This window comes from Type-C symbiont of Plautia stali (genome assembly GCF_059730935.1).
Genome location: NZ_AP035923.1, coordinates 1,996,871 through 2,225,241, shown reverse-complemented (window position 1 = coordinate 2,225,241; position 228,371 = coordinate 1,996,871). Strand labels below are relative to the sequence as shown.

Below are 228,371 nucleotides of genomic sequence, written 5' to 3'. Positions count from 1 at the left end.
ACCCAGGTCAGCGACGAAATTAACATTGCCCGCCTGATTACCCTGGCCGAACAGCAGCACATCAGCCGCTTCGATATTCAGCTGCCTTATCCGCTGTCCGCTGAGCAGCTTGACGCCATCCATCTGGAATACCGCAAGCCGCTCAATCTGACACAGCAGAACGATCTGCTGTGCGTCTCTATTCCGTTACAACCGCACTGATTAGCGCGTCAGCTGCCACAGCGCGGGCAGTGAGGCGGCAATTAACAGCACGATGGCGATGCGCTCCAGCGCAAACAGCGGTTGATCGCCGCGGCCACCGCGTCGTGCATACAGGAACAGCAGCAGGCCCGGCGCGTAAAGCACCACCGACAACAGCAGATGCAGCGGCCCCGAGGCGTACAGCAGCCACAGCCCATAGGCGCTGGCACCGAGGCCCGTCAGCAGGGCCAGCGGTTTATGCTGACCGCGCACCACTTTCACCAGAAACAGACCGACCAGCAGATAGGGCACGAGGATCATTTCTGAGGCGATGGTCAGCAGCGTGTTGTAATCCGCGCCGGTAACCGCAATCAGAATCAGGCACACCTGCACGCTACCGTTGGTCAGCCACAGCGACGCCGCCGGCGCATTATGACGGTTCTGCCGGGCAATGCTGCGCGGAAACGCGCCCTGCTGCGCGGCGAGGAACGGGACTTCCGCCGCCATAATGGTCCAGCTGAGATAGGCCCCGCACACCGAGATAATCAGGCCAACCGCAATCACTGCATCGCCCCAGTGACCGAGCAGCCGTTCCATCAGACCGGCCATTGACGGATTGCGCATCTGCGCCAGTTCCGCACGCGGCACCACGCCAAGCGACAGCAACGTCACCAGCAGATAGACCAGCAGCGCGGCCAGCACCGCCAGCAGCGTGGCGCGCCCGACATCTTTCTTGTGGCGCGCGCGGGCAGAGACCACCACCGCGCCTTCCACGCCAATAAATACCCACAGGGTAATCAGCATGGTCTGTTTGACCTGCTGCCACAGCGGCTGGCCGAGCGCCGCGCCGTCAAAGTCAAAACGGAAGCGATCGTAATTAAACGCCAGCAGCGCCAGTACCACGAACAGCAACAGCGGCACCAGTTTGCCCAGCGTCGCCAGCAGGTTGATGCTGGCTGCGGTCTGTACGCCGCGCAGCACCAGCCAGTGCACCAGCCACAGCAGCACGGAAGCGCCAAGCATCGCCTGCCAGGTGTTGCCATCGCCAAACACGATGCGATCCGGCGTATCGGTAAAGAAGCTCAGCGCTGAAAACACAATCACCAGATACGAGACGTTGGCAATCACTGCGCACAGCCAGTAACCCCATGCTGAGCAGAAGCCGGTCAGCTCGCCGAAGCCGGCGCGCGCGTAGGTGAAGATGCCGCCATCCAGTTCCGGGCGCAGACGCGTCAGCAGCAACATCGCCAGCGACAGAAAGAGGATACCGACACCGGTGATCAGCCAGCCGATCAGCAGCGCCGCCGGACCGGCAACCGCCGCCATATTTTGTGGCAGGCTAAAGACGCCCGCGCCGAGCATCGAGCTGAGCACCAGCGCAGTGAGCGCGCTAAGACCTAATTTTTTATCCAAAACGCCATTCCTGAGCAGCAGAGTGTGCTGGGTAGTAGTTGTTCAGCCAGAGTGTAACGTGGCAATCAGTCCCGTTTAAAACGGAATACCCTGAAAACAGGCGGCAGATTTTACGGAGAGCGAACGGTGAAGGCAATGCAAGACTATGCAGATTTGCACACGGATTATGCAAACGGCAGGGCGACGGGCGCCGCCCTGCGCGGGGATTATTTAAACAGGTCAGCGGTGACGGTCAGGTTGCCGCCGCTCTGGTTCTGCCACTGCCGCGTAATGTGATAATACTTCGCGCCTTTGGCGATGGCGCGTTTGCCCACGGCTTCTGAGATCTCGGTTGGCGTGCCGAAGTGATCGGAGAAGGAGATGGTGTCAAACGGTTGCATCTGTGCGGCCGTGATCGCATTGACTTCCTGCACGCTGCGGCCATCCGGCTGCGTCACAGTATAACGCTGACCGGTAGAGCTTTGGGTTTCAAAGAAACGACCCACGCTGGTGCTTGGCGTATCTGAGGAAGCAACGCCAGGGATTGCCACTTTCTTCGCCGCTGCGCCGCCCGCAGCCAGGGCTGCTTTGCCGGCTTCTGAGTCAGCCGGAATGGAGTCAGAGGTATCCTGCACCACGCGCGCTTTGGCATCGGCTTTATACACGTAGGCGGTCACGTACTGGTTGCCACCGTTGTTAGCATCCACCTGACGCACAATAAAGAAGGAGGCCGCACCTTTGTTTTTCGCCGCTTTGGCGATGGCTTCGTTCACGTCCGGCTGGCTGGAGAAGAAGCCGCTGACGGAGACGGTGTCAAACGGCTCAAGGCGATATGCTTCCGCCTTAGGCAGCTCTTTCACGCCGTTGAACATCCGGTATTGCGTGCTTTGTTCCACTTTCGCTGCATTGGCTTTGTACAGATCGGCGGTAACGCGCCAGTTGCCACCGTTACCGTTGCTGTCGTTGATGCCCTGCACGTAGAAAGAGTCCGCGCCTTTGGCGTCGGCGGCTTTAGACACGGCGTCTGTTGCATCGCCAATTGCATTGAAACGGCCGCTAATATTAATACGTTCGAATGGTTTTAACGCGGCCGCTTGTTCTGGCGTTAACTCTTTGGCAGCAAACGCATTGGCTGCCAGCAGTGATAACAGGGTCGACGCCAGAATGGTGTTCTTCAGCTTCATAAAAATGATCCTTCGCCTTACGCAAATTGAGTACGAAAACGTGCTGGACTCTTGATGTATAACAGATTAGCCGCTGATTATTGCATGTAATAATCGGTCTGTCTCAGCCAATTTATGCGCATAACATTGACAATCCCAGCATTTTATTCATCGGCCTGTCATCTTTCGCTGTTATGGCTTTTTTTTGGTCAGCTTACCGCTTTAACCGGTATCGCTTAGTACCAGAATAGTTAACGCATTGTTAAATATAGGTTTTTAAAAACAGTTAATTCGTCATGACACGATTAGGCACAGCAGATTATTTTCCATAATGCCGCAAACCTGGTCGCATCCCGCGGTATTCATCGCTGGCATCTGAATATCTGTGTGAATGTCATAAGTGTGCGTTATGGCGCTAGATCGTCCTGGGCATTTTCAGTAGGTTATAAAGACTTTGTTACATAGTGCATTTCGCTCATAAAAAGCTGAAACAGCGTTTCGGCTTTTAAGCATGTGCCCCTTACAGAACCTCATCCTTTAATCATGGAAAGGAAACAGTATGTTAATTGGGATACCCAAAGAGCGGTTAGCCAATGAGTCCCGCGTCGCAGCGACGCCAAAGACCGTTGAGCAGCTCATTAAGCTGGGATTCAGCGTCACCGTTGAGCAGGGCGCCGGGATGCGCGCCAGCTTTGATGATGACAGTTTTATCGCCGCCGGTGCCAGCATCAGTCATCCGCAGGATGTCTGGCAGTCCGACATCGTGCTGAAGGTGAACGCGCCAGACGACAACGAGATCGCCCTGATGCGCGCGGGCAGCACGCTGGTGAGCTTTATCTGGCCAGCGCAGAACCCGGCGCTGCTGGAGAAATTAGCCGCACGCAACATCACCGTAATGGCGATGGATTCCGTACCGCGTATTTCGCGCGCGCAGTCGCTGGATGCGCTCAGCTCGATGGCGAACATCGCCGGTTACCGGGCCATTGTCGAAGCAGCCCATGAGTTTGGCCGCTTCTTCACCGGGCAAATCACCGCCGCCGGTAAAGTGCCACCGGCAAAAGTGATGGTCATCGGGGCTGGCGTGGCCGGTCTGGCGGCGATTGGCGCGGCGGGCAGCCTCGGTGCCATCGTGCGCGCCTTCGATACCCGTCCGGAAGTGAAGGAGCAGGTGCAGAGTATGGGCGCCGAGTTCCTGGAACTCGACTTTGAAGAGGAAGCGGGCAGCGGCGACGGTTACGCCAAAGTGATGTCCGAAGCCTTTATCAAGGCGGAGATGGCGCTGTTCGCGGCGCAGGCGCAGGAAGTGGACATTATCGTCACCACCGCGCTAATCCCGGGCAAGCCGGCACCGAAGCTGATCACCGCAGAGATGGTGGCCAGCATGAAGCCGGGCAGCGTGATTGTTGATCTGGCGGCAGCCACCGGCGGTAACTGCGATCTGACCGTCGCCGACCGCGTCACGCTGAGCGACAACGGCGTCAAAATCATCGGCTACACCGATCTGCCGAGCCGGCTGCCAACGCAGTCCTCGCAGCTGTACGGCACCAACCTGGTGAACCTGCTGAAGCTGCTGTGTAAAGAGAAAAACGGCGAGATCGTAGTTGATTTTGACGATGTCGTGGTGCGCGGCGTCACGGTAATTCGTGACGGAGAAGTGACCTGGCCTGCGCCACCGATTCAGGTCTCTGCTGCGCCACAGGCCGCAAAACCTGCCGCACAGCCGCAGGTGAAAGCGGCAGAGAAGTCCGCTGCGCCGTGGCGCAAGTATCTGCTGCTGGCGCTCGCGGTAGTGCTGTTCGGCTGCCTGGCCAACGTCGCGCCGGCGGAATTCCTGTCGCACTTTACCGTGTTCGCGCTTGCCTGCGTCGTCGGGTATTACGTGGTGTGGAACGTCAGTCACGCGCTGCATACACCGTTAATGTCCGTCACCAACGCCATCTCCGGCATTATTGTGGTGGGCGCGGTGCTGCAGATGGGCCATGGCGGCTGGGTCACCTTCCTGGCGTTTATCGCCGTCCTGATTGCCAGCATCAATATCTTCGGTGGTTTCACCGTCACCCAGCGCATGCTGAAAATGTTTCGTAAGAATTAAGGGGTAACAACATGTCTGGCGGATTAGTGACTGCAGCATACATTGTTGCCGCAATTCTGTTTATTTTCAGCCTGGCCGGGCTCTCGAAGCATGAGACCTCAAAGCAGGGCAATATCTTTGGTATCAGCGGCATGGCGCTGGCGCTGCTCGCCACCATTTTTGGTCCGCACAGCGGCAACGTGGCGTGGATTCTGCTGGCGATGGTGATCGGCGGTGCGATTGGCGTGCGTCTGGCGAAGAAAGTCGAAATGACCGAAATGCCGGAGCTGGTGGCGATTTTGCACAGCTTTGTCGGTCTGGCAGCGGTGCTGGTTGGGTTCAACAGCTACCTTGACCACGCGCCGGGACTGTCGGCGGTGATGGAAAATATCCATCTGACCGAAGTGTTCCTCGGCATCTTTATCGGCGCGGTGACCTTCACCGGTTCAGTGGTGGCATTTGGCAAACTGCGCGGCAAGATCTCCTCAAAAGCGCTGATGCTGCCGCATCGCCATAAGATGAACCTGGCGGCGCTGGTGGTCTCATTCCTGCTGATGCTGTGGTTTGTGCGTACCGACAGCACCGCTGCACAGGTGGTTGCGCTGCTCCTTATGACGGTGATTGCGCTGGTGTTCGGCTGGCATCTGGTGGCGTCGATTGGCGGTGCGGATATGCCGGTGGTGGTCTCGATGCTCAACTCCTATTCGGGCTGGGCGGCGGCGGCGGCGGGCTTTATGCTGAGCAACGACCTGCTGATCGTCACCGGTGCGCTGGTGGGCTCCTCCGGTGCCATCCTGTCGTACATTATGTGTAAAGCGATGAACCGTTCCTTTATCAGCGTGATTGCCGGCGGGTTCGGTACTGACGTGAGCGGTGCGGATGCGGGCGAAGAAGCGGGTGAACACCGTGAAATCAGCGCGGAAGAGACGGCAGAACTGCTGAAAAACTCGACCTCGGTGATCATCACGCCGGGCTACGGTATGGCGGTCGCCCAGGCGCAGTATCCGGTGGCAGAGATCACCGAGAAGCTGCGTGCGCGCGGTATTAAGGTGCGTTTCGGTATTCACCCGGTCGCCGGTCGTTTGCCGGGGCACATGAACGTGCTGCTGGCGGAAGCCAAAGTGCCGTACGATGTGGTGCTGGAGATGGATGAGATCAACGATGATTTCAGCGATACCGACACCGTGCTGGTTATCGGTGCCAACGACACCGTCAACCCGGCGGCCCAGGACGATCCGCGCAGCCCGATTGCCGGTATGCCGGTGCTGGAAGTGTGGAAAGCGCAAAACGTCATCGTGTTCAAACGCTCGATGAACACCGGCTATGCCGGGGTGCAGAACCCGCTGTTCTTTAAAGAGAACACCCAGATGCTGTTTGGCGATGCCAAAGCCAGCGTCGAAGGCATTCTGCGCGCGCTGTAGGAAACGAAAAGGGCGGTGATATCACCGCCCTGATAAGCTCAAACCGGGGCGCGCAGGATGGCCGCCCTGCGTTATTTAATCCTCTTCATCTTCCTCATCGTCGAGGTCAATCGGCGATTTGAAATCATCCGGCTTGATCGCCAGCAAATCACAGCGCAGGTGATCGATCACCTGTTCAGCGGTATTGCCGAGAAACGCAGCTGACAGACCGGTACGACCAATGGTGCCCAGCACCACAATCCCGGCGTCGAGATGCGACGCGATATCCGGGATGACTTCTTCCGGCAGGCCCTTCGCCACGTGGGTAAACTCCTCGCCGATGGAGAATTTCTGGCGCAGCGCTTTCATCGCCACCAGGTGCTGGCCGCGAATGGCATCGTTATAGACGCTGGGATCAAAATCCGGCAGTTCGATGGCAATATTAATCGGCGTGACAGGATAGGCGCCCACCAGATGCACCTCGGTGTGATTCACCATTTCAGCCAGCTGCGTGGTCTCGCGGATCAGTTTTTGATTGAGCTCATCATGATGCGGTTCCTCGCTGGCAAGATTTACCGCCACCACCGCTTTGCCGCCTTCCGGCCACGGCTGGTCTTTGACCATCCATACCGGGCACGGGCACTTACGCAGCAGGTGCCAGTCGGTGGGGGTGAAAATCACTGCTTCCAGACGATCGTGCTGGTGCGCCATCTTCAGGACCAAATCATGCTGATGCGCCAGCACTTCCTGAATGATGGCTTCGTACGGCCGGTTATGCCACACCACTTTGATCTCGATATCCACGCCGGCTTCCAGATAGGCCTGCGCCTGTTCGCGGATCCATTCGGTACGCTGGCTAATCACCCCTTTGCGCATGTTGACGCGCTCGTCGGGCGACAGCAGGGTGGTCATTTCGTAGGAGAAGTCGTAGATAGGCAGGAAGGCTTTGATTTTTCCGCCGATACGTTGATTGAGATAAACCGCACGCCGCAGCGCCGGCTGGTCGTCCTGCTGAGCATCAATCGCCACCAGAATATGCTGATACCGGGACATAAGGCACTCTCCTCAAACCAAAGCGAAGTTGGATTAAAGATAGCCTAAGATGGCGCAGGGCAGAAGCGGAAAAGTTGTTGCCGGATCAATAAAATAACATTTATCGACCCGGCAGGCGGTTACGCTGCCTGATCGGTCTGGCCGGCCAGTTCAGCCAGCAGCGCATGGTTTTCGATGGTGATATATTTGCCTTTCACCGCCAGCATGCCGCTTTTCTGGAAACGTCCCAGCAGACGGCTGATGGTTTCGACGGTGAGTCCCAGATAGTTACCGATGTCGCCGCGCGTCATGGTCAGGCGGAATTCACGCTGTGAGAAACCGCGCTGGCCGAAGCGGCGCGACAGGTTCCAGATAAACGCCGCCAGACGCTCTTCCGCGTTCTTTTTCGATAACAGCAGGATCATATCCTGATCGCCTTTGATCTCGCCGCTCATCAGACGCATCATCTGCTGACGCAGCGCCGGCATTTTACCGGACAGATCGTCGAGGGTTTCAAACGGAATTTCACATACCATGGCCGTTTCCAGCGCCTGAGCGAAGCTCGGATGGTGCGCGCTGACGATGGCGTCAAAGCCCACCAGATCGCCCGCCAGATGGAAACCGGTGATCTGTTCATCACCCTGTTCGGTAATGGTGTAACTTTTAATGGTGCCGGAGCGGATAGCATAAAGGGATTTCAGTTCATCACCGGCTTTGAACAGCGTCTGGCCTTTCTGAATCGGCTTTTTGCGTTCAATAATATTGTCCAGCTGATCCAGTTCATGTTCGTTCAGCGTGAAGGGAATACACAACTGGCTGATACTGCAATCCTGACAGTGGATGGCACAACCGCCAGACTGAATACGTCGAATGCTGCGTTTTTCCGGGATCATATAGGTACGCTCGATGATTATTGACTGTCGTCAATTTTAACATTTTTCTTTGTCATGTGAACTCATCCGAGCAGTAATAATGATCAAAACCGCACAAATGCTGGGTATTCGCGGCTTTGATGTCTGCAAATTACCAGCCGGTTTTTGATCTGGAACGTTTTCTTTCCATATTTACATCCGGACACAACCCGATCCCGCGCAGAAAGTGACGGATGTGATAGCCGATAACCTTTGCTACTATTTTGCTTTCGGGTGGCATGTTGCGCCCGATTCACCACCAGGCGTGAGGAAAACACCATGAACCTTGATGATGAAGACCTTTTCCGCGATGCCATGGGTGATGTAACCCCGTTAAAAGATTGCGCCAACACCCAGTGGCTGCGCGCGCCGTCTACCAAAGCGCCGCGCCAGCAGCCGCATGACGACGCACCGGAAAACTTCCTGACGCGCGGCTTCCTTGAGATTATCCCGCGCGACACGCCGCTGGAATATAAAGCCGATGGCATTCAGCAGGGCGTGCTCGACAAGCTGCGGCTGGGCAAATATACGCTGGACGCCAGTCTTAATCTGTTACGCCAGCCGGTAGAGACCTGCCGGCAATCGCTGTTTAGCTTTATGCTGGAAGCGCGCAAACAGGGCCTGCGCAATCTGCTGATTATTCATGGCAAAGGGCGGGATGATGAAGCGCACGCCAATATTGTCCGCAGCTACGTGGCACGCTGGCTGCGGCAATTTGACGACGTTCAGACCTTCTGCAGCGCGCAACCGCAGCACGGCGGCAGCGGCGCAGTCTATGTCGGGCTGCGCAAAACCGATCGCGCGCGCCTCGACAATCGCGAACGCCACGCCAAACGCAGCCGTTAACTGTGAAATTTGCGGATGGTGGCCATCAGCACTTCCGCGCTTAACGAGAGCGAGTGGCCGCTGCGGGTAATAATGCCCACCGGCTCGCCGGGGCCGGGCGATGCGATGGGTAGCGCGCTGAGCGCATTGTGACTTAAATCTTCCTTCACCGCGCCGGATGGCACAAACCACACATAGTCATAACGCAGCGCCAGCTGGCGGGCCAGCGAGGTGGAAGAGGTTTCGACACAGTTGCCCGGCAGCGAGCAGCCTTGTTCATCCAGCATGTGCTGGGCAATGCGGCGCGGCGCGGTGCCTTCAGGCGAAATCACTACCGGCCACTGCATAGCGCGGGAAAGTGTGACATTGTCACTTAACAGCGGGTGCTCCGGTCGCACCACCAGCTTGAGCGATTCGAGAAACAGCAATTCGTAGGTCAGGCCGGTCATCATTTCGCTGTCCGCCATACGGCCAATGCCAATATCAAACTCCCCGGCGCGCAGGCCAGCCAGCAGCACATTATTGTGCAGCGTGGCTACCTGTACCGTGGTGTTCGGCTGCTGTTCATGGAAGCGATCCAGGATCTGCGGCAGCATCCCCATGGCGGCGGTGGTGAGGGCGCCAAGGCGGATCACGATCGGGCGTCCGGAAACCGGCGAGTTGAAACTTTGTCCGGCGTGGTTAAGCGCATCCAGTACTTTCACCGCGTGGGTCAGGAACTGTTCTCCCAGTGTCGTCAGCTGAGCACCGAGGCGACCGCGCTCAAACAGACGCGCGCCCGCCAGTTCCTCCAGCTCATTGAGCGTTTTAGACAGCGCCGGCTGACTCAGATTGAGGGTTTCCGCCGCGCGGCCCAGCGTGCCCTGTTGCGCGACTGCCACAAAGGTGTGTAAATGGCGCAGACGAATGCGCTGATTAAAGAGATGATTTTTGTCCATAAACGCCAGCGTAATGAGTCAGAGCGGTCAGCGGCAAGTGGCTGACCGAGATTCTGTTAACTTACCTGCAAAATTATATTAACAAAAACGGTCGGCGTGAGAAGTTTTAGTAAGTGGCTGTATTGGTTGGCTTTATAAATAACCGGGCGTCCGGGCGCGTTTCTGCATTCAGCGTTATCAGTAGCTTAGCGGGAAAAATGTTGAATAATTCTCAATTTCACTTAAAAATCCTGCCCGTTATTGTTAACGATGCGCTATCATAAGCGCCGTTTTTTTTACCAAAACTGATGACCTATTCGTGATAATCCTGCAGGAGTGGTACCGTGACCAGCGCTGAAGCCATTGACGTCCGCCAGCTCATCAACCAGAGCGCGTTAAGCAGCTGGCAGAAGCGTTTAATTGCGCTGTGCTTTGTCGTGGTGGCGCTGGATGGCATGGATATCGCGCTAATGGGCTTTATCGCGCCGACGCTGAAAGCCAGCTGGGGCGTGACCAATCATCAGTTGGGGATGGTGATCAGCGCGGCGCTGATTGGGCTGGCGCTGGGTGCCATGGTGGCTGGACCGCTGGCCGATCGCTACGGCCGCCGCGTGATGATTCTGCTCAGCGTGCTGTTTTTTGGCCTCTGGACGCTGGCGACCGCCATGGCGCAAAACATCGAACAGATGATGCTGTTCCGCTTCCTCACCGGTCTGGGACTGGGAGCGGCGATGCCCAACGTCGGCACGCTGGTGGCCGAATACGCGCCCGAGCGGCGCCGCTCGTTTATTATCACCGTGGTGTTCTGCGGCTTCACCTTTGGCGCGGCCTCCGGCGGTTTTGCCGCCTCGTGGCTGCTGCCGCGCTATGACTGGCATTCGGTGATGCTGATGGGCGGCGTGCTGCCGCTGCTGGTGCTGCCGTTTCTGCTGCGCGGCCTGCCGGAGTCGGTGCGCTTTCTCATCAGCCAGCGCGCGCCCGCTGCACGCATTCACGCTATTCTGGCGCGCATGCTGCCGGGCAGCGTCCGGCCTGACAGCCATTTTCAAAGCAGTGAACCGCTGGCCGCGCGCCACGGTGCAGTGGCCACCGTCGTCTCACCCCGCTATCTGTTTGGCAGCCTGATGCTGTGGGGCGGCTACTTTATGGGGCTGTTTCTGGTCTACCTGATTGGCAGCTGGCTGCCATCGCTGATCAACACGCTGGGCATGTCTGTCACCGAAGCGGCTATCGTCACCGCCATGTATCAGGCGGGCGGCACCGTTGGCTCACTGTTTGCCGGCTGGCTGATGGACCGCATCAACGCCAATCTGGCGCTGGCCATTATTTACTTTTGCGGCGGCATCGCCATTGTGGCGCTCGGGTTTTCCCCGGCGCAGGTCGGGTTGATGAGCGCCATCGCCTTCTGCAGCGGCTTCTGTTTTAACGGTGCCAACACCGGCATGAATGCACTCTCGGCCAGTTACTATCCCACCCATGCCCGCGCGACCGGCTCCAGCTGGATGCACGGCGTCGGCCGCATCGGCGCGATCATCAGCGCCTTCGTCGGCGCTGAGCTGCTGTCCCTCGGCTGGTCGTTTAGCCAGATCTTTCTGCTGCTGGCGTTGCCGGCGGCGCTAACCACGCTGATGCTGGTACTGAAATGTCGCTTTGGTGACCAGCCGCGCGCCACCGAGTGACAGGGCGATCACAGTTCCGCGAAAATGTTACCCGCCGCTAAAGGGTTGATCTACAGTAGCAGCAATCCTTTAGCCCAAGGTGATGACCATGGATAACTTTCTCACCCGCGATGCCATCCGCACGCTGTTCTCTCAGGCCATGTCGGCCATGTACCAGCAGGAGGTGCCGCAGTATGGTACCCTGACGCAGCTGGTTACCGCCGTTAACGAACACACCTTAGAAGCGCAGCCGGCGCTGAAAAACCGTCTGGCCGCTGCCGATGAGCTGAGCCGCCTCGGCGTGGAGCGTCACGGTGCCATTCGCGTCGGCACTGCCGCAGAGCTCAGCACGCTGCGGCAGATGTTTGCCGTGATGGGGATGGAGCCGGTGGGCTATTACGATCTGTCACAGGCGGGCGTGCCGGTGCACTCTACTGCCTTTCGCCCGGTCAGCGACAGCGCGCTGCGGCGCAATCCCTTCCGCGTTTTCACCTCGCTGCTGCGGCTGGAGCTGATCGACGATGCCGCACTGCGCGACAAAGCCGCGGCTATTCTGGCGGCGCGCGACATCTTCACGCCTGGCTGCCGGGCACTGATCGCGCAGCATCAGCAGCAGGGCGGTCTCAATGCTGCCGATGCCGCCCGCTTTGTTCAGGAGGCGCTGGAAACCTTTCGCTGGCATGCGCACACCACGGTAGACAGCGCCACCTACCGCGCGCTGAGCCAGCAGCATCGCCTGATTGCCGACGTCGTGTGCTTCCGCGGCTGCCACATCAATCACCTGACGCCACGTACGCTGGACATCGATCGCGTGCAGGCGCTGATGCCTTCGCGCGGCATCGAACCGAAAATCCTGATTGAGGGGCCGCCGCCGCGCGCTGTGCCGATTCTGCTGCGCCAGACCAGCTTCAAAGCGCTGGAAGAGGCGGTGCATTTTAATGATGGCACCCCTGGCACCCATACCGCGCGCTTTGGTGAAGTTGAGCAGCGCGGCGCGGCGCTTACGCCTAAAGGCCGCGCGCTGTACGACCGGCTGCTGGCGCAGGCCGGTACCGGCAGCGATAACCAGCAGCATCAGCAGCACCTCAGCGCGGTGTTTCGTGATTTTCCTGATGATGAACAGACGCTGCGCGAGCAGGAGCTGGCGTGGTTCCGCTACCGTCTGACGCCGCAGGGCGAGCATCAGCCGCCGCGCGCCGGGGAGACCGTGGCGCAGCTGCTGGCCGCCGGACGTTTACAGGCGGAACCGATTGTCTACGAAGATTTTCTGCCGGTGAGCGCGGCCGGGATTTTCCAGTCTAATCTGGGCAACCAGACTCAGGCCCGCAGCGCCGGCAATGCCAGTCGTGCTGATTTTGAAGCCGCGCTCGGTGCCGCCGTGCAGGATGAGATGGTGCTGTATCAGCAGACGCAACAGCGCAGTCTGGCGCGCTGCGGCGTGCAGGAGTAGGGCGTAAAAAAGCGGCCTGAAAAGTGACAGGATCACTTTTCAGGCCGGCTGTTTTTCTTTCTAATGATTATTGCAGGCGTGCGTCGCGCACCAGCGTATATTTTCCGGCACCCAGGAACAGGATGGCCAGCGCGCCCAGCAGGTAAAGCGCTTCCGTTTCCAGCGACCAGGCGCCGACATCGGTGCGATGCCAGAGTGCGCCCATTTTCACTAGCAGCGTTGCGACTACCATGTTAACGGCAATGATAAAGGCCGCCGGGCGCGTCAGCAGGCCAAAGATGACCATAATGGGTGCCACAATTTCCCCGATGTAAGCACCGTAAGCGATGAAACCTGGCATGCCTTTGACGCTGAGCAGATGGGCGATCCAGCCGACGCCATGAATCGCCTTAAACTCGCCATGAAACAGCAACAGCCCGCCGAAGGTTAAGCGTAACAGCAATTTACCGAAATCCGGGTGATCGCTCATCCGGGTGAACAGCTGATTGATGCCAGCAAACATCGCGTCTCTCCGTCACGCCAGGTTAACTTGCAACCATAAAACAGAATGCGCCGCTGCAGTTAACCAAAAAATTTGATGAAGTTGTTCAATGAATCGGTCGCTTATTCGGCTTAATCTGCAAATGCTTGCAGAACATAGACATTCCACTGAGGCCTGCAAATAATGGAATCAGGCTTTACCAGGAACCCGCAATGAAAAATGAACGACGTCTGAGGATCATGACGGCAGAAGGTGAACTCAGAGGCCTGATGGATGATGAACTGTTTACCTTTAAAGGAATACCTTATGCAGCGCCGCCGGTTGGCGCACTGCGCTGGCGTCCGCCGCAGCCGGTGGTACCGTGGCAAACGCTGCGCGATGCCACCGCGTGGGGCGATGCCAGCTGGCAAAATCGTGACTACTGTGTGGCGGCCGGTGGCGGCGATCCGGGCCGCTTCAGCGAAGATTGCCTCTATCTGAATGTCTGGACGCCCGATGTCGAACCTGCTACGCCGTTACCGGTGATGGTATGGCTGCACGGCGGTGGCTTCAGCATCGGCGCCGGCAGCCTTGATCCCTATCGCGGCAAAGCGCTGGCAGCGCAGGGCGTGGTGGTGGTGACACTCAATTACCGCCTTGGCCATTTCGGCTTTTTCGCGCATCCGGCGCTCGACGCCCAGTATCCGCCGGGCAAGGTGGTCAATAATTTTGCGCTGCTGGATCAGATTGCCGCGCTGCAGTGGATTCAGCGCAACATCCCGGCGTTTGGCGGCGATCGCCATAACGTCACGCTGTTTGGCGAATCGTCCGGCGCGCGCAGCGTATTGTCGCTGTGCTGCTCGCCGCTGGCCGAAGGGCTGTTTCATAAGGGCATTGTGCAAAGTGCCTACAGCCTGCCGGACGTGCCGCACAAGCAGGCGCAGCAAACCGGCCTGCTTGTGGCAGCGCATTTCAATCTGGCCGCGGATGCCAGTGCGGAGCAGCTGCGCGCACTGCCGGCCGACAGTTTCTGGCCGCTGGAGCGACCGCTGGCGCTGGGGCCGGTGGCCATCAGCGGCGATGCGGTGCTACCCAGACCGATGCTCGACACCTTTATGGCGGGTAAACAGCATCGCGTGCCGTTGATGATTGGCAGCAACAGCGACGAAGCCAGCGTGCTGGACTACTTCGGCGTGGATGCCCGCAGCGTGTTACAACAGCTGCGCAGCAAAAGTCGCCTGAGTTATCGCCTGCTGAAGTGGCTGTACGATATCCATGATGACAGCCTGCTGGGACGCGCGGTGGCGCGCGACATGGCGTTTACCGTCATGCCGCTGCTGGTGGCACAGTCGCAGCACAGCATCGGCATGCCTGCATGGCGTTACTGGTTTGATTATGTGTCAGAAAACGCGCGTCATCTCTACCCGCACGGCACCTGGCACGGCAATGAAATTCCTTATGTCTTCAATACGCTCGCGACGCTGCCGCCGCCGGGTGACTGGCATTACAGCGCCAGCGATATCGCCTTTGCCGGCCGCGTCAGCGCCTGGTGGGTGGCATTTGCACGTGATGCCAGTGAGTTCAGCCATCGGCTGCGGCTCGACGGGGAACCTGACTGGCCGGTATGGCGGCCAGGGGAAGATTTGACTCTTGCTTTTGGTCACGACGGTAAAGCGGAATCGGTGCTGAAGACGCGATTTATGCGCGGCCGTCTGCGTCTGTTTCGCCTGATGATGCGCAGCCACGTTAAACTTTAATAAGCCTGCTAATCATGTAAAAACATCAATGTTTTTTTAAGGCAAATTGGCCGCTATCTGCCTGATTTTACGATCGCTCAGCCGCTCCGCGCGGCACCTCATCCTGCAATTAATTAGCTTACAAAACATTTATCTTTTCCCGGTTCGCTGCCGATAAATACCCTAAGCCCTGTTTTATCCGGGCTGCCAGCGTTTACACCAGGGGATTATGTATGGGTATGTTAAAAAACTTCACGATTCGCGCCGTTATGCTGACCATTCTCGGGCTTTTCAGCCTGTTATGGTGTGGCGTAGGACTGTTCAGCGTCCACTCGCTGAATGCGCTTGGCGAGGGTAACGAGATTGATCGTCAGCTGGTAAACCAGATGACGGCGCTCAGCAAAGGCAACGATCAATATTTCCGCGTGGTCACGCGTCTGTCGCGGGTAATGGAAGGCCGCACCGCCGGTAACGCGCCGACCGCAGAAGCGTTCGCGCCGGTGCAGCAGGCACTGGATAACATGAAACAGCAGTTAACCCAGTTCAAAGCCATGGCGCCGGGGCCGATGGACAGCGAGACGGTGAACAATGTGATCAGCAGCTGGCAGAAACTGCTGGATGAGGGTATCGCACCACAGGTGGCGCTGGCGCAGCAGGCTTCACTGGATGCATGGCGCGCGCAGGCCAACAATGTCACGCCGCCGCTGAGCCGGGCGTTTGGTGCCAGCGCAGAAGCGTTCAATCAGGCCGCCAGCAGCAAGCTGGATGAGACCCGCGTGACCGTGGACACGCTTACCAGCATGACCAAAGTGATTATTGTGTCGGCGGTGGTGTTCGGCTTATTGATTCTGCTGTTCACTGACCGTTACCTGGTGACGATGCTGGTGAAACCACTGGATCGCATCCGTAACCATTTTACCGTGATTGCACAGGGCGATCTCAGCCAGCCGGTGGAAGAATTTGGCCGCAACTGCGTCGGCAAACTGGTGCCACTGCTGCGGGCGATGCAGGACAGCCTGCGTGAAGCAGTCAGCGCCATCCGCAGCGGCACGGAGAACATCTACCGCGGCGCAGCAGAAATTTCAGCCGGCAATAACGATCTTTCATCGCGCACCGAAGAGCAGGCGGCCGCGCTGGAACAGACCGCGGCCAGCATGGAGCAACTGACTGCCACGGTGAAGTTCAACGCCGACAACGCACGTCAGGCCAGCGCGCTGGCGGAGACCGCCACCGGTACCGCGCAGCAGGGCGGCCGTCTGGTTGGCGAAGTGGTGACCACCATGCAGGGCATTTCCGGCAGTTCGAAAAAGATTGCCGAAATCACCAGCGTGATCAACGGCATCGCCTTCCAGACCAACATCCTGGCGCTCAACGCGGCAGTCGAAGCGGCGCGTGCCGGTGAGCAGGGGCGCGGCTTTGCCGTGGTGGCCAGCGAAGTGCGCAACCTGGCGCAACGCAGCGCCGGCGCTGCAAAAGAGATCGCCACGCTGATTGAAGATTCGGTGTCACGCGTTGAAAAGGGCTCGGAGCTGGTCAGCAGCGCTGGCAGCACCATGCATGACATTCTGAAGTCGGTACAGGATGTGAATGAGATCATGAAGCACATCGCTGCCGCGTCGGAAGAGCAGAGCAAAGGGATTTCGCAGGTCGGTACCGCCGTCACCGAAATGGACAGCGTCACCCAGCAGAACGCGTCGCTGGTGGAGCAGGTGTCGGCGGCGGCCAGCGCGCTGGAGCGTCAGACCGAAGAGTTGCAGGCATCGGTGGCGAAGTTCCGCCTGTCCGACAGCGCGCCGCGCGCGCAGGCCGTGGCATCCGCTGCTGCGCCTGCGCTGCGCCGGCCGGTGTTATCTGCCGCCGCAGGCGCTCAGGGTAAACCCGCCAGCAGTGAAGAGTGGGTTTCATTCTGAGGCTGACACAACCACGCCACCAGCTGCGGCAAAAACGGTGGCGCATCTTTTTCCGCCCGCTGTAACAGGCTGTAGCTCGCCCCGGTTGCCACACTCGCGGCAAACGGGGCGATTAACCGCCCATTCGCCAAATCATTCTCCACCAGCGTAATATCCGCCACCGTCACGCCAAACCCCTGAATCGCCGCGCTGATCGCCAAATCCATGGTGGCGAAGTGCTGATTGCGCGCCATCGGCAACTGCTCCGCCTGACCGGACAGCCATAGCTGCCAGTCGCGCGTATCGCCGGTCGGGTGCAGGAAGGTGAATCTGGCCAGTTCGCTGACATGGCGCGGTGCCGGCACGCTGCTGGCCAGCACCGGCGTCAGGCGCTCGGCAAACAGCGGAATGGCACCGGCAGGCGGCGTGCCGAATACAATCGCCGCATCAAAGTTTTCCAGCTGCGACGCATGATCGAGCGTGGTAGTGAGCGCCACGTGAATGTCTGGCCGCTGCTGCTCCAGCGCCACCAGGCGCGGCACCAGCCAGCGCATGGCGCAGGTCGGGGCTTTCAGCCGAATCGAGGCGTTGCTGCGGCTGGCTTTCTCAGTGGCATTGACCAGCAGATTGAACCCCTGCTGCAGCTCCGGCAGCAGCGCCGCGCCCTGATCGGTGAGATGCAGACCGCGCGCGTGGCGTTCAAACAGGGCAAATCCCAGCCAGCTCTCCAGCGCCGCAATTTTGCGGCTCACCGCGCCCTGAGTGATGCACAGTTCGCTGGCGGCGCGCGTCAGGTTGAGATGACGGGCGGTGACCAGAAAAGCATGAATGGCGTTGAGCGGCAGAGCAGAGCGGGACATAACGGCCTCGAGCTATGATTTTTTATCATGGCTATTATGACAACAATTCGCTTGTCGACTCAAGCGTCGCGCCGTTGAATAGAAATCTACTTACGATACGTGGTTATGCAACCTGTGGAGCAATGATGACCCTGAACAGCAGCGTGAAGCTCTCCTCCAAACAGCCGGACGTCGGCACCACCATTTTTAGCGTGATCGGCCAGCTGTCCGCACAGCACCAGGCCGTTAATCTGTCCCAGGGCGCGCCCAATTTCCCGTGTGACCCGCAGCTGGTTGAGCTGGTCAGCCAGGCGATGCGCGACGGCCATAATCAGTACGCCGCCATGACCGGTTTACCGGCGCTGCGTGAAGCGCTGGCGGAGAAGGTGCACCGCCTGTATGGCCAGCCGTACGATGCCGCCAGTGAAGTCCTGATCACCGGCAGTGCCAGTCAGGGCATCTACATGGCGATTTCGGCGCTGGTGCATCCGGGTGATGAAGTGATCTTCTTTGAGCCAGCCTTTGACAGCTACGCGCCGGTGGTGCGGTTACAGGGCGCGACGCCGATCGGCCTCAAGCTGCAGGTGCCGGATTTTGCGATTGACTGGGACGAACTGCGTGCCGCGATCACGCCGCGTACGCGCATGATTATCATCAATACGCCACATAACCCGAGCGGACAGGTACTGAATGCCGCCGATCTCGAACAGCTGGCGGCCCTGACGCGTAACACCGACATCGTGGTGTTGTCTGATGAAGTCTACGAACACATCGTGTTTGACGGCCAGACGCACTGCGGCATGGCTACGCACGCGGAACTGGCACAGCGCAGCGTGGTGGTGTCCTCCTTCGGTAAAACCTTCCACGTCACCGGCTGGCGCGTCGGCTATGCGCTGGCGCCTGCTGCGCTGATGGCGGAGATCGTCAAGGTGCATCAGTTCATGATGTACGCCGCCGATACGCCAATGCAGGTTGGCTTCGCGCAGTATCTGCAGAACCCGCAAAACTATCTGCAGCTGTCGTCGTTTTATCAGGCGAAGCGCGACCGGCTGCAGACGCTGCTGCAGGATTCACCGTTCAGGCTGTTACCGAGCGCCGGTTCGTTCTTTATGTTGGCCAGCTACGGACATTTCAGTGACGAAAGCGACAGTGAAATGGTAAAACGTCTCATCGTCGATCACGGTGTGGCTACCATTCCGCTGTCGGCGTTTTATATGGATGGCACTGACAATAAATTAATCCGCCTTTCTTTTGCTAAAGACGACGCAACGCTCGAAGCCGGCGCGCAGGCGCTGTGCCGGGTTAAAGGGTAATTAGGGGAAAATAATGAAAAAACTGAACGCACTGTTTATCGCTCTGGGCATGATCACCTCCGTGCAGGCGCTGGCGCAGGAGAGCCTGCGCTACGGTCTGGAGTCGCAATATCCGCCGTTTGAAAGCCGCAACGCGCAGGGCGAGCTGGAGGGTTTTGACATCGAACTGGGCAAAGCTATCTGCCAGGTCGGCCATTTTGACTGCAAATGGGTTGAGAGCAGCTTTGATGCGCTGATCCCGGCGCTGCAGGCGAAAAAATTCGATGCGATTAACTCGGCGATGAACATCACCGAGGCGCGGGCGAAAAGTATCGACTTCACCAACCCGATCTACCGCATTCCTACCATGCTGATTGTGAAGCAGGGCGAGAAACTCGAGCCGACGGCGGCGTCGCTGAAAGGAAAAAATATTGGCGTGCTGCAGGGCTCGATTCAGGAAACCTACGCTAAAAAGCACTGGGAATCCCAGGGCGTGACGGTGACGTCGTATCAGGATCAGAACCAGGTTTACAACGACATGGTCGCTGGCCGTCTTGACGGTACGCTGGTGATGTCCGCCGCCGGTCAGTCTGGTTTCCTCGATAAGCCGCAGGGCAAAGGTTTCGCCTTCGCCGGTAAGCCGGTGGAAGACGACACCATTCTCGGTTCCGGCATTGGTTTCGGTCTGCGCAAAGGCGATAGCAAGCTGAAAGGTGAACTGGATGCGGCCATCGCCAAAGTCCAGGCCGACGGCACCGTGACTAAACTGGCGGCGAAATTCTTCCCGGGCATTGACGTCAGCGTCAGCAAATAAGCGGGTGTCAGCCTGACCGGCAGTTGCCGGTCAGGCAGTCTCAACGTTTCTCTGCAACCGCGCTTATCGGGCCGCCAGATAACACAGCGCTTCCGCCACCTGATACGACTTCACAAATGACGGGATCGGCAGGAATTCAAAGCGCGAATGGAAATTGTGCGCGCCGGTGAAGAAATTCGGCGTCAGTAACCCTTTGGCCGACAGCGCAGACCCATCGGTGCCGCCGCGCATCGGAATCACTTTAGGTTCCACGCCCACCTGCTGCAGCGCAGCAAAAATCAGATCAATTGCCCGCCGGTCCTCACCTATCGCGTTACTGATGTTGCTATAGATATCATTGATCTTCAGCGCGACGTGACCAGTCGGATAGTGCGCGGCGATCTGATCGGCGACTTCCACCAGCTGCTGCTTCTTCGCATCAAAACCCTTTAAATCGAAATCGCGAATCGACGCTTTCAATACCGCCTGGCTGGCATTGGCCTGCATATCATTGAACCAGATATAGCCTTCGCGCCCGGCGGTATGTTCGGGCGTGGCAAGCCGGTCGAAGCGGGCGATGAAGTCGTGCGCCATCAGCAGCGGATTCACCAGCACGCCTTTGCCCGACATGGGATGCGCCGGCACGCCGGTGAAGGTAATTTCAGCGGAGGCGCCGTTGAAGCATTCATACACCACTTCGCCCAGCTCGCAGCAGTCGATGGTCCAGGCGAAATCGACGTTAAAGCGCGTCTCCAGGTCCAGCGCCTTGGCGCCGCGCAGGCCGATCTCTTCATCCGGCACAAACGCCACCACCACATCACCGTGCTCGCCACGCAGGTTCTCCACCAGCGTCATCACCACGCTGACTGCCGCTTTGTTGTCGGCCCCCAGCACGCTGGTGCCGTCGCTGAACACAATCTCCTGACCGACATACGGCAGGATTTCCGGATGCTCCGCCACCCGCAGCCAGATGTCCTGCTGCGCATTCAGACACAGATCCGCGCCCTCAAAGCGCAGGGTTTGCGGATGGATATCCGGGGATAGCCCGACATCCACGGTATCAATATGGGTGATAAAGCCTACGCGCGGCGCGCCAGGCCGGTTGCCCGGTTTCACGGCGGTCACCGTGGCATGCTGATCAATCACCACATCCTGCAGACCGAGATCGCGCAACTCCTGCGCCAGCAGTTCCGCCATAGCGTGTTGCGACGGCGTACTGGGCAGCGTGCTGGATTTGGCATCGCTCTGGCTGGAGACCGCCAGATAACGGTAAAAACGCTGGGTCAGCTGACGGGCAAGTTGGTCTGTCATCACAATTCCTTATTAGCTTTGCGTCACTGGAGATACGCCAGACGGCTAAATCATGTTATTTATGAAATAAATACCGATGCTGGCTCATGGAAGTCAATAAAAAGCGAGAAGACGATGAAAAAGATGATAGGAAAACTGGCGCTTAGCGCACTGGGGTTAGCGGTTGCAGGCGGCGTCTCGGCGAAGACGCTGGTTTACTGTTCTGAAGGCTCGCCGGAAAACTTCAATCCGCAGCTCTATACCTCCGGTACCAGCGTGGACGCCAGCGCCGTGCCGATTTTTAACCGCCTGGTGGATTTCAAACCGGGCACCACCGAGCTGGTGCCCAGCCTGGCGGAGCGCTGGGAGATCAGCCCGGACGGCAAGGTGTATACCTTCCATCTGCGCAAAGGGGTTAAGTTCCAGAGCAATAAACTGTTTACGCCTTCGCGCGATCTCAACGCCGATGACGTGATCTTCTCGTTTATGCGCCAGCTCGATACGAAAAACCCGTATCACACCGTTTCGGGCGGTAACTATGCCAACTTTGAAAGCCTCGAGCTGGCAAAACTGATCACCCGTATCGATAAGGTGGATGATCTGACGGTGCGGATTACGCTGGCCCATGCCGAAGCGCCGTTTCTCGCCGATCTGGCGTGGTATTTCGCCTCGATTCACTCGGCGGAATATGCCGACCAGATGCTGAAAGCCGGTACGCCGGAAAAGGTCGACATGCAGCCGATTGGCACCGGACCGTTTGAGCTGGTGCAGTATCAAAAAGATTCCCGCATTCTCTACAAAGCCTTCCCGCAGTACTGGCAGGGCAAAGCCAAAATCGATCGGCTGGTGTTTTCCATCACCCCGGACGCCTCGGTGCGCTATGCCAAACTGGAGAAAAACGAGTGCCAGGTGATGCCGTTCCCTAATCCGGCCGATCTCGACAACATGCGCCACAACCCGAACATCACGCTGGAACAGAAATCTGGCCTCAACACCGGTTTCCTGTCGTTCAACACCACCAAAGCTCCGCTGGATAACGTGAAAGTGCGCCAGGCGCTGGCGATGGCCATCAATAAGCAGGCGATCATTGATGCCATCTTCAAAGGTACCGGCACGGTGGCGAAAAATATTCTGCCGCCGGATGTGTGGAGTGCAGATAAAGATCTGCAGGATTACGCCTACGATCCGCAACAGGCCAAAGCGCTGCTGCAGCAGGCCGGCATTCAGCCGGGCACCGAAATTTCGCTGTGGGCGATGCCGGTCCAGCGGCCGTATAACCCCAACGCCCGCCGCATGGCTGAGATGATTCAGGCCGACTGGGCAAAAGTGGGCATCAAAGCCAACATCGTCAGCTATGAGTGGGGTGAATACCTGAAGCGCGTCAAGGGCGGCGAGCATCAGGCAGCGCTGATGGGCTGGACCACCGCCACCGGCGATCCGGATAACTTCTTCGGGCCATTGTTCAGCTGCACCTCGGCGAACGGCGGCTCCAACTCGTCCAAATGGTGCTATGCGCCGTTTGAGAAAATCATTACCGAGGCGCGCGCCGAGCAAAATCACAACAAGCGCGTGGCGCTGTACCGCGAGGCGCAGCAGATGATGCATGACCAGATGCCGGCGGTAATGATTGCGCACTCAACGATTTTCGAGCCGGTGCGTAAATCGGTCAGCGGCTACCAGGTGGATCCGTTCGGCAAGCACATCTTCTATCCGGTGGATATCACGCCTTAATCGCAGCGGACAGCGCGCTGAGCTGCTGTTGCAGAAAGGTCAGAAACAGAGTCAGGGCGGCGCTGCGGGGTCGCCCTGACTGCGTCTGCAGCTGCAGCGTACGCTGGCTTAGCTGATCGATATTGACCGCGCGCATCACCAGACCCTGCTGCTGCGCTTCCTCCAGGGTAAAACTGCTGCAAATGGTCACCGCCAGCGGCGTGCGCAGTAAAAAATGGAACAGGGTGGAGAAATTGTCGCAGGTCAGCACCGGTTCAATCAGGTGGCCACTCATGTGGCTGGCCAGCTCAAACAGCTGGCGTACCGTGGTGTTTTGCTGCGGTAGTGCCAGCGGATAGTGGCTGAGATCGGCCAGCGCCACCTGCGGCACGCCCGCCAGCGGATGGCTGTCATGCATCACCAGCAGCACCGGCGCCGGCCATGAGCCCACCACCTCAACCGCACGTTCCGCGTGCAGGCTGAATTGCAATGCCACATCGCACTCGCCGCTGCGCAACAGTTCAGCCACGCCCTGTGCGCTCGCCACCCGGACGTCAAACAGCACGCCGGGATGATCGCGGCGAAAGGCGGCAATCAGCCGGGGCAGCAGGGTAAACGCCAGCCCGTCGGTGCAGGCGACACGAATCAGCGTGCGCCGCACCGCCTTCAGGCCTTTGATCTCCGCCAGCGCATACTCCATATCCAGCAGATTTTTGCGCACGTGATGGGCAAAAATCTCGCCGGCCTCGGTCAGCACCATGCCGCGCGCATGACGGGCAAACAGCGTCACGCCCAGCTGCTGCTCCAGCCGCTGAATCTGGCGGCTGATGGCAGAGACCGCCACAAACAGCTGGGCGCTGGCCGCGCTGAGCGAACCGCAATCGGCTACCGCGAGAAAATAACGCATTTCCGTGCTTAACATGCCATGGCCTCCGTCTGTGCCTGCCTCGAAATCGGGCAACGCAGCTTTGCTTTAAAGGCAAATCTTACTCGATAAATTGATAATTGTGGCAAAGCTGCCTTTCCGCAAAGATGAAAAAACAGCAGACCTATAACAGGCAGGGCAAACATGACAGCACAACAGGCGGTTCAGCAGGCCACCGCATATTTCGACAGCGGGGAATTTCAACGTATCCTGGCGCGCCGCGTGGCGTGGCGCACCGAGAGCCAGCGCGACGATCGCGATGCGGCGCTAAAGGACTATTTGCAGCAGGAGATTGCGCCGCAACTGCAGGCGCTGGGCTTCACGCTACAGCTCATCGATAACCCGCACGCCGCCGGCCGGCCATTCCTCGTGGCGGTGCGCATGGAAGATCCTGCCTTACCGACCTTGCTGAGCTACGGGCACGGTGATGTGGTATTCGGCGATGACGAGAACTGGCGCAGCGGGCTGTCGCCGTGGCAGCTGACCGAAGAGGGCGATCGCTGGTACGGGCGCGGCAGCGCCGACAACAAAGGTCAGCACTGCGTCAATCTTGCGGCGCTGGAGCAGGTGTACCAGGCGCGCGGCGGCCGTCTCGGCTTTAACTGCAAATGGCTGTTTGAGATGGGCGAAGAGATCAGCTCGCCGGGGCTGGCGCAGCTGTGTCAGCAGCAGGCGGAACTGTTGCAGGCTGATCTGTTCATTGCCTCTGACGGTCCGCGGCTCAACGCCGTGCGGCCGACGCTGTTCCTCGGTTCGCGCGGTGCGGTAAATTTCCGCCTGACCATCAACGCGCGTGACAATGCTTATCACTCCGGCAACTGGGGCGGACTGCTGAGCAATCCCGGCACCCGGCTGGCCAGCGCCATCGCCACGCTGGTGGACGCGCAGGGCGTGCTGCAGGTGGAGGCGCTGCGGCCTGATTCGTTAACGCCGCAGGTGCGCGCCATTCTCAGCGATATCGAGGTGGGTGGCATGCCAGGCGATCCCGCGATTGACACCAACTGGGGCGAGCCAGGCCTGACGCCTGCCGAACGCCTGTACGGCTGGAATACGCTGGAAGTGCTGTCGTTTCTCACCGGTAACCCGGCGCGTCCTATGAATGCCATTCCCGGCAGCGCGACGGCGGTGTGCCAGCTGCGTTTTGTGGTCGGTACCGACTGGCAGCGGCTGGCGCAGCACGTCAGCGCGCATCTGGCGCAGCATGGCTTCCATGATGTTGAGGTTGAATTTTTGCGCGGTTCACCCGCCACGCGTCTCGATCCTGACGATCCGCTGGTGCACTGGGTGCTGAACAGCATGGCGGCAACCAGCGGCAAAAAACCGGCGCTGCTGCCTAACCTTGGGGGATCGCTGCCGAATGAGGTGTTCGCGGAGATTCTCGGCCTGCCAACGCTGTGGGTGCCACATTCGTATCCCGCCTGCGGTCAGCATGGCGTGAATGAGCACATGCTGAAATCGATTGCCCGCGAAGGGCTGCAGATCATGACGCAGCTGCTGTGGGAGCTGGGCGAGCAGGGCACGGAATGGCTGGCGCAACATCGGTCCTATGCCGGAGGTGGCGCATGAGCAGCCTCAGCCATAGCGCGCCGCTGAGCGGTGTGAAGCCAAACCTGCACAAAACGCTGTTTGCGACCTGCATCGGCAATGCGCTGGAGTGGTTCGACATTGCGGTATATGGTTTCTTCGCCAGCTATATCGCCCACGCTTTTTTCCCCACCAGCGATGCGTCGGTCTCGCTGCTGCTGACCTTTGGCAGTTTCGGCGTCTCCTTTCTGATTCGCCCGCTGGGTGCGGTGGTGCTGGGCAACTATGCCGATCGCCATGGGCGTAAAAAAGCGCTGCTGCTCTCCATCAACCTGATGATGCTTGGCGGAGCCATCATCACGTTTATGCCGGGCTACGACAGCATCGGCCTGCTCGCACCGCTGCTGATCCTGCTGGCGCGCCTGGTGCAGGGCTTCTCTGCCGGTGGCGAATTTGGCAGCTCTACGGCGTTTCTGGTCGAGCATTTTCCCGAGCGCAAAGCCTTTATCGCCAGCTGGCAGTTCGCCACCCAGGGCGCCAGCACGCTGATGGCCTCGGCGTTTGGTCTCGGTCTGACGCAGATCCTGAGCGAAGGTCAGATTCAGGCGTGGGGCTGGCGTATTCCGTTTGCCTTCGGCCTGCTGATTGGCCCGCTCGGGCTGTATATTCGTCGTCACGTGCACGAGCCCGCCAGCTTTGCCGCACAGACGCCGGAAGCGGCCCCGCTTAAACGCCTGTTTGGCCGGCAAAAAGCGCTGATGCTGCTGGCGATTGGCCTGATGGTGATCTCCACGGCGGTCAACTACATGCTCAACTACGTGCCGACCTACGCAACCAAAAACCTGCATCTGCCGGGCTCGGTGGCCTTTACCGCCACGCTGCTGGCTGGGGTGATTCTGACGGTGGTGACGCCGCTGATGGGATGGTGGGCAGAGCGCATTGGCCGCCTGCCGCTGATGTGGGGATCGCTCATACTGCTGATGGTCACTATCTATCCGGCCTTTCGGCTGGTGGTCAATCACACTACGCCGACCACGCTGATTGTGCTGGTGTGCTGGATGGCGCTGCTGAAATCGATCTATTTTTCTACCGTACCCTCGGTGATGGCGGATCTGTTCCCGATTGGTACGCGCGCCAGCGGCATGGCCATCAGCTATAACATTGCGGTTACGGTGTTTGGCGGTTTTGCGCCGCTGATTTGCACGCTGCTGATCAGTGCCACCGGCACCAGTCTGGCGCCGGGCTACTACCTGATGGCGATGTCGCTCTTAAGCGGGGTAGCGCTGCTGCGCAGTCAGAAACGGATACGCTAAGTGGCAACCGGTGCGCGCACTGCGCACCGGTGTTTACGCATCAGGCAAACTGCAGATAGGCGACGTGCGTTTGCAGATACTCCTCCAGCCCGTGGCGGCCATCGGCACCGCCGATGCCGGATTTGCGCCAGCCGGCATGAAACCCCTGCATCGCTTCAAAATTTTCACGGTTAATGTAGGTTTCACCGAATTTCAGCCGGCGCAGCGCGATCATCGCGGTGTTCAGATCGCGGGTATACAGCGATGAGGTCAGGCCATAGTCGCAGTCGTTAGCCAGCGCGATGGCTTCATCCAGCGTGTTAAAGCGCATCACCGGCAGCACCGGGCCAAAAATCTCCTCACGCATGATCGCCATCTCCTGACGTACCCCGGTGATGATGGTTGGTTCAAAATAAAAGCCGCGTTCACCGGCACGTTTGCCACCCAGCACCACCTTGCCGCCCTGCGCAACGGCGCTGGCGACCTTTTGCCCGACGCGGTCGCACGCGGCTGCGCTAATCAGCGGCCCCATATCCACATCGGCCTGCTGCGCCGGATCGCCAAATTTCACCTGCTGCATCGCCCCGGTCAGGGCGCTGATAAAGCGATCGTAAATGCCGTCTTGCACATACACGCGCTCGGCGCAGTTACATACCTGACCGCTGTTAATAATGCGCGAACTGACGATAGCCCTGACGGCCAGATCGAGGTCGGCGTCGTTCATGACAATTGCCGGTGCTTTACCGCCCAACTCCAGCGATACTTTTGTCACATTCGGCGCCGCCGCGGCCATAGTGGCGATGCCGGCGTTGACGCTGCCGGTCAGGCTCACTAACCCGACTTTCGGGTTGGCGGCCAGTTCCTGTCCCACCTCCGGGCCATAGCCGTAAACGATGTTAATTACCCCGGGCGGCAGGCCGATGTCGTCGATAATGGCGGCGAACAGGGCGGCGTTATTAGGAGTGATCTCACTCGGCTTCAGCACGATAGTGTTGCCGGTGATCAGCGCCGGTGCCGCTTTACGCGCAATCAGGAAGAAGGGAAAATTCCACGGCAGAATGCCGGTGGTCACGCCAATCGCTTTCTTAAACACAAAGATGTTTTCGTTTGGGCGATCGCTGTTGACGATTTCCCCTTCGTAGCGTCGCGCCCATTCCGCCATGTAGTCGAAGTAGTCAGCGGTAAACAGCACTTCGGTTTGCGCCAGCGTCTGGGTTTTGCCGCCCTCCGCGACGAGGGTGGTGCTCAGCTCAGGCTCGCGCTGGCGAATTGCCGTGGCGATGCGGTGCAGCCAGTCGCCGCGCGTCACCGCCGGTAACGCTTGCCAGCCGGGCTGAGCGGCTTCTGCGGCGGCAATGGCTGCCGCCGCCTGCTGTTTGCTGCCCTGGGGCACGCGTGACAGCAGGGTCTCCGTCGCCGGGTTAATCACTTCAATCCAGCTATCGTTATGCGCCTCGACAAACGCGCCATTAATGTAGTGTTGATGATGAAGGGTCATGTGCAGGGGCTCCACGCTCGGTTTTGTTAAACTGATGTGAAGGAAGAGTGAAGCAGATGAACGCTGGCGACCTTTTTATCACTGCCAGCACCGGCAGGGCGCTGGCAATAGCGGCAAGAATCACGCGACCGACGCAGCATTCTGCGTCAGTGGACCTTTTCAGGAACCGGGCATCATGGCGCCGCTGGCAATAAACCAGACCAGAAAACTGACACCGGCAACGATAATGGCGATGGGGAACAGCAGACCGATTTTCATATGCATCCTGAGCGTTAAGCGAGCTGGATTAGCGCGCGGTGGGTTTTCATCATACTGAATAGCTGAAATTGTGTCGCGTCATCGACCTGACGCAGATGTTCGCCTTTCTGATAATGAATCTGATGCACATGGCCGAGCTGACGCCACACCACAATGGCTGACGCCAGCAGCGCGCAGTTCTCTTCACTCTGCACGCAGTCCAGCGTGGCGTAGTGGCAGCTATCTAAGCCATTAATGAACACATTCAGCGCCTCGGGCGGCACGATGGCGCGGATGTCATCCAGCATCACGCGGCTCACCGCCTGCGACAGCACCAGCGTTAACCGTTTGCTCTTCATCTCAATCCCTGGTTCCGATGATTTTTCCCACGTTATACGGATTTAACCCCGTCGGGGGAAGTGATTCGCGCAGCTTTGTGTGAGTGCCATGTTAAGCGCCGTGCTGGCAACAGATTAAAAATCTGTGCCGATCAACACAACATAAGTCAAAAATATGCTGAATAATAAGCAATTTAAAGAACTTATCCGGCATAACAACGGCAAATGCGAATTTGTGATCCTTATGTTGCATACCCCCCCGATTTTGCCAGTCAGCCTGGCTTTACGGCAACCATCCAAAGGCTGAGTCCACGTAGTGCGCCATAGACTGCCACTAATCGGAAACCGCAGGTGTTTCCGTCTGGCCTCAACCTTACGAAGGAATAACAATGAACAGTGCCATTCTTGCAGGTATCTTCTGGCATCTGGTGGGTGCCGCCAGCGCCGCCTGTTTTTATGCTCCGTTTAAACAGGTTAAAAAGTGGTCATGGGAAACCATGTGGTCGGTCGGCGGCGTGATGTCGTGGCTGATTCTGCCCTGGGCAGTCAGTGCCGCGCTTTTACCGAACTTCTGGGCGTACTACAGCAGTTTCAGTTTATCGCAGCTGCTGCCGGTGTTTCTGTTCGGTGCCATGTGGGGTATCGGCAACATCAACTATGGCCTCACCATGCGCTATCTGGGGATGTCGATGGGGATTGGCATCGCCATTGGCATTACGCTGGTGGTGGGGACGCTGATGACGCCGCTGTTGCAGGGCCGATTCGTTGAACTGTTCAGCTCCGCCGGCGGCCGGATGACGCTGCTGGGCGTACTGGTTGCGCTGCTGGGTGTGGCGATTGTGTCGCGCGCCGGGCTGCTAAAGGAGCGGGCGCTGGGGATTAACGCCGAAGATTTCAACCTGAAGAAAGGCCTGGTGCTGGCGGTGCTGTGCGGCATCTTCTCGGCTGGCATGTCGTTTGCCATGGATGCGGCGAAGCCGATGCATGAAGCCGCTGCCAGTCTGGGCATCAATCCGCTGTATGTGGCATTGCCGAGTTACGTGGTGATCATGGGCGGTGGCGCGCTGATCAACCTCGCGTACTGCTTTATCCGCCTGGCGGTGAAGCCGGAGCTTTCGCTGCGCCGTGACTTTTCCGTAGCAAAACCGCTGCTGATCGCCAACATTGCTTTCGCCGTGCTGGGGGGAACCATGTGGTATCTGCAGTTCTTCTTCTATGCCTGGGGCCACGCAAAAATTCCTCCGCAGTACGACTTCGTTAGCTGGATGCTGCACATGAGCCTGTACGTGCTGTGCGGCGGCCTGGTGGGACTGGTGCTGAAGGAGTGGAAATCGGTGGGGCGTCGACCGGTGAGCGTGTTATCGATTGGCTGCGTGGTGATCATTATCGCGGCAAACATTGTCGGTCTCGGTATGGCCGCCTGATAACGCTTAACACCGCACCGCCTGACGCGTCTCTGCGCGCGTCAGGCTTTTTCTTTGTCTGCCATCGGTTCGCGCGGCGACAAAAAACGCTGACGCCATGCGCTGGGCGTTAATCCGGTTTCGCGCGTAAACACCACGGAAAAGTAGTTGCTGTCATCAAACCCGCAGCGTGCCGCCACTTCGCTAATCAGACATGCCTGCGTGCGCAACAGATATTTTGCCTGACACAGCTGCAGCTGACGCAGGTAGTGGCCGATGGTCATGCCGGTTTGCTGACGGAACAGCTGTTTCAGCGACCGTTCGCTGAGCTGATTTTGCTGGCAGAAATGGGACAGATCGAAGGGGCGGCTGATATCGCCGAGCAGCGCCGACATCAGCAGATCGAGCTGTTCGCCCTCTGGCAGCACCCACGGGCGATCGGCGGCGTAGCCGTGACGGCGCAATATCAGTGCCAGCTGCAAAAACAGTGCTTCCGACAGCTGAATCGATAGCGAATCGCTTTTGCGACTTTCGCGCTCCAGCTGGCTGATGACGCCGCGCGCCAGCGCCATGCCGCGCGTGGTCAGACGCCAGCTGGCGGGTGTCTCTTCATCCTGTGGCGGCAGCAGCTGCTGCCAGTCGAGCGCCAGGCTGAAGCGATCGCGGCAGTAGAGAATATTGTCTAGCGCCAGGTCGTTGACGCTATCAAAGCTGTGGCAATCACTGTCGCGGATGTAAAACACATCGCCGCAGGTGATCAGCCACGGCCGATCGTTGAGGATATGCAGGCCATTACCGCGCCAGACAATCACAATCTCGCTGAATTCATGCCGGTGCGGTGGGAAAGAGGGCTGCGGCATGCGTTCTGCCACGGCTATAGGCAAATTGCTGGCCGGGAAGTAATCCTCGCGCGTCAGTAACAGCGGCATGTCAGCCCTCCGGTTACCCCATCTGCTGGCGCGCCATGCGCGGCGCGCAGCCAAATTCCCGCCGGAACAGGGTGGAGAAGTGATTACTGTCACCAAACCCACACTGATAGGCGATGTCCGTGATGCGCATCTCGCTGTGGCGCAACAGGTGCCGCGCCTGCAATAAACGCAGCCGATTGAGATAGCGCTGCGGCGTGCTGCCGGTCTGCTGCTTCATCTGGCGATGCAGGGTACGCAGCGACAAACAGAAGCGATCGGCCAGCGCTTCCCACGCAATCTCCTCACTGTAGTGCGCATTCAGCCAGTCCAGCAAGCGGTGCAGGCGGGCATCCTGGTCCTGCGCCTGATCGTTGTGCGCCGCCTCGCGCAGCAGCACCAGCAGCTGCAAAAAGTGCTGTTCCTGCTGCGCCTGACGTTCCAGCGACCAGCTGGCCGGCTGCTTCATCTGCGTCACCAGCTGCAGCGCCTGCGCCATCACTTTATGGTTAATTCGCCAGTGTGAAACATACTGGCCGTCCTGTTCGCGCGGCAGCAGCGCCTGCAGGCCGGACAGGAAGCGGAACGCCGCCGGACTGCGATACAGCACATTCGTCAGGCACAGATTGTCGGTTTGCTCGTACAGATGGCGATCGTGATCGCGTACAAAACAGACGCAGCCGGCGCTGAGTGCCTGCGGCTGACCATTAAATACGTGGATGCCCGAGCCCTGTTCCACCAGCACAATTTCATGAAAATCATGGTGATGCTCCGGAAACGCCGACTGCGGCACACGTGGCTCAATGGCTATCGTGTAATCTCCGGCCGGAAAGAAATCAGCACTGTGTAATACCGTCATCATGCGCCCTCAGTTAACAAAACCGTAACCGAGTCTACGCAGCCGCCTGCCACCTTACCTTGAATTTTGCACCGGGCAGCGCAGGAAAATCGCCAATTATTCAAGATCGCCTAAGTGATTGATGGAATTGCGGCAAGGCTCACAACTCTGCCGTTATGCGGTTCTGTGAGCTCTCTCACGAACACCTTTGCAAACCTGCCAGCGGTGATGACCCGCTGGCACTCGCGGGAAGGTGTCTGCGGCGCAGGATTTCTACTCTGTCGCCATGTCTTCACAGGGAGTACTCGCCATGAGTCTGCGTAATATTGTTGCCATCGATTTAGGCGCATCCAGTGGCCGCATCATGCTGGCCAGCTGGCAGGCTGACCGTCAGCAGCTCAGCCTGCGCGAAGTGCGGCGTTTCGCCAACCCGCGCGTGCAGCGCGGCGATTATGACTGCTGGGATTTGGACCGGCTGGAGCAGGAGATCCGCGCCGGACTGCAGCAGCTGGATGAGGAGGGCATTGTGCCGGACAGCCTTGGTATTGATACCTGGGGCGTGGATCTGGTGTTGCTGGACGCGCACGGCGAGCGGGTAGGCGAAGCGGTCAGCTACCGTGATAAACGCACCGACGGCCTGATGGCCCGGGCGATGCGTGAACTCGGGAAACCGGCGCTCTATCAGCGCACCGGCATTCAGTTTCTGCCGTTCAACACGCTGTATCAGCTGCGCGCGCTGCATCTGCAGCAACCGGACTGGCAGGCGCAGGTGAAGCACGCGCTGATGATTCCGGATTATCTGCACTATCGCCTGACCGGTGAACTCAACTGGGAATACACCAACGCCACCACCACCCAGCTGCTCAACATCCACAGCGGCGAATGGGATCGCGAGCTGCTGGCCTGGGCGGGCGCAGACGCCAGCTGGTTCGGCACGCCGCGTGCGCCGGGCAATACCGTCGGTTACTGGCGCAATGCCAGCGGCCAGCGCATCCCGGTGATCGCCGTCGCCACCCATGATACCGCCAGCGCGGTGCTGGCCACGCCGCTGGAGCAGGACGATGCTGCCTATCTCAGCTCCGGCACCTGGTCGCTGATCGGCATCGAAAGCCTGCAGCCCTGCGTCAGCGAGGCGGCGCTGCAGGCTAATCTGACCAATGAGGGTGGTGCGGAAGGCTATCGGGTGCTGAAAAACATCATGGGCCTGTGGCTGTTGCAGCGGGTGTGCAGCGAACTGCACATCAGCGATCTCACTGCGCTGATTGCCGACGCCGCGCGGGAACTGGCCTGCCGCGCCCTGATTCACCCTAATCATCACCGTTTCATTAATCCGGCCAGTATGGTGCAGGAGATCCAGAACGCCTGCGCCGAACAGGCGATGCCCGTGCCGCACAGCCCGGCGGCACTGGCGCGCACCATCTTTGACAGCCTGGCGCTGCTCTATTCGCAGACGCTGCAGGAGCTTAGCCACCTGCGTGGCACTGCGCTGCGCCAGTTACATATCGTCGGTGGTGGCTGCCAGAATCCGCTGCTTAACCAGCTGTGCGCCGATGCCTGCCAGCTGCCGGTGTTTGCCGGCCCGGTGGAAGCCTCGACGCTGGGCAACATCGGCTGCCAGCTGATCGCGCTGGGTGAGTTGCGCGACGTGGCCGATTTACGCCGCTGCATTCGCCACAATTTCCCGTTAGAAAAATTTATCCCGCTGAATCACAGCGTCTTTGCGGCCCATCAGGCTCGCTTTGCGGCGCTGAGCCTACCTGCTAAGGAACTTGCATATGACAAAGCTGATTGAACAGGCCTTTGAACTGGCCAGACAACGCTACGCCGCCATCGGGGTGGATGTGGAACAGGTGATGGCACAACTGGATACCATTCCGGTGTCGATGCACTGCTGGCAGGGCGACGATGTACGTGGGTTTGAGAATCCGCAGGGGGCGCTCACCGGCGGCATTCAGGCGACCGGCAACTATCCGGGGCGGGCGCGCAACGCGGTTGAACTGCGTGCCGATCTCGACAAAGCGATGTCGCTGATTCCCGGTGCCAAACGCCTCAACCTGCATGCCATCTACCTTGAGAGCGACCGCCCGGTAGAACGTGATGCGATTGAGCCGCAGCACTTCAGCAACTGGCTGGAGTGGGCGAAAAGCAGGCAGCTGGGGCTGGATTTTAACCCAACCTGTTTTTCTCATGCGCTCAGTGCAGACGGGTTTACGCTGTCGCATGCCGATACGGGCATTCGCCAGTTCTGGATCGACCACTGCACCGCCAGCCGCCGTATTTCCGCCTGGTTCGGCGAGCAGCTGGGCACGCCGTCAGTCATGAATATCTGGGTGCCGGACGGCATGAAAGATCTCACCGTCGATCGCCTCGCGCCGCGCCAGCGTCTCGCCAGCGCGCTGGATGAGATCATCCGCGAACCGCTGAATCCGCAGCACCACATTGATGCGGTAGAAAGCAAACTGTTTGGCATTGGCGCGGAGAGTTACACCGTGGGTTCCAGTGAGTTCTGCCTCGGTTACGCCACCAGCCGCCAGACCGCGCTGACGCTGGATGCCGGCCACTTCCATCCTACCGAAGTGATCTCCGACAAAATCTCCAGCGCCATGCTGTTTGTGCCGCGCCTGCTGTTGCACGTCAGCCGTCCGGTCCGCTGGGACAGCGATCACGTGGTGCTGCTGGATGATGAAACCCAGGCGATTGCCAGTGAGATCGCCCGACAAAAATTGTTCGACAGGGTGCACATCGGTCTCGACTTCTTCGATGCCTCGATCAACCGCATTGCCGCCTGGGTGATCGGCACGCGCAATACCCAAAAAGCCCTGTTGCGGGCGCTGCTGGAGCCGGGCGAACAGCTGCGTCAGCGGGAGCGTGATGGGGATTTCACCGCCCGTCTGGCGCTGCTTGAAGAGCAGAAGTCGCTGCCGTGGCAGGCGGTATGGGAAGCGTGGTGCCTGCGCCACGATGTGCCAGCCGATGCCAGCTGGCTAAGCGAAGTCCGTCACTACGAACAACACGTGCTGCGTCAACGTTAAGGAATCGATTCATGCAAACAATTCTCTCCGCGTGGTTTGTGCGCGACATGGTTAAAGCCACCAGTGACATGTGGCTGAAAGGCTGGGATGAACGTAACGGCGGCAACGTCAGTCTGCGTCTGTTGCCGGAAGAGGTCAGCGCGTATGCCAGCGATTTTTATCCGGCACCGCGCTGTATTGAACTGAGCAAGCCGGCCCCCGCGCTGGCCAACGACTGGTTCCTGGTGACCGGCTCCGGGAAGTTCTTTCGCAACGTGCAGCTCGATCCGTCAGACAGTCTGGTGCTGCTGCAGGTAGATGACAAAGGGCTGTCGTACAAAATTCACTGGGGGCTCAGCAACGGAGGGCTGCCAACGTCCGAGCTGGCGGCGCACTTTCAGTCACACAGCGTACGCAAGGCACTGAGCCACGGCGCGGACCGGGTGATTATGCACTGTCACGCCACCCACTTTATGGCGCTCAGCTATGTGGTGGATCTGGATGCGGCGCGCTTTACCCGCCTGCTGTGGGAGGGCAGCACCGAGTGCCTGGTGGTGTTCCCCGATGGCGTCGGCATTTTGCCCTGGATGGTACCGGGTACCGATGGCATTGGTCAGGCGACGGCAGAAGCGATGGCCAGTCATAGCCTGGTGATGTGGCCTTTCCACGGAATCTTTGGCGCAGGACCGACGCTCGACGAAACCTTTGGTCTGATTGATACCGCTGAGAAGTCATCGCAGGTGGTGGTCATGGCGCTGTCGATGGGCGGCATTCGTCAGAGCATCACCACCGAACAGCTGATTGCGCTGGGCGAGCGCTTTAACGTGAAGCCGTGGCCGGCGGCGCTGCAGGCGGAGCGCAGTGATGTTGCGTAAAGCGTTCGTCATGCAGGTCTATGCGCACTGCCATGCGGAGTATCAGCGCCGTCACACGCCGATCTGGCCGGAGCTGGAACGGACGCTGAAAGCACATGGCGCGCATAACTACGCGATCTGGCTGGATGCTGAACGCAACCTGCTGTTTGCCAGCGTCGAGGTTGAATCCGAAGCGCGCTGGCAGGCCGTGGCGCAAACCGAGGTGTGTCAGCGCTGGTGGGCGTCAATGCGTGACCTGATGCCATCAAATCCCGACAACAGCCCGGTGAGCAAAGCCCTGCAGCCGATGTTTTTCCTGCCTTAGCCGGCCATGTCAGCAGCGGTGCCGCCAGGGGCGCCGCTGCCTGTGAAACGCACTAGCCGTTGGAGCGCAGCTGCGGATAACGGCGGAAAATGGCGATACACCAGAACACTCCTGCCAGACCAATAATTGCGCCCACGTTGCCCACGTCTGCCATCTGCAGATGCAGACTGACCTGGTTACCGAGTAGCGCGCCTGCGCCAATACCGATGTTATAAATACCGGAAAACAGCGACATGGCGACGTCGGTGGCGTCCGGTGCCAGCGATAGCACGCGCACCTGCATCGCCAGGCCGATCATCATCATTGCCATTCCCCAGATAATACACAGCACGGTAATCGCTGCCGGGCGTACCGCAGCAAACACCAGCAGACCCATACACAGGGTAATCAGCGCAATGGCGGCGATCAGCAGCGCGGACGGGAATTTATTGCCCAGCGTACTGAACAGAATGCTGCCCAGAATGCCGGCTGAGCCGAACAGCAGCAGTAACAGGGTGGTGAAGTTCTCATCAGCGCTGGCTACCACCTGCATAAACGGCTCGATATAGCTGTAAGCGGTGTAGTGCGCGGTCACCACGACGGTGACCAGAATGTACATCGCCACCAGCGCCGGGCGGCGAAACAGCATCGGCACGCTGCTGAGTGAACCGGTGTGCTCACTCGGCAGGCGCGGCAGTATCCGCACCAGCATAATCAGCAGTACCAGCGCTGACAGGCCGATCATACCAAAGGTGGTACGCCAGCCCAGATACTGACCCACAATACGACCAATCGGTACGCCCAGCACCATCGCCAGCGCCGTGCCCGTGGCCAGCATACTCAACGCCTGGGTTTTCTTGCCGGCCGGCGCAACGCGAATCGCCAGCGAGGCGGTGATCGACCAGAACACCGCATGCGCCAGCGCAATACCAATGCGCGACAGCACCAGCGACGTGAAATCCCACGCCACGGCCGATAACAGGTGGCTGGCAACAAACAGAATAAACAGGATGGCCAGCAGCAGGCGGCGCTCGACGTTGCGCGTCAGCAGCATTAACGGCAGCGATAACAGCGCCACGACCCAGGCATAGATGGTCAGCATGATACCGACATCAGCGGTTTTCATTGCAAAGCTGCTGGCGATGTCCGACAGCAGGCCAACCGGCACAAATTCGGTGGTATTGAAGACAAAAGCAGCGATAGCCAGCAGCACCACACGCAGCCAGGCTGTTTTACGGGAAACGGTTGTTGATTGCATTGAATTCAAATCGGCTAAACGACGAGTGAGGGGGGCAGGAACGCACCCGGTAAAGTGACCTCGATCACAAATTTCCGCTATTGTGGAGCATTAGTCAGCCGATGAAAACCGTTAACCGGGGTTTTATCACTGAATATTTCTTATCGCGCTGAGCGTGGTAAATAGCCTGCGGTTATGGGGAACTGCTGCGCCAGCGTGCTGCCGGCCCGCGAGTCTGCCGTACCAGCACAGGCTAAGTCAGGTGTTTCTGTAATAGAAAAATCGCTTAGCCGTGCTGAGGGCGGGTACCGTGTAGACGGGTGCGGTTCAGACCAGGATTATCAGAGTCACGCCATATGCTTTAGTGCCACGCTAAAGTTGTGGGTCGGATTTTTTTTTACGCCCACCGGGCAGCACTGTTCGCAGCCCAACGCAGTGGCGTAAAATTTACGCGCCTGCTGGATTGCGGCCCCGGGCGTGTAAAAAGTCCCCAGAAAACGACGACCGCCGTCGGATGGCAGGAACGGACAGCCCTTCGCATGCACCACATGATTGTCGTTATAACCGGCATGCTTATCGACATAATAGTAAAGCTCCATCTGACTACCTCATTGCTGTGTAAAAAATAAGTCTATGTATTATTGGAATAGAACGAATTATAGCGATGAATTGCTATTTTGTTTTAAGTGGTACGGTGCGAATGCCTTATTATTCGAATCCAGCGGAGCAGGCGGGACGCTGAGGTCCCGCGCTAACGATGAAGGGTATTACAGTTTGCGGCCCTGTAAACTCAGGCCAACCAGCAGTGCCAGCACCAGCAGGGCGCTGATAAACAGGGTCACGCCCGGCCAGCCGTAGCGGTGCCAGAATACGCCGCCGAGGGTGCCGGCCACGCTGGAGCCCACGTAGTAGCTGAACAGGTAAAGTGATGATGCCTGGCCTTTCGCCCGGCGCGCGCGCGGTCCAATCCAGCCGCTGGCCACCGAATGGGCGGCAAAGAAGCCGGCAGTGAACAACATCATGCCCGGCAGAATCAGCCACAGCGAATTAAAGGCGGTCAGCAGCAGACCGGCCAGCATGATCGCCGTAGCGCCCGTCATCACCGGACCGCGACCAAAGCGGCTGGTCATCGCGCCGGCTTTCGGCGAACTCCACGAACCGGTGAGATACACCACGGACATCAGCCCGACCACCGCCTGGCTCAGTGACCACGGCGCGCTCAGTAAACGGTAGCCGATGTAGTTAAACAGCGTGACAAACGCGCCCATCAGCAGAAAGCCTTCGGCAAACAGCAGCGGCAACCCTTTGTCGCGCCAGTGCAGGCGGAAGTTGATCAGCAGACTGCGTGGCCGCAGTGAGGCAGGGCGAAAATGGCGCGACGCAGGCAGAATTTTCCAGAACATCAGCGCGCCAGCCAGCGCGCAGCAGCCAATGACGCCAATGGCAATACGCCACGAGAAAAAGTCGGTCAGCACACCGGAGAGTAAACGACCGCTCATGCCGCCAATCGAGTTGCCGCTAATGTACAGCCCCATGGAGAAGGCGATGACCCGCGGATGCATCTCTTCGCTCAGGTAAGTCATGCCCACCGCCGCGACGCCACTGAGCGACAGACCGGTCAGCGCGCGCATCAGCAGAATCCCCTGCCAGCTGCTCATGGTGGCGGAGATCAGCGTACAAATCGCCGCCAGCATCAGCGCGGTCACCATCACCGATTTACGCCCAATCGCATCTGACAGCGGGCCGGTGAACAGCAGGCCCAGCGCCATCAGCCCGGTGGAGAGCGACAGCGAAATACTGCTTTCGGCAGGCGTCACGCCAAACTGCTGTGACAGCACCGGCAGGATCGGTTGTACGCAATAGAGCAGGGCGAAAGTGGCAAGACCGGCAGAGAACAGCGCCAGCGTCACGCGCATAAACTGCGGCGATCCACGTTCAATCCATTCAGTAGCGGTATCGGCGGTGACAGGCTTCGTGGACAAGCTGTCCTCATCAAGCGTCACAGCCTGGGAAGAGCGACTCACAGTACATCCTCAATTCAGCAAATGTCTGAGTACTGTAGGAAAGGCTAAATAGGTTGTACAATATATTAATAATCTCAAATGAGACGTTTAAGATATGATGATTGAGCTGCGCCATCTGCGCTACTTTATTGCCGTTGCGGAAGAGCTGCACTTTGGCCGCGCCGCACAGCGGCTGCACATTTCTCAGCCGCCGCTCAGTCAGCAGATTTTGCAACTGGAACAGGCGCTGGACGCGCAGCTGCTGACCCGCACTAATCGCAGCGTACAGCTCACGCCGGCCGGCCAGTCGTTTTTACAGGATGCGCGCGCGGTTTTATTGCAGGTGGAACAGGCGGCCGGGCGCGCGGCGCGCATTCATCACGGTCAGCAGGGAGAGCTGCGCATCGGCTTTACCTCCTCGGCGCCGTTTACCGGACTGGTGTCGGATGCGCTGTATCACTATCGGCAGCGCTGGCCGGACGTGCATATTCAGATGCAGGAGTACAACACGCGGCAGCAGCTGGCACCGCTGCACGAGGGGCGACTCGACCTGGGCGTCATGCGCAATACGCCGCTGCCGGAGGATCTTCAGCATCGCCTGTTACTGCGTGAACCGCTGTGCGCGGTGGTGCACCACGCCCATCCGCTGGCACAGACGACGTCGATTAGCATCCGGGCGTTAGCCAGCGAACCTTTTGTTTTCTTTGATGCGCAGGGCGGCACGGCCCTGTACGGTGAAATTCTGGCGCTGCTGCATCGCTACCAAATCAAACCTTACATTACCCAGGAAGTGGGTGAAGCCATGACGATACTCGGTCTGGTGGCAACCGGGCTGGGCGTTTCGATTTTACCCGCCTCGTTTGCCCGCGCGCGACTGGCGGAAGTCGCCTGGATTCCGCTACAGGAAAGCGATGCCATTTCTGAGGTGTGGCTGGTGTGGTCAGCGCTGCGCCAGCCGAGTGCGCAGATGAGCAATATGATGGCGCTGCTGCTGCACAATGCCGAGGAATGAACCCGCGGGTACAGAAAACCGCGTTCTTTGTGTGCGATAAATCACATTTCTAATCAAATATTTGACGCTGCGCGCCAATCTGCATCACCATAGCTGCTGTTTATTTAGAAGCGCGAAAATATCCGGGAGCAGGGCGTGAATCTGGACAGTCAGCCTGGCCATATTGACCAAATAAAACAGACCAATGCCGGTGCAGTGTATCGTCTGATTGACCATTACGGTCCGATTTCGCGGATTGAGCTGTCGAAACGTGCCCAGCTGGCCCCGGCCAGCATCACCAAAATTGTGCGCGAAATGCTGGATGCGCATCTGGTGCAGGAGACCGAGTTTCAGGAGCCAGGCAGTCGCGGACGGCCGGCGATAGGGCTGATCCTCGATACCCTGGCCTGGCACTATCTGGCTGTTCGCCTCCAGCCGGGGTTCATCACCCTGACGCTGCGCGATCTCAGCAGCCGCGCGCTACAGGAAGATCGCCTGCCGCTGCCCGCCAGCGCCGACACGCCGCTACTGCAGACGCTGCAGGAGCTGGTCAACGCCTTTTTTATTCGCCATCAGCAAAAACTTGAGCGTCTGACCGCTATCGCCATTACCCTGCCGGGACTGATCAACGCCGCCTCCGGCGTGGTGCACCGTATGCCGGGCTATGACGTACAGGATATGCCGCTGGGCGAAACCCTGGCGCAGCGCACCGGGCTGCCGGTATTCGTCCAGCACGATATCTCCGCATGGACGCTGGCAGAGGCGCTGTTTGGTGCCTCACGGGGTGCGCAGGACGTGATTCAGATTGTTATTGACGAAACGGTGGGCGCCGGGGTGATTAGCGGTGGCCAGCTGCTGCACAAAAGCGGACGCGCGCTGGTGGAGATCGGTCATACGCAGATCGATCCTTACGGCCAGCAGTGTTACTGCGGCAACCATGGCTGCCTGGAAACGGTGGCCAGCACCGGCAGCCTGCTGCAGCTGGCGGCACAGCGTTTATCGTCGCAGCCGGACAGCCAGCTGCACCAGCAGCCGCTGACGCTGGCCTCGCTGTGTGCCGCTGCGCAGCAGGGCGACCGGCTGGCGCGTGACGTCATTGCCGGCGTCGGTCATCATATCGGACGCATGCTGGCGATGATGGTCAACATTTTTAATCCTCAACAAATTCTTATCGGTTCACCGCTTAACCAGGCGGCGGACGTGCTGTTCCCGGCAGTCAGCAGCACCATTCGCCAGCAGGCCCTGCCGGCATACAGTCACGCTATCCAGCTAACCCCCGCGGCTTTCAACGATCCCGGCACGCTGGGCGGCGCGGCGCTGATCAAAGACGCGCTCTATAGCGGCCATTTACTGATAAAACTGTTGCAGGGCTAACGCCAGCCCGCCTTAAGTTTGCGCTAACGCAAGCTCTCGCCTGGGACAAATCCTTAAACTGCCTCCTTTGCAGGTTACACATCGCTTTAATGAAGGAGGAGAAAGGTGAAAACGATTTTTGTCACCGGTACCGACACCGCGGTGGGTAAGACCGTGGTTTCCCGCGCACTGTTACAGTGCTTTGCCAAAGCGAATCTGTGTGCCGCTGGCTACAAGCCGGTTGCCAAAAGCGCGCAGCACACGCCGGAAGGGCTCCGTAATAAAGATGCCGTACTGCTGCAGCAGGCTTCCGGCCTGACGCTGAGCTACAGCGACGTCAATCCCGTGACGCTGGAAGAGGATGAAATCAGCACCAGCCCGGCGCAGCGCATCGATTATCCGTTACTCAATCGCGGACTGGCTGGCTTACAGGATCGCGCTGCACGCGTGGTAGTGGAAGGCACGGGCGGCTGGCGCAGCCTGATGAACGACTTACGGCCGCTGTCGCAGTGGGTGCAGCAGGCGCAACTGCCGGTGGTGCTGGTGGTGGGCATTAAAGAGGGTTGCATTAGCCACGCTTTACTGACCGCCGAAGCGATTGCCGCCGATGGCCTGACGCTGGCGGGCTGGGTCGCCAATCGCATCAATCCCGGACTGGCGCACTATGCTGAAATCATTGATGTTCTGCGCGATAAGCTGAACGCGCCGCTGTTGGGTGAACTGCCTTATCTGCCGCGCGCCGAACAGCGTGATTTGAGTGGTTATCTGGATATTACGTTACTCGGGGGTGATGCGCTGCACAGCGAGAGTGCAAAGCCCGCCGCCTGATGAAACAAAATGCGGCATATCGCACGCAGCTGAATCCGGAGTTTCAGGAGCGGCTGCTTTTTTTTATGCCGTAAACCTTTTTATATTCAATCATCTGTCCTGAATTTTCCCTGTCCGCTGTCGCCCTGGCGCGTTTCATGCATCAGGCAAACTGATAAATCGTTTGCCGGAGCCCTGCTATGTCGCACCCAGAAGAAGAGAAAGGTTTGTTGTACGGGCTGGATGCCCGCATCGGTCCTGCACCGGCGTTCTTTGCCGCCCTGCAGCACGTGCTGGCCAGCGTGGTCGGTATCATCACGCCGCCGCTGATTATCGGTTCCGTGCTGGGGTTACAGGCCTGGATCCCGTATCTCATCAGCATGTCGCTGCTGGTTTCCGGACTCGGCACCTTTCTGCAGGCGCGCCGTTTCTGCGGCATTGGCGCAGGCATGATCTGTCTGCAGGGCACCAGCTTCGCCTTTCTCGGCGTCATTCTCTCTGCGGGGATGACGGTGAAAGCGCAGGGCGGTTCACCGCAGGCGATCCTCGCCATGATATTCGGCTGCAACCTGGTGGCGGCGCTGATCCCGATGCTGATTAGCCGCTGCATCACACCGCTGCGTAAAGTGCTGACCCCGGTGGTGACCGGTACGGTGATCACCCTGATTGGTATCAGCCTGATAAAAGTCAGTATTACCGACTGGGCGGGCGGGCATAACGCCCGCGATTTTGGTGCGCCGGGTAATCTGGCGCTGGGGGCGCTGACCCTGCTGGTGATTATCGTGCTTAACCGTTCCCACTCGCGCTGGGCGCGGCTGGTGGCGGTGGTCGCCGGCATTGGTGCGGGCTGCATCGCGGCGGCGCTGAGCGGTCATCTGCCGCTGAAGCCGATGGCGGAGACGCACTGGCTGGTGCTGCCTTCGCTGCTGCATTTTGGCTTTGATTTTAGCTGGACGCTGTTTGTGCCGATCGCGCTGGTCTCGCTGATCTGCGTGATTGAGGCGGTGGGCGATCTGACCGCCAACTGTCTTATTTCACGCCAGCCGCTGGAAGGCGACGGGTTTCAGCGTCGGCTGCAGGGCGGGATTCTGGCCGATGGCCTCAGCTGCCTGCTGGCGGCACTGTTCTCGGCGTTTCCCAATACCACCTTTGCGCAGAACAACGGGGTGATTCAGATGACCGGCGTCGCCAGTCGCTACGTGGGGATGGTGATTGGCCTGATGCTGGTGCTGCTGGGCGTCTTCCCGCTGGTCGGCAACCTGCTACAGCAGATTCCGCCGCCGGTGCTGGGCGGGGCAACGCTGGTGATGTTTGGCAGTGTGGTCGCCGCCGGTATTCGCGTGATGACTCAGGCCCCACTGGGGCGGCGTGAGATGCTGATTGTGGCGGTGTCGTTTGGCATTGGCCTCGGGGTGGAAGCGGTTCCGGACGTGCTGAAACAGTTTCCGCCGCTGGTCAGCAACCTGTTTGGTCATGCGGTCACCACCGGCGGGATTCTCGCCATGCTGCTGAACGTGGTGCTGCCGAATGAAGCTAAAACGGTTGCGGCGGTCGGCGCGGTCGAAGAGAGCAACTGACGCACAATTTACCTGGAGAATCGCGCCCTCCGTGGCGCGGTTCGGTCGGGGTTACGGGTTGAGACGACGGCGCGTGCGGCCGGAGCTGAGGTAATCCGCGATGTAATCCTGCGAAATTTCGCCGCTGTAACGACCTTCCTCATCGACAATCGGCATCCATACCGTGTTGTGTTCATACAGCTTCGACAGTACCACGCGCAGGTTCTCCTCCGCTTTGCCGGTGACCTTAAAGGTGTGCAGCATCTCCTCGCAGCGGCCGGAGGCGCCGCGCGCTTCACGACGTTTGACAAAGCCCAGCGGTTTGCCATCTTCGTCGACCACCGTGACCGAACGCATGTCGTTGTCGTCCATGGTCGCAAACGCCTCCTGCAGCGGGGTACTGCGCTGCACGGTGATGGTCGGCTGCTGATCGGTGACGTCGCCCGCCTGCACCAGTAGTAGACGCTTCAGCGTACGGTCCTGACCGACGAACGAGCCGACAAATTCGTTGGCCGGCTGCGCCAGCAGTTCGTCCGGGCTGGCACACTGCACGATTTTGCCCTGGCCAAACACCGCGATGCGGTCACCGAGCTTCAGCGCCTCATCAATATCATGACTCACCAGCATCACGGTTTTCTTCAGCTGGCGCTGCATATCGAGGAACTCGTTCTGAATCACCTCGCGGTTGATCGGATCGACGGCACCGAACGGTTCATCCATCAGCAGTACCGGTGGATCCGCCGCCAGCGCGCGGATCACGCCGATGCGCTGCTGCTGGCCGCCCGACATCTCACGCGGGTAGCGATGCAGAAACTTCGTCGGGTCAAGCGCCACCATGCTCATCAGCTCCGTCGCCCGTTCCCGACAGCGTTTTTTGTCCCAGCCCAGCATGCGCGGTACCACGGTAATGTTCTCTTCAATGGTCATGTTCGGGAACAGACCAATCTGCTGAATCACATAGCCGATGTTGCGGCGCAGCGTGACAGTATCCTGGCCGCTGGTGTCTTCGCCATTAATTAAAATCCGCCCGCTGCTGGCGGGGATCAGACGGTTAATCATCTTCAGCGTGGTGGTTTTGCCGCAGCCGGACGGGCCCAGCAGCACACACATCTCCCCGGCAGGCACTTCCAGGCTGACGTTGTCGACGGCATTGAACGTGGTGCCGTTTTTTTGCGTAAAGGTTTTCGTCAGGTTTTCCAGTTTTATCATTATCGAATCCCCTTAGGAGTCAGCGCCGACTGCAGACGGTGCAGCAGCCAGTCAAGAATAATCGCCAGTAAACAGATCATCAGTGCGCCAGCTATCAGCATACGCACATCGCTGCCGCTGATGCCGTCCAGCAGTTGCAGGCCCAGGCCGCCGGCACCGATCACCGCCGCAATGGCCATCACGCCGACGTTCATCACCACGGCGGTACGGATACCGCCAAAAATCACCGGCAGCGCCATCGGAATTTCCACCCAGCGCAGGCGCTGCCAGAAGGTCATGCCGATACCGCGACCGGCTTCGCGCAGCCCGGGCGGCAGGTTTTCCAGCGCGGTATGGGTATTACGCACAATCGGCAGCAGTGAATAGAGAAACACCGCGGTAATCGCCGGCAGGGCGCCAATTCCCTGACCGATCAGTGAAAAGAGCGGAATCATCAGGCCAAATAGCGCAATGGTCGGGATGGTCAGCACGATGGTGGCGATGCCCAGCACCGGTGTTGCCAGCCATTTGAAGCGGACAATCAGAATGCCCAGCGGCACGCCGACGAGGATGGCAAAACCTACCGCCACCAGCACCAGCCAGGTGTGCTGCCAGGTCAGCGCCAGCAGCGTGTTCCAGTTATCCATGATGTAATGCAGGGTATCCATTGCGCCTCCTTACAGCATGTTTTTGGATTTGAGGAAATCACGCGCCACCTGCTGCGGCGACTGGTGATCGATATCGACGCGCTTGTTCATCTCGGTGATGGCTTCATCGGTGATCAGCGGCGACAGCGCATTCAGCGCCGCCTCAAGGCCGGGATGGCTTTCCAGCACATCCTGACGCACTACCGGCGTGACGTTGTAACTTGGGAAGAAGTGCTTATCATCCTCCAGTACTTTCAAATCAAAGCCTTTTACCCGGCCATCTGTGGTGTAGATCAGTCCTGCATCGACAAAGCCGTCGCGCACCGCGTTATACACCAGGCCGGGGTCCATCTGACGAATCTGCGGGCGATCCAGCGGCATGTTGTAGGCTTTCTGCAGCGGTTTCAGACCATCCGAGCGGCCGGCAAATTCCAGATCGAGACCGAGTTTCCAGTTATGATCCGGATCGGTGTTGCGCACCTGTTCCAGCTTCGCCACCAGCTGCGACATGGTGCTGATGCCTTCCGCCTCAGCGCGCTGGCGCTGCATGGCAAACGCGTAGGTGTTGTTCATCGGTGCGGGATTGAGCCACACCAGTCCCAGCTTCGCGTCCAGCTGTTTAACGGTTTTGTACGCCTCTTCAGAGGACATCGGCTTGTTGATATGGTTAAAAATAATCAGCGAGGTGCCGGTATATTCCCACGTCATATCAATCTGCTTATTGATCATCGCGTTGCGCCCGATGGTGGTGGCGATGTTGGTTTTCGGGGTGACCTGAAAACCTTTCTTTTGCAGCCACATCACCGTCATCGCAGACAGGATATGTTGCTCGGTAAAGCTTTTGGTCGCCATTACGATGGGCGTGGCGGCGAGCGCGCCGTGACTGAGGGTTAAGGTGGCGGTCAGGGCCAGCGCGGTGCGTTTGACCCAGCGCGCCAGCAGATTAGCAGTGGCCATGATTACATGCTCCGGGTTAAGCCGCAGAGTGCGGGCTGAGGACGCGTCCCAATGCTGCCAGCAGCATGTCGAGGATCAGGGCAAACAGGGCGGTGGCCACTGCGCCGAGGATCAGCGTCGGGAAGTCGTTGAGATAAATACCAGGGAAGATCAGCTCGCCGTAGCTGCTGGCACCAATTAAAAAGGCCAGCGGCGCGGTGCCGACGTTAATCGCGGTCGCGATGCGTACCCCGGCGAGGATCACCGGCAGCGCATTCGGCAGTTCAACCCGGCGCAGCCGCTGCAGTTTGGTCATGCCAATACCGTTGGCGGCTTCAATCAGCGACGGCGGCACCGCGCTCAGACCGGCATAGGTGTTGCGCACAATCGGCAGCAGCGAGGCGAGGAACAAGGCGATCAGCGCCGGGCGATCGCCAATGCCGACAATCACCATCGCCAGCGCCAGCACGGCCAGCGGTGGCAGCGTGTTACCGACGTTGAAGATTTGCATCACATATTCAGCCCAGCGACGGGCGAAGGGACGGCTGAGCAAAATCCCGCTCGGGATGCCAACCAGTAAAGCGCATAACATCGACCAGAACACTAAGTACAGGTGTTGCTGCCCAAGGTAAAGTAAATCCACCTTGCGGTCGCGCAGCGTATCCAGCCCTAATCCCCACACCAGCAGGGCTATCACCACCACGATGGCGAGCAGTGCCAGCCCGGCACGTCGGGCGAGCGATGCATTGTGCATAGCGTGCGTCTCCCTGATTGAAAAAATCGATTGATTTTATGACGTTATTTTCAGCGTAGCGGCGTTATGCGGTGCAATACACAGACGAAAATCCAGCACGCTGTCAAATTGCAGTTAAAATGACTGTTTCCCGGCTTTTTCATAGTGAAAAACCAGAAACTGCCTTTAGAGCTATAGCAACGCTTGATGATCATTGCCAGTTTTCACGGCAAAATCAGGTAGATACAAAAGTGGTAAAATTAAGCGAAACCCGCATGAAATAAGGTGTCGCTCGACAATAAAAAATTTTCATCAAGATAGGTGACATTGTCACAAATAGGCGCACGCAGAGGAAACTGAGTCGGCGAAATTTCGACTAGCCTTGTAAGAAAAAGGGAGACGTATGACTGAAAGTGCACAATTACAAACGGAACATCGCCACTGGATTCTGATTGCCTGCATGCTGGCGATGTTTATGGCTGCCATTGAGGTCACCATTGTGGCCACGGCCATGCCAACCATCATTGCCGATCTTGGCGGTTTCGCGCAGTTTGGCTGGGTGTTTTCTATTTATCTGCTTACGCAGGCGGTAAGCGTCCCGTTGTACGGCAGACTGGCGGATATCTGGGGCCGCAAACGATTATTTTTCATCGGCGTAACGCTGTTTTTGCTGGGATCCGTGCTGTGCGGTTTTGCCCACAGTATGACGTGGCTGATCGTGTTTCGCGCTTTTCAGGGGCTGGGCGCCGGGGCGATTATGCCGCTGACCACCACCATCGTGGCGGACATTTACTCGCCGCGCGAGCGCGCCAGCGTGCAGGGCTGGCTCTCCAGCGTCTGGGGTGTCGCGGCCGTCATCGGTCCGCTCAGCGGTGCCTGGCTGGTTCAGCACTTTACCTGGTCGGTGATTTTCTGGGTAAACGTGCCGATTGGCCTGCTCTCAATGCTGCTGCTGGCGCGTTTTCTGCCGGCGCGCGAACAGCATCAGGGCGCAACGCTGAATCTGACCGGCAGCTGCTGGTTGATGATCAGCGTCACCGCACTGCTGGTGGCGCTGTTACAGGCGGAAGCGCTGGGTTTCTGGCTGGTGCCGTTCCTGGCGCTGGCGCTGCTGGCCGGCTGGCGGCTGAAACATCACGAGCAGCGCGCCGATGCGCCGCTGTTTCCGCTGGCGCTGTGGCGCAGCCGCCTGATTGTGGCCGGTAATGCCGGGAACCTGATTATCGGGGCCACCATGATGGGCATCAGCGCGTTTCTGCCGACGTGGATTCAGGGCATTACTGGCGGCACACCGCTGCAGGCGGGCAGCGCGCTGGCGATGATGTCAATTGGCTGGCCGCTGGCCAGTACGCTCAGCGGGCGCCTGATGCTGATCACCTCGTATCGCTTTACCGCGCAGCTCGGCGCGTTTTTACTGATTGCCGGCAGCGCGCTGTTACTGCTGCTGCGCGCCGACAGCAGCATCATGCAGGCCGGGCTGACAGCGTTTGTTATTGGCACCGGGATGGGCATGACCAGCACCACCTTTCTGGTGTCGGTACAAAATCATGCGCACTATGAAATTCGCGGCATCTGCACCGCCTCGATCATGTTCAGCCGCATGCTGGGTTCAGCCATCGGCACGGCGATAATGGGCGCGGTGCTCAATCTCAACCTGTCGCTGCGGCTGCCGCAGGCCAGCGATCCGATGCAGAAAATTATGGCACCGGAGAGCCGTCAGGCGCTGCCGCAGGAGCAGTTACACTTCTGGACCGGACAGATTGCCAGTTCGCTGCACTGGGTATTTGTGGTGGCATTGCTGATTGCGCTGCTGACGTTGTGGATTGCGTGGCTGATGCCGCGTCAGCGGCCGGAGGCGGAATAAAGCAGGGCGGCCGGCAAGCCGCCCGAAGAGATTACTGTGCGGGAGCATCCTGCGAGCTGCCCGCGCTGTCCGGCACGCTGCTATCCGCATCGCGACCGTTTTTCTTGTAAACGATTTTCTGCGTGTCGTTTTCACAGTGGCCAACGACCTGACCGCCTGCCTGATCAACCTGATCGTTCGGCACGATATCCAGCGTAAAATCCGATTCCGCCACGCCATTGTTGATGATCTTTTTGCTGATGTCGGCGCGCACGCTTTCGCAGGACGCCTGCACCGCCAGCGGTAACGCCAGCGCCATTAGCAACACAACTGCATTACGTTTTTTCATCACTCACTCCTTGTTGCGTCATTCCCGTGAAAACTATAGCAGCTGGCGCGCATTACGGCGCCAGCGGACGGCCGGTGCGGCGATCGAGGCAGCGCAGGGTGTTCGGTTCCCAGTACGCATTAACGTTGTAGCTTTTTTCGCAGGCGTCGCGGGTATCAAAGGCCCGGTCTGCCTTGTCGAACTCTTTCTCCACGCGGGTATTCACCTTGTTACGCAGGTTGCGCGTATCGTTCCACTGCTCTTTGCTCTGACGCGCCGCCTCGTTGCTGGCCGCGTTGTTGCCATCTTCAATAATCAGGCGATCCGTCTTAGCGACAGCCAGCGGTGCAGTCAGCATTACGCTGGCAGTCAGCGTGGTAGCCAGCAGGGCGGAAAACAGTTTTTTCATCGTCATTTCCTTTCGTTAACTCCAGCACAGCGCGCAGGGCGGCTGTCACAACACTGTCTGCCAGTATATCATCGCTGCTTCTTTGCTCACCAGCGGTGAGCGGTTTGTTTAACGATCAGAGAGACTTTGTATGCTGGTGAAAACCGCGCTGCTGTTTTTTATCACTGCGATTGCCGAGATCACCGGCTGTTTTCTGCCGTGGCTGTGGCTGAAGCGCGGCATGAGCGCCTGGCTATTGTTACCGGCCGCAGCCAGCCTGGCGCTGTTTGTCTGGCTGCTGACCCTGCATCCGGCAGCCAGCGGCCGGGTATATGCGGCTTATGGCGGCGTGTATGTGTTAACGGCGCTGATCTGGCTGCGGCTGGTCGATGGCGTCAAACTGAGTGCGTGGGATTGGGTCGGTGCGCTGGTGGCGTTCAGCGGCATGCTGATTATCGTTATCGGCTGGGGCAAGGCCTGAACCGGCCGCGCAGGGCGACCCGACGGGCCGCCACGCGCAGCTTGCTTATCCTTTGAACACTTTCAGTCCGGCGGTGGTTTGCGTCACCGGCATGATTTCCAGCGTGTTGATGTTGACGTGCTTCGGCAGCGTGGTCACCCAATAGACCGCTTCCGTCACGTCTTCCGCCGTCAGTGCAGTGGTGCCTTCATACACCGCATCCGCGCGGCCATCGTCACCTTTGAAGCGCACGTTCGAAAACTCGGTGCCGCCCACCAGGCCAGGCTCGATATCGGTGACGCGCAGCGCGGTGCCGTGCAGGTCGGTGCGCAGGTTGAGGCTGAACTGGCGCACAAACGCCTTGGTTGCCCCGTACACGTTGCCGCCGGCGTACGGCCAGCTGCCGGCAATCGAGCCAATATTGACGATGTGACCGACGTTGCGCTCTACCATGGCAGGCAGCACGGCGCGCGTCATATACACCAGCCCTTTGTTGTTGGTGTCGATCATATTTTCCCAGTCTTCAACGCTGGCTTTATGCGCCGGTTCGACGCCCAGCGCCAGCCCGGCATTGTTCACCAGCACATCGATATCACGCCATTCGGCGGGCAGGGCGGCGATGGCTTCTTCGATAGCCGCGCGGTTACGCACATCCAGCTGCACGGTGTACAGGTTGTCGCCCAGTTCCTGTTTTAATTCCTGCAAACGCTCAGCACGGCGTCCGCTGGCGATCACTTTGTGACCTGTAGCAATGAAGCGGCGGGTGATACTTTGACCAAAACCGGCGGTCGCACCGGTAACAAAAATAATCATCTCACTGTTCCTTATACGATTGCAGGTTCTCTGCCACACCTTAGCATTAACCCCGCAGCGGCGCTCATGAAAAGCGTGAGCGGCGTGTTGCAGAATCTTTCCTGCACGTTTGCGGTGCAGCCCTGCACCATGATCGTGCCCGATCAGGCACCTTTTCCCGGTGTAAAACGCCAGCACAATGCGCAAAGGCAATACCACGAACAGGCAATCGGTTACGCATACGATTGCCTGCAATTTTTGCGACGATAATCGCGCTGAAATTGGGTATTTATCTGAATTTAAAGTGATTGTTGGGTTGACTTGCCTGGCATGCGGTTTGCAATATCTTTGCTATATCTATCTGAAACCTGCATTACACCCTGAAGGAAGCGTCATGTCTGACTCCGTTGTAACCCGTCTGCGCGCCAGTTTTTTTGATTTTCCCGCGCTGGCCGACCAGCCCGATGGCCTCGCCGACCAGGCACGCTACCTCGAAGACGGTCTGCTAACGCTGCGCGACGGCAAAGTGGTGAGTCTGGAGCGCTGGCAGCCGGCACTTCAACACCTTGAATCAACGCAGGTGATCGATCTGCGCGGCAAGCTGATCCTGCCGGGGTTTGTGGATACCCATATTCACTATCCGCAGACCGAAATGATCGGCGCGTTCGGTGAACAGCTGCTGGAGTGGCTCAATCAGTACACTTTTCCGGTCGAGAGCCAGTACCACTGTGCGGCGCACGCGGCGCGCATGTCAGCGTTTTTCCTGCAACAGCTGCTGGCCAACGGCACCACGACTGCGCTGGTGTTTGGTACGGTGCATCCGCAATCGGTAGACGCGCTGTTCAGCGCCGCCGAACAGCTGGAGATGCGGCTGATTGCCGGCAAGGTGATGATGGATCGCCACGCACCGCCGGAACTGACCGAAACGCCGGCGCAAAGTTATCAGCAGACGCGTGAGCTGATTCAGCGCTGGCACCAGCGCGGGCGTCTCGGTTATGCGCTGACGCCGCGCTTTGCGCCGACCTCATCGCCGCAGCTGCTGGAAAAAGTGCAGCAGCTGAAAAACGAGTTTCCCGATACCTGGCTGCATACCCATCTCAGCGAAAATCAGCAGGAGATCGCCTGGGTAAAAACGCTGTTTCCCGCCCATGATGGCTATCTTGATGTGTATCACCAGCATCAGCTCACCGGCAAACGCAGCGTATTTGCCCACTGCCTGCATCTGGAGGATCGCGAATGGCAGTGCCTGCACGACACCGACTCGGCGATGGCCTTTTGTCCGACCTCCAACCTGTTCCTCGGCAGCGGGCTGTTCAATCTTAAACGCCGCTGGCAGCAGCGCGTGCGCATGGGCATGGGCACCGATGTTGGCGCCGGCACTACCTTCAATATGCTGCAGACGCTGGGTGAAGCCTATAAGGTGGGGCAGCTGCAGCAGTACAAACTCAGCGCTGCAGAAGCGATTTACCACGCTACGCTGGGCGGCGCCCATGCGCTGGATCTTGATGACAAAATCGGCAACTTCAACCCCGGTAAAGAGGCAGATTTTGTGGTGATCGATCCTGCCGTATCACCACTGCAGCAGCTGCGCATGGCCAACAGCGACGATATCCATCAGCGTTTGTTTGTCCTGATGACGCTGGGTGATGACCGTAACATCGCGCAAACCTGGGTCAACGGTAAGTGCGTGTGGCAGCGGGAAAGCCATACGCACGCGCAAGGTTGTTGCCAGGCGACGAAACTGCCAGGATAAAAGCATCCCGCCGCAGGTGGCTGCGGCGTTGCTGATTATCAGGAGCGATAATGACTTCACGTGCCAATCCGTTTTTTAACGTCAGCCCGTTGCCGTACCAGACACCGCCGTTTGATCTGATCGACGAAGCGCATTTCCTGCCGGCGCTGGAAGCCGGAATTGCCGAAAAGCGCCAGGAAGTGGCGGCCATCGCCAGCAACCCCGAGCCGGCAACCTTTGCTAATACCTATGAAGCGCTGGAGCGCAGCGGTAGCCTGCTAAATCGCGTGTACCCCGTTTTTGCCGCGATGACCTCAGCCAATACCAGCGAGCGGCTCCAGCAGGTTGACGAGCTGATCACCCCGCAGCTGACGGCGCTCAATGACGAAATCTACCTTAACCCGGCGCTGTTTGCGCGGCTCGACAGCGTGTATCAGCAGCGCGGTTCGCAGTGCCCGGATGCCGAAGCGATGCGTCTGGTGGAAGTCACCTGGCAACGCTTTCAGCTGGCCGGCGCCAGCCTGAGTGAGAGCGATAAAGCGCAACTGCGCGCCTGTAATCAGGAGCTGGCCAGTCTGGGCACGCGTTTCGGTAACCGGCTGCTGGCGGCAACTAACGCCGCCGCTTATACCGTCAGCAGCGCGGCGGCGCTGGACGGCCTGTCGCCGGCGGCGCTGGCACAGGCGAAGGACGCCGCCGGGGCGCGCGGGCTGCACGATGCATGGCTAATCCCTCTGCAAAATACCACCCAGCAGCCGGTGCTGCAGTCGCTGACGGTGCGCGCCACGCGCGAAGCGCTGTATCAGCAGGCGCTGACGCGCAGCGAGCAGGGTGACGACAACGACACGCGCGCCATCGTATCGCGCATGGCGCAACTGCGTGCGCAGCAGGCCAGTCTGCTGGGCTTCGACAGCTTCGCAGCATGGAGCCTGCAGGATCAGATGGCGAAAACGCCGGAAGCCGCCCAGTCCTTTATGCGCAACATCGTGCCCGCCGCGACGGCGCGCGCCGGGCGTGAAGCGGCGGATATTCAGCAGCTGATCGCCGATCAAAACCACAGCTTCACGCTGCGCGCCTGGGACTGGAATTACTACGCTGAGCAGGTACGCACCGCGCAATACGCGCTGGACGAAGGGCAAATCCGCCCCTATTTTGAGCTCAACACTGTACTGGAAAAGGGCGTGTTCTGGTGTGCCAGCCAGCTGTATGGCATTCGCTTTGAACAGCGCCACGATCTGCCGGTCTACCATCCGGACGTCAATGTTTATGAGATTTTTGATGCCGACGGTGCACCGTTAGCGCTGTTCTACACCGATTTCTTCACGCGGGATAATAAGAGCGGTGGCGCATGGATGGGCAATTTCGTCGACCAGTCGACGCTGCTGGAAAGCCGGCCGGTGATTTACAACGTCTGCAATTACAGCAAGCCGCAGCCCGGTCAGCCGGCACTGCTCAGCTGGGATGAGGTGATCACGCTGTTCCATGAGTTTGGCCACACGCTGCACGGCCTGTTCGCCACCCAGCGCTATGCCAGCCTGTCCGGCACCGCCACACCGCGTGATTTTGTCGAGTTTCCGTCGCAAATCAACGAACACTGGGCCAGTCAGGATCAGGTATTTGCCCACTATGCACGTCATTATCAGACCGGTGAAGCGATGCCCGCTGCGCTGCGCGACAAAATGGTGCGCGCCGCGAAATTCAACAAAGGCTATGACATGACCGAACTGCTGGCGGCGGCACTGCTTGATTTGCAGTGGCACTCGCTGTCACCGCACGATAATCCGCAGGATGTCAGCCATTTTGAGCAGCAGGCGCTGGCGGCGGAGAATATTGCCCTGAGTGCCGTGCCGCCGCGCTATCGCTCCAGCTACTTCCGTCATATCTGGGGTGGCGGCTATGCGGCCGGGTATTACGCCTATATCTGGACGCAGATGCTGGCCGACGATGGTTATCAGGCGTTTGTCGAGCGGGGCGGTCTGACGCGCGAAAATGGTCAGCGCTTCCGTGAGCAGATTTTGTCGCGCGGTAACAGCAGCGATCTGCAGCATCTGTGGCTGGCCTGGCGCGGTAAAGCGCCGGACATCGGGCCGATGCTGAAACACCGCGGCCTCGACGAGGCGTAACGCGCCGTAACCGAAGGGCCAGCCAGCGGTGCAGCTGGCTGGCCTGCACGCTTATCCCAGCGGACCGCCTTCAATGGTGTCACACATGCCGGCCAGCACGCGCTCGCCGGTTTCCTCTTTCAGTCCGGCATACCATTCCGCGGTGACCGCCGCATCTTTGGCGTGGGTGACATCACAACGCTTGCGCGCTTTCAGCACCAAATCACGGGTGCGCTCGACGCGCCGCGCCTCATAGCGCAGCAGGCCGTCCTCAATGCCCAGCGAATGTGCAGTCAGGGTTTGCGCCAGTACCACCGCATCTTCCATGGCCGCACAGCCGCCCTGACCGATATCCGGCGTGGTGCTGTGTGCCGCATCCCCCAGCAGCGCCACACGCCCTCTGACAAAGCGGCTGAAGGGTTCGATATCATGAATCTCCACGCGATTGGTGGTTTGTGCGTCAATGCTGGCGATCAGCCGCTGGACCGGTTCGGCCCAGCCGGCAAAATAGCCGCGCAGATCGTCTTTCACCGTTGCGCGATCCTGCGCCAGCCCTTTCGGCAGCGGGACATCAAAGAAAAAGTAGAAGCGGTTACCGCTCACCGGCATCAGCGAGACGCGCTTGCCCTCGCCGACAAACGTGGTCCACTGATCGGCGGGCGCGATGCTCTCATCGATGGTGACCAGGCCATTCCAGTTAACGTAGCCTGCGTAGCGGCGCTCGACGTGTTCGCCCAGCACGTGATGACGAATCACCGAGTGGGTGCCGTCGGCGGCCACCATAAAATCCCCTTCAGCCTGGCTGCCGTCATCAAACCAGGCGGTCACGCCGCTGGCATGCTGCTCCACCCGTTCAACGCGTTTGCCAAAGCGGATGCGTTCGCGGCCGTAGCTGTCGATCAGCAGCGCCTGTAACTCTGCGCGTGCGACCGGATAAGGATACTCGCCGACCTGCTGCACCAGCGGTGACAAACTGAAGCGGGTCAGGGTGCTGCCGCTGTGGCCATCGTTGTAAGCCATAAACGCCATATTGCCGCCGAGCGCGCGCAGCTGTGCCTTGAGACCCAGCGCATTGAGGCACTTCACGCCGTTAGGCCAGATAGAGATGGCCGCGCCGACCGGTTTCATCTCTTTCACCGCTTCATACACTGCGGTGCTGAAACCCGCTTTTTCCAGCGCCAGCGCCGCGCTCATGCCGCCGATACCCGCTCCAATCACAATCGCTTTCATTACCGTCTCCTTTACTGTGCACCCTAAACCCTGCAACTTTTGTACCATCTTGCAGGGCCAGGATGGCAGTGAGTTAAAGTATTGAAAATAATGATTTATATTCTGGTTGGGTCATGCGCTGCTTCGGCAATGGGCGCAGATGCTGCACCTTAACAGGGCATCACCCGGGGGAAAGTGAACCAAAGGTTTCACGCTGGCAATCATCCGGCCAGCGTTCATACTCTCTACATCCATCCTGCGAGGACTGAATGATGAAATGGATAATGATGTTATGGCTGCTGGGCAGCCTGAGCGCAGCGGCGCAAACGCCGTGGCAGCCGGAGAGAAAAGGGGATTTGCCGCAGCTCACGCCGGTAGCAGCGAAGTGTGATGTCTCTTCCTGTCAGCAGAACTGTTACGTGCAGCAATCGCAGTGCAAGAATGACAACGGCGGCGGCTGTGGCTCGCTGGCGCAGATTTGCGTACAAAACTGTGCCAGCCAGTGCCGCTAGACCGTTTACGGATCGTCTTTGATACGGCGATCTATGGCGAAGGGAGCGGAGGTCGCTGTGGCAATCAGCGCGGCCGCGCCCGGATGATCGGGGTTAAACAGCGCATTATCTTCGCCGGTGAGGATGCTGGGCACCGTCATCAGCAGGGGAAAGCCGTTGTGCGGATCGAGAAACGCCGCGCCGATGGCCTGCGTCTCCTCCTGCTGCTGATATTTTTCCCAGCCGGCCGGCAGTTTACTGCTGTCGAGGGCGATGATGTCGGATTCCGGTACCGCCACGGTAAACACCACAAAGCGGCTTTGCTCCAGCAGCGTTTTCCCGGCGTGCACCACCAGTTCCAGCGTCGCCAGCGCTTTAGAGCTGCTTAGGTAAACCGCTTTCATCCCGGGCGGATTCCAGCGGCCACCCCATTTTTCTGCGCCAGCACCGTTAAACGCCTGGCTGGCGTACTCCGCTTTGACAATACGATAGAACACCCTGACGGGTGCGGCCGGATCCTTCCGTCGTGTCATCAGACAATCACTCCGTGCTCCAGGCGACCAATCAGCGTCAGCACCGCATCGCAGCCGGCGGGCGTACTGAGCATGTTAATCGGCTGCGCGTTGTCGAGCGCCAGTGCGGGCTGATACATCCAGTGCATCGCCACTTCCGGATCGCCAGCGAACAGTTGGATCACCGCATCCAGCACTTCAAACACCTGATAGATGCGTGCACCCTGTTCGACCGAGAGCTGCGATCCGGACTTCTCGCGGCGCCGGTAGGTGTTACGGTCAATCGAGACCATTTGCGCGATGTCGATCGGCGTCGCTTTCAGAATCGTGGCGGCGCGTTCGACAATGCCGACATCCATGCCGTCGGTGATCAACTTATGCGCCTTAAGCCGGTTACGCGGCAGCCCCATCTGATCCATAAAAGAGGGGCGGGCGTGCTGAATCAGCGACGGATCAAAGATGTGCGATCCGCTGGTGGGATTAAAAGCCGATGCGGTGGACATCACAACCTCCTGATAATGTTCATGTGAACATTTTTATGCATCAAGTGTACAGCATTTGCCCGCCGGTGTCATGGTTTGTTCACGCCGCACCGCCATTAACTGGCGGTGCGCCAGATGTCGCTCATCGCCAGCTCAAGTTTTTTAAACAGCCGGTAGCGGGTGTCATGGAACGCGAAGCGCGCCGCGCGGGGCTGCAGCGCCTCCGGCGCAAGGGTAACCGCCTGCTGCACGGCGGCAGCCAGATTCGGCCACTGACCCACGCCCACGCCCGCACACAGGGCCGCACCCAGCGCCCCGGTTTCGTGGCAGGTTGCGACGCGAATCGGCATCCCCAGCACATCCGCAAACATTTGCGGCCAGACACTGCTGCGTGTCGCGCCGCCGGAGAGCGTGGCCTGGTTGACCGTAATGCCGGCCGCGCGCAGCCGGTCAATGTGCGCCCGGTGGGCAAAGGTCACGCCTTCAAACAGGGCAAACAGCATGTCAGCGCGCGTATGCCAGCCGCCGAGGCCGTAAAAGCCGGCTTTGGCGGGTTCGGCTTTCCGCCCTGAATAGAGGTAAGGGTGATACAGCGGCAACTGCGCGTCAGGCCTGACCTGTGCCACGCTGTCGCTGCTGCGCGCCGCGCCCTGGCCGGCGCGGCCATCATCAAATTCACGCAGGAACCAGTCAAGATTGGCGGCAGAAGTGGCGCTGGCCTCGATCGCCATGTAGCGGTCGTGTTCGATGATCGAATTCATAAACACCGGGCGCAGATAATCAGGTTTGTCGACCACCACCTGATTGATGCTCCAGGTACCGGCGACAATGGAGGCCTCACCGCAGTTCACTACGCCCGAGCCGACCGCGCTGGCAACCACGTCAAACATGCCGGCCACCACCGGGATGCCGGCCGGTAAACCGGTGAGCTGTGCCGCCCGGGCCGAGACCACGCCGGTGACCTCGCAGGATTCACGCAGCGGTGGCAGCAGGGCGAGCGCCTCTTCGATGCCGTACAGCGCCAGCAATTCGCCACTGTAGCCGCGCTGGCGGTAATCAATCAGCCCGGCACCGGCGGCATCCGAATAGTCCGCGCTGACGTTGCCGCACAGAAAATGGGCGATGACATCTTTGGCACACAGCAGATGGCCGATCTGCGCCCAGCGTTCCGGCTGATGCTGACGTATCCAGCCGATCAGCACCGGTGTTGCGGCGGGCCACGGTTTTTGCAACGACAGCGCGTAAATCTGCTGCGCCGCACCGCTGGATTCCAGCGCCTGTACCGTGGCGCTGGCGCGATGATCAATCGACTGGATGCCAAACAGCGGGCGCTGCTGACGATCCAGCGCATACAACCCGTTGCCGTGTCCGGCGGCCCCGACGGCAATCACTTCGCTGCCGCGCGTGCCGGCTTGCTGCAGGCAGCGACTTACCGCGCTGCTGACGCCGCGCCAGATATCTTCAACTGGCCGTTCAGCATAGCCTTCCTGCGGCTGATGCGTTTCGCCGGCGCACTCCGCTACCGACAGCACGCGGCCGCTCAGGTCAAACAGTACCGCTTTGATCATGGTGTTTCCGGCATCGATGCCGAGAATCTGGCTCATATCCGACTCCGTTTCAGGCGAAGACGGCGCACCGCTTAAGCGCCGGTGCAGGTCACGCTTAACCCTGCTGGTAGATGTCCAGCGCATCCGCGCCGCTGACACCCTGATGAATAATCGCCATCAGCGCGCTGACCACGCGTGATGGATTATCATGTTGATAAACGTTGCGGCCATACACCATGCCGCTGGCACCCTGCGCCATCAGCGCGGCGCTTTTCGCCAGCACCGCGCCCAGTTCCCCTTTGCCGCCGCCGCGCACCAGCGTCGGACAGCGCGCCGCCTCCACCACGCGATGGAAATCCTCTACGTTGTCCGTGGGGTCGGCTTTAATGATGTCGGCGCCCAGCTCCCGCGCCAGACGCACCAGCGGCACGATTTGTCTGACGTCACCCAGCGAGCCGTACGCCGCGCCCTGGCCGGCGGGGGCCATCACCAGCGGCTCCACCATTAGCGGCATGGCATAGCGATCGCAGGCATGGCGCAGGCGGCCAATGTTCTCCACGCACATGCGAAAAATGCCCGGTTCATCCGGGATCTGGTAGAGATTGACCACCACCGCGGCGGCATCCATCTGCAGCGCGGCAAGAATCGGTGCCTCCGGATTATGCAGTACCGCCCACATCTCGCGGTGGCGCGCCGCGTTATAGGCATTGCCGACGTCGGTGCGCATCACCAGCGCCGGTTTGCGCCCGGCAACGCGCTGCAGCAGATCGGCCTGACCATAATTGACCTGGATCGCATCCGGCTGTGCGGCAATCAGGTTGCGCATCACGCTTTCAATATCTTCCAGCCCCAGCAGAAAATCGGGCTCGTTGGCGATGCCATGGTCGATCGCCACATCCAGGCACTTGCCGTGGTGAAATAACCGGTTGAGGCGAACTTTAGGGGTGAGTGACATCCTGAACTTCCTCCTGTGAAAACGCGGATGCGAGCGCGTGCAGCCCATGGCGCTGCGCCAGGCTGATTGCGGTGTGCTGCAGATGTTCAGCGCGCTGGCTGTCCTGCCAGCCGAGCGAGTCGGCCAGCAGCTGCGAAATTTCCTGCATGAGCGGCGGCGTTAATTCACCGCAGATAGCCAGCGACGTGCGGCGCACCAGCACATCTTCCAGCTGGCACACCTGTTCATGCTCAATCAGATAGCGCAGTTCGGTGGCACTGTAACCGGCATGATGCTGCAGCGGCTGTTCGCCGTGCTGCTGAATCTGCTGCAGCAGCGGCAGGGCCCGGCTGCCGTAGCGTTTCGCCAGTTGCGTCACGCGCGCCAGCGGAATGTCATATTGCTGCGCCAGCGCACTGAGCCAGGCGGGCTGGGCGGACGGCGCCGGAAAATCCCGGCCGCCGCCAATCGGCAGGTCGCTGCTGGAGACGCGACGCTTTTCTCCCAGCAGGCGCAACACGCGGTCGGCGGCCTCTTCCCCGAAGCGGCGGAAGGTAGTCCATTTACCGCCGACCAGACACAGCGTGCTCCAGGCGCGCGCGTGGTCTGGCGGCAGCAGCACCAGCGAATGGTTACGCGAAATCTGACCATTAACTTTGGCCTCGCTGGCCGGCAGCGGGCGCACGCCGCAGAAGGTGTAAACCACCGCGGATGCTGGCACCACAATGTCAGGAAACACAAAGCGCAGCGACTCAAGGATGTAAGCCTGCTCTTCGGCTTCGCATACCACGCTATCAGGGTCATCAACGCGGATATCGGTGGAGCCCACCAGCACTTTGCCAAACCAGGGAAACATGATGCACACCCGGCCTTCCTGGTTTTCGAAATAGACCATTTCACCGTCCAGCATCTGTAACAGCTGGGGATGATCGAGGATCAGGTGCGATCCTTTGGTGCCGCCTATCAGTCTGGTGGGTGGTGAATGCACGGCCAGCTGCTGATTCAGCTGGTCGATCCACGCGCCGCCGGCATTGACCAGCACGTGCGGCTGCAGGCTAAAGCGCTCACCGCTCAGCGTATCTTCCAGCAGCACCGTCTCGTCGCTAGCGCTGACCACCCGCAGATAATTGAGCGCCAGCGCCTCCGGGCAAGCGCGTTCCGCATCTTCAATCAGCTCAAACCCGAGTCGCTCCGGCGCGCTGATCCACGCATCGTAGTAGCTGGCGCTGTATTTCACCCAGGGCGCGAAGCCAGGCCAGCGATCGCGCGTGGCGGCTTCGTTACGCAGCTGGTGGCGCGGCATAGCGCCATACTGTCGCGTGTAGAGGTCGTACAGGCTCAGGCCGGTTTTGATCAGCAGCGCGCCGCGCCGGGTGGGCTTATCGCTCAGGCGCAGGAAACGTCGCGTGGCGTTAACCAGTCCACCGCCGAGATTATCGATCGGTACGGTGGTACGCAGCGGAAACACATAGTGCGCGGCGTTTTTCAGCAGGCGATCGCGCTCCATCACCGACTCCTTCACCAGGCCAAACTCGCCGGTCTCCAGATAGCGCAGGCCGCCGTGAATCATGCGCGACAGCGCGCCGCTGGCCGCCTGGCACCAGTCACCTTTCTCCACCAGCACCGCAGGAATGCCCTGTAATGCCAGCTCACGAAAAGTACTGATGCCGTTGATGCCGCCGCCGACGATCAGCACCGGCAGCGAACTGTGCGCGCGCAGGCGGCTAAGCCGTTGTTCGCGGGTCAAAACCTGTTCCATTGTCAGCTCCTTGCGATGAACGCTTACTTGTCAAAGGTATAGGAGCGGGCGCAGCAAACGGCAAATCAGGTCATACAGGATGTGATTTTGTTCACTACCAATGAGAATTGTCGGGAAGCCTGGCAGGGGTAACGATATACTGCCGGTCAGACATCATGGTTAACCTGCAGGAAAAGGAATTTTCATGTTTTCATGGGCCCGATTAAGCGCACTTGCGCTGCTGGTCAGCGGCAGTGCGCTGGCAACGACATCACCAGACAGCATCATTAAACCGCTGATGCAGCAGTATCAGATCCCCGGTATGGCGGTGGCGATTCTGCACGACGGCAAAACCGAATTTTATAACTACGGCGTGGCATCGAAAGAGAGCGGACAGCCGATCAACGAGCAGACGCTGTTTGAAATCGGCTCGCTGAGTAAAACGTTTACCGCCACCTTAGCCAGCTATGCGGCGCAGCAGAACAAACTGAAATTCAGCGACGCGGCCAGCCAGTGGCTGCCGGAACTGAAAGGCAGCGCTTTTGATCGCGTCTCGCTCCTGAATCTGGCGACGCACACCAGCGGCACGCCGCTGTTCGTACCGGATGACGTAACCAACACCCGCGAGCTGATGCGCTGGTACAAACAGTGGCAGCCAGAGGCCCAGCCGGGCACGGTGCGGGTTTATTCCAACCTCGGTATCGGTATGCTCGGCATGATTGCGGCTAAGAGTCTGCATCAGCCATTCATCAGCGCGATGGAAAAGCAGCTGCTGCCGGCGATGGGCATGACGCACAGCTATGTGCAGGTGCCTGCATCGCAGATGGGGCGCTACGCCCAGGGTTATAACAAGCAGGATCGCCCGGTGCGGGTGACGCCAGGCCCGCTGGATGCGGAATCCTATGGCCTGAAATCCACCTCTGCCGATCTGATTCGCTGGCTGGCCATTCAGCTGCAGCAACAGCCGGTCGCGCCCGCATGGCAACAGGCGGTGGCCGCGACGCATCAGGGCTATTACCACACCGAGGCCGCTTTTACTCAGGCGATGATGTGGGAATATTACCCGCTGCCGGTGACTACGCAGCAGCTGGTGGATGGCAACAGCGGCGCGCGCATCATGAAGGGCATGAAAGCCACGCTGATTACGCCGCCGCAGGCTGCGCCGCAGCAGGCGTGGTATAACAAAACCGGCTCCACTAACGGATTCGCCACCTATGCGGTCTTTATTCCGTCGCAGCGGGTTGCGCTGATTATGCTGGCAAATAAGTGGTTCCCGAATGACGATCGGGTGGTGGCTGCGGAAAAAATCATCAGCAACATCGGGAAGGGCGAATGATCACCATCAGAGCGCTGCGCGCAGAAGATTTTATGCCGTGGCTGGCGCTGTGGCAGGGCTATCAGCGCTTTTATCAGACTACCATTGACGATAACACCACCGGCGAGAGCTTCCGCCGCTTGCTGTCCCGCGCGGAACCCATGCACTGTCTGGTGGCCGAGCAGGACGGCGCGATGGTTGGGCTGGTGCATTTTCTTACCCATCGCTCAACCTGGACCCAGGGCGACTACTGCTATTTGCAGGACCTCTACGTCAGCGAGGCCGCGCGCGGTCTGGGCGCCGGCAAGGCGCTGATTCTGGCGGTCTATGAACAGGCAGAGAAGCTCGGCTGTTCGCGCGTTTACTGGCTGACGCAGGCGTCTAATAGCCACGCGCGGGCGCTGTACGATCGGCTGGCGCAACAAACCGACTTTGTGCAGTACCGTCATTTATTCGATCAGCCATAATTTTCCCGGGCTGCCATGGAGGGTGGCCCTCGCGTGCCTGATCAAGGCGCGCTTGCGTTATTCATCCCACCGTTTCGCTCCCTGAACCCTTTCAAACGAAAATCCCTCAGATAAATAACTGTGATCATGCTCGCTATTTTTTGCCTGCGTGCTGTCTTTTTGTTCGCTCGATGTTATGAATGAATATGTAATGTGTTTCGAATGAAACTAAGGCGTAAACAGACGGAGTGCGAGATGAACACCACTTTTACCTCAGAACAACAACCCGACGATTTTAAACAGCATGTGCGCCTGATGAAGCAGGCGCTCAGAGCACAGATTAGCGATGTCGAAGGCCTGTTTGAGCAGGTCAGAAGTAAGATTGTCAGTGAAATCGCGGCCGCGCGCGCCGAAGAGAAGCAGTACGGAACGGCGTGGCCGCAGGTCAGCTTCGCGGATCTGGCCGCCGGTCGCATCAGCGAACAGACCAAAGATCACATCCGCCGCCGCGGCTGCGTGGTGGTGAAGCAAACCTTCAGCCGTGAGCAGGCGCTGGCGTGGGATGCTGACATGCTCAACTACCTCGACGACAATGATTTCGACCGTGTCTATCAGGGGCCGGGTGACAACTTCTTTGGCAACCTCGACGCCTCGCGGCCGGAGATCTATCCCATTTACTGGAGCGATGCGCAGATGTCGGCCCGCCAGAGCGAGGCCATGGCGCAAACCCAGGCGTTCCTCAATCGCCTGTGGAAATTCGAATCCGCCGGTACGCGCTGGTTTGATCCGGACGTGAGCATCATCTATCCGGATCGCATCCGGCGCCGGCTGCCGGGTACCACCTCAAAAGGGCTGGGCGCGCACACCGATTCCGGCGCGCTGGAGCGCTGGCTGTTGCCGGCCTATCAGCAGGTGTTCAGCAAGATCTTTTCTAACCAGTTCGATCAGTATGATCCGTGGGACGCGGCGCACCGCACGGCCGTGCAGGAGTATCAGTCTGGCACCACCACCAAATGTTCGGTGTTCCGCACTTTCCAGGGCTGGACCGCGCTCTCCGACATGCAGCCTGGTCAGGGACTGCTGCACGTGGTGCCGGTGCCGGAAGCCATGGCTTATCTGCTGCTGCGTCCGTTACTGAAGGATGTGCCGGAAGAGGAACTGTGCGGCGTGGCGCCGGGCAAAGTGCTGCCGGTATCGGAGCGCTGGCATCCGGAATTAATTGCCGGCCTGTGTTCGATCCCGGCGCTGCAGGCGGGTGATTCGGTGTGGTGGCACTGCGACGTGATTCATGCGGTGGCGCCGGTAGAAAATCAGCAGGGCTGGGGCAACGTGATGTACATTCCCGCCGCGCCGATGTGCAATAAAAACGCCGACTATGCGCAGCAGGTGGCGCAGGCGCTGGCGACCGGTGTCTCGCCGGGCGATTTCCCCAAAGAGGATTACGAAGCCAGCTGGCGCGGCCGTTTTACGCCGCAGGATCTGAATGAAAACGGCCGGCGCAGTCTGGGATTAGCGTGATTTCTGCTAAGCTGGGCAAAAACTTTTTTACAGCAGGCTCTATGAACGCACGTCATCAGCACATTATTCAACTGGTCAGCGAGCGCGGCAGCGTCAGCGTCAATGAACTGGCGCAAACCACCGGCGTTTCGGAGGTGACGGTGCGTCAGGATCTGAACCTGCTGGAGAAGGGTGGCTTTCTGCGCCGCGTGCACGGTTCTGCCGTGGCACCGGAAAGTGATGACGTCGGCGCGCGCATGCAAACCCGTTTTGCGGTGAAAAAACGCCTGGCGGAGTACGCCGCCGGGCTGGTTAACCCCGGCGAAACGGTGTTTATTGAAGGCGGCAGCACCAATGCGCTGCTGGCGCGAGAGCTCAGCCATCGGCAGGACATCACCATCATCACCGTCAGCCATTACATCGCCGGACTGCTGCGTGAGCAGGGCGGCGATGTGATTATTCTCGGCGGGCTGTTTCAGAAAAGCAGTGAGTCGGTAGTCGGGCCGTTAACGCGGCTGTGCATTCAGCACCTCAACTTCCATAAGGCGTTTATTGGCATTGACGGCTGGGATGAGGCGACCGGTTTCACCAGCCGCGACATGCTGCGCTGCGATGTGGTGAACGCCATCATGGAAAAACCCACCCACACCGTCGCGCTGACTGACTCCTCCAAATTTGGTCAGATTCATCCCTATGCGCTGGCGCCGCTACAGCCATTTAAGCAGGTGATCACCGACGCGGAACTCGCCGCAGGCTGGCAGCAGCAGTTGCGTGCGCAGTCGCTGCTGCTCAGTCTGGTTTAACCTTTATTGCGCTCAATCTATCCCTCAGGCTTAGCGTGATCAGCCATTGATTGCATCGGCGCACTATTCATGTAATAAATAAAGTTACATGATGACAATCGATCGGGACAATGATGACGCAAAATACCAACGATATCTTCAACGAGGAGTTTGCGCGGCAGTACGACGCGTATAACGGCAAACATCAGCCAATCGCCGATAACCTGCATCTGCTAATTTCACTGGTGCTGGACAACGCGCCGCCGCAGGCGCGGGTGCTGTGTGTGGGCGTCGGGACCGGCAGCGAAATTATCCGGCTGGCGCAGCAGCACCCGGAATGGCAGTTTACCGGTGTCGATCCTTCACCAGACATGCTGGCGGTCTGCACAGAAAAACTCACCGCCGCCGGGATACGGGCGCGCTGCCAGCTGCATCAGGGCTACCTTAATGACGTGCCGGTTACCGCCGATTACGATGTGGTGCTTTGCCTGCTGGTGACGCATTTTATCCAGCATCCGCAGCGGGCGGGTATTTATCAGCAGATGCAGCAGCAGCTGAAACCGGGCGGACGCTTAGTGACGGCAGAAATTGCCGGCGATGTGCAGGATACCGGCTTTGATGAACAACTGCTGTTCTGGAAAACCATGCATGAGAGCGCCAGCGGCAGGGCGCAAAATCTGGATGAGATGAAGCAGATGCTGACGCAGCGGCTGTTGTTGCTGCCTGCTGCCCAGACCGAAGCGCTGATGGCGCAGGCCGGGTTCACGCCGCCGCAGCGTTTCTTTCAGTCGCTGCTGATACATGGCTGGACCGCGCGTAAGCGCTAAACCGCTTAATAAGGTTGGGTGAGCTGACGATTCAATAAGATAGCAGTGCCTGCGCCGTCAGCTCGTCGGTGATCAAACCGGTGACGAGTCCGCTGGCCAGCACCGCGCGGATCGCTGCCACTTTGCTCGGTCCGCCGGTCAGCGCCACGATCTCTGCGCGCTGCGCCAGATCCAGCGGCACTGACAGTGTGCGTGCCGTCAGCGAGTTGTGAATCATCTGCCCGTCGGCGGCAAAAAAGTGCCCCAGCAGTTCGCCCACCGCGCCGGCTTCCGACAGGGCGCGGATCTCGGCTGTATCGATCATCCCGGCTTCCACCAGCTGGGCGGCCGGTTCCACGGTGCCAATGCCCACCAGCTTCACTTCACTGTGCGCGGCCATGCTAAATACTTCGCTGACACCACGCTGCGCCAGTAGCACATCGCGATCCTCTTCGGTGTTAGCAAAAAACGGTACCGGCATCATGTAGGCCTGCGCACCGGTTTTTTCGGCGATGCGATGCATCACGTCATGCGGATTGAGCGCGTAGTTGCGCGTCAGACAGCCGAGCAGGGAGACAAAGCGCAGGTGCGGCGCGTCGATACGTGCCAGCTGGTGAATTGCTGCCGACAGCGTCCGGCCGTGGCCGAGACCCAGCGTGATCGCCGGCGTGGAGGCCAGCAGATTACGCAAATAGTCGGCACCGGCCATGCCCAGCGCGCGCACCGGCAGGCCTTCTTCACCGAGATCGGGTGCCACCTGACAAAAGTTCAGGCCGTAGCGGCTGCGCAACTGCTCTTCCAGCGTCACGCAGGCGACAATCGCGCCGTCGATGGTGACTTTCACCGCGCCTTCGGCCACCATGCGCGCAATCAGCCGATGGGTTTTCACCGACGGCAGGCCGAGCCGTTTGGCTACTTCAGCCTGCGTCAGGCCGCCGACATAGTGCAGCCAGGCCGCCCGCAGGGCCAGAGAGTCATCGCGTTCAGCGGAAGTCGGTGCGGATTTCATCGGGTTGTCCCTGTCTGGTTGAGGGGTGCTGCGGGCTGACGAAAGCCCTCAGCACGGCATGCTCACGCGAGATGCAAATCCTGCACCCCGGTATCAATATGGTCGGCCCAGAACGCCACGCTTTCGGCAATCTCCGCCACCACATTGCTGTCGGTGGGTTCGCGCTCTTTGAAGCTTAGCTCGAGGCAAATCTCGTTATCCTGCGCGCCGCCGCGCGCCAGCGCCTCAAGCAGCGGCTGCGGCTGAATGCGACCGCCGGCATTGTACTGCAATGTAAAGGGCCTGTGCCCGCCTTTATCCATCATGCTCTGCTTTATATGGATGATGGGCGAAAAGCGCGGCACCGCTTCAGCCCACGCGTAAGGGTCGTAGTCACGCGGATCGGCAGAGGTGACATCGCCATGATCGATATCCGCCATCATCCACATCGGCAGAGCAAACTGTGCCGCGCTCAGTCGCTGCTGCAGCGCCATACAGGCGGGAATGGTTTCGCCAAATTCGCGCCCGACGCTCATCGGTTCCCAGAACAGGTAACGCAGACCGGCCGCTTTGGCGTGTTCCGCCACTTCCGCCCAGCAGTCAATGGCGATGGCAATCAGCGCTTCACGCCGCGCCGCATCGTTAAAATCCCGCTGGGTGAAGATGGCAAACTGCGACCCCACCGCGACGCCGCCCAGTTCCGCGGTGATGTCGGCAAAGGTTTTGAACCAGTCAATGTAGTAGCGACGTACCGCCGCATCCGGATGACCAAAATGGTTGAGGCGGCCATACGGGCCGGTCATGCCGGAGGTGACGCGCACGCCGGTGTCACGCAGCGCCTGCTGCATGCGGCGCGTCATGTGGGTGAGGGTGGCAGCAGGCCAGCCGGGATTGATAAATTCATGTGTTAGCTGCAGATCGCGGATGCGGATCTGCTGCGCCACGGTGTGAATTAAATCGCCGGGATCGGCGAAGCGGTTCACCAGCGGATTGGTATTTAGCGAAAGCGTTAATGGCATGCGGCACCTCTCAGCCAGCGTGGGCGCGCAGCGGCGCGGCAGGATGGAAAGTCTGTTCGAACCACTGGCTGAACGCGGTGCGCTGTGCAGCGCTCAGGTGCAGCTGATGTTTGGTGCGACGCCAGAGAATGTCTTCCGGCTGCTGCGCCCATTCGTACTGCACCAGATAACGTACCTCGGCCTCATACAGCTGGCCGCCAAAATGCTCACCGAGATCGCTCAGCGAACCGGCGGTGCCCAGCAGCGTGCTCATACGCGCACCGTACAGTCGCGCATAGTGCTTGCGCAGCGGCTGCGGCAGCCACGGCCAGCGCGTTTTGATCTCCTCCAGGAAGCTGTCAAAATCGGCATTGGCGATCTCGCCGCCCGGCAGCGTAGCGCTGCGCGTCCAGTCCGCGCCCATGTTGGGGAAAAACGGCGTCAGCTGTTGCAGCGCATGCTCGGCCAGCTTGCGGAACGTGGTAATTTTGCCGCCGAACACGTGCAGCAGCGGCGCATCCTGTTGATTATCGAGGTCGAACACATAATCCCGCGTCACCGCCGAGGGATTGCCTTTACCGTCGTCAAACAGCGGCCGTACGCCGGAGAAGCGGGTAATCACATCGCTGGCGCGCAGCTTAACCTTGAAGTAGCGATTCACCACGTCGATCAGGTACTGCTGCTCACTATCATCCGCACTGACATCTTCCGCTTTGCCCTGCCAGGGAATGTCGGTGGTGCCGATTAACGCTTTATCACCCTCATAAGGATTGATAAAAATCACCCGCTTGTCGGTGTTTTGCACCAGATAGGCCTGCTGGCCCTCCCAGAATTTCGGCACGATGAGGTGCGAGCCTTTCACCAGCCGCACGCTGCGCTGGCTTTGCGTGTGGCTAACCTGATTGACGATATCCAGCACCCACGGCCCGGCGGCATTCACCAGCGCGCGGGCGAACACCGTGCGCTGCGCGCCGCTGGCCTGATCCTGCAGGGTAATCTGCCATTTGCCCGGCAGACGCTGCGCTGACACGCAGCGGGTGCGCGGCAGAATGGTGGCGCCGCGCTCGGCGGCATCCAGCGCATTGAGCGTCACCAGCCGGGCATCGTCCACCCAGCAATCGGAATACTCAAAGCCTTTCTGGTAGCTGTCCAGCAGCGGTGCGCCTTCAGGATCGCGCGTCAGATCGAGCACGCGCGTGCCCGGCAGTTTTTTGCGTCCGCCAAGGTGGTCATACAGAAATAGCCCCAGCCGCACCAGCCACGCCGGGCGATCGGACGGGCTGTGCGGCAGCACAAAGCGCATCGGCCAGATAATGTGCGGCGCCGCGTTCAGCAGCACCTCGCGTTCAATCAGCGCCTCGCGCACCAGGCGGAATTCGTAGTACTCCAGATAGCGCAGGCCGCCGTGCACCAGTTTACCGGAGCGCGAGGAGGTGCCTGCGGCAAGATCGTCCTTTTCACACATCATCACCGACAGCCCGCGCCCGGCGGCATCGCGCGCGATACCGGCACCGTTAATGCCACCGCCGATCACAAACAGATCCAACGTGTTGTCACTCATGCGTTACTCCTTAAAACTGTTTAATGCCTGCCAGGCGGCAGGAAGATCGCGGCGGATCTGCTGATATTGAGGGAACAGCTGCTGGTAGCGCTGCATCAGCGCAGGCGATGGCGCTTCGGCGTCGTCCAGCAGCGGGCGCACCCAGCGTTCAACGCACTGCGCCATGTCCGGATACGCGCCAATCGCCACCGCTGCCATCATGGCCGCACCCGCTGCGCCGGCTTCCTCGCGCTGGCTGATGCGCACCGGCGCGCCGATACAGGCGGCAAGGATTTGCCTGAGCGGCTGCGATCGCACCGCACCGCCGGTAAGGCGAATTTCTCCCGGCAGCGTGGCGCCCATCGCCTGATAACAGTCGCGAGCTGCCATGCCGATGCCTTCAATCACGCCGCGCACCAGGTCGCCAAAGTTGTGCTGGTAGTTAAGGCCGGTGAAACTGGCGCGCGCATCGGCGTTGACAAACGGTCCGCGTTCACCGGCCAGTGAAATGTAAGGATGGAACAGCAGGGTGCCCGGCTGCGCGTCGTTGAGCCAGCGATCGATCTGCTGCACCAGCCGCGCATGATCGGTTTCACAACCAAAGCTGCTCAGCAGATCGCTGGCCACGTTCAGCAGCCAGTCGAGATTGAGCGTGGAGGCCATGTTGGTTTGTACCTGAGTGACATAACCTGGCCACGGCAGCGGGATCACGTAGCCGGTTTGCGCCGGGTTGAGCCATACCTCGTCAATGGTGACGCTGCGCAGATGCACGCCGGTTGAGCCGACAATCGAACAGGCGGTATTGGCTTCACCGGTGTGCACCCCGGCACCGAGCGCGGTCATCGCCATATCGACATAGCCGAGACACACCGGCGTGCCAGCCAGCAGGCCGGTTTGCCGGGCGGCGTCAGCGGTCAGGCCATGGGTGATTTGCGTGCCGTCGATAATCTCCGGCAGCAGGTGGCGCCGGTGGTTAAGCCCCAGCGCGTCAATCACCGTATCGTCGTAGCGCTGGTGGCGATAGTTGCCAAAGGTAAAGCTGGCTTCAGACGGGTCGGTGGCGCGCACACCGGTCAGATTGAGATAGAGCCAGTCCTTGCAGTGCAATGCCACTTCGGTGCGCGCCAGCAGTTCGGGATAGTGCTGGTCCATGTGCGCCAGCTGCGCACCCTGCTGGCAGGTGTTAAGACCGGTGCCGGTGGCCTGAAAGCGTGCGGCGGCCAGCGGCTGCTGATTGAGTTTTTCCACCGTGGCGGCGGCGCGGGCATCCAGCCAGATCCACGCATCGTCCACCGGCTGATTATCAGCACCGACCAGCCAGCTGCCGTCGCCCTGGGCGGTCACCGCCACGGCCACCACGCGCGCCGCCAGATTCTCCACCCGATCGCCGAGCTTGTGAATCGCACTGACCGCATCTTGCCAGGTTTGCGTCATTGACTGCTGGGCGGCACCGCCTGCGCTGCGGTAATAGCGATTGCGCGCCGACGCGCACGCCAGCTGGTTACCTTCCAGATCAAACGCCACCGCTTTAACCACCGAGGTGCCGGAATCCAGACCCAGAATGATATCGCCACTCTCCACATACACCTCCGTTCGCTGCTCCCGGAGCGGGAACCCCTGTTTGGTTTATCCGCAGCCTTGTTAATGAGCTGTGATGATTTTGCTAAATACTGTCTTACACCACTTCTCATGGAGATAACATATCTGATGTATTATTTTTCCCAAAAAAGAATAAATTTCACACCGGATGGCGAGTTCGATCACAAAATCAGCGGGGATTGCGGATGCACCTGCACACTGTGAAAGGTTTTTAATGATTGTATTAAATGGGTTTTTAAACGGATTTGGGGTGATTGCAGGCAAATAAGCGATCCAGATCGCGCTGTGCGAAAAATTGCGCGCCACCTGTTGACAATTTAGTCACAACAGCACAATTCTCATCACACAAGTTATCACATTTATAACATTGCACGGCGATGAATATCGTCGCTGTTCACCCTGAGAGGTCACGTTATGTCCGAGGTCTCAATCTTAACGCAGCAGCTGGCACGCAAACGTCGGCGGCGCTACACGCTCAGCGGCGTGGTGATCGTGGCGCTGGTAGCCGCCATGGCGCTGGATACCAAAGTGGTGCGCATCGGTTCGGCGGACGACGCGCGTCAGCAGGGCTTCTCCGCAGACAGCTACGGGCAGAAAACCTTTCCCGGTATCCAGCAGGATGTCGAAGCGCGCGCGGTGGATGCCGCCATGCTGGCGGCCGCACTGAACAGCGATCGGCAGCAGGCGGTGGCCAGATACGGTGTCGGCTCGCCGCTGCCGGTGCTGCCGGTCAAACTGCAGGGCGTGGTGCAGCCGGGGCAGATGGGTGTTTTCCCGTTACAGGTCGCCGGTCTGCCGGCGGGCACGCAGCTGCGGTTGCAAACCGGCCCGGCGATTACCGGCACCGATCTGCGTGATGCCAGCGGCAAAATTCAGTTTGGTGATTTTACTAATCAGATCGAATACCAGAACGCCGGGGCGGCGATTAACCGTGCCATGAAAGCGGCGGTGCTGGAGAAACTGGACCGCGACGCGCTGCCGGGCAAAACCGTGCAGGTGGTCGGCGTGTTCCGTCTGCTCAGCCCGACCAACTGGCTGATTACGCCGGTGCGCGTGGAGGTGCAATGAAACCGTTCAACGTCAATCCGGCGCTGCTGAAAGGAGAAGTGATTCTGCAGGCGCGCAACGTCAGCAAAGTGTATGGCTCCACCCATGCGCTGAAAGGCGTCAATTTTGAAATCCGCCGCGGCGAAGTCACCACGCTGTTCGGTGAAAACGGCGCCGGTAAATCGACGCTGATGAAAATTCTTTCTGGCGTGATTACGCCAACATCCGGGGAAATTCTGTTAAACGGCGAAGCAAAGGTGTTCCGTTCGGCCACCGAGGCGCGCGACTGTGGTATCTCGATTATTCATCAGGAGCTGAATCTCGCGCCCAACATGAACGTGCGCGACAACATTTTTATGGGGCGCGAAATCATGCGGCCCGGCGGGGTGGATTACGCCGAAGAGGCGCGGCTGACCCGCCATCTGATGGCGGCGCTGGAGGAGGAGATTGATCCGCTGACGCCGGTGGAGAACCTGCGTCTCGGGCAGCAGCAGATTGTGGAGATCGCCCGCGCGCTGTCGGTGAATTCACAAATCCTGATCATGGATGAACCGACCTCGGCGCTCAGCGCGGCGGAAGTGGCGGTGCTGTTTCAGGTCATCCGAGATCTGACCAGTCAGGGCGTGGCGATTGTGTATATCTCACACCATCTGGAGGAAGCTCTGGAGATCACCGATCGCGCAGTGGTACTGCGTGACGGCGTGATGACCGCCTACGCCCGGCGCGACGAGATCGACCTCGAGTGGATCGTGCGCAACATGGTGGGAGAGCACTTCGACCTCGGTTCACCGCCCGGCGGCTATGCCTTCGGCGGTGACGCGCTGACGGTGCAGGCGTTAACCGTGAAAAGCAAAACCGGCATCCGGCTGGTGGATCAGCTGTCGCTGACGGTGCAGGCCGGCGAGATTGTCTGCATTTATGGCCTGATGGGCGCGGGGCGCACCGAGCTGCTGGAGTGTCTCGCCGGACGGCTGAAGCAGAGCAGCGGGCACATCCTGCTGCAGGATACCGAGATCTCCGCGCTGTCGCTGTCGCAGCGCATCAAAATGGGGCTGGCGCTGGTCCCGGAGGATCGTCAGCGCGACGGGCTGGTGCAGACCATGACGGTGGGCGAGAACCTGTCGCTGGCCAGCATCAGCGAGTTTGTGCGCGGACTGGTGCTGTCAACGCGACGGGAGAAACAGCTGATTAGTGACAGCATTCGTAACGTGACGGTCAAGACTGCCGGCGGTGAGGCGGCTATCGGTTCCCTGTCCGGCGGCAATCAGCAAAAGGTGGTGATCGGCAAAATGCTCGCCACCCGACCCAAAGTGATTCTGCTGGATGAACCGAGCCGCGGCATCGATATCGGTGCCAAAGCCGAAGTGTTTCGTCTGCTGGCGGAGAACGCCAGCAAAGGGCTGGCGGTGGTTTACACCACCTCAGAAGTGGGCGAGTGCCTGAGTATCGCGCACCGCATCGTGGTGATGAGCAAAGGGCGCATCTCGGCCATCTTCGACGCCAGCGTGAGCAAAGAACGCATTATGGCCGCTTCGGGCGAGTCTCTGGTGGCATGACATGAAAAACGGAGCAAACGGTATGACTGACAGAACCCAAACGCTGGATAGCGCACCGCGGGTGGCGAAACCGGCCAGCGGCAAGCGCCTCAATCTGGCGCGGCTGCTGCTGGAAGGGCGTGCCTTTATCGCGCTGCTGGTGATTATCGCCACTTTCTCCCTGCTTTCGCCCAACTACTTTACCGGCGCGAACTTCCTCACCATGGCGTCCCATGTGGCCATCTTCGGTTTGCCGGCGATCGGTATGCTGCTGGTGATCCTCAACGGCGGGATTGATTTGTCAGTCGGCTCGACGCTGGGACTGGCTGGCGTGATGGCCGGCTTTATGATGCAGGGCATCAACCTTGAAGCGCTCGGCGTGGTGCTCTATCTGCCGGTGTGGGCGGTGGCAATTCTGACGCTGGTGCTGGGTGCGCTGGTGGGACTGGTCAACGGCGTACTAATAGCGATTTTTCGCGTACCGGCGTTTGTCGCCACGCTCGGCACCATGTATGTGGCGCGCGGTATCGCGCTGCTGATCACCAACGGTCTGACCTACAACAAACTTTCTGGCAGCGAAGCGCTGGGCAATACCGGTTTTGACTGGCTCGGTTTTAACCGCCTGTTCAACATCCCGGTCGGCGTGCTGGTGCTCGGCGCAGTGGCGCTGGCGTGCGGTTTCCTGCTGAGTCGCTCGGCGTTTGGCCGCTGGCTGTATGCCTCGGGCGGTAACGAGCGCGCCGCCGATCTCTCCGGCGTGCCGGTAAAACGCATCAAAATCAGCGTCTACGTGCTGTCGGGTATCTGCGCGGCGATGGCCGGGCTGGTGCTCTCTTCGCAGCTGACCTCCGCCGGTCCGACAGCAGGCACCACCTACGAGCTGACCGCCATTGCTGCGGTGGTGATTGGCGGTGCGGCGCTGACCGGAGGGCGCGGTAACGTGCGCGGCACGCTGCTGGGCGCGTTCGTGATTGGCTTTCTCTCTGATGGCTTAGTGATTATCGGCGTTTCTGCCTACTGGCAGACGGTGTTCACTGGCGCCGTGATTGTGCTGGCGGTATTGCTCAACACCCTGCAATACGGCCGGCGCGGTCGCTAACCCTGTGCGCGCTGGCCGGCTGGCGCGCGAGTAACCGTAAAACAAACCTGTACCCTAATAATAACGGAGCACCTATGTTCACTAAACGTCTGTTTATCGCCGCCGCCGCGATGGCCATCTCCACCTTTGCCTTACCCAGCTGGGCCAACAACGGCCTGATGACCATCATCGTCAACGATCCCTCCAATCCATACTGGCTGACTGAGGGCCAGGTCGCGCAGAAGGCGGCGGAGAAGCTGGGCTACAGTGCCAAAGTCAGCGCGCACAAAGGGGATACCAACACAGAAAGCCAGCTGATTGATACGGCGATCACCAATAAATCGAAGGCGATCATTCTCGATCCGGCTAACGCCGACGGCTCGATTGGCTCGGTAAAGAAAGCGATTGCCGCCAATATTCCGGTGTTTGTGATCAATGCCGAACTGAACCAGAGCGGGCTGGCTAAAGCGCAGCTGGTGTCGAATAACGCACAGGGCGCGGCAGTAGGCGCGATGGAGTGGGTGAAGCAGGTGGGTGACAGCGCCAGCTATGTCGAGCTGGTGGGACCGCCGTCGGATAACAACGCCGCCACGCGCGCCAACGGTTTCGATACCGTGCTGTCTCAGTACCCGACGCTGAAGAAAGTCGGCCAGGAAGTGGCGAACTGGGATCGCACCCAGGGCTTCAATAAAATGCAGTCACTGCTGCAGGCTAATCCGAACATCAAAGGGGTGATCAGCGGTAACGATGAGATGGCGCTGGGTGCTATCGCTGCGCTGAAGGAAGCCGGCAAACTCAGTCAGGTGAAAGTGGGTGGGTTCGACGGTTCACCGGATGCGGTCGACGCGGTTAAAGCCGGTACGCTGGCGTATACCGTGATGCAGCCGGTAGCGCAGTTCGCACAGAAGGCGGTAGAGCAGGCGGACACTTTCCTCAAAACCGGCAAAACCGGTGTAGCACAGGAGAAGCAGCTGTTTGACTGTATTCTGATCACCAAAGACAACGCCGGTGATTTCGTTTCGCCGTTTGTCCTGAAGCAGTAAGTCAGATTACCGATGGCGGCATTTTGGCCGTCATCGGTTGCCTGCTGCGCGCCTGATTTGCAAAAGAAACGTTTACGCGCTGTAATCAAAGCCGAAACTGCATTTCCGCTTCACTTTCCGGACGAAACATGGCGCATAACCCGCAAGAGACCTCCGCTGGTCACTTCCTGAATGAAACCTTACCGGGCGACAGCCGTCAGGCGCGTCAGCTGGCACGACGCCAGCTCATAGCCGAAGCCGTGATGGCCGAAGGCGCGGTGCGTATCGAAGATATTACTGAGCGCTTCGGGATCAGCCTGATGACCGCCCATCGCGATATTGATGAGATGGTTGAGCGCGGGCTGCTGCATAAATCACGCGGCGTGGTCTCTGCCACACCAACCAGCCTGGTGGAATCCAGCGATCTCTACCGTGCCACGCGCCAGCTGGAAGAGAAGCAGGCGATTGCCGAAGTGGCCGCTGGGTACCTTGAACCCGGCCAGGCGCTGTTTCTGGATGATTCCACCACCGTGCTGCAGATGGCGCGGCTGCTGCCGGCCAAAGCGCCGCTCACGGTGATCACCAACTCGCTGACGTTAATGAATGAATTACGTAACGGTCGCGATATCACTCTGATGGGTCTCGGCGGCCAGTTTCATCACTGGTGTAACGCCTTTATGGGACGCATGACGCGAGACGAAATCGCCAGCCTGCGCGCCGATGTGTTTTTTGTCAGCATGTCGGCGATTATTGATGATGCGGTGTTTCATCAGTCGGCCGAGACTGTGGAGACTAAGCGCGCGATGTTCGAGGCGGCGCAGAAGCGCATCCTGATGATGGATAACACCAAGTTTGAGCGGCGCGCGCTGCATCGCTTTGCCCACCTGAGCGAGTTTGATGTGGTGATCGTCAATCAGGGCACGCCGGTGCCGGTGCTACGTCGCCTGCAGGAGCTGGGGGTGAATGTGGTGGTGGCACCGATGAAAACCGGGCAGGGACGCACAGAGGCGTAATGCCCGGTTTGCGCCTTAGCCAAGGCCGATGAAGAAGCCGGCGATGGTGGCGCTCATCAGATTGGAGAGCGTTGCGGCGATCAGCGCGCGCAGGCCCAGCCGCGCGATTTCCGGGGTGCGCTCTGGTGCGACGGCAGAAAAGGCGCCGACCACCACGCCAATCGAACCAAAGTTAGCAAAGCCGCACAGGGCGAACGAGACGATGGCGATGGTTTTGCCGTCGAGCGCGCCCGCCTGATGCAGATAAGGTGAAAAGCTGATGTAGGCAACAAACTCGTTCACCACCAGTTTCTGACCTATCAAACTGCCCGCCAGCGCTGCATCGTGCCACGCCACGCCCATCAGCCACGCCAGCGGGGCCAGCGCGAAGCCGAGTATTCCCTGCAGGCTGATGTCGCCGTGACCAAACCAGCCGCCGATGCCGCCGAGTATGCCGTTGAGCATCGCGATGATACCGACAAACGCCATCACCACCGTCGCCAGACCGGCGGCTATTTTCATCCCGGTAATCGCTCCGCTGGCGGCGGCTTCAATCAGGCTGCGTGCCGGCGTGTCGCTAAACGACAGGTGGGTAAAAGTCACCTGCGACGCTTCCGTTGCCGGACTGAGCAGGCGGGCGAACAGAATGCCGCCGGGAATGGCCATCAGCGAGGCGGCCAGCAGATATTCAATCGGTACCCCCAGCCCGGCATAGCCGAGCATAGTGGAACCGGCTATTGAAGCCATGCCGCTGCAGATGGCGGTGAACAGTTCGTTGCGATTGAGACGGTTGACGAAGGGTTTGACGATGGCCGGGATCTCATTCTGGCCGAGGAAAATGGTGGTGACCGCCACGAAGGATTCGATCTTACTGATATTAAGCGCGCGCTGAAAGATGCCGCCCAGCAGGCGAATGATGGCGCCCATCACGCCAATATAGTAGAGCACGCTAACCAGCGCGGTGATAAAGATGATGGCCGGCAGAACGTGAAAAGCAAACACAAAGCCGGCGCCGTTAAACACCTTGTCCATTTGTGGTCCGGCCAGCGCGCCAAATAGAAACGCGCTGCCCGCATCACTGTAAGCCAGCGCCTGATGCACGCCGCTGGCGACTTTTTCCGCCAGCCATTTGCCCGGCGGCAAATAGAGGATCGCGCCGCCGAGGGCAATCTGAATCAGTAACGCGGCACCGGTGGTGCGCAGACTGATGTGTTTTTTATTTACTGACAGCAGAAACGCGATCGCCAGTAATACCACCATACCCAGAACACTTCTCATTATATCCATCATGATATTTCCTGATGTCAGCCTGGTGAGGTTGCATAGCGGTATGGGCGACCACTTTCTGCCCATATTGTGGGGTTAAAGGATTAGCGGTACCTGCGCACGCAGTCTTCGACTAAATCCCAGAACCAGGCGGTATCCAGCGTGATGCCCACTTTGGTGTTTGCCGGTTTCCCCAGCACACCCAGCGCATCACACACCGTGCGGCCATAGCAGGGACCGCTGTTGACATCGATTTCGACAAACATCGGCTGAACGTTGAAGGCATCCGGATTAATCAGATAGGCGACGCAGGTGGCGTCATGCACCGGGCCGCCCGCCAGACCGTAATTGTCGTGCTGGGTTTTCAGCGTAAAATTCATCATATCGCTGAACAGCTTGCCGGCAGGGCCGCCAGCCTTTTCCATGCGGGTAATGATGTCCGGCGTGCACACCGTCTGGTGCGTTAAGTCGAGGCCCATCATCACCAGCGGGGCGCCGGCGGTAAATACCACGCGCGCGGCTTCCGGGTCGGCAAAAATATTAAACTCCGCCGACGGGGTAAAATTACCGGTGCCGTAAGCGCCGCCCATCAGCACAATTTCACGGATTTTAGGAATGATTTTCGGCTGCATGCGCATCGCTACTGCAATATTAGTGAGCGGGCCGACCGGCACCAGCGTGATATCCCCGTCGCTGTTCATCAGCGTATCGATAATAAAGTTCACCGCGTGCTTTGTTTCCGCCTTACGCGTCAGCGGGCCGAACACCGGGCCGTCAAGACCGGTTTCGCCGTGAATATTATCGGCGACGATCTGCTGGCGCATAATCGGCTGCGGCATGCCGGCATAAACTGGCGTGTCAATATTCAGCATCTGGCAAACGTTCAGGCCGTTGACCAGCGTTTTGTCCAGAATTTGATTGCCTGCCACGATACTGATGCCGAGCAGTTCAATCGAAGGATGTTTCGTGGCCAGCATGATGGCGATGGCATCATCATGACCGGGATCACAGTCCAGAATAATTTTACGTGCTGTCATGGTTTACTCCTCAGCTTCTTTATTTATCACCTTAATTTCATTGCAGAAATTTTCCGGTGCGGTAGGGTAGAGGCCTTCACCTTAGCAGCGGCGTGACACGCCAGAGTATGAGAAATCTCATAGTGGACATCGAATGATGAAAGAAATAAATAATGACGCGCTGAAGCAGCAGTTAATAATGGCATCCGGCTATTGCGATAAATTTTCAGCCGATGTGATCCCGCACACACATTTATTTCATATTCTTGCCGGGGACTATATTGTGCGCGAGGGGGCTCTGCCGGCGTATATGTTTTATCTGGCGCGCGGTCGCACCAAACTGTATGTCACGCTGGCCAATGGCCGTATTTCGCTGGTGGATTTCTTTAATGCGCCCTGTTTTATTGGCGAGATTGAAGTGCTGGATGAAACGCATGCTTCACGCGCGGTGCAGGCGATTGAAGCCTGCTGGTGCCTGGCGCTGCCGGTGAAAACCTGCCGCACGCTATTATTAAATGATGCGCAGTTCCTGCGCCACGCCTGCCTTGGCCTGGTGAAAAAGAATTTCCGCAATATTGTCACCTCAACGCGCAATCAGGCGTTTCCGCTGGTTAACCGGCTGGCGGCCTTTATCCTGCTGACTCAGCATGACGATGTGTATAAAGAGAAGCATACGCAGGTAGCGGAGTACCTTGGCGTGACCTATCGCCACCTGCTGTATGTGTTTGCGCAGTTCAGCGCAGAAGGAGTGCTACGTAAGCAGCAGGGGGGTTATGCGATCGGTAACCGCGCGGCGCTGACGGCCTTAGCCGAAGAGATGGAACCCGGCGCAGCGCTGCCGGGTCACTGAGGTTTATGCGCCCTGGCGGGTGGCCGCCAGCACGATTTCCCGCACGCATACCGACTGCGGCTGTGAATAGGCGTAATCGATGGCGCTGGCCACGTCGTCTGCGCTGAGCACTTTGCCGCCCATTTCGGCTTTCCACGCGTGATAACCGTCCTTGATTGCTTCGCTGGTGGTGTGACTCAACAGCTCGGTTTCAACAGCGCCGGGTGCGATAACGATCACGCGTACATTATGCGGCGACAGCTCTTCGCGCAGGTTCTCTGACATGCCATGCACAGCGAATTTAGTGCCAACATACACTGCGTGATTAGGAAACGTCTTACGTCCGGCCACTGAGCTGATATTAATGATCGTGCCCCTTTTACGGTCAATCATGCCTGCGGTGACCGCCTGCACGCCATTGAGCAGGCCTTTCACGTTGACGTCGAACATCTTATCCCATTCGCCGGCATCCTGTTGTTCAATCGCGCCGAGCAGCATCACGCCCGCATTGTTAATCAGCGCATCGACCGGGCCAAACTGCTGCTCAGCATCCTGCACTGCGGCGGTAAATGCGTGGCGATCGGTCACATCAACCGCGCGGCACAGGGCGTTGGGCAGATTCAGTGCCGTCATACGATCGATACGGCGAGCCAGCAGCAGCAGGGCATGTCCACGCGCCGAAAGCAGTTTCGCCGTGGCAAGACCGATACCGGAGCTGGCACCGGTGATGACGATTAAAGGTTTAACATTCTGCGTCATAATGACTTCCTCATAGATAAAATTAATGGCGAAGCTGAGGCGTGCACTTTAAATCGCGGGGCAGTTGGTGAAAAATGGTTTATTTCTTTCGCCGATATAATGATTTTCTATGGATAAGCGACAGCTAAAAGCTTTTATCTGCGTGTTTGAGGAGCGCAACATCACGCGCGCCGCACAGTTACTCAATCTGACGCAGCCCGCGCTCTCGGCCACGATCAAGCTACTGGAAGAGGAGCTGGCCACCACGCTTTTTATCCGCAGGCCGCGCGGCGTGGAGGTCACGGAGGACGCTCGTGTCCTTTATCCGCAGGCGCGCAAGATGCTCAGCGATATGCAGGCGCTGGTCACACGCTTTCGGCAGCCGTCGGATTGCCTGCCACTAAAGATTGGCGTCGAAGGGGATGTCGCGCCCGCCCAGCTGGCGCAACTGCTGACGGCCATCCGGCAACATTTTCCCACGGTGCTGCTTAATGTCGAGCCCGGTTGCGTGGGCGATATCCGGCTGGCGTGTGAAAGCCTGCGCTGCGAAGACGAGCTGTTTATGCCGCTGTTTGAAGAGCACTACGTGCTGGCGTATCCCGCCAGTCATGCGCTAAATCAGCTGGAAACGCTGACCCATGATCAGTTGCATCCGCTGCCGTGGGTGATGGTGCCGACTGATGAGTCACATCAGCGGCTGCTGCCGTTTTACGGTGCGGGTGCGGCAGCGGCCAACGCCGGCAGCTACGCGCTGGCGCTGGATCTGGCGGAAGCCGGCTTTGGCGTCACCATTGCGCCGGCGCCGCTGGTTGCTGCGCGTCATCGTCTGGCCTGGCGCGCTTTACCCGGTCAGCCGCTGATGCGGCGTGTCGGCATTTGCTATGCGGTTCAGGCGCAGGCCAATCCGGCGGTAGAACGGGTGCTGGCGCACTTCAGCCACGGCGCACCTTTGCGTACATCATGACAGACCCGGTGCGCTGCCGGGCGCACCGGATCAAAGCGGATTAGCGCGGGTTCATCATGTCAAATATGGCGTCAAAATTGCCGTCGCGTTCGGCCCAGCGCCGCGCATGGTCACGCTCCAGCAGCAGTTCGCCGCGCGCGACCGGGCCATTTTCCAGCATCTGCAGAATCTGCGCGATATAGTCGTCCAGCGGCATGGCGCGGGGATCGCTGAGCTGTTGATTACCGGTCAGCGCCGTCTGTAGATATGGCGGCAGCATTTCCAGCACCTCGACCGGGGTATTACGCAGCTGATGACGCAGCGAAACCAGCCAGGAATGCAGAAAGGCTTTGCTGGCGCAGTAGGTGGGAAAACTGGCCAGTGGCAGGAAGGCCAGCGCGGAACTGGTTGCCATGAGCGTGGCCTGCGGCTGACGGCGCAGCAGCGGTAAAAAAGCGGCGGTGACGCGAATCACACCGAGGATGTTGGTCATCACGATTTGCTCAGCAATATCACTGGTCCATTCGTCTGCCGTCACCGTTTCCGGCTGCGAGATACCGGCGTTGGCGATCAGCACGTTGATATGCGGGAACTGCGCGTGAATCGCCGCGGAACAGCGGGCGAGGGCGGTGGCGTCGTTAACGTCCAGAGCAAAGCCGGTAATGGCCGGACGCTGGGCGGTGATTTCATCGAGCAGCGCCTAACGTCTGCCAGTGATAATGACGCGGTTACCGCGATCGTGAAAAGCCTCGGCCAGACGACGGCCAATACCGCTGGTAGCGCCGGTGATGAGCAGGGTGTTGTTGGTCAGTTTCATGGTGGTGCCTTATCAGTCAAAGAATGAAAGGCCACGCGCAGTGACGCACTGCAATCGATCCCGGTGAGACAGGATGCGTATGAAGAGTGAATGATGCCGTGGCGCTGTTCCGGTTTTCCTCTGCGCAGAGGCCCATTCCGGTTCAGGGCGCGTTGGATGACGGTAACGCCTACGGCAAGTCAGAAGTGAGATGCGCGCTTACTATATAGCGAGCCGGGGAGGGATGTCTATCCTGTCGTCCTGTTACTGTAGCCTGTGGCGTTTCGTTTTCTGACCATGATCAGTTATGCTGATTTGTATTAAAAATCATAAAGGAATTATAAAGTGCGCACCCGCGATTCGGCTCGTTTGCTTATTATAAATCCTCTTAATCAGGTTTTATTATTCTGGTTTAAGCATAAAAATAATGCCCTGTCAGGCAGAGAATACTGGGCCACACCCGGCGGAGGCGTTGAACCGGGAGAGACTTTTGAACAGGCAGCTATCAGAGAGCTCAGAGAAGAAACAGGCTTTTATGTCGATGATGTGGGTCAGCCGTTAACTGAGCGCATTTTTGAAATGACGCTTCCCAGCGGTGAGGTGGTTTTGGCAAATGAACGATTTTATTTAATTAAAGTTGGAGATGAAGATATCCGTACCAGTGGTTGGACTGAAAATGAAAAGTCAGTCATTGATAGTTATCACTGGTGGGATCTTACTGAGCTGCGAAACACTCGCGACGTCGTTTATCCAACAAATATTGCTGATCTCTGCACATTGCCGGATTAATTACGCGACGTGTCATAGCGTTGAGCGTGTGAATCTATCATTGCCGCTTTCAAATGGAATCTTATTGCAGGTGATCAGAGTATGTTCAGTGGAGCAGACACAAGCTCAGGAAAGCAAAGTTTGAAGCATGAACTCAGGGCAATGCTTGCAGAATTTATACAGGTATTTCAGGATTTTCAGCAGGTAGCCTAAGCGGCCTGGTCAGCTTTGCCCTTGCGATCAAATGGCGCATAATGTATATTATGTTAAATAAGATATCCCGTCAGATAGCGCAATCCTTCAGTTTCGCCCTTTACGCCTCTTATCCCCACAGCGGCACTAATGATTATTGACTGATACTCTTAACATTACCGGCTCGATGGTCGGGATTGTATTTGTTGGGTCAAAATAGTTCGTGTAACAGTGAATCTTCCCTTACTCAGCTCTTCAGCATTAAGGCTTAAGACCATCATTTTGATCAGTCAGATGTAGCTTAAAGGCAAGCTAAACACCCCTATTATGATGGTTATCCAAAAACATATGTTGTCTGCCGCCGAAGGAAATCAGTACAAAAAATCTCGCCAGCTATAGGCGGGAAAGTAAAATTATAGAAACTAATTCAGGTGAGCTTCAATTCGCTTACACAAAAACTCATAGAAGTTGTTCGCATAATGCAGTGAATTTTCAGAGGGTAACCTCTGAAATATTGGACACTCTCCATCTTTAAGTTGCGAGTAGTCAAAATAGAATATTTCACCAAAATCAGTTTCACTCACAACTAGTTGTTTTTCTTTTGCCTTAGCATTTTTCACATCAGTTAGATTCTGATAAACAATATCTCCACCACAGATATCCTTAAAATTTATGCCATAGATACTATATATTTCCTCGCCACCAATTTCGCCGCCAACATACTCCTTTAAAAAACCTTAGACGTTATACCGTGGGATATATCCGCGACCACCTGAAGCATCGGCCGTCACCGTCCATCACCCTGCGCGGCCACTGGATGGCTGAGCTGGGATTTGATACCGGGCAGAAGGTCGAGGTGATCACCACACCGGGGCAGATGATCATCCGGCTGGCGGCTGAGTGATAATGTAAAAATCCCGGCTCGATGGCCGGGATTTATTAGCTATTCATCCAGTGATTTTAACCAGTCTATAAAATCATCTGTCCCATAGAGGTAGTCACGGTCTGTCGAAGGAATATCTACTGCACCTAAACATTCCAGAGTTTTCCAAACAATTTGGTCTTTCACTCTGATTTCCTCATCATCTATGATTGAAAAAGCCCATTCAGATACCTGTGAACGACTTATAACACCTGCATTAAGCTGCTGTATTACTTCCTTAAGCATTTCCCTGTTTGGAAGAATATTCATAATTATCTCCTCCCTTGGTAGTTACTATCAGCATCAAAAATATGATGATTTTTTTCATCAGTAACAGGCTAAGGCGCAACACTTCTCACATTGCCTGAATGATCCAACGTCTCATACCATTTATGTTAAATAAGGTGTCTGATCAGGTATCTCAATCCTTCAGTTTCGCCCTTCACGCCTCTTACCAGGCCCACAACGCATTCCACCACGGCGACACTATGTGAAAACTTATCCCACCGGTCTGTTTGATGGACACCACGGCGATATCCTGGTGCGCATCAATGCGCACCCTACAACAGACTGCCCGGTTAGCTTCAGCTATCTCTTTCGCTCATCCACAATGACAACGAATCTCGCGACACCACGACGTTATCCTGGTGCGCATCAATGCGCACCCTACAACAGACTGCCCGGTTAGCTTCAGCTATCTCTTTCGCTCATCCACAATGACAACGAATCTCGCGACACCACGACGTTATCCTGGTGCGCATCAATGCGCACCCTACAGCTTGCCCGGTTAGCTTCGCACTTTGTGGCTTTTATCATGTCTTTAGCTCATCCAGCATGACAACGCTACGCGAAAACTTCCCGGTTATCCCTCAGCGCTTTTGCCAGATTTCACGTAGCGCGATCGGTCTGTTTGCTGGATACCACTCACGAGTAACTCTGGTGCGCATCAATGCGCACCCTGCAATGCCACTCCGCACTGCACAATCGCAGGGTCGCCATTCATGGCGACCGAACCCGGCGCCGTCAGCGGATTGCCACCCTCATTTATCTTTAAAATAATCTTCCGGCATTTGTCCCGGCGGCATGTTGATTACGGCATCATTATCCGGACCTTCATTCTTCATGTAGGTCACTTTGGCAAACTCAGGAATCACCACGTACGGATACGCTGGCCCTTCATCACGGAAACGATGCATATCTTCAATAAATTCATTCTGATAGCAGATGGTTTTTTCCGGATGCTGTCCTTCGCCGGCAATCCACTGCGGGAAAAAGATGGTGCCGTGAATCACCTTGCGGTTGATATCAAACAGCAGACTAACGCAGGTGCCTGTCGGCTCGTGCCAGTCGACTTTATAAATGCCCGGTGCGAACTGCACCGCATTCATGCTTTGATTGGTCACCCAACGGCCACCAACCAATCCCTGATGGATACGATAATCACAGGTCGTCGCGTTGCGCGCGTACCACTCATATTTCCAGCCATTATCATAGGTATAAACGAAATGCGTCCCGACAAACGCAGACAAATCTTTGGAAAATTCATCCGTTATCATGGTGTTATCCATTGTTTACCTCATCAGCAGTTTGTTGAAGCAGGAATAGTAAGTTATAGCGCCTGTGTGAAAACCAGACGGCAAATTAACAAAAAAATCCGCTTCCTGAGCGTGCTGCCGGCTTGACAGCGCCCGTCCCCTGCTCTTTTATCTCCTCTGTACGCCGGGCCAGCGTCGCTGTTACATTCTGAAGGCGTCGTCTGGCCGTTTTCCTGCTAAATCTCGCTGCAATCTTTGCAACAGCGAGGTCAAACGTTCGGCGATGTAATCGGTAAATTCTGCCCGTCCCAGCGTTCTGGCAAATACCTGCTGGGGTATGAAACGGCGCATTTCGTTGTAAAAACGTCCGTCTTTGACGATGTTTTCGATACCAGCCAGTCGCTGTTTTAATAACTTTTCATAGTCAGGAATCCGGTAATCCTCGATTTTTTGCCGAATCCAGCCCACATCATACGCAGCGCCTTGCTGCATCAGCCAGGGTAAATCCCAGACATCGCGGTAACGAAGGTATTTGGTGGTCGCAACCAGGGAAATGAGCTTGTCACTCATGATCTCGTCGAGACTTTCACACATCACCAGCGTATCGCTGTAGCCATCCGGCAACACCGGATAATTGCGGCTCAGCGGTAACGGTTTGCGACTGTAAGCGGGAATATTAGCAACTTCGACCTTGATGTGTTGCTTAGGCATATCGCGCTTTTCGGGTGCCGTCGTCACGGAGACCTGCCATTTATCGACTCTGATCTCTTCATAGCCCGGCTGGCGGCGAAGTTCTGCCGGCTCTTTGACCGTAACTTCTGAACCGTAACGCGTGCCGAGATAGTCTTCGATACAGACCTTCATGTTTTTTAAATCTGCACCGGAAAAGTTGATGCCGCCAGCGAAATCCAGGTCCTCGCTAAACCGATTGCCGTCATAACATAGCCGCAAAGAGGTACCGCCCTGAAACGTCAGGTTTTGCAGCAGACCCGCTTTATCCAGACAGTAAAGGATGTCGTAGTGTAAAAGCTCTTTTTCCACTACGTTACGCATACCCTCGAGTTGCGCTGAAGCCATGACCTTAGAGACCAGTTCAGTGAAACTGACTTTCTGATTCATCGTTCGTTTCCGCCTTATCAATCAGATGCGTATTACGCCCCACCCGACGTAAATCGCGCAGTGCGGCTTTTTTGGTTGCCAGGCGCAAAGGTGACTCGCCCAAAATGGTGTCCTGCAAAATTTGTTCAGGCGATCGTTTGGTATGCGTGAATTCGATCACGCCATAAGGCGTAATGTGTTCTTCAGAACGGCCCGTGGTCATAACGGTAAGACGCCCCATCGGGATTTGTGAAATTACACCGTAAGCCGATAACGCCGATTCCAGGCTCAGGTAGCTGTATTCTCCTCTGCGCAACGTCTGTACGATTCTTTCCAGCGTGTAAGCGTCTTTACTTCTCGCATAGGCGTAAACATAGACGCCACGGCTGGCGCGCTGCAGGATGCCGTCCTTCACCAGACGGTTCAGGCCAGCGTTGAAAGCTTTGTCACTGTCGTCATAAAAGACTTTGGCTAAATCACGCACAGCAAAGACATAGCGCCCCTGCCTGTCAAACGCATTAAGCCGCTCGATTGCCGTCATTTTGTTCATATAAGTCTACGGGAAAACCACATTTATAGAGTATTCATGTGTACATGATTTGCCCTGCACTTTCAAGTGCACATGAATACCAGCAATAAGTAGTATTCATGTGCACTTAGTCCACCTGGTTCAAATCTGGAAACTCTTCGTCGGTGTTACCAAAATCGCATGCCGGTTAAATGCAGGGTTCTGGCGATGCCACCGACAGCGATCAGCGCCAGCACAATGCCCAACCCCGCCATCGCTTCAAATCCAAGGTGCCTGAACAGCAGATAGCCGACAACGCAGCCGGACAGAAATGAGAAAATCGTGACCAAATGAGTAAAAAGCACGGTTCGGTGGCCATCGCGATCGGCGGCCTCGCTTTGACTGAAGGATGCGCGCAGCCAGGAGCCTAACGCGATGCCGGCGTCGGTCAGTGTGCCGGTCACGTGCGTGGAGCGAACGCGACCGGAGGAAAGCTGAGTCGAGGTTGAGTTATGGATGCCCATCAGCAAACTCAGCGTAACCAGAATTTCGCCGTTGTTTCGTTCGGAATACCACAGGATTTCTACCAGGGAGGTCAGCAGCAGGAAAATACCCTCGGCCAGCAGCACCAGACAGTAAATGGTGCGCAGATTCCGCTTCAGGCCGTAAGCTACCGTCAAACGCGCCAGCATGGCACCACAGACAAAAGCAAAAATCAGCACGGCCAGAAACAGCAGATCGTGCAGGTCAGAACCATTCACCTCTGCCGAAATTTGCGAGGTATTGCCGGTCATATGGGAAGGGAAAAAACCAAATGCGCCAAACGCCATGGCGTTGAGGATACCGGCCGTGGTGGCCAGCGTTAACGCCAGCAGGCGGTCTTCGCTGTGAGAGCGGATTTTCTTCTTGCGCAACAGCATAATCTATTCAGCACTCCTTTGAGAGATTCTCGGGTTGGTCGGGTCTCATCCTTATCAAGCATAGCGGCTATGCTCCGACTCACGGCTAATCCTCTGCTTTTATTACTTTTAAATCCCCCGCTGCCACATCGTGTCGCTGTCATTTTTTTGTCATTTCCACGTCAGCGGAATGTTGGTCCCCGGCGCTTACAGTGGTGCATGAACCCCGATTAATTATGAGGACCGATCATGACATTACGCAAAATCACGGCGCTGACGGCGCTAGTAATCTCTGCCCTGAGTGCCGGACTGGCGCACGCCGACAGCGCTGCCGCGCCGCAGGAAGTAAAAAATATTGTGCTGGTCCATGGCCTGTACGCTGATGGCTCCAGCTGGGGCAAAGTCATCCCACTGTTGCAGGCGAAAGGTCTGCACGTCACCGCGGTACAAAACCCAACGACGTCGCTGAATGATGACGTGGCGGCGGTGAAACGCGCGCTGGCACAGCAGGACGGACCGGTGATTCTGGTTGCGCACTCCTACGGCGGCATGGTTATCAGTCAGGCGGGCGATGAACCTGAAGTGAAGGGGTTGGTATATATCGCGGCGCGCGCGCCGGAGGCCGGTGAAGATTATCCGGCGCTCACCAAAAAGTTCCCTGCAGCACCCGTTGCCGCTGGCCTGAAGTGGCGTGACGATGGCTTTGGCGCGCTCAGTGAACAAGCGTTTATCCACGACTTTGCCGGCGATCTGCCGGAAAGCGAAGCGCGGGCTTATTACGCCGTTCAGCAGCCGATGGGTAAAGCCATTACCCAGGCGAAAACCAGCGTGGCGGCCTGGCATAGCAAACCGAGCTGGTATGCGGTGTCTACGGAGGATCACACTATCAATCCGGATCTGCAGCGCTTTATGGCGAAACGCATGCATGCGCAGACCATCGAACTCAAGGCCAGCCATGTGTCGCTGATTTCCCAGCCGCAGGCGGTGGCAAATCTGATTATGAAAGCCGCACACGTACCAGGGTATTGAGCGCACCCTTACCGGGTGCATGTTTGATAGCGGCGCGATTTATTGCGTGATAAATCGCGCCGCCAGAAAGGGTGCGCGCCCTGTCTTATGAATGCGCTGGGGCACTCTTCATATCCAGTTCATAAACCACACAGGGCTGGTCGTAATGCTGCTCAATACCGCGATAGCGCATACCCAGCCGCTGCATCACCCGATGGGATGCAAGGTTTTCCGGATGTGCCACCGCCACCAGATAATCCACGCCAATCTGCCCGGTAGCAAACTGCACAATCGCCGTGGCGGCTTCGGTGGCATACCCTTTTCCCTGACTGCTGCGCAACAGTCGCCAGCCAATTTCCAGCGGCGCCTGTTCCTGATGGGCCAGATGCTGCAGACAAGCCGCACCGACGATGTCATCGCTGCTCTTCTCGCGCAGCGCCCACCAGGAAAAACCATAGCGCTGCCAGCGTTGCTGCACGCGCTCAATGGTCGCCAGCGTCTCGTCCTCGCTCTTCACCTGTCCCTCATTGATATAACGCATGATTTCCGGGTCATCATCCATCGCGCGCAAGCCGGCGAGATGGCTTAGCGCAAAGGGTTCCAGTCGTAAGCGTTCTGTTTCAATCACTGCCTGCATGATTCCCTCCCCGGGTTGTCCTGATCGCCACAGTTAGTGGGTCTGTAGTTAGCGCATCATCGCCTTTGTGCGCGTCCGTTACCGGCCAGGCTCCTGACATTAACGGACAACATTGCCAGCGTCATCACAATTTCCAATGACCGGTCAGCTTGTAACCTCATCAACCTCGTGACAATATCGCTACATGTATATACATGTATGTTTCGTGACATTTACTACTGACTAACAAGAAAAATCAATGACTAACCACCTTTAGCCGTTCCAGCGAGGAAACTATGTCCGCTCAGATACCTGCCGCAGATTATTCAGGTGCAGAGAAACAGCGCCTGTCAGAAACACGTTCCATTGATTACATCCCGCTCAGCGAGCGTCACGGGCATCCGTTTAGCCAGTTCACGTTGTGGTTTGGCGGCAATTTGCAGATCACCGCCATTGTTACCGGTGCGCTGGCGGTGGTGCTGGGCGGCGATGTGGTGTGGTCGATTGTCGGTTTACTGGTGGGACAGATCGTCGGCGCGGCCATCATGTCGCTGCACGCGATTCAGGGCCCGCGCCTTGGCCTGCCGCAGATGATCACCAGCCGTATGCAGTTTGGCGTGTTTGGCGCGGTGATCCCGCTGGTGCTGGTGTGCATTATGTATGTGGGCTTCTCGGCCAGCGGCACGGTACTGGCCGGCCAGGCGCTGGCGAAGCTGGTCAACGTCAGCAATGCAGCCGGCATGATCATCTTCAGCGCCATCATCATCGTGATTGCGGTGCTCGGCTATCGGGTGATTCATAAACTCGGCAAAGTGGCCAGCGTCATCGGCGTGCTGGCGTTTGTTTACCTGTTCATCACCCTACTCTCCAGCCACGATTTAGCGACCGTCTGGCAAAATCAGCACTTCAGCGTTGCCAGTTTTCTGCTGGCGGTATCGCTCTCCTCGTCATGGCAGATTGCGTTTTGCCCGTATGTGTCGGACTACTCGCGCTATCTGCCGGTGGATGTCTCCGCGAAAAAGCTGTTCAGTTCGGTGTTTTTTGGCACCGTGCTGGGCACGCAGGCATCCATGACGCTGGGCGTCATTGTGGCTGCAATTGCGGGTAAAGCGTTCTCCGGTAATGAAGTGGGCTACATCGTCGGGCTGGGCAGTAGCGCCACCATGGCGATGGTTATCTACTTCGCCATCTGCTTTGGCAAAATCACCTTCACTACGCTCAATGCCTACGGCAGCTTTATGTCGCTGACCACCATTGTCTCCGGTTTTCGCCAGCAAACCGCGATCAGCCGTGGCGGACGTATCCTGTTTGTGGTGCTGATGGTGACGCTCTCCTGCATCATTGCGCTGCTCAGCGAACCGGCGTTTCTCAAATCATTTACCCACTTCCTGCTGTTCCTGCTGGCCTTTTTTGTGCCGTGGAGCGCCATCAGCCTGACGGATTTTTATCTGATTACCAAAGGGAAAGTCGATGTGCCCGCGCTGTCGCAACCGGATGGCCGCTACGGTCGCTGGAACTGGGCCGGCATTATCATTTACTTCCTCGGGGTGCTGGTACAGCTGCCGTTCATTGATAACCCGCTGCATCATGGTTCCCTGACGTGGATTTTTGCCGGCAACGATGTGTCATGGATCATCGGCTGGTTTGTTACCGCATTGCTGTGGCTGGCCGCACGTCGCTTTGATCGACGCGGGAAACTGGCCGACTCTGTTTATCCTCAGTGACGTTGTCACATATTAGTGCTGCGGCGCGTGTTTTCGCGCCGCCCTCATCGGCAATATCCTGATAATGCCGTAAACGCTGCGGCACGCTACACTGCTGATCGCCCTTTCGAGAATGCAGGAGTCATGGATGCCAGCCTCAGCGCTTTCACTGTTCACCCCGGCCACGCAACAGTGGTTTCGCCGCACTTTCCCGGCGGCGACTCCCGTACAACAGGAAGCCTGGCGCGCCATCGCCAGCGGACAACACTGCCTGGTGATTGCCCCAACCGGCTCCGGCAAAACGCTGGCGGCATTTCTGCATGCGATCGACGCGCTGTATCGCGAGCGCAGCCGTGACGAACCCGTAGCGCGCAGTCACAAGACGCGCATTCTGTATATTTCACCGGTTAAAGCGCTTGCGGCTGACGTGCAGCGTAACCTGGCGCTACCGCTGGCGGGCGTTGCCGCTGAGCGCGCGGAATTGGGTGAGGCGGAAATCACGCTGGAGGTCGGCATGCGCTCCGGCGACACGCTCAGCGCCGAACGGGCAAAGCTGCAGCGCCGGCCGCCGGACATCCTGATTACTACCCCGGAATCGCTTTTCCTGCTGCTGACGTCAAAAGCCCGCGAAACGCTGCGTGGCATCTCGACCGTGATTATTGACGAAGTTCATGCGGTGGCGGGAAGTAAACGCGGCGCCCATCTGGCGCTCAGCCTGGAACGGCTCGATGTATTGCTGGCGCAGCCTGCTCAGCGCATTGGCCTGTCGGCCACCGTGCGACCGCCAGAAGCGGTGGCGGCTTTCCTCGGTGGCGCGGGTATTGCGCGCATCGTCAACCCGCCGGCGCAGCGGCCGCTGCAGCTGACAATTACTGTGCCGGTAGAGGACATGACGGACATCCAGCAGCGTCCCGATGCGCGCGCCGCGCAGGAGAGCAGCCTCGCCGCCGGTTCCATCTGGCCACATATTGAAGCCGGCATTCTGGATGAGGTATTGCGCCATCGCGCGACTTTGGTGTTTACCAATTCGCGTGGGCTGGCGGAAAAACTCACCGCACGGCTCAATGAACTGTATGCGCGACGCGCCGCGCCGGAGCAGGGCGTAGCAGAGCCAGCCCTCGCCTATGGCTCTTTTAGCGGTGGAACCGAAAAACGCGCCACGCCTGCTGAAGCGTATATTGCCCGTTCGCATCATGGCTCGGTGTCGAAAGAGCAGCGGCTGGAGATTGAGAACGCCCTGAAAGCCGGCGAACTGCGCTGCGTGGTGGCGACATCCAGTCTTGAACTGGGAATCGACATGGGCGATATCGATCTGGTGATTCAGGTCGGGGCACCGCCTTCGGTGGCCAGCGCGCTGCAGCGTATTGGCCGTGCCGGTCACCAGGTCGGCGGTACGCCGAAAGGCATTATCTGGCCGCGCACGCGCTGCGATCTGGTTGATGCGGCCGTGACGGTAGACGCGATGCTGGCAGGCGAACTGGATGCTATCGCTTTGCCACACAATCCGCTCGATATTCTCGCCCAGCATACGGTGGCGGCGGCGGCCATGGACACCCTGTCAGTCGAGGCGTGGTATCAACAGGTACGTCGTGCCGATCCGTTCAAAACGTTACCGCGTAACGCCTTCGATGCGGTGCTGGACATGCTGTCTGGCCGCTACCCTTCGGACGAATTTGCTAACCTGCGCCCGCGCATCATCTGGGATCGACAACAGCAAACCTTAAGCGGTCGCCCGGGCGCGCAGCATCTGGCCGTCACCAGCGGTGGCACCATTCCGGACCGCGGGATGTTCAGCGTGATGCTGCCGGAGGGCGAAGAACAGTCCGGAGCGCGCCGGGTCGGTGAACTGGATGAGGAGATGGTGTATGAGTCGCGAATTAACGACATCATCACGCTTGGCGCCACCTCGTGGCGCATCCAGCAAATTACGCACGATCAGGTGGTGGTGGTGCCGGCACCCGGTCGCTCGGCGCGCCTGCCCTTCTGGCACGGCGACAGTCTCGGGCGTTCGGCGACACTCGGCGAAGCCATTGGCCGCTATTTGCGACATGCCGCCAGCGGGGTGTTGCCCGGCAGCGACAACCTTGACGCCAATGCCCGACACAACATTCGTGCGCTCATCGACGAACAGATTGCCGCCACAGGCCTGGTGCCTGACGATCGCAATTTGCTGATTGAGCGTTGTCGCGATGAAACCGGCGACTGGCGCGTGATTTTGCATTCCCCTTATGGTCAGCGCGTGCATGCGCCGTGGGCGCTGGCCATCGCTGAGCGGATTGGCCGTCAGATGGGGCTCGATCCGGCCGTGGTCGCCAGCGATGATGGCATTGTCGCGCGCTTCCCTGACAGCGAAGGCCGGGTGCCAGGCGCTGAACTGTTTTTGTTTGCGCCGGACGAACTCCAGCGACAGGTGACGGCTGCGGTGGGACATTCTGCGCTGTTTGCCGCCCGCTTCCGCGAATGCGCCGCGCGCGCCCTGCTGCTGCCGCGCCGCAATCCCGGCAAACGTTCTCCGCTGTGGCAGCAGCGGCTGCGCGCCGGGCAGCTGCTGGAAGTGGCGCGGCAGTTCGACGATTTCCCGATTTTGATCGAAACCGCGCGGGAATGTCTGCAGGACGTGTATGACCTGCCGGCGCTGCATCAGCTGATGGCGCGTATGCAACAGGGCGAGGTTAAGCTGACTGAAGTTACCACCGATATGCCCTCACCGTTTGCTGCGCCGCTGCTGTTTGGCTATGTCGCCGAATTCATGTATGCCAGCGATGCGCCGCAGGCGGAGCGGCGCGCCTCAATGCTGGCGCTCGACAGCACGCTGCTGAGCGATCTGCTGGGCCAGGTTGAGATGCACGAACTGCTGGCACCCGAGGTGGTGGCCCGCGTTGAGCAGGAGCTTCAGCGCACCGTCCCCGATTATCAGGCCAGCACTCAGGAAGCTGTGGTTGATCTGCTGCGCGAGCTGGGGCCGCTCGCTGTGCCGGAAATCACAGCGCGCTACAACGGCGAGGCGGCGCTGATGCCGCTGCTAACCGCGCTGCAACAGGCGCAACGCATCATTCAGGTTACGATTGCGGCAGAGACGCGCTGGGCTGTCGCCGAAGATGGCGTGCGGCTGCGCGACGCACTGGGCACGGCGCTGCCAGCTGATCTGCCCGCCGGGCTGCTCGCGCCGGTGGCCCGTCCGCTGCATGACTTACTTAATCGCTATCTGTGCACCCACGCTGTCGCCACCAGTCTGCAAATCGCCGCCCGCTTTGGTCTGGGCCGCGCCGTGGTCGACGACACGCTGGAGGAGCTGCGTCAGCAGCAACGCGTACTGAAAGGCGATTTCCTCTCGCCTGCGGTCGATGCGTCAACGCAATGGGTAGCGGAAAGCGTATTTCGTCGTTTGCGCGTGCGATCGCTACAGGCGGCGCGTGAGGCCACCCGACCGGTCGAAGCGCCGGCGTACGTGGCTTTTCTGCTTGAGCGGCAGGGATTGCTGAGCGATGTCGCGGCAGCTGCGGCGCAGGGCGCCTTTGCCGGTATCAACGGCGTGGTGCGGGTGATTGAACAACTGGCTGGCGTGGCGCTGCCGGTTTCGCTGTGGGAAAGCCAGATTTTGCCGGCGCGGGTGCGTGATTATCAGCCAGCGATGCTGGATGAGCTGCTCTCTTCCGGTGAAGTCATCTGGAGTGGCCAGCGGGCACCTGGCGCGCAGGACGGACTGGTCTCCCTGCACCTGAGTGAGTTTGCCAGTGAAACGTTACCGGTGCCTGATGAGGGTAAAAATGTGACGTTGTCACCTTTGCAGCAGGCGATTGTGGCGCAGTTACAGGACGGTGGCGGCTGGTTCGCCCGCGAGCTGCTGCCGCGCGTGATGGCGCAGCCTGAACATGCTGTCGATCCCGGCGAAGTCTTTGCCGCGATGTGGGAACTGGTATGGCGCGGCTATCTGACCATGGATACCTGGGCCGCGCTGCGCCAGCTCAGCACCACCAGCCACACGCCGCGTCCACGCCCGGCCCGTCCTGCGCGCAGTCGCCACAGTCGGGCCAGTTTCGCGGCCAGCCGCAGTGCAGCTGCGCAGCCCTCGCTCAACAGCATGGCCGGACGCTGGTCGCTGATTGTGCGGCAGCCGCTGGCCGATACCGAACGCGCCCTGGCGCTGACTGAAAATATGCTCGACCGCTTTGGCGTGATCACGCGCGGTGCCGCCGTGGCAGAGCAGATTCCCGGCGGCTTTCCGGCGCTGCAGCCGCTGTTGCGCGGTATGGAGGATGCCGGACGGCTGCTGCGCGGCCGCTTTGTTGCTGGTATGGGCGGCGCGCAGTTTGCTGAAAATCCGGCCATCGACCGGCTGCGCCAGCTCGGCAGCGCGCAGGCCACGCACCCGCCGGTGGCGCTGGCGGTGCTGGATCCCGCCAATCCCTTTGGCGTGCAGCTGGCGTGGCCGCTCAGCGTCGGTGGCGTGCGGCCTACCCGCCGCAGCGGCGCACTGGTGGTGATTGGCAATGGGCGCGTTATGTTGTGGCTGCCGCCGGGTGGTAAAGAGCTGTTAACTTTTGGCGACATCTCTGAGGACCAACGTCAGGCCGCCATCGTGGCGCTGGGCCAGGCCTTACGCCGGGAGAAAACCCACAGCTTCATTCTCGAACGGGTGGACGATCAGCCGGCCAGCCAGTCATCGCTGCTACCGGCCCTGAAAGCCACCGGTTTTTCCCGCGTGCCGAAAGGCTACAGCTGGTATGGCTAAGCCTGCAGGCGGTAACGATGCTGCTGCAGGCGTTCGGCCTGACGCGGCGTCGCCACCGGCCAGCTAAGTTGCGGAAACAGGTATAACCGGATGCTGAACAGATGAAACAGCGGCAGCATCAGCGCCTCGTCACGCTGCGCCAGCTGTTCCAGCTGCATCAGCAGCACATCGAGCTCCTCCTGCAAATCCTCATGCGGCGGCGTCTGCAGCGACTTCAGCCTGCGCTTAAGAAACAGTCCCAGCTCGTGAAACATCTGCCCGCTGTCCAGCTGATAACGGCTCAGCAGCGCCTGATGGCGCGCGTAGTAGTCAAAGCTATTGACCCCCAGCCACACCTCGGTCAGCAGCATTCCCGCCGGCGCCATATCGGACTGCGGATCAAGGTGCAGGCGTGGCAGCACCACGTTGACCTTATCCAGCATCAGGCCAATAAAACGCTGGCGTCCCAGCAGCGATGAGCCGTTGCGCTCAATCTCCTTGATAAAGCGCAGCAGTTCACGCAGACCGTGACGCACGGCACGGCGCGCGGTCCACGATGGCCGCTTGTTGCGCATCAGCGCGGTCAGGATCACCGCAAATAGCACGCCGGCCATTGAAGCAATCGCGTTATTCACCAGCAGCACCAGATCGGGTTTCAGATGATGTCCGAGCCCGATAAAGCCGGGGATCTGAATCGCCACGCTCAGACCGATCATGTTGCTGGCCGGTCGCGCAATCATCAGCCCGAGCAGCAGCAAACCCGGGGCCAGGCAGAGGATCAGCGCCTCGAACGAGGTTGCCTGCGGCAGCAGCAGCGCGACATAAATCACGCTGATAAAGATCGCCACGATCACCCCACGAATAAACAGCTTCATTGAGGTCAGCGGCGTATCGAGGCTGGCGAAGAAGGAGCTGAGAATCGCGGCCATTACTGGCGCTGATGCCCCGTCGCGCCAGCCGGTCGCCATCCACAGCAGGCAGGAGCCAAAGGTGGCGCAAAATGCCGTCAGCGCCGACAGCCGAATCAGCCCTTTGTCGAAAAAGCGATGCGTGCGTTTACCGCGCGCCAGCGTGGTGTCGCCTGACAGATCGCTTACCAGCCCGCCCACGCTCTGGTAAGCCCCGGCGATACGCACAAAATCCACCAGCCGCTCCAGCAGGCCGGTAAACAGCAGACAGTGTTCGGTAGACAATTCGCCGTTGCGCCACGCCGCATTCAGCCGATCCTGACAAAGGCTCAGTTCCAGCTGAATGCCAATGACATCGCCCACCGCTTCGCCGTCATTCAGCCACAGCAGGAACTGCTGCAGGGTCTGCTCAACCCAGGCAGGAAAGGCAATCTGGCGCGCCGCCAGCCGCTGCAGTCGCATCTCAATCGCCGTCAGCGTGGGGATTAAGTATGAAAGATGCTGATACTGCGTGCTGACCAGGCGAATCAGCCGCCGGGCCGCGTCGCCCTCGTACACGCAATGGGTAATCAGGATCTCGACCTGCTGCGGATTAGTGGCCATGCGGGTCAGGATTTCGTCGCGTTCTGGCGATCGGTCTGCGGAAATGCCAGAGAGTAAATCGCGGCACAGCTTGCGCCCGTTGAGATACCACTGGCTGACGCTCTGCTCCAGCAGACTGCGCATCGAGACCGGAAACAACAGCGCGTGCACCAGGCTACTACACACAATGCCTAAAGTAATTTCCTCAATGCGTGACAGCACGGTGCTGGTGATACCGAGCGGCGTCGTCACTTCCGGGAAACCCATAATCGCGGCGCTGTAGCCCGCCAGCATAAAAACATAGCTTTTCGGCGTGCGGTCGTGCAGCGACAGATAGAGACACAGGCTCATCCACAGTGAGATACACAGGCTGAACAGCAGCGGATGCGCCACGGTGAGCGGAAAGATAAAAAAGATGAAGACGCCACCGAGCAGCGTGCCAAGCAGGCGGAACAGCGATTTGGAGATGGTGGAGGCCGAATAAAGCTGCGATGCCACAAACACCGTGGTCAGCGCCCAGGCGGGACGATCAACATTCAGTTCAAGAGCCAGATACAATGCCAGAAAGGCGGCCAGACAGGTTTTTACAGCAAAAAAAACGGCGTTTTTCGAAAACCACTGCATGTCACGGAGACCAGAAGGCGCTAAGTGCGGCGTATCCTGCCAGAATCTGGCGGGCGCTCATCCCGATAACTACGACAAATTGTTTCGTAATCGAAAACGGTGTTCATACGCGCCTGACATCAGGCACAGAATGCTTTAAGGAAACTAATCGAATGCAGCGATCGGCGGGTCGCCGGCGGGATATCTGCGCTGTCACTGCCGCAGAAAGCAGCAATCTGCCTTCAGCGGCAGAAATGTGTCGCAGATCACACTTTGCTGCCGGACGATGCTATCCATAAAATAATTTCGCGCAATAAGGCGCAGTTTCCTGCGCCCGATCATTTTAATAGCTGACGATGGTCACCCAGTTCGCGTCCCGGCCGGCTGGCGCCTCGCCCACCCGCTGCAACGCCCCGCTGCGCGCCTCAATCGCGTAGCTGCCAATAACCGCACTCTTCTCACCGCTCACCACCAGCCAGCGGCCATCGGCGCTGATCGCCATGCCGCGCGGCTGTTTCTCCACCGGCCAGCTGCCGATCAGCGTCAGTTTGCCATCCTGCTGGTTAACACGATAACCGCTCACGGTACTGCTGGTGCGCTCGCTGACATACAGAAAACGCCCGTCCGGCGTCAGCTGGATATCCGCTGACCAGATGCGCGGCGTGCTGTCGCTGTAACCCGGCGGCCGTTCACGGCCATGTTGCAGATGATACTGTGCCGCCACCGCGTTGGGCGTTTCCGCCACTTTCACCAGTTCGCCGCTGGTTTCGCGCCGGAACTGGGTAATGATGCCGCCCATTTCACCAATGTTGTACAGATAGCGATTATCCGGCGACAACACTGAGTGACGCGGACCGTTATCGGCGGCGGTTACTACCTCCCCCTTGCCGAGGGCGCTGAGCGTGCCGTCTGCGCCCAGCCTGAGCTGCAGCACGCGATCGGTGCCAAGATTGCCCACATAAGCGTGACGACCGCTGGCATCGATAATCACCGAATGCGCCGCATGACCGGTTTTATAGCTGCCGACCGGCGGCGTAGCGATGGTGCCGCTGGCTGTCAGGCGGTAAACCTGCACCACGTCGCCATCATAAGAGGCCCCCAGCAGAAAGCGTCCCTGACGGTCAGTGCTGATGTAGGGGTAACTGGCCGCAGCCGGCACGGTGTGCCGGTTGTTCAGCTCGCCGCTCTGCGAGTCAATCTGCCAGCTCGCCAGTTGCAGCGGTTTACTGCGAATCGCCGCGTACAGCGTTTTGTGATCCGCACTGAGCGCCATCGGCATCACTTTGCCCCCGGCCTCAGTGTGGCCAAGCAGCTGCAAAGCGCCGCTGCGTGCGTCCAGCGTATAGCGCGCGATGGTGCCGTCGTCGGCGGCGGATACGTAAACAAAGGTCTGCGCCAGCAGTGGCGCGCTCACCGTCATTGCCGCCAGCAGCGTAACGGTGCGCAGGCTGTTTATCATGGTGTTCTCCTTGATGAGGGGTAATCAGACCCGGTTATACGCAGTAAAGCATGCGCCTGTTATGTGAGATTGCCCGACGTCACCTGGGCACTTCTCCAGCAAGCCATGCTAATCAGGCAATTAGCGCGCCGGCGAACCTGATGTTTTGTCCGGGTTTGTGCGCGCGCTCACCTGGCGTGGCCGCGATGTGGTGCAGGATTTTGCGGTGATGATTCTGGCTACGGTGGGTATACCACACAACTGGCTGAACACCTGACAGCGCGTCAGGTGTTCAACCGTGTCACAGGTTTTAACCTGCCGATTGCGCGACAGGTGCACAGCTTACTGCAACTTCACGCCTTTGGTTTCTGGCGCTAACCAGACCACCACCATCGCGGCAAGAAAGGCGATCACCGTGGTGGCCAGCCCGGCGGTGAATCCACCAACGCTGGCCACAAAACCAATCAGTAGCGGCGCGATAAAGCCGCCCAGGCGCCCGCCGTTATACGCCAGCCCCATCAAAAAGCCGCGTGACTGCGTGTCGCCAATGATCTCGGCGAGGAAAGGACCGGAGCCGGCAAAAATACCGTTTACGCCAAAACCTGCCATAAAGATGGCGACCATCAGAATCAGCGGCTGAGTGGTCGCCAGATACATGCCGACCGCCACCGCACCGATAAACAGATAGAGCAGAAACATCGGCCTGCGCCCCCACTTATCGGCCAGCAGTGAGAACACCAGGAAGCCAGCAATGGCACCGGTTTGCAGAGCCAGCACAAATTTCAGGCTGTGAAGAAAATCAAGATGCTTAACTTCACGAAGATAGGTTGGCGTCCAGGTGAATACGCCCCAGAACAGGTACTGAATGAAAAAGATAAAGGTAAATGCCAGCAGCAATCCTTTGAGGTTGATTTTGCCGGTACCTGCCGTTTTGTTCTGGCGGTGAGCGCGTTCCTGCTGGCGCGCCAGCCAGACAGGTGATTCAGGCGTGATATAAGCAATGACCATCATGATAAACACCGGCAGTGCGCCAATCATGAAAAGGTAGCGCCAGCCGCCGTTTTCCAGCCCGCCGGTCAGGGCCGTCACCAGCGCCGTCAGGCCAATCGCCAGGATCGCCCCCACCGGTAACCCCATTTGCATCAGCGCGCCACCGCGTGCACGACGTTCCGGACGCCATGTTTCGGCGATCAGTGCCGCTCCTGACGTCCACATGCCGCCCATACCCAGCGCACCGCAGAATCGCAGCGCAGCAAACGCCTGAGGATTGTGGGAGAACGCCAGCAGTCCGGAGAAGAGTGAATAGATGGCGATACAGATGAAGGCCGTTCTGACGCGTCCGATTTTATCGGCAACCAGCCCAAAAAGAATGCCACCAATAATCTGCCCGCCTGCTGTTGTGCTGATAAACACGCCAAGTTCCGTTTTGCTGACATCAAATACCACGCCCAGTACCGGTAATAACAGCGAGAGCAAAAACGAGTCATAGCTTTCAAACGTCCACCCTAACCCGCCCAGCGCCAGCGTCCTTTTTTCTGCCGATGTATACGAGATCGCTGCAGCGGACGCATCCTGCGCCAGGGGAGGCGCTTCATGCAGTCTTGATTTGATATTCATCCATATTCTCCAGGGAGGATAAGCGATAGCGTGCAGCCGCGGTGCGCCAGAACAGCTGTTCTCTTTCGGTCGGCGAAGCGTGCTCAGCCAGCCTTTTACAGGCATTCCAGAATACGCCGTAGCTGAACATCCCTTTGTCGACCGGGAAGTTGCTGGCAAACATACAGCGCCCGACGCCAAATGCGTCAACCAGGGTTTCAAACTGCGGCAGCCAGGCCTGCGAAAGCGTCAGGGAGTCCGGTGGCGTGGCGTGCTGGGCGAAGGAGTAGCCCATGACGGTCATGCCGAAACCGCTGATTTTGATGCTCACGTTTGGCAACGCCGCCAGCGCGATGATGGCCTTTTTCCATTCCTGGAAGGTGGCATCCCGTTTGTCGGCATACGGCCCGCTACCGATCGGCCCGCCGCAATGGTCCACAACAATGTGCAGATCGGGTAGCGCCCGTGCCAGCTCAGCGATTTCATCGAGTTGGGTGTGATAAACCCAGACATCCAGCGACAGTCCTTTGCGGGCCAGGCATTCGGCACCGCGCCGGAATGCGGCACTGGCCGCCAGACCGGCGGGCGGCGTCACGGGACTGGATACCACGCGTGGGTCATCGTGCCAGGCCAGCGGATTACGCATCCCGCGTAATCGTCCCCCTGAACGTTCCGTCATGCTTTCAATCACCGGCAGCAGGTCATCGCCAGCCAGCAGGCTGGCACCGCCGACAATCGCTTCACAGCCTGCCGCCGCGCCGTAATGGCCACTGTCAAACATTGCCGCAACGCCGCTGGCAAACTCCACCTCACCGACGGGTTTGAAGGCCTCCGGTCCGTTACGGCGCAGCATTGAACGGCATTGAATGTAGACGGTGGAGAGTATCCGGTGGCCGGACGTTTCGATATCGTGGCTGAATTCAGGCGCCAGATAACGCCCCGACTGGCGGTCCCATAAGTGATGATGCGCATCGACCATCGGCAGGTCGGGCATCAAAGCGGGTTCATGATGCAGTGCCAGCCAGTGCTCTCTGACTGGCAGATGCGGTGCGTTAACGATCTCCATAGTATCCCCTCTTAACTGCCTGATTTAAATCAGGTCTGAAACGCTGCTGGCATACCTCATCGGCTAAACCATGAGTTGCACCAGATAAAACACAGTTTTACATAGTAAATTGACTATAGATTCACCGCATAACCGATAGCCAGCAAAAAGGGGATGTTAATGATGTAAGTAAGATGTTAATCACAAATGTCCTGCTACACCGTCAGGTTTCATTCCCCGGCAGCAGCGTCACCCTCAATGTGTGTCGCCTCGACCTGACGAACAAGACTACGCCTCTCGGGTTTTAAGCGCTTTCAGGCGCGCCGGAAGCGCCCGCTCTGTCGCTTTGCGATGATAAGGCGAAAGCTTACGCCAGCTTTGGGTTTCCCCACGGGTGCGTCCGCATCCTTCGCACCAGCCGGTTTTCGTATCAAACACACAGAGATCGATGCACGGCGATTTTGCGGCCATATCCAGCCTCCTGGGATTTGGATGTCAATGTCGGGGTAATCAGTTGCAGGCGGCCCGAAAGCGCCGTAAAGTGAGTTATATACTATACCCCAGTATAGAACATGATCAACCGGAGGCAGTAATGGCCCATACCCTGAGAAATCAGAAAAGCTTGCTCACCCGCATTCGACGTATAAAAGGTCAGGCGGCGTCGCTGGAAACCGCCGTCGAATCGGGTGAAGAGTGCATCAAGGTACTGCAGCAGGTCGCGGCAGTGCGCGGCGCTATTAATGGCCTGATGAGCGAATTGCTCGAAGGCCATATACGCGAACATTTGATGAACGCAGAGGCTACGCCGCAGGCGCGAAGTGAGGATCTGGAAGAGATCGTCGCGGTCATTCGTTCTTACCTGAAATAGAACCTCAGGCACGCAGTCGGCTTAATGATAATTATCGGGAACAACGATGCTCTGGCTAATCTCAAAATACGCGTTAACCGCCTTTATGGTGGTACTGATCTCAGAAGCCGCGAAACGCAGCGATCGTCTGGGCGGCCTGCTCGCCGCTTTACCGCTGGTCACCCTGCTGGTGCTTATCTGGATGAAAATAGAGGGACAAACGCAGGAAAAAATTGCCGCTCACGCATGGTATACGTTCTGGTATGTGGTGCCGACACTGCCGATGTTTATCCTGTTTCCGTTTTTTTACCAGCGCGCCGGCTTCTGGCTCACGTTGTTACTCTCCTGCGTGATTACCGTGGTGCTGTTCGCCCTATGGGCGCTGTTGCTGAAGCGGTTTGGTATCATTCTGATGTAAACGCAAGCCGCATCAATTCCTGCGGGTTTAGGCTGGCTCATCTGCTCTGTTGGCGAACGAGGAGCGGGAATTACTAACGGTCAATGCAACTGGCTTTCAGCTTTAATCGATCACTGAAAAGTTGTCACAATCCGAATCAATAGTAATGGTTAAATCTGAATTTTCAGGCCTCACTATAAGCACACTGGTATCATCATGAGCGAATTCTTGATTATCGCTTTCGGAGCGCCAGTAACCATCGGTACAAAGCAGTAGCATCTCTCCATCTCGCCATTCAAAACTTATCTGATCTGGTAATGTAAAGCGCCGTGCTTTTAGCACGCGGGTGAGAATGTTAGCATAGCCGTCACCCAGCCCAGGGAAAGTGTTAACCATAATATGGGGCTCATTCACCCAGTTAGTTTTGCTATTATTGCTTATACCTAACCTGCAATCGCCGACATAAATGACCTTTCCGCTTCGCCCTTCTATGTCTAAATCAATAAGTGTATAGCTGGCACTTTCGGTAAGATAGTCAGGAATGAGTGTGCGGTGAATCTCTTTCAGAAGCGACACAACTGATGCATGTTTGTGCTTTGTATACTGCCTTGATAGTGCTTTCGCCCAATATTCAGCCAGGCGACGAGGCGCCCTACCTTTATCTAATGCATCGACGATAACTGCAATAAAGCGGCCGTCACTAGCACTGATGGCGACATAATCATTATTATCACTACGAGAGACGCCTTGCTGACTTTTCCATGAAATTTGCATTAGCATGAAGTCCTGGCAACTATTTCTTCAATGCGTTCAAATATAATACGCTCACGCTGAGGGTTAATATTGCTTTGGCTGCTTACTGCATATTCAAAATTACTATCTTCCAGTAGTCGGCTAAATTGTTCGGAGATAAATGCTTTAACTGCATCTGCGGTATTGCTCAGTTCATCGATAAGTTCCTCACGGCCATCAATCAAATTGATGATGTCCTCAATATCGCGACTGGTCAATGCATCTCCCTTACCCCTGCCAAGCCAGGCTTCGAGTTTGGTGGCAACAAAATAATCCGGGGAAACGAGCTTTATGGTGATATCTTCACATAACCTATAATCAATGGCGTTTTGCATGGCTTTTTTATACCATCTGTTGCTGAATCCAAGGATAGATTCATCATCCGGCATAATATCCACACGCAGTTCATTGAGTTGCATTGCACAAATGGGAATGTTTTCATCTGGATCCGGTGCCGTTATTTTAAATCCTCTTCTTTGTAACTCCTCCTGAAGAGCATAATATTTTGTATAACTAATTACATGAACAATTAAATCCACATCGTCTGTATGCCGTACCTGCTCTGCCGTAACTTCATCTGTCAGTAAAAGCGCCGTAGTGCATCCCCCGACAAAAGTGACCTGATTTACCAAATCAGCACCCAGAGCACGAGCCACTTCTACCAGCATACGATGTTGTTGGGTAGCTTCCATGATCACATCTCCGTAAACATATTTTCCAGCATTTTGGCGGCAACCCCCGCTTCTCGTGGATTTCCAAGCCGGATAGCATCCACGAGTGCAAGCATTGCATAGAGGTCACCGTCCTGCCTGACAGCATAGGGCACGGAATGAAATAAAGGTGTTACTTTTAAACCTTTGCTTTTTGCACGTTCATCAGGCCAGACAGCCACCAGTTCACCTGCGCTGAATAATTTTTCATTCAACACTGGTGCAGAGAAAGAGGTGGCTATTCCGCGTGTCAACTCTCCCATCTTAACAGGGAAAACATATTTGATTCCGTAGATAAAAAATTCCAGCAGGGATTTCTTATTGGTTCTCGGCACGCCATATTTACGGTCTTTACGGACCAGACCAATATCTGTACATCGCCTGATTGAATCGGCGATTTGGGTTTTGCTTATACCCGTGGTTCTTTCCAGGCCACGAACGGTATAAAGGCTTTCCCGATAAGCTTCAATTCCCCCTGACTCAATGATGCCTTGTTGCTTCAACTCATCTTCTTCCGTGATTTCCCAGTCCTGCCACGATAGTACGTCCGTTTTGAGGCCTTCACTATCGTTTAAATTTTTTTCCTGGCGCTGCAGCGATACCAGTTTTAGCAGCAATAAAATGTCTTGACCTTTCATATCGGCTAACCTCACCCTGTCCTATGTCCCGGGACGCAGGACAATGCTGTTTCCTTTCAGGCAGGAAAGCAAGAAAAACTTTGCACTGCTTAATCCACGGCTACCAGCAAAATAGCGGGCATGGCGACCCACAGAAACTGCTCAGAAGAAAGTCTCTTATGGCGAGATGGCACATCTGGCCCCGCATCAATCATCCATTCCATGCCCGATCATTGGCTACACTTGCTGTTTTACCCGCGCAGAAACAAGGAAATGCTATGACTCAACACGCTTCACTCAATCACGCCTGGCTGCTGGCGTCACGCCCGGACGGCGAGCCGGTGAAAGAGAACTTCCGCTTTGTCGAACAACCGCTGCCGCAGGTGCAGGCGGGACAGATGCTGCTGCGCACCCACTATCTGTCGCTCGACCCGTATATGCGTGGCCGCATGGATGACAGCAAATCCTACGCGCCGCCGGCGCAACTCGACCAGCCGATGGTCGGCGGCACCGTATGCCAGGTGGCGGAATCGCAGCATCCGGATTTCAGCGCCGGCGACTGGGTACTGGCGGCCAGCGGCTGGCAGAGCTATGCCCTGTCCGATGGCACTGGCGTGACTAAAATTGGTCATCTGCCCCATCCATCCTGGGCGCTGGGTATTCTGGGTATGCCGGGCTTTACCGCCTACATGGGCCTGATGGATATCGGTCAGCCCAAAGCCGGTGAAACGCTGGTTGTCGCCGCCGCCACCGGACCGGTGGGTGCCACGGTCGGTCAGCTCGGTAAGCTGAATGGCTGCCGCGTCGTCGGCGTGGCCGGCGGTGAGGAGAAGTGCCGCTACGCGATTGACACCCTCGGTTTTTCCGCCTGTATCGATCATCATCGTGACGATTTCGCAGAACAGCTGGCGGCCGCCTGCCCGGACGGTATCGACATCTATTTTGAAAACGTCGGCGGCAAAGTATTCGATGCCGTCTTCCCGCTACTCAACACCGCCGCGCGCGTGCCGGTGTGTGGCCTGGTGTCGGGCTACAGCAGTCGCGAACTGCCACCCGGCCCCGATCGCACGCCGCTGATCATGGGCGGGATTCTGAAACGCCGCATCCGTATGCAGGGCTTCATCATCTTCCAGGATTATGGCGATCGCTATCCGGAATTCCTGCAGGCGATGACGCCGCTGGTCGAGCAACAAAAAGTGTTGTACCGCGAACACATGGTAGAAGGGCTGGAGCATGCGCCGCAGGCGTTTATTGACATGCTGAAAGGCAAAAACTTCGGCAAAACCGTGGTGAAAGTGGCGTAGCCAGCGGTTCTCTCCCCGACTGTAAATCCGGCCTTAGTGTGCGAGCACTAAGGCTTTTTTGCGCTTTGCTTAACCGCTATTGAGATATAAGCCCTCCGCGTGCGCATGCGATGATGCCCTCCTCTATCCTCTTCTACCGGAGAAGTCATTATGTCGCTGACCTTAGCCGACTCCGCGGCGCTGCCGCGTAAAGTCAATACGCAACAGACGGAAGCACCGGTGCCATTACCGGCTGGCGCCGCGCATATCATTCGCGACGATGCGGAAGCTATCGCCGTAGCCCATCAGTTGGCGGCCAGCTTCGCGCGCGAGGCGGCACTGCGCGATCGTGAGGGCATTCTGCCCCTCAAAGAGCTGGATGCGTTCTCGCAAAGCGGCCTGTGGGCAATGGCCATCCCCAAAGCCTGGGGCGGAGCGGGCGTGTCGTGGACCACCGTGGCCAGGGTGATCGCCATCATTTCAGCTGCCGATCCGGCGCTCGGTCAGCTGCCGCAAAACCATCTGGCCGGTGTGGCCCATCTGCTGGAAGACGGTAGCGAAGCACAAAAACAGGTACTGCTGAGCGAGGTACTGGCCGGGCTGCGCTGGGGTAACGCCTTCTCGGAGAAGCATGGCCGCACGGTCGCCGATTTTCAGACGCGCTTTCGGCGTGACGGTGATGAGGTGGTGATTAACGGGGAAAAATTTTATGCCACTGGCGCGCTGCTGGCGCATCGAATCCATGCCGTGGCGCTGGACGAGCAGGACCGGGCGCATCTGATTGTGCTCGATCGCGACACGCCGGGCATCAGCGTCATTAATAACTGGTCGGCCTTTGGTCAGCGCACGACGGCTTCCGGTACCGTACTGCTGGAGAATGTCCGCGCCCCGCTGTCGCGCGTTATTCCAACCTGGCAGGCGTTTGAGCGGCCAACCGCTGCCGGGCCGATTTCACAGATCATTCAGGCGGCGGTGGATGTCGGTATTGCGCGCGGCACCATTGAAGACACCCTGCAATTTGTTCGCGAACGCTCGCGGCCGTGGATTGACAGTGGCCAGGCGCGCGCTGCCGATGACCACTTCACGCTGGCGGCAGTCGGTGATTTGAAAATCCGCCTGCACGCTGCCGAAGCGCTGCTGTGGCAGGCCGGAGCAGCGATTGACGCCGCGCTGGCGCAGCCCGATGAAACCAGCGTGGCACGCGCGACCGTGGCCACCGCCGAGGCCAAAGTGCTGACGACGGAGATCGCTCTGCTTGCCGGTAACAAACTGTTTGAGCTGGCTGGCACCCGCGCCACGCTGCAGGAGTTTAATCTGGACCGCCACTGGCGCAACGCGCGCACCCATACGCTGCACGATCCGGTGCGCTGGAAGTATTACCACGTGGGTAATTATTATCTCAACGGCACGCCGCCGCCGCGCCATGCGTGGAGCTAAGGGCGGCGGAAGCGCGTTGCCGGATGGTCAGCTGCCAGGCGCGGCTGACCCGTGAGACGTTCACGCAAGGTTAACGGCTGTGCTGGCTGAGGACGCACCCGCCCGCGCTGGCGCAGCACCGGCATGACCCAGGCAATGAAATCGTTGAAGCTGCCCGGGCTAATAGCCCAGCCCAGATTAAAGCCGTCCACGCCCGATTCTGCCGCAAACTGATCCAGCCGATCGGCAATGGTTTCGCCGCCGCCCACCAGCAACGGATGCAGACCACCGATACCGATGTAGCGTGCTGCCTCACGCAGCGTCCAGCGTTTTTGATCGTCAATTCGCGTCAGGCTGGCCAGCGCCGAACGGCAGGCGTCGGTTTCGCGAAAGGCCAGCGGCATGTCCGGATCCTCCTGCGACCAGTCGATACCGGTCCACGCCGAGAAGAGCGCCAGCGCAGCCTCTTCACTGATGTATTGCTGATAATCCTCAAGTTTGGCCCGGGCGGCGGCATCATCTTCGGCCGTGATCACCGTGATGGCTGTGACAAAACGCAGCGACGCCGGATCGCGCCCTTCTGCCACGGCCAGCTGACGAATGCGCTGAATATCGCTGGCAATCGCCTGCGCGGTGACGCCACCGAGGAAAATGACTTCTGCGTTACGGGCAGCAAACTGCGCACCGCGTGCCGAAGTGCCAGCCTGAAACAGCACCGGGGTGCGCTGTGGGCTGGGCTCACTGAGATGTGCATCCGGCACCTGATACCAGCGACCATAATGCTGAATAGCGTGCACTTTTTGCGGATCGCTATACAGGCTGTTGGCTTTATCACGGCTAACCGCATCTTCCTCCCATGAGCCTTCCCAAAGCTTCGCGGTCACATCCAGAAACTCCTGTGCGCGATCGTAACGCTCATCATGCGGCAGCTGCCGGGTCAAACCCAGATTGCGCGCCGCGGAATCAAGCATGGAAGTCACCACGTTCCAGGCGATACGCCCGCGGGTGAGATGATCAAGCGTCGTGAACTTGCGCGCCAGCAAATAAGGATGTTCGTAGGTGGCAGAGACCGTAATACCGAAACCGAGGTGCTGCGTGACGGCCGCCATGGCGGAGACCAGCAGCAGCGGATCGTTCACCGGCATCTGAGCGGCCAGGCGCAACGCCGCGTCCGGCTTGCCCTGCCATACATCCAGTTGTCCCAGCGCATCAGCAATGAACAGCGCATCAAAACCTGCGGTATCAAGCTGCTGCGCGAGGGTCGTCCAGTAATCCAGCTCGGTATAGCGGTGCGCCTGATCCTGGGGATGTCGCCACAATCCGGCAGAGAGATGACCAGGGACATTCATCATGAACGCAAACAGCAAAAACGGTGAAGGCATCCGTTACCCTCCTCAGACAGGGCGACGCGCACGCAGCGCACCCACGGCCAGTACCACAAAGATCAGTGCGCCGGTTGCCACCTGCTGCCAGTAAAAGTTCCAGCCGACCAGCAACAGTCCGTTGGCGATGAAACTCAGCAGCACGACACCCAGCAGCGTACCCGGTACATTCGGGCGGCGCGAAGGCGCGAAGGTCGCGCCAATAAAGCTGGCACCGATGGCATTCAGCAGATAGGCATTGCCCGATAACGGTACCCAGGCTTTGACATTGGCGGCGAGAATTAACCCGACGATGCCGGCGACCAGTGCACTGAATATGAATGCCAGCGCGGTGAGACGTTTGACCGCCACGCCAGAATGATGCGCTACGCTGAGCTGTTCACCCATCATGCGCAGTGCGCGACCGCTGGCGCTGCGGTGCAACAGTTGATACAGCACCAGCGCCACGCCCAGCAACAGCCAGAGCGGCAGTGGAACGCCAAGCAGCGTGCCGTGACCAATAGCGGTAAAACCCGCCGGCAGCGTCTGGCTTAGCAGATAGACCGGCTGCCCACCGTTGGACGACAGTTGCTGTACGCTCTGACCAATAAACAGCGTGCCAAGCGTGGCGAGAAACGGCTCAACGCCGAGTTGTGTCACCAGAAAAGCGTTGAACACGCCTACCAGCAGTGCCGCCATCAGCGCGCCCAACAGCGCCAGCGGCAGCGCGACCTGATGCAGCACCAGCGTCACCAGCACCAGACAGGCGATATCAATCGCCGTACCGACGGACAGATCGATCGCGCCGATACGCGTGACCAGCGTCATGGCCAGCGCCACAATCGCCAGCGGTGCGACATTATTCAGCAGCACGCTACGAATGTTGGCGACAGTGGCAAACGCGGGCGCGGCGATGATGAAAAACAGCAGCAGCGCAACAAAGGTCAGCACCATCAGGCTGCGCAACAGCCCCGGCACTTTTTTACCGCTCAGGCTCAGTTCAGACATGAGATGCCCTCCCCGCCTGACGGCGCCGCAGTAGCGCGGTCAGCGCCACAACCAGCAGGATGAGCACACCCTCGACGCCGTTAATCCAGTAACTTGAGACGTTAACCAACTGAAAGCCGTTGGCTATCAGACTCAGAAACAGCGCGCTGATCAGTGCACCGCCCAGGGTCGGTACCAGGCGACGCGAAAACACCACGCCGAGCAGCGCGGCGGCAATCACCATCAGCAGATTGTCGTTAGCGCCCGGCGAACTGCCGCTGAGCAGCGCCACCGAGGCAATGGCTGCCAGTGCAGCGCTGAAGCCGCACAGCACATAACTCAGACTTTGATAGCGCGCCACGCTAATGCCCGCCGCGTTGGCGGCCTGCGGATGGCTACCCACCGCCTGCAGGCGCAGGCCAAACGCGGTGAAACGACTGAGCGCGAGTGCACTCAACGCCAGCAGCAGAAATCCCCAGCCGAGCCAGGAAACGCCCAGTGGTCCGCTGGCTATCAGCAGGTTTTGCAGCGCGCTGCTGGCGGAAATCGACGCGTTTCCGCTCAGCACCATCTCCAGTCCCATGGCGATGTTCATGCTGGTCAGCGTCGCCAGCAGGGGCAAAATACCAAGCCAGACAATCGCCAGGGCATTGAATATCCCCACGGCGATGCCGGTGAGCAGCGTGAGCAGCAGCGCATAAGTGACAGAGTGTTGCTCAGCGATCTGCGCCGCGAATACCGCGGCACACAACCCCATATTAGCGGCAATGGATAAATCAATGCCGCCGCTAATCCCCTGAACACCGCCACCGCTTAGCACCAGCGTCAGACCCAGCGCCAGCGTTCCCACCACCGCCGTTTGCTGCAATACATTACCGAGGTTGATCACGCTGAGGAAAATAGGCGACAGCCAGGCAAATACCGCCAGCACCAGTACAATAATCAGCAGCGCGACGTGCTGCAGCCACGGCTGCCCCTGCGGTTTGCCTGCCGCCGTCACCACCGCCGGTTGGCTCAGTTCACTCATAGGATTTGCTCCGTCAATGCGCCCGTGCCGGAAGCCAGGGACAGAATCTCCTGGTGACTGGTGTGCCGGGCGGACAGCGTGGCGACCTGCTCGCCGCGCGCCAGCACAATAATGCGGTCGGCGAGCGTTTGCAGTTCCAGCAGATCGGTGGAAAACAGGATAATCACCGCCCCGGCGGCCGCCAGCTGCTGCAGGGTTTGATAAATGGCGGCCTTGGCGGCAATGTCGACGCCAACCGTGGGCTCATCCAGCAGATAGAGCGTGGCGTGGGTGTTGAGCCATTTCGCCAGCACCGCTTTTTGCTGATTTCCGCCGGACAGCTGACGCAGCGGTGCCAACTGGCCCGGTGTGCGGATCGCCAGCTGGCGGATGTTGTCCGCCACTAGCGCGGTCTCGGCGGTTGCGGAGACGCCGCCCCAGCGCAGCAGGCGCTGCACGGTCGTCAGGGTGATGTTGTCGCGCAGGCTCACATCGAGCGCGATGCCGTTGGCGCGGCGATCTTCCGGCACCAGCGCGATGCCACGTTTCACCGCGGCATGTGGCGAAGCCGGTACGCCGTGCGTCTCACCTACGCGCAGCGTCCCGCTCACGCCACGTTCCAGACCAAACAGTGCGCTGATTAACGCCTTCCCTCCGGAGCCCAGCAGGCCGGTAATGCCAACGATCTCGCCACGTCGTGCGCTGAAACAAACATTGTGAAAGCGACCCGGCGCGCTCAGGGCGTCTACGGTCAGCACCGGCTCGCCGTCAGGTGGCAGATCGCGCGGTGCAATCGCCTGCTGCGTCTCACCGATCATGGCATTAATCAGCGCCTGCGGAGAAAGGGCGTCGCCGGTAAAATGCGCGACGTCTTTACCATCGCGCAGCACCGTAACCCGCTGGCACAGCGCCTGGATTTCATCGAGATAGTGAGAAACGTAGATCAGTGCGATCCCCTGCTGACGCATACGTTCAATAACGCGAAACAGCGCCTGCACCTCGTGGCGCGCCAGCGCGGCGGTCGGTTCATCCAGTACCACCACGCGCGGCGCGCGCTGTAATACGCGACAGATCTGCACCAGTTGCTGTTCCGCCACACTTAACCCGGCGATCAGCGCATCGGGATCGATCTGCAGATCGAAGTGCTGTTGCAGTAGCTGCCGCGCCTGCTGCCGCATACGCCGGCGATCGATAAACGGTGTGCTGCCAATCCGTGGCTCATTACCGAGCAGCAGCGCTTCCGCCACCGTCAGCGTGCCTGGCAATAGCCGCTCCTGATGAACAATGGCGATGCCCTGCTGTTGTCCCTGAGCCGGACTGGTCAAAACCAGTGGCCGGCCTTCCAGCGTCACGCTGCCCTCATCGGCAGCGTGGATGCCGCCCAGCACTTTGATCAGCGTCGATTTTCCGGCTCCGTTATGCCCAATCAGCCCATGCACTTCGCCGGCGTGGACATCAAGCGATACCGCTTGCAGCGCGGGAATGCCGTCAAAGGCTTTACTGATCTGGCGCAGTTGCAGTCGCACTGTCTTATTTATCATCGCTCTGGCCCAGCGTTTGCTGCGCCTGCGCCGCATTCTCTTTGGTGACCAGAATGGCCGGAACATAGGTGGCAGGCGGAAGTGAACGATCGCCGGCAAGGTATTTCGCCACATTTTGTACCGCAGTCTGTCCGATCAGATAGGGTTGCTGCGCCACCACCGCCGCCGCGCTGGATTTCGGATCTTTCACCAGCGAGACCACGTCCGGGCTGCCGTCCACGGCGTAAGTTTTGATTTCACTGCGACCGGCAGCATCAACCGCCTGAGTGGCACCAATCTGCGGTACGTCCCATGCCGCCCAGATAGCCTGTACTGACCCTTGCGGATACTTGTTAAGTAGCTGACTAATCTGCGCATAGGCATCCTGCACGGTATTGGGAATGACGTCGCGCAGTTCGGGCTGAATGATTTTAATTTTCGGATACCATTTCAGCACGGCTTTTAACTGGTCATAGCGCATCGCCACCACCGGCACGCCATAAAAACCATTAAACACCAGAATATTGCCTTCGCCGCGCAGATCATTGACCAGTTTTAATGCCAGCTGCTCGCCAATATAAAAGTTATCGGAGGTTGTGACGTTAATACTGGATGGGCTGGCGGTATCCACGGTAAATAAGGGAATGCCGGCGTCGCGAATTTTTTTCAGCCAGGGTTCCAGCACTGAGGCGGTGCCCAGCGTTTCAATAATGGCATCCGGTTTTTGTGCAATCAGCGTTTGAATTTGCGCGATCTGCTGTGACTCTTTGCGTCCGCCATCCAGGGCGATAGGCGTGCCACCCAGCCGCTTTACTTCATCAATTTGTCCCTGATAGGCTTTCAGATCCCAGTAGTGATCGGTACCGGCCACGGTAATACCGATACGTTTACCGGCCAGTGAGGGAATGGATGCGTCAGCGGCGCGAGCGTGCAGCGACAAGCCGGCGAGCAGCGATGCAGAGGCCAGTAATAGTCCGGCCAGGCGGTGTTTATGCATTGTTTATATCCCTGGAAAAGGTTCAGCTAAATAAGGTGAGTGACGCCTGCTATTCGGCGTATAGCTGAAAATTATCACAGTCACTATTTATCCCTAATGCCATTTTCTCCTTTGGATATGCAGCGGATTTGCATATTGATTGCGTGAAAAAGCATGACCGGGCGCAGATATTCTGACGCCCGGTTATAAATAATAAAAACGTGGCTGGAATGAAGGCGTGCGGCGCTAAAGATACGTGATGGTCGCGGGCACCGCGGGTGTGATTTTAACGCCCTTTTTTCTTGCGTCCCGGCTGGGTAAAGCGCTTGCGGTTAGCGCCCTGACCCGCTTTGTCACTCTGTTTCGGTGCGCTGACGGCCGGTTTTTTCGCGGCGGGCGTCGCCGCTTTCTTCTTCGCCTGTGCCTGCTGCGTTTTTTGATCTTCTGACGACGAATCCTCAATCAGCTTAAACAGGTCGATCAGTTCATCGTCCGTCAGATCGCGCCACTCACCGAGCGGGATACCTTTCAGGCTCACGTTCATGATCCGCGTGCGCTCCAGCTTCGTCACTTCATAGCCAAAGTGTTTGGCCATGCGGCGAATCTGCCGGTTCAGTCCCTGCACCAGGATAATACGAAATACAAAGGTCGACTCCCGCTTCACTTTGCATTTTTTCGTCACTGTGCCGAGCATCGGTACGCCCGCCGCCATGCCGGCAATAAACTCATCGGTGATCGGCTTATCCACCGTGACCACGTACTCTTTTTCGTGATTGTTACCGGCGCGCAGGATTTTATTCACCAGATCGCCGTGATTGGTGAGGAAAATCAGCCCCTGCGAGTCTTTATCCAGCCGGCCAATCGGGAACACGCGCTTGCTGTGGTTAACGAAGTCACCAATGTTGTCACGCTCGCCCTCTTCCATGGTGGTGACAATGCCCACCGGCTTGTTGAGGGCGATTAATACCAGATCGTCTTCGTTGCGCGGTTCAATCAGCCGCCCGTTGACTTTGACCTCATCCCCGGCGAACACCTGCGCACCGACGCTGGCGCGTTTGCCGTTAATGAAAACGTTGCCTTGTTCGATGTAACGATCGGCGTCACGGCGCGAGCAGATTCCGCTCTCGCTGATGTATTTATTCAGGCGCGTGGATGAGTTGGGCAGCATGGTTCCTCCGAAAAAAAACGGACTATACAGCATGTGCGCGCGTTGCGTAAGGCTGGGTTAAGCGTCCGGTGGCGGTTGTTCTTTGCGGTGTGATATGGCGAAAAAGCGGTGCCGGGTGTCATAGCGATTTATGGCACATAAAAATCCCTCCTGTCGGTTAAAATAGCCCGCACGCCCCGATTAAACTCCGGGTATTGTGAACATCTCACCGTTAACCAGGCATGAAAATGTACAACGTAAATCATCTTTTCGTCAGCCGGGAAATGAATGTGAAAAAGCTGCTGGCTTACGGTTTTCGCAAGGATGGGCAGGATTACGGCTACCGCTGTGATGTGATGAATAAGCAGTTCACCCTGCAGGTAAACATCACTACTCAGGGTGACATTGCCGCCACCATTATCGATAAAGTCACAGGAGAAGATTACATTCTTCACCGTATTACTTCTGCCACCGGTGCCTTTGTAGGGCAGGTTCGTGAAGAACATGACGCTATCTTGCTGGATATCGCAGAAAAATGTTTCCCGCAAAAGCATTTCAAAACAGCGCAGGCCGATGCGATTGTTCAGCACCTGAAACAGCAGTATCAGACTGAGCTGGAATTCTTATGGCCGCGCTTTCCTGAAAACGCCATCTTTCGCCGCAAAGATAATCAAAAGTGGTACGGCGCGCTGTTGACGATTCACAGCAGCAAGCTGGGCCGACCGGATGATAGCCTGATTGAAATCGTCAATATTAAAGTCTCGCCGCAGACGATCGCTTCGCTGGTCGATGGCGAGGTATATTTCCCGGGCTACCATATGAACAAAAAGCATTGGGTCACCCTGTGTCTGGATGGATCAGTCCCGACGGCCGAGGTTTTGTTGCGCATTGACAACAGTTTTAACCTGGCCGGCTAGCCATCGGCGCGGCACCGTATACCTCTTCGCGGCTGATTTCGCCGCCCCATCCCCGCAGCCGCAACGTCTCGCCCGTCAGTTCCACCACCGCAAAGGGCACGCGCGACGGGCCATCCAGCATCCCCTGCAGGGTTATAAACACGGTATCCGCGCGGCGATGATAGCCGCCACGGTGATCGTGGCCGGCAAAACAGGCGCGCACGCCATAGCGGCAGAACAGTTCTGCCAGCTGCGCACCGTTGAGCAGACTGTGGCTGTAGCCCGGTGCCAGCGGATAATGGCCGAACACCACTACCTGCTGGCCGCAGGCGCGGGCCTCGATAAGCTGCGTTTCCAGCCACGCCAGCTGAGTCGCACCGACCGCGCCATTCCACGGCTGCGCCTGCGGTTGCTGGCGCGCCTGTAAATCAGCCAGCAGTGCGGCCGCGCGCTGGCGATCGTCGCCGTTGTGTTGATTGCAGTACAGGCTGATATCGTTGCCGTCGTAGACAATAAAGCGCCAGCCCGGCAGCTGAAAGGCATAGTAACTTTTTGGCAGCGGCAGCGCGTCATCGAGGTGCTGCGCGATGGTCTGGGCGTCGTGATTCCCCAGCACCACGGCATGCGGATGGAGTAGCCGATCGTAGAGCGGCAGCAGCGTGGCATAGCTGGCCCAGTGGCGATCCACCAGATCGCCGAGCGTAACGACAAAATCCAGCGGCTGCTGATTTAGCGCGGTTATCGCCTGCGGCAGCTTATGCAGCGCATGACGATAGTAGAGATTCGCCGCGACATCCGCCTCAACGTCAGCATATTGCGGATCGGCCAGCAGCCCGAAGCGCAGCGTGCCGTCGAGCGGTGCCGCGCGTAAATCCGGTAACTGATACAGCTCAGCAACATCACCCAGCCGCTGGCGTTGCGCTGCGGTTAGCGCATGGGCATATCCCATCTCTGGCTCTCCTTAGCGAATACCGGCACGCATGAATGACTGAATAAACTGCCGCTGGAACAGCAAAAACAGCAGCAGCAACGGCAAGGTGGTCATCAGCGTTGCCGCCCCAATCAGCGCCCACTGCACGCCCTGCTCCGGCGCAGAAAACAGCTGCAGCCCGACGGTTAACGGACGCACCTGAACCGAGTCGGTGATCACCAGCGGCCAGAGAAAATCGTTCCAGTGGAAGCTGATCGAGACCAGCGCGAACGCCACATAGATTGGCTTTGCCAGCGGAATGTAGATGTGGCGCAGAATGTAAAACCGGCTGGCCCCCTCAACGGTTGCCGCCTCTTCCAGCACCAGCGGAATGCTTTTGAATGTCTGCCGCAGCAGAAAGATGGCGAACGCCGAGGCAAAGTACGGCAGCGCAATACCGGTCAGGGTATCGCGCAGCCCGAGCGCGCTGATGGTGCGGTAATTATTCAGAATCAGCACATCCGGGCTAATCATCAGCTGCAGCAGAATCAGCGCGAAGAGGAAACCGGAAAATTTCAGGCGGAACCGCACCAGTGCATAAGCGGCCAGCGTGGCCAGCACCAGCTGGACCACCACAATCATCAGCACCAGCAGCGTGGTATTGAGGAAGTAGCGGGCAAACGGTGCCGCGTGCCAGGCATTGATGAAGTTCGCCAGCGTCAGCGGCGCCAGCAGCGAAAAGTGCCCCTGGCCGGCAGCCGGATGAATGGCAATCCACAGCGCCACCAGCATCGGCAAGCTCCACAGCAGTGCGGCCAGCCAAATCAGCAGGTTGAGCGCAAAACCGCCCGGAGAGGATGCAGCTTTCATTGATAATGGGCTCGCTTATCCAGCAGATGAAATTTGATCAACGCAATCGATCCGAGGATCACCAGCAGCACTACCGTCATGGCCGACGCGGCTGGCATGTCCCAGAAACTGAACGCGGTACGATAGATATAAAACAGCAGCAGGCTACTGCTGTTGTTTGGGCCGCCATTGGTCATGGCAATCACCTGATCGACAATGCGGAAGGCGTTCATCGAGGCGTTGATCAGCACAAACAACGTGGTTGGCAGCAGCAGCGGCCACTGCACGCGACGGAAAAAGTAACCGCGCGATGCGCCTTCAATGGCGGCGGCTTCGCTGAGGCGCGGATCGATCTGCTGCAGCGCGGCGAGATAAAAGATCATGAAAAAGCCCGCCTCGCGCCATACCGAAACCGCCATCAGGCAGTACAGCGTGGTATCCGGCTCGCCGAGCCAGTTGACCGCCGGTAGCGAAAACCATGCCAGCAGGCTATTCAGGATGCCAAGCTGCGGCGTGTAGAAAAACAGCCACAGGTTGGCGATGGCGATCATCGGCAGCAGCGACGGAATGAAGAAGGCCGCACGCACCAGCGCGTTGCCGCGCAGCCGACGATTGACCGCCAGCGCCATCAGCAGCGCCAGCGTCACCGCCAGCGGAATGGTGATCAGCGCATACAGCAGGTTATTCCACAGCGACTGCATAAAAATGTCGTCATCCAGCAGCGCGCGATAGTTATCCAGCCCGACAAAATGGGCCGGATGCGAAGCGCGCGCGGCGCTGAACAGGCTCTGCCACAGCGTGGCCAGCGCCGGATAATGGGTAAACAGTAGCAGGAAGCTGAGCGCGGGCAGCAGCAGCAAATAACCGCTGAGCTGCAGTGACCACCCGCGCGGGCGCAGCTTGGCGGCGCTGCCAGAGAATGAACTCATCACGCGGCCGTCACTGATAGTTTTTCAGCAGGCGGTCAGCCTGTTTCTGTGCATCGGCCAGCGCCTGGGCTGGGGTTTTGCTCTGCGTCACCGCTGCTTCTATGGCGTGATTGAGCGCGTCCTGAATCTGCACGCTGTTGTAGGTCGAGAGCTCCGGCTGAGCATATTTCAGCTGCTCACGCGCCACCAGTGCCTGAGGCACCTGCTGCACATAGGCTTTCATTGCCGCCGTGTCCCACGCTGCTGGCGAGGTGGCGACATAGCCGGTAGCGATACTCCAGCGCGCGGCCTGTTCCGGTGCGGTGACCCAGCGGATGAAGCGCATCGCCGCCTGCTGCTGCGCCGGTGAGGCGCTTTTGAACACGTACAGGTTGCCGCCACCGGTCGGGCTGCCGCGCTGGGTTTTCTCCGGCAGCATGGCGACGCCAAACGGGAAGGTCGCGTTGTCACGCACGTTGGTCAGGTTGCCGGTGGTGGTGACCATCATGGCCGTTTTACCACTGATAAAGTCCTGCGGCGTGGTGCCCCAGGCAATCGCGCCTTTCGGCGAGACTTCCTCTTTCTGGCCGAGGTCGGTCAGCCACTGCAGGGTTTCCACGTTGCCCGGCGTGTTGAAATACACGGCGTTGCCCTTGCCGTTATCCAGCCGTCCGCCATTGGTGGCTGCCAGCCCCTGGAAATTCCAGTAGCCGTTCGGCGTGGAAGGGATCTCAATGCCCCACTGGCTGACGCCGCTGGCCTGTTTCAGCGTCAGTTTTTTGCTGAATGCCACCACCTGCTGCCAGGTGGCGGGCGGTGTATTCGGATCGAGACCGGCTTTCTCAAATGCCTGTTTGTTCCAGTACATCACCACAGTTGAGCGCTGAAAAGGCACGCCCCACACTTTGCCCTCAATGCGACGCAAAAAGGCCGGATAGAAGCTGTCGATCCACTGTTTGCCCTCTTCACCCGTGGCTAAATCACTGGCGGCGACAATGGCACCGGCATCCATCAGCGACCAGGCTTCAATATCGCCCATCACCGCCAGCTGCGGTGCGTTACCGCCGCGAAACGCCGTCAGCGCTTTGGTCACGGTGGTGGCGTAATCGCCGGTGTAGACCGGCTGAATGCTGATCTCAGGGTGCTGTTTTTCAAAATCCGCCACCAGGGCTTCCACGGTGTGGCTGACTTTACCGCCGACCGCAATCGGATAGTACATCTGTAACTTCACCGGCTCAGCAGCAAACACTGACGCGGAGGCACACAGCATAACGACACAAGCCAGAGGCGAGAAACGGATCGCAGACATGATTTTCCCTTGAATAAACGACAACGGTTAAACAGCGTATTTTTTCTCAGCGAGCAACATCGGGTGTTCAGCAGCGACACAGCGCTGGCCGCTGGTGGTGGAAAACAGGTATTGCCGGCTGGTGGACCACTGCAGGCCGACCAGGCTGTCATCCGTGAAGCGCTGCAGGCCGGGCACTTTGACGGTCAGTGATTCCGTGATGCCGGGCAACCGACAGACCAGCAGCGTGTCCGCGCCCATGTATTCGTAGCTCACTACCCGCGCACTCAGCGCGGCCTGCTGCGGGGCGACCAGCTGGATATCCTCCGCGCGCAGGCCCAGACTCAGCGCCGTTTCGCCGGCATAGCTCAGCAGCGGTGTGCTGAGATGGCTGAGGTAGTGATGCGCGCCTTTGCTGTGCAGTGGCAGGATATTCATTGGCGGTGCGCCAATAAACTGCGCGGCAAAACAGCTCGCCGGCTGGTTGTAGAGCTGATCTGGCGTGCCGTGTTGCTCAATGCGGCCATCGTTGAGCAGAATGATGTGATCGGCCATGCTCATCGCTTCGGTCTGATCGTGGGTGACGTACAACATGGTCAGCCCGAGCTGCTTTTGCAGCGCGCGGATTTCGCGCCGCATGCTCTGGCGCAGTTTGGCATCCAGGTTGGATAACGGCTCATCCATCAGACACAGAGTATTGTTGGCGATCACCGCCCTGCCCAGCGCCACGCGCTGCTGCTGGCCGCCGGAGAGCTGTGAAGGCAGGCGCGCCAGCAGCGGTTCCAGCTCAAGCAGTGCGCTGACCTGCGCCAGCCGGGCGGCAAACTGTTGCTTATCTTCACCGCGCGCCTTCAGGCCAAACAGCAGATTCTCCCGCACGCTCAGGTGAGGAAACAGCGCGTAAGACTGAAACACCATCGACAGCTTGCGCTGCGCCGGTGGCAGAGGCGTGACGTCGGTGTGATTGAAATAAATGCGGCCGCTGTCGGCCGTTTCCAGCCCGGCGAGGGTGCGCAACAGCGTCGATTTACCGCAGCCTGAAGGCCCCAGCAGTGCGACGAAACTGCCTTGCGCCACGTCGAAGCTGATATCCTGCAGTGCGATTTTATCGCCCCAGGTTTTGGTGATGTGTTGCAGCGAGAGATGGCTCATGCATCCGCAGTCCTGAAATCAGAATGGCGGTAAGCTAGCTGAGGCGGATGAAAGATTTATGGCGCTGACGTGACGGTTGGGTGATGGACGGCGACCTGGCGCAGAATCCCCCTCACCCGGCACGCCCGCAGGCCGCGCCGGGCAGGCGTTTATGCGTTACTGCGACATGCTCAGAATGGTGCGGATGTTCTGCGCCGTGGTGGCAATGATGTCGATAGCGCCGGTGCGCAGCGCGCCGAGGATCGCCATGGCTTTGGTGTTTTCAGCGGCAATGGCAATTACGCAGGGAATTTTACGCAGCTCGTCGATACTCAGGCCAATTACCCGGTCGTTCATCACCGTATCCACGTGCTGGCCCTGGGCATTAAAAAAATCATAGCCGGCCACATCACCGGTCACGCCCTGATTGACGCTGGCATCAATGATTTCGTGCGGTGTGAACCAGCCGAGCTTCACCATATAGCTGTTTTCGTTCATGTCACCGATGCCCACCAGTGCCACATCCGCTTTCCGCGCGCGGTCGAGCGTCTCTTTGATGGTGCCGTTTTGCATGAAGGCGTCGCGCAGCGCCCGGTTTTCGACGTAAGCCGGGGCGTACAGGGTTTCGCTGATGCCGCCAAACTTTTTGGCCAGCCGGCGGCTGATGTGGTCCGCGTTGATGGCATCCCCCGGACGATGGGTGCCGCCGATGCCGCTGATAAACAGGCAGTTGCGCGTCGGCACCTGACCGGGATAATCGGCGACGGCCGCCACGTTGCGCCCCTGGCCCACGGCGACAATGGCGTTGTCTTTCAGCGACTGCGCGAGATGGGCCGACACCAGGGCCGCCACCTGACGCCGCTGCTCGTCGCTGTCTGGCGAATCGAGGGCAATCAGCGCGCGCTGCAGACGGGGAAAACGCGTCTGCAACTGCTGTTCCAGCCGCGTACTGAACACCGGATGGTAGCGCACATTGATCTCGACGATGCCCTCTTCACGCGCGCGTTTCAGCAGTCGTCCCACCTTGATACGGGAAATCCCAAACTTACGCGCAATCTCCTCCTGGGTGATTTCGTCCTGATAGTAGGCGACGGCAATTTCCGTCAGCAGCTCGGAGTCCTGAGAAAGCGTGTTTTTTTCCATCCGTTACCTGTCTTGTATCGTCGTGCGGAGTGCTCAGCAGGGAGTTATATCATTGATGCGACTCGCTTCGCCAGCCAGCAACGCCGCGAGTCGCCGCGGCTGTCACGCTTAACGCTGAATGGCGTCAATTTTCAGCATGCGGGCAATAACCTTATCCAGCTCTTGCTGATCGAAGATCTGTTTCCAGTCCGGTTTGATGATCTTCTCGCGGCCATACTCCATGGCGATCATGCAGGCATCCGAGAACGGGTTGGTGGCGCGGAAAGCCACCGCCAGCGCAATCTGAATATGGCCGTACAGCATGGCCTTCGCTGCCTCTTCCGGGACGCCGCTGTGTTTCACCGTTTCATCCAGCGCCTCTTTCATGAAGGCACCGACCATGCAGGCGACGGTTTCGACCAGCGTCGGTTCCAGATACGCCAGCTGCGTCACCGTGACCCAGTGCACCTGATCAACCGGGCCGTACATCACGCTAATCACCTTACTCAGCTCTGCCTTCTGTTCAGCGCTGCCGCTTTCCCAGGCTGCCGCGACGTGCTGGACGGCAGCAACGCCACCAAACGCATCGGCGTGCTCCTCTTTGGTGTAGCGGGCAAGAAATACCGACGGATGGCACGGGTGCGCGACCGCGTATTCAATGCCGTCACGCTGGGCGATCAGGTTGGCGTAGGCCGCGGCCGGATCGAGCGTCAGCAGCACCGCACCGCTTTGCATCTGTGGCACCACGCTTTGCGAGACTTTGCCCAGTACGATATCCGGCACGGCGAGGATCACCACGTCACTCAGCGGCACCACCGACGCGGCATCCGACAGCTCGCGTCCCTGTGCAATCACCTGCTGCTGCGCCTGCGGTGAATTCTCGCAGTAAAACACCTGATAAGCGCTGTGCTGCAAATTAGCGGAAATACGCATGCCCATTTTGCCGCCTGCGCCGATCACGGTAATGGTTTTCAATGCCTTGCTCATGTTAACGACTCCTGATCTTGTTTACTGCGTAGGAATTCAACGGCGCGGCGGGTCCATTCGGCTTCCCGCGCGCAGGTCTGCGCGGCATCGTCCTGCCACGGCAACCAGTGTTCGATGATTTGGTTGATGTCGCGATCGGCTGGCCGCACGCTGGCGATCAGCCGGTCATAATCCAGCTTCCCTTCGCCCATCGGACAGCCGGCCAGGGTAAAACCGACCCAGCCGGCACGGCGGGTAAAGGCGAAATCTTTGATGTGCAGATTGCCGACGCGCGCAGCGGTATTGGCGATCACCTGCTCCTGCAGTTCCAGTCCGGCGACGCAGTTGGCCGGATCGAGACAGACGCACAGCCACGGCGAGAGAAAGCGGTTGATCACCGACATCATCGCCGCGCTGCTGACCTGCTCGTAGGTTTCCAGGCACAGCCGCACCTGCTGGCGGGCAAAATCCGGCAGCACGGCAGCAATCAGATTGGCCGCTTCATCCAGCGATGGCCGGTGATCGGCGGTGTTGAACATTGAGCGCACCACGCGCGCGTCGAGAATAGCGGCGATATGCAGATAGCGGCGCAGATGCGCGCTGCCGAGACCACGCGTGCCCAGCTCCAGCGTGATGCCAAGCGCATCCGCCTGCTGACGCAGCGCCAGCAGCTGTTCATCTGACCACTGCTCAATCGCCGGGTAGTCGCAGATCTGGAATACTGACACGTCGAGATCGGCAGTCTGCTGCAGCATCTGCGCCAGCGTGAGCGGCTGTGGCACCTGGGGCGACATACGCCAGAAAAACGCATAGGTACTGAGTCCGATGCGGCTCATGACGGCAGCTCCCCGGCCAGCTCACTGGCTTCTTGGATAATCTGCGCCAGCGCCTGCGGATCGTGAGCAAAGCGCCCCAAGAACAAGCCGTTGACGTCGCCGCCGAGGCGCTGAATCAGTCCTGGCCCGGCGCTGCCGCCGTAAATCACCCGCAGCGTGATGCCGTCGGGCGTCGTCAGCTGCTGTAGCCCGTTGCACACCGCGCGGATGTAGCTGTCCGGCGCCGGCTGCGGTGCGCCAATGGCCCACTGCGGTTCGTAAGCAAACAATACCTCACCGCTGAGCGCCTGTTGCGCGGCCTCCGACAGCGCCTCCTGCAGCTGCTGCTGGCACAGCGCAATCGCCTGCTCAGGCGTGCCCTGCTGCGGTTCACCGATGCACAGCACCGGGGTCAGGCGATAACGCAGCGCCATCGCCACTTTGGCGGCAATCTGCGTTTTATCTTCATGAAAATGGCGACGGCGTTCGGCGTGACCGATCTCCGCCAGTGAGCACCCCAGCTCCTGCAGCATGCTGGCGCTGACCTCACCGGTCCAGGCGCCGTTTTCCGCCTGACACACGTCCTGCGCGCCGACGCGCACCGGCGTGCCGGCAAAGATTTCCGTCACCGCCGGGATGGCCGGATAAGCGGGCAGCACAAACAGCCCGACATCACCGCGCTGCACTGCCGGATGCTGCGCCAGCGTCGCGACCTCGCGACACCACGCCAGCGTTTGCTGATAGCCGAAATACATTTTCAGGCTGACGCCAAGCCAGATTTTAGGCTGAGCCATAATTACGCTCCCTGTTCAGATGCACTGTGTTCTTTTAACAGATCGCCAACGGTGTTGACGATCATCGCCAGTGAAACCGCACCGGCGTCCGGCGTGCCAACGCTTTTCTCGGCCAGCGGCCGCGCACGCCCCACTTTCGGTACCAGCTGCGCGGTGGCCTGCGCGGCCTGCTCCGCCACCGCTGCCGCACGTAACCAGGCTTCGGTGAGTGATGCGCCCTGCGCAACCGCAGCGCTCAGCGCGTCGCTAAACGGAACCAGCACGTCAACCATGGTTTTATCACCGACGCGCGCTTTGCCGAAGTGCATAATGCCCTCTTTGGCATCCCGGACGCCGGCAGCGACGCGTGGTGCATCCGCTGCCGCGCTGTCGCCCAGCGCGGTGCCGAGCGCGGTCAGTGCCACGCCCCACAGGGCTCCGGACGTGCCGCCCGCTTTATCCGCCCAGGCATCGGCGGCGCGACACAGCAGACTGCCAGCGCCGGCGCCACGCGCGGCCACCTCACGCGCCTTTTCCACCGCGCCGAGTACGCCGCGCTCCATACCAATGCCGTGATCGCCGTCGCCCGCTACCGCATCAATGTCGCCCAGCTGGCCGGCATGACGCTGAATCATCACCGCCACTGCTTCCAGCAGTTCAAGAACGCGCCGGGCGCTGTGTTGTGATGCAGTGCTGGCCTGCGGTAACGTCTCTTCACTGATCTCTTCGCACTCGGCGGCGCTGAGCGGTTCGGCAATCAGGACGCTGCCTTTGCGGTAGGCTGGCGTATTGGCCGGCGCGCGCCACAGCGTTTCCAGTTCATCATCAAGCCACATCAGCGTCAGCGAGACGCCCGCCATGTTAAAACTGGTGACGAATTCGCCGACATCCGGCTCCACCACCTGCAACTGCGCCGCCGACAGCAGCTGGGCGATGCGGCGATACACCACAAACAGCTCTTCATACTTGACTGAACCGAGACCGTTGAGGATTACCGCCACGCGCTGTCCCGCCACCTGCGCCACATCCGCTGGCCGCTCACTAAGCAGCCGGTCGACAAAGATTTCTGCCAGCTCGTCGGCGCGCGGCACCGCCGTTTCGCTGATGCCCGGCTCACCGTGGATGCCCAGCCCGAGCGCCATGCGCCCTTTCTCTACCTCAAACAGCGGATGCGAAGCGCCCGGCAGCGTACAGCCGGAAAAGGCCACACCGAAGGTGCGGGTGCGATCGTTGGCGTGCTGCGCTTTTTTCAGCACCGTAGCCAGATCGTCACCCGCTTCTGCCGCGGCCGCCGCCACTTTAAACACACACAGATCGCCGGCGACGCCGCGTCGCTTCAGACGCTCATCGTGGCTGGCGCTGGACACATCATCCGTTACCGCCAGCACCTCACAGGCAATACCTTCAGCGCGCAGCCGCTCGCACGCCTGACCAAAATGCAGCACGTCACCGGCATAGTTTCCAAACAGCAACAGCACACCCGCGCCGTTATGCGCCGCGCGCGCGACGTTATAGATTTGCTGCGCCGACGGCGAAGCGAACAGATTGCCCATTGCCGCCCCGTGCGCCAGGCCCTGGCCGACCAATCCGGCAAAGGCGGGATAGTGACCGGAACCGCCACCGACAATCACCGCCACGGTATCCGGCTGGCTGCGCGTGCTGCGCACCACGCCACCGCTCACCTGGCGTACTTTATCGGCGTTGGCGGCCACAAAGCCTTCGATCAGTTCCGCGGCAAACGCGGATGGCTGGTTAAACAGGTACGTCATGTTATTGCTCCTGTACAAATGAGGCTGGCAGAGGCTGCGCGCGACGGCGATTGAGAAACAGCATCAATACAGCGGAGAGCAGCATAAAACCGCCGACCACGAACATCGGTAACACATAACTGTGAGTGGCATCATGCAGTGCGCCGGTGATGTAACCGGCGGAAAAACCCGCCACGTTGCCCAGGGTGTTAATCAGCGCAATCGCCGCCGCGGCCGATGCGCCGGTCAGGAACTGCGTTGGCAGCGTCCAGAAATTGGGCAATGCGGCGAAGATGGCGCTGGCCGTTACGGCGATCACCAGGATGGTGGTAAACGGTGAATCCATGTAGAGCGCCAGCGGTACGCTGAGGCCGCCCGCGACCGCAGGAATCGCGATGTGCCAGGTTTTACAGCCGCGCCGCGCGGCATCCCGCGACCAGAAAAACATCACGACGGCGGCGATCAGGTACGGCACGCCGGTGATCAGCCCTTTCTGCATCACGTTGAAGGTGGTGCCAAACTGCTGCTGGAAGCCGGCGATAATGGTCGGCAGGAAGAACGCCAGCGCGTACAGGCCGTAAATAAAGCCGAAGTAGATCAGGCACAGCATCCACACGCGGCTGTTGCCCATCACCGAACGCACGCTGTGCGGGTGCTGTCCCTGCTTGTGCTGATGTTCCGCTTCCAGTTCGGCTATCAACCAGTTTTTCTCGTCGTCATTCAGCCACTTCGCCTGACGCGGCGAGTCCACCAGCCAGAACAGCGCCACAACACCGATGAGGATTGCTGGCAGCGACACGCCCATAAACATTACGCGCCAGCCCTCCAGGCCAAACAGGCCGTGCTGCTCAATCAGCGAGGCAGCCAGCGGTGCGCCAAATACCACCGTCAGCGGTTGTGCCAGGTAGAACAGCGAGAGAATTTTGCTGCGGTGGCGCGCCGGCACCCACAGGCTGAGATAAAGGATGGCGCCCGGGAAGAAACCAGCCTCGGCAATCCCCAGCAGCAGGCGCAGCGTATACAGCCCTTCGACACTGCTGACCCAGGTAAACAGCAGCGAGACGATGCCCCAGCTGATCATGATGCGCGCCAGCCAGCGCCGCGCGCCGAACTTATGCAGCGCCAGGTTGCTGGGCACTTCCAGCAGGATGTAACCAATAAAGAAGATGCCGGAGGCGAGACCAAACTGCAGCGCACTGAGGCCGAGGTCCTGCGTCATGCCGTTTGGGCCGGCAAAGGAAATGGCGGTGCGATCGAGGAAGTTGATAAAGAACATCAGCGCCACAAACGGTACCAGGCGCCAGGAGATTTTGCGGATTGCGGTCTGCTCAACCGCGCTGACAGCAGAGTGATTCATAACGCACCTCCGAAACGTGCGCAGTGAGACGGTGTTGGCCAGGCGCAAAACCGGCGCTGGCGACAGACAAAATGCGAGGTAAGAAGCAAATGACACATGTTCGAGTCCTCAATGGTTCTTCTTGTACATGGATAGGGTCATGCGAACAAATGAACACTACAGGTATATTTGCTCGCTCCTCAAGCGCAGTTGGCGAAAGTGTGACAGTGCGCATGAGATTTGATTTCAGCGACATTTTCAGGATTTTTCGCAGCATAGCGGCGCTGCGCGGCCATGACGACAGTGTTGGTACGAGATTTTGCGTGGTCGATCGCTGAATCATATGAACATGTATTGAACATATGTTTGATTTTGTGGCAGGCTGTCAGTGAACATCTAATCACCTGACGAACATATGTGCAGGAGTCAGACCCTGTATCACTGGAGAGACGTGATGAAAACTATCGCTATTGGTGCCGATGATGCGGCTATCGATTTGAAAAACATCATTAAAAAGCTGCTGGAAGAGCAGGACTATCAGGTAACTGATTACAGTAACGACGCGCAAAATGACCGCCCGATGTATCCGGACGTGGCGTTTACGCTGGCGACGGCGGTGCAGCAAAAGCAGTTTGAGCGCGGCATTTTGCTGTGTGGCACCGGCATCGGCGTCGCGATTGTTGCCAATAAAGTGGAAGGCGTGCGCGCCGCGCAGTGTCATGACACCTTCTCCGCCGAGCGCGCGCGCAAAAGTAATAATGCGCAGATCATGACCATGGGCTCACGCGTAATCGGGCCGGAACTGGCGAAAAACATCGTTAACGCCTGGCTGGCATCCGAGTTTGAAGGGGGCGGTTCGACCGCCAAAGTGGAGAAGATCGGTTACTACGAACAGGTGTCACACGCGAAATAATGTGTCATCGGGCGCTGAGTTGCAAAGCCGGCAGCGCCTGAGTGGGTGACATCGCCAGCGGCACGCTGACACGACTGGCCACTTTGGTGCGTGCCAGCCGTGTCATAGCCGGTGTTTTAACTGCCGCTTAGCGTACCGCTCAGCACCGCAGGCGCATCCTGCTGCACCAGAAAGGCGACCAGCAGGGCGTCGCGTTCACCGTGGATAGCCGGCAAGGCAGCGCTATCGCTCACCGCATCGCCTTTTTGCAGCCGCACATCCCCGGTGCGTGCAATGCCCTCCAGCACCTTGACCCAGCTGGCATAACCCGGCAAATGCGGCACCTCGATCTGTGCGCCACGATCCAGCCTGACGTCATAGATGTAAACGGCCTGACGCAGCGTCAAAGGTGCTGCGCTGTGCTGCGGACCGGCCAGCAGCGTCCACTGGTTAAGTGCCGCCCCTTCTGCCCGGTACACACTCTGCACCTGCCCTTCACCGCCGCCGGATGCCGGGCGGATGTACGCCTGCAGCATTTCGCTTTCAATCAGCGGTGCTGACTCTTCATGACGTACCCCACTGCCCGCGTTCACCAGCAGTGCGCGTTTGCCGTTGAGGGCGAGAGTCTCTCCCTCCTCGCGCCGGTACTGCACCGAGCCGCGCCAGACATAGCTGAAAATTTCATCATCCTGATGACGGCGCATCGGTACCACCGCGCCGGGCTTCAGCGTCATCTGGTCGACAATCGCCAGCGCGCCCAGTTGTTCTCCCGGCCGCTGCCGGCGAATGGTAAAGGGACCGTATTCAAACAGCTGGTCACGCTGCGCTTTAATCACGTTCATCAGTGGCTTCCTCAAAAATCAGGTTCTGATGACCATCATAAAGGCTGCAAAATTGCGTAACAGTAGGGCTTTTTGTTGGCTTAAATCAGTGGTTTTGAATGACCTTCGTCCGCGCCTTTAGCCTGCTGCAGTACGAAGCTGAGCGCCAGGTGCGGGCTGGTAAGTGGCCGCTGTAGCGCAGGAAAACGCGACGCGGCCCCGGCCATTGACACCTGCGCTAACGCCACCTGAACCGCGCCCTGCTGCTGTCCCTGAGCGACGGCATCGGCGATCAGCGTGTAATAGTCGTCCAGCCGGCCAGCTTTGAATGCGGCCCAGGCATCCGGGATAAGCCTGACTTGCGGACGCTGGTCAGGTGCCAGACTCTCCGGGCAAAACAGCTGGCGCGTACTGTGCAGCGTAGACTCCGCGGCACACAGCACCAGCGCGGGTGCGCCACGGCGATGCACTTCGTCCGCCAGCATACGGTCAGTGCGATAAAACGCACAGCGCTGTTGTGGATCGCGCAGGCTGTCTGCGGCGGCACCTAAGGTAGAGCAGGTAATCAGTATCGCGTCGAACCACGGCGTCAGGCTGAGCAACAGCTGCTCCAGACGCTGCTGCTGGGCCGGCGTCATGCCACCGCTGAGCTCTGCTTCTGCCAGCAGATGTGGCATCACCAGATGGCTGATTTGCTGAGGCGGAATGCCGAGCGACTGTGCGGCGTCATCAAAAATAGCAATATTACTGGCGGCGGTATGCAGGCAGGCAATGGTCACAACGATTCCTTATCGCTTCAGGTTCAGTACGTTGCACTATAGCCGCAATCGGTGACGGAATGCAGCTTTACCGCTGGCTGGCAGGCTGCGTCGGATGCGGTGCGAGGCAGTTTCAACGCCTCGCACCGTGCAACCCTCCTTCAGCCGGTCAGCGCGAAAGGCGATCTCAGAACCACACTTCTGCCTGTACGCCAAAGTTCCAGCTACCGCCAGCGGTAAAGCCCGCGCTGCCGAAATCATCGTTCAGCGCATAGTTGTCCAGCGCTTTAGACCAGTTCATCCAGGTCGCGAACAGGCGAATCTCCGGTCGCACCAGCATGTCGTTGATGTTGCCGACTTTAAACGTTGGCGCAAAGGTCAGCTTATACACGTCGCCCTTCACCGCGTTGTACGTCGCGATGCTGCCGCCATCCTGATAGCTGCGGCCATTGGGTTTGAGGTCCATATACAGCCACGACGCTTCATACTGCAGCGCAAAGTTTTCCGTAATCGCCTGGGATGCGCGCAGGTTGATGGTTGCCCAGTCATAGCGATCGCCTTTACGGTAGCGATCCTCGCTGTGCTGCGCCAGCAGCGACGGGGCCACTGACCAGCGATCGCTCAGTGGCATCACGCCAAAGGTGGCCAGTCGCAGCGCGCTGGCGTTGCGCGTTAAGTCGCCGTCGCCACCGATCTGCCGGGTTTCTGCGCCCAGCCCTTTCCCCCATTGAATGGCGTGAGTGCTGCTGCCCGGTGCCAGTCCGTAGAAGCGGTTTTTATCGTGCCAGGCCAGCATGGTAAACACGCCGTGCTTTGCCGTATCGTCACTGCGCAGCGCATAGCTGCCGGTGGTCGATGCGCGCCCTTTCAGCTCGTCGTTGCCGTTTGCGCTCATGCCGGTCAGCATCCACTGCCAGTTACCGTAAAACTGGTTCGAGGTCAGCAGCAGGTTTTGCACGTTGTTATCGTCGTAGCGGCTGCTGCCCAGGTCGCCAAAACTGCGGCCATAAATGGAGAAATCGCTGCGCCATTGCTCGTTCCATTGCAGGTTGCTGATGCCGCCGCCGGTGCCGCCAAGAAAGACGATATCGGTATCAGTGAAGTGCAGATCAAAATTGTCGCCGTCAAAGCGTTTGCCCGCCCACAGCGAGGCATGTTGCGCGGCGCCCCCAAAGCTGGGCAGATCCCCCATTTCGACATACACCTGGCGGATATTCAGATTATTGTCGTTATTCTGCACCCACGGGTCCGGACTGGATGAGCCATCTGCCAGCAGCGCTTTGAAATTGGCCCACGAACCATTACTGAGCCGGGTTTGGTTATGAAAGCCCAGCTCGATGTAGTGATCTTTTTCATTACCTAACCGGCCAATATGCGCATCGCCGCCAATCGAACTGGCAGGCGAAATAGCAGGTCCGGCACGTCCACCGCGCCCTTTATCATTAACCAGCAGGCCGGAACGGGCGTAGCCGGAAAAACGAAACGTGTTGGTTGTTCCGGCGCTCGCCTCCTTTTGCTGCTGCTCATCGCGCGCGATTTTCTCTTCCAGCTGGGCCAGACGCTGCTCCAGCGTTAATGACTGTGCCGCTGCACTGCCACCCACCATCATCCCCGCGATAGCCAGCGCCAGGCGCGCGGTTTTAGCCTTATGCATCACCATATTTATCTCTCTTATTATGTCCATTCATTAATTACAACGGGATTGCCTTTGACGCAGCGAGAGCATAAATAAGCGGATTGCGGTTCTTTTTGATCAATATCATTAAATTAAAAAGTGATATTTTACATGAAGTTATAAAATGATTGATTAATTCGAGGTCTGTTTTTACTTAAATGGAAAAATCCTTTGCGACCTGTCTTAAAAGACGGGTGAATTAATTTTTCTTTTCCGATCCCATTCGCAGAATGGCGCTTTTTCCGGCACGGAAAATCTGCTTAGCCAGCAGCAGAAATAAAAAGCAAATTTGCGAGCTGTGCCGCATCGCTTAATGCGGCAACCAGATGAGACGGCGCAATTATTCGGGCAAGCCTGCGCCTCGCTGCTACGCTTAGTGGTTGGATTATCCTTACAAAAGCTGGAGATATTATGAGCAATGACGATCGCAAGCCGACCACCACGGATGCTGGCATTCCGGTAGCCAGCGACGAACATTCTTTGTCCGTCGGTCCTGACGGCCCGCTGATGCTGCACGATCACTACCTGATTGAGCAGATGGCTAACTTCAACCGCGAACGTATTCCAGAGCGTCAGCCGCACGCCAAAGGCAGCGGTGCATTTGGCTATTTTCAGGTGACAGAAGATGTCAGCCGCTACACCAAAGCGGCGGTATTTCAGCCCGGCACCAAAACCGATGTGGTGATGCGCTTCTCCACCGTGGCCGGCGAGCGCGGCAGCCCGGACACCTGGCGCGATCCGCGCGGCTTCGCGATCAAGTTTTACACCAGCGAAGGCAACTACGACATGGTGGGCAATAACACGCCGGTGTTCTTTATCCGTGACCCGATGAAGTTCCAGCACTTTATCCGCTCGCAGAAGCGCCGTGCCGACAACAATCTGCGTGATAACGATATGCAGTGGGATTTCTGGACGCTGTCGCCAGAGTCGGCGCACCAGGTGACCTGGCTGATGGGCGACCGCGGCATTCCGAAAAGCTGGCGCCACATGAACGGTTACTCCAGTCACACCTATATGTGGGTTAACGCCGCCGGGGAAAAATTCTGGGTTAAATACCACTTCAAAACCGATCAGGGTGTGGAGTTCCTGACGCAGGATAACGCCGATCTGCTGGCCGGCCAGGACGGCGATTACCATACGCGCGATCTGTTCACCGCCATCAAAAATGGTGATTTCCCCAGCTGGACGCTGTACATGCAGATCATGCCGTTTGCCGAGGCGGAAACCTACCGCTTCAACCCGTTTGATCTGACTAAAGTCTGGCCACACAGCGATTATCCACTGATTAAAGTCGGCAAACTGATGCTGAACCGCAACCCGACCGACAACCACGCGCAGATTGAACAGGCGGCGTTTGAACCAAACAACCTGGTACCCGGCATCGGGCTGAGCCCGGATAAGATGCTGATTGGCCGGGTGTTTGCCTATGCCGATGCTCACCGCGCCCGTCTTGGCGTTAACTACAAGCAGATTCCGGTCAACGCCCCGCAGGCACCGGTGCACAGCTACAGCAAGGATGGCGCGATGCGCATCAATCCGGTCAGCGATCCGGTCTACGCGCCGAACTCGAAAGGCGGTCCGGCGGCGGACGGCGAGCGCTACCCGACGGATTCCACCTGGGAAGCGCACGGCAACATGGTGCGCGCGCCCTACACGCTGCGTCAGGATGATGATGACTTTGGCCAGGCCAATACGCTGGTCAATAAAGTACTGGATGAGGCGGCACGTGATCGCCTGGTAAATAACGTCAGCGGTCATCTGCTCAACGGCGTGGAGGAGCCGGTGCTTTCGCGCGCGTTTGAGTACTGGCGCAACATCGACCAGACGATTGGCGATCGCATTGCCCAGCGGGTACAAACCGAGCGCGCCAGGCGTTAATGAGCTGATTTATAAAAATAGAAAAGGCGCCCGCGGGCGCCTTTTTTGCATCGACAGGATTATTTCAGACGGAACGCCACCACGCTGTCGCCGGCTTTGGTGCCGAGCGAACCGTGACCGCCTGCGGCAATCACCACGTACTGCTTACCGTCGCTGCCCATGTAAGTGGATGGCGTCGCCTGCGCGCCGGCGCTAAGCTCCTGCTGCCACAGCAGTTCGCCGGTGGTGCTGTCATAGGCGCGAATGAAGTTATCTGCGGTCGCACCGTGGAACACCAGATCGCCGGCCGTCAGCAGTGGCCCGCCGTGCGCCACCATGCCCATCGGGAAGCCAATCGGGAAGCGGCCCGGCAGGAAGCTGGTTTTCAGGTTTTTCGTGGTGCCAACGCGACGCAGCCATTCGGTTTTGCCGGTTTTCAAATCCACGCCGACCATGCGGCCCCACGGCGGTGCAATGCACGGAATGCCGAGACCGGAGGCCAGCTGCTGGATGTGGATGGCGTAATCACCGTGGAAGTTTTCGTTCCAGTAAGGCTGGCCATCTTTGGTGAACAGGCGCTCCGTCGCCGTGGCGGGCGTACGCTTGATCAGGTTGTATTTGTAGGCGAGGCGCACCGGTGCGGCAATCAGCATCTGACGCTGCGGATCAACCGCCACCGATCCCCAGTTAAACACCCCGATATTGCCCGGGAACACCAGCGAGCCGCCTTCTGTGGCTGGCGTCCACGGATTGCCGTCATAGCGCAGGCTACGGAAATCCATACGGCAGGCCATTTGATCAAACGGTGTGATGCCCCACATTGACTTCTCAGTCAGCGGCTGCGGAATAAAGTTCAGGCTGGATACCGGCTGGGTGGCGGCGAATTTCTCGCCCGGCACGCCGCCTTCCGTCGAAACCTTCACGTCGTTAACCGGATAAACCGGCTGGCCGGTCAGGCGATTGAGCACAAACAGGTTGCCGGTTTTGGTCGGCAGGATCACCACCGGCTGTTTCTGGCCCTGATAATCGATATCGACCAGCGACGGCTGTGACGGGTTATCGCGGTCCCACAGATCGTGATGGGAGCTCTGATAGCGCCATTTGAACGCACCGGTCTGCAGATCGAGCGCCACTAAAGCATCACGGAATTTCTCTGTATTGCTATTGGCATCGCGCTCGATGCCCAGTTCATCCGGCGAGGCGTTGCCAAACGGCACATACACCAGGCCGTTTTTCAGGTCAGCGCTCAACGTACCCCAGGCCACCGGCGTATCCTGCGTATAGGTCTGGCCAGCAGCTATCGGCGCGGTATTTTGCGGATTAGCCGGATCAAAGTTCCACACCAGACGACCACTCTGCACATCATAGGCGCGAATTACGCCAGAGGGGTTACCGCTGTTGAAGCCGTTATCCATAACCGAGCCGCCGACAATCACCAGATTGCCCGCGACCAGCGGCGCGGCGGTCTGCATCAACGCGTGTGGACGAACCTCACCCATATTGGCATGCAGATCCACCACTCCGTTGTTGCCAAAATCGGCGCACGGTTTGCCGCTGTCGGCATCCAGCGCAATCAGCCGGGCGTCAGTGGTGGCGTTAAAGATGCGCTTGCGGCACATCGCCGGCGTCGCCGCCGTGTCCTGTGCGGCAGCCGGTGCGCCCGCGTAATAGCTGACGCCACGGCAGGTCTGATGCTGCTGCAGATAAGAACGATCTTTCGCCGGCGTGTATTTCCACTTCACCGCACCACTCTGCGGATCGAGCGCGTGGACCTCATTGTGCGGCGTACAGAAATAGAGCATGCCGTTGGCTTTCAGCGGCGTGGCTTCGAAGGTGTATTCGGTGGCATCGTTATCCTGACGCAGATCGCCGGTGTGATAGGTCCAGGCCACTTCGAGATTGCGCACGTTCTCTTTGGTGATCTGATTCAGGGCGGAGAAACGCAGGCCGTCGGCGGTGCCGCCGTAGGCGGTCCAGTCAGCGCTCGCGCCCTGCTCGCTGTTTTGTTCACGCGCATTGGTGATGGTGCCGGCCTGCGGCAGCGGATCGTAAAAGCACAATCCAATCACCAGTACAATCATGATGGCCACCGTGCTGCCGAGCAGGCCGTGGAAGCGACGCTGTCCCTGATACAGCGGTTTGACCACCCACGGCATCGCCAGCCACAGGCCGATCACGCCAAACAGATCGCCGCGCGGGATCCACTGCCACTTGTCGAAGCCGACTTCCCAGATCATCCATGCCAGCGTGATCCACATCAGCACCGCATACAGGGTCAGCGCGCTGCGCTGATTGCGGAACAGTAAAATGGCGGTGATCAGTAATCCCACCGCCATCAATGCGTAAAATGCGCTGCCGCCCATCAGCAGCAGCTTGCCGCCCATATAGAGCAGCGCAACACCCAGAATTGCCAGCACGAGACTGGTCAGTTTGTTTATCATGCGAATCCCTCAACGCTCATCATTATTAACCACCCCAAACCAAAGACACATAAACTCAACAAAATCTTAACTTACGTAACCGTTAGTTAAAAATTTGCCTGGCGGCGTGTCGTTAGTGCCGCTTATCAATGTAGCTCTGCTCCTTCATGCTGCGCCCCGCTTCGCTCGTAGTGTGAGTGAAATCACGTTTCAATTTTGTTGGAGGAAATTAATCAATCATCAGGAAAATCCGCATTTTTTGATAACGCAGCAGGCGATATGACTAAAGGCGCGACAGGCGTGCTGCCGGGCAGCCTGCAATTTGTCGGCACACGTATTTCTGGTGAAATTATTTAATTGATTAGTAGCGTACAAATGCGATTTGTCCTGGTCATGTCAGAACCTGATGGTAAAAAAGCAGGCAACGCTGCGCTTTGCCCTAAAAATAGCGTCTTTCCGGCGCGGTGACATTGATAAATGAAATAGCGTATTTATTATTTTGAGAGTTTCCTTAGCCTGTCTGCCAAATTAATCGGTGATATATATTATCTGACTGCTCTGCGGCAAAGCCGCTTATAAAAAGAAGGTTATTATGATCAGCGCAGACGCTTTTTATCGCAAATTACGTTTTCCATTTAAACTCACACATGCTGCCATTAAATTTCCCGTGGCCAATGCGCACGCCCGGCAATACCAGGTCCTGTCAGCAGAACAGACCATCGATCTGCTGCTCAGCGATGACCGGCTCTCAGCGTGCCGCTATGGGGATGGGGAACTGGAAATGACGCTATTTAAGAATATTGGCTTTCAGTCTTTTGATGAGCGCCTCTCCATTCGCCTGAAAGAGATCATGCGCCGTGGCACGCAGAGCGATAATCGCTGTCTGCTGTGTATGCCTGATGCCTTTCGCGGCACCGGGAATATGCGTTTTGGCTCAGCGCTTTTCTGGTTTTTTCATAAAGCGTTTTTCTTTCGCCACTATGAGCATTTATTAAAGAAAGGCTATCGCTATGGTAATACGTCGGTAACGCGACCTTATCATGATTATAAAGATAAACAGCCGGCGGCACGTATTTTTGCCAAATTTAAACAGCTGTTTCACGATAAAAAAATTCTGATTGTTGAGGGTAGCGGCACGCGCCTTGGTCTCGGGAACGATCTGCTGGATGGCGCGCGGCAGATCCGGCGCATTACCACCCTCAACCGTAACGCCTTTTCGGTTTATAACGAGCTATACAGTAATGTGCTGGCGCACGCGCGCGAGTTCGACATGGTATTGATCTCCCTTGGCCCGACGGCAACCGTGCTGGCTTACGACCTCAGTCAGCACGGTATTCGCTGCATTGATACCGGCCATATCGATATTGAGTATGAGTGGATGCGCAGCGCGGCACGCACCAAGGTGCAGGTCGCGGGGAAAAATGTGAATGAGGTCGGTTTATTACAGAGTGACGAGCAGCATGAAGCGGATGCGCATTACCGCAGCCAGATTCTGCTGCACGTTGGCTTAGGTCAGGAGCCACTGCGCAGTGCCGCAGTGGTCACGCAGCCGATAGTGTGATGCAGCGCACCGTAACCGATCGTGCCGGCGATCGGTTTGGTGCAGCACGCTCAGATAGCGGGTATTTATTAGCCAGCGCGATGGTTTCGACTGCGGCGGCGCGGGCACTTATGCCATGGCGGACACTAATTAGTTAGCAGCCTTAGCAATCTGGCATTACCTTTGCTTAATGATTCCTGTGTTCATTTTCAGGAGTCGCATGATGAAAGCGTCCTCAACCCGCTACACCATTTTCTCGCTGCTGTTTCTCATCGCACTGATTAACTACATCGACCGCGGTGCGCTGTCGTTCGCCGCCAACGCCATCTCGCAGGAATTTCACTTCAGTAAAGTGCAACTCGGTGCCGTGCTGGGCTACTTTGGCTTTGGCTATCTGTTCGGGTCGCTGTGCGGCGGCTTCCTTGCCGACCGGCTGGGCACCAAAAAGGTCTGGCTGATGGCTGGCATTCTGTGGTCGCTGCTGGAGATCGCCACCGCCTGGGCCGGAGAGCTGGGCATGGCGCTGTTTGGCGGCTCGGCGATCATGGGGTTTGCTGCACTGCGCGTGCTGTTTGGCTTCAGCGAAGGGCCGGCCTACGCGTTGATGAACAAAACCATCGCCCACTGGGCACCGGATAACGAACGCGGTTTCGCGCTGGGAATTGGCCTGCTGAGCACCCAGGTGGGTTCGCTGCTGACCGCACCGATTGCCGTCGGACTGCTGCTGCTCACCAACGACTGGCGCATGATGTTTATGCTGCTCGGCGCGTTTTCACTGCTGGCGATGCTGCTGTTTGCCCGCCACTTTACTGATACGCCACAGCAACATCCCCGTGCCAATGCCGTCGAGCGTCAGCTGATCATTGCCGGGCAACGCCAGCAGCCGCAGGACGAAGGCGCGCTGCCGTGGTGGCGCTTCTTCACCAGCCGCACGCTGGTGTGCAACGCGCTGGGCTATTTCAGTTTCCTCTACATCACCTTTACCCTGGTGACCTGGCTGCCGAAATATCTGCAGGATAATTTCCACTATGACCTGCACTCGCTGTGGTATGTGGCGATGATCCCCTGGAGCGGTGCCTGCCTGACGGTGCTGCTGGGCGGACGCATCGCCGATCGCCTGCTGGCACGCTTTAACAATCTGCGGCTGGCGCGCAACCTGTTTGCCGCCGTGACGCTGTGCGCCACCGCCTGCTGCTTTATGGCCATTCCCTGGGTCGGATCTGCTGCCGGGATTATCGCGCTGATGACGCTCGGCAACGCGCTCAATGCGCTGGTGAATAACGTCTACTGGTCGGTCGTGATTGACGTGACGCCGAAGGCATCGGTCGGCACCTTCAGCGGCATGACGCTGGCCATCGCCAACCTCGCGTCGATCATTTCACCGATGCTGTGCGGCTGGCTGGCGCAGTACTACGGTTATAACGCCATGTTTACCGTCACCGCCTGTATCGCCTTTGGCAGCATGCTGGCCATGACGCTGCTGCAGCCGGAGAAACGCCTGCAAGCCGATGCGCCGCCAGCCGCCGCGCAGCAGGCCGTGTAAGGGTTATCGTCCGTGCCGCTGGCAGAAAGCGGCGATATCCGGCGACTGAAAATCCGCCAGGTGCGCCATCAGCTTCTCCAGCGGCCAGTTCCACCAGGCAATCGCCTGCAGCTGCGCCGCGATGTCAGCGCTGAAACGGGCGCGAATCGGTTTCGCCGGCACACCGCCGACGATGGTGTAAGGCGGCACATCTTTACTCACCACCGCCCCGGCCGCCAGCACGGCGCCGTCACCGACCGTCACGCCAGGCAGGACAATCACGCCGTGACCGATCCACACATCGTGACCAATGATCACCCGATCGGCACGGCGTCCGGCGAAGAAACCGGCATCGCGCTGCGCGCGGCTGTCGTAATACTCCGGGCAGTAGGTGAAGCGATGCTGTGAGGCGCGATCCATCGGATGATTCGGTGCCCCGATACGCACCTGATTGGCGATGGCCGTGAAGCGGCCAATCTGCGCATCCGCCACGCAGCAGTGTTCCCCAAGGTAGGAAAAATCACCCAGTTCGCTGTATTCCAGATAACTGTGCGCCAGAATTTCACACTGCTGGCCAATCTGCGTGTCGCGCAGACGGACGCTGGGATCGATGGCGGTGTGTTGCAGTTTAGCGGGAGGCTGGGTGGCAGAAATCATAAAGCAGGTGCTCCGTTGTGGTCAGATGTCTGGATAAGTGGTTGCCTCAACGCAACCGCGAGCCACAACACTAGAGCGGGAAGATGACAGGAATGCTATCGTGTTGCTCCACCGGGAGATCTTCAGGAGAAAATGGAATGAAAGCGTCCCTGCCGTTATTAGCCTTGCTATTCAGTACCGTCCCCGCCTTTGCCGCCCTGCCGCCCGACATCAAAGCCGGAGAAATTGTGCAGGTCGAACTGGCGCAGCTGCATCCCACTCAGGCCGCCATTGGTTATCGCCAGCTGGATTACAAGCAGCATCGTTATCAGGCCGATCCGGAAAAGCTGTTCGATGACTATTGCGAAAGCATGGGACAAAAAGGGGTGAAAAGTTTCACGCCGCGCTCTACCCTGCGCGATCCGGCCAGTTTCAGCTGTAAGGCGCCGGTCGGCAGCGAACCCGGCCCGATGAAAACCGCGGTGATCGGCCCGGATAATCAACTGTACCTGACTGATGGCCACCACACGTTCAGCAACTTTGCGGACATGGCCGGCCTGTCAACGCCGGTGCAGGTGCGCATTACCGATGACTTCCGCCCGCTGAAAAGCCAGGCTGCTTTCTGGCAGAAAATGGCGTCGGCACATCTGGTGTGGCTGGAGACGCCAAACGGTAAGATCGCCCCCGAAGCACTGCCGCAGGAGCTGGGTCGCCAGCATATGCAGGATGATGAGTATCGTTCGCTGATCTATTTTGTGCGCGATATCGGCTTCGATAAGCCAGGCAACCCGCCGCCGTTCCTGGAGTTCTTCTGGGGACAGTGGCTGAGCCGGGAACTGCCGCTGAAAGCGTTCAACCTGCGCGATCGCGACGGCTACGCCGCAGCAGTGAAAAAGGTGGCGGAGAAGATGGTGAGCGTGCCGAAGGATACGGTGATTGCGCAGAGTGATAGCGGTCCGCTGACGGCGCAGGCGCTCGGTGCCAGAGACGCGGTGAACCAGAAGGCGCTGAACAAGTTAAGCGCCGATAACGGTAAGCTGAGCTGGGCGTTTAAACGTTAAGCGGGCTGGGTAGTGTTGGGTTTATCCACGTGCGCATCAATGCGCACCCTACAAAATTACACACTATTGCTGCTGGTGCGCATCAATGCGCACCCGACAAAACCCCACACCATTGTTGCTGGTGCGCAGCAATGCGCATCCGACAAAACCCCATACCATTGTTGCTGGTGCACGGGCAGGCGTCTTTCACCGTTGTGGCAGGGTCGCCATGGATGGCGACCGAAAAAGGCGGTTATACCAGCTCGCTGTTTTTAACATCCGCGGACGGTGCCAGCAGGTTTTGATCGAAGGCGCGCAGCGGCTGGCCGTGGCGAACGCGCTGTGGCCAGTCCGGATTGGCCAGCGCGCTTTTGCCCAGCGCCACATAATCTGCGCCCTGATACAACGCCATGCCGGCGCGTTCGGCATCTGACAGCGATCCGTTGATCACCACCGGCAACTGTGGCGCGGCCTGACGTGCCAGCTGTAGCAGCGACTCTGCCGCGTCCGCGAACGCCGGCTGCAGCGCATCATGCTCGGTCAGGTGCAGATAATCGATACCTGAGTCGGCCAGCAGCGCAAACACCTGGCGCGCTCCGGCAGCGCCCTCCTGCCATTTATGCGTAAAATCATTCACTTTCCCCTGGGAAATCCGCACGCCCAGCGTGACGTTGGCACCGATGCGCTGTCGCACCGCGGCAATCACCTCCCGCGTCAGCGTCAGTCTTGCGATAATATCGCCGCCCCAGCGGTCGCTGCGCTGGTTGGTGTAATCGGTAAAGAACTGATCGAGCAGATAACCGTTGGCCGCGTGAATTTCAATGCCGTCAAAACCGGCTGCCTCAATGGCGCGCGCCGCGCTGTCAGCAAAGGCGTCAATCACCTGCTCAATCTGTTCATCACTCATGGCGCGCGGCAACGGATAAGCGCCGTGGCCATGGTAAAACCGCAGCTGTTCGCCACGTGGCGGGATCGCCGAAGGCGCCAGCGTATCGCGCCGGTAAATATTGCCCTGCGATATCGCACCGGCGTGCATCAGCTGTGCAATGATTTTGCTGCCGTGCTGGTGCACGCTGTTGGTGATGGCCCGCCAGCCGGCGATCTGCTGGCGATTGACCAGCCCGGCCTGAAAAGCGTAAGTCTGTGACCAGGCTTCATCGATGTAGAGACCTTCGGTGATTACTGCGCCAAAGCCACCGCGGGCGAAACGCGTATAGTACTGCTGCATACGCTCGCCCGGGACACCGTCCACACTGGCGGAGATGCGCGTCATCGGTGCCACCATCAGGCGATTGGTTAAATCGAGGTGGTTAAGCGTACTGCTCTGAAACAGGTGTTTGTCGGACATTTGGCGCTCTGAGGTAAATTATCATCAGGAGCCATTATAGTGAGTCGCTATTGTGGCAAAAATGACCGATTATGATACGTCTGCTTAACGGAAACCGTTACAATGAACTCCCGGGATATTGATGTTTTTCTGATGGTGTCACAAACCCGCAGCCTGACGCAGGCGGCGCGGCGGCTCGGCACCACCACTATGACCGTGTCGCGCCGGCTGGCCTCACTGGAGGAAGATCTCGGCGTACGGCTGCTGCATCGCACCACGCGCGCCATTGCCCTTACCGATGAAGGCGAAGAGTTTCTTCCCTATGCCAGAACGCTGGCCGAGACCGAACAGAGCGCACGCAACCTGTTCGCGCCCGATAAACAGGGGGCCACCGGCCAGCTGCGCATCACCGCGCCTACGGGGTTTGGCCGCCGCACCATCATTCCGCTGCTGCCGTCACTGATGGAGCAAAACCCCGGTCTCCGCGTTGAGTTTCAGCTCAGCGACGATGTCACGGACATTGTCGGGCTGGGCTTTGATGTCGCGATTCGCATCGCCCCGCTGCGCGATTCCCGCCTGGTGGCTCACCGTCTGGCCGACAACCCGCGCCGGCTGTGTGCGGCTCCGGGCTATTTGCAACGCTTCGGCACGCCGCGTCATCTGGCGGATCTGCATCAACACCACTGTCTGCGCCTGTCGAATGTGGTCCAGTGGAGTTTTATGGTGGACGGTCATCTCTCCAGCCTGAGCGTTGACGGACGCTTCAGCGGCAGCAATGTCGAAGGGGTGCGTGCGCTGTGCGTGGCCGGCAGCGGCATCGCGCAGCTTTCTGAGTGGGATGTGCGGGAAGAACTGGCATCCGGCGAACTGGTGGCGCTGGAGCTGGAGGACGCGCAGCCGCAGATGCTGGGCGTGTGGGCGCTGTTTCCCACCACGCGCCATCTGCCGGCGCGCGTCAGCGTGTTTGTTGCGGCGCTCAGACAGGCGATGCAACAGCAAAGCCGGCCCGGCGAGTAACGCGGGCGTACGAAAAAAGGCGGAGGGGTGAGCTCCGCCTTGTTTCAAGTTCCGGTCAGTGCGCCTGACCGGTCAGTTGCAAAAGGGCAACGATGATTTGCAGGATCACCCGGACCAGGTCCAGGAGTAATCGAACAAGTTCCATCACTTTCCTTCTCCTCTGACAGGAGCGCGCTGTTCAGCTTTCGGGGCCCTGACTCTACCCGCCGACCGCCTAAGCACATCTGTGAGGAGCGCTGAGCGGCACTCATTGTGAAAGCCACAGGCCAGCACCACCTGAAACCTGCCGGGGTTTGACTATCCGCGCCCCTGGAGTCATCAGAAAACAATAAGCATCCGCCGCGCTCAACACCTGTATAACCATACAGTATTTTAGCGAAACTTGAAATCTTTCGCTGCACATTTTATCATTCCTTTTGTGAGGAGTGCTGAGCACCCCGTTCCGAGCGCGGTTACCAGCCGGGTGACGAACATAAAAAAAGGATTTGGCGACCTGGCCAAATCCTTTTTTATTGCCTGCGATTATCCTACTGCGCGGCGCTGATACGCCAGATCGCGTTGCCGGCATCGTCGGCAATCAACACCCCGCCCTGATTATCCGTCGCCAGTCCTACCGGCAAACCGCGTACCTGCTTCTGATCGTCGGTGAGGAATCCTGACACCACCGTCTGCGGTTGCCCGACCGGTTTGCCGTTTTCAAATTTCACCCAAATCACTTTATAGCCGTTGAGCGGCGTGCGGTTCCAGCTGCCGTGTTCACTGATGAACGCGCCGCCGCGGTACTGCGGCATATTATCCGCGCCATAGAACAGCAGGCCGAGCGGTGCCACGTGTGAGCTCAGCGCATAGTCCGGCTTGATGGCTTTCGCGACCAGATCCGGCCGCTGCGGCTGTGCGCGCTCGTCGACGTGCTGACCAAAGTAGCTGTACGGCCAGCCGTAGAAACCTTTGTCCTGCACGGAGGTCAGGTAATCCGGCACCAGATCCGACCCGATTTCGTCACGCTCGTTGGCGATGGCCCACAGCTTGCCACTTTGCGGCTCCCACTGCAGACCGGTAGGATTGCGGATGCCGCTGGCATAGATGCGGCTGGCACCGGTTGCGGTGTCCACTTCCCACACCGCCGCGCGGCCATACTCTGCGCCGATGCCGTTCTCGGTGATGTTACTGTTGGAGCCGACACCGACGTACAGTTTGCTGCCGTCCGGACTGGCGAGCAGCGCTTTGGTCCAGTGGTGATTCAGCTCACCGCCCGGCAGCGACGTCACCTCTTCCGGCGGCGTACGGATTTCGGTTTCGCCGGTCTGGTAAGGGAATTTCACCAGGCTGTCGGCGTTAGCCACATACAGCGTATTGCCAATCAGCTGCATGCCAAACGGCGCATTAAGGTTTTCGATAAACCGGTGCTGTTCCCACTTGCCGTTAACGTTGCGCAGCAGCGTGATGCGGTTGCCGCCCGGGCCACCTTTGCCGGAAGATTTCTGCACCAGGCTCATGATCAATTCTTTCGGTGCCGTGACCGGGTTTTTCACCCCGTTGGCTTCTGCCACCAGAACGTCGCCATTAGGCAGCACATACAGCTGACGCGGGTGCATCAGGCTGGCCGGGATTTTCTCGATCTTCAGGCCGTCGGCCACTTTTGGTGTCTCGCCCTCTTTCCACGCGGTGCCTTCCGGCACCTGCATCGGCGGCATAAAGAAGTTTTTAGCCTGCGGCAGCTGCGGATCAGGGCCGATTTGCCGTTGCGGATCGAGGTCCGATCCGCTGTCGCAGGCGCTCAGCAGTACCGCAATCCACAGCGCACTCATTACACGAAATTTCATGGGCGACCTCCCTGTAAACGACGCTCGCGCAGCGCCAGCTGCAGATTCGCTATCAGCAACACCACCACCACCAGGGTGGAGAGCGTTACGCCCATCGGCACCACCGCATAGGCATCGCGGCTGTGAATGAATGCGTTGACGATGGCCAGCACGATCGCCAGCAGCGACAGCCAGAAATGGGTCTTCTCTGCGGCAGGTGCGCCACGGAATAAATGAATCAGGCTGATTAGTCGCGGCACAATTGCCAGCACCAGCCCGATGGCGATCAGCCAGCTGGCGGCTTTGGTCCACATGACGATGAAGGTTTGCAGATAGATAATATCAAACAGCCAGGCAGCAAAGAAAAAGCCCAGCGGCAACGGCTCAAGCAGGGTAAACAGCGTCACGCCAACAACCGAGCGTCCCGAGGTATGGTACATCGCACTCTCCCTATCACAGTTTTTCCGGGCGAGAGCGATCCGGCCAGGCATCGCTTCGCACGCCTGAGAAATATTAGTAAAGATAAAGAGTCATGCGCACAGCCCGCACAAAAAGTTAACCGTGCCGACGGAACTGGTTCAGTTCCTGCGCGTCGTGGCTGCAGAACAGTTGCACCTCTTGCGCGTGCTGCAGTGACAGCTCACGCAGCCGCTGCTGATTGCTGTGCCAGGCGGCGCGGTCACTGCACATCAGGCGCTGATAGGCGCGCAGGCCCGGCGTACAGTGGCGCTGGCTGTGGTACATTTCACCGCGATAAAACCAGGCGTCGCCGCCATGCAGCAGCCAGCCGCCCTGGTGACGAATCGCCACGCCCGCATGGCCCAGCGTATGTCCCGGCAGCGGCACCAGCAGAATTTCATCGCTGAGATCGTCGACCGCCTTCACCGCATCAAAGCCATACCAGCGCTCGCCGCCGCTGGCGTAACCGCGCCAGCCATCGTGCGCAGTCCACTGCTGCGGGCGAAACCGCTGACGCGCCAGCCAGCTGCTATCGCCCGCCTGGGTTACGGTATCCAGCTCACGCTGCAGCAGATGAATGCGGGCGGCCGGAAAATCACTGATGCCGCCGGCGTGGTCAAAATCGAGGTGGGTCAGAATAATGTGGCGCACATCTTCCGGGCGAAAACCCAGCAGCTGAATCTGTGCCAGCGCGCTGAGCTGCTCGTTATAGCGAATATTATTCAGCGCGCGAAAAAAGCCCGACAGGCGGCGGTCAGGATGGTGCATATCCTGCGTGCCCAGACCGGTATCCACGAGGATTAAACCGTGACGGTCAGTTTCCAGCAATAAGCAGTGGCACACCAGTTCAGCAAACGGACCTTTGCTGAAACCATCGAATAACGCGCCACCGAGCGGGCACATGCAGCCACAGTTGAGGTGATGAATTCGCATTGTTCTCCCCCAAAAATAAAATGGCGCGAGCGCGCCGTTATTAAATGAATAAATAAAAAAGTGATTTAACATATATGTGCCATGATGATGGCAATTGCAAATAATCCAGAGTCATTCATTTATCGCTTTATTTATTACTCATTTGATTTCAATGCATTGAAATATTGAATGCGGATTTTTAATGAGCAAAAAAATAACCGCAGCGCAAGGTTATTCACGCTACGGTTATTTATCGCGGTCGGTTAACCGTTAATGATTAATCAGGCAGCGCGTGCCGCCCACCACAGGCGCAGCTTCAGCCCCCAGCTGCTGGTCCAGCCGCTGCTGGTGCTGACCACCTTGCCCTGATGCAGCACGATGAACGTCGGCGTGGCGCTGATTTGCCAGCGCTGTCCCAGCGCCCCGCTTTCATCATTGACGGCGAATCCCCGTACTCCTTTTTTATCCAGCCAGGTGGCAACGCGCGCATCGCTGCCGGATCGCAGAGCCACACTGACCACCTGCGTGCCGTGCTGACTGAGCGCGGCCACCGTCGGTGTGGTGAGTTTGCACACGCCACACCAGCTGGCCCAGACGTAAACCAGCACCGGCCGCTGCTGGCTCAGCGTCGCCAGGTTCACCTCGCCCTGCAGCGCGCTGAGCGGCTGGCGGGCCACATCCGCGGGCAGCTGCGGTGCACGCAGCCAGTCCATGGCCAGCAGCAGCGCCGCTGCCATCAGCACCAACAGCACGCCTTCGCGCAGCCAGCGCGTTACCCGGCTCATGGCTGAGCCTGTAGCGCACCTTTTACCGCGGCTTCCAGCTGTGCATAAGGCACTGCCCCGCTGATCAGCTGATTGCCCACCAGCGTGGCGGGCGTACCCTGCACACCGAGCTGCTGCGCCAGCGTCAGGTTGAGGTTGATGGTGTCGAGGCTGGCGGTGCTCGGCGCCGATAAGCTGATGCCACTTTTGTCCAGCGCGGCGGCGATGCTGGCTTCATCATGGTTGCCTTTCTTTGCCATCAGCCGTTCATGCAGCTTAAGAAAGTTATTCGGCTGCTGCTCCCACACCGTCAGCGCCAGACGCGCCGAACTGAGCGAGCTTTCAGCGCGGTACGGCAGCGGCTTCAGTACCACCGCCACCTGCGGATAGTTGTGCAGCAGTTTTTCGATATCCGCCTCAAACTTTTTGCAAAAGACGCAGTTGTAATCGGTGAAATAGACCAGCGTCAGTGCCGGTTTTTTGGCACCGATGCGCGGTGAGCCGGCATCGTCAAACAGCGCCGCGCGGTTTTTCTCTACCATCTGCGCGACCACGTTTTGCTGCTGGCGCGCGGCTTCTTTATCAAATGCGTCGGCGGCTTCCGCCAGAATCGCCGGATTTTGCACCAGGGTTTCGCGAATCAGTTGTTTGATGCGCGCCTCCTGCTCGGGGGTAAATGGCGCGGCGGCCAGGGCGGGTGCCGCCAGTAACATCAGCGAAAGTAACAGGGATTTTTTCATCATTTTTTTGCCTCAGAGAGTGTTGAAATCACCGCATCACGACTTAATAACGGCGATAAAATCTGGCCGTGCGGCAGTGCCGGGCCATAAATCTGGTTAAAGGGGATCGCTACGCGATCGCGGCGGCGCAGGAACTCGCCGATGGCCGGATCCGGTTGAGTCCAGTCACCGCGCAGCAGCACCACATCCTCTGCGCCGAGGGCGGCACGCACGTCAGGCTGATTCAGCACCCGCGATTTATTCACTTTGCAGGTGATGCACCAGTCAGCGGTGACATCGACGAATACGCGCTTATCCTGCTCCAGCGCCTGATTGATGGCGGCTTCGGTCAGCGGTTGCCACACCAGCGATTCTTCTTCCGGTGAGAGACGCGTCAGCAGTAACAGCGCGCCCGCCAGCGTCACGGTAATGAACACCAGACCTGCCTGCGGCAGCGCGCGGCGTGCGATTAGCCAGCCCGTCAGCGCCAGCAGCAGGATGGCCGCCAGCAGAATGGCGACGGTGCTGCCCCAGTGGGGAATCAGCAGCGTCACCAGCCACAGCGTTGCCAGCAGCATCAGCAGCCCCAGCAGCGTGCGCAGATGCAGCATCCAGCGCCCCGGACGTGGCAGGCAGCGCGCCATACCCGGCAGCGCCGCAACCAGCAGCCACGGCAGACTCATGCCGACACCGAGCGCGACAAACAGCAGCCACAGCTGCGGCAGCGGCGCGGTCAGCGCATAGGCGACGGCGGTGCCAAGAAACGGTGCGCTGCACGGCGTCGCCAGCAGCGTGGCAAAGGCCCCCTGGCCAAAATGCCCTGCCAGACCGGCACCGCCGTGCGTCGCCAGCCGGGTAGTCAGGCCGGAAGGCAGGCGAAAATGCAGCAGATCGAACAGACTGGCGCTGAACAGGAACATCACCAGCACCATCACCAGCAGAAAGCCGCTGCTCTGAAACTGAATGCCCCAGCCCAGCGCCTGACCGCTGAGCCGTAGCACGGTCATCAGCAGCGCCAGCAGCAGGAAAGAGAACAGAATGCCAGCGCTGGACGCGAGAAACTGCTGACGCGTCTGGCGTTGCGTCTGTCCCTGCTGCTGCACCAGACTGCTCAGTTTGATCGCCAGTACCGGCAGCACGCAGGGCATCAGGTTGAGAATCAGCCCGCCGAGCAGCGCCAGCAGCACTACCGACCACAGCGTGGCGTTCCCGGCGGAGGGAGAAAACAGCGGCTGATGACCAAGGGGCAGCTGGCTTTGCTGAGCGATACCGGCGTCAGCGATAACCAGCGACAGCGCTTTACCGCGCAGGTCCGGCGCAGCCTCGCCCCATTCATCGGTCACCGCCACGCGGGCAGTCAGCGTCTCGCCCTGCACGCTGATTTGCGGTGCCGCCAGCATGCTGCCTTGCGGATAATCAAAGAACAGTTCCGGCTGCTGCCAGCCCTGCTGACGCAGCGCCCGGATTTGCAGCGTGCCATCAACGAAGCTGGCATCAAGCTGATCGGTCAGCCCGCTGTCAGCCGGGATCTGCCCCATCGTCTGGGCGAAGTCACGTGCAAAATCCGGACTGGCGGGCTGCGAGAGATCGAGCTGGAACGGAAAGTCCGTCAGGATGCAGACGTCGCTACAGGTGGACAGCGTCAGCGTGCCGGCCAGCGTGCCCAGCGGGGCAGATTCGAGCATGATGGGCAGCGTAACGTTGCCTTTGTAGCCCTGCGTGGTGAGGCCGCTGACGTCAAAGCGCGCTGGCACTGGCCACGACCAGCGGGCGTTGATATCCGGCGTTTGCCAGCGGATTTCCGGCGCGACGCCGCCTTCGCCCGGCGAGCGCCAGTAGGTTTTCCAGCCCGGCTGCAGGCGAATATCCAGCAGCAGTTGCAGGTGATCGCCCTGCGGCGCGGCGCGCAGGCGCACTTCGGCGTGGCTGTTTTGCGCGTTGCGCAGCCAGCCGGTATCGGCGGCTTGCACGGTCAGCGCGCAGCTCGCCACAAGGAGCAGCAGGCTCCTGATCAGGAATGTCATAATCGTTTCTCCGGTGAATAACAGGGTTTACGCGGTGGATCGCGTGGTGTTATTCCCGGAAGACGCAGAGCGTGAGATGGCGCCGTCGCAGCGGCACAAACAGCGGTTCACGCCGCCAGACGGTAGCAGACGAAGTCTGAAATAGCGTGGCGATCAACGCGAGCAGCAGTACGAGGAACGGCAGCGCGGTATCAAGCAGCGGCGCGCTGCCGCTGAGTGACTTAGCGCCCAGCGCACAGGGTTTATCACTGCTGGCACCGTCATCAACGGCGGCGCTGTGAGCAGTAATGCTAACGACAGGCTGGGTCGGGAGATTGAAGCTGCGCTGGACGAGACAAAATGCCAGCACCAGACAAACCAGTGCCAGAATCCATTTTGCGCGTTGGGGCGATATCGTCATGCCACAGCCTCAGAGAAAAGTGCCGCCAGTTTATGCAAAAGCAGCAGAAACACCAACCCCTGCTGTGTAAACTTTTGTCTTTATGCCAGCGGGATCGTGCTGACTGCAGAGAGGGAGAAATTATTTACGTTGATTAATCAGCAAGCGCCAGCGGCGGCGTTCGCGCAGCAGGCGCTGATGCAGCCGCTGCAGCTGGGGTAACGTGAGCGCGGCGACCGCTTCTGGCGTAAGCACCGGCAGTCCCTGCTGTTTTCGCAGTGCCTCACTGGCGGCGTCGGCGTTCTGGTGTGGCTGGCACTGCGCCAGTAGCGTCGCCTGCCAGCCCTGCAGCGTTTCATCGTTGATGGCGGCGAGTTCACTCACCATATCGCGCAAAAACGCTTTGCAGTGTTGCAGCAGCGTGCGCCAGCCAATGGACGGGGATTGCAGCGCCAGCTGGAGTCCATCCACATCCGCCACGCGCTGGTAGCGCGCTGACACCACGTAGCCAATCTGTTGCTCAACCCGCAGGCGCTGAAAGAAGCGTGGTTCGAACATCAGCGCCAGCGCACGCAGCGCCGCGAGGCTGGCATCATCGGCAGCGGGCAGCGGAATAAACAGCAACAAGGCCTGATCGTTCGCCGCACAGCGCAGCGCGCTGACGCCGTGCTGTAGCGCAGCCGCGCGCGCCGGCGCAGGCTGCGTCCGGACCACCTCGCTCAGCCCGTGCGCGGCATGCTGACTGACGCTTTCGCTGTGGCCGCACCAGGCGGCCTGCCATGCAGGATGCGCAGCCGGGGCCAGCAACTGCTGCGGTAGCGCTTCCAGCAACTGACGAATCACAATACTTTGTGCAGCACGGTGCGGTTGCGGCAGCACCGGCGCATTCAGCGCCGCCAGCACGCCAGGCAGCTGCTGCAGCGCGGGCATTGCATCGTCAGGCAGATTAATCACCAGTTGCCAGACGCCCTGCTGCTGTTGCCAGCGTCCGCTGCCACCGGCATGGCGCAGTGCGGCCAGCCGTGGGCGCAGCTGCTGCTGCCAGCTTAGCGCCGCCTCGTCACTCAGGGTGTGATAAAACGCCGGGCGCACCAGCAGCGTTTCCCGCGGCTGCACCGGGTTTGCGCGCAGCAACGGCGCGCAATTTGCCGGGAGTTCCGGCAAATGCAGGACGTCAGCGCAAGGATAAAATGACCAGTTAACCGGCGCGACCGGACCAGCCGCGGTCGGTGGCCATGGCGCGCGCTGCAGGCAGAATCCCTGCGTGCTGTAAGGCGCGGCGGACAGCTGTCGCTGCGTCAGCAGCCGCGTGCACGGTGCCTGTGACAGCGCGGCGATGAAACCGGTGAAATCTGCGGGAATGTCAGCTGACGGCGCCGATCCCAGCGCCCGTCCGCGCAGCTGCGTCAGCGGCGACAGCGCAGCGAAATCCTGCTGTGCCAGTTGCAAATAGTGGCGATGCTGCGCTGGCGTGGCGGCGCGCACCGCACGCAGATGCTGCCAGAAGAGCTGTTCAATGCGTCTTGCCGCCGACGCTGACAGCGCTGGCGCACTGAAGCGCAACGCCAGCCAGCTATGATCGGCGCTCTGCCACAGCCATTCACACTGCAGCGAAGCGCACAGTTGCTCGCTGCGCAGCTGCGCCATCAGGCTGCCAGGGGCTTCATCCTGCCAGAAAGCCTCCAGTAATGTGACATTGTCACGCAAAGCGTTTTCTTCGCCGGTGATAAACAGGCTAAGCCAGAATGATTCTTCATCGGCAAGCTGGATGAGCGTTTCAACAGGCTCCGGCGCAGGAATGGCTGGCAATAAGGAGTGCGCCGCACCGCCTGGCTGGCGAACAGCAAACGCCTCGGCCAGCTGCTGTAATTCATCCAGCGATTGCGGTCCGCTCAGCCACAGCCGCTGGTTGGCGGCGACGAAATGCTGCTGATGAAATAGCCGTAGCGCCTGCTGCAGTTCCGTTACATTGTCACCAAAACACGCTGCACTCCCGACGCGAAAGCGGCGCAGTGCGCCGCCGGCCGCGTCGAGCAGCGCTGCTTTACTCAGCGTTTCGGCATGATGCCGTAGCAGCTGAAATTCTGCCTCGATGACCGCCGCTTCCTGCGTAATCGCCGTAACGGTCAGCAGTGGCGCAGCCAGCATATCTGCCAGCCTTGCCATGCCCGCCGCCAGCGCCTGCGCCGGCAGCTGGAAGAACCAGGCACTGCGGCTGAGTTGCGTGGTGGCATTCACCTGACCACCCTGTTGCTGCAGCCACGGCATCAGGCGCGCATTGCCGGTAAAGCCCGCGCTGCCGCAAAACAGCAGGTGTTCCAGCAGATGCGCCAGGCCGGGCCAGCGATCGGGTTCGTGCAGGCTGCCCGCGCCGACGCGCACTAGCGCCGCGCTTTCCCGCGCGTCGGGCTGGTGCGACAGATGACAGCGCAGACCGTTAGCCAGCGTCAGGCTGCGTTCGCACATCAGGTGACCCGTTGTTTGAAAATCAGCTCAGAATTGCTGCGGTTGCGGAACTGCAGCTGGGCGATTTTGATATCGCTGCAGCTGGCTTCGCGGCGTGCCTCAAGAATTTTTCCGTGATGCGGCGACTTGCTGCACACCGGGTCGGTGTTGTCGGCATCGCCGGTCAGCATGTATGCCTGGCAGCGGCAACCGCCGAAATCTTTCTCTTTCTCATCGCATGAGCGGCACGGTTCCGGCATCCAGTCGAAGCCGCGATAGCGATTGAAGCCAAACGAGTTGTACCAGATATCCTCCAGGCTCTGCTCCAGCACTGAGGGAAACTGCACCGGCAACTGGCGCGCGCTGTGACAGGGTAACGCCGTACCTTCCGGCGTCACGCTGAAAAATATCGATCCCCAGCCGCCCATACAGGGTTTGGGTCGCTCTTCGTAGTAATCCGGCGTGACGAACAGCAGATTGGTGAGATTACCGCTGCTGCCCATGCGCTCACGGTAGCGCGCAACCACCGCTTCGGCGCGGGCAATCTGCTCGCGCGTTGGCAGTAATCCCTGACGGTTAAGATGCGCCCAGCCGTAGAACTGACAGGTGGCCAGCTCGACATCATCCGCCTCCAGCTCAATACACAGATCGATGATTTTATCGATCTGGTCGATGTTATGGCGGTGCAGCACGAAGTTCAGCACCATCGGGTAGCCGTGCTTTTTCACCGCTTTTGCCATCGCCAGCTTCTGCTGAAACGCCTTCTGCGAACCGGCCAGCGCGGCGTTCAGCGTTTCATCACTCGCCTGGAAACTGATCTGGATGTGATCCAGCCCGGCGTCGGCGAAGGCATCGAGCTTTTTCTCCGTCAGGCCAATGCCGGAGGTGATCAGATTGGTGTAAAAGCCCAGATCGCGCGCGGCGCGAATCAGCTCAGGCAGATCTTTGCGCGTCAGCGGTTCACCACCGGAAAAGCCCAGCTGCACGCTGCCCATGGCGCGTGCCTGGCGGAACACCTCAATCCACTGTTCGGTGCTCAGCTCCTGTTCCTGCTGCGAAAAATCCAGCGGGTTCGAGCAGTAAGGACACTGCAGCGGGCAGCGATAAGTCAGCTCCGCCAGCAGCCACAGCGGCGCATTCACGCCAGGTTTATTCGGGTTCACGACACTGGATCCACTTCTGTTCAATGGCCGATTGCAGGAAGTCTTTGACGTCATCATCGACGCCGCCCGCCTCCGGAAAACGCGCATTGAGCGTGGCGATAATGGCCGCCACATCCTGCTTGCCGGTCACCAGTTCCAGAATGGCGGCAGCGGTTTCATTCAGCTTCGCCATCCCTTCCGGGTAAAGCACCACGTGGCTGTCCTGCGCGGCTTCCCACTGCAGACGATAGCCGCGGCGAAACACCGGAATCAGAGTCTCTTTCATGTGATTACACCAGTCTTGTACTGTGCCAGGCGACCTGATCGGTCACCGTGTGGTACGGCGGACGCTGCAGCGCGTATGCCATGGTCATGGCATCCAGCATGGTCCAGAGAATGTCGAGTTTAAACTGCAGGATCTCCAGCATACGGTTCTGCTGCTCAGCGCTGGTAAAGACCTCCAGCGCCAGCGCCAGGCCATGTTCGACATCGCGGTTCGCCTGGCTCAGGCGGCTGCGGAAGTAGAAATAGCCTTCCTCTTTGATCCACGGATAGTGCTGTGGCCAGCTGTCGAGGCGTGACTGATGAATCTGTGGGGCAAACAGCTCAGTGAGTGAGCTGCACGCCGCTTCCTGCCAGTTGGCGCGACGCGCAAAGTTGACATAGGCATCAACGGCAAACCGTACGCCTGGCAATACCAGCTTCTCTGACAGCAAGACTTTGCGATCGAGACCGACCGCTTCTCCCAGCTGCAGCCAGGCTTCAATGCCGCCTTCCTCGCCGTTACGGCCGTCGTGATCGAGGATACGCTGTACCCATTTACGGCGCGTTGCCGGATCCGGACAGTTGGCCATGATCGCCGCATCTTTCAGCGGAATATTGGTCTGATAGTAAAAACGGTTCGCCACCCAGCCCTGAATCTGCTCGCGCGTCGCGGCACCGTTGTGCATCGCGATATGGTAAGGATGATGAATATGGTAATACGCGCCTTTGGCACGCAGCGCCTGTTCAAAGGCTTCGGGTGACAACGCCTCGGTAATGATCACGATGCGGACTCCTGCAAATGAATCGCCATGCCGTCCCAGCTCACTTCAATGCCCTGCTGCGTCAGGAACTGACGCTGCGGCGAATGCTCGTTGAGGATCGGATTGGTGTTGTTAATGTGAATCAGAATTTTGCGTCTGGCCGGCAGCGCGGCCAGCAGCGCCATCAGCCCCTGCTCTTCCGCCAGCGCCAGATGGCCCATGGCTTTGCCGGTATTTTTGCCGACGCCGGTGGTCAGCAGCTCATCATCCTGCCACACCGTGCCGTCGATCAGCAGGCAGTCGGCTTTTTGCAGCCACGGCATAATCACCGCATCCGGTTCGCCGAGGCCCGGCGCATACAGCAGCGTCTGTCCGCTGGCGGTGTTTTCGATAAACAGCGCCACGTTATGTCCCGGCAGCGGACGATCGCGATACGGCGAATACGGTGGCGCATTGCTGAGAATCGGAATGGCGGTGAATTGCAGGCTGGCGCAGACGTCAACGCGAAACGGCTCAAGCGGCGTGAGCGCACGATGCTGCAGGCCGCCGTTCCAGTGCTGCAGCATGGTAAAAATCGGGAAGCCGCTGGTGAGGTCGGCATGCACTTCCGGCGTGCACCATACCTGATGCGGGCAGCCCTCACGCAGGCTCAGCAGACCGGTAGTGTGATCGATCTGACTGTCGGTCAAAATAATGCTGCCAATCGCCGTTCCGCGCAGCACGCCGTGTTTCACCAGTTCCGGCGTGCGGGCGATTTGCTGGCTGATGTCCGGCGAAGCGTTGCATAACACCCAGTCGGTACCGTTATCGCTGACAATGATTGAGGATTGGGTGCGCGCCTGCGCCTGGAGCGTGCCGTTACGCAGCCCGCTGCAGTTGGCGCAGTTACAGTTCCACTGCGGAAAGCCACCGCCAGCCGCCGAACCGAGGACTTTAATAAACATGTGAAGGACCGAAGCAGGAAAAGAAAATGCCCGCACGAACGGCGGGCAGGACGTCTTAGCGGTTGGAGATGTACAGCGTTACTTCCAGGCCCAGACGCAGGTCAACAAACTCAGGTTTTTTCCACATAATATTCTTCCTCATAGTCTTAAAACGCAGAGCAGGCTCTGCTAAAAACATTGCGACAGAAACAAAGCTTCCGCCAGCAATGGATAACGCGGGGCGATGTTGCGCCAATGTAGCGAGCAGATCAACCCTGATTGCGTAAGGAAATACACTTACGCCTGCCAGATTTGGTGCAATACCCGCTGCCAGTTGCCCCAGGCAAGTTGTTCCAGCAATGCCTGATCATAGTTGAGACTGCGCATCAGCGCATACAGCCGCGGCAAACCGGTGACATCTTTAAGCTCTGCGGGCACGCTGATGCCGTCAAAATCCGACCCCAGCGCGACGTGATCGCTTCCCATAATAGTCATCAGATGCTCACAGTGTTTAACAATTTCGATCAAGCCGCCATCATCGTCGCGCTTACCGTCGGCGCGCAGAAAGGCGTTGCCGAAATTAATGCCGACCACGCCACCGCTATCGCGTATCGCCCGCAGCTGGTCGTCGGTAAGGTTGCGCGGCTGCGCGCACAGCGCGTGCGCATTCGAGTGACTGGCGACCAGCGGCGCGGATGAGAGCCGGGCCGTGTCCCAGAATGCTTTTTCATTCATGTGCGACACGTCGATCATCATGCGCTGCTGATTTGCCAGCGTGATCAGCCGCTCGCCGTCGGCGGTCAGTCCCGGACCGCTATCCGGCGAACCGGGAAACGCGCCAGTGACGCCAGCGCCAAAGCGATTTTCCAGATTCCAGAACGGACCGATGCTGCGCACGCCCGCCTGCCAGAAGGCGGCAAGGTCGGCGCCGTCGCCGTCAAAACCGTCCGCGCCCTCAATGTGCGCCACCATCGCCAGCACGCCGTCGCGCCGGCAGGCGGCGATATCGGCGGTGCTGAGGCACAGGCGCGCCCGGCCGTCAGAACGGGCAACCAGCGTTTTCAGAATCTCCAGCTGCTGCCACAGGATCTCCAGCGGCTGCCACGCTTCACCGGCCAGCTGAGGTGCTACTTCGCTGACGTAGCGCTGCGGCGGCACAAACAGCGCAAACAATCCGCCGGAAAAGCCGCCCTGCTGCATGCGCGGAAAATCGAGGTGTCCTTTTTCGATACCGGTAAAGAAGGCAGTGGCCGGATCGTCGCGATGATGCAACCACAGGTTGAGCAACAGGTCATTATGACCATCAAAGGTTTTGATTAACATTGGGTTATCCGCCACGGATTTGATGCCGCCATGCTACGCGCATCCCGCCTGTTCGCCAAATACCGGCGCACAAAGGGTTACTGTTGTGCCACCTGCAGACCGCGATAAAAGGTCGGCTTGACATCGAGTGGCTGAGTAATCAGGCCGTACTTTTGATAAAAGTCGGCGGTTTCCTGCTGCTGTTGTACGGTGTGGTCGTCAATGCTCTGCCAGTGTGACTGACGTCGGGCAAAAGATTTGGCGGCAGCCTCCTGAGGAAAACCGATGATTTTCGCCAGCCTGGCGGAATACGCCTCAACGTGGCGATTGGCCCAGCGGTCAGCGGCCGCCAGCCGGTTAATATAATCCTGCAGCGCCGCACGTTTACTGGCGTCACTCAGTGCCGCATCGGTGGCGGCGAGGAAGCTGTTGCCGCTGGAGAGCCCCACGCCGTTGATTAGCACGCGCCCGGTATGCGTCACTTCTGCCAGCGCGGTGTAAGGATCCCAGGTTGCCCACGCATCGACGGAGCCACTCGCCAGCGCAATGCGCGCATCGGCAGGCGTGAGAAAGCGCCAGCTGACTGCTTTATCGCTCAGCCCGGCACTTTCCAGCGCTTTCAGCGCGATAAAATGACCGATCGACCCGCGCCCGGTAGCGATACGTTTACCGCGCAGATCCCGCGGCGTTTTGATGAGTGAGTCCGGCGCAACCAGCACCGCCAGCCCGGCCGGGGTGGATTTGCTGACGGCCACCGCTTTAACCTGCGAACCTGCGGCCAGCGAGAACAGCAGCGGCGCATCACCAATAATACCGGCATCAACCGCCCCGGCATTCAGGGCTTCGGCCAGCGGAGCGGCGGCCGGAAATTCCGCCCATTCGATACGGTAGGAGAGATCGTTGAGCTGCTGCGCTGCTTCCAGCTCGGCGCGCATGTTGCCCTTTTGATCGGCAATGCGCAGGGTAACGCCGTGAGCCGCGACGCTGCCGCTGGCCAGTAACAGCATCGTTAAAGTCACTCTTTTCATTATCATTTCTCTGCAGATGAAAAGCCCAGACTACCCTGCGCGTAACAAATGACCGATGCCGATTTCGCATGAGGATTGCCGGAAGGAACATAACGATGCGCGGCTGACGATGGCGCAAAAAAAAGCCCGCAACACGAGGTGCGGGCAACGTAATACTGGAAGCAATGTGAGCAATGTCGTGCTCTTCTTCGGTAGAGCCACCGTCGAAGCGCAGAAGAATAATAATCATTCCTATTATCATCTGTAAAGCTCTAATTGAGAATTTTTCTCATTTCCACACTAAGGTTGTGCTTACCACCGTTGCCCGCTGGGTAAAAAAAGCGCAGATACGCGGCGGATTTGGGGAGTACGCTTGCTTTGCGATACACTCTCGCTATTGCCCGAGAATCGTTGAGTTCTATGCCAAAATTATTCCCCGCGCTGCTGCTTGGTCTCAGCGTCCTGAGTGCCTCTGCGCTCGCCGCGCCCGCGGACTCTATCCGCCACAGCGGCTTTGTTTATTGCGTGAACGGCACGGTTAACACCTTCAACCCGCAGATGGTCAGCAGCGGGCTGGTGGTCGATACGCTGGCGGCACAGTTGTATGACCGCCTGCTCGACGTCGACCCTTATACCTATCGCCTGATCCCCGATCTGGCGCAGAGCTGGGAAGTGCGCGATAACGGCGCGACTTACCGCTTCCACTTGCGCAAAGATGTTTCGTTCCAGCATACCAACTGGTTTACGCCGACGCGCAAAATGAACGCCGACGACGTGGTCTTCAGCTTTGCCCGCATGTTCGATCGCCAGCATCCGTGGCATAACGTCAACGGCGGCAGCTATCCCTACTTCGACAGCCTGCAGTTTGCCGACTCGGTGCAGAGCGTGAAGAAGCTGGATAACGACACGGTAGAGATCCGCCTCAACAGCCCGGACGCTTCGTTCCTGTGGCATATCGCCACCCACTACGCGCCGGTGTTGTCGCAGGAGTACGCCAGCCAGCTGAGCGCGGCAGGCCAGCAGGAACAGCTGGATCGCCAGCCGGTGGGCACCGGCCCGTTCCAGCTGAGTGAGTACCGCACCGGGCAATATCTGCGTCTGGCGCGCAATCCGCACTACTGGAAAGGCGTGCCGCGTCTGCAACAGGTGGTGATCGACCTCGGCGTGGGCGGCACTGGCCGCCTGTCGAAATTGCTGACCGGCGAATGTGACGTACTGGCCTACCCGGCCGCCAGCCAGCTGTCGATTCTGCGCGACGATCCGCGCCTGCGCATGACGCTGCGTCCTGGCATGAACATCGCCTATCTGGCGTTTAACACCCGCAAACCGCCGCTCGACCGGCCGGAAGTGCGCCACGCGCTGGCGCTGGCAATCAACAACGAGCGGCTGATGGAGTCGATTTATTACGGCACGGCGGAAACCGCAGCCTCTATTCTGCCGCGCGCCTCGTGGGCTTACGATAATGATGCGCGCGTGACGGAATACAATCCGGCAAAAGCGCGTGAAGCATTAAAAGCGCTGGGCATTGAAGATTTGCATCTGCGCCTGGTGGTGCCGACCACCTCGATGTCGTGGAACCCCAGCCCGCTTAAAACCGCCGAGCTGTTGCAGGCGGATCTGGCGCAGGTGGGCGTGCGCGTCACCATCGCGCCAGTCGAGGGGCGTTTTCAGGAAGCACAGCTGATGGCCATGAATCACGATTTAACCCTGACCGGCTGGGCCACCGACAGTAACGATCCGGACAGTTTCTTCCGCCCGTTGCTGAGTTGCGCGGCGATTCGTTCGCAGACCAACTACGCGCACTGGTGTTCGCCCGCGTTTGATGAGGCGCTGCAGCGCGCGCTGCTGTCGCAGCAGCTGTCGGCGCGTATCGACAGCTACGATCGCGCCCAGCAGATGCTGGCGCAGGCGCTGCCGGTGCTGCCGCTGGCGTCATCGCTGCGCCTGCAGGCTTACCGGCACGATATTAAAGGCCTGGTGCTGAGTCCCTTCGGTAATGCCTCGTTCGCCGGGGTTTACCGCGATGAGCACGGCGAGGAGTAAGCATGATCATCTATCTGTTGCGGCGCCTGCTGTTGTTGATCATCACCCTGTTCTTACTCTCGCTGGTGAGTTTCAGCCTGAGCTATTTCACGCCTAACGCGCCGCTGGAAGGCGCCTCGCTGTTCGATGCCTGGTGGTTCTGGTTTAAAGGGCTGCTGCAGTTTGATTTCGGTGTCTCCAGTACCAACGGTCAGGCAATTGATATACAGCTGCGCGAGGTGTTTCCCGCCACGCTGGAACTGTGCGTGCTGGCGTTTATGCTGGCGCTGCTGGTTGGTATTCCGCTCGGCATCTGCGCCGGCGTAATGCGCAATAAATGGCAGGATAAAGCCATCAGCGCGCTGGCGCTGCTGGGCTTCTCAATGCCAGTGTTCTGGCTGGCGCTGCTGTTTACCCTGCTGTTTTCGCTGACGCTGGGCTGGCTGCCGGTTTCCGGCCGTTTCGACCTGCTCTATCCGGTGCAGAACATTACTGGTTTTGCCCTGATTGACGCCTGGCTTAGCCCTTCACCGTGGCGGCACGAAATGCTGGTCAGTGCGCTGACGCACCTGATTCTGCCGGTGATCGTGCTGGCTGTGGCACCGACCACCGAAGTGATTCGCCTGCTGCGCAACAGCACCAGCGACGTGATGGATAAAAATTACGTCAAGGCAGCGGCAACGCGCGGCTTGTCGCGCTTCACCGTGATTCGCCGTCACGTGTTGCACAACGCACTGCCGCCGGTGATCCCGCGTCTTGGCCTGCAATTCTCCACCATGCTGACGCTGGCGATGATCACCGAAGTGGTGTTCAACTGGCCCGGACTGGGGCGCTGGCTGATTAACGCCATCCGTCAGCAGGATTACGCGGCGATCTCCGCAGGCGTGATGGTGGTTGGCGGGCTGGTGATTCTGGTCAGCGTACTGTCGGATATTATCGGTGCGGCGCTCAATCCGCTGAAACACAAGGAGTGGTATGCCCTCAGATAACATTTACGCCGAGAAGCGGCTGCCGAGTGCGTTTCGCCTCAGCTGGCAGCGCTTTTATCGCGATACCAGCGCCATGATTGGCCTGTACGGCTTCGGCATCCTGCTGTTTCTCTGCCTGTTCGGCGGGCTGCTGTCCCCTTACGGTATCGACCAGCAGTTCCTCGGCTATCAGCTGTTGCCGCCGTCGTGGTCGCGCTACGGAGATGTCTCCTTCTTTCTCGGTACTGACGATCTCGGGCGCGATGTGCTAAGCCGTTTACTGAGCGGCGTGGCACCGACGGTTGGCTCTGCGCTGCTGGTTACGGTGCTGGCAGCAATCTGCGCGCTGCTGCTGGGCGTGCTGGCGGGGATAACCCACGGTTTGCGCTCGGCGGTGATGAATCACGTGCTGGATACGCTGCTGTCGATTCCCTCTCTGCTGCTGGCGATTATCGTGGTGGCCTTTCTTGGCCCGCGGCTGGAGCATGCGATGCTGGCGGTACTGCTGGCGCTGATCCCGCGTCTGGTGCGCGAAATCTACACGGCAGTGCATGACGAGATGGAAAAAGAGTATGTGGTGGCGCTGCGGCTGGATGGTGCGCGCAACCTGAATATTCTGTGGAATGCGGTGCTGCCAAACGTTCTGCCGCTGCTGGTCAGTGAATTTACCCGCTCGCTGTCAATGGCGATCCTCGACATCGCCGCGCTCGGCTTTCTTGACCTCGGCGCGCAGCTGCCCTCGCCCGAATGGGGTGCGATGCTGGGTGACGCGCTGGAGCTTATTTACGTGGCGCCGTGGACGGTGATGCTGCCGGGTGCCGCGCTGATGATAAGCGTATTGATTGTTAACCTGCTGGGCGATGGCATCCGTCGCGCCGTCGCTGCGGGAGTGGAATAATGCCGTTACTGGACATCCGAAATCTGACCATAGAATTCATGACCGCTGAAGGTCCGGTGAAAGCAGTCGATCGCATCAATCTGACGCTAAACGAAGGCGAAGTGCGTGGCCTGGTGGGTGAATCCGGCTCAGGGAAAAGTCTGGTGGCGAAAGCCATCTGCGGCGTGACCAAAGATAACTGGCGTGTCACCGCCGACCGCATGGTGTTCGATGATATCGATCTGCTGCGCCTGTCGCCGCGCGAACGGCGGCGCATCGTTGGCCATAACGTGTCGATGATTTTTCAGGAGCCGCAATCCTGTCTCGATCCTTCTGAAAGTGTCGGCCGCCAGCTGATGCAGGCCATTCCACGCTGGACCTTTAAAGGCCGCTGGTATCAGCGCCTGTGGTTCTGGCGCAAAGAGCGCGCCATTGAGCTGCTGCACCGCGTCGGCATTAAAGATCACAAAGACATTATGCGCAGCTTTCCGTATGAGCTGACCGAGGGCGAATGTCAGAAGGTGATGATCGCCATCGCGCTGGCCAATCAGCCGCGCCTGCTGATTGCCGATGAGCCAACCAATGCCATGGAGCCCACCACCCAGGCACAGATTTTCCGTCTGCTGAGCCGCCTCAATCAGAATAACAACACCACGATTTTGCTGATCAGCCATGACCTGCGCACCATGAGTCAGTGGGCGGACCGCATTAACGTGATGTACTGCGGACAAACGGTGGAAACCGCGCAGAGTGACGATCTGATGGAAACGCCGCACCATCCGTATACGCAGGCGCTGATCCGCGCCATGCCCGACTTTGGCCGCGCGCTGCCGCATAAAAGCCGCCTGAATACGCTGTCCGGCGCGATACCGTCGCTGGAACATCTGCCGATTGGCTGCCGTCTCGGTCCGCGCTGCCCTTACGCGCAGCGTAAATGCATCGAAACGCCGCGCCTGAGCGGCAGCAAAGCGCATCTTTACGCCTGTCACTTCCCGCTGAATATGGAGAGCCAATAATGGAAACCCTGCTGGAAGTGCGCAACCTGAGCAAAACCTACCGCTACCGCACCGGGCTGTTCCGGCGCCAGCATGTTGAAGCGGTGAAAAACGTCAGTTTTACCCTGCGCGAAAAGCAGACGCTGGCCATTATCGGCGAGAACGGTTCGGGCAAATCCACGCTGGCGAAGATGCTGAGCGGCATGGTGGCGCCAAGCGAAGGTGAGATGCTGATCGACGATCACCCGCTTAGCTACGGTGATTACGGCTACCGCAGCCAGCGGATTCGCATGATTTTTCAGGATCCGTCAACGTCGCTCAATCCGCGCCAGCGCGTCAGCCAGATCCTCGATTTTCCGCTGCGGCTGAATACCGGGCTTGATGATGAAGCACGCGAAAAGCGCATTATTGCCACGCTGCGTCAGGTCGGGCTGCTGCGCGACCACGCCGGCTACTATCCGCACATGCTGGCGCCCGGCCAGAAGCAGCGTCTGGCGCTGGCGCGTGCGCTGATTCTGCAGCCGAAGGTGATTGTCGCCGATGAAGCCCTCGCCTCGCTGGACATGACCATGCGTTCGCAGCTGGTGAACCTGATGCTGGAGCTGCAGGAGAAACACGGCATCGCCTATATTTATGTTACTCAGCATCTTGGCATGATGAAGCACATCAGCGATCAGGTGCTGGTGATGCATCAGGGTGAAGTAGTGGAGCGCGGTGGCACCGCTGACGTGCTGGCCTCGCCGCTGCACGACTTAACCAAACGGCTGATTGCCAGCCATTTTGGCGAAGCGTTAACCGCCGAGGCCTGGCGGCGCGAGCGTTGAGTGCTACGGCCGTAGCGGAAAACGCGGCGCGATTTACCCCATTTGATACAGACGTGCTAGAATCCGCACGTCGATTAACGTCGGTCGCACAATTTTTAATCATCGCGACCGCCAACAACAATGACCATAAGGATTACAGCTATGGGTTTTCTTTCCGGTAAGCGCATTCTGATTACTGGCGTTGCCAGTAAACTTTCCATCGCCTACGGTATTGCGCAGGCGATGCACAAACAGGGCGCAGAACTGGCTTTCACCTACCAGAACGACAAACTGAAAGGTCGCGTGGAAGAGTTCGCTAAAGAACTGGGTTCAGACATTGTTCTGCCGTGCGATGTGGCAGAAGACGAGAGCATCACTGCCCTGTTCACTGAACTGGCAAAAACCTGGCCGAAATTTGACGGCTTTGTTCACTCCATCGGCTTCGCCCCGGGCGACCAGCTGGATGGCGACTATGTGAACGCCGTTACCCGTGAAGGCTTCAAAATCGCGCACGACATCAGCGCCTACAGCTTTGTGGCGATGGCCAAAGAGTGCCGCGCGATGCTGAACCCGAACGCAGCACTGCTGACCCTCTCTTACCTGGGTGCAGAGCGCGCTATCCCGAACTACAACGTGATGGGTCTGGCGAAAGCGTCGCTGGAAGCCAACGTGCGTTACATGGCGAATGCGATGGGTCCGGAAGGCGTGCGTGTTAACGCCGTGTCTGCTGGTCCAATCCGTACCCTGGCCGCATCAGGCATCAAAGATTTCCGTAAGATGCTGGCACACTGCGAAGCGGTTACCCCGATTCGCCGCACCGTCACCATCGAAGACGTGGGTAACTCTGCGGCCTTCCTGTGTTCAGACCTGGCGGGTGGTATCACCGGTGAAGTGGTGCACGTGGATGGCGGCTTCAGCATTGCCGCGATGAACGAGCTGGAACTGAAATAAGTTCTGCGGGCGAGCCAGGTGCTCGCCCTTTTTCTTTTCTCTCCCCGCCTTATAGCCACACGCTATTAATTATTCCCCATCATTCTTTTGCCGTGGACAGCCGTTCAGCGACGATAAGCTAGCCCTTGAGTGGCGATGCGCTTTTCAGATTTGCCCGTTGTGCACTCAGTCCGTTTTTTGCGAAAGGAATGACCATGGAACACCGCCGTTCTCCCGGCCATGACCACTGGTTTTATGAAAGCCAGACTCGCCCGCATACGTCCGCTACTGCTCCCCTGGTTCCCGAAGCCGCTCATATTGATGACCGTTTTCTGCTCGGCCTGCAGCAGGAAGCCAGCGCCCTGCAGCCGCTGCTGCAGCACTTTCAGCCAGTGCTACAGGCGGCACGTGACCTGAGCCATACCCTGCTGCCCGATGCGGTCAGCACCTCGCTGACCCACACGCTAACGCTGTACGATCGTCTCAGCACCGCACTCACGGTGGCACAGGTGGCTGGCGTGCAGCGGCTGTGCAATCACTACTCGGCGCGGCTTAATCCGCTGCCGGGACCGGATTCTTCGCGCGAAAGCAATAATCGCCTGACGCAAATCACGCAGTATGCGCGCCAGCTGGCGATGCAGCCGGAGCTGATTACCGCCAGCAGCATCAGCGCGCTGGATGCGGTAGGCCTGACTGAACCCGATATCGTTACGCTCAACCAGCTAGTAGGCTACGTCAGCTATCAGGCGCGCGTGGTCGCCGCGCTTCAGGCGATGATGGGCCTGCCGGTGCGCTGGATCCCTGGTGTCACGCCGCCCGCCGACGCCGATGCGGCGCTGTTCAGTCAGGCCGTTGCCTGGCAGCACGCCATCAAGCCGGTTGAGCTGCGCTATGCCAGCGCTGACCAGCTGGCGGCGGTGACCTTTTGTCAGGGTATGGCCGGACTCGACGACGCCGTCTGGCTGCTGGTGCACGATGCCCAGGCGCTGTATGGCTGGGCGACACTGCGTCAGCGGCTTGAGGCTTATGGTGGGGAAGAGGAACAGCTGGCGCAGGCAGTCAGCGCGCGCGTGCTGGGCTGCCGACGCCAGTTCGCGCAGCTGGCGAACGGCTGGCGCACGCGTTTGCTGCACGATGTGGATCAGGCCAGCGATGACAGCCTGACGCAGCAGATAATCGCGCTGAGCGCCCAGCTTACACGGCTGCCGGAGCGCTTCAGTGCTGCCCATCTGCAGCCGCTGTTAAACGCGGGCTGGGGCAGCGAGCGCCTGTTCACGCTGATGCAGGCGGTGGCATTTGCCAGCTGGCAGGATCGACTGCTGATGGCGCTGGGCGAAGCGCGCTAATCCGCCAGGTGGCGGCGTGCTTCGTCAAAGAAGTGCTGCGACAGCGGCGACGCCCTGCCCGGCTCGGCAATCACCAGCGCCGCCTGACGCCCCATCGGCGCGATATCAATTGGCCGGCGCGCCAGATGGTGCAGCATTTCCGGTAGCAGATGGCCGCAGGGCGACACCATGACGCCCAGGCCAACCTGCGCACTCTGAATCAGCTGCATCACCGAGGCGCTTTCCACAATCACTCGCGGCAGCACGCCGGTTTCACGCAGCTGTCCGTCGAGGTAACGCCGGAAATAGCGCGTGGGCTCGGCCAGGCACAGCGGCTGGCTCGCCAGCGTGTGCAGCGACAGCCGCTCATGCTGCAGCAGCCCGGGGAAATGATCGGGATGGAAAATCGCTTCGACACCGCGATCGTTGAGCAGCGCGGTCTGGAAATGCAGTTCCCGCAGTGACGTCAGCTCAAAAAAGCCGATACCGCCGTCCACGGTGTGGCTGTTAAGCGCTTCCAGCAGTTGATCGGCGCTCATGGCGGAAACGCGGTAGTCGAGCTGTGGATAGCGCGCTTCCACCGCTTTCAGTAATGCTGGCAGCGCCACGCTGCACTGTGGCATCACGCCCAGCCGCAGCGTGCCGTTAACGCCGTGCTTCAGCGACTCCACTTCCAGCTTCAGTCCCTGATACACCGAAACAATTTCGCGCGCCCACGTCAGCACGCGTTCCCCTTCCGGCGTGAAGCCGTCAAAGTTGTTGCTGCGATTGATCAGCGACAGCCCCAGCTCGCGCTCAAGGTTTTTAAGCCGCATTGAGAGCGTGGGCTGGCTGACGAAGCTGGCCTCCGCCGCGCGGCCAAAATGGCGCTCGCGCTCCAGATTGCACAAATAAATCAATTGCTTGATGTCGATTTTCTTATCCACCGTCGAATTTTTATCGCGTTATGGTAGCAAAACTCGTCGCGCCCCAACGCGCACTCAGCGAAGAAATTTCTGCGTTGTCAGGCGGATTGCTCAGGCGGATAGCGGGTGATGTATACGCGGAGACGCGGCGGGTCGCCACCGACCGCGCCCCACATGATTAACGGTACCGCCCGGCATCAGGCGACGCCGAGCGCACTTTTCACCTCATTGGCGATCTTCTCGACCTGCGGCCCGTAAATTACCTGCACATCGTGCTCGCTGACGCGGTTGACGCCGTTGGCACCGGTCGACAGCAGCGTTTGATCCACCACTTCTTTCATCTCTTTAACCCGCACGCGCAGGCGAGTGAAGCAGCAATCGACGTCCTCTATATTGGCCTCACCGCCCAGCCCGCTGATGATCACGCGGGTGCGTTCATCCGCCGCCACCTGCTGCGGTTTGGCTTCCTCTTCGGATTCGCGCCCCGGCGTTTCGACCTGCATCCGGGTAATCACCAGGCGAAAGCCCCAGTAATAGACCGGCGCATAGATGGCGCCCAGCACCAGCGTCCACCACCAGTGGGTTTTGCTGCCGCCAAGAATGCCAAACACCAGCAGATCAATCGCGCCGCCCTGCACGTTACCGATCATCAGGTGCAGCATCGACATCAGCATAAATGACAGGCCGGTCAGCAGCGCGTGCATCACGTACAGCACCGGCGAGACGAAGATGAAGCAGAACTCCAGCGGTTCGGTGATGCCGGTGGTAAACGAGGTCAGCGCGCCGGCCAGCACCAGCGCTTTGACCCGCTGCTTATGTTCAGGTTTGGCAGTGTGATAGATGGCCAGTGCGGCGGCGGGCAGACCGAACATCATCACCGGGATTTTGCCCTGGGCGAGAAACTGCGTGGCGGTACGCACGGTGTCGTCCGGAATCGCGCCGGGATGGGTCAGCGAGGTGTTGAAAATATTCAGCGCGCCGACGATGGTCTGGCCGTCCACCGTCGCCATGCCGCCAATCGGCGTAAAGCGCACGGTTTCATTGAGGATGTGATGCAGGCCGGTTGGGATCAGCAGGCGCTCGCAGGCGCCGAGCAAAAAGGCACCGTACTGACCGCTTTTACCGATCATCTGGCCGACCCACGCAATGCCCTGACCGATGGTTGGCCAGATTAGCGCCAGCAGCACGCCCGTCAGCGGCAGCACCACCACCGTCACGATGGGCACAAAGCGACGCCCGCCAAAAAAGCTGATCGCCGTGGGTAACTGCTGGGTATAGAAGCGGTTGTGCAGCATCACAGTGAGCAGGCCGGCAATCACCCCGCCCAGCACGCTCATGTTGTAGGTAAAAATGCCGAGCATGTCTATGTACTCGGCTGACGTCATCATGGCGCTGGTCTGGTCCATACCCGCCTGCTGCAGCGCCTCGGGCGTGGTGGTGGCCGCCGTCAGCCCTTTCGCCGCCAGCGTGGCGCTGATCCCCACATTCATGGCGATATAGCCAATCACTGCCGCAAACGCGGCGGTGGGTTTCTCCGCTTTGGCCAGCCCAATCGCGCTGGCGACGGCAAAAAATACCGGCAGGTTGGCAAACAGCGCGCCCGCCACTTTACGAATAAAACCTATGATCAACTGCGGCACCTGCAAACTGGCAAATGCTTCACCGGTGATCGCCGGATTCTGCAACGCGGCGGCCAGACCGAGAAAAATACCGGCGGCAGCAATGACGGAGATCGGCATCATTAAGGCTTTGCCGAATGCGTGAACCTGACTGGCAAGTTGCTTCATGGAGCGCGCCCTTTTGCTAACGGAAAGAGCAATTATTAGCCACTATTTGGCCGCACACTTACCCGCCGGCGCGCGGCAGCCGATAATTTATGATGGCGATCACGCTTTCACCCCTGGTGCGCGATAAACGTTAACTATCGCACCATTAAGTCAATCAATTAGACAACTTTTGCCGTCAGTCGCACACTTCTCACCAACAGAAGTCATATTCTGATAACAATTCATAAACAATAAGCCTGCGACTATCATGAAATTTAAACGTAAGATTCAGCCCTATCGCGCCGCTGCGGGCGGCTGGGGCTCGCTGGAAGCCACCACCCGTTTTGTCCTTGACAGTAAAGCCGCCCTGAAAAACATGCGTAACCTGATGCGCATGAACAAAGCGCGCGGCTTTGACTGCCCGGGCTGTGCCTGGGGCGATGATAACAAGAGCACTTTCAGCTTCTGTGAAAACGGCGCGAAAGCCGTGACCTGGGAAGCGACACGCCGCGTCGTCGAGCCAGAATTTTTTGCCCAACACAGCGTCAGCACCCTGTATCAGCAGAGCGACTATTTCCTCGAGTATCAGGGCCGCCTGACCCACCCGATGCGCTACAACAGCGCGACCGATCACTATGAGCCGATTAGCTGGGATGACGCCTTTGCGCTGATCGCGCAGCATTTGCAGGCAATGGATCATCCGGATCAGCTCGAGCTGTACACTTCCGGTCGCGCCAGCAATGAAGCCTCGTGGCTGTACCAGCTGTTTGGCCGCGTGCTGGGCACCAACAATTTCCCTGACTGCTCCAACATGTGTCACGAAGCCAGCGGCACCGGACTGAAACGCAGCATTGGCGTCGGTAAAGGCACCATTCGCCTGGACGATTTCGACCACGCTGATGCGATTTTTGTCTTTGGCCAGAACCCCGGCACCAACCATCCGCGCATGCTGCACAGCCTGCGTCACGCCGCCGATCACGGCGCCAGAATCGTGACCTTCAATACCCTGCGTGAGCGCGGCCTGGAACGTTTTGCCGATCCGCAGAAGCCGCTGGAAGTGGTGACGTCGATGGCCGGCAACATCAGTTCTGCCTATTATCAGCCCAACCTCGGCGGCGATATGGCGGCGGTGCGCGGCATGGTCAAAGCGCTACTGGAAGAGCAGCGTAAACGGCTGGCCGCCGGTGAAAAAGGCATATTCGATCAGGCCTTTATTGACGCCAACACCCAGGGCGTTGAGCAGTATCTGGCGGCCGTCGACGAGACCCGCTGGGAGCAGATTGTGCAGCAGTCGGGCCTGAGCGAAGCGCAGATTCGCGAAGCCGCCGCCATTTACCAGAGCGCCGAACGGGTGATCATCACCTGGGCGATGGGCATTACTCAGCACAAACACTCGGTCGATACCGTACGGGAAATCGTTAACCTGCAGCTGCTGTTTGGCCAGCTCGGCAAACAAGGCGCGGGTCTGTGTCCGGTGCGCGGCCACAGTAACGTGCAGGGCAACCGCACCATGGGCATCGACGAGAAACCGTCGAAAGCGTTCCTCGATGCACTGGGCGCACATTTTGCTTTTGAACCGCCGCGCGAGCACGGTCATAACACGGTTGAAGCGCTTAACGCCATGCTGCGTGATGAAGTCAAAGTGCTGATTGCGCTGGGCGGTAACCTCGCCGCGGCGGCGCCGGACTCACCGGTTACCGAAGAAGCGCTGCAGCATTGTGGTCTGACGGTACACATCAGCACCAAGCTGAACCGCAGCCATCTGGTACCGGGCCACGAAGGCCTGATTCTGCCGACGCTGGGCCGTACCGAGCGCGATCGCCAGGCCAGCGGCAACCAGTTCATCACCGTGGAAGATTCGTTCAGCATGGTGCATGCCTCAGAAGGTGTCGGCATTCCGCTGGCGGAGACGCAGCGTTCGGAAACAGCCATTGTGGCCGGTATCGCGCACGCGACGCTGGGCAGCGACCACATCGACTGGCTCGGCATGGCCGCTGATTACAACGTCATTCGCGATCACATTGCGGCGACCATCCCCGGCTTCGCTGATTTTAACCGTCAGTGTGATATTCCCGGCGGCTTTTACCTCGGTAACGCTGCCGCAGAACTGCGTTTCAATACGCCATCGCGTCAGGCAGAATTCAGCGCGGCGGCACTGCCGACCTCGCTGTTCCCGCAGCTGGGCAATGACGTTGAAGTGCCGTTCACGTTGCAGACGCTGCGCTCGCATGACCAGTACAACACCACCATTTATGGCCTGGATGACCGCTATCGCGGCGTGTACGGTCAGCGTGAAGTGGTGTTTATCCACCCGGACGACATGGTGTCCCTCGGTTTCAGCGAAGGGCAGCTGGTTGACATTGAAACCCTGTGGAATGACGGTCTGACGCGTCGCGTCAGCGGCTTTAAGCTGGTGCCGTATAATATTCCGCGCGGTAACCTCGCCGCCTACTATCCGGAGACCAATCCGCTGGTACCGCTCTCCAGCTACGGTGACGGCAGCGGTACGCCCACCTCCAAATCGGTACCGGTGAAGCTGGCGCTGACCGCCGCCGCGCCTACCCAGCGTATCGCCTGAGTTCTGTGCGTTACCAGAAAGTAAAAAGCCGCGTAAAGCGGCTTTTTCGCCTGTTTTAGCCTTGCCGCGCGGACCTGATTCGCGTAAAACTGTCCACCGCTCTTAGGCCACGAAACTAAATATATTATGTTCCAGGATAACCCGCTGCTCGCGCAGCTGAAAGAGAAGCTTCACGCGCAGACCCCGCGCGCCGAAGGTGTTGTGAAAGGCACGGAAAAAGGCTTTGGCTTCCTCGAAGTTGACGCTCAGAAAAGCTACTTCATTCCCCCTCCGCAGATGAAGAAAGTGATGCACGGCGACCGCATTTCCGCCGTGATCCACACTGATAAAGACCGCGAGAGCGCGGAGCCGGAAACCCTGATTGAGCCGTTCCTGACGCGCTTTGTCGGCCGCGTGCAGAAAAAAGATGACCGCCTGTCTATCGTGCCGGATCATCCGCTGCTGAAAGACGCGATTCAGTGCCGTGCGGTGCGTGGCCTGACCCACGATTTCCAGAACGGTGACTGGGCCGTGGCAGAGATGCGCCGCCATCCGCTGAAAGGCGATCGCGGGTTCTATGCCGAACTGACCGAATTTGTTGTCACCGCGGACGATCACCTCGCGCCGTGGTGGGTCACGCTGTCGCGCCACAATCTGGAGCGCGAAGCGCTGGAAGTGGGCTTTGGCGAGATGCTGGACGAACAGCTGCAGCGTGAAGATCTCACCGCGCTGAACTTTGTCACCATCGACAGCGCCAGCACCGAAGATATGGACGATGCGCTGTATGTTGAAGAGCTGGCAGAAGGCAAGCTGGCGCTGACCATCGCCATTGCCGACCCGACCGCTTACGTTGCTGCTGGCAGCGAACTCGACCAGCTGGCCTCCAGACGCGCCTTCACCAACTATCTGCCGGGCTTTAACATCCCGATGCTGCCGCGCGAACTGTCAGATGATGTCTGCTCGCTGCGCCCTAACGTCAGGCGTCCGGCGCTGGTGTGTCGCGTCACTGTGCTGCCGGATGGCAGCCTGGCTGACGATGCCCACTTCTTTGCCGCGTGGATCGAATCCAAAGCCAAGCTGGTGTACGACGAAGTGTCGGACTGGCTGGAGAACAGCGGCAGCTGGCAGCCGGAAAATGACACCATCGCGCAGCAGATTCGCCTGCTGCATCGCCTGTGCCTGGCGCGCGGCGAGTGGCGTCAGACGCACGCGCTGGTGTTCAAAGATCGCCCTGACTACCGCTTCGTGCTGGGTGAGAAAGGCGAAGTGCTGGATATTATTGCGGAACCGCGCCGCATCGCTAACCGCATCGTGGAAGAAGCGATGATCCTCGCTAACGTCTGCGCCGCTAAAGTGCTGCAGGAGAAGCTTGGCTTCGGTATCTACAACCTGCACACCGGTTTCGACCAGGCGAACGCGGAACAGGCGGCTGGCGTGCTGGCTGGTCACGGTATCACGGTTGATCCGCAGGCCATTACCACGCTGGAAGGCTTCCGTCAGCTGCGTCGTCAGCTTGATGCGCAGCCAACCCAGTATCTCGACAGCCGCATTCGTCGTTTCCAGAGTTTCGCCGAAATCAGCACCGAACCGGGCCCGCACTTTGGCCTCGGCCTCGACGCCTACGCGACCTGGACGTCACCGATTCGTAAATTCGGCGACATGATCAACCATCGTCTGCTGAAGGCTATCGTGCGCGGCGAAAGCATTGCGCGGCCACAGGATGACGTGACCCTGATCATGAGTGAGCGTCGCCGTCTCAACCGCATGGCCGAGCGCGATGTCGGTGACTGGCTGTACGCGCGCTTCCTCGCGCCGTTTGCCGGCACTGACCGTAAATTCAGCGCGGAGATCATCGACGTTTCGCGCGGCGGCATGCGCGTGCGCCTGCTGGAGAACGGTGCGGTCGCCTTTATCCCTGCCCCGTTCATTCACGCCGTGCGTGACGAACTGGTGTGCTCGCAGGAGAGCGGCACCGTGCAGATCAAAGGTGAAGTGGCCTATCGCGTGACCGATGTGATTGATGTGACCATCGCCGAAGTGCGCATGGAAACACGCAGCGTGGTGGCCCGTCCGGCCGCCTGAGCATGAAATCGTGCGGGATAACAGCCGTTATCCCGCATTTTTCCCCGCCCGCCCCAGCAGTTGTTAAATTTGTTTCCCGCTTCACACTTCTGATCCGATTCCCTGTCGTTAACAATTCATTACATTACTTTTAACTTGTTGTATTCCGATCGCCTTTTTCCCGGTCCCTACAAGGAGTTAACTCATGAACAACGTCAGAACCGGATTGATCTGGTTAGCGGTGGCGTTAATTGGTGCGGCTGCGTTCGCCATGCTGGCGCTCAGTCGCGGCGAGCACGTTAATGCCGTCTGGCTGGTGATCGCCTCCGTCGCCTGCTATAGCATCGCGTATCGCTTCTACAGCCTGTTTATCGCCAGGCGCATTTTTGAGCTGGACGACCGGCGCCGCACGCCGGCAGAGCGCTTCAATGACGGGCTGGACTATGTTCCTACCAACAAATGGGTGCTGTTTGGCCACCACTTTGCCGCGATCGCCGGTGCCGGTCCGCTGGTCGGGCCGATCCTGGCGGCGCAGATGGGTTTTCTGCCCGGCACCATCTGGATTCTGGTCGGCGTGATGCTGGCCGGCGCGGTGCAGGATTTTCTGGTGCTGTTTATCTCCACGCGCCGGGACGGTCGTTCGCTGGGTGAGATGGCGCGCCAGGAACTGGGCTCGTTCGCCGGCGTGGTCACCATGCTCGGTGCGCTCGGTGTGATGATCATTATTCTCTCCGCGCTGGCGCTGGTGGTGGTGAAAGCGCTGGCTAACAGTCCGTGGGGGCTGTTTACTATCGCCGCCACCATTCCGATTGCCCTGTTCATGGGCGTGTATATGCGCTTTCTGCGTCCGGGTAAAATCGCCGAAGTGTCGATCATCGGCTTTGTGCTGATGATGGCGGCGATCATTTACGGCGGTGACGTGGCGGCCGATCCGTACTGGGGACCGATTTTTACCCTGAAAGGCACCGAGCTGACGTGGGTGCTGGTGATCTACGGTTTTGTTGCCTCGTCGCTGCCGGTGTGGCTGCTGCTGGCACCGCGTGATTACCTCTCCACCTTTTTAAAAATCGGCGTGATCATCGGGCTGGCGGTGGGCATTCTGTTCGCCATGCCGGAACTGAAGATGCCGGCGGTGACGCGCTTTATCGACGGCACGGGGCCGGTGTTCTCCGGTGCGCTGTTCCCGTTCCTGTTTATCACCATCGCCTGCGGCGCAATCTCCGGCTTCCACGCGCTGGTGTCGAGCGGTACCACGCCAAAACTGGTGGAGCGCGAAAGCCATATTCGCTTCATCGGCTATGGCGCCATGCTGATGGAGTCCTTTGTGGCGATCATGGCGCTGATTTGTGCCTCGGTGCTCGATCCTGGCGTCTACTTTGCCATGAACTCACCGGCGGCGCTGATTGGCACCACGGTGGAGAACGCGTCTCAGGTAATTAACGGCTGGGGCTTTGTGGTGACGCCGGAGATGCTGAGCGGTATCGCCGGCGAAGTGGGCGAAAGCACCATTCTCTCCCGCGCCGGTGGCGCACCGACGTTTGCCGTCGGGATGGCGCATATCATCACCGAGGTGTTTAACAGCCGCGCAATGATGGCGTTCTGGTATCACTTCGCCATTCTGTTTGAGGCGCTGTTTATCCTCACCGCCGTGGATGCCGGTACACGCGCCTGCCGTTTTATGGTGCAGGATCTGGTCGGGACCGTGGTACCTTCGCTGGCTAACAACCGCTCGTGGCTCGGGAACATGGCCGGTACCACTGTGGCAGTGGCCGGCTGGGGTTTCTTCGTGTATCAGGGCGTGGTCGATCCGCTCGGCGGCATCAACACCCTGTGGCCGCTGTTCGGTATTGGTAACCAGATGCTGGCGTCGATGGCGCTGATCCTCGGTACCGTGGTGCTGTTCAAAATGAAAAAGCAGCGTTACGCCTGGGTGACGATTGTGCCCACCGCCTGGCTGTTTATCACCTCTATGACCGCCGGCTGGCAGAAAATTTTCCATGAGAAACCGTCAATTGGTTTCCTCGCGCAGGCCAGTAAGTTTCGTAAAGGTCTCGATGAGAGCGTGATTATCGCACCGGCGAAAACCGTGGCCGACATGCAAACCATCGTGTTCAGCAACCAGATCAACGCGGCGCTGTGCGGCTTTTTCATGCTGGTCGCAGTTACCATGCTGATTGCGGCGTTCTTCGTGATCCGGCGCGCGCTGCGCAGTTCAGTGCCGACCACCCATGAGTCGGACGTGTCACTGCGTCAGGAGGTGCGAAATGTCTGAGGCCATTTTACGCTGGAAAAAGCCGCACGCGGGCTGGCAAATTCAGCAGTGCTTACCGCTCGCTGCACGCGCCCCTGCCGCGCCGTGCTCACGCTGGCAGCGTCTGTGGCAGGGATTACAGCAGAGCTTCCGGTTAATGGTGGGCGTGCACGACTATCAAACTTATCTGAAGCATATGCGCGAAAAACATCCGGAACAGACCCCTATGGATGAGCGCGCCTTCCATCGTTACTGCCTGGAGGCGCGTTTTCCCAGCCAGGCGGGCAAACTCGGCAAGTGCCCGTGCTAACCTTTCAGCCCCGGAATCCGGGGCTTTTTCGTGCCATTCTTTAATAAAAACAAAAATATATTCAGTTTGCATCTTGTGCTGGCGCAGGAGGTTGAATACTGTTGCTAAAATAATGAGATACCCCTGCTGCGCATTCCTCCGGAGGAAGTTTCCATGACCGATGAACAAGGGCAAACGTTGCTATATACCTTGTTTGGCACAACCAGCCCTCATTGGCGTTTAACTTCAGATAGCGATGCGCTGCATTTTGCCGAAGATGAAAATGCCAATACCAATATGGCGGTGCCCCTGACGCCGGCTCAGGCCAGTCTGCTGCGTGCCATGACGGTAATTACTTCCAGCATCAACCTGACCCTTTCACTGCATGGCTCGCCGGTGCCGATGCACTTTGTCGGCCGTAAAGTGAATCAGTCCACCTGGGCCGGTACCGCATCCGCCTGGGGCGATACCTCGTCGGTGGCGCGCGATTTAACCCTTGGCCTCTCCTTCGCCGAACAGGTGGTGTCAGAAGCGAATTCGGTGATCGTCATCCTCGATCAGCGCGGCAACATTCAGCGTTTTAACCGCCTGAGCGAAGAGTACACCGGCCTGAAAGAGCAGGAAGTGATTGGCCGCAATGTGTTTCAGCTGTTTATGACCAAGCAGGAAGCGCAGGCGTCGCGCCGCAACATCGCCGGGTTCTTTCGCGACGGCAACTCCTACGAAGTGGAGCGCTGGGTTAAAACCCGAAAAGGTCAGCGACTGTTTCTGTTTCGTAATAAGTTCGTCCACAGCGGTAGCGGAAAAAATGAAATTTTCCTCATCTGTTCCGGAACCGACATCACAGAAGAGCGTCGGGCGCAGGAGCGCTTACGCGTTATGGCCAATACCGACACGGTGACGGGCCTGCCGAATCGCAACGCTATCCATCAGCAAATTAGCCTGGCACTGGAGCTGGCTAACGGCAGCCAGACCGGCGTGGTTTACCTCGATCTCGACAATTTTAAAAAGGTAAACGATGCCTACGGCCATATGTTTGGCGACCAGCTGCTGCAGGCGGTGTCGCTGGCGATCCTCAGCTGTCTCGGCAAGGACCAGACGCTGGCGCGCCTCGGCGGTGATGAATTTGTGGTACTGGCTGAGCACACCAGTCAGGCGGCGCTGGAGGCGATGGCCTCACGCATTCTGGAGCGGCTGCGTCAGCCGTTCCGTATCGGGCTGATCGAAGTCTACAGCGGCTGCTCGATTGGTATCGCCCTCGCCCCGCTGCATGGTGAAGATCGCGAAAGTCTGATTCGTAACGCCGATACCGCGATGTACCACGCTAAAGAGAACGGGCGCGGCAAATTCTGCGTGTTCGCCAGCGAGATGAACCAGCGCGTATTCGAATATCTGTGGCTGGATACCAATCTGCGCAAAGCGCTGGAGCAGGATCATCTGGTGGTGCACTATCAGCCGAAGATCGATCGCGACGGCGAAGTGCGCAGTGCCGAGGCGCTGGTACGCTGGAATTCACCTGAACGCGGCCTGGTGCCGCCTGGCGATTTCATCTCTTACGCGGAAGAGTCCGGACTGATAGTGCCGCTCGGGCGCTGGGTGATGCTGAACGTGCTGCAGCAAATCGTTAAATGGCGCAGCGAAGGCATTTACCTGCGCGTCGCAGTGAACGTTTCCGCCAAACAGCTGATCGACCAGAGCATCTACAGCGACCTGAAACAGGCGCTGAGCGAAGCGGGCATCAGTGAGTGCCCGATAGACATCGAGCTGACGGAAAGCTGCCTGATCGAGAATGAGGCCGGTGCGCTGAAGCTGATGAAACAGTTTCAGGAGTTAGGTGCACAGGTGCATCTGGATGATTTCGGCACGGGCTACTCCTCGCTTTCCCAGCTGGCGCGCGTGCCGATCGATGCGATTAAGCTGGATCAAAGTTTTGTGCGCAATATCAACAAGCAACCGGTATCGCAGTCGCTGGTGCGCGCGATCGTTGCCGTGGCGAAAGCCCTGGATTTACAGGTCATTGCCGAAGGCATCGAAACCAAAGCCGAAGAGAAGTTTGTGCTGACCAACGGTGTCGATGGGCGTCAGGGTTATTATTATGCAAAACCAATGCCCGCAGAGCAGCTCGGGCATTGGCTGGCTAAGCATCCTGCCCGCGTTTAACGTCTTAGCGTACTGCTAACCGGCTTTACGCAGTGATGCGCTGTGACGATTTTGCAGCTGTACCAGACGTTCCATGTAGGCAATATCTTTCGGTTCCAGCGTGAAAGCATAGTCGACCCAATCCTCAGTAATATCCATCAGTTCTGCCCGTGACAGCTGCAGCACGCGCTGTCGCGCTTTCAGCATGGCACGGACTCCATTCAGTTTTGGCCGCAGCGTATCGATGAAGGTACGCGTGGTGCGGTAGCTGTCACCGGGCTGGAACACTTTGTCGACCAGACCACGGGTTTCATACCACTCTGCGCTGTGCGACTCCCCTTCACAGATCAGCTCTTCGGCCAGCTTCATCCCGGAGCGGCGGGCCACCAGTGAGTAGCCGCCCATGCCGGGGAACAGGTTGAAGGCAATTTCCGGGAAGCCCATACGCGCACTGTTCTGCGCCAGAATGAAGTGGTGCGCCAGCGCTGCTTCAAAACCGCCGCCCAAGGCACTGCCCTCAATCATCGCCAGCGTCACTGCGCCGGTGTCAAACCCGCGGGCCGCCGAATGGATGCAGTCAACACAGGCGCGGGCGTAGGCGCGCAGTGCTTCACGGCGGTTGTTGCGAATGCATTCAACAAAGAAACGCAAATCGCCCCCGGCGTTAAACATCTGCGGCACCAGCGATCCGGTCACCCAGAAATCAATCGGCAGACCGGAACGCTGGGCGGCGTAGCTCAGGTTCATGATCTCCTCGATTAATTCGTGGTTGAAACTGGGGCGCGGCTGAGCGCGCAGCATCATCCACATGGTATGTCGACCTTCCTCATAATAGGCGGCGAGCTGTGTGGTTTGGCCGACTTCGGTAAACAGGCGGCAGGTTGGTTGGTTAATTACTGTCATCGTCTCATCCTCTATTTATGTGATGCGTTAAACGCCACATCAGCGTAATGCAGAGTGAGGCCAGACCAAATGAGAGTTTGATTTATAACGTAAAATCCAGAGAGATCCCCGAGCCCCTGCCTGAGGAAAGATTAGCGGGCTTACTTAATGACGGCGCAACAGCCGGCAAGCGCATAAAAACGCTTAACGCATGGTGAATAAACGTCAGCATCAACACCCACCCGTCTCGTCCGGGCACACAATCCCCTTAAATAAAAAAGGCACCCACCGGTGCCTTGAGAAAACATCACGCGCTCAGCCTTGCCCGTACCAGGCGTTCTTCCCGTGCTTGCGCAGATAGTGCAGGTCAAGCAGGGTCTGAGCGATAGGCGGTAGCTCCGCGCGCAGCTGCTCAGTGTGCAGTGCCATATAGGCCACCTCTTCCAGCACCACCGCACTGTGCACCGCGCTATGTGCGTCTTTACCCCAGGCAAACGGCCCGTGGGAGTTCACCAGCGCAGCAGGAATCGCGCCGGGCTCGATGCCGCGCTGCGCAAAGGTTTCAATGATGACCTGGCCGGTGTGCCATTCATATTCCTGCTCAATCTCTGACCGTTGCATCGCGCGGGTGCAGGGAATGGTGCCATAGAAATCGTCAGCGTGCGTGGTGCCCCACGCCGGGATGTCCCTGCCTGCCTGCGCCCAGATGGTGGCGTGGCGTGAATGGGTATGCACGATGCCGCCAATCTCCGGCCACGCCAGATACAGTGCGCGGTGCGTCGCGGTATCCGAGGATGGCCGCAACTGGCCCTCCACGACATTGCCGCTTTCCAGTTCGACCACCACCATGTCGTCGCGCTGCATCTGCTCATATTTAACGCCCGAGGGTTTGATCACCAGCAGCCCGCGCTCGCGGTCTACCGCACTGACATTGCCCCACGTAAAGGTCACCAGGTTGTAACGCGGCAGGTCGAGATTGGCCTCCAGAACCTGCTGTTTCAGCGCTTCCAGCATTGTGTTTTCTCCGCCATACAGTCATTACTGAATTGTGCGGAGCCACCGCTAAAAACGTTATGGAGGGAATAGCTGGATTAGCAGCGGAAAGTGGCTAAAGCGGGCAAAGTGTGGGGTTTGATACGGGATCCGGATTCGGACACCGCGTCGGGATTTCAGAGTTTTCTTTCCGCATACACATCCGCTTACGCCTAGAATTATCTCAAGCCTGCGGCGGTACCAAAATGATTTTTGCCAGCAGCGTGAACAACGTGCGCAAGTGGTTGCGCGCCAGCGTGCAGGCTGAAGGAAAAGCACCGCCTGAGTGCATCGGGCGAACAACTTCAGGGCGTAACATCTATACTTAACGAGTTGCCTCTGAGCAAACCATCAAGGAGATGTCCATGACTACAACAATGAAACGCGTGACGGTTGCCGTGCTGGCAACGACGTTAGTGGTGGCCCTGAGCGGCTGTTCCAACTGGTCGAAACGTGACCGCAACACGGCGATTGGCGCCGGTGCCGGTGCTATTGGTGGATCGGTGCTCACCAACGGCAGCGCGCTGGGTACCGTCGGTGGCGCTGCGGTGGGCGGCATTATTGGCCATCAGGTTGATTAATAATAATATTGTAGCAGGCTACGCAGCGCATCTACGTCACATCGGGCCACCTTGCGTGGCCCGCTTTTATTAACCGCCCGCCAGTTTAACCTTCATGCCTTTGGCTTCCAGCAGCGTTTTAAGCAAATCGCGCTTATCGCCCTGAATCTCAATCACGCCCTCTTTCAGCGCCCCGCCGCAGCCGCACTTCTTCTTAAGCTCGGCCGCCAGCTTTGTCAGCGCGTCATCATCGAGATCGATGCCGGTAATCAGGCACACGCCTTTACCTTTACGCCCGCTGGTCTGGCGCTGAATGCGCACGATGCCATCGCCTTTCGGTCGCTGCGGTTTCTCTTCGCTATGTGTAATACGGCCGGTTTCGGTGGAGTAAACCAGCGGATTGTCCTGAGCCATTAGCCCTCCTGTAAACTGTGCAGGATTTGCTGCAGCGTCTGCGCCGGATCGGCAGATTGGGTGATCGGTCGCCCAATCACCATGTAATCCACGCCGGCCTGTTGTGCCTGCTGCGGCGTCATGATACGACGCTGATCGCCGGCCTCGCTACCCGCCGGGCGAATACCCGGCGTGACCAGCGCGAAATCCTGCCCAATAACCTGTTTGAAGTGCGCGGCTTCCTGCGCCGAGCACACCACGCCATCAAGACCACATTCGCGTGTCAGCCGTGCCAGACGCTCAGCCTGTTGCGCCGGCGATAAGGTGATGCCAAGACCTTTAAGATCGTCTTCGTCCATGCTGGTCAGCACCGTAACCGCAATCAGCAAGGGCGCATCACTGCCAAACGGCAGCAGCGCTTCGCGCGCCGCATTCATCATCCGCGCCCCGCCGCTGGCATGCACGTTGACCATCCATACGCCGAGATCCGCTGCCGCCGCGACCGCATGTGCCGTCGTGTTCGGGATGTCATGAAATTTGAGATCGAGGAATACCTCGAAACCGCGCGCCTGCAACGTCTTCACCAGCGACGGTCCAAACAGGGTAAACATCTCTTTACCCACTTTCAGACGGCACTGGCCCGGATCGATACGGTCAACGAACTGCAGTGCGCTATTGAGATCATGATAGTCGAGTGCCACCAGAATCGGTGAGTGAGTAACAGGCATAACGTTTCCTCAGAGGCTGGCACCCGCAGGCGCGATGGACAAACGGCAAGCATTCTACCCGTGCAACCCGGCCACGACAACGTTGCGACGGCGATTGCCTTGCTGTTTGACGAGGCGATGCACAGTGCTGAAGCGTGGATGATAATTTCTCTATAAGTATGTTGTAACTACTATGCGTTATGAATAATCACCGAACGCGGCCAGCTTACTGGCCGTCCAGTCCGCGAATCGGTTTAACGGAAGACCAGGCGCGGCACGATGGGCAGTGCCAGTAGAGCGCGTGCGCGGTAAAGCCGCACTTCTGGCAGCGGTAGCGTGGTTTAGTACGAATCTGCTCGCCGACCATATCCCGCAGCACCATCAGACTCTCTTTGGCGCGGCCATCTTCTGCCTCATGCAGGTGGAAATCCATCAGACGATGGAACACGCGCATGGTGGGATGACGCTGCAGCTGACGGTTAATGTAGAGCTGTGCCGCTTCCGGCCCCTGCTGCTGCTCCAGAATGTCTGCCAGATAGAGTTCCGCCGCGGCACCGGTGTTCTCTTCAACGCAGCGTTGCAGGAACTGCGCCCAGCTGTCAGGCTGCTCCAGTCGCTGATAGCAGGTTTCCAGCATCGGCAGCGTTTCGCTCACCAGTTCTTTGTCCTGTTCCAGCACGCGCTGCAGCCGCTGCGCCGCTTTCGCGTACTCGCCCTGCTCCATCAGGATACGTCCCATCATGATGGAAACGCGCGCGCTTTGGTGGTCGGCCGCTTCACCCTTTTTCAACAGGCTCATGGCACGATCGAGGTCATCACTGCTCAGCGCCTGCAGCGCCAGCTCGCAGTAGAAATGGGCGATTTCGCCCTTTTGCTTATCTTTGCCGAGTTTGACCAGCCGCTCCGCCACTTCGATGGCTTTCTGCCAGTCGCTGGTCGCCTGATGAATCAGCAGCAGCTGCTGCAGCGCGCTGATGCGAAAATCGGTTTCATCGATCAACTGACTGAACATGTCTTCGGCGCGATCGTACAAGCCGGCAGCCATGTAGTCGCGTCCCAGCTGCTGAATGGCCAGCAAACGTTGATCGTAGGTCAGCGACGCGCTTTCCATTAACGACTGGTGGATGCGGATGGCGCGGTCGACTTCGCCGCGCGAACGGAACAAGTTACCGAGCGTCAGGTGGGCTTCAACGGTGCCGCTGTCCTCTTTAAGCATATCGAGGAACAGATCGACCGCTTTATCCTGCTGATTAGAAAGGAGAAAGTTGACCCCTGCCACGTATTCGCGTGACAGACGGTTAGCTTCCTGTTGCTTATCCTGTTGCGCACTGCGGCGGCCCATATACCAGCCGTACGCCGCCGCGACAGGAAGAAGCAGAAACAGCAATTCAAGCATCGAACATTAATCCCGACGCACTGCAGTGGAGGTGCTATTTACCGCAGCAGATTGTTCATTTTGCGCCTGCATACGTTTCAGTTTGCGCTGTGCATGCGCCAGCGAAACACGAATGCGCAGCCAGAACAGGCCACAGATCGCCCAGCCCAGCAAAAATCCGGCACCAAACAGGCAGGCCAGCAAGGTTGAAATGCGGAATTCGCCCTGCGCCAGCAGATAGTTGAAGGTGACAATCTGGTCATTATGCGCTCCGAGCGTAACGGAGATGATGAAAATGACCAAAACCACGAGAAAAATCAGCAAATATTTCACAATGCGTCCTGTCGTGAGGTTATCCGGTAGAGTATGCCAAAAAAGTGCCGCTGTTGCTGCTTATCCGCGCAGCAGTTAGTGCCCTTTCTGCAAGTACAATCAATCATATGGGGGCAAAGGGAGAAATTACAATCCGTCATCGCGCCCGGCAATCTCACGCTGCTCTTCCGGCGGCACGCTGAGCGGGCCACAAAAGCGCTGTGCCAGCCAGGTTGCCAGCGTCACCAGCAGCCACGAGATCAGCGTCGCGACCACCAGATCGCGCGGCCAGTGCATGCCCAGTACCAGCCGGCTGCCCATGACCAGCGTAGCCCAGACAAACAGCACCACCACCGTAACAATATGCCGGCGCGGCCATAACAGGCCAATCACCAGCAGCGCCCAGCTGGCGGCAAACATGGTGTGGCCAGACGGAAAAGCAAAGCCCGTCTCAAACGCCCAGTGATTTTTTAACCAGGCGGGCAGCTTTGTGTCATTGGCGAGCAAGGCGGACACCATTTCGCCGCGCTGCTGCCGTTTCAGCTGATAAAACTGCTGTTCGTTGACGCCGTGGCTGTGCTCAAGCCAGACCACATACGGCCGCGGCTCCTGTACCTGCTCTTTGATAAAGGTTTTGGTCGACTGACCGGCGAGAATCGCGCCGTTCATGATAATCAACAACAGAATGGCCGGCCGGAGGCGAAAGCGCAGGCACCACAACACCCAGCCGCTCAGAATCAGGCTGGTCAGCGTGCCCCACGGACTGGTGACGGTTTCGGTGATCCAGAACAGCACGCGCAACAGATGCCCGCTCTCCCCCGGTTGCCACTGCCAGCCGGAAAGCCATACGCCCAGCGGCATCAGCAGTAATAAAAACGCGCCCAGCGTGGTGCGTTGCACAATTTTTAACATCTCGTCCCTTTATTCTTTCACGACCTGACAGGCGTATTGCATAACTTTAGTTGAAAAAAGAATAACATACCCGTTGCGGCTTAGATAATTGTGCTTTATCACTACAATCACTCTGACTGATTAGCGGCCCTGGTTCAGGTTGTGGCACAATATCGGCAGTTTCGTCGGGCCAGTCGGGCCCGTGCGTTATCATGATGATAGCGCATCCTCTGAAGGTTCTGGAGAGTCACATGCAGCTGAAACGGGTAGCAGAAGCCAAACTGCCCACGCCATGGGGAGATTTCCTGATGGTTGGTTTTGAAGAACTGGCAACCGGCCACGACCACGTCGCGCTGGTTTATGGTGATATTAGCGATCACAATCCGGTGCTGGCGCGCGTCCACTCCGAATGTCTCACCGGCGATGCGCTGTTCAGCCTGCGCTGCGACTGCGGCTTCCAGCTGGAGGCAGCGCTGACCGCCATTGCGGAAGAAGGACGCGGCGTGCTGCTGTACCATCGCCAGGAAGGCCGTAACATCGGGCTGCTGAACAAAATTCGCGCCTATGCGTTGCAGGACAAAGGCTACGACACGGTGGAAGCGAACCATCAGCTGGGCTTTGCCGCCGATGAGCGTGACTTCACCCTGTGCGCCGACATGTTTAAACTGCTGGGCATTAATGAAGTGCGTTTGCTGACCAACAATCCGCGCAAAGTGGAGATCCTGTCAGAAGCGGGTATCAATATCGTTGAGCGCGTGCCGCTGATCGTTGGCCGTAACCCAAAAAATGCGCACTATCTCGATACGAAAGCCGAGAAGATGGGACATCTGCTGCCGAAATCGTAACGCGGCGGTGCGCTCTCGCGTCATGCACTTTCTGCGTCAATAATAAAGCCGGGCATGCCCGGCTTTATTTTTTAGTTGAGCATATTGCGTATCACGTAATGCAGGATGCCGTCGTTCTGGTAATAGGTCAGCTCATTACCGGTATCGATACGACAGCGGGTTTCCAGCGTCTGCTGACTGCCGTCAGCCCGTGTCAGCGTTACCGGGACGCGGCAGCCGGGCTGCAGCTGCGCCAGATTTGCCACGTCGATACGCTCTTCCCCGGTCAGCTGCAGCGTCTTACGCGTTACGCCCGCCGGGAATTCCAGCGGTAAAATGCCCATGCCGATCAGGTTAGAGCGGTGAATACGCTCGAACGATTCGGCAATCACCACGCGCACGCCCTGCAGGCGCGGACCTTTCGCCGCCCAGTCGCGGCTGGAGCCGGAGCCGTACTCTTTCCCGGCGATCACCGCCAGCGGTACGCCCTCCTCCTGATACTTCATCGCCGCATCGTAGATGGCCAGCTGTTCCTGGCTCGGATAGTGCCGGGTATAACCGCCCTCGACGCCAGGCACCATTTCGTTGCGAATACGGATGTTGGCAAACGTACCGCGCATCATGACTTCGTGGTTGCCGCGTCGTGAACCATAGGAGTTGAAGTCGTTACGCTCAACGCCGTGCGCCAGCAGATAACGCCCCGCCGGACTTTCCGCTTTAATGCTGCCAGCCGGAGAGATGTGGTCGGTCGTCACCGAATCACCGAGCATCGCCAGGATGCGCGCGCCGTGAATGTCCTGCACCGGCTGCGGCGTTTTTTCCATATCGTCAAAGAACGGAGACAGACGAATATAGGTGGAGCCTTCGTCCCAGTCATAGGTAGCTGCTTCGCTGACTTTGATCTGCTGCCACTCGGGCGTGCCGTCGAACACCTCGGCGTACTCTTTATGGAACATGTCGCTGGTAACTTTCTGCACCGATGCGGCAATCTCTTCCGGCGATGGCCAGATATCCTTCAGATAGACGTCATTGCCCTGCTGATCCTGACCGATCGGATCAGTCTGCAGGTTGATCTTCATGTTGCCCGCCAGCGCATACGCCACCACCAGCGGTGGAGACGCCAGCCAGTTGGTTTTCACCAGCGGATGGATGCGCCCTTCGAAGTTGCGGTTGCCGGACAACACGGCACCCACCGTCAAATCGCCCTCTTTGATCGCGCTTTCGATCTCATCCGGCAGCGGGCCGGAGTTACCGATGCAGGTGGTGCAGCCGTAACCCACCAGGTTAAAGCCCAGCTCATCAAGATACGGGGTCAGCTGCGCCACGGCGAGATAGTCAGATACCACTTTTGATCCCGGCGCCAGCGAGGCTTTTACCCAGGGTTTGCGCATCAGCCCGCGCTCGACGGCTTTTTTCGCCAGCAGGCCAGCCGCCATCAATACGCTGGGGTTGGAGGTGTTGGTACAGGACGTAATCGCCGAAATCACCACGGCACCATCATCCAGCTGGATGCGGTCGCCGGTTTCACTGTCCAGATAGCTGACCGTTTTGTGCGGCTTCTGCGCGTGATTCACTTCCAGCTCGTTACTGGCGTCAAAGGCCGCCGGTACGTCGCCGAGGGAGACGCGATCTTGTGGACGCTTCGGACCGGCGAGGCTCGACTCTACTTCAGCCATATCCAGCGCCAGCGTGCTGGTGAAGATGGGTTCATCGCCCGGTTTACGCCACAGCCCCTGCTGTTTTGCATAGGCTTCCACCAGCTCAACCTGCTGCGCATCGCGCCCGGTGAGCGTCATGTAGCTGAGCGTTACTTCATCAATCGGGAAGAAACCGCAGGTTGCGCCATATTCCGGTGCCATGTTGGCGATGGTTGCACGATCCGCCAGCGGCAGATCGGCCAGTCCGTCACCGTAGAATTCGACAAACTTACCGACCACCCCATGTTTACGCAGCATCTGCGTCACGGTTAATACCAGGTCGGTGGCGGTGATACCGGGGCGCAGTTTGCCGGTCAGCTTGAAACCCACCACATCGGGAATCAGCATCGAAACCGGCTGGCCCAGCATGGCGGCCTCAGCTTCAATGCCGCCCACGCCCCAGCCAAGTACGCCCAGGGCGTTAATCATGGTGGTATGGGAATCGGTGCCGACCAGCGTATCCGGATAAGCCACTTCTTTGCCGTCCAGCGTTTCATGCCAGATGGCTTTACCGAGGTACTCCAGATTGACCTGATGACAGATACCAGTGCCCGGCGGCACGACGCGGAAACGGTTAAAGGCTTTTTGCCCCCAGCGCAGGAAAACGTAGCGTTCGTGGTTGCGTTCCATCTCCAGGCGCACGTTTTCTTCAAACGCATCGTCATCGCCAAAATGGTCGACCGTAACCGAGTGGTCAATCACCAGATCGACCGGTGACAACGGGTTAACTTTCGCCACATCACCGCCCAGCCGCTTAACGGCCTCTCGCATCGCCGCCAGGTCAACCACGGCCGGTACGCCGGTGAAATCCTGCATTAATACGCGCGCCGGACGATAAGCAATTTCGCGATCGGCATGTGCAGTTTGCTGCCACGCCACCAGCGCCTGAATATCTGCTGCCGTTACGGAATCTTCATCCTGCCAGCGCAGCAGGTTTTCCAGCAGAACCTTGAGGGATTTTGGTAAGCGATCGATATCACCGACCTGCTGAGCGGCTTTCGGCAAGCTGTGGTAATGATATTTTTTTGCCCCTACTTCCAGCGCATCCTGACTCTGCTCACGTAACGTTAACGACATAACTCCTCCTTTTATGGGCTCTTCTGCTAAACCTCAGAGAGTGCAAGGTTTAGCTTAAAGATAGACCACATTTTCGTTAACGTTTTGATAACAACACGAATTGACACACAAAACCGCAACGAAAAATGCCCTGACAAAAGTCAGGGCATTCAGAAAGCGTTAACTGGCAGGATTAGCGAATTACAGCACGGCCCAGACGGCCGCAGCCCAAAAGGCCATTGAGAAGGCATAAACGCTGAGCCATGAAAAAGTTGTGGTATTCATCTGTCACTCCTCCCGGATCGCGGGCAACAAAAAGCCATCGTCTTCAGCGTTGTACTGATGACACCGTTTTTTTAGATGCTGAGTGTTAAAGGACGGGCTTTTAACGTGCCCACCGGAGAGTCCGGTAAAATGCGCGACAGTATGTCTTAATAAGAATTGGACGCAGACTGCGTTATTTAGACTTCGGATCCATGAATGATTCAATAAAGCTGCGCTGCTGTTCACTCAGTTCCCAGGAAGCCGGGATTGCCACTTGCGGTTCAGCAGGCGCTTCTTTGGCTTTGCACACCGGTGCTTTAGGCTGACGCGCAGCGACCGGATATTTACGACTGAGTGTATTTGCCCACATGGCTTAACCCCACATACGCCAAATCATTAACGCCACCACTACCCAGAACAGTGCTGAAGCAGCGAAGACAGTCAACCAGGCTTTGCGACGGATGTTACCTGAACGCTCTACCTTGGTGCTTTTAGCCCGGAAGTCCGGTTGTACAGTTAATCTCGTAGTCATAGTTTTTGATAATCACTCTCAATAAAACGATTGATAACAACGATTAAGATTTAGGACGAATCCTAAACTTGTTAAGTCCAAAAATCCAGTTATTTTTATTGAGCACAACGATTAACGCTATTTATCAAAACCGCCAAAACTGATGAGATAAATTTAAGCACGCTGCAAACTATTAATTTAATAGTTACATTGTAAATTTGGCTTAAACCAAAATTAGATCCACTCTAAATTTGAGTTTAATTTAACGAGCCAGTTAAAAAGCCCTTTCTCATCAGCTCTTAACTGGAGTATGGGAATATTCCTGGCAGTCCGCAAAGCGGCAAAGTAAAAATTGTGTACTGATTCGCATTTAATAAATAACAATGAAAAAACATGTGACGCATGTTTCATTTACAAAAAAATAATGGAATTTTTTGAGGTTCTGCTGGTGCTAAGCGGCGGAAGGTGTGCGGGAAGTCGCTGGACATCCCGCAAAAATAATGAGTTAGGTGATTACCTGAAAGGAAGCTTGATATCGCGGAACATCGCTTCGATATCTTCGTTTGAGCGCAGCGCCACAGCGGCGTCCACCACGTCTCGCGTCAGATGCGGTGCGAAGCGCTGAATGAAATCATACATATAGCTGCGCAGGAAGGTGCTGCGCCGGAAACCAATCTTGGTGGTGCTATTGGTAAAGATTTCTGAAGCTTCAATGCGCACCAGATCCGGATCGGAAACCGGGTCCACCGCCATGCTGGCAATCACCCCAACCCCCAGGCCTAAACGCACATAGGTTTTGATCACGTCGGCATCGGTTGCGGTAAAAACAATACGCGGCGTTAAACCGGCACGGTTAAACGCAGTATCCAGTTCTGAGCGGCCGGTAAAACCAAAGGTGTAAGTCACCAGCGGGAAATCAGCCAGCTCCTCAATCGACACATTGGATTTCCCCGCCAGCGGATGATCCGGTGTGACCACAATGGCGCGGTTCCAGTGATAGCACGGCAGCATAATCAAGTCGTCGTACAGGTGCAGCGCTTCGGTGGCAATGGCGAAATCGGCATTGCCTTTGGAGACCGCCTCAGCAATTTGTGTGGGCGAGCCCTGATGCATATGCAGGGAAACGCGCGGATAGCGTTCGATAAAGCCTTTGATTACACCAGGCAGTGCATAACGCGCCTGAGTGTGGGTCGTGGCCACGTACAGCGATCCTTTATCTGGCCAGGTGTGTTCACCGGCAACCGATTTGATCGCATCCACTTTGGACAAAACTTCGCGGGCAATACGGATAATCTCTTCACCTGCTGGCGTCACCTGCGTCAGATGTTTGCCGCTGCGGGCAAAAATCTGCACGCCCAGCTCATCTTCCAGCATGCGCACCTGCTTACTGATGCCCGGTTGCGAGGTATACAGCCCCTCTGCCGTAGAGGAGACATTGAGGTTGTGGTTAACGACTTCAACGATGTAACGCAACTGCTGCAATTTCATAGTTATATCTTCCCGATAGCGACAGAGGTGCATTCCCTGCAGGCGTGTATCCGCCCTGATGGCATAATAATGAGGGAAAGCGAGTCAGCAAAATGCAATAAGCTATAACTACTATATCAGTTAACGTAAGAATGTAGAACGATTAGCTATAAGGATGGGAAAAAGGCCAGCGAACGCTGGCCCAGGGAGATTACTTCTTGGCTTCCTGCCACTTACCGTCGATATAGAAAACTGACCAGCCGGTCGCTTTGCCCTCTTTTTCTGAGGCAACATACTGCTGTTTAGTCTTACGGCTAAAACGCACCAGCGTTTTATTGCCTTCCGGATCCACTGCCGGCGCTTCGGCCAGATATTTCAGTTTCTCCGGCAGACGGTCAGCAAAGCGCTGCAGCTCTTCCACCAGCGGCGCACGGGTTTCACGCGATTTCGGGAAGGTGTTAGCGGCAAGGAACACGCCTGCAGCTCCGTCACGCAGCACAAAATACGCATCCGATTTCTCGCACGGCAGCTCCGGCAGCGGTACCGGATCTTCTTTCGGCGGCGCGACTTCGCCGTTACGCAGAATCTTACGGGTATTTTTACACTCGTCGTTGGTACAGGCCATGTACTTACCAAAACGCCCCATCTTCAGGTGCATTTCAGAGCCACATTTTTCGCACTCAACAATCGGTCCGTCATAACCTTTGATACGGAATTCACCCTGCTCGATTTCATAACCGTCACACTCCGGGTTATTACCACAGACGTGCAGTTTACGGCCGTTGTCGATCAGGTAGCTGTCCATCGCGGTGCCGCACTTCTGGCAGCGACGACGGGCGCGCAGCGCGTTGGTTTCGGCATCATCGCCTTCCAGCACGTTAAGCACTTCGTTTTCCGGGATCAGGTTAATGGTCTGCTTGCAGCGCTCTTTCGGCGGCAGTGCATAACCGGAACAGCCGAGGAACACGCCGGTGCTGGCGGTGCGAATCCCCATTTTGCGTCCGCAGGTTGGGCAGTCGATGGAGGTCAGCACCATCTGGTTCGGCTGCATGCCGCCCTCTTCCGGATCTTTCTCCGCCTGCTCCAGCTGCTGGCTGAAATCACTGAAGAATGAATCCAGCACCGCTTTCCATTGCGCTTCGTTATTCGCGACCTGGTCGAGACTGTCTTCCATGTGCGCGGTGAAATCATAATTCATCAGCTCACGGAAGTTCTCTTCCAGACGATCGGTAACAATCTCCCCCATCTTCTCGGCGTAGAAGCGGCGGTTTTCCACCCGCACGTAACCGCGATCCTGAATGGTGGAAATGATCGAAGCATAAGTAGACGGACGGCCAATGCCACGCTTCTCCAGCTCGCGTACCAGCGAAGCTTCGCTGAAGCGCGCCGGCGGCTTGGTAAAGTGCTGGCCCGGCAGCAGGGATTTCAGATCCAGCGTGTCGCCCACGTTCACCGGCGGCAGCGTCAAATCTTCATCATTTTTACGCAGCGCCGGCATCACTTTGGTCCAGCCGTCGAAACGCAGCGTACGCCCTTTTGCTTTCAGTTTGAAATCTGCCGCGCCGACGGTCAGCGTGGTGGAATCATATTGCGCGGGCACCATCTGGCAGGCCACGAACTGGCGCCAGATCAGCTGATACAGCTTCTGCGCATCCGCCTCCATATCCTTCAGCTGCTCGGCGGCAACATTGACATCAGAAGGACGAATCGCTTCGTGCGCTTCCTGTGAATTCTCTTTGCTGGCGTAGGTGTTGGGCGCATCCGGCAGGTAGTTCTTACCGAATTTTTTCTCCACGTAGCCACGCGCCATCGCCACCGCGTCCTGACTCAGGTTGGTGGAATCGGTACGCATATAGGTGATGTGACCGGCTTCATACAGACGCTGCGCCATCATCATGGTTTTCTTCACGCCAAAACCAAGGCGGGTGCTCGCCGCCTGCTGCAGCGTCGAGGTGATAAACGGTGCCGACGGTTTGCTGCTGGTCGGCTTGTCTTCACGATCCAGAACGGCGTAACGCGCCTTTTCCAGGATGGCCACGGCCGCTTCAGTTTGCTCGCGGTTCACCGGGCGGAACGCTTTGTCGCCCTGATGCGTCACCCTGACCGCCAGCGCATCGCCTTTCGGCGTCGACAGATCGGCGTCAATTTCCCAGTACTCTTCCGGTACGAAGGCTTTGATTTCGCGCTCGCGCTCCACCACCAGACGCACGGCAACCGACTGCACGCGTCCGGCCGACAGGCCACGGGCAATTTTTTTCCACAGCAGCGGCGAGACCATATAGCCCACCACGCGGTCCATAAAACGACGCGCCTGCTGCGCATTGACGCGCTCAATATTCAGTTCGCCCGGCTTCTCGAACGCCTGACGAATCGCATTTTTGGTGATTTCGTTAAACACCACGCGGCTGAAGCGTTTGTCATCGCCACCGATCACTTCCCGCAGGTGCCAGGCAATGGCTTCCCCTTCGCGGTCAAGGTCGGTTGCGAGATAGATGTGGTCGGCATCGGCAGCCAGGTTCTTCAGTTCGGAGACGACTTTTTCCTTGCCGGGCAGAATCTGGTAGTCCGCTTCCCAGCCGTGCCACGGGTCAACGCCCATGCGATTAACCAGCGCGGCCTTTTCATCTTTCTTTACTTTCTTGCCGGTTTTCGCCTTTTCCCCGTCGGCACTTTTACGGGCCGTTGAACCACTGGTCGGCAAATCACGGATATGACCGACGCTGGATTTCACCACGTAGTCATTACCGAGGTATTTATTGATTGTTTTGGCCTTTGCCGGGGACTCAACGATGACGAGTGCTTTACCCATATGTACCTTTACCTAATTGAAACGTCCTGATAAACGGGAGAGGATTGGCAGCCCCAAAACCCAATGGGTTCAATATTGCTGCTGACTTTTTGCTTTTCAAGCCAGCGGGGACAATCTCTGGTCAGATTGCATCGGCATTTGCAACTTGATGATTAAGAGCGAGTTTTCCGTCTGACGGTATCACACATCCTGGTGTGATCTCCCTGAAAGCTGAATCGCCCACACTCTACCTGATAAAATCTGTTACGCAACTTAATTAGCATTCTGTTTAATTTCTCGCCAGTTTTCTGACCGAACGCTGATTTGCTGAACGCACCAACAGCCAGGTAATATAGAAGGAGAAAATACGTTGTCAAAAAAGAGGGGAAAAATGTCAGCAGAAACGGAATCCATTTCACACCAGGCGTTACTGAAAATCGCCAATCAGCTGATTCAGCAGCACCACGAATATTTTACCGGGATGGAAGCCACTGAGGTGATTCAGCAGGGCGAAGTGCTGGTGTTTCGCGGTCCGTGGTTCCTCGACGCCGAAGGCTTACCGACGGCCAAAACCACAGCGGTGTTCAACGTGTTCAAGCACCTTGCGGTGGTGCTCTCCGCGCAGTATCACCTGGCATAAAAAAACCCGGCCTGCGCCGGGTTCATTTACAGCAGCGGTTTGTCACCGCGTTGCCAGATTTTCAGAATCAGCCGCTCGGCCGCGACGCTGGCGCTGTGGGTAAAGCGGTCAATCATCTTTTTCTTGCGCGCAAACTGTACGCCCAGCACGCTAAAGCGCTCCATGCGTGCGATGATCAGCGCATCGCTGGTACCAATCTCATCAATCAGCCCCAGATCCAGCGCCTGACGGCCATACCAGTGTTCTCCCGTCGCCACTTTGTCCAGATCCAGCGCCGGACGCATCTGATGCACAAAATCTTTAAACAGCTGATGGGTTTCATTCAGGTCTTCCTGAAATTTCTCCCGCCCTTCCTCGGTATTCTCACCAAACAGCGTCAGCGTACGCTTGTACTGGCCGGCAGTGTGCAGCTCCACATCAATGTCGTTGCGCTTCAGCAGTCGGTTAAAGTTGGGGATTTGCGCCACCACGCCGATGGAACCAATGATGGAGAACGGCGCCGCCACGATGCGATCCGCAACGCAGGCCATCATGTAGCCACCGCTGGCGGCAACTTTATCCACCACCGCCGTCAGCTGCAGACCCGCATCACGCAGACGTTGTAACTGCGACGCGGCCAGGCCATAACCGTGCACCACGCCACCGGGACTTTCCAGCCGCAGCAGCACTTCATCACCCGGCTGTGCCACCGCCAGCACCGCGGAGATCTCTTCGCGCAGCGAGCTGACTTCACCGGCGTCCATACTGCCTTTGAACTCCAGTACATAGAGAGTCGGCTTCGCCGCTTCAGTCACACCGGCTTTGGCATTGCGCTTTTCGGCTTTAGCTTTCTGTTTCTCTTCTTTCTTATGCTGCTTCAGCCACACTTTCTGCGCCTGCGGCTTCATCTTCGCCAGCTGCAGGTCCTCTTTCATCTCGCGATAGGCTTCGTCGAGATGGGTTAAGCGCAGCTGACCGCCGCTGTGACGTTTACGCAGCGCGGCATTGAGCACAATCAGTACAATAGCTGCGATCGCCACCACGACGGTGACGGCCTTGGCCAGAAATAATCCATAGCTGGAGAGTAAATCCATTCTGCCGCCTTATTAAACAGTGAATTACAGTCAAACCCTGAGTTTACCCGCTTTGATGCCGTTCGTCGCCTGAAATGCCGGCAGGCGGCACAGAATGCGCGTTGCGGCGATTGCACCTTGCGCCAAATTGAGGCATAAAGCCAAAAAACCCTCTGACCTGCAAAGGACATCGCTGTGCATTATCAACCGAAAAGCGACCTGCTGGACAATCGCATCATTCTCGTGACCGGTGCTTCCGACGGCATCGGCCGCGAAGCCGCCCTGACCTATGCGCGCTACGGTGCGCGCGTGATTCTGCTCGGCCGCAACGCCACCACGCTACAGCAAACCGCTGAGGCGATTAATCAGCTCAATAAACAGCCCGCCGCTACGCTGCTGCTGGATCTGGCGCATGCCACACCGGAAAGCTGCCAGCAGCTGGCGCAACAGGTTGCCGCGCTGGTGCCGCGGCTGGATGGCGTGCTGCATAACGCCGGCATTCTCGGTGAGATTGTGCCGCTGGCGGAACTCGATCCGGCGGTCTGGCAGCAGGTGATGCAAATCAACCTCGACGCCACCTTCTATTTAACGCAGGCGCTGCTGCCGCTGCTGCTAAAATCCGACGCCGGTTCGCTGGTGTTCACCACCTCCAGCGTGGGCCGCACCGGTCGCGCAGGCTGGGGCGCCTATGCCGTGTCGAAATTCGCCACCGAAGGCATGATGCAGGTGCTGGCCGATGAGTATAAAAACCGCCATCTGCGGGTGAACTGCATCAATCCCGGCGGCACGCGCACCAAAATGCGCGCCAGCGCCTTCCCGGAGGAGAATGCCAGCCTGCTGAAAACCCCGGCCGACCTGATGCCGCTCTACCTCTATCTGATGGGCGATGACAGCCGCCGTAAAACCGGTATCAGCTACGATGCACAACCGGGGCGCAAGCCGGGACCGGCCAGCGCATGAGCGATCGTCACCAGCAACGCCAGCAGCGGCTGAAAGAGCAGGTTGACGCTCGCATCGCCGCTGCCACCGAAACGCGCGGCATCCTGATGGTGTTTACCGGCAACGGCAAAGGTAAAACCACCGCCGCTTTTGGCACCGCGCTGCGCGCCTGTGGCCACGGTAAAAACGTGGCTGCCGTGCAGTTTATTAAGGGCGAATGGCCCAACGGCGAACGTAATCTGCTGGCGCAGCACGGCGTGGCGTTTCAGGTGATGGCCACCGGCTTTACCTGGGAGACGCAAAACCGTGCCAGCGATACGGCCGCCTGCCAGCAGGTGTGGCAACACGCCAGACGCATGCTGCAAGACGCGTCGCTGGATCTGGTGATCCTTGATGAAATCACCTACATGGTGAGTATGGATTATCTCGATCTGGATGAGCTGGTCACTGCACTGCAGCAGCGTCCGCCGCAGCAAAGTGTGATCATAACCGGCCGCGGCTGTCACCGCACGCTACTGGAACTGGCCGATACCGTCAGCGAAATGCGTCCGGTGAAGCATGCGTTTGATGCCGGCATTCAGGCACAGCAGGGAATCGACTGGTAAAAACGGACGCCGCAGGCGCGGCGTCGGGGAGCATCAGGCACCGCGTTTGGTGTTGTTGCGACGCGGGCTGTTATTGCTTACCGCGCTATGACGTTTCACCGCCCGGCGGATTTGGTTCGCTTTGGTGCGGCGACGATCTTTCTCGACGGCCACTTTGGTCACCGTCTCTTCCGGCAGTCCCACCAGCTTACGCAGGTAGTTGACCGCCGGCAGTTCCATCTCCATCCAGCCGCCGCGCGGCAGACCTTTTGGCAGCTGAATATCGCCGTAGCGCACGCGCATCAGACGGCTTACCTGCACGCCAACCGCTTCCCACAGACGACGCACCTCACGGTTACGCCCTTCCGTCAGGGTGACGTTGTACCACTGGTTAATGCCTTCGCCGCCGGCAAATTTGATGGTTTTAAACGCTGCCGGACCGTCTTCCAGCTGCACGCCCTTGCTCAGCTGACGCACTTTTTCGTCATCCACTTCACCGAATACGCGCACTGCGTATTCACGCTCAACTTCGCGGCTTGGGTGCATCAGGCGGTTGGCCAGCTCACCGTCGGTGGTGAACAACATCAGACCGCAGGTGTTTACGTCCAGACGGCCGACGGCAATCCAGCGTGAACCGCGCAGGCGCGGCAGGCGATCAAATACCGTTGGACGCCCTTCAGGATCGTTGCGCGTGCACAGCTCACCTTCCGGTTTGTAATACGCCAGTACGCGACACACCTCGGTGGCCGATTCAGCAATCGATACCAGATGGCCATCAATACGGATTTTCAGGGTTTTGTCATTTTCGATGCGATCGCCCAGCGTCGCCAGTTTGCCATCGACGCTGATGCGTCCGGCTGAAATCATTGCTTCGATTTCACGGCGCGAACCGTGTCCGGCGCGCGCTAATACTTTTTGTAATTTCTCGCTCATGGAGCTGCCTCGTTGTCGCCTTCCCAGGCGTCGTGGTAATGAAGAGGTAAGATACCGGCGTTACCAGGTCCCGTATCAGAATCTGTGACCGCTTCGCGCCAGGTGCCAGCGCGGACGGCCGGAGATTTTACACCAGCTACAGTTTCGTTAACACCTTTTCCTTTTCTGCCGATAATAAAGCGCCGGAGATCCGGAGGCTGAAGCGGGCAGCACGGTCATTGATTCAGATTTCTGATTGATTTGCGTAACGAGCGTCAGGATAGCAGGCGCAACCCGCTGAAATTACGTCGTTTTGCCTGAGACCGTTTATTTATTTAATAGCGCGCCAATTAGTGCCGCAATAGATTAATGAGACTCACCAGTCTGTTACCCGCAGCGTTCCCGGCACAGCTGCAGTTGAGCAAACAGAAAATCGGCGCAAAACACCAAAATCAGCATAAAGAACTGAATAATGGTGTTAGTAAAGCTTATTGCAGCCAGCAGAGCCAGCCATACAGCGGATTGGCGCTGAAGGTTGGATTAAGTCTGTATTTTCGTTTTTATTTGATAAATATTAAATATGATGAATTGTTCTGCCGCGAAAACTGTGTAAAATTTAATCCTGAATTGGCTAAGCAGTATCAAAAATTATTTTAATTACTTTTTATAAGCTTTCAAACAACAAGCCATTAACAAATAATGGTACAGCTGGCCTGATAATATAATCCGGCGCGCACGGGAAATGGCGCGCTAATCGTTTCACGGATTGAATTTAATTTGTCTGTCGAAAGTCTTCACCAGGGATTTTGCTGACGGACATTAAATGAAGACCGCCATCATGAGAACCTCCCTGCTTTGGCCGGCGCTTGCAGCGCTGGCACTGAGCGGCTGTTCCGTGGGCCATACTGAGTACAGTCGTACGGCGCTGCAGCACGTGGATATGAGCGTGACCGGCATCCCGACGGTACTGGGTTTGGGCATCCTCGGTACAACCATTCCGTTAACGCCGGAATACAGTCTGACTGCCGCGCACGTGGCCAAAACCGCCGTGCAGCGCGTGAAGGCTTATCACCCCTATTGCGACGTCGCGATTATTTATCATAAAAACAGTCCGGATACGCTGGCGAAATTCCGCAGCAGCGCGGTGGGCGAGCCAATTAAAATGTATGGCTATAGTTTTATTTCCGCGATGCCGGTGGAGTCGAGCGGCGTTAATCTGGCGCGCACCGCCATTAATAATCGCTGGAATAAAAAGCCCTGTATGGCAATGGCTTCCAATGCCGGTGTCGTTCAGGGGATGTCAGGCGGCGCTGTCTATAATGCCGACCAGACAATCAGCGGAGTGATTGTGGGTTACAGCCATGAAATTGCTAACGTACGCAGCAAAAAAGTCATCTTAAAAGATGTCTCGCTGTACATTCCGTACGGCGATTTCAAACGCTGGCTGGAAGCCAATATCGGCCAGACGCCACAAACAGCGCCCGGCCCGGCGTAATCACAGGAACGGGCGGGTATCGCCTGCCCCTTCACGCACGATGACGGGCGCATCGCTGGTGAGATCGATCACGGTGGTTGGCTGCTGGCCCAGGGTGCCGCCATCGATAATTAAATCCACCAGCTTGCCGATGCTGTGCTGGATCTCTTCCGGATCGGATTCAGTGAAATCATTGCCTGGCAGCATCAGTGAGGTCGACATCATCGGCTCATTGAGGCGTTCCAGCAGCGCCAGCGCCACCGGATTTGACGGTACGCGCAGGCCGATGGTTTTACGTTTATCGTTCATCAGACGACGCGGCACTTCTTTGGTGGCCTTCAGAATGAAGGTGTAATTGCCTGGCGTGTTGTTTTTCAGAATGCGAAACGCACTGTTATCCACCTGCGAATAGGTCGACAGCTCAGAGAGATCGCGGCACATCAGGGTAAAGTTATGGTTACCATCGAGCTGACGAATGCGGCAGATGCGTTCCATGGCATTCTTCTCTTCCAGACGGCATCCCAGCGCGTAGCCGGAATCGGTCGGATAGACAATAACGCTGCCTTTATTGAGATAATCCACCGCCTGATTAACCAGACGCGGCTGCGGATTTTCCGGATGAATGTGAAAAAGTTGACTCATAAAAACCTCATATCACCCATCAACGTGCGATTTGACCGGCGCTAAAGCGGGAAAACGCTCCCAGACCGGCTCCACGCCGCCCGGCAGCCATAGCTTGCGCCCCAGTTCAATCCACGGACAGGGTTGGTGAAAATCGGACCCCTGCGAGGCCGCCAGCTGATTATCGCGCGCATAGCTCGCCAGCTGGGTACGTTCATTCGGTGCCTGCTGACACTGCGCCACTTCCATCGCATCGCCGCCTTCTGCGGCAAAATGCGCAATCAGTCGCTTCAGCCATTTGGCCGACAGCCCGTAGCGCGCAGGATGGGCCAGCACCGCCACGCCGCCAGAATGATGAATAGCATCAATGGCTTGTTTAATTGTACACCATTGTGGCGGCACGTAGCCGGTTTTGCCGCGCGCCAGATAGTTTTTAAATACCTGCGCCATGTTATCGGCTTTGCCCAGCTCTACCAGATAGCGGGCAAAATGCCCGCGGGTGATCACCCCGCCCTGCGCCAGACGCTGAGCGCCGGCCAGCGCGTCAGGAATGCGCGCGCGCTCCAGCCGTTCGGCGATCAGTTCTGCACGTGCCATACGGCACTGGTGCTGCTGCGCCAGAAAAGTGGTTAACGCCGGATGCTGCGTATCAACGTTCAGCCCGACAATATGAATTTCGTGGTTTTCCCACAGCGTCGACGCTTCCACACCGGCCAGTACCCGCAGCGGTAGCTGAAGCTGCTGCACCGCCGCCTGCGCTTCAGCCACGCCCGCCACGCTGTCGTGATCGGTAATCGCCAGCACGCCGACGTGCATCTCAACGGCGCGCTGCACCAGCGCGGTCGGCGTCAGCAAACCGTCAGAAGCCTGGGTATGGCTGTGTAAATCATAAAGTGGAAAACGGGCGATATCTGACAAGGTCACTCCAGCGACTGCATTAAACCGGCTGGCATGATAACGATTTTGCCCGTAACTGAAAAAGGGTATTGACTTTTTTCAGCCGAACCAGTTAACTAGTACACAAGTTCACACGTAACGGGTATTTAATCATGGCTCTTATCGGTACGCATGTTAATGGTTGGTGGCGCGATGATCCCTTTCACGGGCGACGTCGTCATGCACATTTTGCGTAACCGCAGTGCAGATACCTGAGCCCGCCACCGAGCGGGCTTTTTTTTGAGCGAAATTCAGAGAATCCATTATGGCTAATGCGAAACCTACATTGAAGTTGATTACCGGTACCGCGCCCTACCGCGAAGATCCGGCCGCAGTGTTTCATCAATTATGCGGCGCACGTCCGGCAACTCTGCTGCTTGAATCTGCCGATATCGACAGCAAGCAGAACCTGAAAAGCCTGCTGATTGTCGACAGCGCGCTACGCATCAGCGCCCTGGGCAATGTTGTTACCCTGCAGGCGCTGTCGGAAAACGGCCGCGCGCTGCTGCCGCTGCTGGACGAAGCGCTGCCGCCCGAGGTGCGCATCGCCGTGCGCCCGGACGGACGAGAGCTGCATTTCACGCCGGTTGAGGGTCTGCACGATGAAGACTCCCGCCTGAAGGCGCTGTCGGTGTTTGATGCGCTGCGTCTGATTCCGCATCTGGTTAACAGCCCAGCCGAAGAACGTGAAGCCATGCTGCTGGGCGGCCTGTTTGCCTACGATCTGGTGGCGGGATTTGAAGATCTGCCGCCGCTGCGCAATGACCAAAGCTGCCCGGACTACTGTTTCTACCTCGCCGAAACGTTACTGGTGATCGATCACCAGCAGCGCAGCGCCCGTCTGCAGGCCAGCCTGTTTGCGCCGTCCACCAGCGAGTTTCAGCGTCTGCAGAGCCGTATCGAACAGCTGCACGGTCAGATGACGCAGCCAGCGCCAGCGCTGCCGGTGCAGCGCGTCGAGCAGATGACGCTGAGCACCAGCCAGAGCGATGAAGCTTACTGCAACGTGGTAAGCGAACTGCAGCAGGCCATTCGCATCGGTGAAATTTTCCAGGTGGTACCGTCGCGCCGCTTCTCACTGCCGTGCCCGTCACCGCTGGCGGCTTACGATACGCTGAAAAACAGCAACCCCAGCCCGTACATGTTCTTTATGCAGGATCAGGACTTTGCGCTGTTCGGCGCTTCGCCGGAAAGCTCGCTGAAATATGACGCCAGCTCGCGCCAGATCGAAATCTACCCGATTGCCGGTACGCGTCCGCGCGGTCGCCATGCGGATGGCTCGCTGGATCGCGACCTGGACAGCCGTATTGAACTGGAAATGCGCACCGATCATAAAGAGCTGGCTGAGCACCTGATGCTGGTGGATCTGGCGCGCAACGACCTGGCACGTATCTGTGTGCCCGGCAGCCGTTACGTGGCGGATTTAACCAAAGTGGACCGCTACTCGTTTGTGATGCATCTGGTATCCCGCGTGGTAGGCACGCTGCGTAACGATCTTGATGTGCTGCACGCCTATCGCGCCTGCATGAACATGGGCACGCTAAGTGGCGCACCGAAAGTGCGCGCGATGCAGCTGATTGCGGAAAAAGAAGGCACGCGGCGCGGCAGCTACGGCGGCGCGGTCGGCTACTTCACCGCCAGCGGCGACCTTGATACCTGCATCGTCATCCGCTCCGCCTGGGTGGAAGGTGGCGTTGCCACCGTGCAGGCCGGTGCCGGCGTGGTGCTGGATTCTCAGCCTCAGGCTGAAGCGGATGAGAGCCGCAACAAAGCCCGCGCGGTATTGCGCGCCATCGCTACTGCCCATCACTGCAAGGAGATTTTCTGATGGCCGATATCCTGCTGCTCGATAATATCGACTCCTTTACCTACAACCTCGTTGATCAGCTGCGTACCTTTGGCCACAACGTGGTGATTTACCGCAACAACGTCCCGGCAGAAGTGCTGATCGACCGCCTGCAGCAGATGGAAAACCCGGTGCTGATGCTCTCACCCGGCCCTGGCGCACCGAAAGATGCGGGCTGCATGCCGCAGCTGTTACAGGCGCTGCGCGGTCAGCTGCCGATCATTGGTATCTGTCTCGGCCATCAGGCCATTGTCGAAGCTTACGGCGGGCACGTCGGCCAGGCGGGCGAAATTCTGCACGGCAAAGCTTCCGCCATTACCCATGATGGCGAGGCGATGTTTACCGGCCTCAGCAACCCGCTGCCGGTGGCGCGTTACCACTCGCTGGTGGGCAGCAATACGCCGGCGGAACTGACGGTCAACGCCAGCTACAACGGCATGGTGATGGCGGTGCGTCACGAAACGGACCGCGTGTGCGGCTTCCAGTTCCATCCCGAGTCGATTCTCACCACGCAGGGCGCACGTCTGCTGGAGCAAACACTGGCCTGGGCGCTGGCGAAATAACAGGGAGATGATGATGCAAACTATTCTGGAAAAACTGTATCAGGCGCAAACGCTGAGCCAGGCCGAGAGCCACCAGCTGTTCAGCGCGATTATTACCGGACAGCTGGAGCCGACGCAGCTGGCAGCGGCGCTGATCGCCATGAAAGTGCGTGGCGAGCGCCCGGAAGAGATCGCCGGTGCCGCCTCCGCGCTGCTGGCCGATGCCAGACCGTTCCCGCGTCCGGACTATACCTTTGCCGATATCGTTGGCACCGGCGGTGATGGCAGCAACAGTATTAATATTTCCACGGCCAGCGCCTTTGTCGCCGCCACCTGCGGGCTGAAAGTGGCCAAGCACGGCAACCGCAGCGTCTCCAGCAAATCCGGATCTTCCGATCTGCTGGCCGCTTTCGGTATCAATCTCGACATGCCGGCGCAGCAGGCACGGCAGGCGCTGGACGATCTCAACGTCTGCTTCCTGTTTGCGCCGCAGTATCACAGCGGTTTCCGCCACGCGATGCCGGTGCGCCAGCAACTGAAAACCCGCACGCTGTTTAACGTGCTGGGTCCGCTGATCAACCCGGCGCGCCCACCGCTGGCGGTGATTGGCGTCTACAGTCCGGAACTGGTGCTGCCCATCGCCCAGACGCTGAAAGTGCTGGGCTACCAGCGTGCTGCCGTGGTGCACGGTGGCGGCATGGATGAAGTGGCGCTGCACAGTGCGACCCAGGTCGCTGAGCTGCGTGACGGTGAGATCACCAGTTACCAGCTGACGCCGGAAGACTTTGGCTTCAGTTTCCAGCCGAAAGAGGCGCTGGCCGGCGGCACACCGGAAGAAAACCGTGACATTCTGACGCGTTTGCTCCAGGGTAAAGGCCAGCCCGCCCACGAGCAGGCCGTTGCGGTAAATGTCGCAATGTTGCTGAAAGTATTCGGAAATGAAGATTTGCGCGATAACGCTGAGCGCGCCATGGCTGCCATTCGCAGCGGTCAGGCGTTCGAGCGCGTTGTGGCACTGGCAGCGAGAGGATGAAATGAGTATCAAGGGCACCGTATTAGAGAAAATTGTGCAGGATAAAGCCCTGTGGGTTGAAGCACGGAAATCGCAGCAGCCGCTGGCCTCCTTCCAGAACGATCTGCAGCCGGCGGAGCGTCATTTTTACGAGGCGCTGCGTGGCACGCGCACCGTCTTCATTCTGGAGTGTAAAAAAGCCTCCCCGTCGAAAGGGCTGATTCGCGCCGATTTTGATCCCGCGACTATCGCCGGGATCTACCGCCATTACGCCTCTGCGGTGTCAGTGCTGACCGATGAGAAATATTTCCAGGGCAGCTTTGATTTCCTGCCGGTGGTCAGCGCCGCCATCACGCAGCCGGTGCTGTGCAAAGACTTTATTATTGATCCCTACCAGATTTACCTGGCGCGCCATTATCAGGCCGATGCCATTCTGCTGATGCTGTCCGTACTGGATGATGAGCAGTACCGTCAGCTGGCTGCGGTGGCGCATAGCCTGAAAATGGGCGTGCTGACCGAAGTCAGTAACGAAGAAGAGCTGGAGCGGGCTATCGCGCTGGAAGCTAAAGTAGTCGGCATCAACAACCGCGATCTGCGTGATTTGTCGATTGACCTGAATCGCACGCGTCATCTGGCCCCGCGTCTCAGCCATGGCGTCACCGTGATCAGCGAGTCCGGCATCCATAATTACGCCCAGGTGCGCGAGCTGAGCCATTTTGCTAACGGCTTTTTAATTGGCTCGGCGTTGATGGAAGAGCACGACCTCGACGCCGGTGTGCGCCGCGTGCTGCTGGGCGATAACAAGGTGTGCGGCCTGACCCGCCCGGAAGATGCGCAGGCCGCACATCAGGCTGGCGCGCTGTATGGCGGCGTGATCTTTGCCGCCGGTTCGCCGCGCCAGGTTAACGAGGCGCAGGCACAGGCGGTGATCGCCGCCGCACCGCTGAAGTATGTCGGCGTGTTCCGCAATCAGACTATCAGTGACGTTGTCACGTTAGCCACGCGTTTATCGCTTGCGGCCGTTCAGTTGCACGGCGACGAAGACAAAGCCTACGTTGCAGAACTGCGCCAGGCGCTGCCAGCCAGCGTGCGCATCTGGAAGGCGCTGAGCATTCAAGATCGGTTGCCGCCACGCGACTGGCCGCACGTTGATCGCTACGTGCTGGATAATGGCCAGGGTGGCAGCGGTCAGCGCTTTGACTGGTCGCTGCTGCAGGGTGAAGACCTGACTGATGTGCTGCTGGCCGGTGGCCTGAGCGCCGATAACTGCGTCGAAGCCGCTCAGCTCGGCTGTGCCGGCCTCGACTTCAACTCCGGCGTGGAATCCGCGCCGGGCATCAAAGATGCCAGCAAAGTCGCGGCGGTATTCCGCACGCTGCGCGCCTATTAATTGCGTCTGCCCGCCTGCGGGCGGGCCGGATAAGGAAGAGGACACGATGACGACATTACTTAATCCCTACTTTGGCGAATTCGGCGGCCAGTATGTGCCGCAGATTTTGATGCCAGCACTGCGTCAGCTGGAAACGGCCTTTGTTGAAGCACAGCGCGATCCGGCGTTTCAGGCAGAATTTACTGACCTGCTGAAAAACTACGCCGGTCGCCCGACGGCCCTGACGCTGTGCAGCAACCTGACCAAAGGCAGCAAAACCCGCCTGTACCTGAAGCGCGAAGACCTGCTGCACGGCGGTGCACACAAAACTAACCAGGTGCTGGGCCAGGCGCTGCTGGCAAAACGCATGGGCAAAAACGAGATCATCGCGGAAACCGGCGCCGGTCAGCACGGCGTGGCGTCGGCACTGGCGTGTGCCCTGCTCGGCATGAAATGCCGTATTTACATGGGCGCGAAAGACGTTGAGCGTCAGTCACCCAACGTGTTCCGTATGCGGCTGATGGGCGCAGAGGTGATTCCGGTACACAGCGGCTCGGCCACGCTGAAAGATGCCTGTAACGAGGCGCTGCGCGACTGGTCCGGCAGCTACGAAACCGCGCACTACATGCTCGGCACTGCCGCAGGTCCGCACCCGTTCCCGACCATTGTACGTGAATTCCAGCGCATGATTGGCGAAGAGACCAAAGCGCAGATTCTGGAAAAAGAGGGTCGCCTGCCGGATGCGGTACTGGCGTGTGTCGGCGGCGGTTCTAACGCCATCGGCATGTTTGCGGATTTCATCGAAGAGAGCAGCGTGCGCCTGATCGGCGTGGAGCCTGCGGGTCACGGTATTGACACCGGTGAGCACGGTGCACCGCTCAAGCACGGTCGCGTCGGCATCTATTTCGGCATGAAGGCGCCGATGATGCAGACCGAAGAGGGACAGATCGAAGAGTCCTACTCCATCTCTGCCGGTCTCGATTTCCCGTCGGTCGGTCCGCAGCATGCGCACCTGAACAGCACCGGCCGCGCTGACTACGTGTCAATCACGGATGATGAAGCGCTGGAGGCCTTTAAAACGCTGTGTCGTGCCGAAGGCATCATTCCGGCACTGGAGTCATCGCACGCGCTGGCGTATGCGCTGAAGATGATCCGCGAAAACCCGGACAAAGAGCAGCTGCTGGTGGTGAACCTTTCCGGCCGCGGCGACAAAGACATCTTTACCGTACACGATATTCTGAAAGCTAAGGGAGAGATCTGATGGAGCGTTATAATCAGCTGTTTCAACGTCTGTCCGCGAAACAGGAAGGCGCGTTTGTGCCCTTCGTCACCCTTGGCGATCCGTCGCCAGCGCTGTCGCTGAAAATTATTGATGCGCTGGTCGCGGGCGGTGCGGATGCGCTGGAGCTGGGCATTCCATTCTCCGATCCGCTGGCCGATGGCCCGACGATTCAGGGCGCTACGCTGCGCGCCTTTGCCGCCGGCACCACCGTAGCGCAGTGTTTTGAAATGCTCGCCACCGTGCGCCAGAAATACCCCGATCTGCCGATTGGCCTGCTGATGTACGCCAACCTGGTGTTCAGCAGAGGTATCGACAACTTCTACGCGCAGTGCGCTGCGGTGGGCGTTGACTCGGTGCTGGTAGCTGACGTGCCGGTGGAAGAGTCGGCCCCATTCCGCCAGGCGGCGATGCGTCACAACATTGCGCCGATCTTTATCTGTCCGCCCAACGCGGATGACGATCTGCTGCGCGAAATCGCCTCGCACGGCCGTGGCTACACCTATCTACTGTCACGCGCCGGCGTTACCGGTGCAGAAAATCGCGCCAGCCTGCCGCTGCATCATCTGATCGAGAAGCTGCGCGAATATCATGCTGCGCCGCCGCTGCAGGGCTTTGGCATCTCTGAGCCGGGTCAGGTGAAAGAGGCCGTTGCCGCCGGAGCCGCCGGAGCCATCTCCGGCTCGGCCATCGTGAAAATCATTGAGCGTAATCAGAACGACCCAACGGCGCTGCTTAGCGAACTGCAAACGTTCGTCAGCGATCTCAAAGCGGCTACCCGCTGAGTTGGCACGGCCCTGCACTGGCTGCAGGGCCCTTCTTACTTCCTGCCCCCTTTTTTCTCCCCTGCGACAAACTTTTTCATCGCGCCTGAGTTGCCGAAATGCGAGGCACGGCCCACACTTAAGCGTGCCGTCACGTTACGGTGCACCACCATCTATGACAGGGAGATAACCAATGAAATTGTTCAAAGTCGTTGCGGGTTTTTTAGTGGCTGCAGTGATGGCGCTCACCTTAAGTGCCTGTGCACCAACAGCAACAAAGGAAGGGACCGGCGGTTACATCGATGACACGGTCATTACCACCAAAGTGAAGGCTCAGCTGCTGAATGACGAGGCGCTGAAATCGACAGAAATTAACGTTGAGACCTTCAAAGGGAAAGTACAGCTGAGCGGCTTTGTCAGCTCGCCGCAGATGGCCAACCGTGCGGTTGCGGTAACGCGTAACGTGGCGGGGGTAAAATCCGTCGTCAACAATATGCAGATTAAGTAACTAAACGGGCGACCTGCGGGTCGCCCTTTTTCTTTCTGGTGTAAAAATCAGAAACGGTAGCCCGCGCCAAAGAAGAACACCCACGGATCGATGCGGGTATTGATATTCTGCTGTTCGCCCGCCGCTTTGAATTTCACCTCGGTATCGATGTCCATGTACCACAATGACGCGTTGAGCAGCCAGTCGCGGTTGATCTGATAATCCAGCCCGACCTGACCCGCCACGCCCCATGAATCTTTCACGCTCAAATCGCTCAGCTGCGCATCCTGCCCGGTCTGGTTGAACTTCGCATCGTAGAAGGTGGTGTAGTTGATCCCGACGCCAACGTACGGGCGCAGCGCGCTTTGGCTATCGAAAAAGTAGTACTGCGCCATCAGGGTGGGCGGCAGCTGACGCACGGTAGCGAGGTTGCCGGTCGGGCCAAGTCCCACTTTGTGGCGGAACGGCGTGGCCGCCAGCAGCTCAACGCCGATATTGTCGGTCGCCATCCAGGTAAACGTCAGACCCAGCTGGGTATCATTACTGACGCTGAAGCCGCCCATACCCAGCACATTATCAGAGCCTTCGGTCGGACGAACGGTCGCGCTACCGGCGCGCACAAAAAAATCACCGGCCTGGTGAGCCAGTGCCAGTTGCGGGATCGCCAGCGCCAGCAGCAGCGCGCATTTAGCCAGTTTCATAATCACTCCTTTGCCGGAAAACAGGGTATTGAGGTTAATCGCGGCACAAGATTTACCCCTTTTTTGCGAAAAGATCATCAGCATCAATTCAAATTAATCACTTATAAAACAATGAATTGATTCAGATCAATTTTGCCTTTACAAGCGGACATAAAAATCCTGTTGCCGCCATGACACGGCGTGATTATGTTGCTATTCCCCTTTTGTGATTTTGGTTCGAAGCCTCAGGAGTGGCGGGCGATCAGATGAGCGATTTACTTAACCCCTGTATGACCTGTGGCGCCTGCTGCGCCCATTTTCGCGTTTCTTTTTACTGGGCCGAAGCCGACGACGGCGGTGGCGCGGTGCCGGTTGAACTGACGGAACCCCTGAGCCTGATGATGCGCAACATGCGCGGCACCAACGATCGTGCTCCGCGCTGCGTGGCGCTGCAGGGTGAAATTGGCGGCTGTGTTTCCTGTGGGATTTATGCGCAGCGGCCGTCACCGTGCCGGGAATTCGCCATGTCCGGCGAAAATGGCGTGCCGAATGACGCCTGCGATCGCGCCCGGGCGCGCTATGGTTTACCCGCGCTTTTTCACCCTTCTTTACCTGAGATGACAGAAAGTTATGGGATTCCGGGTGCCAGCCTGCCTGCAGAACATGTACAATCGCCGGGTTAATTAACCCGGTTCCTTCAAGGAGTGTACATGTCTATCACGGCAAGCTCGTTATACCGTGACACAGGAAATTTTCTGCGCCATCAGCTGGTCACCATCGTGCTGATGGCGTTGCTGACCTCGTTTATTACCGTGATTGTTGGCCACGCCCTGACGCCGGGCGAGGATCAGTTATCCCTGCTCAGCCAGACCGACAGCAGCGCCTCTTCGCTGTTTGAAATCGTCCAGAACATGTCACCAGATCAGCAACGTATTCTGCTGCGCGCCTCTGCCGCCGGCACTTTCGCTGCCCTGATTGGCAACACGCTGCTGCTGGGCGGTATGCTGTGCCTGCTGCCGATGGTATCCAGTGGACAGCGCGTCAGCGCGCTGCGCGCGATTGGCGCCTCTGCGCCGCTGCTGCCGAAACTGCTGGTGCAGACCTTCCTGATCACCCTGCTGGTGCAGCTGGGCTTTATGGTACTGATGGTGCCGGGTGTGATTCTGGCGATTCTGCTGTCGCTGGCGCCGGTGATGCTGGCAAGTGAAAAAATGGGCATTTTCAGTGCGATGCGCGCCAGTATGCGTCTGGCATGGAAGAACATTAAGGTAATCGCCCCGGCGATTATTTTGTGGCTGCTGGCAAAAATTGCGCTGATGTTCTTCTTCTCCTCACTGACCGTGCTGCCTGCCAATATCGCTTCGGTGGTGCTCAACGCGCTGGGCAACCTGGTATCAGCCATTCTGATTATCTATTTGTACCGGCTGTATATGCTGTTACGTTAAGCGTTACGGCGCCCGCGGCGGCGCCGTAACTCAACGCTCCTGCCCCTGACTGGAAACGCTATGAAGCAGTTACTCGATTTTCTTCCCCTGGTAGTTTTCTTTATTTTCTACAAGCTGTACGACATTTTCGTCGCCTCCGGCGCGCTGGTAGTGGCGACCGGTATCGCGCTGGTGGTCAGCTGGGTGCTGTACCGCAAGCTGGAAAAGATGACCATTTTCACCTTTGTGCTGGTTGCGGTGTTCGGCACCCTGACCTATGTGTTCCACAACGATGAGTTCATCAAGTGGAAAGTCACGGTGATTTACTCGCTGTTCGCGCTGGCGCTGCTGTACAGCCAGTGGTTTATGCAGCAACCGCTGATCCAGACCATGCTTGGCAAAGAGCTGCAGCTGCCGGGTGCGGTATGGCGTCGGCTGAATATCGCCTGGGCCCTGTTCTTCCTGGCCTGCGGACTGGCGAATATTTATGTTGCGTTTTGGTTATCCCAGGCGTTTTGGGTTAACTTTAAGGTGTTCGGTCTTACCGGCCTGACCCTGCTGTTTACGCTGTTAAGCGGCCTGTATATCTGGCGACAGATGCCGCAACAAGAACAAAAATAATCGATGCAGCCTGGTCTCCGCCGGGCTTGTCTTCACCTGCAGAAGAACTGAGCAATGGACGAAAAACATAAGTTGCCGCAAGGCGAGATGGTCTCGCGCACCCTGGCGATGCCGGCAGACACCAATGCCAACGGTGATATCTTCGGCGGCTGGCTGATGTCGCAGATGGATATGGGCGGCGCGATACTGGCTAAAGAAATTGCCAAAGGTCGCGTGGTAACGGTGCGCGTGGATGGTATGACCTTCCTCAAGCCCGTCGCCGTCGGCGATGTGGTGAGCTGCTACGCGCGCTGCATCCGCACCGGCAATAGCTCGATGACCATTAACGTGGAAGTGTGGATTAAAAAAGTGTCGTCCGAACCGATCGGGCAGACTTACTGCGCCACCGAAGCGGTGTTTGTTTATGTGGCGGTCGATAACAGCGGGAAACCCCGTCCACTGCCGGAAGGCCAGGCCAATCTGAGCAATTAAGCGTATAAAAAAGCGGCCCGGAATGGCCGCTTTTTCTTTACCTGTCTGGCTTTACTCGATGTTCGCGCCGCCGTTAATGCGGAACACGATGTTCATCGTCAGCCCTTTGCCCGGCCGTCCTGGCTGATAGCGCCACTTCTTCATCGCCTGCTTCACTTCGCGCTCAAACATGTTGCGCGGCTCAGCGGACAAAATCTCGACGTTATCGACGCGCCCATCGCTGTCCACGTCAAACTTCACCCGCACCCGCCCTTCAACGCGCAGCGCGAACGCACGCGCCGGATACGCCGGCTTGCTGACGCTCATCGCTTTCGGTCCATCCGACACCGTCTGCGTCGGGGCCGGGTTACTCTTCGGTGCCGTAGAGGGGCGCGTTTGCGCGGCTGGCGCGTCCTGTTTAAACGGATTCTCCTGCGGCTTCACCTGCTGGCGCGGCTTCGGCTCTGCCTTTTTCTCCACCTTAGGCTTCGGTTTCGGTTTTGGCTTCGGTTTAGGTTCCGGCTTAGGGATCGGCACCGGCTCGGCTTTTGGTGGCTCTGGTGCGACCTCCGGCTCGGGTTCCGGTTCGGGCGGCGGCGGCGGGGTTACTGCTGCCGGTGCCGGTTCAGGCTGCACTTCCGGTGCCACCATGCTAATGCTGATAGGCTGAGACGCTTTAGGAACCTCAATGGTCTGATGAAATGAAGCATAAAGAATGCCGGCGATTACCGAACCGTGAAGGAGCACGGACAAAATCACGGACACAGGCGTTCGGGTTGGAAAAGGCGTAGTCAACGTCGTCATATCAGTCATGTTCATTGAGTGAAGCGCTGATTTTAAATGCAAATAGCAATCAGTTTCAATAAGCACGCTACTGAAGGCCAAAAGAAAGGCGCTTTTTAACCCTGCCTGCGCTGCAGCGCGCGCCCATTATCTTTCGTTTGCACTCTGTTTAGCGATCACTTAACGTGTCTCGCAAATTCGGCAAGTCTAACGGGAGTATCCCATCGTGCTTTACGTCATTTATGCGGAAGATACCGCAGATTCACTGGAAAAACGTAACTCTGTGCGCCCGGCACACCTGGCGCGTCTGCAGCTGCTGCAGGATGAGGGGCGTCTGATTGTCGCCGGTCCTCTGCCTGCCGTCGACAGTAATGAGCCGGGCCCGGCTGGTTTCACCGGTTCTGTGATTGTTGCCGAGTTCTCATCGCTGGAAACGGCCCAGTCGTGGGCCAATGACGATCCGTATATCGCCGCTGGCGTGTACGACAAAGTCACGGTTAAACCGTTTAAACGGGTGTTCTGATGCAGTGGCAGCCCCTTCTGTTGTTAGTGCTGGTGCTGCTGCTGATTGGTCGTGCGCTGTGGCTGTGGCGCCGTCAGGGCTGGCGTCAGGCGCGCCAGCACATCGTCATGCTGGTGGTACTGGCGGCGGCCCTGCAGATAGTGAATGTTTCACTGGTATTACGCGGCCACTGACGACCGCGTTCATTGCTCAGGTATTCTGCGTGATAAACAGGATAGAGCGACGCTGCTGCTGCGCTACCTGATGACGAATCGCATGGATGCGCTTATAACGACGTGACTGCCCTTCCAGCCAGCGGGCACGACGGCGATGCGCCTGGCGTAACATTCTCCAGCGGGCCACTTCATTTCTGCTGCGTCTCATCACATCCTCTCTGACTGGCTAAACCCGCGACGCATTATAGTGATCTGGCTAAAAATGCCAAATCGAAACCTTCATCGAAACGTCATCAACGATTAAAGGTTTCGCTGGCGCAGATCAACACGTAAACTTTGCCCATCAAAGCGCGAACGGGACGTCCACTTTATGACCACATTTTATACCCTTATCAGCTGGTTGCTGCTGTTTGGCTACTGGCTGCTGATTGCCGGGGTTACGCTGCGCATCCTGATGAAGCGGCGTGCGGTGACCTCAGCGATGGCCTGGCTGCTGATCATCTACATTCTGCCGCTGGTGGGTATTATCGCCTATCTGTCGTTTGGCGAACTGCATTTAGGTAAACGCCGCGCAGAACGCGCCCGCACCATGTGGCCCTCGACCGCCAAATGGCTCAACGACCTGAAACAGTGTCGTCACATTTTCGCGACTGAACACAGTGACGTGGCGCGTTCCCTGTTCGAGCTGTGCCGTCATCGTCAGGGTATTGCCGGCGTTAAAGGCAATCAGCTGCAGCTGCTGACCAGCGCCGATGACGTGATGCAGGCGCTGATCCGCGATATTCAGCTGGCGCGCCATAATATTGAGATGGTGTTTTACATCTGGCAGCCGGGTGGTCTGGCTGATGATGTAGCGGAATCGCTGATGGCTGCCTCACGGCGCGGCGTGCACTGCCGCCTGATGCTGGACTCCGCCGGCAGCGTGGCGTTCTTCCGCAGTCCGTGGGTGGGCATGATGCGCAACGCCGGTATTGATGTGGTCGAGGCATTGCAGGTTAGCCTGTGGCGTGTGTTCCTGCGCCGCATGGATTTGCGTCAGCACCGCAAAGTGGTGCTGATCGATAACTACATTGCCTATACCGGCAGCATGAACCTGGTGGATCCGCGCTTCTTTAAACAGGATGCTGGCGTGGGTCAGTGGATTGATCTGATGGCGCGCATGGAGGGCCCGGTGGCCACCACCATGGGCATCGTCTACGCCTGCGACTGGGAAATCGAAACCGGCAAACGCATTCTGCCGCCGGCGCCGGACGGCAATGTAATGCCGTTTGAGCAGGAGAGCGGTCACACCATTCAGGTGATCGCCTCAGGGCCGGGCTTCCCCGAGGACATGATTCATCAGGCGCTGCTGACGGCGGTGTATTCGGCGCGCGAGCAGCTGATCATGACCACGCCCTACTTCGTGCCGAGCGACGACTTACTGCACGCCATCTGTACCGCCGCGCTGCGTGGCGTTGAGGTGAGTATTGTTGTACCGCGCCACAATGACTCGCTGCTGGTCGGCTGGGCCAGCCGCGCCTTCTTCACTGAACTGCTGGAAGCCGGAGTGAAAATCTATCAGTTTGAAGATGGCCTGTTGCACACCAAGAGTGTGCTGGTGGACGGTCAGCTCAGCCTGGTGGGCACGGTGAACCTGGATATGCGCAGCCTGTGGCTCAACTTCGAGATCACGCTGGTGGTGGATGATGACGGCTTTGGTAGCGATCTCGCCACGGTCCAGGATGATTATATCGCCCGTTCGCGTCTGCTGGACGGCGCGCGCTGGGCAAAACGTGCCTGGTGGCAGCGCATCGTCGAACGACTGTTTTACTTCTTTAGCCCTTTACTGTAAAACGAGCGAAAATATTACCGCCTCAGGGCAAGCAGGAATGACCATGGATTTAAATAATCGCCTTACTGAAGATGAAACGCTGGAACAGGCTTACGATATTTTTCTTGAGCTGGCAGGCGATAACCTCGATCCGGCAGACATCATTCTGTTCAATCTGCAATTTGAAGAGCGCGGCGGCGCCGAGCTGTTTGATCCATCAGAGGACTGGCAGGAACATGTGGATTTCGATCTCAACCCTGACTTCTTCTCAGAAGTGGTGATCGGCCTCGGTGAAGCGGACGGCGAACCGATTACCGATGTGTTCGCGCGCATCCTGCTGTGCCGCGAGAAAGACCATAAGCTGTGTCATATTCTGTGGCGTGAATAAGCCGCAGCGCATAAAACAACGCCGGGCACTGCCCGGCGTTGTTGTTTATGGCACCGCTCTTATAGCGGATCAACCTTCAGACAGGACACCGCATGGCGGAAACTGCCTTCCAGTAGCGGTCGGGTTTTGGCGCACTCCGGGCCGGCAATCGGGCAGCGGGTACGGAACACGCAGCCTGATGGCGGATTGATCGGCGACGGCAGTTCCCCTTCCAGCAGCTGAATCTGCTTATTCTTCTCCAGGTCCGGATCAGGAATCGGCACCGCCGACATCAGCGCTTTGGTGTACGGATGCTGTGGATCGTTATACACCGCATCATAGGTCCCCAGCTCAACCGCGTGGCCGAGATACATCACCAGTACGCGATCAGAGATGTGCTTCACCACCGCCAGGTCATGCGCGATGAAGATCAGCGACAGGCCCATTTCACGCTGCAGTTTCTGCAGCAGGTTGACCACCTGCGCCTGAATCGACACGTCGAGCGCCGACACCGGCTCATCACAGATAATCAGCTTCGGCTCAAGAATCAGCGCACGGGCGATACCGATACGCTGGCACTGGCCACCGGAGAACTCGTGCGGATAGCGGTTGATGAGGTTCGGCAGCAGACCGACCTTCATCATCATGGTTTTAACCTTATCCTTCACTTCCTGACGCGGCATTTTTGGATAGTAGGTGCGCAGCGGTTCGGCGATGATGTCACCAATGGTCATACGCGGGTTGAGCGAGGCCAGCGGGTCCTGGAAGATCATCTGAATGTCACTGCGCGCCTGACGCCACTCTTCCTGGCTCTGGCCCAGCAGATCGCGCCCCAGCCACGCCACGCGCCCGTCGGTGGCTTTCACCAGACCGATAATGGCGCGCGCCAGCGTGGATTTGCCGCAGCCGGATTCACCGACCACGCCGAGGGTTTCGCCTTCATACAGACGCAGACTGACACCATCCACCGCTTTCAGGGTTTTCGGCGGCTGCCAGAACCACTGCTTGCCGTCTTTGATATCGAAATGCACCTTGAGGTCGGCGATTTCCAGTAACACTTTTTTCTCTTCAGCTACGGTGCTCATACTAACTCCTCCACCGGTTTGAAGCAGGCACGCAGGCGCCCTTCGGCAAACGGTTCAAGCGGCGGTGATTTGGCACAAATATCCATGGCATATGCGCAGCGCGGCTGGAACGGACAGCCCTGCGGCAGACGCAACAGGTTGGGCGGGTTGCCGGGAATGGTGGTCAGCGACTCCCCCTCCGCGTCAAGACGCGGCACCGCGCTCAGCAAACCGATCGAATATGGATGGGCCGGCTGGTAGAACACATCGCGCGCACGGCCATACTCCATGGTGCGCCCGGCATACATCACCAGTACCTTGTCACAGATCCCGGCAACAACGCCGAGATCGTGAGTGATCATGATGATGGCGGTGTTAAATTCACGCTTCAGCTCATTCAGCAGCGTCATGATCTGCGCCTGCACGGTGACATCGAGCGCGGTGGTTGGCTCATCGGCAATCAGCAGCTTTGGCCGACACAGCAGCGCCATGGCGATCATTACGCGCTGACGCATGCCACCGGAAAACTCGTGCGGGAACATCTTCATGCGCTTGCGCGCTTCCGGCATTTTCACCGCATCCAGCATGCGCACCGACTCTTCAAACGCCTGGGCGCTGCTCATGCCTTTGTGCAGTTTCAGCACCTCCATCAGCTGTTCGCCGACGCGCATGTACGGATTGAGCGATGTCATCGGGTCCTGGAAAATCATCGCAATCTGTTCCGCGCGCAGCTTGTTCAGTTTGCTTTCCGGCAGATTGAGGATTTCGCTGCCGTTGAACTGCGCCGAGCCGCCAATGCGACCATTTTTCGCCAGCAGTCCCATCAGCGCAAACGCGGTTTGCGATTTTCCGGAGCCGGATTCACCTACAATGCCCAGCGTTTCACCGGCGCGCAGGGAAAAGTTGAGGTCGTTCACAGCGGTCACGTCGCCGTCGTGAGTACTGAAGGTGACGCGCAGATCTTTAACGTCCAGCAGCAGGTTAGCGTTTCCCGCAGGTGCAGCCGCCAGCGGCTGCTGAGTATCATGATGGGTCATCGGGAAACTCCTTAACGATCTTTCGGGTCGAGGGCGTCACGCAGGCCATCGCCGATAAAGTTGAAACAGAACAACGTCACCACCAGGAAGCCCGCCGGGAACATCAGCAGCCACGGTGATACTTCCATCGAGTTGGCGCCGTCGCTCAACAGCGCGCCCCAGCTGCTCAGTGGCTCCTGAGTGCCGAGGCCGAGGAAACTCAGGAAGGATTCAAACAGGATCATGCTTGGCACCAGCAGCGAGGCATACACCACCACCACGCCCAGCACGTTCGGCACGATGTGGCGCAGCACGATATTGCCGGTAGAAACGCCGCCGACCTGCGCCGCTTCGATGAACTCTTTGCGCTTCAGTCCCAGCGTCTGGCCGCGCACGATACGCGCCATATCCAGCCATGACACCATGCCAATAGCAACGAAGATCAGCAGGATATTGCGGCCAAAGAAGGTCACCAGCAGGATGACGAAGAACATAAACGGGAACGAGTTGAGGATTTCCAGGATACGCATCATCACCGAGTCAATCTTGCCGCCGAGGTAGCCGGCCAGCGAACCGTACAGCGTGCCCACCAGCACCGCGATCAGCGCTGAAGCGATGCCGACCATCAGCGAGATACGGCCGCCAATCGCCACGCGCACCAGCAGGTCACGTCCCGAGGAGTCGGTGCCAAACCAGTGGCCTGAGGTGGTGTCCGGCGGTGCAGACATCATCGCCCAGTCGGTATCATCATATTTGAACTGCGCCAGCATCGGGGCGAACACCACGAACAGCGCAATCACCAGCAGCACCAGCAGGCTGATAAGGGCCGCACGGTTATGAATAAAGCGGCGACGTGCGTCCTGCCACAGGCTGCGCCCTTCCACTTCCAGCTTTTCGCTGAACGCGTCCAGAGCTTCGCTATTTTTCTTACTTAACATCATGAGCGAGCTCCACCATCAGTAACGAATTTTCGGATCGATAACGGCGTACAGCACGTCAACGATCGCGTTGAACAGGATGGTCAGCACGCCGACCAGAATGGTCAGGCTCATCACCAGCGAGTAGTCACGGTTTAGTGCGCCGTTGACGAACAGCTGACCGATGCCCGGCAGACCGTAGATTGATTCGATTACCATCGAACCGGTGATGATGCCAACAAACGCCGGCCCCATATAGGAGAGCACCGGCAGCAGCGCCGGCTTCAGCGCGTGGCGCAGCACAATACGGCGCAGCGGCAGACCTTTCGCACGCGCGGTGCGGATGAAGTTGGAGTGCATCACTTCAATCATCGAGCCGCGGGTGATACGGGCGATACTGGCGATGTAAGCCAGTGACAGCGCCACCATCGGCAGCAGCATGTAGTTCCACTGCCCGCCATTCCAGCCGCCGCCCGGCAGCCAGCGCAGAGTGATGGCAAAGATCAGTACCAGCAGCGGTGCCACCACGAAGCTGGGAATGACCACCCCGGTCATCGCCACCCCCATGACCGCGTAATCCCACAAACTGTTTTGCTTCAGCGCGGCGATAACCCCCGCCGTGACGCCCAGCACCACCGCAAGGAAGAAGGCTGCCAGCCCCAGTTTGGCCGATACCGGAAACGCATGACCGACCAGGTAGTTAACCGAGTAGTCTTTATATTTAAACGACGGCCCGAAATCACCGTGTGCCAGCTGCACCAGGTAGCTGAGATACTGTTTGCCGATCGGATCGTTGAGATGATATTTGGCCTCAATGTTGGCCATGACTTCCGGCGCCAGCGCACGCTCGCCGGTGAACGGACTGCCGGGTGCCAGTCGCATCATAAAGAAGGAGATGGTGATCAGAATGAATAGCGTCGGGATGGCTTCAAGGAGCCGACGCAGGATGAATTTTAACATTGCCGTACCTACCAGGCTGTTGCTTCACAAAGTCAAAAAGGCGGCGCCGCAGCACCGCCACTGTCGATAGCCTGAGTGCTATTAATGCTTAATGATGTACAGGTTCTTATCCAGGGTTTTATCCAGCGGATCGTTGCCGGTGTAGCCGCCAACGTACGGTTTCACCAGACGCGCGTTCACGTAGTAGTAAACCGGCACGATGGTGCTGTCTTTATCCAGGATCTGCTCTGCTTTCTGATAATCGGCCACGCGCGCTTTGTCATCCGCCGCTTTCACCGCATCGTGAATCACTTTGTCGAAGTCCGCGCTCTTATAGTGCGAGGTGTTACTGCTGCTGTCCGACAGCATGATGTTCAGGAAGGAGGTCGGTTCGTTATAGTCGGCACACCATGCTGCGCGGGAGACATCGAAGTTGCCCTGATGACGGGTATCCAGGAAGGTTTTCCACTCCTGGTTTTCCAGCTTGATGTTGACGCCGATGTTCTTTTTCCAGATGGACGAGGCGGCAATCGCCAGTTTTTTGTGCAGATCGGAAGTGTTGTACAGCAGGTTGAAGGTCAGCGGTTTGTCGGCGGTATAACCGGCTTCGGCCAGCAGTTTCTTCGCTTCTTCGTTACGCTTGTTCTGATCCCACTTGTACCAGTCCGGCGGCAGCAGTTCCATGCCGTCAGTGGCTGGCGGTGTGAAGCTGTAGGCCGGCTGTTGACCCTGCGCCAGCACTTTGTTCACCATGATGTCGCGATCCAGACCCAGCTTCAGCGCGGTACGCACGCGGACATCGGTAAACGGTGCTTTCTGGTTGTTGATTTCATAGTAGTAGGTGCACAGATACGGTTTCACCATCAGCTCTTTACCGTTATCACGCTGCAGTTTTTTAAACAGCTCGATCGGCATGTTGTTGTAAGTGATGTCGCTGCCGTTCTCGGAGAAATAACGGTTCACATCGCTGACTTCGGAGTTGATTGGCAGGAAGGTGACTTTATTCAGTACGGTATGTTCGTTGTCCCAGTATTCCGGGTTACGCACCAGCGTCACGCGTTCGTTGATCACGTGAGATTCCAGTTTAAATGCACCGTTGCCGACCCAGTTCTGCGGCTGCGTCCACTGGTCGCCAAACTTCTCAATGGCGGGCTTATACACCGGTGACATCACCGCGTTGATCAGCAGCTTATCGAAGTACGGTACCGGCTCGCTCAGCGTCACTTCCAGCGTGTGGTCATCCAGTGCTTTCACGCCGAGATCGGAGGTCGGTTTTTTGCCGGCGATGATGTCATCCACGTTGAGGATGTGGCCATACTGCGGGTAGCTCGCATAAGGCGAGGCGGTTTTTGGATCGACCAGACGCTGCCAGCTGTAGACGAAGTCCTGCGCGGTGACCGGCTCGCCGTTTGACCATTTGGCATTTTTACGCAGATGGAAGGTCCAGACTTTGTAGTCTTTGTTTTCCCAGCTTTCCGCGACGCCCGGCACCGGTTTGCCGTTGCTGTCGCTCACGATCAGACCTTCATACAGGTCACGGGCGATATTATCTTCCGGCACGCCTTCGATTTTGTGCGGATCCAGCGACTGCACTTCATCGCCATTGCCGCGCACCAGTTCCTGTTTCGCTGCCAATTCGGTACCCGCCGGTACGTTGGCCGCCAGTGCAGCATTCCCTGCCAGCGCGCCGATGGCCGCCAGTACGCCTGCGGCGATCAGGCTTTTTTTCGTGATGTTGTTCATTATTACGCTCCAGTTTTATTATCGTCACCGGGTCGGCTGACCGCCCGGCGTACCCCGTTTCCGGGAGATCTCCGCCTGTCTGCGCGAAGATCACTACCACCCTGCAGGGTTACCACGGCAACGTGACGCCAGACTGTAGCGCCGGATCGTCACATTACTCAATGTTTCTTTATGTAATAGTATTTCAGCGCCAGCATATCCTGCGGATCTTTGCCGCTGAAACCGCCCACCCACGGCTTCACCAGCCGCACGCTAACGCGGTAGTAAACCGGAATGATCGGTGAATCCTGATCCAGCTGTTGTTCCGCCTGCTGATAGAGCTGCGCGCGCTGCGCGTCATCTGCGGTGTTGAGCGTTTGCGCCATCAGCGCATCAAATGCGGCGCTGTGATAAAACGCGGTGTTGATGGAGGAGCCACTCAGCAGCAGATTGAGGAAGCTGGATGGCTCGTTATAATCCGCACACCAGGTGGCGCGCACCACATCAAACTGTGCCTGATGACGGGTCTCCAGTAGCGTTTTCCACTCCTGATTTTGCAGCGTGACCTGCGCACCGAGATTCTTTTGCCACATCGAGGCAGCCGCAATCGCCTGACGCTTGTTCTGTTCTGAGGTGTTATACAGCAGAGTAAAACGCAGCGGATGCTGGGCATTGAAGCCAGCTTCCGCCAGCAGCTGCTTCGCTGCCGCGTTACGTTGCGCCTGCGTCTGCTGCGCCCACGCTGGCTTATTGAGAGCAATACCGTGAATAAAGGGCGGCGTCAGGCCGTAGGCCGGGATCTGTCCCTGCCCCATAATTTTCTGCGCGATGATGTCGCGGTCGAGCGTTAACTTCAGCGCGCTGCGTACGCGGACGTCGTCAAACGGCGCTTTCTTGTTATTGATTTCGTAATAGAAGGTGCACAGTAGCGGGCTGACTCTTACTTCATCTCCCAGCGCCTGCTGCAGTTTTTTGAACATATCGGGCGGCACCACGCTGTTGGTCATGTCGGTGCCGCCACTGCGATAGCGGTTTATATCGCTATTCTCAGAGGTGAGCGCCAGAAACACGCCTTCGTCCAGCGTGGTATGGGCATTGTCCCAGTAGTGCCGATTACGCTTCACCACGATCTGCTCATTCACCACCCAGTCCGCCAGCGTGTAAGCGCCATTCCCCACGTAGTGCTGCGGCTGTGTCCAGGCATCGCCCCACTGCTCTACCGCCGGACGATACACCGGTTTCATCGAAGTATGAGCCAGCATATCAACAAAATACGGGACCGGTTCAGAGAGCGTAACCTGCAAATGATGGTCGTCCAGCGCTTTCACGCCCAGCTGGGAAGGCGCCGCTTTACCGGCGAGGATGGCATCAATGTTGCTGATGTGCGCAGCCTGCAAATAGCTGGCGTACGGCGAGGCGGTGCGCGGATCGGCCAGACGCTGCCAGCTGTAGACAAAATCCTGCGCGGTGACCGGCTCACCATTGCTCCAGCGGGCGTCTTTACGCAGCGTGAACGTCCAGATGCGGCCCTGCTGATTTTGCCACTGCTGCGCCACGCCGGGCACCAGTTGACCGTTGTTGTCGGTCTCAACCAGTCCTTCCAGCAGATTGCGAATCACATTGGATTCCGGCACGCCCTCGACTTTTTGTGGATCAAGCGAGGACACTTCGCTGCCATTGTTAATAACGATGCGTTGCGTATCCGCTAATGACGTCCCGGCTGGGATCTCAGCGGCCTGACTTTGCGCCAGCGCACTGGAGAGGCAAAGCGCCAGAAACGTGCGCGCTGCCGTTTTCGCTACCATGCTTTTCATCAACCAATATCAACCTTCAACATAAACCTGATAGCAGTAAGCAAGAAGCGTACACATTTGTTGCTAGCAGATAAAAAATTTTGCGGTGAGCCGAAAATTATCAGAAGCGTTGCCCGCACGCCAAAGCTAAACCACAAAAATGTTAGCTGATTCTCTTTTATCACGTTGCCGCGCACAGGAAAAGTGTTAATTCTTGAGCAGAATTATCGATTAATCCACTGATAAACAATGAATTTCAGCCTGATTTGCACGTTAATTATTCGTTAATCAACTAACTTTATAATATTTACGAATATTGCTGCTTTTAATGCTGAAGCCCGGATATTTATTCGGATTTACAGCGCAAGCTATAGAATGATACTGCGGATGATTTACAGAGTAGCGGGATATACTGTGACGATTATCACAGTATTTTGAGGCTCAGGCTGTGTGCGGGATAACACCAGTAGTAAAACTGATGCGGTCGGGCCGATATTAAGCGCGACAAATAAAATCACTATATTGGTGCAATATTCCATTTATTTGCACCATTCTGGTTCACAAAGCGCTTAGCGATAAAAAATAACCGCCGTTAATTCAGTAATCCTGGAAACAGGGCTTTCATTCCGGTCACGACAAATTCAATGCCCAGCGCCATGAGCAGCAGACCCATGATACGCGTAATGACGTTGATACCGGTTTGTCCCAATACGCGCACCATCAGCGGTGCGGCCCGGAACAATAACCAGCAGCAGAAGGCAAATATCGCAATCGCCAGGGTAAATCCCAGCAGATTTGGCCAGCTGTGATAACGCGAGCTCCAGACAATGGTCGAGCTGATCGCGCCCGGCCCTGCCATCAGCGGCAGCGCCAGCGGCACCACGCCGATGCTTTCACGAATCGCCGTTTCTGACTTCTCCTGCTTGTTCTGTTTGTCTTCACCCAGCTTACCGCTGATCATCGACATAGCGATGGTGACCACCAGAATGCCGCCGGCGATGCGGAAAGAGTCAATCGAGATACCAAACAGATGCAGGATACCGTCGCCAAGAAACAGCGAGGTCCAGAGGATAATCGCCACCGCCAGGTTCGCGGTCAGGTTGGTTTTATTGCGCTCCGCCACCGCCTGGTAGCTGGTCATGCTGATAAATACCGGAATAATGCCGACCGGGTTAACCAGCGCGAACAAACCCACAAAAAATTTAATGTAGCCAGAAAGATCGAGTAGCGCAGGGGTCACGGTGGGCTCCAGGTGATGGCGAAAAAAATCGCGCTTAATGTAGTGCAAAAGCCTGGCTAAACACCAGAGGCTAACGCAGAAATAAATGCTGCACTTAAAGCACTATCCCAGTTTATTCCGCTACTGTTAGCGCTATGTTATCGGCCTGCAGCCGGTCAGATCGGCTTCTGTAGCCGTCGACGCTAACTTTACTTGCAAAAGTGAGCGCTGAAAGGTGTCAGCTGATAGTTAAATTGATCTGCATCATAAATTGCCTACCCCATCAGGGGTAATCTTAGCCCATCGGAACTCAACCCTGTGACACAGGTCATCCTGGCGGAAAAACCTTTTTAGTAAGCAACGGCACGGGCATCGCCATCCTTAGCTATCCATAAGCGTAACGAGACTATACTTCTGGATTCAGGCTTGTTTACTAAAAAAGTTTAACTTCCTTAGGAGAGTATTATGGCCGTTACTAATGTTGCCGAACTTAACGCACTGGTAGAACGTGTTAAAAAGGCACAGCGCGAATACGCCAATTTTAGTCAGGAACAAGTTGATACCATTTTCCGTGCGGCCGCCCTCGCCGCTGCCGATGCCCGTATCCCTCTCGCCAAAATGGCCGTTGCCGAATCCGGCATGGGTATCGTTGAAGATAAAGTCATCAAAAACCACTTCGCTTCCGAATATATTTATAACGCTTACAAAGACGAAAAAACCTGTGGCGTGCTGGACACCGATGATACCTTTGGCACCATCACCATCGCTGAGCCGATTGGCCTGATTTGTGGCATCGTGCCCACCACCAACCCGACCTCTACCGCCATCTTCAAGGCCCTGATTAGCCTGAAAACCCGTAACGGTATCATCTTCTCTCCTCATCCACGTGCCAAAGATGCCACCAATAAAGCGGCTGACATCGTACTGCAGGCTGCTATCGCGGCCGGTGCGCCAAAAGACATTATTGGCTGGATTGATGCGCCATCGGTTGAACTCTCTAACCAGCTGATGCATCACCCGGACATCAACCTGATTCTCGCCACCGGTGGTCCCGGCATGGTGAAAGCGGCTTACAGCTCCGGCAAACCAGCGATTGGTGTGGGCGCGGGTAACACTCCGGTGGTGATTGACGAAACAGCCGATATCAAACGCGCGGTTGCCTCAATCCTGATGTCAAAAACCTTCGACAACGGCGTGATTTGCGCGTCTGAACAGTCAGTGATTGTCGTGGATTCTGTCTATGACGCCGTGCGTGAGCGCTTCGCCAGCCACGGTGGCTACCTGCTGCAGGGCAAAGAGCTGAAAGCGGTGCAGGATATCATCCTGAAAAATGGCGCGCTGAATGCGGCGATTGTCGGTCAGCCGGCTTACAAAATTGCTGAACTGGCAGGGATTAGCGTGCCGGTGAGCACCAAAATTCTGATTGGTGAAGTGAAGCTGGTGGATGAGTCTGAGCCGTTCGCCCATGAGAAGCTCTCGCCAACGCTGGCCATGTACCGCGCGAAAGACTATTACGATGCGGTGGATAAAGCAGAAAAACTGGTGGCAATGGGCGGTATCGGCCACACCTCCTGTCTTTATACCGACCAGGACAACCAGCGCGAGCGCGTAAACTTCTTCGGCGACAAAATGAAAACCGCGCGCATCCTGATCAATACCCCGGCTTCACAGGGCGGGATCGGTGACCTGTATAACTTCAAGCTGGCCCCTTCACTCACGCTGGGCTGCGGTTCATGGGGTGGTAACTCTATCTCTGAAAACGTGGGTCCAAAACACCTGATCAACAAGAAAACCGTGGCCAAGCGAGCTGAAAATATGTTGTGGCATAAACTTCCGAAGTCTATCTACTTCCGCCGCGGTTCACTGCCAATTGCGCTGGAAGAAGTGGCGACAGACGGTGCGAAACGCGCCTTTATCGTCACCGACCGCTTCCTGTTCAACAACGGTTATGCTGACCAAGTTACCCGCGTGCTGAAATCACACGGAATCGAAACCGAAGTGTTCTTTGAAGTAGAAGCAGACCCAACGCTGAGCATCGTGCGTAAAGGTGCCGAGCAAATGAACAGCTTTAAACCTGACGTGATCATCGCCCTGGGCGGCGGTTCACCGATGGATGCGGCCAAGATTATGTGGGTAATGTACGAGCATCCGGAAACCCACTTTGAAGAACTGGCGCTGCGCTTTATGGACATCCGTAAACGTATCTACAAGTTCCCGAAAATGGGTGTCAAAGCGCGCATGGTGGCCATTACCACCACTTCCGGTACCGGTTCAGAAGTTACGCCGTTTGCGGTAGTGACTGACGATGCCACCGGCCAGAAATATCCGCTGGCAGACTATGCCCTGACGCCGGATATGGCGATTGTCGATGCCAACCTCGTAATGGAGATGCCGCGTTCGCTGTGCGCCTTTGGGGGTCTGGATGCCGTCACCCATGCGCTGGAAGCCTACGTATCGGTACTGGCTAACGAATACTCTGACGGTCAGGCGCTGCAGGCACTGAAACTGCTGAAAGAGAATCTGCCTGCCAGCTACCGCGACGGCGCGAAAAATCCTGTGGCGCGTGAGCGTGTTCATAATGCGGCGACCATTGCCGGTATCGCTTTCGCCAACGCCTTCCTCGGCGTGTGTCACTCCATGGCGCATAAACTGGGCTCTGAGTTCCACATTCCACACGGTCTGGCCAACGCCCTGCTGATTTGTAACGTGATTCGCTACAACGCGAATGATAATCCAACCAAGCAGACTGCCTTCAGCCAGTACGACCGTCCGCAGGCACGCCGCCGCTATGCTGAGATTGCTGACCATCTCGGTCTGAGCGCGGCTGGTGACCGTACCGCGCAGAAAATTGAAAAACTGCTGGCATGGCTGGAAGAGATGAAAACTCAGCTGGGTATCCCAACCTCTATCCGCGAAGCGGGCGTGCAGGAAGCTGACTTCCTGGCGAAAGTCGACAAGCTGGCGGATGATGCGTTCGATGACCAGTGTACCGGTGCTAACCCACGCTATCCGCTGATTGCTGAACTGAAACAAATCATGCTGGATACCTTCTATGGACGTGAGTTCTCAGAAGCAGATAACAGTGTTGCAACTGAGGGTGAAGCTAAAGCCGTAAAGAGTGAGAAGAAAACCAAAAAGGCCTGACTGGCCTGATACAAAAAAACCCGCTGCGGCGGGTTTTTTTATGCTGCGGCTATTCAGGCGTGAGGCAGTTGTGAACCGTAAATGGCGTTTAGCGAGCCGTCATTAATCGCCTGTTTATAGTGCTTGCGGCACACAGAGATATAGCGCTCATTACCACCGATCACCACCTGCTCCCCTTCGCTGAACGGTTTACCCTGCGCATCCAGCCTTAACACCATGCTGGCTTTGCGTCCACAGTGACACACGGTTTTCAATTCCACCAGCTTATCGGCCCAGGCCAGTAAATACTGACTGCCGGTAAATAACTCACCGCGAAAGTCGGTACGCAGACCATAACACAGCACCGGAATATCCAGATTATCTACCACGTCCGACAGGGCTTTCACCTGCTCCCGCGTCAGAAACTGGCTCTCATCCACCAGTACACAGTGAACCGTTTGCTTCGCGTGCTGTTCCGCTATTTCACTTTCCAGGCTGGTCTGCGCGTTATATAAAAAAGCCGGAGACGAAAGACCAATACGCGAGCTGACTTTTCCAGCGCCGAAGCGGTCGTCAATTTCCGCGGTATACACCAGCGTACGCATGCCGCGCTCATGGTAATTGTAGGATGACTGCAGCAGTGCGGTGGATTTTCCCGCGTTCATCGCTGAGTAATAAAAATAGAGTTGCGCCATAAAATATCTCTTGTCACTGCCCGAAACTGTTGCGCGTGAGTCTATCATAAAGCTGCTGCACTGTTGCGATGCATTATTTTTATCAACTGCTCAAATTAACGCCATCGTCATAGATCAGCGGCATCGTGATCAACATTCGCACGTTATGTCAAAGCCGCCATCATGCAGCAATTTTATTCAGTATTAATAGCGCTGATGCCCCGGCGAAAGGCGCGCAGCGGTATTTATCCCTGCAAAACCTGTGCT

General features: G+C 58.2%; 210 protein-coding genes, 2 pseudogenes and 1 other annotated feature (1 of these 213 cut by a window edge). Of the genes and pseudogenes, 92 read left to right on the top strand and 120 right to left on the bottom strand.

Annotation, left to right across the window (positions count from 1 at the left end; translation table 11 throughout):
- On the top strand, nt 1–201 hold the final stretch of the coding sequence (locus AC6I7J_RS10420; protein ID WP_021506112.1) for a hypothetical protein. The gene continues 213 nt to the left of window position 1, outside the view; 201 of the gene's 414 nt are visible here — the last part of the coding sequence; its start codon lies beyond the left edge, outside the window; its stop codon occupies nt 199–201.
- On the opposite strand, the gene AC6I7J_RS10415 is transcribed toward AC6I7J_RS10420, so the two are convergent.
- Nucleotides 202–1,593 carry a basic amino acid/polyamine antiporter gene (locus AC6I7J_RS10415; protein ID WP_125308773.1) on the bottom strand — a complete coding sequence of 464 codons (1,392 nt, stop codon included), beginning with the start codon at nt 1,591–1,593 and terminating at the stop codon, nt 202–204.
- Between the two features lie 206 nt (nt 1,594–1,799).
- Entirely contained in the window at nt 1,800–2,756 is a 957-nt protein-coding gene (gene ydgH / locus AC6I7J_RS10410) for a DUF1471 family protein YdgH (RefSeq protein WP_021506110.1), read from the bottom strand.
- A 538-nt stretch (nt 2,757–3,294) separates the two neighbouring features.
- Between ydgH and pntA the strand changes: the two genes are divergently transcribed.
- Together pntA and pntB are read left to right on the top strand one after the other, a co-directional pair.
- Complete coding sequence (gene pntA / locus AC6I7J_RS10405; protein ID WP_498005603.1) at nt 3,295–4,827, top strand: Re/Si-specific NAD(P)(+) transhydrogenase subunit alpha; 1,533 nt, start codon at nt 3,295–3,297, stop codon at nt 4,825–4,827.
- 11 nt (nt 4,828–4,838) lie between these two features.
- Nucleotides 4,839–6,227, top strand: a complete 1,389-nt coding sequence (gene pntB / locus AC6I7J_RS10400; protein WP_127834059.1) for a Re/Si-specific NAD(P)(+) transhydrogenase subunit beta — start codon at nt 4,839–4,841, stop codon at nt 6,225–6,227.
- A 75-nt stretch (nt 6,228–6,302) separates the two neighbouring features.
- Here pntB and uspE read toward each other — a convergent pair whose 3' ends face one another.
- Together uspE and fnr are read right to left on the bottom strand one after the other, a co-directional pair.
- Complete coding sequence (uspE, locus tag AC6I7J_RS10395; protein WP_058769760.1) at nt 6,303–7,259, bottom strand: universal stress protein UspE; 957 nt, start codon at nt 7,257–7,259, stop codon at nt 6,303–6,305.
- A 119-nt stretch (nt 7,260–7,378) separates the two neighbouring features.
- Entirely contained in the window at nt 7,379–8,131 is a 753-nt protein-coding gene (fnr, locus tag AC6I7J_RS10390) for a fumarate/nitrate reduction transcriptional regulator Fnr (protein WP_031279133.1), read from the bottom strand.
- Nucleotides 8,132–8,428: 297 nt separating this feature from the next.
- Between fnr and smrA the strand changes: the two genes are divergently transcribed.
- Nucleotides 8,429–8,995, top strand: coding sequence for a DNA endonuclease SmrA (gene smrA, locus AC6I7J_RS10385; RefSeq protein ID WP_021506105.1), 567 nt, complete (start codon nt 8,429–8,431; stop codon nt 8,993–8,995).
- Here smrA and AC6I7J_RS10380 read toward each other — a convergent pair.
- Nucleotides 8,992–9,912, bottom strand: a complete 921-nt coding sequence (locus AC6I7J_RS10380) for a LysR substrate-binding domain-containing protein (protein ID WP_021506104.1) — start codon at nt 9,910–9,912, stop codon at nt 8,992–8,994. The genes smrA and AC6I7J_RS10380 overlap by 4 nt on opposite strands.
- 323 nt (nt 9,913–10,235) lie before the next feature.
- Between AC6I7J_RS10380 and AC6I7J_RS10375 the strand changes: the two genes are divergently transcribed.
- The gene (locus tag AC6I7J_RS10375) at nt 10,236–11,570 is read left to right on the top strand and encodes an MFS transporter (protein ID WP_058758506.1); all 1,335 of its coding nucleotides are present in this window, start codon (nt 10,236–10,238) and stop codon (nt 11,568–11,570) included.
- A gap of 88 nt (nt 11,571–11,658) precedes the next feature.
- The gene (hglS, locus tag AC6I7J_RS10370) at nt 11,659–12,999 is read left to right on the top strand and encodes a 2-oxoadipate dioxygenase/decarboxylase HglS (RefSeq protein WP_498005600.1); all 1,341 of its coding nucleotides are present in this window, start codon (nt 11,659–11,661) and stop codon (nt 12,997–12,999) included.
- A 67-nt stretch (nt 13,000–13,066) separates the two neighbouring features.
- On the opposite strand, the gene AC6I7J_RS10365 is transcribed toward hglS, so the two are convergent.
- On the bottom strand, nt 13,067–13,501 hold the full coding sequence (locus AC6I7J_RS10365) for a DoxX family protein (RefSeq protein ID WP_498005598.1): 435 nt from the start codon (nt 13,499–13,501) through the stop codon (nt 13,067–13,069).
- 191 nt (nt 13,502–13,692) lie between these two features.
- Between AC6I7J_RS10365 and AC6I7J_RS10360 the strand changes: the two genes are divergently transcribed.
- A complete protein-coding gene (locus AC6I7J_RS10360; protein ID WP_498005596.1) occupies nt 13,693–15,216 on the top strand; it encodes a carboxylesterase/lipase family protein in 1,524 nt (507 codons plus the stop codon).
- A 212-nt stretch (nt 15,217–15,428) separates the two neighbouring features.
- A complete protein-coding gene (locus tag AC6I7J_RS10355; RefSeq protein WP_498005594.1) occupies nt 15,429–17,105 on the top strand; it encodes a methyl-accepting chemotaxis protein in 1,677 nt (558 codons plus the stop codon).
- Here AC6I7J_RS10355 and AC6I7J_RS10350 read toward each other — a convergent pair.
- Nucleotides 17,063–17,944, bottom strand: a complete 882-nt coding sequence (locus tag AC6I7J_RS10350; RefSeq protein WP_150361039.1) for a LysR substrate-binding domain-containing protein — start codon at nt 17,942–17,944, stop codon at nt 17,063–17,065. The genes AC6I7J_RS10355 and AC6I7J_RS10350 overlap by 43 nt on opposite strands.
- A gap of 125 nt (nt 17,945–18,069) precedes the next feature.
- On the opposite strand from AC6I7J_RS10350, the gene AC6I7J_RS10345 reads away from it, so the two are divergent.
- On the top strand, nt 18,070–19,236 hold the full coding sequence (locus AC6I7J_RS10345; protein WP_498007223.1) for a methionine aminotransferase: 1,167 nt from the start codon (nt 18,070–18,072) through the stop codon (nt 19,234–19,236).
- Nucleotides 19,237–19,249: 13 nt separating this feature from the next.
- A complete protein-coding gene (locus tag AC6I7J_RS10340) occupies nt 19,250–20,029 on the top strand; it encodes a transporter substrate-binding domain-containing protein (RefSeq protein WP_021506096.1) in 780 nt (259 codons plus the stop codon).
- A 63-nt stretch (nt 20,030–20,092) separates the two neighbouring features.
- Here the strand turns inward: AC6I7J_RS10340 and pepT are convergent, their stop codons facing one another.
- Nucleotides 20,093–21,319: a peptidase T gene (pepT, locus tag AC6I7J_RS10335; protein WP_058780594.1), complete on the bottom strand. Its 1,227-nt coding sequence runs from the start codon at nt 21,317–21,319 to the stop codon at nt 20,093–20,095.
- Between the two features lie 114 nt (nt 21,320–21,433).
- On the opposite strand from pepT, the gene AC6I7J_RS10330 reads away from it, so the two are divergent.
- Complete coding sequence (locus AC6I7J_RS10330; RefSeq protein WP_498005592.1) at nt 21,434–23,029, top strand: ABC transporter substrate-binding protein; 1,596 nt, start codon at nt 21,434–21,436, stop codon at nt 23,027–23,029.
- Here AC6I7J_RS10330 and AC6I7J_RS10325 read toward each other — a convergent pair.
- Nucleotides 23,019–23,930, bottom strand: a complete 912-nt coding sequence (locus AC6I7J_RS10325; RefSeq protein ID WP_058774705.1) for a LysR family transcriptional regulator — start codon at nt 23,928–23,930, stop codon at nt 23,019–23,021. The genes AC6I7J_RS10330 and AC6I7J_RS10325 overlap by 11 nt on opposite strands.
- 147 nt (nt 23,931–24,077) lie before the next feature.
- On the opposite strand from AC6I7J_RS10325, the gene AC6I7J_RS10320 reads away from it, so the two are divergent.
- The gene (locus tag AC6I7J_RS10320; RefSeq protein WP_141495457.1) at nt 24,078–25,499 is read left to right on the top strand and encodes a M20 family metallopeptidase; all 1,422 of its coding nucleotides are present in this window, start codon (nt 24,078–24,080) and stop codon (nt 25,497–25,499) included.
- Nucleotides 25,496–26,770 (top strand): MFS transporter, encoded by a 1,275-nt coding sequence (locus AC6I7J_RS10315; protein ID WP_498005590.1) that lies wholly within the window; start codon nt 25,496–25,498, stop codon nt 26,768–26,770. Before AC6I7J_RS10320 ends, AC6I7J_RS10315 begins: the two co-directional genes overlap by 4 nt.
- 40 nt (nt 26,771–26,810) lie before the next feature.
- On the opposite strand, the gene aldA is transcribed toward AC6I7J_RS10315, so the two are convergent.
- The 3 genes from aldA to AC6I7J_RS10300 all read right to left on the bottom strand — a co-directional run bounded on the left by aldA (nt 26,811) and on the right by AC6I7J_RS10300 (nt 28,843).
- Nucleotides 26,811–28,247: an aldehyde dehydrogenase gene (aldA, locus tag AC6I7J_RS10310; protein WP_498005588.1), complete on the bottom strand. Its 1,437-nt coding sequence runs from the start codon at nt 28,245–28,247 to the stop codon at nt 26,811–26,813.
- Between the two features lie 159 nt (nt 28,248–28,406).
- Nucleotides 28,407–28,505, bottom strand: coding sequence for a YoaK family small membrane protein (locus tag AC6I7J_RS10305; protein WP_021313714.1), 99 nt, complete (start codon nt 28,503–28,505; stop codon nt 28,407–28,409).
- Between the two features lie 14 nt (nt 28,506–28,519).
- Nucleotides 28,520–28,843, bottom strand: a complete 324-nt coding sequence (locus AC6I7J_RS10300) for a hypothetical protein (protein ID WP_498005586.1) — start codon at nt 28,841–28,843, stop codon at nt 28,520–28,522.
- 368 nt (nt 28,844–29,211) lie between these two features.
- On the opposite strand from AC6I7J_RS10300, the gene rhaT reads away from it, so the two are divergent.
- On the top strand, nt 29,212–30,246 hold the full coding sequence (gene rhaT, locus AC6I7J_RS10295) for an L-rhamnose/proton symporter RhaT (protein WP_021506088.1): 1,035 nt from the start codon (nt 29,212–29,214) through the stop codon (nt 30,244–30,246).
- 41 nt (nt 30,247–30,287) lie between these two features.
- Here the strand turns inward: rhaT and rhaR are convergent, their stop codons facing one another.
- Both rhaR and rhaS read right to left on the bottom strand, forming a co-directional pair.
- Nucleotides 30,288–31,154 (bottom strand): HTH-type transcriptional activator RhaR, encoded by an 867-nt coding sequence (gene rhaR, locus AC6I7J_RS10290; RefSeq protein ID WP_498005584.1) that lies wholly within the window; start codon nt 31,152–31,154, stop codon nt 30,288–30,290.
- Between the two features lie 13 nt (nt 31,155–31,167).
- Nucleotides 31,168–31,989 carry an HTH-type transcriptional activator RhaS gene (rhaS, locus tag AC6I7J_RS10285; protein WP_058769862.1) on the bottom strand — a complete coding sequence of 274 codons (822 nt, stop codon included), beginning with the start codon at nt 31,987–31,989 and terminating at the stop codon, nt 31,168–31,170.
- A gap of 289 nt (nt 31,990–32,278) precedes the next feature.
- Here rhaS and rhaB point away from each other — a divergent pair, with 289 nt between their 5' ends.
- The 4 genes from rhaB to rhaM are packed head-to-tail and all read left to right on the top strand — an operon-like array spanning nt 32,279 to nt 36,158.
- Complete coding sequence (gene rhaB, locus AC6I7J_RS10280; protein WP_498005582.1) at nt 32,279–33,760, top strand: rhamnulokinase; 1,482 nt, start codon at nt 32,279–32,281, stop codon at nt 33,758–33,760.
- Nucleotides 33,744–35,000: an L-rhamnose isomerase gene (locus tag AC6I7J_RS10275; RefSeq protein WP_498005580.1), complete on the top strand. Its 1,257-nt coding sequence runs from the start codon at nt 33,744–33,746 to the stop codon at nt 34,998–35,000. Before rhaB ends, AC6I7J_RS10275 begins: the two co-directional genes overlap by 17 nt.
- A gap of 11 nt (nt 35,001–35,011) precedes the next feature.
- A complete protein-coding gene (gene rhaD / locus AC6I7J_RS10270; RefSeq protein ID WP_104092925.1) occupies nt 35,012–35,854 on the top strand; it encodes a rhamnulose-1-phosphate aldolase in 843 nt (280 codons plus the stop codon).
- A complete protein-coding gene (gene rhaM / locus AC6I7J_RS10265; RefSeq protein ID WP_058769776.1) occupies nt 35,844–36,158 on the top strand; it encodes an L-rhamnose mutarotase in 315 nt (104 codons plus the stop codon). The genes rhaD and rhaM overlap by 11 nt, the downstream gene beginning before the upstream one ends.
- Nucleotides 36,159–36,210: 52 nt before the next feature.
- Here the strand turns inward: rhaM and AC6I7J_RS10260 are convergent, their stop codons facing one another.
- The 3 genes from AC6I7J_RS10260 to ynfM form a co-directional block, all read right to left on the bottom strand.
- The gene (locus AC6I7J_RS10260; protein WP_498005578.1) at nt 36,211–37,395 is read right to left on the bottom strand and encodes a sugar transporter; all 1,185 of its coding nucleotides are present in this window, start codon (nt 37,393–37,395) and stop codon (nt 36,211–36,213) included.
- A gap of 326 nt (nt 37,396–37,721) precedes the next feature.
- On the bottom strand, nt 37,722–37,973 hold the full coding sequence (locus AC6I7J_RS10255; protein ID WP_150361034.1) for a hypothetical protein: 252 nt from the start codon (nt 37,971–37,973) through the stop codon (nt 37,722–37,724).
- Between the two features lie 168 nt (nt 37,974–38,141).
- On the bottom strand, nt 38,142–39,398 hold the full coding sequence (gene ynfM / locus AC6I7J_RS10250; protein WP_498005576.1) for a multidrug efflux MFS transporter YnfM/SxtP(Kp): 1,257 nt from the start codon (nt 39,396–39,398) through the stop codon (nt 38,142–38,144).
- 94 nt (nt 39,399–39,492) lie between these two features.
- On the opposite strand from ynfM, the gene AC6I7J_RS10245 reads away from it, so the two are divergent.
- From AC6I7J_RS10245 to AC6I7J_RS10230, 4 genes are all read left to right on the top strand, one after another.
- A complete protein-coding gene (locus AC6I7J_RS10245; protein WP_498005574.1) occupies nt 39,493–40,389 on the top strand; it encodes a LysR family transcriptional regulator in 897 nt (298 codons plus the stop codon).
- 135 nt (nt 40,390–40,524) lie between these two features.
- Entirely contained in the window at nt 40,525–41,742 is a 1,218-nt protein-coding gene (gene mlc, locus AC6I7J_RS10240) for a sugar metabolism global transcriptional regulator Mlc (RefSeq protein ID WP_021506077.1), read from the top strand.
- A 105-nt stretch (nt 41,743–41,847) separates the two neighbouring features.
- On the top strand, nt 41,848–42,549 hold the full coding sequence (gene bioD, locus AC6I7J_RS10235) for a dethiobiotin synthase (RefSeq protein WP_132462543.1): 702 nt from the start codon (nt 41,848–41,850) through the stop codon (nt 42,547–42,549).
- A gap of 179 nt (nt 42,550–42,728) precedes the next feature.
- Nucleotides 42,729–44,105 carry a nucleobase:cation symporter-2 family protein gene (locus AC6I7J_RS10230; protein ID WP_498005571.1) on the top strand — a complete coding sequence of 459 codons (1,377 nt, stop codon included), beginning with the start codon at nt 42,729–42,731 and terminating at the stop codon, nt 44,103–44,105.
- A gap of 51 nt (nt 44,106–44,156) precedes the next feature.
- Here AC6I7J_RS10230 and osmV read toward each other — a convergent pair whose 3' ends face one another.
- Genes osmV through AC6I7J_RS10210 form a run of 4 tightly spaced genes read right to left on the bottom strand, consistent with a single transcriptional unit; the run spans nt 44,157 to nt 47,609 of the window.
- A complete protein-coding gene (osmV, locus tag AC6I7J_RS10225; protein ID WP_471806821.1) occupies nt 44,157–45,293 on the bottom strand; it encodes an osmoprotectant ABC transporter ATP-binding protein OsmV in 1,137 nt (378 codons plus the stop codon).
- On the bottom strand, nt 45,293–45,940 hold the full coding sequence (gene osmW / locus AC6I7J_RS10220) for an osmoprotectant ABC transporter permease OsmW (RefSeq protein WP_021506073.1): 648 nt from the start codon (nt 45,938–45,940) through the stop codon (nt 45,293–45,295). Before osmW ends, osmV begins: the two co-directional genes overlap by 1 nt.
- 9 nt (nt 45,941–45,949) lie before the next feature.
- On the bottom strand, nt 45,950–46,876 hold the full coding sequence (locus AC6I7J_RS10215) for a glycine betaine ABC transporter substrate-binding protein (protein WP_498005569.1): 927 nt from the start codon (nt 46,874–46,876) through the stop codon (nt 45,950–45,952).
- Nucleotides 46,877–46,892: 16 nt separating this feature from the next.
- A complete protein-coding gene (locus AC6I7J_RS10210; RefSeq protein WP_021506071.1) occupies nt 46,893–47,609 on the bottom strand; it encodes an ABC transporter permease in 717 nt (238 codons plus the stop codon).
- A gap of 382 nt (nt 47,610–47,991) precedes the next feature.
- Between AC6I7J_RS10210 and AC6I7J_RS10205 the strand changes: the two genes are divergently transcribed.
- On the top strand, nt 47,992–49,452 hold the full coding sequence (locus AC6I7J_RS10205) for an MDR family MFS transporter (RefSeq protein ID WP_498005567.1): 1,461 nt from the start codon (nt 47,992–47,994) through the stop codon (nt 49,450–49,452).
- A gap of 31 nt (nt 49,453–49,483) precedes the next feature.
- Here the strand turns inward: AC6I7J_RS10205 and AC6I7J_RS10200 are convergent, their stop codons facing one another.
- A complete protein-coding gene (locus AC6I7J_RS10200; RefSeq protein WP_058769782.1) occupies nt 49,484–49,780 on the bottom strand; it encodes a DUF1161 domain-containing protein in 297 nt (98 codons plus the stop codon).
- A 52-nt stretch (nt 49,781–49,832) separates the two neighbouring features.
- Nucleotides 49,833–50,168, bottom strand: coding sequence for a DUF1283 family protein (locus AC6I7J_RS10195; RefSeq protein ID WP_058758533.1), 336 nt, complete (start codon nt 50,166–50,168; stop codon nt 49,833–49,835).
- A 133-nt stretch (nt 50,169–50,301) separates the two neighbouring features.
- On the opposite strand from AC6I7J_RS10195, the gene AC6I7J_RS10190 reads away from it, so the two are divergent.
- Nucleotides 50,302–50,628 (top strand): YnfA family protein, encoded by a 327-nt coding sequence (locus tag AC6I7J_RS10190; protein WP_031279118.1) that lies wholly within the window; start codon nt 50,302–50,304, stop codon nt 50,626–50,628.
- A 45-nt stretch (nt 50,629–50,673) separates the two neighbouring features.
- Here AC6I7J_RS10190 and ydfG read toward each other — a convergent pair whose 3' ends face one another.
- The gene (gene ydfG, locus AC6I7J_RS10185) at nt 50,674–51,420 is read right to left on the bottom strand and encodes a bifunctional NADP-dependent 3-hydroxy acid dehydrogenase/3-hydroxypropionate dehydrogenase YdfG (protein ID WP_010618462.1); all 747 of its coding nucleotides are present in this window, start codon (nt 51,418–51,420) and stop codon (nt 50,674–50,676) included.
- A 66-nt stretch (nt 51,421–51,486) separates the two neighbouring features.
- Between ydfG and AC6I7J_RS10180 the strand changes: the two genes are divergently transcribed.
- The 3 genes from AC6I7J_RS10180 (at nt 51,487) to dcp (ending at nt 55,254) form a co-directional block, all read left to right on the top strand.
- Complete coding sequence (locus AC6I7J_RS10180; RefSeq protein WP_498005565.1) at nt 51,487–51,669, top strand: hypothetical protein; 183 nt, start codon at nt 51,487–51,489, stop codon at nt 51,667–51,669.
- 124 nt (nt 51,670–51,793) lie between these two features.
- Nucleotides 51,794–53,152: a guanine deaminase gene (gene guaD / locus AC6I7J_RS10175; protein ID WP_498005563.1), complete on the top strand. Its 1,359-nt coding sequence runs from the start codon at nt 51,794–51,796 to the stop codon at nt 53,150–53,152.
- Between the two features lie 50 nt (nt 53,153–53,202).
- Nucleotides 53,203–55,254, top strand: coding sequence for a peptidyl-dipeptidase Dcp (dcp, locus tag AC6I7J_RS10170; protein WP_498005561.1), 2,052 nt, complete (start codon nt 53,203–53,205; stop codon nt 55,252–55,254).
- Nucleotides 55,255–55,305: 51 nt separating this feature from the next.
- On the opposite strand, the gene hpxO is transcribed toward dcp, so the two are convergent.
- Nucleotides 55,306–56,463, bottom strand: a complete 1,158-nt coding sequence (gene hpxO, locus AC6I7J_RS10165) for an FAD-dependent urate hydroxylase HpxO (protein ID WP_021506065.1) — start codon at nt 56,461–56,463, stop codon at nt 55,306–55,308.
- Nucleotides 56,464–56,711: 248 nt separating this feature from the next.
- Between hpxO and AC6I7J_RS10160 the strand changes: the two genes are divergently transcribed.
- Nucleotides 56,712–56,954 (top strand): hypothetical protein, encoded by a 243-nt coding sequence (locus AC6I7J_RS10160; RefSeq protein ID WP_369974293.1) that lies wholly within the window; start codon nt 56,712–56,714, stop codon nt 56,952–56,954.
- A 5-nt stretch (nt 56,955–56,959) separates the two neighbouring features.
- On the opposite strand, the gene AC6I7J_RS10155 is transcribed toward AC6I7J_RS10160, so the two are convergent.
- The 5 genes from AC6I7J_RS10155 to AC6I7J_RS10135 form a co-directional block, all read right to left on the bottom strand.
- The gene (locus AC6I7J_RS10155) at nt 56,960–57,466 is read right to left on the bottom strand and encodes an RES family NAD+ phosphorylase (protein WP_031279110.1); all 507 of its coding nucleotides are present in this window, start codon (nt 57,464–57,466) and stop codon (nt 56,960–56,962) included.
- Complete coding sequence (locus tag AC6I7J_RS10150) at nt 57,466–57,948, bottom strand: Xre family toxin-antitoxin system antitoxin (RefSeq protein ID WP_498005559.1); 483 nt, start codon at nt 57,946–57,948, stop codon at nt 57,466–57,468. The genes AC6I7J_RS10155 and AC6I7J_RS10150 overlap by 1 nt, the downstream gene beginning before the upstream one ends.
- A 95-nt stretch (nt 57,949–58,043) precedes the next feature.
- The gene (locus tag AC6I7J_RS10145) at nt 58,044–59,531 is read right to left on the bottom strand and encodes an FGGY-family carbohydrate kinase (protein WP_498005557.1); all 1,488 of its coding nucleotides are present in this window, start codon (nt 59,529–59,531) and stop codon (nt 58,044–58,046) included.
- Nucleotides 59,532–59,589: 58 nt separating this feature from the next.
- The gene (locus AC6I7J_RS10140) at nt 59,590–60,429 is read right to left on the bottom strand and encodes a class I fructose-bisphosphate aldolase (protein WP_021506060.1); all 840 of its coding nucleotides are present in this window, start codon (nt 60,427–60,429) and stop codon (nt 59,590–59,592) included.
- Entirely contained in the window at nt 60,413–62,167 is a 1,755-nt protein-coding gene (locus AC6I7J_RS10135; protein WP_498005555.1) for a glycerol-3-phosphate dehydrogenase/oxidase, read from the bottom strand. Before AC6I7J_RS10135 ends, AC6I7J_RS10140 begins: the two co-directional genes overlap by 17 nt.
- A 184-nt stretch (nt 62,168–62,351) precedes the next feature.
- Here AC6I7J_RS10135 and ampC point away from each other — a divergent pair, with 184 nt between their 5' ends.
- The 5 genes from ampC (at nt 62,352) to AC6I7J_RS10110 (ending at nt 67,013) form a co-directional block, all read left to right on the top strand.
- On the top strand, nt 62,352–63,482 hold the full coding sequence (gene ampC / locus AC6I7J_RS10130) for a class C beta-lactamase (RefSeq protein WP_058774688.1): 1,131 nt from the start codon (nt 62,352–62,354) through the stop codon (nt 63,480–63,482).
- Nucleotides 63,479–63,928: a GNAT family N-acetyltransferase gene (locus tag AC6I7J_RS10125; RefSeq protein ID WP_021506057.1), complete on the top strand. Its 450-nt coding sequence runs from the start codon at nt 63,479–63,481 to the stop codon at nt 63,926–63,928. The genes ampC and AC6I7J_RS10125 overlap by 4 nt, the downstream gene beginning before the upstream one ends.
- 234 nt (nt 63,929–64,162) lie before the next feature.
- Entirely contained in the window at nt 64,163–65,425 is a 1,263-nt protein-coding gene (locus AC6I7J_RS10120; RefSeq protein ID WP_498005553.1) for a DUF1479 domain-containing protein, read from the top strand.
- A 41-nt stretch (nt 65,426–65,466) separates the two neighbouring features.
- Nucleotides 65,467–66,207, top strand: a complete 741-nt coding sequence (locus AC6I7J_RS10115) for a DeoR/GlpR family DNA-binding transcription regulator (protein ID WP_021506055.1) — start codon at nt 65,467–65,469, stop codon at nt 66,205–66,207.
- Between the two features lie 110 nt (nt 66,208–66,317).
- Complete coding sequence (locus AC6I7J_RS10110) at nt 66,318–67,013, top strand: class I SAM-dependent methyltransferase (protein WP_247653123.1); 696 nt, start codon at nt 66,318–66,320, stop codon at nt 67,011–67,013.
- Between the two features lie 31 nt (nt 67,014–67,044).
- Here the strand turns inward: AC6I7J_RS10110 and AC6I7J_RS10105 are convergent, their stop codons facing one another.
- The 4 genes from AC6I7J_RS10105 to AC6I7J_RS10090 all read right to left on the bottom strand — a co-directional run bounded on the left by AC6I7J_RS10105 (nt 67,045) and on the right by AC6I7J_RS10090 (nt 72,099).
- Nucleotides 67,045–68,001: a sugar-binding transcriptional regulator gene (locus AC6I7J_RS10105; protein WP_215480312.1), complete on the bottom strand. Its 957-nt coding sequence runs from the start codon at nt 67,999–68,001 to the stop codon at nt 67,045–67,047.
- A 62-nt stretch (nt 68,002–68,063) separates the two neighbouring features.
- Nucleotides 68,064–68,999 (bottom strand): sugar phosphate isomerase/epimerase family protein, encoded by a 936-nt coding sequence (locus tag AC6I7J_RS10100; protein ID WP_058774686.1) that lies wholly within the window; start codon nt 68,997–68,999, stop codon nt 68,064–68,066.
- A gap of 10 nt (nt 69,000–69,009) precedes the next feature.
- Entirely contained in the window at nt 69,010–70,539 is a 1,530-nt protein-coding gene (locus AC6I7J_RS10095; protein WP_211726185.1) for a glycerol-3-phosphate dehydrogenase, read from the bottom strand.
- Nucleotides 70,540–70,542: 3 nt separating this feature from the next.
- Nucleotides 70,543–72,099, bottom strand: coding sequence for an FGGY-family carbohydrate kinase (locus AC6I7J_RS10090; protein ID WP_021506050.1), 1,557 nt, complete (start codon nt 72,097–72,099; stop codon nt 70,543–70,545).
- Between the two features lie 432 nt (nt 72,100–72,531).
- Here AC6I7J_RS10090 and AC6I7J_RS10085 point away from each other — a divergent pair, with 432 nt between their 5' ends.
- From AC6I7J_RS10085 to AC6I7J_RS10065, 5 genes are all read left to right on the top strand, one after another.
- A complete protein-coding gene (locus AC6I7J_RS10085) occupies nt 72,532–73,185 on the top strand; it encodes a DUF2291 domain-containing protein (protein ID WP_498005549.1) in 654 nt (217 codons plus the stop codon).
- On the top strand, nt 73,182–74,720 hold the full coding sequence (locus AC6I7J_RS10080; RefSeq protein ID WP_021506048.1) for a sugar ABC transporter ATP-binding protein: 1,539 nt from the start codon (nt 73,182–73,184) through the stop codon (nt 74,718–74,720). The genes AC6I7J_RS10085 and AC6I7J_RS10080 overlap by 4 nt, the downstream gene beginning before the upstream one ends.
- Before the next feature lie 22 nt (nt 74,721–74,742).
- On the top strand, nt 74,743–75,798 hold the full coding sequence (locus AC6I7J_RS10075) for an ABC transporter permease (RefSeq protein ID WP_058758647.1): 1,056 nt from the start codon (nt 74,743–74,745) through the stop codon (nt 75,796–75,798).
- A gap of 74 nt (nt 75,799–75,872) precedes the next feature.
- Nucleotides 75,873–76,820, top strand: coding sequence for a D-ribose ABC transporter substrate-binding protein (locus tag AC6I7J_RS10070; RefSeq protein ID WP_058758551.1), 948 nt, complete (start codon nt 75,873–75,875; stop codon nt 76,818–76,820).
- A gap of 128 nt (nt 76,821–76,948) precedes the next feature.
- Nucleotides 76,949–77,812 carry a DeoR/GlpR family DNA-binding transcription regulator gene (locus tag AC6I7J_RS10065; protein WP_021506045.1) on the top strand — a complete coding sequence of 288 codons (864 nt, stop codon included), beginning with the start codon at nt 76,949–76,951 and terminating at the stop codon, nt 77,810–77,812.
- Between the two features lie 15 nt (nt 77,813–77,827).
- Here AC6I7J_RS10065 and AC6I7J_RS10060 read toward each other — a convergent pair whose 3' ends face one another.
- Both AC6I7J_RS10060 and rihB read right to left on the bottom strand, forming a co-directional pair.
- Nucleotides 77,828–79,078 carry a NupC/NupG family nucleoside CNT transporter gene (locus AC6I7J_RS10060; protein ID WP_088515899.1) on the bottom strand — a complete coding sequence of 417 codons (1,251 nt, stop codon included), beginning with the start codon at nt 79,076–79,078 and terminating at the stop codon, nt 77,828–77,830.
- An 83-nt stretch (nt 79,079–79,161) separates the two neighbouring features.
- Complete coding sequence (gene rihB / locus AC6I7J_RS10055) at nt 79,162–80,094, bottom strand: ribosylpyrimidine nucleosidase (RefSeq protein ID WP_498005547.1); 933 nt, start codon at nt 80,092–80,094, stop codon at nt 79,162–79,164.
- Nucleotides 80,095–80,230: 136 nt separating this feature from the next.
- On the opposite strand from rihB, the gene yeiL reads away from it, so the two are divergent.
- Nucleotides 80,231–80,923, top strand: a complete 693-nt coding sequence (gene yeiL / locus AC6I7J_RS10050) for a transcriptional regulator YeiL (protein ID WP_260641938.1) — start codon at nt 80,231–80,233, stop codon at nt 80,921–80,923.
- 3 nt (nt 80,924–80,926) lie between these two features.
- On the opposite strand, the gene AC6I7J_RS10045 is transcribed toward yeiL, so the two are convergent.
- Nucleotides 80,927–81,661: an SDR family oxidoreductase gene (locus tag AC6I7J_RS10045; RefSeq protein ID WP_058758553.1), complete on the bottom strand. Its 735-nt coding sequence runs from the start codon at nt 81,659–81,661 to the stop codon at nt 80,927–80,929.
- A gap of 109 nt (nt 81,662–81,770) precedes the next feature.
- Between AC6I7J_RS10045 and AC6I7J_RS10040 the strand changes: the two genes are divergently transcribed.
- Entirely contained in the window at nt 81,771–82,604 is an 834-nt protein-coding gene (locus AC6I7J_RS10040) for a LysR family transcriptional regulator (protein WP_215785906.1), read from the top strand.
- Between the two features lie 40 nt (nt 82,605–82,644).
- On the opposite strand, the gene AC6I7J_RS10035 is transcribed toward AC6I7J_RS10040, so the two are convergent.
- The gene (locus AC6I7J_RS10035; protein ID WP_498007222.1) at nt 82,645–83,232 is read right to left on the bottom strand and encodes an SDR family oxidoreductase; all 588 of its coding nucleotides are present in this window, start codon (nt 83,230–83,232) and stop codon (nt 82,645–82,647) included.
- Here AC6I7J_RS10035 and AC6I7J_RS10030 point away from each other — a divergent pair.
- Both AC6I7J_RS10030 and AC6I7J_RS10025 read left to right on the top strand, forming a co-directional pair.
- Nucleotides 83,182–83,427, top strand: a complete 246-nt coding sequence (locus AC6I7J_RS10030; RefSeq protein WP_498005544.1) for a hypothetical protein — start codon at nt 83,182–83,184, stop codon at nt 83,425–83,427. The two genes, AC6I7J_RS10035 and AC6I7J_RS10030, sit on opposite strands and share 51 nt — an antisense overlap.
- Nucleotides 83,428–83,724: 297 nt before the next feature.
- On the top strand, nt 83,725–84,168 hold the full coding sequence (locus AC6I7J_RS10025) for an NUDIX hydrolase (RefSeq protein WP_058780564.1): 444 nt from the start codon (nt 83,725–83,727) through the stop codon (nt 84,166–84,168).
- Nucleotides 84,169–84,761: 593 nt separating this feature from the next.
- On the opposite strand, the pseudogene AC6I7J_RS10020 reads toward AC6I7J_RS10025, so the two are convergent.
- Nucleotides 84,762–85,061: pseudogene (locus tag AC6I7J_RS10020) on the bottom strand (SMI1/KNR4 family protein); the annotation flags it as partial.
- A gap of 29 nt (nt 85,062–85,090) precedes the next feature.
- On the opposite strand from AC6I7J_RS10020, the gene AC6I7J_RS10015 reads away from it, so the two are divergent.
- Nucleotides 85,091–85,243, top strand: coding sequence for a SymE family type I addiction module toxin (locus AC6I7J_RS10015; RefSeq protein WP_072208518.1), 153 nt, complete (start codon nt 85,091–85,093; stop codon nt 85,241–85,243).
- Between the two features lie 39 nt (nt 85,244–85,282).
- Here AC6I7J_RS10015 and AC6I7J_RS10010 read toward each other — a convergent pair whose 3' ends face one another.
- The 5 genes from AC6I7J_RS10010 to AC6I7J_RS09990 form a co-directional block, all read right to left on the bottom strand.
- On the bottom strand, nt 85,283–85,531 hold the full coding sequence (locus AC6I7J_RS10010) for a YxzC family protein (RefSeq protein ID WP_159378161.1): 249 nt from the start codon (nt 85,529–85,531) through the stop codon (nt 85,283–85,285).
- A 770-nt stretch (nt 85,532–86,301) separates the two neighbouring features.
- A complete protein-coding gene (locus tag AC6I7J_RS10005) occupies nt 86,302–86,817 on the bottom strand; it encodes a phenolic acid decarboxylase (protein ID WP_058758650.1) in 516 nt (171 codons plus the stop codon).
- Between the two features lie 180 nt (nt 86,818–86,997).
- Entirely contained in the window at nt 86,998–87,915 is a 918-nt protein-coding gene (locus tag AC6I7J_RS10000) for a nucleotidyl transferase AbiEii/AbiGii toxin family protein (RefSeq protein ID WP_498005541.1), read from the bottom strand.
- A complete protein-coding gene (gene abiEi, locus AC6I7J_RS09995) occupies nt 87,890–88,444 on the bottom strand; it encodes a type IV toxin-antitoxin system AbiEi family antitoxin (RefSeq protein WP_498005539.1) in 555 nt (184 codons plus the stop codon). Before abiEi ends, AC6I7J_RS10000 begins: the two co-directional genes overlap by 26 nt.
- Before the next feature lie 146 nt (nt 88,445–88,590).
- A complete protein-coding gene (locus tag AC6I7J_RS09990) occupies nt 88,591–89,322 on the bottom strand; it encodes a YoaK family protein (RefSeq protein WP_021506033.1) in 732 nt (243 codons plus the stop codon).
- Nucleotides 89,323–89,550: 228 nt separating this feature from the next.
- Between AC6I7J_RS09990 and AC6I7J_RS09985 the strand changes: the two genes are divergently transcribed.
- Nucleotides 89,551–90,330 carry an alpha/beta hydrolase gene (locus AC6I7J_RS09985; RefSeq protein ID WP_021506032.1) on the top strand — a complete coding sequence of 260 codons (780 nt, stop codon included), beginning with the start codon at nt 89,551–89,553 and terminating at the stop codon, nt 90,328–90,330.
- An 85-nt stretch (nt 90,331–90,415) separates the two neighbouring features.
- On the opposite strand, the gene AC6I7J_RS09980 is transcribed toward AC6I7J_RS09985, so the two are convergent.
- A complete protein-coding gene (locus tag AC6I7J_RS09980; RefSeq protein WP_058769804.1) occupies nt 90,416–90,946 on the bottom strand; it encodes a GNAT family N-acetyltransferase in 531 nt (176 codons plus the stop codon).
- A 275-nt stretch (nt 90,947–91,221) separates the two neighbouring features.
- Here AC6I7J_RS09980 and AC6I7J_RS09975 point away from each other — a divergent pair, with 275 nt between their 5' ends.
- A complete protein-coding gene (locus AC6I7J_RS09975; protein WP_215480317.1) occupies nt 91,222–92,649 on the top strand; it encodes a purine-cytosine permease family protein in 1,428 nt (475 codons plus the stop codon).
- Nucleotides 92,650–92,776: 127 nt separating this feature from the next.
- The gene (locus AC6I7J_RS09970; protein WP_498005536.1) at nt 92,777–97,360 is read left to right on the top strand and encodes an ATP-dependent helicase; all 4,584 of its coding nucleotides are present in this window, start codon (nt 92,777–92,779) and stop codon (nt 97,358–97,360) included.
- Here AC6I7J_RS09970 and AC6I7J_RS09965 read toward each other — a convergent pair.
- The 5 genes from AC6I7J_RS09965 to AC6I7J_RS09945 form a co-directional block, all read right to left on the bottom strand.
- Nucleotides 97,357–99,453, bottom strand: coding sequence for an FUSC family protein (locus AC6I7J_RS09965; RefSeq protein ID WP_498005534.1), 2,097 nt, complete (start codon nt 99,451–99,453; stop codon nt 97,357–97,359). The two genes, AC6I7J_RS09970 and AC6I7J_RS09965, sit on opposite strands and share 4 nt — an antisense overlap.
- A gap of 322 nt (nt 99,454–99,775) precedes the next feature.
- Complete coding sequence (locus AC6I7J_RS09960; protein ID WP_394516599.1) at nt 99,776–100,891, bottom strand: lactonase family protein; 1,116 nt, start codon at nt 100,889–100,891, stop codon at nt 99,776–99,778.
- 321 nt (nt 100,892–101,212) lie between these two features.
- Entirely contained in the window at nt 101,213–102,487 is a 1,275-nt protein-coding gene (locus AC6I7J_RS09955; protein WP_058774671.1) for an MFS transporter, read from the bottom strand.
- Nucleotides 102,462–103,532, bottom strand: a complete 1,071-nt coding sequence (locus AC6I7J_RS09950) for an amidohydrolase family protein (RefSeq protein ID WP_498005531.1) — start codon at nt 103,530–103,532, stop codon at nt 102,462–102,464. Before AC6I7J_RS09950 ends, AC6I7J_RS09955 begins: the two co-directional genes overlap by 26 nt.
- A 267-nt stretch (nt 103,533–103,799) precedes the next feature.
- Nucleotides 103,800–103,982 (bottom strand): DUF1289 domain-containing protein, encoded by a 183-nt coding sequence (locus AC6I7J_RS09945; RefSeq protein ID WP_021506023.1) that lies wholly within the window; start codon nt 103,980–103,982, stop codon nt 103,800–103,802.
- 121 nt (nt 103,983–104,103) lie between these two features.
- Here AC6I7J_RS09945 and AC6I7J_RS09940 point away from each other — a divergent pair, with 121 nt between their 5' ends.
- Both AC6I7J_RS09940 and AC6I7J_RS09935 read left to right on the top strand, forming a co-directional pair.
- On the top strand, nt 104,104–104,379 hold the full coding sequence (locus tag AC6I7J_RS09940) for a metal/formaldehyde-sensitive transcriptional repressor (protein ID WP_498005529.1): 276 nt from the start codon (nt 104,104–104,106) through the stop codon (nt 104,377–104,379).
- Between the two features lie 46 nt (nt 104,380–104,425).
- Complete coding sequence (locus AC6I7J_RS09935; protein WP_021506022.1) at nt 104,426–104,776, top strand: DUF3147 family protein; 351 nt, start codon at nt 104,426–104,428, stop codon at nt 104,774–104,776.
- 102 nt (nt 104,777–104,878) lie between these two features.
- Here AC6I7J_RS09935 and AC6I7J_RS09930 read toward each other — a convergent pair whose 3' ends face one another.
- The 3 genes from AC6I7J_RS09930 to AC6I7J_RS09920 are packed head-to-tail and all read right to left on the bottom strand — an operon-like array spanning nt 104,879 to nt 106,895.
- Complete coding sequence (locus AC6I7J_RS09930) at nt 104,879–105,529, bottom strand: hypothetical protein (RefSeq protein ID WP_498005527.1); 651 nt, start codon at nt 105,527–105,529, stop codon at nt 104,879–104,881.
- Nucleotides 105,529–106,239, bottom strand: coding sequence for a hypothetical protein (locus AC6I7J_RS09925; RefSeq protein WP_498005525.1), 711 nt, complete (start codon nt 106,237–106,239; stop codon nt 105,529–105,531). Before AC6I7J_RS09925 ends, AC6I7J_RS09930 begins: the two co-directional genes overlap by 1 nt.
- 2 nt (nt 106,240–106,241) lie before the next feature.
- The gene (locus AC6I7J_RS09920; protein WP_058758570.1) at nt 106,242–106,895 is read right to left on the bottom strand and encodes a hypothetical protein; all 654 of its coding nucleotides are present in this window, start codon (nt 106,893–106,895) and stop codon (nt 106,242–106,244) included.
- Between the two features lie 257 nt (nt 106,896–107,152).
- On the opposite strand from AC6I7J_RS09920, the gene curA reads away from it, so the two are divergent.
- Together curA and AC6I7J_RS09910 are read left to right on the top strand one after the other, a co-directional pair.
- The gene (curA, locus tag AC6I7J_RS09915; RefSeq protein ID WP_058758571.1) at nt 107,153–108,178 is read left to right on the top strand and encodes an NADPH-dependent curcumin/dihydrocurcumin reductase; all 1,026 of its coding nucleotides are present in this window, start codon (nt 107,153–107,155) and stop codon (nt 108,176–108,178) included.
- Nucleotides 108,179–108,328: 150 nt separating this feature from the next.
- On the top strand, nt 108,329–109,594 hold the full coding sequence (locus AC6I7J_RS09910) for an SfnB family sulfur acquisition oxidoreductase (RefSeq protein WP_166710158.1): 1,266 nt from the start codon (nt 108,329–108,331) through the stop codon (nt 109,592–109,594).
- On the opposite strand, the gene AC6I7J_RS09905 is transcribed toward AC6I7J_RS09910, so the two are convergent.
- The 6 genes from AC6I7J_RS09905 to rluF all read right to left on the bottom strand — a co-directional run bounded on the left by AC6I7J_RS09905 (nt 109,591) and on the right by rluF (nt 116,591).
- A complete protein-coding gene (locus AC6I7J_RS09905) occupies nt 109,591–110,955 on the bottom strand; it encodes an LLM class flavin-dependent oxidoreductase (protein WP_058758573.1) in 1,365 nt (454 codons plus the stop codon). The two genes, AC6I7J_RS09910 and AC6I7J_RS09905, sit on opposite strands and share 4 nt — an antisense overlap.
- A 12-nt stretch (nt 110,956–110,967) precedes the next feature.
- Entirely contained in the window at nt 110,968–111,942 is a 975-nt protein-coding gene (locus AC6I7J_RS09900) for an ABC transporter permease (RefSeq protein WP_498005522.1), read from the bottom strand.
- On the bottom strand, nt 111,935–112,948 hold the full coding sequence (locus tag AC6I7J_RS09895; protein WP_021506017.1) for an ABC transporter permease: 1,014 nt from the start codon (nt 112,946–112,948) through the stop codon (nt 111,935–111,937). Before AC6I7J_RS09895 ends, AC6I7J_RS09900 begins: the two co-directional genes overlap by 8 nt.
- The gene (locus AC6I7J_RS09890; RefSeq protein WP_498005520.1) at nt 112,945–114,453 is read right to left on the bottom strand and encodes a sugar ABC transporter ATP-binding protein; all 1,509 of its coding nucleotides are present in this window, start codon (nt 114,451–114,453) and stop codon (nt 112,945–112,947) included. The genes AC6I7J_RS09895 and AC6I7J_RS09890 overlap by 4 nt, the downstream gene beginning before the upstream one ends.
- 4 nt (nt 114,454–114,457) lie before the next feature.
- On the bottom strand, nt 114,458–115,444 hold the full coding sequence (locus tag AC6I7J_RS09885; protein ID WP_058774665.1) for a sugar ABC transporter substrate-binding protein: 987 nt from the start codon (nt 115,442–115,444) through the stop codon (nt 114,458–114,460).
- 265 nt (nt 115,445–115,709) lie between these two features.
- A complete protein-coding gene (gene rluF, locus AC6I7J_RS09880; protein ID WP_021506014.1) occupies nt 115,710–116,591 on the bottom strand; it encodes a 23S rRNA pseudouridine(2604) synthase RluF in 882 nt (293 codons plus the stop codon).
- A 227-nt stretch (nt 116,592–116,818) separates the two neighbouring features.
- Between rluF and AC6I7J_RS09875 the strand changes: the two genes are divergently transcribed.
- The gene (locus tag AC6I7J_RS09875) at nt 116,819–117,487 is read left to right on the top strand and encodes an MmcQ/YjbR family DNA-binding protein (protein WP_498005518.1); all 669 of its coding nucleotides are present in this window, start codon (nt 116,819–116,821) and stop codon (nt 117,485–117,487) included.
- On the opposite strand, the gene AC6I7J_RS09870 is transcribed toward AC6I7J_RS09875, so the two are convergent.
- The 11 genes from AC6I7J_RS09870 to AC6I7J_RS09820 form a co-directional block, all read right to left on the bottom strand.
- Nucleotides 117,471–118,415 carry a metallophosphoesterase gene (locus AC6I7J_RS09870; RefSeq protein ID WP_498005516.1) on the bottom strand — a complete coding sequence of 315 codons (945 nt, stop codon included), beginning with the start codon at nt 118,413–118,415 and terminating at the stop codon, nt 117,471–117,473. The genes AC6I7J_RS09875 and AC6I7J_RS09870 overlap by 17 nt on opposite strands.
- A gap of 12 nt (nt 118,416–118,427) precedes the next feature.
- Entirely contained in the window at nt 118,428–119,246 is an 819-nt protein-coding gene (locus AC6I7J_RS09865) for a carbohydrate ABC transporter permease (RefSeq protein WP_059008856.1), read from the bottom strand.
- Entirely contained in the window at nt 119,243–120,154 is a 912-nt protein-coding gene (locus tag AC6I7J_RS09860) for a carbohydrate ABC transporter permease (protein WP_498005514.1), read from the bottom strand. The genes AC6I7J_RS09865 and AC6I7J_RS09860 overlap by 4 nt, the downstream gene beginning before the upstream one ends.
- 10 nt (nt 120,155–120,164) lie before the next feature.
- Nucleotides 120,165–121,442 (bottom strand): ABC transporter substrate-binding protein, encoded by a 1,278-nt coding sequence (locus AC6I7J_RS09855; RefSeq protein ID WP_150361862.1) that lies wholly within the window; start codon nt 121,440–121,442, stop codon nt 120,165–120,167.
- A gap of 27 nt (nt 121,443–121,469) precedes the next feature.
- On the bottom strand, nt 121,470–122,573 hold the full coding sequence (locus AC6I7J_RS09850; RefSeq protein ID WP_058758581.1) for an ABC transporter ATP-binding protein: 1,104 nt from the start codon (nt 122,571–122,573) through the stop codon (nt 121,470–121,472).
- A 156-nt stretch (nt 122,574–122,729) separates the two neighbouring features.
- Nucleotides 122,730–123,695 (bottom strand): sugar-binding transcriptional regulator, encoded by a 966-nt coding sequence (locus tag AC6I7J_RS09845; protein WP_152390996.1) that lies wholly within the window; start codon nt 123,693–123,695, stop codon nt 122,730–122,732.
- A 108-nt stretch (nt 123,696–123,803) separates the two neighbouring features.
- Nucleotides 123,804–124,661: a phosphogluconate dehydrogenase C-terminal domain-containing protein gene (locus tag AC6I7J_RS09840; RefSeq protein ID WP_021506006.1), complete on the bottom strand. Its 858-nt coding sequence runs from the start codon at nt 124,659–124,661 to the stop codon at nt 123,804–123,806.
- On the bottom strand, nt 124,658–125,476 hold the full coding sequence (locus AC6I7J_RS09835; RefSeq protein WP_059008866.1) for a sugar phosphate isomerase/epimerase family protein: 819 nt from the start codon (nt 125,474–125,476) through the stop codon (nt 124,658–124,660). Before AC6I7J_RS09835 ends, AC6I7J_RS09840 begins: the two co-directional genes overlap by 4 nt.
- Nucleotides 125,473–126,249, bottom strand: coding sequence for a triose-phosphate isomerase family protein (locus tag AC6I7J_RS09830; protein WP_498005511.1), 777 nt, complete (start codon nt 126,247–126,249; stop codon nt 125,473–125,475). The genes AC6I7J_RS09835 and AC6I7J_RS09830 overlap by 4 nt, the downstream gene beginning before the upstream one ends.
- A 2-nt stretch (nt 126,250–126,251) precedes the next feature.
- Nucleotides 126,252–127,997, bottom strand: a complete 1,746-nt coding sequence (locus AC6I7J_RS09825) for a dihydroxyacetone kinase family protein (RefSeq protein WP_059008870.1) — start codon at nt 127,995–127,997, stop codon at nt 126,252–126,254.
- 1 nt (nt 127,998) lies between these two features.
- Nucleotides 127,999–129,333, bottom strand: coding sequence for an MFS transporter (locus AC6I7J_RS09820; protein ID WP_152390992.1), 1,335 nt, complete (start codon nt 129,331–129,333; stop codon nt 127,999–128,001).
- Between the two features lie 433 nt (nt 129,334–129,766).
- On the opposite strand from AC6I7J_RS09820, the gene AC6I7J_RS09815 reads away from it, so the two are divergent.
- Nucleotides 129,767–130,225, top strand: coding sequence for an RpiB/LacA/LacB family sugar-phosphate isomerase (locus AC6I7J_RS09815; RefSeq protein ID WP_498005508.1), 459 nt, complete (start codon nt 129,767–129,769; stop codon nt 130,223–130,225).
- A 116-nt stretch (nt 130,226–130,341) separates the two neighbouring features.
- Here AC6I7J_RS09815 and AC6I7J_RS09810 read toward each other — a convergent pair whose 3' ends face one another.
- From AC6I7J_RS09810 to AC6I7J_RS09800, 3 genes are all read right to left on the bottom strand, one after another.
- Nucleotides 130,342–131,046, bottom strand: a complete 705-nt coding sequence (locus AC6I7J_RS09810) for a pirin family protein (RefSeq protein WP_498005507.1) — start codon at nt 131,044–131,046, stop codon at nt 130,342–130,344.
- 80 nt (nt 131,047–131,126) lie between these two features.
- Nucleotides 131,127–131,804 carry a glutamate racemase gene (locus AC6I7J_RS09805; RefSeq protein WP_498005505.1) on the bottom strand — a complete coding sequence of 226 codons (678 nt, stop codon included), beginning with the start codon at nt 131,802–131,804 and terminating at the stop codon, nt 131,127–131,129.
- 166 nt (nt 131,805–131,970) lie between these two features.
- Nucleotides 131,971–133,392, bottom strand: a complete 1,422-nt coding sequence (locus AC6I7J_RS09800) for a carbohydrate porin (protein ID WP_498007221.1) — start codon at nt 133,390–133,392, stop codon at nt 131,971–131,973.
- 477 nt (nt 133,393–133,869) lie between these two features.
- On the opposite strand from AC6I7J_RS09800, the gene AC6I7J_RS09795 reads away from it, so the two are divergent.
- Entirely contained in the window at nt 133,870–135,336 is a 1,467-nt protein-coding gene (locus AC6I7J_RS09795; protein WP_215800087.1) for a catalase, read from the top strand.
- Between the two features lie 59 nt (nt 135,337–135,395).
- On the opposite strand, the gene AC6I7J_RS09790 is transcribed toward AC6I7J_RS09795, so the two are convergent.
- Nucleotides 135,396–137,756 carry a membrane-bound PQQ-dependent dehydrogenase, glucose/quinate/shikimate family gene (locus AC6I7J_RS09790; RefSeq protein ID WP_498005503.1) on the bottom strand — a complete coding sequence of 787 codons (2,361 nt, stop codon included), beginning with the start codon at nt 137,754–137,756 and terminating at the stop codon, nt 135,396–135,398.
- 195 nt (nt 137,757–137,951) lie between these two features.
- Between AC6I7J_RS09790 and AC6I7J_RS09785 the strand changes: the two genes are divergently transcribed.
- The 3 genes from AC6I7J_RS09785 (at nt 137,952) to AC6I7J_RS09775 (ending at nt 140,818) form a co-directional block, all read left to right on the top strand.
- Nucleotides 137,952–138,092, top strand: coding sequence for a hypothetical protein (locus AC6I7J_RS09785; RefSeq protein ID WP_193751871.1), 141 nt, complete (start codon nt 137,952–137,954; stop codon nt 138,090–138,092).
- A 235-nt stretch (nt 138,093–138,327) separates the two neighbouring features.
- Nucleotides 138,328–139,296 carry a GT-D fold domain-containing glycosyltransferase gene (locus tag AC6I7J_RS09780; protein WP_058769833.1) on the top strand — a complete coding sequence of 323 codons (969 nt, stop codon included), beginning with the start codon at nt 138,328–138,330 and terminating at the stop codon, nt 139,294–139,296.
- Nucleotides 139,297–139,498: 202 nt separating this feature from the next.
- Complete coding sequence (locus tag AC6I7J_RS09775) at nt 139,499–140,818, top strand: MFS transporter (RefSeq protein ID WP_058769834.1); 1,320 nt, start codon at nt 139,499–139,501, stop codon at nt 140,816–140,818.
- Nucleotides 140,819–140,821: 3 nt separating this feature from the next.
- On the opposite strand, the gene AC6I7J_RS09770 is transcribed toward AC6I7J_RS09775, so the two are convergent.
- Nucleotides 140,822–141,454, bottom strand: coding sequence for a DapH/DapD/GlmU-related protein (locus AC6I7J_RS09770; protein ID WP_058769835.1), 633 nt, complete (start codon nt 141,452–141,454; stop codon nt 140,822–140,824).
- Between the two features lie 137 nt (nt 141,455–141,591).
- Here AC6I7J_RS09770 and AC6I7J_RS09765 point away from each other — a divergent pair, with 137 nt between their 5' ends.
- Nucleotides 141,592–142,494, top strand: a complete 903-nt coding sequence (locus AC6I7J_RS09765; RefSeq protein ID WP_058769836.1) for a ParB/Srx family N-terminal domain-containing protein — start codon at nt 141,592–141,594, stop codon at nt 142,492–142,494.
- 232 nt (nt 142,495–142,726) lie between these two features.
- Here AC6I7J_RS09765 and AC6I7J_RS09760 read toward each other — a convergent pair whose 3' ends face one another.
- Entirely contained in the window at nt 142,727–143,821 is a 1,095-nt protein-coding gene (locus tag AC6I7J_RS09760) for an oxidoreductase (protein ID WP_262257946.1), read from the bottom strand.
- Between the two features lie 102 nt (nt 143,822–143,923).
- On the opposite strand from AC6I7J_RS09760, the gene AC6I7J_RS09755 reads away from it, so the two are divergent.
- Complete coding sequence (locus tag AC6I7J_RS09755) at nt 143,924–144,817, top strand: LysR family transcriptional regulator (protein WP_088517157.1); 894 nt, start codon at nt 143,924–143,926, stop codon at nt 144,815–144,817.
- A 527-nt stretch (nt 144,818–145,344) separates the two neighbouring features.
- Here AC6I7J_RS09755 and AC6I7J_RS09750 read toward each other — a convergent pair.
- The 15 genes from AC6I7J_RS09750 to AC6I7J_RS09680 form a co-directional block, all read right to left on the bottom strand.
- The gene (locus AC6I7J_RS09750; protein WP_498005499.1) at nt 145,345–146,640 is read right to left on the bottom strand and encodes a PQQ-dependent sugar dehydrogenase; all 1,296 of its coding nucleotides are present in this window, start codon (nt 146,638–146,640) and stop codon (nt 145,345–145,347) included.
- Nucleotides 146,637–147,059: a DUF2231 domain-containing protein gene (locus AC6I7J_RS09745; RefSeq protein ID WP_021505986.1), complete on the bottom strand. Its 423-nt coding sequence runs from the start codon at nt 147,057–147,059 to the stop codon at nt 146,637–146,639. Before AC6I7J_RS09745 ends, AC6I7J_RS09750 begins: the two co-directional genes overlap by 4 nt.
- A gap of 115 nt (nt 147,060–147,174) precedes the next feature.
- Nucleotides 147,175–148,011 (bottom strand): MBL fold metallo-hydrolase, encoded by an 837-nt coding sequence (locus AC6I7J_RS09740; RefSeq protein WP_498001002.1) that lies wholly within the window; start codon nt 148,009–148,011, stop codon nt 147,175–147,177.
- Nucleotides 148,012–148,271: 260 nt separating this feature from the next.
- A complete protein-coding gene (locus tag AC6I7J_RS09735; protein ID WP_058780533.1) occupies nt 148,272–148,775 on the bottom strand; it encodes a thioredoxin domain-containing protein in 504 nt (167 codons plus the stop codon).
- Nucleotides 148,772–149,494, bottom strand: coding sequence for a DsbA family protein (locus tag AC6I7J_RS09730; RefSeq protein WP_031279069.1), 723 nt, complete (start codon nt 149,492–149,494; stop codon nt 148,772–148,774). The genes AC6I7J_RS09735 and AC6I7J_RS09730 overlap by 4 nt, the downstream gene beginning before the upstream one ends.
- On the bottom strand, nt 149,494–151,497 hold the full coding sequence (locus AC6I7J_RS09725) for a protein-disulfide reductase DsbD family protein (protein ID WP_498005497.1): 2,004 nt from the start codon (nt 151,495–151,497) through the stop codon (nt 149,494–149,496). The genes AC6I7J_RS09730 and AC6I7J_RS09725 overlap by 1 nt, the downstream gene beginning before the upstream one ends.
- Nucleotides 151,498–151,546: 49 nt before the next feature.
- Nucleotides 151,547–151,897, bottom strand: a complete 351-nt coding sequence (locus AC6I7J_RS09720) for a hypothetical protein (RefSeq protein WP_058758599.1) — start codon at nt 151,895–151,897, stop codon at nt 151,547–151,549.
- Nucleotides 151,898–152,017: 120 nt separating this feature from the next.
- Nucleotides 152,018–154,342 carry a pyrroloquinoline quinone biosynthesis protein PqqF gene (pqqF, locus tag AC6I7J_RS09715; RefSeq protein WP_498005495.1) on the bottom strand — a complete coding sequence of 775 codons (2,325 nt, stop codon included), beginning with the start codon at nt 154,340–154,342 and terminating at the stop codon, nt 152,018–152,020.
- Complete coding sequence (gene pqqE, locus AC6I7J_RS09710; RefSeq protein WP_498005493.1) at nt 154,342–155,484, bottom strand: pyrroloquinoline quinone biosynthesis protein PqqE; 1,143 nt, start codon at nt 155,482–155,484, stop codon at nt 154,342–154,344. The genes pqqF and pqqE overlap by 1 nt, the downstream gene beginning before the upstream one ends.
- Nucleotides 155,471–155,749, bottom strand: coding sequence for a pyrroloquinoline quinone biosynthesis peptide chaperone PqqD (gene pqqD / locus AC6I7J_RS09705; protein ID WP_394521723.1), 279 nt, complete (start codon nt 155,747–155,749; stop codon nt 155,471–155,473). The genes pqqE and pqqD overlap by 14 nt, the downstream gene beginning before the upstream one ends.
- Nucleotides 155,750–155,753: 4 nt before the next feature.
- Complete coding sequence (gene pqqC / locus AC6I7J_RS09700) at nt 155,754–156,509, bottom strand: pyrroloquinoline-quinone synthase PqqC (protein ID WP_021505974.1); 756 nt, start codon at nt 156,507–156,509, stop codon at nt 155,754–155,756.
- Nucleotides 156,506–157,432, bottom strand: coding sequence for a pyrroloquinoline quinone biosynthesis protein PqqB (gene pqqB, locus AC6I7J_RS09695; protein WP_021505973.1), 927 nt, complete (start codon nt 157,430–157,432; stop codon nt 156,506–156,508). The genes pqqC and pqqB overlap by 4 nt, the downstream gene beginning before the upstream one ends.
- 55 nt (nt 157,433–157,487) lie before the next feature.
- A complete protein-coding gene (gene pqqA, locus AC6I7J_RS09690; RefSeq protein WP_010617686.1) occupies nt 157,488–157,559 on the bottom strand; it encodes a pyrroloquinoline quinone precursor peptide PqqA in 72 nt (23 codons plus the stop codon).
- A gap of 149 nt (nt 157,560–157,708) precedes the next feature.
- Nucleotides 157,709–158,728: a dipeptidase gene (locus tag AC6I7J_RS09685; RefSeq protein WP_233210686.1), complete on the bottom strand. Its 1,020-nt coding sequence runs from the start codon at nt 158,726–158,728 to the stop codon at nt 157,709–157,711.
- Between the two features lie 83 nt (nt 158,729–158,811).
- The gene (locus AC6I7J_RS09680) at nt 158,812–159,741 is read right to left on the bottom strand and encodes an ABC transporter substrate-binding protein (RefSeq protein ID WP_132462459.1); all 930 of its coding nucleotides are present in this window, start codon (nt 159,739–159,741) and stop codon (nt 158,812–158,814) included.
- Between the two features lie 399 nt (nt 159,742–160,140).
- On the opposite strand from AC6I7J_RS09680, the gene sapA reads away from it, so the two are divergent.
- From sapA to AC6I7J_RS09645, 7 genes are all read left to right on the top strand, one after another.
- Nucleotides 160,141–161,763 carry an ABC transporter substrate-binding protein SapA gene (gene sapA, locus AC6I7J_RS09675; RefSeq protein ID WP_058758605.1) on the top strand — a complete coding sequence of 541 codons (1,623 nt, stop codon included), beginning with the start codon at nt 160,141–160,143 and terminating at the stop codon, nt 161,761–161,763.
- A 2-nt stretch (nt 161,764–161,765) separates the two neighbouring features.
- Nucleotides 161,766–162,731, top strand: a complete 966-nt coding sequence (gene sapB / locus AC6I7J_RS09670) for a putrescine export ABC transporter permease SapB (protein ID WP_021505968.1) — start codon at nt 161,766–161,768, stop codon at nt 162,729–162,731.
- Nucleotides 162,718–163,608, top strand: a complete 891-nt coding sequence (sapC, locus tag AC6I7J_RS09665; protein ID WP_104092980.1) for a putrescine export ABC transporter permease SapC — start codon at nt 162,718–162,720, stop codon at nt 163,606–163,608. The genes sapB and sapC overlap by 14 nt, the downstream gene beginning before the upstream one ends.
- Nucleotides 163,608–164,603, top strand: coding sequence for a putrescine export ABC transporter ATP-binding protein SapD (gene sapD / locus AC6I7J_RS09660; RefSeq protein WP_058774637.1), 996 nt, complete (start codon nt 163,608–163,610; stop codon nt 164,601–164,603). The genes sapC and sapD overlap by 1 nt, the downstream gene beginning before the upstream one ends.
- Nucleotides 164,603–165,406, top strand: a complete 804-nt coding sequence (sapF, locus tag AC6I7J_RS09655; RefSeq protein ID WP_059012295.1) for a putrescine export ABC transporter ATP-binding protein SapF — start codon at nt 164,603–164,605, stop codon at nt 165,404–165,406. The genes sapD and sapF overlap by 1 nt, the downstream gene beginning before the upstream one ends.
- Before the next feature lie 141 nt (nt 165,407–165,547).
- Complete coding sequence (gene fabI, locus AC6I7J_RS09650) at nt 165,548–166,336, top strand: enoyl-ACP reductase FabI (protein WP_021505963.1); 789 nt, start codon at nt 165,548–165,550, stop codon at nt 166,334–166,336.
- Nucleotides 166,337–166,530: 194 nt separating this feature from the next.
- Nucleotides 166,531–167,661, top strand: coding sequence for a CMD domain-containing protein (locus AC6I7J_RS09645; RefSeq protein WP_498005490.1), 1,131 nt, complete (start codon nt 166,531–166,533; stop codon nt 167,659–167,661).
- Here AC6I7J_RS09645 and AC6I7J_RS09640 read toward each other — a convergent pair.
- A complete protein-coding gene (locus tag AC6I7J_RS09640) occupies nt 167,658–168,554 on the bottom strand; it encodes a LysR family transcriptional regulator (RefSeq protein WP_141495600.1) in 897 nt (298 codons plus the stop codon). The two genes, AC6I7J_RS09645 and AC6I7J_RS09640, sit on opposite strands and share 4 nt — an antisense overlap.
- A 188-nt stretch (nt 168,555–168,742) precedes the next feature.
- On the bottom strand, nt 168,743–170,332 hold the full coding sequence (locus AC6I7J_RS09635) for a PTS transporter subunit EIIC (protein WP_021505960.1): 1,590 nt from the start codon (nt 170,330–170,332) through the stop codon (nt 168,743–168,745).
- 247 nt (nt 170,333–170,579) lie between these two features.
- Between AC6I7J_RS09635 and AC6I7J_RS09630 the strand changes: the two genes are divergently transcribed.
- From AC6I7J_RS09630 to pdeR, 5 genes are all read left to right on the top strand, one after another.
- Complete coding sequence (locus tag AC6I7J_RS09630) at nt 170,580–172,889, top strand: FdhF/YdeP family oxidoreductase (protein WP_498005488.1); 2,310 nt, start codon at nt 170,580–170,582, stop codon at nt 172,887–172,889.
- Nucleotides 172,890–173,015: 126 nt separating this feature from the next.
- Nucleotides 173,016–174,950, top strand: coding sequence for an exoribonuclease II (locus AC6I7J_RS09625; protein WP_498005486.1), 1,935 nt, complete (start codon nt 173,016–173,018; stop codon nt 174,948–174,950).
- 184 nt (nt 174,951–175,134) lie between these two features.
- Complete coding sequence (locus AC6I7J_RS09620) at nt 175,135–177,201, top strand: carbon starvation CstA family protein (RefSeq protein WP_498005484.1); 2,067 nt, start codon at nt 175,135–175,137, stop codon at nt 177,199–177,201.
- Nucleotides 177,194–177,490: a YbdD/YjiX family protein gene (locus tag AC6I7J_RS09615; protein WP_477529794.1), complete on the top strand. Its 297-nt coding sequence runs from the start codon at nt 177,194–177,196 to the stop codon at nt 177,488–177,490. Before AC6I7J_RS09620 ends, AC6I7J_RS09615 begins: the two co-directional genes overlap by 8 nt.
- Nucleotides 177,491–177,643: 153 nt before the next feature.
- A complete protein-coding gene (gene pdeR / locus AC6I7J_RS09610) occupies nt 177,644–179,629 on the top strand; it encodes a cyclic di-GMP phosphodiesterase (protein WP_058758614.1) in 1,986 nt (661 codons plus the stop codon).
- Between the two features lie 15 nt (nt 179,630–179,644).
- On the opposite strand, the gene AC6I7J_RS09605 is transcribed toward pdeR, so the two are convergent.
- Both AC6I7J_RS09605 and araD read right to left on the bottom strand, forming a co-directional pair.
- Nucleotides 179,645–180,511, bottom strand: coding sequence for a crotonase/enoyl-CoA hydratase family protein (locus AC6I7J_RS09605; RefSeq protein ID WP_021505954.1), 867 nt, complete (start codon nt 180,509–180,511; stop codon nt 179,645–179,647).
- Nucleotides 180,512–180,805: 294 nt separating this feature from the next.
- Nucleotides 180,806–181,504, bottom strand: coding sequence for an L-ribulose-5-phosphate 4-epimerase (araD, locus tag AC6I7J_RS09600; RefSeq protein WP_498005482.1), 699 nt, complete (start codon nt 181,502–181,504; stop codon nt 180,806–180,808).
- Between the two features lie 383 nt (nt 181,505–181,887).
- Between araD and osmB the strand changes: the two genes are divergently transcribed.
- Nucleotides 181,888–182,103, top strand: coding sequence for an osmotically-inducible lipoprotein OsmB (gene osmB / locus AC6I7J_RS09595; protein WP_031279061.1), 216 nt, complete (start codon nt 181,888–181,890; stop codon nt 182,101–182,103).
- A gap of 69 nt (nt 182,104–182,172) precedes the next feature.
- Here the strand turns inward: osmB and yciH are convergent, their stop codons facing one another.
- The 5 genes from yciH to pgpB all read right to left on the bottom strand — a co-directional run bounded on the left by yciH (nt 182,173) and on the right by pgpB (nt 185,781).
- Complete coding sequence (gene yciH / locus AC6I7J_RS09590) at nt 182,173–182,496, bottom strand: stress response translation initiation inhibitor YciH (RefSeq protein WP_215785863.1); 324 nt, start codon at nt 182,494–182,496, stop codon at nt 182,173–182,175.
- Nucleotides 182,496–183,203, bottom strand: coding sequence for an orotidine-5'-phosphate decarboxylase (pyrF, locus tag AC6I7J_RS09585; protein ID WP_021505950.1), 708 nt, complete (start codon nt 183,201–183,203; stop codon nt 182,496–182,498). Before pyrF ends, yciH begins: the two co-directional genes overlap by 1 nt.
- Before the next feature lie 205 nt (nt 183,204–183,408).
- Nucleotides 183,409–184,578, bottom strand: a complete 1,170-nt coding sequence (gene lapB, locus AC6I7J_RS09580; protein ID WP_058758617.1) for a lipopolysaccharide assembly protein LapB — start codon at nt 184,576–184,578, stop codon at nt 183,409–183,411.
- A 6-nt stretch (nt 184,579–184,584) separates the two neighbouring features.
- Entirely contained in the window at nt 184,585–184,890 is a 306-nt protein-coding gene (locus tag AC6I7J_RS09575; RefSeq protein WP_058771279.1) for a LapA family protein, read from the bottom strand.
- 126 nt (nt 184,891–185,016) lie between these two features.
- Entirely contained in the window at nt 185,017–185,781 is a 765-nt protein-coding gene (gene pgpB, locus AC6I7J_RS09570) for a phosphatidylglycerophosphatase B (RefSeq protein ID WP_058758619.1), read from the bottom strand.
- A gap of 230 nt (nt 185,782–186,011) precedes the next feature.
- On the opposite strand from pgpB, the gene ribA reads away from it, so the two are divergent.
- On the top strand, nt 186,012–186,605 hold the full coding sequence (ribA, locus tag AC6I7J_RS09565; protein WP_058758620.1) for a GTP cyclohydrolase II: 594 nt from the start codon (nt 186,012–186,014) through the stop codon (nt 186,603–186,605).
- Nucleotides 186,606–186,676: 71 nt separating this feature from the next.
- Here the strand turns inward: ribA and acnA are convergent, their stop codons facing one another.
- The 5 genes from acnA to topA all read right to left on the bottom strand — a co-directional run bounded on the left by acnA (nt 186,677) and on the right by topA (nt 194,388).
- Nucleotides 186,677–189,358, bottom strand: a complete 2,682-nt coding sequence (acnA, locus tag AC6I7J_RS09560; protein WP_498007197.1) for an aconitate hydratase AcnA — start codon at nt 189,356–189,358, stop codon at nt 186,677–186,679.
- A gap of 436 nt (nt 189,359–189,794) precedes the next feature.
- Nucleotides 189,795–189,971: a YciX family protein gene (locus AC6I7J_RS09555; RefSeq protein WP_021314644.1), complete on the bottom strand. Its 177-nt coding sequence runs from the start codon at nt 189,969–189,971 to the stop codon at nt 189,795–189,797.
- A 3-nt stretch (nt 189,972–189,974) separates the two neighbouring features.
- Entirely contained in the window at nt 189,975–190,133 is a 159-nt protein-coding gene (locus tag AC6I7J_RS09550) for a YmiA family putative membrane protein (protein ID WP_071813666.1), read from the bottom strand.
- Nucleotides 190,134–190,625: 492 nt separating this feature from the next.
- Nucleotides 190,626–191,600 (bottom strand): HTH-type transcriptional regulator CysB, encoded by a 975-nt coding sequence (cysB, locus tag AC6I7J_RS09545; RefSeq protein ID WP_021510116.1) that lies wholly within the window; start codon nt 191,598–191,600, stop codon nt 190,626–190,628.
- A 190-nt stretch (nt 191,601–191,790) separates the two neighbouring features.
- Nucleotides 191,791–194,388, bottom strand: a complete 2,598-nt coding sequence (gene topA / locus AC6I7J_RS09540; protein ID WP_058774627.1) for a type I DNA topoisomerase — start codon at nt 194,386–194,388, stop codon at nt 191,791–191,793.
- Nucleotides 194,389–194,758: 370 nt separating this feature from the next.
- Between topA and AC6I7J_RS09535 the strand changes: the two genes are divergently transcribed.
- Entirely contained in the window at nt 194,759–195,007 is a 249-nt protein-coding gene (locus AC6I7J_RS09535; RefSeq protein ID WP_058785624.1) for a DUF2498 family protein, read from the top strand.
- Nucleotides 195,008–195,033: 26 nt separating this feature from the next.
- On the opposite strand, the gene sohB is transcribed toward AC6I7J_RS09535, so the two are convergent.
- Entirely contained in the window at nt 195,034–196,080 is a 1,047-nt protein-coding gene (sohB, locus tag AC6I7J_RS09530; RefSeq protein ID WP_058785623.1) for a protease SohB, read from the bottom strand.
- A 174-nt stretch (nt 196,081–196,254) separates the two neighbouring features.
- Between sohB and AC6I7J_RS09525 the strand changes: the two genes are divergently transcribed.
- Both AC6I7J_RS09525 and cobO read left to right on the top strand, forming a co-directional pair.
- Nucleotides 196,255–197,019, top strand: coding sequence for a YciK family oxidoreductase (locus AC6I7J_RS09525; RefSeq protein WP_021510112.1), 765 nt, complete (start codon nt 196,255–196,257; stop codon nt 197,017–197,019).
- Nucleotides 197,016–197,603 (top strand): cob(I)yrinic acid a,c-diamide adenosyltransferase, encoded by a 588-nt coding sequence (cobO, locus tag AC6I7J_RS09520; protein ID WP_498007196.1) that lies wholly within the window; start codon nt 197,016–197,018, stop codon nt 197,601–197,603. The genes AC6I7J_RS09525 and cobO overlap by 4 nt, the downstream gene beginning before the upstream one ends.
- A gap of 33 nt (nt 197,604–197,636) precedes the next feature.
- Here cobO and rluB read toward each other — a convergent pair whose 3' ends face one another.
- Entirely contained in the window at nt 197,637–198,515 is an 879-nt protein-coding gene (gene rluB, locus AC6I7J_RS09515; RefSeq protein WP_021510110.1) for a 23S rRNA pseudouridine(2605) synthase RluB, read from the bottom strand.
- Nucleotides 198,516–198,863: 348 nt separating this feature from the next.
- Between rluB and AC6I7J_RS09510 the strand changes: the two genes are divergently transcribed.
- Both AC6I7J_RS09510 and AC6I7J_RS09505 read left to right on the top strand, forming a co-directional pair.
- Nucleotides 198,864–199,151, top strand: a complete 288-nt coding sequence (locus tag AC6I7J_RS09510; protein WP_498007195.1) for a hypothetical protein — start codon at nt 198,864–198,866, stop codon at nt 199,149–199,151.
- Nucleotides 199,152–199,332: 181 nt separating this feature from the next.
- Nucleotides 199,333–199,989, top strand: coding sequence for a serine protease (locus tag AC6I7J_RS09505; RefSeq protein WP_480309272.1), 657 nt, complete (start codon nt 199,333–199,335; stop codon nt 199,987–199,989).
- Here the strand turns inward: AC6I7J_RS09505 and AC6I7J_RS09500 are convergent, their stop codons facing one another.
- Both AC6I7J_RS09500 and rnm read right to left on the bottom strand, forming a co-directional pair.
- Nucleotides 199,990–200,610 (bottom strand): L-threonylcarbamoyladenylate synthase, encoded by a 621-nt coding sequence (locus AC6I7J_RS09500; protein WP_021510107.1) that lies wholly within the window; start codon nt 200,608–200,610, stop codon nt 199,990–199,992.
- A 12-nt stretch (nt 200,611–200,622) separates the two neighbouring features.
- Entirely contained in the window at nt 200,623–201,507 is an 885-nt protein-coding gene (gene rnm / locus AC6I7J_RS09495) for an RNase RNM (protein WP_058785620.1), read from the bottom strand.
- Nucleotides 201,508–201,662: 155 nt separating this feature from the next.
- Nucleotides 201,663–201,767 (top strand) — a sequence feature (Trp leader region).
- A 23-nt stretch (nt 201,768–201,790) separates the two neighbouring features.
- On the opposite strand from rnm, the gene AC6I7J_RS09490 reads away from it, so the two are divergent.
- From AC6I7J_RS09490 to AC6I7J_RS09465, 6 genes and pseudogenes are all read left to right on the top strand, one after another.
- Entirely contained in the window at nt 201,791–203,353 is a 1,563-nt protein-coding gene (locus tag AC6I7J_RS09490) for an anthranilate synthase component 1 (RefSeq protein ID WP_031280219.1), read from the top strand.
- Nucleotides 203,353–204,946: pseudogene (trpD, locus tag AC6I7J_RS09485) on the top strand (bifunctional anthranilate synthase glutamate amidotransferase component TrpG/anthranilate phosphoribosyltransferase TrpD). The gene AC6I7J_RS09490 and the pseudogene trpD overlap by 1 nt, the downstream one beginning before the upstream one ends.
- A gap of 1 nt (nt 204,947) precedes the next feature.
- Nucleotides 204,948–206,315, top strand: a complete 1,368-nt coding sequence (gene trpCF / locus AC6I7J_RS09480; protein WP_315657684.1) for a bifunctional indole-3-glycerol-phosphate synthase TrpC/phosphoribosylanthranilate isomerase TrpF — start codon at nt 204,948–204,950, stop codon at nt 206,313–206,315.
- 46 nt (nt 206,316–206,361) lie between these two features.
- A complete protein-coding gene (trpB, locus tag AC6I7J_RS09475; protein ID WP_058758632.1) occupies nt 206,362–207,555 on the top strand; it encodes a tryptophan synthase subunit beta in 1,194 nt (397 codons plus the stop codon).
- Nucleotides 207,555–208,358, top strand: a complete 804-nt coding sequence (gene trpA / locus AC6I7J_RS09470) for a tryptophan synthase subunit alpha (RefSeq protein WP_058771266.1) — start codon at nt 207,555–207,557, stop codon at nt 208,356–208,358. The genes trpB and trpA overlap by 1 nt, the downstream gene beginning before the upstream one ends.
- 172 nt (nt 208,359–208,530) lie before the next feature.
- Nucleotides 208,531–208,845 (top strand): BON domain-containing protein, encoded by a 315-nt coding sequence (locus tag AC6I7J_RS09465; RefSeq protein WP_021510099.1) that lies wholly within the window; start codon nt 208,531–208,533, stop codon nt 208,843–208,845.
- Nucleotides 208,846–208,892: 47 nt separating this feature from the next.
- On the opposite strand, the gene ompW is transcribed toward AC6I7J_RS09465, so the two are convergent.
- Complete coding sequence (ompW, locus tag AC6I7J_RS09460; protein WP_498007194.1) at nt 208,893–209,525, bottom strand: outer membrane protein OmpW; 633 nt, start codon at nt 209,523–209,525, stop codon at nt 208,893–208,895.
- A gap of 245 nt (nt 209,526–209,770) precedes the next feature.
- Between ompW and AC6I7J_RS09455 the strand changes: the two genes are divergently transcribed.
- From AC6I7J_RS09455 to yciA, 4 genes are read left to right on the top strand one after another with little or no spacing between them, the layout of a single operon-like run.
- Complete coding sequence (locus AC6I7J_RS09455; RefSeq protein WP_021510097.1) at nt 209,771–210,187, top strand: YkgJ family cysteine cluster protein; 417 nt, start codon at nt 209,771–209,773, stop codon at nt 210,185–210,187.
- 27 nt (nt 210,188–210,214) lie between these two features.
- On the top strand, nt 210,215–210,949 hold the full coding sequence (locus AC6I7J_RS09450) for a YciC family protein (protein ID WP_104092993.1): 735 nt from the start codon (nt 210,215–210,217) through the stop codon (nt 210,947–210,949).
- A gap of 60 nt (nt 210,950–211,009) precedes the next feature.
- Nucleotides 211,010–211,549, top strand: a complete 540-nt coding sequence (locus AC6I7J_RS09445; protein WP_058758637.1) for a septation protein A — start codon at nt 211,010–211,012, stop codon at nt 211,547–211,549.
- A gap of 54 nt (nt 211,550–211,603) precedes the next feature.
- Nucleotides 211,604–212,020: an acyl-CoA thioester hydrolase YciA gene (gene yciA / locus AC6I7J_RS09440; RefSeq protein WP_498007193.1), complete on the top strand. Its 417-nt coding sequence runs from the start codon at nt 211,604–211,606 to the stop codon at nt 212,018–212,020.
- Between the two features lie 51 nt (nt 212,021–212,071).
- Here the strand turns inward: yciA and tonB are convergent, their stop codons facing one another.
- On the bottom strand, nt 212,072–212,803 hold the full coding sequence (gene tonB / locus AC6I7J_RS09435; RefSeq protein WP_031280217.1) for a TonB system transport protein TonB: 732 nt from the start codon (nt 212,801–212,803) through the stop codon (nt 212,072–212,074).
- Nucleotides 212,804–213,008: 205 nt separating this feature from the next.
- Here tonB and AC6I7J_RS09430 point away from each other — a divergent pair, with 205 nt between their 5' ends.
- Entirely contained in the window at nt 213,009–213,305 is a 297-nt protein-coding gene (locus AC6I7J_RS09430) for a YciI family protein (protein ID WP_010617723.1), read from the top strand.
- A complete protein-coding gene (locus tag AC6I7J_RS09425) occupies nt 213,305–213,478 on the top strand; it encodes a hypothetical protein (RefSeq protein ID WP_021510092.1) in 174 nt (57 codons plus the stop codon). Before AC6I7J_RS09430 ends, AC6I7J_RS09425 begins: the two co-directional genes overlap by 1 nt.
- Before the next feature lie 16 nt (nt 213,479–213,494).
- On the opposite strand, the gene AC6I7J_RS09420 is transcribed toward AC6I7J_RS09425, so the two are convergent.
- Nucleotides 213,495–213,668 (bottom strand): YciY family protein, encoded by a 174-nt coding sequence (locus tag AC6I7J_RS09420; protein WP_088517180.1) that lies wholly within the window; start codon nt 213,666–213,668, stop codon nt 213,495–213,497.
- Nucleotides 213,669–213,830: 162 nt separating this feature from the next.
- Between AC6I7J_RS09420 and cls the strand changes: the two genes are divergently transcribed.
- Both cls and AC6I7J_RS09410 read left to right on the top strand, forming a co-directional pair.
- Entirely contained in the window at nt 213,831–215,291 is a 1,461-nt protein-coding gene (cls, locus tag AC6I7J_RS09415) for a cardiolipin synthase (RefSeq protein WP_021510090.1), read from the top strand.
- A 37-nt stretch (nt 215,292–215,328) separates the two neighbouring features.
- Complete coding sequence (locus AC6I7J_RS09410) at nt 215,329–215,658, top strand: HI1450 family dsDNA-mimic protein (protein ID WP_013509338.1); 330 nt, start codon at nt 215,329–215,331, stop codon at nt 215,656–215,658.
- Nucleotides 215,659–215,717: 59 nt separating this feature from the next.
- On the opposite strand, the gene oppF is transcribed toward AC6I7J_RS09410, so the two are convergent.
- From oppF to AC6I7J_RS09375, 7 genes are all read right to left on the bottom strand, one after another.
- Complete coding sequence (gene oppF, locus AC6I7J_RS09405; RefSeq protein WP_498007192.1) at nt 215,718–216,722, bottom strand: murein tripeptide/oligopeptide ABC transporter ATP binding protein OppF; 1,005 nt, start codon at nt 216,720–216,722, stop codon at nt 215,718–215,720.
- The gene (locus tag AC6I7J_RS09400; protein ID WP_021510087.1) at nt 216,719–217,738 is read right to left on the bottom strand and encodes an ABC transporter ATP-binding protein; all 1,020 of its coding nucleotides are present in this window, start codon (nt 217,736–217,738) and stop codon (nt 216,719–216,721) included. The genes oppF and AC6I7J_RS09400 overlap by 4 nt, the downstream gene beginning before the upstream one ends.
- An 11-nt stretch (nt 217,739–217,749) precedes the next feature.
- Complete coding sequence (oppC, locus tag AC6I7J_RS09395) at nt 217,750–218,658, bottom strand: oligopeptide ABC transporter permease OppC (protein ID WP_021510086.1); 909 nt, start codon at nt 218,656–218,658, stop codon at nt 217,750–217,752.
- A gap of 15 nt (nt 218,659–218,673) precedes the next feature.
- Nucleotides 218,674–219,594, bottom strand: a complete 921-nt coding sequence (oppB, locus tag AC6I7J_RS09390) for an oligopeptide ABC transporter permease OppB (protein ID WP_021510085.1) — start codon at nt 219,592–219,594, stop codon at nt 218,674–218,676.
- A gap of 81 nt (nt 219,595–219,675) precedes the next feature.
- Nucleotides 219,676–221,316: an oligopeptide ABC transporter substrate-binding protein OppA gene (gene oppA / locus AC6I7J_RS09385; RefSeq protein ID WP_021510084.1), complete on the bottom strand. Its 1,641-nt coding sequence runs from the start codon at nt 221,314–221,316 to the stop codon at nt 219,676–219,678.
- Between the two features lie 158 nt (nt 221,317–221,474).
- A complete protein-coding gene (locus AC6I7J_RS09380; RefSeq protein ID WP_498007191.1) occupies nt 221,475–223,109 on the bottom strand; it encodes an ABC transporter substrate-binding protein in 1,635 nt (544 codons plus the stop codon).
- Nucleotides 223,110–223,680: 571 nt separating this feature from the next.
- The gene (locus AC6I7J_RS09375) at nt 223,681–224,328 is read right to left on the bottom strand and encodes a YchE family NAAT transporter (protein ID WP_031280216.1); all 648 of its coding nucleotides are present in this window, start codon (nt 224,326–224,328) and stop codon (nt 223,681–223,683) included.
- 444 nt (nt 224,329–224,772) lie between these two features.
- On the opposite strand from AC6I7J_RS09375, the gene adhE reads away from it, so the two are divergent.
- Nucleotides 224,773–227,451: a bifunctional acetaldehyde-CoA/alcohol dehydrogenase gene (gene adhE, locus AC6I7J_RS09370; RefSeq protein ID WP_058781810.1), complete on the top strand. Its 2,679-nt coding sequence runs from the start codon at nt 224,773–224,775 to the stop codon at nt 227,449–227,451.
- A 53-nt stretch (nt 227,452–227,504) separates the two neighbouring features.
- Here the strand turns inward: adhE and tdk are convergent, their stop codons facing one another.
- Nucleotides 227,505–228,125, bottom strand: coding sequence for a thymidine kinase (tdk, locus tag AC6I7J_RS09365; RefSeq protein WP_159378125.1), 621 nt, complete (start codon nt 228,123–228,125; stop codon nt 227,505–227,507).
- Nucleotides 228,126–228,371 lie beyond the last annotated feature (246 nt).

Bases quoted from the DNA above. Each gene is read 5' to 3' on its own strand.
- ydgH (WP_021506110.1), bottom strand. From the start codon at position 2,756: ATGAAGCTGAAGAACACCATTCTGGCGTCGACCCTGTTATCACTGCTG.
- pntA (WP_498005603.1), top strand. From the start codon at position 3,295: ATGTTAATTGGGATACCCAAAGAGCGGTTAGCCAATGAGTCCCGCGTC.
- pntB (WP_127834059.1), top strand. From the start codon at position 4,839: ATGTCTGGCGGATTAGTGACTGCAGCATACATTGTTGCCGCAATTCTG.
- uspE (WP_058769760.1), bottom strand. From the start codon at position 7,259: ATGTCCCGGTATCAGCATATTCTGGTGGCGATTGATGCTCAGCAGGAC.
- fnr (WP_031279133.1), bottom strand. From the start codon at position 8,131: ATGATCCCGGAAAAACGCAGCATTCGACGTATTCAGTCTGGCGGTTGT.
- smrA (WP_021506105.1), top strand. From the start codon at position 8,429: ATGAACCTTGATGATGAAGACCTTTTCCGCGATGCCATGGGTGATGTA.
- AC6I7J_RS10380 (WP_021506104.1), bottom strand. From the start codon at position 9,912: ATGGACAAAAATCATCTCTTTAATCAGCGCATTCGTCTGCGCCATTTA.
- hglS (WP_498005600.1), top strand. From the start codon at position 11,659: ATGGATAACTTTCTCACCCGCGATGCCATCCGCACGCTGTTCTCTCAG.
- AC6I7J_RS10365 (WP_498005598.1), bottom strand. From the start codon at position 13,501: ATGTTTGCTGGCATCAATCAGCTGTTCACCCGGATGAGCGATCACCCG.
- AC6I7J_RS10360 (WP_498005596.1), top strand. From the start codon at position 13,693: ATGAAAAATGAACGACGTCTGAGGATCATGACGGCAGAAGGTGAACTC.
- AC6I7J_RS10355 (WP_498005594.1), top strand. From the start codon at position 15,429: ATGGGTATGTTAAAAAACTTCACGATTCGCGCCGTTATGCTGACCATT.
- AC6I7J_RS10350 (WP_150361039.1), bottom strand. From the start codon at position 17,944: ATGTCCCGCTCTGCTCTGCCGCTCAACGCCATTCATGCTTTTCTGGTC.
- AC6I7J_RS10345 (WP_498007223.1), top strand. From the start codon at position 18,070: ATGACCCTGAACAGCAGCGTGAAGCTCTCCTCCAAACAGCCGGACGTC.
- AC6I7J_RS10340 (WP_021506096.1), top strand. From the start codon at position 19,250: ATGAAAAAACTGAACGCACTGTTTATCGCTCTGGGCATGATCACCTCC.
- pepT (WP_058780594.1), bottom strand. From the start codon at position 21,319: ATGACAGACCAACTTGCCCGTCAGCTGACCCAGCGTTTTTACCGTTAT.
- AC6I7J_RS10330 (WP_498005592.1), top strand. From the start codon at position 21,434: ATGAAAAAGATGATAGGAAAACTGGCGCTTAGCGCACTGGGGTTAGCG.
- AC6I7J_RS10325 (WP_058774705.1), bottom strand. From the start codon at position 23,930: ATGTTAAGCACGGAAATGCGTTATTTTCTCGCGGTAGCCGATTGCGGT.
- AC6I7J_RS10320 (WP_141495457.1), top strand. From the start codon at position 24,078: ATGACAGCACAACAGGCGGTTCAGCAGGCCACCGCATATTTCGACAGC.
- AC6I7J_RS10315 (WP_498005590.1), top strand. From the start codon at position 25,496: ATGAGCAGCCTCAGCCATAGCGCGCCGCTGAGCGGTGTGAAGCCAAAC.
- aldA (WP_498005588.1), bottom strand. From the start codon at position 28,247: ATGACCCTTCATCATCAACACTACATTAATGGCGCGTTTGTCGAGGCG.
- AC6I7J_RS10305 (WP_021313714.1), bottom strand. From the start codon at position 28,505: ATGAAAATCGGTCTGCTGTTCCCCATCGCCATTATCGTTGCCGGTGTC.
- AC6I7J_RS10300 (WP_498005586.1), bottom strand. From the start codon at position 28,843: ATGAAGAGCAAACGGTTAACGCTGGTGCTGTCGCAGGCGGTGAGCCGC.
- rhaT (WP_021506088.1), top strand. From the start codon at position 29,212: ATGAACAGTGCCATTCTTGCAGGTATCTTCTGGCATCTGGTGGGTGCC.
- rhaR (WP_498005584.1), bottom strand. From the start codon at position 31,154: ATGCCGCTGTTACTGACGCGCGAGGATTACTTCCCGGCCAGCAATTTG.
- rhaS (WP_058769862.1), bottom strand. From the start codon at position 31,989: ATGACGGTATTACACAGTGCTGATTTCTTTCCGGCCGGAGATTACACG.
- rhaB (WP_498005582.1), top strand. From the start codon at position 32,279: ATGAGTCTGCGTAATATTGTTGCCATCGATTTAGGCGCATCCAGTGGC.
- AC6I7J_RS10275 (WP_498005580.1), top strand. From the start codon at position 33,744: ATGACAAAGCTGATTGAACAGGCCTTTGAACTGGCCAGACAACGCTAC.
- rhaD (WP_104092925.1), top strand. From the start codon at position 35,012: ATGCAAACAATTCTCTCCGCGTGGTTTGTGCGCGACATGGTTAAAGCC.
- rhaM (WP_058769776.1), top strand. From the start codon at position 35,844: ATGTTGCGTAAAGCGTTCGTCATGCAGGTCTATGCGCACTGCCATGCG.
- AC6I7J_RS10260 (WP_498005578.1), bottom strand. From the start codon at position 37,395: ATGCAATCAACAACCGTTTCCCGTAAAACAGCCTGGCTGCGTGTGGTG.
- AC6I7J_RS10255 (WP_150361034.1), bottom strand. From the start codon at position 37,973: ATGGAGCTTTACTATTATGTCGATAAGCATGCCGGTTATAACGACAAT.
- AC6I7J_RS10245 (WP_498005574.1), top strand. From the start codon at position 39,493: ATGATGATTGAGCTGCGCCATCTGCGCTACTTTATTGCCGTTGCGGAA.
- AC6I7J_RS10230 (WP_498005571.1), top strand. From the start codon at position 42,729: ATGTCGCACCCAGAAGAAGAGAAAGGTTTGTTGTACGGGCTGGATGCC.
- osmV (WP_471806821.1), bottom strand. From the start codon at position 45,293: ATGATAAAACTGGAAAACCTGACGAAAACCTTTACGCAAAAAAACGGC.
- osmW (WP_021506073.1), bottom strand. From the start codon at position 45,940: ATGGATACCCTGCATTACATCATGGATAACTGGAACACGCTGCTGGCG.
- AC6I7J_RS10215 (WP_498005569.1), bottom strand. From the start codon at position 46,876: ATGGCCACTGCTAATCTGCTGGCGCGCTGGGTCAAACGCACCGCGCTG.
- AC6I7J_RS10210 (WP_021506071.1), bottom strand. From the start codon at position 47,609: ATGCACAATGCATCGCTCGCCCGACGTGCCGGGCTGGCACTGCTCGCC.
- AC6I7J_RS10205 (WP_498005567.1), top strand. From the start codon at position 47,992: ATGACTGAAAGTGCACAATTACAAACGGAACATCGCCACTGGATTCTG.
- AC6I7J_RS10200 (WP_058769782.1), bottom strand. From the start codon at position 49,780: ATGAAAAAACGTAATGCAGTTGTGTTGCTAATGGCGCTGGCGTTACCG.
- AC6I7J_RS10195 (WP_058758533.1), bottom strand. From the start codon at position 50,168: ATGAAAAAACTGTTTTCCGCCCTGCTGGCTACCACGCTGACTGCCAGC.
- ydfG (WP_010618462.1), bottom strand. From the start codon at position 51,420: ATGATTATTTTTGTTACCGGTGCGACCGCCGGTTTTGGTCAAAGTATC.
- AC6I7J_RS10180 (WP_498005565.1), top strand. From the start codon at position 51,487: ATGAAAAGCGTGAGCGGCGTGTTGCAGAATCTTTCCTGCACGTTTGCG.
- guaD (WP_498005563.1), top strand. From the start codon at position 51,794: ATGTCTGACTCCGTTGTAACCCGTCTGCGCGCCAGTTTTTTTGATTTT.
- dcp (WP_498005561.1), top strand. From the start codon at position 53,203: ATGACTTCACGTGCCAATCCGTTTTTTAACGTCAGCCCGTTGCCGTAC.
- hpxO (WP_021506065.1), bottom strand. From the start codon at position 56,463: ATGAAAGCGATTGTGATTGGAGCGGGTATCGGCGGCATGAGCGCGGCG.
- AC6I7J_RS10160 (WP_369974293.1), top strand. From the start codon at position 56,712: ATGATGAAATGGATAATGATGTTATGGCTGCTGGGCAGCCTGAGCGCA.
- AC6I7J_RS10155 (WP_031279110.1), bottom strand. From the start codon at position 57,466: ATGACACGACGGAAGGATCCGGCCGCACCCGTCAGGGTGTTCTATCGT.
- AC6I7J_RS10150 (WP_498005559.1), bottom strand. From the start codon at position 57,948: ATGTCCACCGCATCGGCTTTTAATCCCACCAGCGGATCGCACATCTTT.
- AC6I7J_RS10145 (WP_498005557.1), bottom strand. From the start codon at position 59,531: ATGAGCCAGATTCTCGGCATCGATGCCGGAAACACCATGATCAAAGCG.
- AC6I7J_RS10140 (WP_021506060.1), bottom strand. From the start codon at position 60,429: ATGTCACTCACCCCTAAAGTTCGCCTCAACCGGTTATTTCACCACGGC.
- AC6I7J_RS10135 (WP_498005555.1), bottom strand. From the start codon at position 62,167: ATGGAACAGGTTTTGACCCGCGAACAACGGCTTAGCCGCCTGCGCGCG.
- ampC (WP_058774688.1), top strand. From the start codon at position 62,352: ATGTTTTCATGGGCCCGATTAAGCGCACTTGCGCTGCTGGTCAGCGGC.
- AC6I7J_RS10125 (WP_021506057.1), top strand. From the start codon at position 63,479: ATGATCACCATCAGAGCGCTGCGCGCAGAAGATTTTATGCCGTGGCTG.
- AC6I7J_RS10120 (WP_498005553.1), top strand. From the start codon at position 64,163: ATGAACACCACTTTTACCTCAGAACAACAACCCGACGATTTTAAACAG.
- AC6I7J_RS10115 (WP_021506055.1), top strand. From the start codon at position 65,467: ATGAACGCACGTCATCAGCACATTATTCAACTGGTCAGCGAGCGCGGC.
- AC6I7J_RS10110 (WP_247653123.1), top strand. From the start codon at position 66,318: ATGATGACGCAAAATACCAACGATATCTTCAACGAGGAGTTTGCGCGG.
- AC6I7J_RS10105 (WP_215480312.1), bottom strand. From the start codon at position 68,001: ATGAAATCCGCACCGACTTCCGCTGAACGCGATGACTCTCTGGCCCTG.
- AC6I7J_RS10100 (WP_058774686.1), bottom strand. From the start codon at position 68,999: ATGCCATTAACGCTTTCGCTAAATACCAATCCGCTGGTGAACCGCTTC.
- AC6I7J_RS10095 (WP_211726185.1), bottom strand. From the start codon at position 70,539: ATGAGTGACAACACGTTGGATCTGTTTGTGATCGGCGGTGGCATTAAC.
- AC6I7J_RS10085 (WP_498005549.1), top strand. From the start codon at position 72,532: ATGTCCGAGGTCTCAATCTTAACGCAGCAGCTGGCACGCAAACGTCGG.
- AC6I7J_RS10080 (WP_021506048.1), top strand. From the start codon at position 73,182: ATGAAACCGTTCAACGTCAATCCGGCGCTGCTGAAAGGAGAAGTGATT.
- AC6I7J_RS10075 (WP_058758647.1), top strand. From the start codon at position 74,743: ATGACTGACAGAACCCAAACGCTGGATAGCGCACCGCGGGTGGCGAAA.
- AC6I7J_RS10070 (WP_058758551.1), top strand. From the start codon at position 75,873: ATGTTCACTAAACGTCTGTTTATCGCCGCCGCCGCGATGGCCATCTCC.
- AC6I7J_RS10065 (WP_021506045.1), top strand. From the start codon at position 76,949: ATGGCGCATAACCCGCAAGAGACCTCCGCTGGTCACTTCCTGAATGAA.
- AC6I7J_RS10060 (WP_088515899.1), bottom strand. From the start codon at position 79,078: ATGGATATAATGAGAAGTGTTCTGGGTATGGTGGTATTACTGGCGATC.
- rihB (WP_498005547.1), bottom strand. From the start codon at position 80,094: ATGACAGCACGTAAAATTATTCTGGACTGTGATCCCGGTCATGATGAT.
- yeiL (WP_260641938.1), top strand. From the start codon at position 80,231: ATGAAAGAAATAAATAATGACGCGCTGAAGCAGCAGTTAATAATGGCA.
- AC6I7J_RS10045 (WP_058758553.1), bottom strand. From the start codon at position 81,661: ATGACGCAGAATGTTAAACCTTTAATCGTCATCACCGGTGCCAGCTCC.
- AC6I7J_RS10040 (WP_215785906.1), top strand. From the start codon at position 81,771: ATGGATAAGCGACAGCTAAAAGCTTTTATCTGCGTGTTTGAGGAGCGC.
- AC6I7J_RS10010 (WP_159378161.1), bottom strand. From the start codon at position 85,531: ATGAATATTCTTCCAAACAGGGAAATGCTTAAGGAAGTAATACAGCAG.
- AC6I7J_RS10005 (WP_058758650.1), bottom strand. From the start codon at position 86,817: ATGATAACGGATGAATTTTCCAAAGATTTGTCTGCGTTTGTCGGGACG.
- AC6I7J_RS10000 (WP_498005541.1), bottom strand. From the start codon at position 87,915: ATGAATCAGAAAGTCAGTTTCACTGAACTGGTCTCTAAGGTCATGGCT.
- abiEi (WP_498005539.1), bottom strand. From the start codon at position 88,444: ATGAACAAAATGACGGCAATCGAGCGGCTTAATGCGTTTGACAGGCAG.
- AC6I7J_RS09990 (WP_021506033.1), bottom strand. From the start codon at position 89,322: ATGCTGTTGCGCAAGAAGAAAATCCGCTCTCACAGCGAAGACCGCCTG.
- AC6I7J_RS09985 (WP_021506032.1), top strand. From the start codon at position 89,551: ATGACATTACGCAAAATCACGGCGCTGACGGCGCTAGTAATCTCTGCC.
- AC6I7J_RS09980 (WP_058769804.1), bottom strand. From the start codon at position 90,946: ATGCAGGCAGTGATTGAAACAGAACGCTTACGACTGGAACCCTTTGCG.
- AC6I7J_RS09975 (WP_215480317.1), top strand. From the start codon at position 91,222: ATGTCCGCTCAGATACCTGCCGCAGATTATTCAGGTGCAGAGAAACAG.
- AC6I7J_RS09970 (WP_498005536.1), top strand. From the start codon at position 92,777: ATGCCAGCCTCAGCGCTTTCACTGTTCACCCCGGCCACGCAACAGTGG.
- AC6I7J_RS09965 (WP_498005534.1), bottom strand. From the start codon at position 99,453: ATGCAGTGGTTTTCGAAAAACGCCGTTTTTTTTGCTGTAAAAACCTGT.
- AC6I7J_RS09960 (WP_394516599.1), bottom strand. From the start codon at position 100,891: ATGATAAACAGCCTGCGCACCGTTACGCTGCTGGCGGCAATGACGGTG.
- AC6I7J_RS09955 (WP_058774671.1), bottom strand. From the start codon at position 102,487: ATGAATATCAAATCAAGACTGCATGAAGCGCCTCCCCTGGCGCAGGAT.
- AC6I7J_RS09950 (WP_498005531.1), bottom strand. From the start codon at position 103,532: ATGGAGATCGTTAACGCACCGCATCTGCCAGTCAGAGAGCACTGGCTG.
- AC6I7J_RS09945 (WP_021506023.1), bottom strand. From the start codon at position 103,982: ATGGCCGCAAAATCGCCGTGCATCGATCTCTGTGTGTTTGATACGAAA.
- AC6I7J_RS09940 (WP_498005529.1), top strand. From the start codon at position 104,104: ATGGCCCATACCCTGAGAAATCAGAAAAGCTTGCTCACCCGCATTCGA.
- AC6I7J_RS09935 (WP_021506022.1), top strand. From the start codon at position 104,426: ATGCTCTGGCTAATCTCAAAATACGCGTTAACCGCCTTTATGGTGGTA.
- AC6I7J_RS09930 (WP_498005527.1), bottom strand. From the start codon at position 105,529: ATGCAAATTTCATGGAAAAGTCAGCAAGGCGTCTCTCGTAGTGATAAT.
- AC6I7J_RS09925 (WP_498005525.1), bottom strand. From the start codon at position 106,239: ATGGAAGCTACCCAACAACATCGTATGCTGGTAGAAGTGGCTCGTGCT.
- AC6I7J_RS09920 (WP_058758570.1), bottom strand. From the start codon at position 106,895: ATGAAAGGTCAAGACATTTTATTGCTGCTAAAACTGGTATCGCTGCAG.
- curA (WP_058758571.1), top strand. From the start codon at position 107,153: ATGACTCAACACGCTTCACTCAATCACGCCTGGCTGCTGGCGTCACGC.
- AC6I7J_RS09910 (WP_166710158.1), top strand. From the start codon at position 108,329: ATGTCGCTGACCTTAGCCGACTCCGCGGCGCTGCCGCGTAAAGTCAAT.
- AC6I7J_RS09905 (WP_058758573.1), bottom strand. From the start codon at position 110,955: ATGCCTTCACCGTTTTTGCTGTTTGCGTTCATGATGAATGTCCCTGGT.
- AC6I7J_RS09900 (WP_498005522.1), bottom strand. From the start codon at position 111,942: ATGTCTGAACTGAGCCTGAGCGGTAAAAAAGTGCCGGGGCTGTTGCGC.
- AC6I7J_RS09895 (WP_021506017.1), bottom strand. From the start codon at position 112,948: ATGAGTGAACTGAGCCAACCGGCGGTGGTGACGGCGGCAGGCAAACCG.
- AC6I7J_RS09885 (WP_058774665.1), bottom strand. From the start codon at position 115,444: ATGCATAAACACCGCCTGGCCGGACTATTACTGGCCTCTGCATCGCTG.
- rluF (WP_021506014.1), bottom strand. From the start codon at position 116,591: ATGCTGCCCAACTCATCCACGCGCCTGAATAAATACATCAGCGAGAGC.
- AC6I7J_RS09875 (WP_498005518.1), top strand. From the start codon at position 116,819: ATGTACAACGTAAATCATCTTTTCGTCAGCCGGGAAATGAATGTGAAA.
- AC6I7J_RS09870 (WP_498005516.1), bottom strand. From the start codon at position 118,415: ATGGGATATGCCCATGCGCTAACCGCAGCGCAACGCCAGCGGCTGGGT.
- AC6I7J_RS09865 (WP_059008856.1), bottom strand. From the start codon at position 119,246: ATGAAAGCTGCATCCTCTCCGGGCGGTTTTGCGCTCAACCTGCTGATT.
- AC6I7J_RS09860 (WP_498005514.1), bottom strand. From the start codon at position 120,154: ATGAGTTCATTCTCTGGCAGCGCCGCCAAGCTGCGCCCGCGCGGGTGG.
- AC6I7J_RS09855 (WP_150361862.1), bottom strand. From the start codon at position 121,442: ATGTCTGCGATCCGTTTCTCGCCTCTGGCTTGTGTCGTTATGCTGTGT.
- AC6I7J_RS09850 (WP_058758581.1), bottom strand. From the start codon at position 122,573: ATGAGCCATCTCTCGCTGCAACACATCACCAAAACCTGGGGCGATAAA.
- AC6I7J_RS09845 (WP_152390996.1), bottom strand. From the start codon at position 123,695: ATGGAAAAAAACACGCTTTCTCAGGACTCCGAGCTGCTGACGGAAATT.
- AC6I7J_RS09840 (WP_021506006.1), bottom strand. From the start codon at position 124,661: ATGAGCAAGGCATTGAAAACCATTACCGTGATCGGCGCAGGCGGCAAA.
- AC6I7J_RS09835 (WP_059008866.1), bottom strand. From the start codon at position 125,476: ATGAGCCGCATCGGACTCAGTACCTATGCGTTTTTCTGGCGTATGTCG.
- AC6I7J_RS09830 (WP_498005511.1), bottom strand. From the start codon at position 126,249: ATGGCTCAGCCTAAAATCTGGCTTGGCGTCAGCCTGAAAATGTATTTC.
- AC6I7J_RS09825 (WP_059008870.1), bottom strand. From the start codon at position 127,997: ATGACGTACCTGTTTAACCAGCCATCCGCGTTTGCCGCGGAACTGATC.
- AC6I7J_RS09820 (WP_152390992.1), bottom strand. From the start codon at position 129,333: ATGAATCACTCTGCTGTCAGCGCGGTTGAGCAGACCGCAATCCGCAAA.
- AC6I7J_RS09815 (WP_498005508.1), top strand. From the start codon at position 129,767: ATGAAAACTATCGCTATTGGTGCCGATGATGCGGCTATCGATTTGAAA.
- AC6I7J_RS09810 (WP_498005507.1), bottom strand. From the start codon at position 131,046: ATGAACGTGATTAAAGCGCAGCGTGACCAGCTGTTTGAATACGGTCCC.
- AC6I7J_RS09800 (WP_498007221.1), bottom strand. From the start codon at position 133,392: ATGATGGTGGGTGGCAGTGCAGCGGCACAGTCATTAACGCTGGAGCAG.
- AC6I7J_RS09795 (WP_215800087.1), top strand. From the start codon at position 133,870: ATGAGCAATGACGATCGCAAGCCGACCACCACGGATGCTGGCATTCCG.
- AC6I7J_RS09790 (WP_498005503.1), bottom strand. From the start codon at position 137,756: ATGATAAACAAACTGACCAGTCTCGTGCTGGCAATTCTGGGTGTTGCG.
- AC6I7J_RS09780 (WP_058769833.1), top strand. From the start codon at position 138,328: ATGATCAGCGCAGACGCTTTTTATCGCAAATTACGTTTTCCATTTAAA.
- AC6I7J_RS09775 (WP_058769834.1), top strand. From the start codon at position 139,499: ATGAAAGCGTCCTCAACCCGCTACACCATTTTCTCGCTGCTGTTTCTC.
- AC6I7J_RS09770 (WP_058769835.1), bottom strand. From the start codon at position 141,454: ATGATTTCTGCCACCCAGCCTCCCGCTAAACTGCAACACACCGCCATC.
- AC6I7J_RS09765 (WP_058769836.1), top strand. From the start codon at position 141,592: ATGAAAGCGTCCCTGCCGTTATTAGCCTTGCTATTCAGTACCGTCCCC.
- AC6I7J_RS09760 (WP_262257946.1), bottom strand. From the start codon at position 143,821: ATGTCCGACAAACACCTGTTTCAGAGCAGTACGCTTAACCACCTCGAT.
- AC6I7J_RS09755 (WP_088517157.1), top strand. From the start codon at position 143,924: ATGAACTCCCGGGATATTGATGTTTTTCTGATGGTGTCACAAACCCGC.
- AC6I7J_RS09750 (WP_498005499.1), bottom strand. From the start codon at position 146,640: ATGAAATTTCGTGTAATGAGTGCGCTGTGGATTGCGGTACTGCTGAGC.
- AC6I7J_RS09745 (WP_021505986.1), bottom strand. From the start codon at position 147,059: ATGTACCATACCTCGGGACGCTCGGTTGTTGGCGTGACGCTGTTTACC.
- AC6I7J_RS09740 (WP_498001002.1), bottom strand. From the start codon at position 148,011: ATGCGAATTCATCACCTCAACTGTGGCTGCATGTGCCCGCTCGGTGGC.
- AC6I7J_RS09735 (WP_058780533.1), bottom strand. From the start codon at position 148,775: ATGAGCCGGGTAACGCGCTGGCTGCGCGAAGGCGTGCTGTTGGTGCTG.
- AC6I7J_RS09730 (WP_031279069.1), bottom strand. From the start codon at position 149,494: ATGAAAAAATCCCTGTTACTTTCGCTGATGTTACTGGCGGCACCCGCC.
- AC6I7J_RS09725 (WP_498005497.1), bottom strand. From the start codon at position 151,497: ATGACATTCCTGATCAGGAGCCTGCTGCTCCTTGTGGCGAGCTGCGCG.
- AC6I7J_RS09720 (WP_058758599.1), bottom strand. From the start codon at position 151,897: ATGACGATATCGCCCCAACGCGCAAAATGGATTCTGGCACTGGTTTGT.
- pqqF (WP_498005495.1), bottom strand. From the start codon at position 154,342: ATGTGCGAACGCAGCCTGACGCTGGCTAACGGTCTGCGCTGTCATCTG.
- pqqD (WP_394521723.1), bottom strand. From the start codon at position 155,749: ATGAAAGAGACTCTGATTCCGGTGTTTCGCCGCGGCTATCGTCTGCAG.
- pqqB (WP_021505973.1), bottom strand. From the start codon at position 157,432: ATGTTTATTAAAGTCCTCGGTTCGGCGGCTGGCGGTGGCTTTCCGCAG.
- AC6I7J_RS09680 (WP_132462459.1), bottom strand. From the start codon at position 159,741: ATGAAAAGAGTGACTTTAACGATGCTGTTACTGGCCAGCGGCAGCGTC.
- sapA (WP_058758605.1), top strand. From the start codon at position 160,141: ATGCCAAAATTATTCCCCGCGCTGCTGCTTGGTCTCAGCGTCCTGAGT.
- sapB (WP_021505968.1), top strand. From the start codon at position 161,766: ATGATCATCTATCTGTTGCGGCGCCTGCTGTTGTTGATCATCACCCTG.
- sapC (WP_104092980.1), top strand. From the start codon at position 162,718: ATGCCCTCAGATAACATTTACGCCGAGAAGCGGCTGCCGAGTGCGTTT.
- sapD (WP_058774637.1), top strand. From the start codon at position 163,608: ATGCCGTTACTGGACATCCGAAATCTGACCATAGAATTCATGACCGCT.
- sapF (WP_059012295.1), top strand. From the start codon at position 164,603: ATGGAAACCCTGCTGGAAGTGCGCAACCTGAGCAAAACCTACCGCTAC.
- fabI (WP_021505963.1), top strand. From the start codon at position 165,548: ATGGGTTTTCTTTCCGGTAAGCGCATTCTGATTACTGGCGTTGCCAGT.
- AC6I7J_RS09645 (WP_498005490.1), top strand. From the start codon at position 166,531: ATGGAACACCGCCGTTCTCCCGGCCATGACCACTGGTTTTATGAAAGC.
- AC6I7J_RS09635 (WP_021505960.1), bottom strand. From the start codon at position 170,332: ATGAAGCAACTTGCCAGTCAGGTTCACGCATTCGGCAAAGCCTTAATG.
- AC6I7J_RS09630 (WP_498005488.1), top strand. From the start codon at position 170,580: ATGAAATTTAAACGTAAGATTCAGCCCTATCGCGCCGCTGCGGGCGGC.
- AC6I7J_RS09625 (WP_498005486.1), top strand. From the start codon at position 173,016: ATGTTCCAGGATAACCCGCTGCTCGCGCAGCTGAAAGAGAAGCTTCAC.
- AC6I7J_RS09620 (WP_498005484.1), top strand. From the start codon at position 175,135: ATGAACAACGTCAGAACCGGATTGATCTGGTTAGCGGTGGCGTTAATT.
- AC6I7J_RS09615 (WP_477529794.1), top strand. From the start codon at position 177,194: ATGTCTGAGGCCATTTTACGCTGGAAAAAGCCGCACGCGGGCTGGCAA.
- pdeR (WP_058758614.1), top strand. From the start codon at position 177,644: ATGACCGATGAACAAGGGCAAACGTTGCTATATACCTTGTTTGGCACA.
- AC6I7J_RS09605 (WP_021505954.1), bottom strand. From the start codon at position 180,511: ATGACAGTAATTAACCAACCAACCTGCCGCCTGTTTACCGAAGTCGGC.
- araD (WP_498005482.1), bottom strand. From the start codon at position 181,504: ATGCTGGAAGCGCTGAAACAGCAGGTTCTGGAGGCCAATCTCGACCTG.
- osmB (WP_031279061.1), top strand. From the start codon at position 181,888: ATGACTACAACAATGAAACGCGTGACGGTTGCCGTGCTGGCAACGACG.
- yciH (WP_215785863.1), bottom strand. From the start codon at position 182,496: ATGGCTCAGGACAATCCGCTGGTTTACTCCACCGAAACCGGCCGTATT.
- pyrF (WP_021505950.1), bottom strand. From the start codon at position 183,203: ATGCCTGTTACTCACTCACCGATTCTGGTGGCACTCGACTATCATGAT.
- lapB (WP_058758617.1), bottom strand. From the start codon at position 184,578: ATGCTTGAATTGCTGTTTCTGCTTCTTCCTGTCGCGGCGGCGTACGGC.
- pgpB (WP_058758619.1), bottom strand. From the start codon at position 185,781: ATGTTAAAAATTGTGCAACGCACCACGCTGGGCGCGTTTTTATTACTG.
- ribA (WP_058758620.1), top strand. From the start codon at position 186,012: ATGCAGCTGAAACGGGTAGCAGAAGCCAAACTGCCCACGCCATGGGGA.
- acnA (WP_498007197.1), bottom strand. From the start codon at position 189,358: ATGTCGTTAACGTTACGTGAGCAGAGTCAGGATGCGCTGGAAGTAGGG.
- AC6I7J_RS09555 (WP_021314644.1), bottom strand. From the start codon at position 189,971: ATGTGGGCAAATACACTCAGTCGTAAATATCCGGTCGCTGCGCGTCAG.
- AC6I7J_RS09550 (WP_071813666.1), bottom strand. From the start codon at position 190,133: ATGACTACGAGATTAACTGTACAACCGGACTTCCGGGCTAAAAGCACC.
- cysB (WP_021510116.1), bottom strand. From the start codon at position 191,600: ATGAAATTGCAGCAGTTGCGTTACATCGTTGAAGTCGTTAACCACAAC.
- topA (WP_058774627.1), bottom strand. From the start codon at position 194,388: ATGGGTAAAGCACTCGTCATCGTTGAGTCCCCGGCAAAGGCCAAAACA.
- AC6I7J_RS09535 (WP_058785624.1), top strand. From the start codon at position 194,759: ATGTCAGCAGAAACGGAATCCATTTCACACCAGGCGTTACTGAAAATC.
- sohB (WP_058785623.1), bottom strand. From the start codon at position 196,080: ATGGATTTACTCTCCAGCTATGGATTATTTCTGGCCAAGGCCGTCACC.
- cobO (WP_498007196.1), top strand. From the start codon at position 197,016: ATGAGCGATCGTCACCAGCAACGCCAGCAGCGGCTGAAAGAGCAGGTT.
- rluB (WP_021510110.1), bottom strand. From the start codon at position 198,515: ATGAGCGAGAAATTACAAAAAGTATTAGCGCGCGCCGGACACGGTTCG.
- AC6I7J_RS09510 (WP_498007195.1), top strand. From the start codon at position 198,864: ATGAGACTCACCAGTCTGTTACCCGCAGCGTTCCCGGCACAGCTGCAG.
- AC6I7J_RS09505 (WP_480309272.1), top strand. From the start codon at position 199,333: ATGAGAACCTCCCTGCTTTGGCCGGCGCTTGCAGCGCTGGCACTGAGC.
- AC6I7J_RS09500 (WP_021510107.1), bottom strand. From the start codon at position 200,610: ATGAGTCAACTTTTTCACATTCATCCGGAAAATCCGCAGCCGCGTCTG.
- AC6I7J_RS09490 (WP_031280219.1), top strand. From the start codon at position 201,791: ATGGCTAATGCGAAACCTACATTGAAGTTGATTACCGGTACCGCGCCC.
- trpCF (WP_315657684.1), top strand. From the start codon at position 204,948: ATGAGTATCAAGGGCACCGTATTAGAGAAAATTGTGCAGGATAAAGCC.
- trpB (WP_058758632.1), top strand. From the start codon at position 206,362: ATGACGACATTACTTAATCCCTACTTTGGCGAATTCGGCGGCCAGTAT.
- trpA (WP_058771266.1), top strand. From the start codon at position 207,555: ATGGAGCGTTATAATCAGCTGTTTCAACGTCTGTCCGCGAAACAGGAA.
- AC6I7J_RS09465 (WP_021510099.1), top strand. From the start codon at position 208,531: ATGAAATTGTTCAAAGTCGTTGCGGGTTTTTTAGTGGCTGCAGTGATG.
- ompW (WP_498007194.1), bottom strand. From the start codon at position 209,525: ATGAAACTGGCTAAATGCGCGCTGCTGCTGGCGCTGGCGATCCCGCAA.
- AC6I7J_RS09455 (WP_021510097.1), top strand. From the start codon at position 209,771: ATGAGCGATTTACTTAACCCCTGTATGACCTGTGGCGCCTGCTGCGCC.
- AC6I7J_RS09450 (WP_104092993.1), top strand. From the start codon at position 210,215: ATGTCTATCACGGCAAGCTCGTTATACCGTGACACAGGAAATTTTCTG.
- AC6I7J_RS09445 (WP_058758637.1), top strand. From the start codon at position 211,010: ATGAAGCAGTTACTCGATTTTCTTCCCCTGGTAGTTTTCTTTATTTTC.
- yciA (WP_498007193.1), top strand. From the start codon at position 211,604: ATGGACGAAAAACATAAGTTGCCGCAAGGCGAGATGGTCTCGCGCACC.
- tonB (WP_031280217.1), bottom strand. From the start codon at position 212,803: ATGACGACGTTGACTACGCCTTTTCCAACCCGAACGCCTGTGTCCGTG.
- AC6I7J_RS09425 (WP_021510092.1), top strand. From the start codon at position 213,305: ATGCAGTGGCAGCCCCTTCTGTTGTTAGTGCTGGTGCTGCTGCTGATT.
- AC6I7J_RS09420 (WP_088517180.1), bottom strand. From the start codon at position 213,668: ATGAGACGCAGCAGAAATGAAGTGGCCCGCTGGAGAATGTTACGCCAG.
- cls (WP_021510090.1), top strand. From the start codon at position 213,831: ATGACCACATTTTATACCCTTATCAGCTGGTTGCTGCTGTTTGGCTAC.
- AC6I7J_RS09410 (WP_013509338.1), top strand. From the start codon at position 215,329: ATGACCATGGATTTAAATAATCGCCTTACTGAAGATGAAACGCTGGAA.
- oppF (WP_498007192.1), bottom strand. From the start codon at position 216,722: ATGAGCACCGTAGCTGAAGAGAAAAAAGTGTTACTGGAAATCGCCGAC.
- AC6I7J_RS09400 (WP_021510087.1), bottom strand. From the start codon at position 217,738: ATGACCCATCATGATACTCAGCAGCCGCTGGCGGCTGCACCTGCGGGA.
- oppC (WP_021510086.1), bottom strand. From the start codon at position 218,658: ATGATGTTAAGTAAGAAAAATAGCGAAGCTCTGGACGCGTTCAGCGAA.
- oppB (WP_021510085.1), bottom strand. From the start codon at position 219,594: ATGTTAAAATTCATCCTGCGTCGGCTCCTTGAAGCCATCCCGACGCTA.
- oppA (WP_021510084.1), bottom strand. From the start codon at position 221,316: ATGAACAACATCACGAAAAAAAGCCTGATCGCCGCAGGCGTACTGGCG.
- AC6I7J_RS09380 (WP_498007191.1), bottom strand. From the start codon at position 223,109: ATGAAAAGCATGGTAGCGAAAACGGCAGCGCGCACGTTTCTGGCGCTT.
- adhE (WP_058781810.1), top strand. From the start codon at position 224,773: ATGGCCGTTACTAATGTTGCCGAACTTAACGCACTGGTAGAACGTGTT.
- tdk (WP_159378125.1), bottom strand. From the start codon at position 228,125: ATGGCGCAACTCTATTTTTATTACTCAGCGATGAACGCGGGAAAATCC.